Here is a 230,686-nt window from a genome sequence, read left to right as displayed (position 1 = left end):
TCTCCCGAAAAAGATAACCTGAGCAGTCGATGCGGTGCTGCAATGGAATGGACTCAACCGTCATTTGCGGATGGTCGAGTAGAAGAGCTGACTCATTAGGCTCAACGGCCTGAAAGTGAAGCCGGAATCCTAGATGTGAATTTGACACCCGGAAAATCGTTGTCAGAACTTCATCCAGGCCACGCGGTCCAAAGAGGTAAAGGTCTTCGGTTCGGCCACCCAGGTTCAGGCTTGATAACAGGGGAGGCAACCCAAAATAATGATCACCATGGAGATGGCTAATGAAGATGTAGCGTAGGCGGCTCGGCCGAATCCGCTGTTCGATCAGGCGTAGCTGCGTACCCTCCCCACAGTCAATGAGCATATAATCGCTACCAATCGTGAGCAACTGCGCAGTTTGGTGAAGTCGCAGAGTTGGCGTGGCTGACCCTGCCCCTAAAATAGTTAGGGAAAAAGGCAGACTGGCGGGCCGTGCGTGTTCCGTTTCCTGATTGGTTTGTGCGTTAGGCATCGGCGTTACCGACGCTCCCCCCGATGTCGTACTCATCATCCTCTTCGCTCCGAAAATCGTTTTCCAATTCGTTCATAAACACGGCATCAACAGCTTCTTCAACGGTTGGCAGTATGGTCAAATCGCTGATGTTGGCACTGTCCAGAACCGTGATCAGGTCTTCGTTTTTGGTAACCAGAATCAACAGGCCAACTTCATTGATGCATTGTCTGTTAATTCGGCGAATGGTTGTAATGCCTGCCTGATCAACCGTTTGGACAGCGGCAACGTCAACAATGATATTGCTGTAACCTTCCCGAAATAGACTTCGACTCAACATTTCGAACGGAGTCGATACCTCTTCCCCAAACTGACTTTCGGCTAACCGGATCAGGGCGAACTGTTCGTTTTTTTCGATTGTGTAATTCATGTATAATCAATTTTGACGGATAACCTGGCCAGACTAGGCTACGGCTGTCCAGGTCGATCAATCGCTTAGTTAATTGCCTCTATGATATTCGCTTCAATGCGTGCCAGCGGGTCAGAAGCGTCTGCGGGCTGGAACGATTGTCCCGTAACCGTTTCGAACAACTCAATATAGCGGGTTGTGATTTGATTTACCCATTCATCGGACATTGTTGGAATTTGCTGGTCGGTTTTACCCTGAAAACCGTTCGCAATTAGCCATTCTCTAACGAATTCCTTTGACAATTGTTTTTGGGCCTCGCCCGCCTGCTGCTTCTGTGCGTAGGTATCGGCGTAAAAATAACGCGACGAGTCGGGGGTATGTACTTCATCAATCAGATAAACCTTACCATCCAGATTACCGAACTCGTATTTGGTGTCGACCAGAATTAAACCCCGCTCAGCGGCCATGGCTGTACCGCGAGCAAAAAGAGCCAGCGCGTATGTTTCCAATTGACCATATTCGCCTTCCGAAACGATGCCCCGGCTTAGAATTTCGTCACGGCTGATATCTTCATCATGCCCTTCGTGTGCTTTGGTTGAAGGGGTGATGATAGGCGTAGGCAGTCGATCATTTTCACGTAGTCCGTCGGGTAAGGCAACGCCACAGAGCATTCGTTTGCCATCGCGGTATTCTCGCCAGGCGTGTCCGGCCAAATACCCACGTACGACCATCTCAACGGCATACGGTTCGCATTTAAGACCAATACTTACATTAGGATCTGGAACATCCAGGAGCCAGTTCGGAACAATATCGGCCGTTGCGCGCAGAAAATAAGACGCTGTTTGATTAAGCACCTGACCTTTGAACGGAATGGGGCGGGGCAACACCACGTCAAACGCCGAAATTCGGTCTGACGCAATCATGACCAGTTTGTCAGGAAAGGAGTAAACATCACGTACTTTACCGCGATAAAAGGCCGTTTGGCCGGGAAATTGAAAATTGGTCTCCTGAATAGCGTTCATCTAATTACATTAAGTTTGGACAGATAGCGCAAGGCCGGTCCACGTTGGCTCTTTACAATTTTTCAATCACGATTGCCGACGCCCCGCCACCGCCATTGCAAATACCAACGGCCCCATAGCGACCGCCGTTTTGGTGCAGCACGTTGGTGAGGGTTGTTACGATACGAGCGCCCGATGCACCCAGCGGATGTCCTATGGAAACGGCTCCACCCGATACATTCAGCTTTGTTTGCGGAATCTCCAGTACTTTACTAAACGTAAGGGGAACAACGGAGAATGCCTCGTTTATTTCAAAAAAGTCAATGTCATTAGCCGTCAATCCGGCCCGTTGCAGCGCCAGGGGGACGGCTTTGGTTGGTGCCGTCGTAAACCACTGAGGTTCCTGTTCGGCATCCGCATAGGCTAAAATCCGGGCCTGTGGGGTCAAGCCTAGTTCATCCGCCTTTCGCCGACTCATGACAACCAGCGCTGACGCTCCGTCGCTAATCGGTGAGGAGCTAGCGGGGGTAACGGTGCCATTAGGCGTGAAAGCGGCCTTTAGCGTTGGAATTTTGTCGTAGATGACGTTCTTATATTCTTCATCTTCGCTCACCGTCACGTTGCCCTTTCGTCCGGCTATTTCGATAGGCACGATTTCGGCGCTAAACCGACCGCTTTCCGTGCTGGCTTCTGACCGGCGGTAGGATTGCACAGTATACGCATCCTGCTCTTCCCGACTGATGCCGTAGGCCTCGGCCGTTTTGTCGGCAAAAACGCCCATCGCACACTGATCGTATACGTCCACCAGCCCATCGCGGGCCAATCCATCCACTAATTCAGCATTACCATATTTATAGCCAAAACGAGCTTTGGGAACATAATAAGGCGTATTGGACATGCTCTCCATGCCGCCTGCCACAATCACATCCGCTTGTCCTAACTGAATAGCCTGAGCGGCCAGCATGATCGCTTTCGTACCCGATGCACAAACTTTGTTGATGGTTGTACACGGAATCGTGGCAGGCAATCCTGCTTTCAAAGCGGCCTGTTTGGCGGGCGCCTGCCCAACATTGGCCGATACCACATTACCCATGTAAACCTCCTGAATCTGATCAGGCTGAACGCCTGCGCGGCTAAGCGCCCCCCGAATGGCCGCAGCCCCCAGATCAGTCGCCGATAAGGTTGACAGAACGCCCCCGAAACTCCCAATGGGTGTTCGAACAGCAGAAACAATTACGACTTCGTTCATAGTATAGTAGTAACACGAATACCTACCACCGGTTCCCGGTGTTGGCTGGTTTTGTTGATCGTCGGGCGGAGCGCGTTAATGCATACGGCAGATCGTCGCCCTGCATCGCATCGAGGAGCTGAAGGGCTTGTTCTTCATTCAGATTCAGGCGCTGAAACCGGCGCAATAGTTCATCCTGCCGCGCTGACCGCTCTACCTGCTGCCCACCTGCCGGACGCGGTTTATCAACCTGCTTCGGTTTTTTGTCAGCCGCTTTTGGTTTCGCGGTTGGGGCTGGCTTTTTGCCAGAGTAGTATTTCTTTACAAGTTCAAAGTTGTAGCGGGCTGATTCGTTGTCCGCGTTTTCGAGCAGGGCTTGCCGAAACAACGACAAGGCCGTTGCGCTGTCATGCTCCAAACAGGCAATAACGCCTAACTGGGTAGCCGCTGCCGTGCGTAAATCGGGCCGGTCTGACTGAAGTAACGTTTCGTACTGAGGCTTCGCTTTTGTGAATTGATTTAGCTTAAAAAAGGTGTGACCCAGATTCAATCGTACGGCCGGATCAATGGTGGTTGTCGTGCGGCTTAGCGTAGCGTATAACGATAGCGCATGGACATACTGGCCTGCCTCATAAGCGGCCTGGGCTTCCTGGCGCATTTGATTGTTTCGGGAAATCGGACTCACCGGCACTAATTCGCTCCAGAGCAGCCAGGCGGTCATGAACAGGTAAATCATCAGGTGTTAACAGATGGCTGGCAAAAATAAGGCGAAATAGGGATACCAACTCACAATCTAAACGTTCGGATGGTCACAATTAGATCAAGTGCCATGAATACCAGTGCGGCTATCAGAAAATAATAATACTTATTTGTTGATACGGCCACACGATGCTGGTCGATGACCCGCCCTTTTAGCGAACGTAAAACGCCTGCCAGTTCGTTTACGTAGAGTCCATTCGGATCGGCTTCAATGTATTGCCCCCGGCCATCGCGGGCAAGTTCCTGTAAAAATGATCGGTTAAGCCGGCTTCGAACAATCTGATGATTATCGTCGCGCACGAAATCCCGCCCCGCTTTAATCGATGCGCCCGTTTCGGTGCCCACCCCAACGGTAATCAGCGGCAGACCAAATGACCGCAGGCGGGCCAGTTCGCTGCGTTCGCAGGGGCCGAAATTCTCACCATCACTAAAGAGAACAATGGCGCGGACGCTTTGATAGGTCGACGAATCGGTGAGGAGTTTTTGTCGAGCTAGCTCAATGGCGTTACATAAGTCGGTGCCACCAGTAAGCGAAGCACTCGTGTGCACCTCGCGCATGAGTTGTTTAAGCGCATCATGATCGGCCGTTAGGGGCGACAGCACGAATGATTCCTGAGTGGCCATAATCAGCCCGAACCGGTCGGCAGGCAGGGTATCGCACAACTGCTGAATATCGTATTTGACCCGTTCAAGCCGCGTGGGAACGACATCCCCCGCATCCATGGAACGGGAAATATCGACGAGTAAAAACGTATCGTGGCCACTGGTTAGCAGATTATCTTCGGCTTCGCCAAAGGAAGGGCCCAACAGGACAATAATTAATAGCGTCAAATAAATGCCGCGCAGAAAAAACTTGGGTACTACACCCCAGGCTGCTGTATTTAGTTGACGAGCCAGCCGAAATGTGCGCCAGATGTATAGTGTATAGAGGCCAATAAAGAGGCCAATAAAAATAAATTCGGTGCTGGAAAATGAATAAAGCCAGTTCATTTGGGAGAGTATCGGCCTGATGATGAGCTAAATCGCTCAACCGGAATTATCGTCAGGAAGGGCGAAATTAGCGATTTAAAAAAGATTTTTTGGGTTGCCTCTTGCTGAGAACGAAATCTTGCCTTACCTTTGTGTCCCAATCAATCAGGAAGAAATTGATTGGCTTCGGAGAGATGCCTGAGTGGCCGAAAGGAACAGTTTGCTAAACTGTCGTACTGGTAACGGTACCGAGGGTTCGAATCCCTCTCTCTCCGCTGAGTGAATGAGTACCTCTTCGGGGTGTAGCGTAGCCCGGTATCGCGCCTGCTTTGGGAGCAGGAGGTCGTAGGTTCGAATCCTGCCACCCCGACATTTAAAATCAAGCACTTATCAGCAATGGTAAGTGCTTTTTTGTTGTTTCATCATTTCCGGTTGAAACAAGATCAATTGTAAAGTTGTGGCGGCTGTTGTACTTCTATAGGTTTATGTGATGAATCAAACCGAGTCGTCATGGAAAGTTTCTCCACACTTAATGAGGGGCTGTGGGCTTCCCTAAGTCAATGTGCACGAAGCTGACTAAGTTTTGTGCCCGGATAGTTAGGGCTATATCTGTCAACTCTACTCTGTCGCCTACGAAGACCGAGTTGAAACATAGTCGCTCGAGCAAAAAGGACGGTAGCTGTAACCTTCCTTTTTTGCTTGGACTTCCTCGTAGCCTTAGTTCCGGTAATTGTTCTCATAAAAGATTTGTACCAGGGCCAGAATCGCATTCTCCTCTCTGGATAGGGAGGAGAATGGCTGGTCTATGAACGAAAGCTTATCCTTTAAATGAGCCAACTCATTGGCGTTTATTGTTTTGTAGCCCATTGACCAATCCGAAAACGATCGCTGTTCAATGGGGTAGCTATACAACTTGATCACGTGTGAATGCTGAGGATCCCGGCTAATAACTTCATATAACCCTTTTACGCGCTCTTCTGATCCTTCCAGCACTTGAATGATGCTACCATTGAAGTAAAGCAAAATGCCCGTAATGTCTAAAGCACGATTATTCTGTTGACTTTGCTTGAGGATGCGAGCTAAGTCTTGGTCAGACAGTAAACCTTTTGAGGAACTCAGGTAGACAATACAGTATTCCATAACATTGTAATAATTGTATAATGAAGAATAAAAAGAAAGTCGATTGGCCTGTTTCTTGTCTATAACGCAAGCGACAAAATCGCACTAAATTAATAGTGTTACCGATATAAAAAAAAGGTAACACATTTTATTGTGATTTCCCTGCATCTAGCTTGAATAGCTTACTTTCTTCCTACTTGAAGTACCGATTCGACCGAATAAGCCAAACTTGAACTGTTCCAAGCTACGTATAGTACACTCTTTCGCGGGACAAGCCGTGTCGACTGACAAGTTTTTATGAGTAGCTTGTTGGTATAGAGGCTATCGGATGGTAATAAGAATACTCCTTGCGGTTATTAAAGAGCAAGAAAGACGGTCTTAATTATTTGAAACAATTAGTAGTTTATATGATATATCAGTTATATATTGCGCCAACTAAGTATATATACTTACTTACCTCTAAGTACATGTACGCGGATCAATCGTATCAAATAGACTCCTTCGATGACTCTACCTTCTACTTGGGCCTCACCTGGTTTATATGAATTTACGTATCCTACTTTCGTGGATACCCCGCAGCAGATCTGTGTGCACTTCCTGACGCCTGATGGCCAACAGGCATTTGTAAGCTATCCCCGTCACTCGAATCGTAAAGCCGCCCAGATGATTCCCGTAAGCTGGTTTGAGACGGTGGTTATGACCCCACTTGGCGAGCAACCTTGCTTGATGAATTTTCTGGAAACGCTGTTTACTGGCTGGTTTACAGATAGTTGTGTTGATTATGGATTAGGCACTGGCGGGCTGAACGAGCTGAATACCTATTCATTTAGCGATCGGCAAGCCGCTTAATGGGTTGATCCGTGTTTAAAGACAGCGTACCCTACTCATCAAAAAGTAGCTGCTACGCATGGGGAACATCACGGCCGCCAGTCAGGTGAGGGCGCTACTGGGCTTGCTACAGTTGGCTGGAGATTTTTTAAGGCAGAGTTGGATGACAAACGTTAAGCTGACTATGATATGGCTTTTGGGTACCACCTTTAGCACGCCAAAGCAGCGCCTGACAAGATCAGCTGAACTCATGTTCAGTCTGGTACTTACTTCCCTTTGCTGAATCGTCCTGCTTTTATTTCCTTTTGTAATCCTCTGAAAGTTAGTTTTTACTCTGTCTTTTAATAGCTCATGTTAATGGGTTCAGGATAATCCTTTGATCAGAGTTCAACAGGCGCTCCACCCGTCTATACTTGAATTTTACCTAGCAGGTATTGGTCCGTCTTTGTAAGGGGCGGAAAGTTTTATCAGCCCCTGACAAAGACGGGCTACCGAAGCCGGAAAGCCCATCGTCACGTCCCCTGTTGCACGTATTTCTGCCAGTTATGTTGTTCCCTAAAGCCCAGTATTTCACGGATTTTTCGATTGGAAAACAAGGCTTCATGTTCCCCCAATTCGCGCGTAATGGGCACACCGGGAAAGAACGTTGCCGCTAGTTCTTTACTGGGAATAATAGCCCCGTTTTGGTCGTTTCCCGCATTGAAAATCTGATAACCCAGGCCTTCTTTTTTCAAACATAAATCCACAATCTGTCCTAAATCACGCGCATCTATGTAACAGAAGGCATTCCGGCGACGTACTTCAGGATGAGCCAAATAAGAGGGAAACAAGTCAGCGTATTCGTGCGGTTCAATCACATTGCCGATACGAAGGGCATAAATATCAAATCCGGACCGTCGCTGGAAGCTACGGGCCGTTTGTTCATTGACCACCTTCGATAAGCCGTAGCTGTCCATAGGATCAACGTCATAATCCTCTTCCAGTGGCAAGGTATTAGGGTTGGTTTGGCCATCTGAAAAACAGATCCCATAAGTGGTCTCTGAAGATGCAATAATAATCTTTCGAATGCCTAATTTAACGGCTGCTTCAATCACATTGTAGGTACCCGTGGTGTTAATCCGAAACGTTTCATTATCCGGTTTAATCAAGATCCTGGGTACGGCAGCAAAATGGACGACTGCATCAAATTTGGGTACGCCAGTACCAGGCTCTAATTCATCTAACCCGGTATACGAACTCATGGCATTGAACATTTGTCCGGAATCGGTAATATCCGCGACCAGATTATCAACCCCTGGGTGATCCAAGGGCCTCAGGTCTACATTCATCACTTTATGTCCCTGCTCGAGCAGGTAAGCAATGACGTGCTTACCTGCTTTTCCCGCTCCCCCGGTAAAAAAAATTCGCTTTTTAGTCATATATTTTCCTCGTTAATACTGATTTTCCTGGTTATGAACTGATAGGAGTTGCGTTGGATTTTGCCTGTCCATTTTACAACTGTTATCCATTCTGGTTGTTAGTCAACTGATTGCGTGGGTGGTCCCTGTTACCGTTGCACCGTTGGTCGTGTAAATCGGGTGTTTAAAATTTGTATCGGTGCCTATTGTTGATTTTTATTGATGTTTTCTTTGCACATTTGAGAAATCAACATCAATGTAGTACATCTTATGACTAGTATCAAAAACTCCAGACGCGCCTTTAACATCTTATTTATGGGACTTGCTGGCCTGTTCATTACCGGTATTTCGCTTGGCCAAACGACAGGCAGTGCCATTACCCTGGGCGGCAAAACAATTCACACCGTCGGTAAACTACCCGCTGTAGGAACACCAGTCAAAGATTTCACATTGACCGGTGTTGACCTCAGTGATAAAACGTTAGCCGATTATAAGGGCAAATATGTAATCATGAATATTTTTCCAAGTGTGAACACAGGCGTTTGCTCCAAATCGGTACGGAAATTTAATGAGGATGCGGCTGGACTAAAAAACACAACTGTGCTATGTATTTCCAAAGATCTGCCTTTTGCGCAAAAAGCTTTTTGTGGTGCAGAGGGAATTAAAAATGTAGTGATGCTTTCTGATTTCAGAACTGATTTTGGAAATTCTTACGGTGTACAAATTGCCGATGGTCCCATGAAAGGGCTGTTAAGTCGTGCAGTGATCGTGGTGAATCCCGAAGGAAAAATTGTCTACGAACAACAAGTACCAGAAATAGGGCAGGAACCTGATTACTCTGCCGCTATTGCTGCTATCAAGTAGGCGCCAGACCTGACATAATACGGGCCATAAAAAGGTAACGCCAACGGTTTCTTTGGTGTCCCTGAGCCACCTAAGCCGAGAGGTCAGCGTAACATTCGGCAACGTTGCATTCATGTGTACTTTCCGTCAAACCTACTTATGAAACGGTTCGCCTACCCAGCCTTACTCCTGACCGTTGGCCTGCTCAGCCTGACCGAAAAACCCGCCACCACCGACTGGCCCGAATACAACGGCGGGCCCGATCGCAACCATTTTTCGCCCCTCACGCAGCTAAATTCCGGTAACGTTGCAGGCTTAAAAGTCGCTTGGGAATATGCGTCGGGCGGTGTTGATACACTTAAAAACGACACTCAGATTCAGTGCAACCCGCTCATCATTGACGGCGTACTCTACGGTGTTTCGGCCGGTTCGCAGGCCTTTGCACTCGATGCCGCCACGGGCAAGGAGCTTTGGAAAACGGCCTTCACCGACGATACTTTCGCCATGAATAGCCGGGGAGTTACCTACTGGACCGATGGGCGGGAGGCCCGGATTTTCTTCGCTTACGGCTCGCTGCTTTACGCCCTCGACGCCCGAACAGGAAAACCAGTAGCTAGTTTTGGGAAAGGTGGTAAAATTAATTTAAAAGAGGGTCTCGCCCGCCCCGGAGCCGACGAGTACGTGGTGAGCAACACACCTGGCGTAGTGTATAAGAACTTGCTCATCATGGGCCACCGGGTATCGGAGATTGCGCCGGCCCTGCCTGGCGACGTGCGCGCCTACGACCTTCATACGGGGCGGCTCGTCTGGACGTTCCACACCATTCCACACCCCGGCGAGTATGGAGCCGACACCTGGCCAAAAGACGGGTACCGCAACTTTGGTGGAGCCAACAACTGGATGGGCATGGCCATCGACCGGCAGCGGGGCATCGTTTATGTGCCCACAGGAACAGCCGCCTTCGATCTATACGGCAGCACCCGACCCGGCCAGAATCTGTTCGGCAACAGCCTTATAGCCCTTGATGCGGCCACAGGCAAGCGGCTTTGGCATTTTCAAACGATTCACCACGACATCTGGGACCGCGATATTCCGGCTCCTCCCAATTTGTTCACCGTCGTTCATGATGGGAAAAAGGTGGATGCCGTTTCGGTTTTATCTAAACAGGGATTTCTGTTTGTCTTCGACCGGGTCACGGGTAAACCGCTGTTTCCGATTGAGGAACGCCCCATGCCTGCCTCTACCGTTCCGGGGGAACAAGCCTGGCCTACCCAGCCGATTCCGCTGAAACCCGCGCCTTTTACCCGGCAATCGTTTTCGGAAAGCGATATCAACGACTTTGTAACTGATCGAGATACGATTGTGGCCCAGCTCCGGCGCTGGCAAAAGGGGAAGGAATTCTATCCCCTTCCACTGAGCCCCAACCGGACGGTGTTTTTTCCCGGCACCGACGGGGGCGCGCAATGGGGTGGGGCCGCGGTAGACGAAGCTGGTGTTATGTACGTGCCGTCCAAGCAGATACCGGTCACCATGGCGTTGATTCCGTCCAAAACCAGTTCGTTATCCGCCGGAGCCGTTAACCGCAATGGTAGCCAACTTTACCAAACTCACTGTGCCACCTGCCACGGCCAAAACCGCGAAGGTAGTCATGACGGTAGCTATCCGGCTCTGACCAGTATTTCCCAAAAACGCAACGAGACGTCTGTGGCCCAGGTTCTGGCCAAAGGCCAGGGCATGATGCCGGCATTTACTCACCTGAAGGAAGCTGAGCGCAAGGCCATCGTGGATTTTTTATTTGGTAAAACAACCTCCGTCGCCAGTGCTGGCAACGCGGGCCTGAATACTTCGCCCTACCACCATACCGGTTTTACCCGCTGGTACGACCGGGCGGGATACCCCGTGAGTCGCCCACCCTGGGGCACGCTGACGGCGATCGACATGAATACGGGCGAACACCGCTGGCAAGTCCCGCTGGGCGAGTACCCCGAACTGGTGGCGAAGGGCATTCCCCCGACGGGCACCGACAACTACGGTGCTCCGGCCGTCACGGCAGGCGGGTTGCTCTTCATCGCTTCCTCCCGCGACGAACTCATTCGGGCTTTCGACCGAAAAACGGGCCGTGAACTCTGGCGCGCCAAACTGCCCGCTGCCGGCTATGCTTCGCCGAGCACCTACGCCGTCAATGGCAAGCAATACGTGGTAATTGCTTGCGGGGGTGGCAAGCTCAAAACGAAGTCGGGGGATCGGTACGTGGCGTTTGCCTTGCCGTAAATAACTCCTTCATTGTTCGGTGGTGGTCTAGCGCTTGTAGAGAAACCGGAGTTGGTCAGGTAGGCAGGGAGGCCTGTGCCGTACTACTCTCAAATCATCCTATCAAGTACCCAACCGATCTGACCACAACGCGGTCGGTCACGGGTATTGGTATGGCTATTTTCGAAAAAGTAGCCGCCCACCACGGAGGGACCATCAGAGCGGCAAGCCAGCCCGGCCGAGGAGCCACGTTCCAGGTTTACCTGCCCATACAAAGAAATAGCTGTTATATACCTGATGTGTTCAGATTATGTGAACCGGCTCAGGTTATTGGCAGCCAGAATCTGGTCAAGCTCATCTAGCGTGGTTGCTTTTCCTAACGAATAATGACCCATCGCAATACACCAGGTCGTGGAGGCTGGCGAATCTTTAAAAACCCAGATAAACTTTATTTTTTCGAATGATTCTCGGAATGGGGCGTAGACAGCCTCAATTTCGCCGGAAGAACCGTGCATAATCGTGCTCCTGAAACCACGAGCAGTTAGCAAATCCTGTTTGTCCATCTTCCTGATTTATTCAGGTAAATGTTTACAAAGTACAGAAATTCCGCTGGTTGATGAATAGCTACTGTATGGAAGGTCAGGTAAACTAGAGGGAAATGTTGCCGCGATTGGGAACTAATAATTTAACTATTTTCTCTAACTCTTCAGAAGAGGTCGGCTTGATCAGGTAATCAGTGGCGCCCTGATCCAGATAACGTTGCCGGTCTTCTTCATTTGACTGGCCGACGAGCATAAAAACGGGCGTATTCGCGCAGCAAATATGGCTCAGGAAAGTTTTTAGCCAGGCGGCTTCTTCTCCTTTTGGGACAACACCATCGAGCACAATGGCCGACGGTTTGGTTGGCGAGGCTGTCGCTTCGCTCAGAAAGCGTTCGGCAGAGGAATACCACTTTAATTCGCCTTCGGTAGCCCAGGTTCGAAAGCCATGTTGCCAGAACACAAAGTCGTCCTCATCCTCATCTAGGAGGGCTACCCAATAAGCTGTCGTATTCATTGTGTTGAACAGGTTTTAGTATATACATAGACACGAGATAGTTAGTAATTGTTTACTTGAGTAAATCTATAAATTCTATATGTACAAAGGGGAATTGAGTTCATTGTTGTATCTTGGTTGCAACAAACACCGTAACGATTATCCAGGTCAATGAAAGATTTACCGACTCATAGTGTATTTATTGCGGACGATGATGAGGATGACCGGCTGCTGCTGCGATACGCCTTTGCTCAGTATAGCCCTGAATGCCATTTGCTATTTGCCGAAGACGGGTTAGCCTTACTCGATGCGCTGTCAGAGGCTGATACAGAACCCTGCCTGATTATACTTGATTTGAATATGCCGCGTATCAACGGTCTGGAGGCATTGCAATTGCTGCGCCACAGCCCACTGTATGCGAACAAACCCATTGTGATTCTCACCACCTCCAACGACGCCATTGATCGTCAGCAAGCGTTTGCCTTAGGGGCAAATGAGTTTTTGACCAAGCCACTCACTATGGACCTGCTGGGCCAGATGGTTCTGGATCTTCGCGAAACATGGCGGCTGGATCAATGCATATAACCGTACTGGCGACTGATCAACTTCCCGAAGTGCTCATCGTGCGCTACTGAACATGAAGAGAAGTTGAGGATAGATTCGTACCTGAATCGAAAAAATTAATTAATCAGCCTTTTCTATGCAGTTTGGCAATCATCAGCAAAAAGCGGTAAGCTGCCCAATACTGGCTGAACCAATCGAGTAGTGGCCTCATGTAAATGCTGGATATAGGAGAGATACGAAACAGAGTAGCGTATTCGAACTGGTAGTTAAAGCAAAGCCCGTCAGTGTATGAACGGGCTTTGCTGTTTATGCTATTTCACCCTCAGGTGGATACAGAATGAACTTATCTAGCAACCAACGGTTGCCTGTGGATTGCCTTGTTTGGCCTTGTCAATAATGGAATAGACAAAACCAGCAATGTCGGGAGCTCTTTTAAGCGCGTTAACAACCTCCTGATACGTTTCTGTTACGTTAAACGGCTGTGCAATGCCTACCACATAAATGTAGCAACCCGCAGCCATGTCCATCACACTCGCAATATGACCCGCATCGAATAAGGTATTCCGCTCACTAACTGTCACTTCAATAAATCTAGCCATAGTTAAGGTGTTTTGCCCAACCTACAAGGTAACGATTTCTGATTATAAAACGCATGTATACCTGTATTCGTGGTACATGGAGATAACCAGTATCTGGCAATTTCCCTGATGAATGTGCCTTGATATTAAGCGTGGGTGCCAACGATAGTCGGAAATTCTGAGACGACGCTGGCCTGTGGAGCAATCACCGAAACCGAGACGACAAGAGTCGCGAGGGCTTCTTTTGTGCGTTCATCGATCATCATCACCCAGTCTGTCTTAACAATTTGGTGAGTTTTGTGCCCAATCGGATCATGCACAGCTTCATTGGCTGTTTCTTTTCTGGACAGGGCAATATTTATTTCATCGCCTTCCTTGAACGTAGGAACGAAGCTAAAATAGGCATCAGCGATCACATGACCCGCCTTATTTTCAGATGCGGGTTCATAAAAAATAACCTTCAGGTTTTCGGAGTTACTACTCATTGGTTTATCAGCGGGATTAAGGATACCGATAAGTAGATAACTTTCCTGCCAGGTAAATGTTATTCACTCACCTTAATCCGGTTCGCTTGGCCGAGCGATTATTCAAGTCATTTGGCCGCGACACTAGCTGACAAGTTATCGACAAATTTAAAAATGGCGCTGGTTGCTTAGTTTTTTTGCATTATAGTATTGATGAACGTAATTTTGACGCTTCTAAACGCTCTGCTAAGGAAAACTTAGTCCGCAATTGTAGGAAAAGGGCTGGTTTGTGTAAGGCAACCAGTTATGTTAGTTGGTCCCGTAGCTCAGCTGGATAGAGCATCTTCCTTCTAAGAAGGCGGTCATTGGTTCGAATCCAATCGGGATCACGTTTATAATAGGCCAGTTAACTAAATAGTTAGCTGGCTTATTTGTTGTTGGTTTAAACAGTAGCTGTTTACTTTTCATAGATAACGTTGGGTTTGTTTTCAAAGAAAAATTGCTAGCGGCTTTGTTCACAGTGAGTCTTTAACGTATTAAAGCTGTGTTAACGAATCTGGTGAAGAGTTTACGCAGAAAATAAGTTAGGGGGCGATGATCGCTGCAAACGTACAGCTAGTCATGATTGCTCTTGCGAGGATCTGCTTCGACCCCGACGACTCGCGCAATGTGTTCGAGTACGCAATACCCGCAACATCACTCACAAATTTAGCTTCACTCAATTAACCGACAACTCTACGGGTCACAAGGCTGGCTAGCTGAACTTCCAGCGCTGCTGAATAAAGCGAGCGGGAGTATGTCCAGGGTTACAACGTCCATTTGATCACTGCCGCTGATGGGCGAATCGTAGAGTTTGGCTGGTCCGCCGGAAGCGGTTCACACCAGGCAGTAACCACGATCATGTAGTGTACCAACTGCTTGCGCCAGCAGGCGCGACGGCACGTGGAAACGGACATTAGTTCGTTAGTGGTTCTTTGGCCTGGAGAAGGTAACTAACCTTCGTGGGCTTTCGGGTACCCACCAATACGGGTTTTTCAGTGAAGCACAAGCTGCCCTAACTGCCCACGGGCAGGATAAGGGATAGAATTACGTCCGACAATGCTTCTATAATCAATTGACAAACCTAGGGTCGAATTTATTTTTAGATTGCCTTAAGCCTTTTGTGGGTTTGTGGTGTATAGTTGAAGGAGTTCATCCCCAAAATCTTCCGGTCGGTGCCAAGGTGCCAATGCTAGAAACGGGGATAAAAAAGGGATTGGCCATGGATCACAGCAGCCAGGCCATGTACGCGCTGAGGTCCTGTGGTAGCATAGCGATTTGTTTTGCAGCAGTTTGCCCGATGCAGGCGCGTATTTCTGAGCAAGATTCCCTTAGAAGTGGAGTAGACCTTTTTTTTCTTTGGTGGATGGCTCGTTTTTATCTGAATATGCGCTCATTGGCGGTTAAGGTGGTGATTTGTTTGAGCATGGGCTTCAGTCTGTTTACCTGTGTGGATCCGGTTGACTTACCAGTCAATAGTTCACTGGACGTTTTGATTGTTGATTGCACCCTTACTGATAAGGCAGAGACCCAAGTAGTTCGGCTTAATCGCTCCAAAGCGGATGGGCTTACCGGTCGATTCGGTTATGTGCCCATTACTGGGGCCAACGTCCAGATTCTCGTTGATTCTTTGGATGTCGTGACCGCCCAGGAAACAACCGATGGTCGCTATCAACTGCCCGCTGACTTCAAGGGGCAGACCGGCCATGTTTACCAACTTAAGTTCACCTTATCGGATGGCACCCGGTACGAATCAACACCGGAGCAACTACAGCCCGTGGCGCCCATCAGCCAGGTTCGCGCTCAATTTAATCCCACGAGTTTAAGCGGAAATGAACGATTAAATAATGTCTATTCGGCCGCTCATGATTTATACGTGGACTTTACAGACCCCGCGAATCAAACCAATTATTATCGCTGGGAATGGATTGATTGGGAGCGTCAGGAATGGTGTCGCAGTTGCAACAAGGGACTCTACCAGATCAGGAATGATCAAGGCAATCTGCTGGAAGATTGTGTAAACAATACGTTAAATGCCTCTTTCCCTAATTACGACTATAATTGTCGAACGGCCTGTTGGGAAATTATCTACAGTACTAATCTGGTTTTATTTAGTGACCAGTTTAGCAACGGAAATGCGGTCAAGGGGCTGCTCATTGGCCGTCTACCGCTGTACTCAAAAGAGCACAGCCTGGTTGAAATTAGACAAAGCTCCTTAACCAAAAATGCGTATGACTACCTTAAACGCCTGAATGACCAGACTCAGGCGACGGGTGGTGTGGCCGGTGGTCAGCCGGCTCTATTGGTGGGCAACGTACAGAATATAGCCCAACGAAATGAATCCGTGGTCGGTTATTTCACCGTATCCAGCGTTGCTTCCTTTCCGTACTGGTTAACCCGAGATGATGCGACAGGTTCGGCTCCAGGACTGTTTCAAGCCCTAAACGGTCATGACCCCATCAACGAACCACCATTTGGTAACCGTCCTCCCACAGCCGTATGCGTGGCTAGCGATAGCCGCACGCCCTATAAGCCTGCTGGCTGGCGTGACTGAGCCAAAGGTAAATAAAGGGGCAAGCCAACAACAGCGCCGGAACCAAACCGCATCCAGGGTGAATAACGATAAGTACTTACCATCCGTCTCCCCAAGGGATGACAATCGTTGGCCGGCCCACTGGCCAGGGTCGTTTTTTTACACGAAGGTACCCATATGAACTCATTGGGTTACGCTCGTTCTGCGGGGCACACAACAAGTCTGGTGGGTAAACGGCCTGCTGTTTCCAACTGGTTGGAAGGGGTCGCCGTGACTAGCAAAGGATACAATTGAACCGGAAGAATATAGACGGATAAACCCAGTTAAAACTTGTGAAGAAATATATTGTATTCGTGCTAGGGTTAAATCTGCTTGCCAGCCACGTCGTCCGGGCACAATTCATGATTCAACTGCCTGGTGGTAAAGCACCTGACTCCGTTAGTCGTATCGGAACCGAAGGTGTACGAATGGATAGCCTGGTGGAAAATAATGCGTTGTCTTTGGCCGCTACACCCAGAATAGCGTTTTTTTTGCCAGACTCAGCGCTGGCAACGGGTACTGCCGTTCTTATTTTTCCGAAGATTGGTTTGACCACTCGGTCCGTGGACCAGGAAAGTAGGTCTCTGGCCGCTCGACTAAACGCAAGAGGCATAACGGTTTTTGTGTTGCCATACCGACGGGCTCAAGATTCCTTGTTGACCGCCAGGGGGCAGGAGCCAGCGTGGAGCCCACAAGATTCACTGAATGCACTCACTATGGCCCTCGCTGATGGCAAACAAGCTCTGGGCTACCTACGTCAACACGCAGCCGAACTTGGCATCAGACCCGATCAGGTTGGCGTACTGGGCGTATCGACGGGCGGGACGCTGGCATTACAGCTGGTTTATAACACGACTAAAACAAACCGCCCTAACTTTGTGAGCCTTCTTCAGGCTGAGGTGGGTACCATGGCCGCCGAGTCGGTTCCGGCTGATGCGCCAGACCTGTTTATTGCCGCCATGTCGGGGGCAACAAGTGAAAATGCCCGCCGGGTGGCTATCCAGACTGCTGCGTTGTACCAGCAATGGCTACAGGCTGGCCGGTCGGCGGAGTTTCATGGTTATGCCCTGAACAGCCAATCCAGTGGTATTTCTCTGTCCTATACAGAAACTGATGCCTGGCTGGACCAATGGACAGACTGGCTAAACAGACAAGGTTATTGGCAAAAGCGGATGGTGGCTCAATCCCATCAGCCTATCCCCACTGGGCCAGCCGCCGTTTCACGTACGGCTCCTTCCCCAAAAACGACGGTGACCGTAAGCGCCCCGGCCGCAAGTCAACATCCAGCCCCACCAATCCGGCCTACCGAAGGGACAACGGATAATAAACCTTCTGGAGCGTCGACCGGCCGCAACGGGCTACTATCGGTTAGCGGCACCGTCCGCGATTCGGTAACGGGTCGAGGGTTGCCTGGTGCCACCGTTCTGATCGATTATGAAAAAATTGGCAAAGGTACCCATACCAATGAAGAGGGGCAGTTTTTTATCAGCCTACCTTCGGGGAAGCATATCGTCGTCATTCGAAGCGTGGGCTACCTGCCTTACCGAACCACCCTTTACCTGCGCGAAAATACGACATTGAACGTCCGTATCCCGTCCATAGCGAGTCAACTGGAAGAGGTGGTCGTGACCAGTAAGGGGTACGATCGAAACGTTCGTCAGCCCCTGTTGGGGGTTAGTCAGATTAATATTTCGACACTTAAAAAAATGCCCGCAGCCCTGGGTGAGGTTGACATACTGCGCGGTTTGCAGATGCTGCCCGGGGTGAGCAGCGTGGGCGAAGCGGCTAATGGCCTCAACATTCGGGGGGGGACAACGGATCAAAACCTGATTCTAATGGATGACACCCCCATTTTTAACCCTACCCACATGTTCGGGCTATTTTCGGTCTTTCCGGCTGATGCCGTTAGCGGGCTGGATCTGTATAAGGGCAATGTTCCTGCCCGCTATGGCGGCCGGGCCGCGTCGGTTCTCGATATCAGCCTGCGTAACCCCAGTCTTACCCAACTGCGTATGAGCGGAGGGATTAGTTTAGTCGCTAATCGATTAACCGTAGAGACACCCATCATTGCCGGAAAGGTAGCCCTGCTGGTCTCGGGCCGGGGGGCGTTCAATGACTTTCTGTTACGGGCGGTTTCCCCTCGCTTTGACAACATTCGGGCCAAGTTCGGTGATGGAACGGCCAAGTTGTTCTGGCGCGTGAATGATCGCAATACCGTGACTGCCATGGGTTATTATAGCCAGGATCTGTTTCAGACTGATTTGGTGGGTAGTCTGGCCAACGTCAATGCGGTGAATACGCAATACGCCCAGCAAACGGCCAATGGCATGGTGCGCTGGTTTCACGCCATTAGCAACCGGGTGAATGTACAGACAACGGCCCTGGTCGCTCAGTATATTCCCCGCATCCTGTCTACTGAAGACACGACCAACAATCAAGTGGTCTTGAAACAATCGCTGCTCCAGCGTCAGCTCAAGTCGAACCTCAATTACCAGTTAGAAAACCAGAAGCTTGAGGTTGGCGTTAGCGCCACGCATTACCGACTGAACCCCGGCGAGTTGATTCCGGGCAACAGTAAGGCGGTCAACTACCAGCAGACACCGATAGAAAACGCGCTGGAGCTGGGTATTCATGCCGAAGATGAGATCAGTTTGTCTGATCAACTGGCCGTATCCGCTGGACTGCGTTACTCGCATTTTTTGACGCTGGGTCCTTCGGTGGTTCGCCAGTATGCTACCCGCGAAGTGGCCGGTGTTACTCAGGTGATAGACTCTACCGTGTATGGAGCGGGACAGGTAAGTAAATCCTACGGTGGTTTCGAACCTCGATTGGGTCTACGCTACGCACTGACGCCTACTTCGTCAATCAAACTTGGGTATAACCTGATGCGACAGTATTTGCAGGTAATCACCAATACGACTACACCTCTGCCCACGGCCCGCTGGAAAACAGCGGACGCACACATTCAGCCTCAGGTAAGTCAGTTATGGTCGGCGGGATATTTTAGAAATTCGAAGAATACCATTTTCGAACTCTCGACGGAGGTCTACTGGCGAAGTACGCAGCATATCCTGGACTATAAGCCGGGGGCTGATTTTCTGTTGCAGCCCTACCCCGAAACCCAGTTGTTGACTGGACGTAGCAAAGCGTACGGGGTGGAAGTGATGATCGCCAAGAAAAAAGGTGAATTGACGGGCTGGATCAATTACACCTATTCCCGTACCCTGAATCAGGTCAATGCGGGCGTCGACTTTCAGCAGCAGATCAACGGGGGCAACTGGTACCGGGCCAATTATGATCGGCCCCACAGCCTAAATATGAGTCTAACCTTTAACCAGACTAAACACCATAGTTTCTCTTTTAATTTTGCCTATAGTTCGGGCCGTCCCTACACCAGCCCGGAAGGCTTCATTCGCTATCAACGCCGAACGTATCCTTATTACGACGAGCGGAATCAAAACCGGTTACCCGATTATCACCGGCTGGATTTTGCCTGGAATATCTACAATCCGAGCAGGAAGAATCGACGTTGGCAGGGACACTGGACCTTCACGGTTTACAATCTGTATGGACGGAAGAATGTGTATTCAATTTTTTATCGAACGGATGGCCAGGCCACTAAGCCCTACCAACTAAGCATTTTCGGGGCGCCTATCCCGAGTCTGACCTACAACTTCGAGTTTAAGTAAAAAGCATTACGTCAACGCGCTTCCGTATGCTACTAACCGGAGTTGACTTGGATTATGACCGATTTAAAGCTTGCTGGCTAAGTCGTTCTTGGGATATATCTCCAGGCCCATGACTGGCTGATTAACCTGACCGGATGTATACTCATCCACTGGCTTGATAATCAGCTGCTTTTTTAAGCGAGATCGCCTGGCTATATGGTAAACAAGCCCTAATCCGACTAAGCCTGCCAGCCCATAAATCACCATCGTTTGGGAAGGCTGAAGGCGTTCATAGAGCTGGCTGAGTCCCTGGGCTAAGTGATTGCCTAATAGAGACACCGTTGTCGCCCAGACCACCGCCCCCAATGCGTTGTAAACCATAAAGCGGGCTGAAGAGAAGCTGGCCAGTCCTAAGGCGGCTGGTATCGCGCCCCGTAAGCCATAAAGCGCCCGAAAGCCTATCACGAGTCCCGTGCCAAAGCGATTCATCAATCGCTCAATTCGCTGGTAGCGAATCTGCCAACGAGGCCGTGTACTGATAAACGTGCTGCCGTAGCGATGGCCCAGCCAAAAACAGAGCTGCGTGATACAAAACGACGAAAACGCGGCTAGTCCAATGACGACTGGCAGGGAAAAGTAGCCTCGGTGGGCCAAATACACCCCGACTAATAAAAAGGCTTCACTTTCCAACAGCACGCCGAGAAACAGCATGGGATAGCCGTAAGTGAGCATGAGTTCTTGAAAATCCATGGCACAATCGATGACGTTGAGTCCTAATAGAACTAGCTAAAAGCCAAATGGTTATTGAAACCCTATCTTCGCTTATTATAAATTTTCTATGAAGAAAAGCTAGGCATCTGTCGGCTAAAGAGGTCCTTGTCTAAGGAAGTGTAGGTGATCCGGTGAACCGGCAAGATTGCTACCAGACCAGTGGCTACGCTTGTTTATCGCTGAAGCCTTCCCGCGTCCATATATGACACATCAGCAAGTCATCAAGGTTCTCATCATGGATAAGAATCGCACTAATGAAGGCCACCATAAATTCGAGAATACGCGAATCGCGTATAAAAGGGTAATTCGCCCCGCTTTAATCGGGTCTTTTTCCCAGATTAGTCTGAAAGACGGTTGGCTACTTTTGTTGCCTATGGCTACCGACTCCAATCATTTCTCTATTACAGACAGGGCCAATCGACAGATTGAGTCCAGGCTTACCGCTTACATTAAAAGTGTGCAACTACAGCATACAAAGAGCCCGTCTACGCAGTATGTAACGGCAAGGCTGCTGAAGCGGCTCAATTCGCTTCGTTAACGATGCGTAAGAGCTAGTCATTAAGAATGTCACCTGCCGCCCTTAATTCGATGGTTTAGCTGCTTTTTGAAACGCCAATTACTAAATAAGACCATCCTGCCTTTAGTGCCGGTCTGACCCGACGCCAACCATATAGGAACACCGTACCTTGGCCAGTATCCCGTTGATTCATTGTTGAAGCTTGTCTTAACCAGGCAGGCCGAGTTAGAGATGTTGGTTTATGAAATGGATCAGCTCGATGAGTTGAGGCAAACGGATCCCAATCGACGTATTTTATCGATCATACATGTCGGTTAAACCAATTGACTACTAGAGCTCGTATACGACTTGATTTGGCCTCGTCTAGCTGACTAAACGTATGGCAACGCCTGCCGCCTTTTTATCAATTGCTGGAACACTATTTACTTGGAGCAGCCCGTAAATTCATTATTTTTCTGCTTCAGAGCCTCCTCATGGACCAGGCTCTATCCCTATAAACCATTGGACTCGTTCTAAATTAGGGGGCATCGGGCAGGTTAAGAAACTTTGAACGCTATTCGGCGTTAATGGGTTGAAAGGCACTTGCTATGAAGTCAATAGTTGCATTAGTACTGGCTGGTCTGATCCTGGGAAGCAGTTTGCTGCCCGGCTTCAGTATTGACCAATCGGCCAAGTGGGTCGAGTTGATGCAACATTATGAGCAGCACCGTGCTTCAGATGCGCAATTGAGTTTTATGGATTTTCTGGCCATGCACTACGGCGCTAATTCAGAACACCAGAAACATCCCAAACACAGCCATCAAAATTTGCCTACGGGTGGCCATACCATTCCCGTCTTTTCGCCCAATTCTGTTCGACTCCATTTCTCTTCAGCCGTGGGGGCCATCCTGGCCAACAAAACGGCCTTTTTTCGCAAAGCCGACCTGTATTCGTTCCTGTCAGTTTTCTCGCTCATCAACCCACCCCGAACGGTCATCGGTTGATCTGGTAAGCCTCATTGTGCCTATATAGGGGCATAAACCGCCCTGTTTGGGCTAATTTCCTATTTTTTATAGCCTTTAGCTGACGTCATCGGGCGTTAGTCGCTCTTGTCCCGTGTACCCATCCGGGCCAGGTTGGCATGGGCTGTTCATTCCTTATTCTGCCGTTTTATCATGCTAAATGCAATTATTCGGTTTTCCATCCGCAATAAGCTGATTATAGGCCTGTTTTCCCTTGCTTTGGTGGGTTGGGGCGGCTGGTCGGTTACCCAATTGCCGATTGACGCCGTTCCGGATATTACCAACAACCAGGTGCAGGTAATTACGAGTAGCCCTTCACTGGCGGCCGAAGACATCGAACGCCTGGTAACTTTTCCCATCGAGGTCAGTTTGTCCAACATTCCCGACATTACTGAACTGCGCTCGTTTTCACGCTTTGGCTTGTCCATCGTGACGGTGGTTTTTACCGATGCGACCGATGTATACTGGGCCCGACAACAGATTGCTGAGCGGCTTCAGAACGTAGCGGGCCAGATACCCCCTGGCGTAGGTACACCCGTGATGGCGCCTGTGACAACGGGGTTAGGTGAAATTTTTCAATACACCGTTACACCCAAAAAGGGATACGAATCCAAATATTCCCTGACCGACCTGCGCACCATTCAGGACTGGACGATTCGGCGGGGGCTGTTGGGAACACCCGGTGTGGCCGATGTGAGTGGGTTTGGGGGCCTGTTGAAGCAGTACGAAATTGCCGTAGACCCCGACCGGCTCCGGAGTATGGGCATCACCATTACCGATATTTTTACCGCCTTGCAGCAGAACAACCAAAACACGGGCGGTGCCTACATCGATAAAAAACCGAACGCTTACTTCATCCGATCCGAGGGTCTGATCACCTCGCCAGGTGATATTGGTGACATCGTTATCCGGCTTAGTGCCCAGGCCTTACCGGTGCGCGTTCGGGATGTGGCTACGGTGCAGCTTGGCTCGGCGGTTCGGTACGGCGCCGTTACACGCAACGGCGTCGGCGAAACGGTGGGGGCGGTGGTGATGATGATCAAGGGCGAAAATTCATCGGCGGTTATCAAACGGGTGAAAACAAAGATTGCTGAAATCCAGAAAACACTACCCGAAGGCATTCAGATTGTGCCCTTTCTGGATCGGACAAAAATGGTGAACAGCGCCATTGGCACTGTTGAGCGCAACCTGCTGGAAGGGGCTACCATCGTGATTTTTGTACTGGTGCTTCTGCTGGGTAATTTCCGGGCCGGTTTTGTTGTAGCCTCCGTCATTCCGCTGGCGTTGCTGTTCGCCATTGCCATGATGAATTTGTTTGGGGTGTCGGGCAACCTGATGAGCCTGGGCGCCATTGACTTTGGGCTGATTGTCGATGGGGCCGTTATCATTGTGGAAGCCACGCTTCACCACATTACGCTCCGCAATAAAGACAAAACCCTGACGCAGGACGAAATGGACGAAGAGGTGTTCCTGTCGGCGGCCCGGATTCGTTCGTCGGCGGCCTTCGGCGAAATTATCATTCTGATTGTCTACCTGCCCATTCTGGCGCTGTCGGGCATCGAGGGCAAAATGTTCCGGCCTATGGCCCTCACGGTTGCCTTCGCTATTCTGGGGGCGTTTATTTTATCGCTGACGTACGTGCCGATGATTTCGGCGCTGCTGCTGAATAAACAGATCGTTCATAAAGAGACGTTCTCGGATAAGATCATGAACCGGATTTATCGGTTCTATGAACCTGTGCTCCTTCACGCCTTGAAACATCGGCTGCTTATACTACTTTCTGCAGTATCCTTGTTGGCGGTCACTATTTTCTTATTTAGCCGAATGGGCGGTGAATTTATCCCGCAACTGGACGAGGGTGATTTTGCCGTCGACACGCGTACGCTCACGGGCAGCTCACTTTCCGAGACCGTGGATGCGACCCTGAAAGCCGAGCGGGTTTTGCTTAAACAATTCCCGGAGGTTGAGCAGGTGGTCGCCAAAATTGGTTCCGGCGAGATTCCTACAGATCCGATGCCTATTGAAGCGTCCGACCAAATGGTTATCCTGAAGCCGAAAAGTGAATGGACATCGGCGAAAACCCGCGATGAACTGGCGGCCAAAATGGCCGAAGCTCTCTCGGTTATTCCGGGCGTTACGTTTGGCTTTCAGCAGCCGGTTCAGATGCGATTCAATGAGCTAATGACGGGTGCCCGGCAGGATGTAGCCCTCAAAATTTATGGTGAAGACCTCCAGGAACTAACCCGGCTGGCCAATAGTGTGGGCCGGATCATCCGCACGATCGACGGAGCGCAGGATTTGTATATTGAACAAGTAGGTGGGTTGTCCCAGATTCTGATTAAACTCGACCGGGCACAAATTGCCAAGTTTGGCCTTAACGTGTCGGATGTGAACCGGGTAATCAATACCGCTTTTGCCGGTCAGTCGGCCGGTCTTGTCTTCGAAGGAGAAAAGCGGTTCGATCTGGTTGTGCGGTTGGCGGCAGACAAGCGGCAGAGCCTGGACGATATTCGTAATACCTACATCGCCACATCAGGCGGTCAGATTCCGCTCAGCCAGGTGGCTACGGTCACCATGGAGCAGGCCCCCAACCAGATTCAGCGCGACAACACCCACCGACGAATTACCCTGGGTTTCAATGTGCGGGGGCGCGATGTGGAAAGCATCGTGACTGAACTTCAGCAAAAAGTTGGTCGGCAGATCAAATACCCGCCGGGCTACTACATCACTTACGGGGGGCAGTTTCAAAACCTTGTCGATGCTAAAAAGCGGTTGACCATTGCCGTTCCCATTGCGCTGGGGCTCATTTTCGCCTTGCTGTTTTTTACGTTCGGCTCCGTTCGCCAAAGCCTGCTCATCTTTATGGCCATTCCCATGGCCGCCATTGGTGGCGTATTCGCCCTGCTGTTACGGGATATGCCATTCAGTATTTCGGCGGGGGTTGGCTTTATCGCCTTGTTCGGCGTGTCGGTGCTAAATGGGATTGTGCTGATTGCCGAGTTTAACCGACTCCGACATGAAGAAGGCCTGACCGATATGACCGAAATTATCCGGCAAGGGGCCGAGGTTCGTTTACGCCCGGTCATCATGACGGCGTTGGTGGCTTCATTTGGCTTCATTCCGATGGCCATTTCCAATTCGGCAGGGGCGGAGGTACAAAAACCGCTGGCCACCGTTGTGATTGGCGGATTGCTTACGGCTACCTTGCTCACACTCATTGTGTTGCCTATACTGTATTCGCTGGTGGAAAAGAATGTGCTGGAAAAAGAAGCGAAAGCGGCTACGAAAAAGTCGGCTACCGTGGCAACCATTGTCCTACTGATGCTCTTGTCGACGGGTGCCTGGGCGCAAACGGTACAAATGCAAACGATCACGCTGGAGCAGGCATTGCAGCAGGCGGGTAGCCGGAATACGCAGCTACAGATCGCGGGTCTGGGCGTGAATCAGCAGCAGGCCCTGCGCCGAACGGCCTACGATGCCGGCCGGTTGTCGGCGACGCTTATGCTGGGTCAGTACAATAGCCGCCGATTCGACAATAACCTGACGGTTACGCAAACGATTCCCAATCCAACGCTGATGCATCGGTTGGCCGACTTGAACGATCAGACCGTTGCCAGTCGGCAAGCGGGCGTGCTTGTTACCCGCAACGATGTTCAGTACCAGGTCAAATCGGCCTATTATGAGTTGACTTACTTGTATCAGAAAAGTCGCTTGTTCCGGCAACAGGACACTTTGCTCAATGAATTTGTGCAGGCAGCCAACCTCCGGTTCCGTACGGGCGAAACGGGGAGTCTGGAGAAAGCCACCGCTGAAAGCCAACGGGCCGATCAGCAGGTTCGGCTGGCACAGAATGAAGCCAATCGGGTAGAGGCTCGTACGCGGTTGCAGACGTTGCTGTATAGCACCTCCGCTGTTGACATCGTGGACCAACCATTGGCCAAACTAACACTTCAACTGTCGGCAGACACCGCTAACCTGAAGCAAAACCCATTGCTCCGGCAGTTGACTCAGCAAATCAGGGTGGCTCAGCAAAGCCGGTTGGTGGAACAGGCCCGGCTAAAGCCTGACTTTCTGGTGGGGCTATTTACGCAAACACTCGTTGGGAGCCAATTGATTGATGGACAGGAGCTCTACTTTGGTCCGGGCTATCGGTTTCAGGGTGGGCAGGTCGGTATTTCACTACCCTTGCTTGGCCAGGCTCAGAAAGCACGCATCAACGCAGCCCGAATTGGCGAGCAAATCGCCCAGACCGAGTTGCAGCAACAGCAGTTTGCCCTGAGCCAGCAAATGACGCAGGCAGTGCAGCAATACCAACAGTACCGCGATGCACTAACCTATTATGAACAGAACGGACTCAATCAGGCCGGATTGATTCAGAACAATGCCCGCCGGGCGTTTAGCAGTGGCGATATTGGCTATGTCGAGTTTTCGCTGGCGCTCCAGCAGGCGCTCACGATCCGATCAAACTACCTCGATCTGCTGAATCAGTACAACCAATCGGTTCTTTACATCAATTATTTACTGGGTAACCCGTAAGCCCACCGCTATTCTCTTACACTCGTATGAATTTTCTACTAAACTCCACTCATCTACTCCCTCGGCTCGTCCTGTTCATCAGCGTTTTCGTGGGGACTATGGCCTGCCAATCTGGCGGAGCATCGGACGAGGAGAAGACCAAAACCGATGAAAAGTCGCCAACGGCTAAAGCCGATTCGGGCGATGCCAATGCGCCATCGGGCCCGGTTGTGGTTGCGCTGACGCAGGCCCAATATGACATGGCTGCTATTGCGTTGGGCCAGCCCACGCTTCGACCACTGAGCACAACGTTGAAAGTAAATGGCGCTATAGACGTGCCTGCTCAGAATATGGTGTCGGTATCAGTGCCGGTTGGTGGGTATATCCGCCAAATTCAGCTTGAGCCGGGAATGCGCATCCAGAAAGGTCAAACGCTGGTCGTACTTGAAAACCCCGAGTATATTCAGCTGCAACAGGATTACCTGGATACCAAAGCCAAACTGGAGTTTGCCGACCTGGAGTTTACCCGGCAGCAGGAACTGAGCCGCGATAACGTCAATGCCTTAAAGATTTTCCAGCAGGTTCGGTCCAATCGGCAAAGCTTACAGGCGCAACTGGCGGGTATGGGGCAGCGGCTGGCTATTCTGCGGATCAATCCAGCCACATTAAGCCCTGAGCGCATGACCCGGACAATTACCGTGCCAGCGCCCGTGTCGGGCTACGTAACCGATGTGCCCGTAAATAATGGCCGTTTTGTAAATCCCGCCGATGTACTGGTGCAGATCACGAATGTTGATCACCCACACGTTCGGTTGAACATCTTCGAGAAAGATATTAGCCGTATTCATACCGGCCAGACCGTTCGTTTCGGCATGGGGAGTGATGCCGCCCCGAACCGCCGGGGAACGATCTTTCTGATCGGGAAAGCCATCGCGACGGATCGGACTATTTCGGTACTCGCTCACCCCGAGGGCACAGCCAGCGACTATATTCCGGGCGCTTATGTATCGGCGCAGGTGGATGTAAAAACGCAGCCTCTACCCGCCTTGCCTGAAGCCGCAATCATTGGGTATGGCGGCAAGTCGTACGTTTATGTACTTGACCGTAAAGATGCTAAAACGGCCGTCTATCATTTCCGGCAAATTGAAGTGAAAACGGGTGTGCGCGAAAACGGATACATCGCCGTTACACTGCCCAGCGACATCGACCCTCAAAAAACGCCTATTGTGGTTAACGGGGGTTATGGGCTATTGGCCAAACTCAACAACAGTGAAGAGGAGTAGGCAGACCCCACCCTCGACCCCTCCCCTGAAAAAAGGGCAGGGGAGACGTTTTGAGTGAAGTCAGTTTCTTAAAACTGACTTCGTACCACTCCGTGGTCCGTGCGGTCGGCGTTCCGATCCTCACGGACCACCTACTCGGTAGTCAAATTCGGCTGACATACGAGTGGTCCGAATCGTCCTTTTATCAGCCCATCGCTTTAGCCGGTGGGTTTAGCCAACATTGGTTCCATCTTCTTAACCGTTTCAACGGCTTCTCTAGTCCATGTTCTCACGGACTAGAGAAGCCGTTTTTTTAACCTAGTGCTTAGGTTGGTTCACGCGGTTTTAAAAATTGAAACGGCAATCCGTCCGTTCGTGTCAGTTTTAAGAATTGCAATGGCGACCCAGCTGACAGCACATAAAAAATAGCCTCCCGTCTTGGGAGGCTATTTTTTCCTTTTCAAATTATTGATTTTCAGTAGCTTAACTTTAGTCGTTTTCGTACTACTAAAATAAACGACAAAATTTTTGCTAGCCATGCAACCTGACCACGCCTGTCTAACATCTTCCTGTCAAATACCAAAACGAATACAACCTGAATAAAAAAGCAACATCAATTTTCCTAAACCCTACTTTTGACTACAGCCATGAAAACGATCAAACACCTCCTCACCTCAGCTTTACTGGCTACTTCAGTTGCTTCATTTGCTCAAACGACTACAGTGATTATTACTGCTGATTCAACGGTCTCGACAACTCATCATCGGAGAACCGTGGAGCGGATTACCTCCGATTTTAGTGTCTACCTGGGGTTCAATAATTTCGGTGGATCACTGCCAGCGGGTTACGATTTCCGGCCGATTGGCTCTCGCTTTGTGGCTCTGTCCTGGCAAAAACGGATTCCGCTTTCGGTAAAAGGCGATACCAAACTTCGGTTGATAACTGGCCCCGAAGTTGCCTGGAATAACTTCATGTTCGAGAATAGAAACACGCTGGTCGACCGGAACGGTCAACTAAGTATCGAACAGTCCGACGTCGAGTTGCGTAAATCGAAACTTGTAACGGCGCAACTGAACCTGCCGGTTATGATTAACGTCGCGTTCCGGTCGGGGCTAACGTTGGGCGTAGGCGCGTATGCTGGTATTCGGCTGGATAGTTATACTAAAGTGAAGCCAGAGGGTGCCTCGGCTGTTCGGACACACGGTTCCTACAACCTGAATCCCGTGCGTTGGGGACTTACCACCGAACTGGGTTTTCGGGGGAGTTCGAAATTGTTCTTCCGTTACGAGCCTACGAGCCCATTCCGCACCGGGCAGGGTCCAGATGCCAGCGTATGGGCCGTGGGTGTCAAAATCTGAACCAAGGTTTTATGAATTTATTGGCCAACTATGATTTTCGTAACAAGGCTTTCGCTGAAAGCAAAAATCTTAGTTGGCCAATAAATTCATAAAAATCCTGATTCAGGCATGCAACGCTTTGCTTTTGCCTTGTGTCTTTCGTGTGAATTCCCTCCCCACAAGTTAATCCCGCATTAAAATCCGCTTATCCTGCCGTTCAGACCGCTTGTGTAAGAACAGGTACTTTGTGATGCCTACTACCTACCTTTGCCATGTACTTCTGAAGAGGAGAACACAACCTCCTGAAAAGTCTACCATTATGAAAACTATTTTATCGGTCACGCTCTTAGGCTTATTTACTCTATCAACAGGGTTTGCTCAAATCCTGACGCGGGGTACCGTAAATGGGCAAGTCGGTTCCGCAGCAGGGAAGCCACTTGAATTTACAACGATGATGCTGCTGAAAGCCAAAGATTCGACACTGGTAAAAGGCGCAATCAGTGACGTTGATGGAAAATATGCTTTTGAAAATGTTGGCGCTGGTAACTACTTGGTTGCAGCTCAACAGATAGGTTACCGAAAAACGTATAGTGTACCGTTCGCTATCGACGAAGCCCATCCAACGATCAGCGTACCGGCCCTGGCTATGAGTGACGAAACCAAAAGCCTGACCGAGGTAAAGGTTGTCGCGCAGAAGCCGTTCATCGAGCAACAGGTCGACCGCACCGTGATGAACGTGGAAAACAGCATTGTGGCCAGCGGAAACACCGCGCTGGAAGTATTGGAGAAGGCGCCCGGCGTCACCATCGATCGGCAGAATGACCAAATTCAACTGAAGGGAAAGGCTGGCGTCATTGTCTACATCGACGGCAAGCAAACCTATCTCTCGCAGCAGGAAGTGTCGAACTTACTCAAAAACACACCTAGTGATAACATTGCGAGTATTGAGATCATCACCAACCCCGGCTCTAAATATGATGCGGCCGGTAACTCGGGGATCATCAATATCAAGATGAAGAAAAACAAGAATTTCGGTACTAATGGCACGTTTATCCTCGGTACTGGCTACGGTTGGGTAAATAACCTGGTTGGTGCCCGCGACGATCTGCCAAAATTCAACACCTCATTGAACCTGAACCACCGCGAAGGCAAGATCAATGTGTTTGGTAACTACAGCTATGTAAACCGCCAGAGTGCCCAAACGAACGAGATCAACCGGGCTATTCCGTACAATGGTAAGACGACTTACTTCGATCAGTATTCGTTCCGGCCAAATCAGTTTGCCGGTCACTCGTACAAAGCAGGGCTGGATTATTTTATCAGCAAGAAAAGTACAGTTGGGGTATTGTTCAATGGTTTCTCGAACGACTGGCGTTCCAATGGCCTGAACAACACGTACATCAGCGATCAGAATCGGCAGCTGACCAGCCGACCCACAACCAAAACCGATGCCCGTGAATTCATGTCGAACGTAACGGGGAATATAAACTACAAGTACGATTTTGACGGAAAAGGGCGTGAATGGACGGTTGATGCCGATTACGTTCACTATGGCGGACAGAACTCGAACAACCTGAGCACGATTTATTACAATCCTGACAATACGTTGAATCGCCCCAATCAGGATGTGCGGAATAACATGCCATCGGTCATTAACATTCTGGCTTTCAAGACGGATTATGTGCATCCAATGAAAAATGGTAGCAAGGTTGAAGCCGGTTTGAAAAGCAGCTTTGTCGATGCAGACAACAACACAATCTACGATACATTGCAACAGGAAACCCGCCAGTGGTTGCCCGATGCCAGCCGCTCAAACCAGTTCAAATACAACGAAAATATCAACGCGGCTTACATCAATTATGCGGGTAAAGTAGGTAAGCTGAAAATCCAGACGGGGCTACGGGCTGAACACACCCACTCGACGGGTACGTCAGTTACGCTGAACCAAACGGTTGACCGCAATTACCTGAATCTATTCCCGACGGTGTTTCTGTCCCGGCAATTAGACACGAATAACGTGCTGAACCTGTCGTACAGCCGCCGGATCGACCGTCCTGATTACCAGAATCTGAATCCATTCGTGTTTTACCTGGACCCCTACACCTATCAGAAAGGGAACCCTTTCTTACGGCCCCAGTACACGAATTCGGTTGAGTTGACACACGTTTTCAAGGGTGCTTTTTCAACGACGCTTGGTTTCAGCCGGACAACGGATTTTATCAACCAGGAAACACCCCGTCAGATTGCCGCTCAGAACATTACCTACGTAACCCCCGAAAACCTGGGTCATCTGGATAATTTGAGCTTGAATATGAGCTTCCCGGTGCCTGTTACGAAATGGTGGCGTATGCAGAACAACATCAGTACCTATTACCAGAATTATCAGACGGTTTACTCCGATACGCCTTATCAGGTGAAGCTGGTGGCTTTCAACCTGTACACATCCAACAATTTTACCATGAGCAAAACGGTGTCGGCAGAGGTATCAGCCTGGTATAATTCGGCTTCTCAATATGGCTTCTACCGGGCACAGCCAATGGGTGCGTTCAGCATCGGGGTTCAGAAGAAACTGATGGATGGAAAAGCCAATCTGAAACTGAATGTGAACGACCCGTTCTGGCTCAATCAATTCAGAGGCCGGGCTGCGGTGCAGGACATTGATTTCCGAGTGGGCTCACGTTGGGAAAGCCGCCGGGTTATGTTAACGTTCACCTACCGCTTTGGCAATCAGAACGTAAAAGGCGCCCGCCAACGGAATTCCGCCACATCGGCCGAACAGAACCGGGTGAAATCAGGAAACTAGAAAGAGGGATATAGGATGTAGGATGTATGGTATAAGGCAACGAGGGACGCTGGCACATACATCCTATATCCTACATCATACATGATAACGGACTTAGTTTAGGTTAAGAAAATGCGAAAGCCATTCCCGCCTTGAGGAATGGCTTTTTTGTTTTTGAATAGGGGCAGCATGGGCTTTAGTCATTAAACAAGCTTACGTACTGAGCTGATGACGAACTCGCCATTGAGTAACCGCTCAATCACGATCTTGTACTGGCCGTAACCTTCTGTAAACTGAATCGACTGCATCTCGAACCGGTTTAGTCCCAGCGAGCCCTCCCGGCTTGTCGTTAAATCCCGAAGCATCCGAAAATTATCGAACAGGAAGTCGGCAAATCCTTCTTTTTGCATTAATGTGTGACTCACCGCCACGTACCCTGTAAACGGTTTAGCAGGGGTATACGTGTCGAGTGCTGTTGTGGTGGGTAAACTTCCGTTAATCATAGTATATAGTTTTGAAAATCAATATACGTCATATATAAAAGCCGCGCAACTCATTGCCTGTTCGATTGTTTACTAATCAGGTAAATTTTTTAGGAAAAGGTCCTGCTATTAGCAAGGACTTTAATGCGGCTTCTGTTGGCGGTATTTCCGCCAGACGTTCGTAAACGGCTCAATTCATCATTTGGGGCGTCTCAAATTTTGTTTGGGTCGAAGCAGTGGGTACTGATCTGCCACCTTTGGATCGTCAATCACAAACGTCCAGCCCCATGATACGATTCTTTACTTCAACCCTATTGCTGCTGACTACAATTTGGTCAATGGCCCAATCCATAACGGGTTCTGTGCAGGATACCAAAAACCAGCCTGCGTCGTTTGCTGTCGTCAAGCTTCTTCGAGCCAATGACGCTACGCTTGCCAAAGGAACACTCGCTGACGAAGCCGGCCACTATACATTTACGGAAGTAAGTGCTGGTACGTATCAAGTTCAGGTATCGCTGGTAGGCATGGCAAACACCACTAGTCAGCCTGTTTCGGTGCAGGACGGGCAGTCGTTCGAACTGAAGCCATTGGTGCTCAACATTGCCGGGCAAACGTTGACGGATGTGACCGTTCGGGCGCAGAAATCATTGGTCGAACAGCAGGTCGATAAGACCGTACTCAATGTGGCGACCGATGCCACAGCTCAGGGGAAAACGGCCTATGAACTGTTGCAACAGGCACCCGGCGTGGTTATTGACCCGAACGATAACATCCGGATGGCTGGGAAACAGGGCGTGAATGTGTTTATCGACGGAAAACCAGCGAACCTGTCGGCGGCTGATCTGGCCAACTTGCTCCGGGCCACGCCCGCATCGACTATTGACAAGATCGAATTGATTACGAACCCGTCGGCCCGCTTCGATGCACAGGGTGGGGCGGGGATCATCAACATCAAATTCCGGCGGGATAAGCGCTTGGGCCTGAACGGAAATGCATCCGGAGGCTACGGCCAGAGTGATCACCATCGGGCCAACGCGGCTCTTGATCTGAACTACCGCGCCAACCGTATAAATCTGTTCGGGAATGCCGCCGTTAGTGATAATTTTCAGATTACCAACGTCTTATTGGACAGAGTGGCGGGTGGATCGCAGTTCCGTCAACGCGGCTACGACTCCGACGGAACGCGGGCAATTATCTACAAAGCCGGGGTCGATTATACGCTGGACCATCGGAAGGCATCACCCCGGCAAACGATTGGCCTCGTGGTATCGGGCAACTCGTCGGGCAATCGCTTCGGAACATATACCACGACTAAACTTATTAACAGCCAGAATACACTGGATTCGAGCCTCATCAATCAATCGACAACCGGAACGGCGGAACGTCCCGCGCGAAACAATCGGGTCAATGCCGCCCTGAACTACCGCTATGCCGATACGCTGGGCTTGGAGCTAAACCTCGATGCGGATGTGACGCGCTTTACCAACACCGCACCCAGCGCCATCACCAGCAACTATGTCGATCCAAATGGCCAGCCGCTGTTTCGGCGGCAACGCCGGTTCGATGCGGCAACCGACATTACCATCGTTACGCTGAAAGGCGATTTTGTGAAGGAGTGGAAAAGCCGCCATCTGAAACTCGAAACCGGCCTCAAACGAACCGATGTTTCCACTGATAATGACTTGTTGGCGTTTACCGGGCCGGATCATACAGAAACGACCGAACAACCCGACGTCAACCGGACAAATCGGTTCACCTATCGGGAGAAGGTCAGCGCGGTGTATGCCTCGCTAAACCGGTCCGTAGGGAAATGGTCGGTGCAGGGCGGGGTACGGGTCGAACACGCGAATGTGACGGGACGCTCCGTCGATTTGCGCCAACAGACCATCAATTCGCCGGATACCAGCTACCTGAACCTGTTTCCAACGGCCTTTGTACAGTATCGGGCTACCGACAACAGTCAGTTTTCGATCAATTACGGACGACGGATCGGGCGACCCAACTACCAGGACATGAATCCGTTTGTATACCAGATCGATCCCTACACCAGCCAGCGGGGCAACCCCTATCTGCGCCCCACCTACACCCACAATCTTGAATTCAGCTATACGTACAAATGGGCGTCGACAATTAAACTGGCTTATAGTCATACCGATGATTTTGCCACCGATGTCATCCGGCAGGAAGGTCTTATGGCCTACCAAACGGTTGCTAATGTGGGTCGGGTCGATGCGCTGAATCTATCGGTTAGTACACCGTACCAGTTTACGAAAGGATGGAGCGTGTATGCGTATGCCGGAGCCACCTGGAATGGGTTTCGGGGAAGGCTGTCGGCTAACGAGCCATTCGATCAGCGGGCGTTTGCCTTCGAGGGGTACATGCAGCATTCGTTTACCCTCTCGAAAGTCTGGTCGGCGCAGGTGTCGGGCTTCTGGAGTGCCCCCACCCGGCAGACGGTTTATCGTATTGGCGGGCTGGGTGCGCTGAACCTGAGCCTTCAGAAGAAAATCATGCAGGACCGTGGCAAAATCACCTTAGGAATCGACGATTTGCTGAATACCATGCGCTGGAAACAGTCGGCTGATTTCCTGACTCAGCAGTTCAACATTGACCGAAAATGGGAAAGTCGCCGGGCAACGATCCGGTTTAGTTATCGCTTTGGCAGCAAAGACGTCAAAGCAGCCCGCGAACGACCGACTGGAACAGAGGCAGAACGAATCAAGACGAAAAGCAATCTATAAACGGAATAAATGAAAAGGAAAACCATTTATCTCACCCTGATCCTGTTTATCCAAACCCTTTCTTCTATCGGTTTTGGGCAAAAAACGGAGTCAGCCGATGCGGTTGCCCGCGTGGCGTTTACCCTCCGAAACAACCTTGGATATCATCGGATGTTTCGCGCCGAAGGGCCGGGTATGGCGTATGGGTTTACCATGAACCGCAACGAATCGACGCCTAAGAACTGGCCGGTCGGCAGCAAACTCTACTTTAGTAAGGACGGCGAAACCGCCGAAGAGTTTATCCTCACCGTAACGGCTGCTGACGCGGGCAAGACATTACTAACGGACCCCGAAACGACCACCCGTTCGTCAATTCCCCTGGTGACCGTTCGTTTCCGAAACAATAGTCTGTTGCCGCATAAAATTATGCTGATTACTTATCGACCCGACGAAACGGGAAATGGCACGCAGGGAATCATGCTGATGCCGCAGGGCAGCACGACGCAAAAATTACCCGTTGGTACGAAAGTTTATTTTGCTGATGCTAAGCAGGTCAATGTTGTTATGAGTGGTCAGCGGATCGACGGGAGCAAGCCTTTTCTGGTCGTCAAAAAAGAAGACGGTGGCAAAACCATCGATATCTTTCGGTAATAAAACAGAGTGTATCTTGCTCGTAAATAGATGCATCCATGACGTTTGAGTTCAACGCTTATTCAGCGCCCCTGCTATTTGGCTTTATTCAGGGCTGGATTTATGCCCTGTTGCTATGGGTACGGGCCCGGCGCGAAGAACGCCTGTCTGACTGGCTGCTGGGCTGGGTATTGGTGGGCCTTAGCTTCAACATCTGGGAGTACATGCTGGGCTTTGGCGGTATAGAAATTCTTTGGCGCGAACTGGAGTTTTTCCCCCGGACAATCGGCTTTTTGTTTCCGGCTTTATGCTATTTCTATCTGAAAAGCCAGATTAATGCCGACTTTCGATTCTCCCGGCATGATCTCTGGCACGCGGTTCCGTTTTTGGTTTATGTCGTTTACCACCTTATCGTTTTTTCGATGGGGCCTGCCTTCGTCGAGCGTTGGAAAGCGACTGTACATTACCCGTACCACATCAACGACATAGAGTCTGTGGCGGGTATTGCCCTGAGTGTCTATTACTTAATCCTGTCATTACGGCTTTACCGGCAGTATAGAGCCTGGATAAAAACGCAGTTCTCGGATACCGAGACAATCAGTTTCCGCTGGTTCCGGAATTTCCTGATTGCGCTGACGGCTACGTTCCTGTTTAGCCTGTTCATGATGATTCTCGATGTTGTGTTTACGCTTACTTTTTGGCAGGACTGGTGGGATGAACTGGCGGGCGTTTTTATGATCTATTACGTTGGTATTCACGGCTATGCACAGGTGCAACCTGGTCGGCGGTTGACGTTTGGGCAAACGACAGTCACTGATTCATCACCAGATGGAGTAGGAGTGGAGCCGGAAAGAGTACCTGAATCGGTGCTGCAAACCAGTGAATTAGCCCGGCTGGTGAGTAGAACACCCACTGCTTTAGCCACGGATTTAATCCCCTGGCGCGACACGTTGCTGGCTTATATGGAGAACGAACGTCCTTATCTGGACCCGGACTTGTCGTTGAACGACCTCGCCCGGCGACTCAAAACGAACACTTCCGTACTGTCGCCGGTCATCAACGCCGGAACGGGGAAGAATTTCAATGATTTTGTCAACCAATACCGGGTCGATGCGTTCAAACGGCAGGCGCTTGACCCGGCCAATGGCCATTTGAGCTTATTGGGCATCGCCCTGGATTGTGGCTTCAACTCGAAAGCAACGTTCAACCGTGCCTTTAAAAAACTTACCGGGCAGTCGCCCAGAGAGTTTGTGGAATCGGTTGAGTAGGCACCATTTTAAATTTTCGGGCGATGGGACTTTTTGTCATTGCGACGCAGGAGCAATCTTCGGGTGAGTAAATTTTATCGCACCCGAAGATTGCTCCTGCGTCGCAATGACAAATCAATCACCACAGGTTCAATTAATTTTACAATTCAGGCCGGAATCAGGGAGTTGATAAACGTAGGCCGTACCCGCTTTTTCGATGCCTGCTCATAGGCATAGCCCATGGTCAATAAGGCGCCTTCCTGATAAGCTCCGGCAATGAGCGAGAAGCCGACGGGTAAGCCCTGAACACTGCCCATCGGAATGGTGATGTGCGGATAACCCGCCATAGCCGCTGGTGGACAGAAATAAAAACCCGTATCGTAGTCGCCGTTGATCAGGTCGATACAGCCCGCAAATCCAATGCTGGTCCCGCAGATGGCATCCAGCTTATGTTCGGCCATGAGTTTATCGATGAGCTGGCGCGAACTCCGGGTTTTGGCCAGTGCATCGGTATATTCCTTGCTGTCCAGTCCGGCTTTAGCCTCGCTACTCTCCAGTGTCTCCTGCTTGAAAAAAGGCATGGCTTTAACCGCGTTCTGCTGGTTAAACGCAATCACCTCGGCCAGTGTCTTGACGCGGGCATTGGCGGTTGCCAGATACCGGTTCACGCCGTCTTTAAACTCGTATTGCAGGACCGTAAATTCAGCCCCGCCAATGTCACTAAGCGATTTGAGCAGCTCAACCTCAACAATACTTGCGCCCTGTTTTTTCAGCACCTCAATGGCCTGTTTATATAGGCCAACCACGCCCTCGTGCCCTTTCAGGAATGATTTCTCGACGCCAATGCGCTTGCCCGATAACCCGTTTGCCTGGAGAAAAGTGGTGTAATCTTTCGTGCTTTTGCCGTTGCTTTCGCTGGTGACGGCATCGGCCGGATCGATGCCTACCATAGCGCCCAGTAAAATGGCGGCATCGGTTACGGTTCTGGCCATTGGCCCGGCGGTATCTTGCGTCTTCGAAATGGGAATAATGCCGCTGCGGCTGATCAGTCCGACGGTTGGCTTTATCCCGACTACGCCACAAAACGAGGAAGGGGCAATTATGGAACCATCCGTTTCGGTCCCAACGGCCACCGCACACAGATTGGCGGCCACGGCTGATCCTGACCCGGAGCTGGAGCCGCATGGACTGCGGTCCAGCACAAAGGGGTTCCGGGTTTGCCCGCCCCGGCTGCTCCACCCACTGCTCGAGCGGGTTGACCGGAAGTTGGCCCACTCGCTGAGGTTTGTTTTGCCCAGAATGACCGCCCCGGCCTCCCGTAATTTAGTGACGACGAAGGCATCTTTTGCCGCTTTATGGCCTTCCAGCGCCAGCGAACCAGCGGTTGTCATCATTTGGTCGCCCGTGTCGATGTTGTCTTTGATCAGCACCGGGATGCCATGTAGCGGCCCCCGGTTTTTGCCCGCCTTGCGTTCTTCATCCATCGCTTTAGCCATGGTCAGCGCGTCGGGGTTAACTTCAATAACGGCATTCAAGCCAGGGCCATTTTTATCAATGGCCTCAATGCGGTCTAGGTACAACTGGGTAATGGTGGCCGAGCTAGCCTGGCCCGATTGCATTTTCTTCTGGAGATCACCGATGGTTAGTTCATTCAGTTCAAACTCATCCGTGAAGGGTTGGGTGTCATTTTCTGAGCTTGTCTTTTTGGGTGTGTTGCAGGCTGCTACGGTCAGCGACGCAGCCGATACGCTAGCCACCGAACTGCTCTTGATAAAATTCCGTCTGTTCATGACGTGTTTGCGAAGATGATAGGGGTAAGAAGAACGGGGTATCAGGCAACTCGGTAATCCTTGCGTTATTGAGGGCGCTTGAACAGGCCGACATAGGCCGCTTTGCCCAATACGTGGGCCTGAATGGCGTTTAATACGGCTGTTCGTGTGGCCGATCCTTCTGTTCCCGGCTTCACATCGAGTTTGGTATCCAGGGCATACAGTTCAAAAACATAATGGTGTAAAGGCCCCGAAGCAGCCGCACCCGGCCCCCGATAGGAAGGGGTAAACACATTTACCTGATAACTGCCATCTGGCAGTTGTGCTCCGGCAGGAATTGCTTCGGGCAGCCCGGTCGAGGTAGCCGGAATGTTCCAGACCAGCCAGTGGAGATTATCGTCAATCGTTTTATTTCGGCTCACATCGACATCGTGCATATGCAGCACAAAACTCTGCGTACCGGCGGGCACATCGGTCCAGGTCAGCGCCGGAGAAGCACCTCCTCCCGGCGCAGCGCCCGGAGCCGCCTGCGTGAACTTGATCGGAATGAGGCCCCCATCCGGGAAGGCCGTGGTGGTTAACCGCATTGGCGGGGCTGCGGTTGGTGCGGCCGGGGCTGGTTGCTGGGCAAGCGAAACTGAAACCGAACGGATCAGTAGGGCAGCGGCAAAGAGTACTCGTTTCATGTCTATCTAGGTTTAGTTTGTTTCTGGTATTCGGTTTTCCAACAAGGAAACCATGTCAAAATCTTCTTTTATAAAGCTGAGGTTTCGCTGCCATTTCGGCTATCTTCGGAATGGCAGCGAAACAATCCAGTTAGTACTTTTTCAGAATTTTGACGAGTTGGCGGCTGATCAGTTCGTATCCTTTGTCGGATGGATGCAGGCCGTCGTAGGTCATGTCAATAGCCTCCACCGGATACGGGTACTCATCTGTTTCGGGGCGAAATGGAATGTCGATAAAGTCTGGATACGGGTAGTTGGTATACTGGCCGCTTTTCGGGTCTTTCAGGCGTTTAAACTTAACGAGCTTCTTTAGTTTTAATCCGTTGGCGTGGTAAAGGTCCAGCACGGGCAGGTGTTCGAATTTACCAATGGAGTCGATTGCGTTGGCAAACGCTTCGAGATATTGTCCGTTTTTGGCTTTATACGAGCCATAGGCGTTGTTCTTAAAATTCGTCAGGTACACAAAATCAGCCCGTTGCATGGGCGTGATCAAAACGATGGGCGCCTGTGGATTCAATTGGCGGAGTTTATTGACAATAATCCGGAAGGAACCATATACTGTCGTGTTACCGGCATTGGCCTGATAATCGGCCAAACGGCCTAGAGGCCGGCTCGACCACCAGTCGTTGGTGCCCAGAAAGACGGAATATATATCCGCTTTAACCAGTCCCAGGTTGTCGATTTCTTTGGCAATACCACCCGAGGTCCAGCCATTATGCCCCTGGTTTGTGAAGTGAATGTACGGGAGCCGTTCGACAACCCGGGTCATGTACCCCTTGGTAACTCGATTTCCGGTTTCGTCCAGATGGTCATTCAAATACGTGATGGAATCTCCAATCGCCACCCAGCTAACCTCTTCATGTTTAATGGAGCCCGTTAAACAGATTAGAGCCAGGAGAATGCAAAACTGTTTCATGGTATTGACTATAGTACAGTCTGGAAAAGGAAATCGACGAAGCTGTTTACTGTTTGTCGAGTGAGAGCACCCGGAACTGAGGTGTTGCATAGTAAACCGCCGAAATATAACCCTCTTTTTTATACTCACCGGGTTAAAGCCCGGCGAGTATAAAAAGCCGAATTTCACTCGTTCACGAATTTGTTCAATGGGCACGCCTTCAATTCTTTAAGTCCGTCGATCACCGACGATGCGTTGACTTTTGCTCCGGCAGCGTTCGTGTGCGTGTTATCTTTCACGAAGTACGTGGCTTGCAGGAGCGTAGAGTCGCCCACGACGTCGTACTTGCGGGCAACCAGTTCGTTGAGGTTAATGAAGTAAGCTCCACTTTTGCCACCCTGCTCTCCGTTGGCCACCTCGGCAGCCCATTTGCCGTAGTCGGTATCGCCACGAATCACTTTCCCCTCTTTCCAGCTATTGCGTGGTACCAATGACAGGACAATGGGTATGGCTCCTTTGGCTTTGGTGTCGGTCACATATTTGCGGATATACCAGCCGTAGCTGTGTACGATCTCGTGTTTTTTCGTAATCAGATTATCGATTTCCTGCGTTTCGTTACCCGTGCCTTTAAGTGTTCCCCTGGCACGGAGGGTATCGTTAACGGCACTGGCATCGTTGTGCCCAAACTGGATCATGACAAAATCGCCAGGTTTTAACCGGGTCATGATTTTATCCCAGCGGCCTTCAGTCAGGAAGGTACGGCTGCTTCGCCCTCCAATGGCATGGTTCTCAATATGAATGCGCGTTGTGTCGAAATAAGCGTCGATGAAGTGCCCCCAACCCCACATGCCCCCATCGCCCTTGTCGTTGGAATTCTTAACGGTCGAGTCACCGATGAGGTAAAGGGTGGGGCGTTGCACCTGGGTGGCGGCCATCCAGAGAAAAGCAGTCAGGGAAAACAACAGGATGGATAGTCTCTTTTTCATAAACGTCTGTACTGGAAATCTAAGGGAATTTTGGCTTGTTAGCCGCTTAACCCGATCGTTTCGGTTAAGTTTGCGAATGTACGGCTTCGCTTGGTGCCAGACCAGGGTAGTCGTTGACATTAACGGGAACATATCCATTTTTTGACTAAACATTGTTTTCATTTTCTATGCAGATTAACCCTATGTCGCCTGAGAAAGCCTTTGCTGATACCGGTCTTTCATTACCGCCTGCGCCCCAGCCGTTGGGTGTTTACAAACCATTTCTGATTGACGGTAAATACCTATATGTGTCGGGGCATGGCCCGGTGCAGGATGATAAAAGCCTGATAATTGGCCGGGTTGGGGCCGATCTGGACATAGAACAGGCCAAGTTGGCTGCCCGGCAAGTGGGCCTCACTATTTTGTCGACCATCCGAACAAACCTAGGTAGCCTTGATCGGGTAAAGCGCGTTATTAAGGTGCTCGGCATGGTGAACTGCACGGCCGATTTTGGTCGGCATCCGTACGTCATCAACGGATGCAGCGAACTTTTTGCTACCGTTTGGGGACCCGACAACGGCATTGGCGTTCGGTCGGCGGTGGGTATGGGTTCATTGCCCGACAATATTCCGGTCGAAATCGAAGCTTTATTTGAACTGGTTTAAGCATGGAACAAGCGCCCTGGTACTCGATTGCCGACGTAACCCAACTCGATACACCTGCTCTGGTAGTTTATCCGGACCGGGTCAAACAAAATATTGCGTTCCTAATAAAAGCGGTGGACAACGTGAGTCGGTTGCGGCCCCATGTCAAAACAAATAAATCGCGGGAAGCCTGCCAGTTGATGCTCGACGCGGGTATTCGGAAGTTTAAATGTGCCACCATCGCCGAGGCCGAAATGCTGGCGATGATCGGTGCGCCTGATGTGCTGCTGGCTTATCAGCCAAACGAGGCCAAGATGCATCGGTTGCTACGCCTGATGAGCACTTATCCCGACACCGCGTTTTCCTGTCTGGTCGATAATAGCACAACTGCACAGCAACTGTCTGACAGGGCTGTGGCGGCTAACCAGGTCGTACCGGTCTACATCGATTTGAACGTGGGCATGAACCGAACCGGGATGGCACCGGGTGGCGCTGTTCTGGCGCTGTATGCAGAACTGGATCAATTGCCGGGTGTTCGACCCGTGGGCTTGCACGCCTATGACGGGCACCTGCGCGACCCGGATATCGCCGTTCGTACAAACCAATGTGATGCGGCTTTCTGGCCCGTTCAACTCCTGAGTGATACGCTTGTTTCGCAGGGGTTTGCCCGGCCGGTGCTAGTGGTGGGCGGGAGCCCGACGTTTCCGATTCATGCCAAACGGCCGGATGTGGAATGCAGTCCCGGTACGTTTATTTACTGGGATAAAGGTTACCAGAGCGCGCTGACCGAGCAACCGTTTTTACCGGCTGCGCTGGTCGTCTCGCGGGTAATCTCCCTGCCCGATGCAACGAAAGTATGCCTGGATGTGGGCCATAAGTCCGTCGCTGCCGAGGGCGAACTTGCCCAGCGGATCACGTTCCTGAACGCACCGGATGTAACCGCCATTGGGCAAAGTGAGGAGCATTTAGTGGTAGAAGTCGAACTGGGTCACTCATATCAGATCGGCGATGTTTTCTACGGATTACCGAATCATATTTGCCCGACGGTAGCCCTTTACGAACGGGCCTATACCATCGAAAACGGTGACGTAACCGCCGAGTGGCGGACCATCTCCCGCGACCGCCTGATTTCTGTGTAGTGGATAATCTGTCTGGGCTAAGCCAGAGCTTGGCCCAGACAGATTATCCATCAAACATTAGCGACCCAGCCAGTCTTTGAATTCTGACTGGCGGCTTGTGCTGACGAATACTTCCTGACGGGAAACGGGCAACAAATCGAGTTTGAGCTTTCCCGCTGAATAGGCGTGAACAACCTGGATAGCGGTTCGGGCAATGATAATCTGGCGGTTCACCCGAAAGAAATGACCAGGATTAAGCAGGCCCGATACCTGATCCAGGCTGTATTCGAGCGGCAACAACTGCCCGCCTTTCGTGACAAGGAACGTGGCTTTTTCCTCCGAATAGAAATACGCAATATCGGTCACCTCTATACTGTGAATTTTGGTGCCAATGCTGACCATAAAGCGCTCTTTGAAGCTGCTCGATGCGGGCTTCTGCATTAATTGAACCAGCGCCTTCAGGTCGGGCAGTACCGGTTGGCTGCGGGTGGATTTGAATTTCTCGATGGCCGCTACCAACTCGTCGTACTCAACTGGTTTCAGCAAATAATCGACGCTATTGACCTTGAAAGCTTTGAGCACATACTCGTCGTAGGCGGTCGTAAAAATGATCGGTACTGTCAGGTTTATCTGGTCAAAAATACGAAAAGCCAGTCCGTCCTCCAGATGAATATCCATGAAAGCCAGGTCGAGCTGCGGTGGTTGGCCGCTGCCATGCTCACTGAACCAGGCAACGGCTTCCTTTACAGAAGGCAATTCGGCCAGAATATGAACCGAGCCATCATACTTTTTCAGCATTCGCTCCAGTTGACGGGCCGTGCGGGCTTCATCTTCAATAATGACGACGTTCATACGAATAAAGGGATTTTGACAACAAACAGGGTATCCTGATGCCCATACCACACCGGTCGACGGGTGAGCAGCGCATAGCGGTTCACAATATTCTGTAACCCCAGGCCCGTTGAAGATTCGGGCTGGTCGCGGGGGAGCCAGTTGTTTTCGGTAATCAGCACATCATCCTGGCAATAAATATGCACGCGTAATGGCTCGTCAAGGGCCATCCGATTGTGTTTGACGGCGTTTTCCACCAACAACTGAAGCGATAACGGCGCGATTCGATACCGATTCTGCTCGGCCAGACTGAGGTCAATAACGACCTCAAATTTATTTTCGAAACGGATCTGGAGCAGAAACGTGTAGGCACGGATGAAATCTACCTCCGTTTTGAGCAGAACCAGCTCCTGATCGCGCTGTTCGAGGATATACCGATATACCTTGGCTAACTGCTTGATGTATTGTTCCGAGAGGTCGGCATCCTCATGAACCATGGCCGTAAGAATGCTGAGGCTGTTGAATAGAAAATGCGGACTGAGCTGGTTTTTCAGGGCTTCTACCTGGCTGATCGCGGCTTCTTTCTCCGACTTTTCGGCCCGGAGCTGTACGTGTTTCAGTTGCTGATAAGAGCGGGAAATAAGGGTCAGGTAGAACGCAGACAGCATAATGACCAGATTAAACACACTATTTACCCGTTGTAGGTACGCGAAGACGTCGCGGCTAAACGGTGGCGTCTGAGACGAAGGCCGTTTTAGCAAATCGTTGTGAAAAAGCAGAGAGAAAAGTGTCGATAAGATCAGTTGAAAAACCTGGGCATACAGGGACGCTAACCCAAGCGAAATGAGCATGGTAAATGCCAGCGCCCGCCAACTGAAATCGAGCAGAAAATCCTCCCCAAACCAGCGGAATAATTGCATCTGAATCCAGTCGGTGGCCGTAATCCAGATGAAGTATAAGCCCAGCGCAATCAAAATGAAGACCGCTATCAATGGCGATATTTCCACCAGTTTGGCCGGATTCCGGACAGAGTCAGGCAGATTAACGTACAGTAGCAGCGGTGAATACAGCAGTAGCAACCGAATGGCTACTTGCCATTTTTGTTGGTAGGTCAGCTTATCGACCATTGTTCATTTTTAGTGAAAAGGTAAAGATGCCCCTCGGCTACTAGCTTACAAAAAGCCGGGTATCCTTTTTGGATCGTAACCCGCATGGCAAAGGCCTGACCAGAAATGCCCATCGAACAGCGTCTGGTCAGGCCTGCAAATTGGTGTCATCGCCAAAAGGGGGATTTGCTGGGCGTTTGTTGGCGGTCATTTAGTCTGCAAGCTCACCATATGGTAACCGGGAACCTGCATCACGGTAAAGGATTGAACAGTACGCTCGTTGCCAACCGCAACAGATAACTGGTAAACACCATTTGCCAGATTCGAAATGTCAAACTTTTGCTGAAAGCCATCGCGTAGGTTAACCTTACTTGAGTAGAGCACGTGACCCTGTTCGTCATTTAGAGCAAGTGTAGCATTGGCTGGCTGGGGAGCTACTACGAGTTTCACTTTATCATTCCCAAGTATGGATGCCGTGGCAACGGGCTTATTGCGCTCATTTGTGGTTGCGAACGAGGCTGAACTGGCTACCAGTCCCACCATTAGGAGAAGAATCTTTTTCATGATTTGTATTTGTTTACTTGTGTTTGATTGACTGGCCAAAAGTAGACTCAGCGTCAGGGCGTTGAAAATCAAAGCTGCCGAAGCGCGGGATCTAGGTGATGAGCGAAGCGTTTGGCGCGACGAGTGAAGTTCGTAAACGCTGCTAGTCCTGCCTACCAGTTTTACAAAGCTGCCTGACAGTAGGATGATAAATGAAGTCAGGAAATGCTTTTAACCGTGTCGGAATCCTTAATTAATCGGGGCTGATTATTTGTTTAAGTGATTGATTATCAATGGTAAGTTGGTCGTTCGTCCGCTGAAAACAGGTGCTCGTCGCCTTAATTCAAGCACTCATCGCCTTTCATTTTCTGGCCTGACCATCTCATGTCAACTTTGTCCTATCGCAACGGCGAACCGTCGCAACGGCGAACCGTCGCAACGGCGAACTATAAAAACGATTTAAACAAAAACAGCCATGAAAAAAGTATTTATTCTGATGCTCGGTCTGGTAGCCAGTACTGCATCATTTGCAACAACCAATGAGCCCAGTAAACCTGCAGCCGCTCAGACCCGACTGGTAATGACCCCCGAGCATAAAATCAAATTGTATGTTCAACCCATTCCAACGAAAGGCCAACTGGCGATCCGGGATGCCAACGGTCAATCCGTCTATACTGAAACCGTAAACCTTCAAAAAGGGCTGAGCCAGCAGTTTGATGTTTCAAGTCTAGGCACGGGTACCTATCAGTTGACGCTGGTGGCAGGGTCCCAGGCCCTCACTAAAACATTCGTTGTACAGGTTAATCCAAACGAGAGCTTTGTCGTTCAGGAATAAGAATCGTATGGCTATGTTACAACGTTAATGACTCATCTATGGCGTTGTAACCTAGCCAGATATACGTTGCCTGTAGCCGCTAACCGTACTGGTTCAGATGTAGAAAACCCGTCACCTTCTTCAGATAGGGCTTCGTTACCTAACATTCCCTGTTTAAAAGTAATTAGCACAACGAACGAATGGGCCGCCGTAGCGGTTTAAAATTTTACCGACCCCAAGAAGTTCACTTGTTATGCTGGAGCGGTGCCTTTCGATCAAATCGAAAACAAACCGATAGGCATCAGGCCTCAATGGAGTTAATTGCCAACAAGAAAGCGACCGTTGGACAATGAAACATGGAGGCTTTGGGAGCCAGTCTGTACTCAGCGGAATGTCGATTAGAAAGTCGCTAAGCGCAGAAACAATAGGCTTAACAGGGTCGTGTTATAAATTTTCGGTTGTGTCTGACGAAGACAGACGTATGAGTCTAGTTGCTTTTCCAGTGTCGCTAAATCGTGGAAATGCAGGCAGAAAGTGGTCGTCACATTCATATGTTGCCTTGGTTAGCTACTAGCTGCTACCATTTCGATCACCTACACTATGCTCGATATCTGTATCATAGGCCATATATCGCTGGATAAAATAGTTACGCCACAATCGGTGGCGTTCAAGCCGGGCGGTACATCTATTTACATGGCCAAGTCCCTGCTTCATTCGGGTTTAAAGTATAAACTGGTAACGGCCTTATCCTTCGAGGAGCGTCAATTTGTTGACGATTTACGAGCGGAAGGCGTTGAGGTCGATGCCTTACCAAGTCCGCATACGGTTTATTTTGAAAACATCTATAGTGAGGATCAGGACCATCGAGACCAGCGAGTCGAGCAGAAAGCGTTACCGTTCCGGGTCGCTAACATACCCCCAATCGACGCGAAAGTAGTTCACCTAGGTCCGTTGTTGTACGACGATATACCGACAAAGCTGATTGAGAAATTAGCGAAAAAGAGCCTTATTTCGTTGGATGTGCAAGGATATCTGAGGCATGTCAGGCAGAAGAAAGTTGTTTACCAGGACTGGGCTGATAAAAAGAAAGTGCTCCCTTTCGTGCATACGCTGAAAGCAAATGAGTTTGAGATGAACGTGCTTACGGGTCAAACGGACGCCCACGAAGGTGCCCGGTATTTAGCTGATCTGGGCGTACGGGAAGTAATCATAACGCTTGGCAGCAAGGGGTCGCTTATTTATCGGGATGGTACGTTTTATCCGATTCTGGCGGCACAGCCATCGGCGGTTGTCGACGCAACGGGTTGTGGCGATACCTACATGGCTGGCTACCTTTGGCGACGTCTGCAAGGCAGTTCGATCGAAGAGGCCGGTGACTTTGGTTCCGTCCTGGCGGCAGCGAAAATCAGTTCATCGGGTCCTTTTTCTGGCTCTCCGGCTTTCATTTCATCTCTTTTAAACCAGGAAGTATAGTCTGACGAATATATACGGTAGTTGTTGAGAAGCGGTTAAGCCGCAAAAGTAGTTACTCGTACCAATCCTGGTAATAGCCTCCCAGCTCGAGTAACGTATAGAGTGTTGCCCGTAAAAGTTCCGTCTCGGTTCCTTCATTGATCAGCAAGAGGCAGCACTCTCCCTCTGCATATAAACTAAACACGTCGTTTGAGTCAAGCGGATTTGCTAACAGCCACTTGCTGGCTAAGTAGTTAGCTTTGATGCCGGTGCGCTGACGAACTCGTTCGATGATGTCTGGAATGGAAGGCGGGGGCCCTTCGAAGCACACTTGCCGACTGTATACCATCCGGTCTGCCTAATTAGCCTATGAGTCGGCTAACTTAAACGTCTCAGGCTAGCCAGCCAAATGAACTAAGCGGAATCGCCTTTTGTGTTGGCGGAATGCCCTGATTAGGTAGTTAAAGGCTACTCTTCGTCGTAAAAATGCGTAAGTAAGCTAAACGTTGACGAGTAATTTGCTCGGCCGGTCGGCCTGCCAGGTTGGGTTACCGGTAAGGTCTATACTTTCTGGTTAGTAAGTAAAACGTAGCTTACCATTAGGTAGTTATTCTACCTTTGCCTGGGATTGTTTCTCGATCATCCGGAACCACTGCATAGCCCGATCCAGAACTGTATCATCAAACACCGTCACATAGTCACTGGTTGATTCGGGTCGATCAAGCTTCAGCATACGGCTTTGGTCGTGGTTGTGGATCACCAGGGTTGGGTGGCTTCCTATCGGAAAGAATTGAATTCCCATCCCATTTTTCTGAAACGAGACCGTTGGGCAGCCTAAACAGCATAAGTGCATCGGTAGTGAATCGAGCGTAAAAGCGGCCAATGCCTGTTCACTTAAACTGATCAGGTCCTCAAGCGTCAACTGCCCAACGACCGAATAGAGCCGCTCTGTAGCGGTTGGGTTTTCCTGTCTGACACGTTCGTACAGCGCTGTGGTGAATTCACGCTGGCCGCTAAACACCAATCCATACGGACTTTCCTGTAAAAGCCGGGTGGCGAGCTGACACCAGTAATCAACCGATAACATGCGAACGGGGCTGCCCGATTCTGGGCAAATCAAAATGGTTTTGCTTTCCGGAACCCGTTGCCCTAGCTTACTCCAGAGTTGATGAGGTGATTGGACTGGATGAAAAAAATAGGGTTTAACGGTTCGAAGCTCGCCTTCAACACCCATGGGCTTGAGCAGCATGAGTAGCAAATCAAAATTATTCGTTTCCTGATCGGGCAGGAAAAACTCGTCATCCAACAGTCCACCCATTCCGCGCGAGCCGAAGCCGATTCTGCGTTTGACCTTCAGAAACGGCAGGATAAAATGCATAGGCGAATCGGAGTAGCGAATATCAACCGAATAGTCATACACCGTATCTGCCAGAGACTTGATGGCTGAACGGGTTGACCCAAAAAATGCCTGCCATTTTTCCATCCTGGAGAGCGAACTCCGGTTGGTAGAAGCGTGATTGAGGTGAATGACGCGCCGGACATAGGGATTATGACGCCAAACTGGGTCACACCAACTACCTGCCAGTATATCAATCTGAGCATTTGGATAACGCTGCCGAATGAGTGGAAACGTATACGACAAAACGAGAGCATCACCTAAATGACCCGCCGTCATTAATAAGATAGAGGGACTGTCTGGCCGGGTTGTGTCGTAAGTTTCAAGACCAGAAGGTGTCCGTCCCCGTGCATACAGGTCCACAAATAGATCTAGGAATTGTAAGGGATAAGCAATACGGCGGGGTGCACAATATTTTCGGACTTTACCAGGCATGTACTTACAGGGTTTTCAGCAGTGAGCGGAGTCAATATCTGTCTGATCAGGAGTTACATCTAACAGAGATACAGTAACCTAACTGCAATGGCCGTAGCTTTGTTATTCTAAATACAACCCCCTATTGCCTTTAAAAGCCTGCAAACTGGTATACCTACTTGATCTATTGGTAACTATGAAAAAATGATTAAACCAATGGGAGTTGGACTGCTCAGTGACCTGATTATAATAACCACCGGAATACGACCACATAATGACAGTTTGATCACAACTCCTCGTGGCCTGGTTGCTAAGGATTTAGTAAAAGGATTAAAGAGCCAGCGATGGTTGATACTACAGCAACGGAGTTTACGTACATCTCCGCGATGTCGGTTCACGGGTTCTTAGTCCATCGGTTCGGGTTGAACCTTGTAGCTTATAACACCATGTAGGGCAGGATGAAGCTTTTTAGCTAAGTCGCTCAGGTAAAGAAAGCCCAGCCGGGGGAGCGTTGATTTGCTTCTTTCTTTTTGGTACGATGCCGGAATAACTTTTGAGGAAGCCAGCCCGGTATTATTCCTGCCGGATGGGGCCTCCTGTACGATACCGGTTAATTTGACCAGGCCAGCATGAACCGACAACTGGCCGATCAGTATAGGCTCTGCTGAAGTGGAGTACTGAACTGATTTGAGAGGGACACGTATGCGTAAACAAGTGCTGGCAACCTCGATGGGCATGTTTTGTTCCGTCAATACCTGACTGATCGTTAGGTAAGCTTCCTTATCGGCTAAATCGGTGGTAATAACAATGGTATTGGCGCCCTCAAAAGCAACGGGCTGTGCCTTCACCGCAGGCCAAAGAAGCAGCAAAAGGAGGGTTAGCCGGTAGTGGATTGACAAACAGGAGACGTGTCTCATTCGCTGAAGCAGGTAAGGTAATGGATGGGTGAATTGGTCAAGTGGCCTAGCTAACAGGCGTGTAGATATATTCAAAAGCTACTTAATCATCGAAATGATCGGCCTTATTAATTGGGCTACGCTGATGCAAAAGTCGCCATTTAAGAAATTTTAGACCCAGCCAGGAATAAACGAGCAGACCAACTGTTTCCAGCCCCGTTTTTGTAGGCTGGCTAGCGAACATGCCCGTTTGGTAGTCGTGGACGCAATCAAGGAAGGTGACATAGAAGAGAGCTAAGCCAAGTAGGGCTGCCGTAAACAGACTGAATAGTAGCAGTGACTGTCGCATAAAAAGGTAGGGCTAGTGAATGGTAACGAGTAATTAGACTAATCAATAAAAGCAATTTATTTGCCAGCCACACCATGCAAACAAACGAATTAATACATTAATGTCCTATAAGGTACTAATTAGTAGTTTAAATATAAGATTAAGTTTATCTAATGCAATTGAGTTTTGTCGATTGAACGGGTATAGGAAGCCAGTTAAATAATAGATGACTGCGCATGGTGATTTGCAATACGGGATTGGCCAGGCTTGTTGAGGCACCTATTCTCAAAAGTGTCAGCGATTGACTCATTTGTGACAGCCCCTGGCCGCTAAGCTGCCGACCTTTGACCTATCCAAAACGGAAAATAAATCATAAAAACACATACATCATGAAAGCCCTCATCAATCCCCTCGTCATTGCTTTTACCTTAACCCTGGCTACTTTTTCGGTTTCATTGGCCAACACCAATCCCGGCGGACGCCCAGCCACGGTGGCCAGCTACAAAACGGGTATGTACACCACCGCAGAAGGTAAACTTCAGATTGCCGTGGATAAAGAAGCGACGGGTGCGGTCGACATCCAACTGGTGAATGCAGACGGCAAAGTACTGTTCGCTCAACGGGTGGCCAAGAAAGAAACGATAGCCCGCCTTCGGCTGACATTGAGTGATCTGCCCGACGGAGCTTATCAGGTTCGGGTTAGTAATGGAGTTGATACGACGACCCACTCGGTGACGTTATCGACCAACCAGCCCAGTGCGCCCAGCCGCCTGGTGGCTATCAACTAAAGCCAGGAATTAACCTAAGTCAGCAAAGGGCAGCCATTCGAGAGAGTGGCCGCCCTTTTTGTTGAAACAAGAGTCGGATATACGCTAATCGATACTTAGGCCAGATAGGAAAGGCTACTAAAAACACATAAACGGGGCAGAGGCTATAGAAAATCGAATAAATAATGTTTCGGCTGAAGGATGGTTATTTCATATATTTGTTTTCTCTGTTTTTCTTCATTTTTATATATCTGATAATCAGTAATTTAATTGTGATATACGCATTTTATCTTTGGTCAACTTTAGGATACTGACCACACAGGAAGTTAGTTTGTCAACTAACCATTTACTAACGAAACATTTTTTGTGATTCTTGCTCGTGTACAAGCTGGCCTGATCGACCGATTTTATTACACCTTACTAGTTTATAGCTGAGGCTGGCATCCAGCCAAAAACACACTGGTTTATCGCTTATTTTCTTTCATCTATGGCCCAATGGGCCGTTTATGCTAAACCCCAATCAATGTATATTACACGTGAAGCCTATGACCTGAAACCCTTGCTGATTAAACAAGGAGCTTTGTTTTTATGGGGAGTACACCTAACTAAATGGACCGATAACCATTGCGTTCACCATCTTTACCGATTTAATGATTTTTACGTCGAAATGTGTTGCGACAAACAGACTAACCGGTTACTTCACATCGCAACGTTCGCCAGTCCTCACAGGCTAATCTCTAATCTGGGTAAAATGAATCTCTTCCAAATTGACCAGTCAATTTAGCCGGATGCTTGAGGCAGCATCTGTATTCGTTTAGCACAGTCTGCGTAGGTTAGGCTACAAATTTTATTGACAGTGAAGGAATTATAGAAACAGCTGGTTATGAAACGATGATAAAAGTAGAATAGAGTTGCTAAGTGGTTTTACGATTTGTTCATAACATGTACAAATTCCACATATGCGTTCGATTGCTTTATTGATTGGCATTGGCCTATTGGCTCTGGCCTGTGTTGACCCGGAAGAATTGACGCTAACCGGCACAAAAGACCTCTTGGTTGTAGAAGGTACGATCACCAACCTACCTGAGGCTCAAATCATTAAGCTCAGCCAGGCACAGGCCGATCGGTTAACGGGCCAGTTTAGTACGAGCCCCCTAACCAAAGCAAGTGTGGAAGTGGTTGTGGATTCTGTTCAGGTAGTCACCTGTCATGAAACGACAGATGGTAACTATCAGCTACCGGCTGATTTTAGAGGGCAAGTTGGCCATGCTTATCAACTTCGCTTTACACTACCCAACGGAACCGCTTATGTATCTACCCAGCAAGTGCTACCCGCCGTCTCACCGATTAATAAAGTGAGTGCTCAATTTAACCCTACCAGCTTATCTCCGCAGCAACTCAAAGGCTACACAGCCGCTCATGACATCTTTATTGAGAGTCAGGACCCAGCAGATCAGCATAATTATTACCGCTGGGAATGGAAACTCTGGCAACGCCAGTATTGGTGTCATAGCTGTCGACAAGGCGTATACACTCAATACAAAGTTCTCCCAAATGTGTATAGAGCAAGAGACTACTTTGTAACGGGTACGGAACTATATGAAGATTGTTTTAGTCCCCCAGCGGGTAAGGCTGGTGAAGAAGCGCCTGATGTTCCTAAAGAGGACTGGATTTATGATTATGGCTGTCGAACGCCGTGCTGGCAGATTTTGTATGGGTACGATCTTGTTGTATTTGACGATAAATTCACCAATGGAAGCCTGATTAGCCAGCAACGCGTGGCCCAGATTCCGTTTTATGATCCAGGTCCAGGCTTAGTGGATGTACGCCAGCTTTCCCTTACTCCGGATGCTTACCGCTATTACAAACTCTTTCAGGAGCAGACTCAGCAGGCGGGTGGGTTGGCAGACAGTCCGCCTACGGCTTTAGGCGGTAACGTGCATCAGGTCGATAAGCCTCAAGTCAGCGTGGTGGGTTATTTTTCGGCTTCCGGGGTTTCACAGGTTCATTACTGGCTTGATCGAAAAGATGCCAAAGGCCTGTCCTATGGATCGACAAGTCCTATTGATACGCTGGTGAAAGGAAGCTACGGGCCAAGTCGGGATGGGCTATTTTATGCATTAAACGAACGTCAGCCTAATCTGGAACCGTCTCCTCCCTACCTAAATGAGCGTGTCAAAGCTAAGGTTCGCTTATGGCCCAACGCCGACCGGCCACCCCTGGCTCCCTGCCTGCAAAGCGACCGGCAAACGCCTTTCAAACCAGAAGGCTGGAGAGAATAGTTGCCTCATAACACACAGGCAAGGCGGTAACCCTACCTTACACAGGGTGCTGCGCTTCAACGGCTAATAAATAGACCGTCATCGATTCGCCGGTGGTTGCAATCCAGTAGTCATACTCAGTGATGGCTAGCTGGCGCTGGCTTTCTGTAATATACCCGGACTCCACCAATTGAGGACCCCGTAACTCGGCTACTTCCGACCATAGACGGCTAACTACACTAAAATCAGATTCGCTCTTTTGCGTCCGTTCAAACTGTTCGCTCACCTGCACGGTTGGGAAACCGACATCGTACATCAGTTCCTTAAGATTGTCCGCAATGGCATTATCGAAACCCGCATCCTGCCGCCAGCGTAAAAACGCGTCGTAAAAGAGTCTCATCGCCTGGGGCGGCTCGGGTGTCCAGGTAATCTTTTCGTGATTGAAGTCAAGTATAGCCAGATAGCCACCTGGTTTGACAAGCCGCTTCATAGTGAGGAGGGCTGCTTTGGGCTGGGCCAGCCATTGGAGCGTCCGGGCGCAGGTAACCAGATCAAAGCGCTCTGTCGTGTCGAACGAATACACGTCGGCTTGCTGAAAAGACAGGCCGGGCAGTGTATGCGCCTGCTGCGTTGCCTGCTCAATCAGGGTAGGACTAGGGTCGATACCCAGCACATAGCCTGTGGGGCCGGTCTTTTCAGCGATGCTCCGCGTAATAGCGCCTGACCCGCAACCTACATCGAGCACGCTTAGACCGGGCCGCAAATAGGTGAGCAAATTGCGGTTCGCGTTCTCGACGGTTCTGCGTTCCAGAACGGGGTTGTAGGCAACCGGCATCTTCGCCCGGTCTGTGATGGATTGATCAGCCATAAGGGAGGGACATAAAAATAGGTCGCGCTAGCGCGACCTGAACTTACAAATAGCAAAACTTTATTCACCACATCGGACCGCCAATGTGGTGAATAAAGTTTTGTTTTTATTTTTTTGTCGAGAATTGATAAATAGTCGTGGTCTTGTACGTTTGGCCCGGCTTCAATTCGGTCGTTGGGAAGGCCGGATGATTAGGCGAATCGGGGTAGTGTTCGGTTTCCAGACAGAGCGCGTAGCGTTTCTTGTAGGCGAATCCTTCCCGACCCACTACAGTCCCGGTCAGGAAATTGCCCGTATAGAACTGCACAGCCGGTTCGGTGGTGCGAACTTCCATAACGCGCCCGCTGGTGGGTTCGTAAACCGTTGCCGCCAGTTTCAAAGAGTCGGCCGGGCCGTTCAGAACCCAACCGTGGTCATAGCCACCGCCGTATTTAATCTGGGTGTCGGTTGAATCATTGATGCGGGTACCCACCACCGTTGGCTTCAGGAAGTCGAATGGAGTACCAGCCACCGGTTTCAGTTCGCCCGTTGGAATCAGGGTTTTGTCGACGGCAATAAACTTGTCGGCGTTGAGGGTGACAACATGCTCGAGCACATCGCGTTTGGCACCACCCGTCAGGTTAAAATACGTGTGATTGGTCAGGTTAACGACTGTTGGCTTGTCGGTGGTCGCTTTATAGTCAATCTTGAGCGCGTTATCTTTCTGCAAGGTATACGTGACTTCAACCGCCAGATTGCCGGGGTAACCTTCTTCACCATCTTTAGCGGTGTAGGCCAATTTGAGCGCAGGTTCGTCGCCTTCAACCGGCGTGGCTGTCCAGAGTACTTTATCAAAACCTACTTTACCACCGTGCAGATGGTTGCCCATGTTGTTGATGAACAGGGTATACGTCTTTCCTTCGAGCGTAAATTTTCCTTTGGCAATCCGGTTGCCATATCGACCGACCAGCGCGCCAAAAAACGGGTTGTTTTTTACGTAAGAGGATAACGAGTCGAGCCCCAGCGTAACGTCTTCAAATTTGCCGTTTTTGTCAGGTGTTTTCAGACCGACAATAATCCCACCGTAATTGGTTATCTGGGCCGTCATGCCCGACGCATTGGTCAGGGTATATAGATCAGCCTCCCGACCATCGGGTAGTTTACCGTAGATCGCTTTCTCGATACCCGGCTTTTTCTCGTCGGCTTGATTTTCTTTTTTGGAGGAGCAGGAGGTCATAGTTAAACAACTTGTTAACAGGGCCAGCGATAAGAGTTGAGGCAGAAACTTCATGAACTAGTAAGGGTTTAAGGATTGTGCCAGCGTGATACGTTGGAGTAAAAGAGATACGCAGTGATTTTTTAGTCTCTGTTTTAACCAGCGAATCCCTGGACAGTTCTAACTGTAGGACATTTCTCTACGTAAAGAATCGTTGCGGGTATTCATACTATACAGGTTAGCAACCCTGTCCATAGTAGGCGTTTTTTCCGTGTTTCCGTTCGTAGTGTTTAAGCCGGAGCGTGTCCTTGATCCGGGGTGTATTCGGGTTGATCTGGAGCGTGAGGTAGGCCATTCGAGCCAGCTCTTCCAGAACCGCCGAGTTGTACACCGCTTTTTCGGCGGATTTACCCCAGGTAAAGGGCCCGTGATTTTGCAGGAGAACCATTTCCATTTCAGTATTCACCAGTCCTTTCTCCGCGAAGCAGTTAAAAATCTGGTGGCCCGTTTCGTGTTCATAATCGCCCTGAATCATCTCGTCGGTGAGGGCCGGGGCGCACGGAATATCCTGGTGCGTGTGATCGGCGTGGGTCGTTCCAAAAATGGGAATATCCATTCCGGCCTGTGCCCAGGCAACGGCATGTGTGCTGTGCGTATGCGCAATGCCGCCGATGGTGTTCCAGGTTTTATAGAGCAGCGCATGGGTTTTCGTATCGGAAGATGGCCGTAACTGCCCTTCGACCACTTTGCCCTCGTAATCACAGATCACAATGTCGTCGACTGTAAGCTTCTCATACGGCACTCCGCTGGGCTTAATAGCAAACACTGCCCGATCCCGGTCAACCGCGCTAACGTTGCCAAACGTAAACAGCACCAGCCCCAGTTTGGGGAGTTGCATGTTGGCTTCGTAACATTCTTCTTTTAGGGATGTGTACATACAGTAAAGAGTGTAAGAATGAAAGAGCGAATGAGTGAAAGAGTGGAATCGAATCACCGATGTGGGGCGGGTGCGTGGCTCCGATTTTTCACTCATTCGTTCTTTTCTTAACCTATTGAAGTTCAAGGACAACTACGGATACCGGGGGCAGTGTTACTGTCAGTTGGCTGCCATTAAGTTTGGCTCCCGTAAAGGCTGTCGGCTTTATTTTCGTTAAATTATCAAACGTGTTGTGATCGTGCACATTAGCTGAAGTCAGGATGCGTCCCACAACGCCGGCCGCTTTCTGGTCATTCAGGTCTACCGAGATTTCCTGTGGTTTTGTCGGGTCAATGTTAACGAGCGACACGTGAACTTTACCGGCCTTGTCGCGGGATGCCGAAACGGAAACGGCAGGAAGCTTATCTTTCCCAAACGTAAAATCGTCGGACTTGACCGTCACCGGCAATAAGGTTGCATCCTGATGCACGTTGTACATTTCCAGAACGTGATAGGTGGGAGTCAGCAATATCTTGTCGCCTTTGGTCAGGATAACCGCCTGCAACACGTTGATGGCCTGCGCCAGATTCGCCATACGAACCCGTTCGGCATGTTTGTGGAAAATATTGAGCGTTGCTCCGGCCAGTACGGCATCCCGCATGGTGTTTTGCTGGTACAAAAAGCCCGGATTAGTGCCCGGCTCAACGTTGTACCAACCGCCCCATTCATCGACAATAAGCGCAATCTTTTTCTCCGGATCGTACTTGTCCATAACGGCCGAGTGCTTCTCGATCAGTTCGTCCATCAGCAGTGCCTGCTGCATCGTTTTGAAATATTCTTCGTCCGAAAACTGGGTGGCAGACCCCTTCTTGCCCTCACCCCACGAGAGCACCGAATAATGGTGCATCGCCAGCCCTTCCATCAGCGACGAAGGAATATTCTTCATTAGCGTTTCTGTCCAGTTGTAATCGCTGTCGCTGGCACCCGATGCAATCCGGAAGATTTTGCCATTGCCCACCTTGTTATTCATAAAGGTGCTGTACTGGCGATACAGGTTAGCATAAAAATCTGGTTTCATGTTGCCCCCGCAGCCCCAGGCTTCGTTGGCGACTCCCCAATATTTGACATTCCAGGGTATTTGTCGGCCGTTTTGCTGACGCAGATTCGACATGGGGCTGTTCTTCTCGAAGTTGACATACTGGACCCATTCCGATAATTCCTGTACGGTTCCACTCCCCACGTTTCCTGCCAGATAGGGTTCAGTCCCCAGCAACTCGCACATATTCAGGAAGTCGTGGGTACCAAAGCTGTTATCTTCCGTAACGCCACCCCACCAGGTATTAACGATCTTGGGCCGTTTCGCTTTCGGCCCGATGCCATCTTTCCAATGGTATGTATCGGCAAAACAGCCCCCTGGCCAGCGGAGATTTGGAATTTTGAGTTTCTTCAGGGCGTTGACAACATCAAGTCGAACCCCGTTTTTGTTCGGGATCTTCGTGTTGCTTTCACCTACATAAAAGCCATCATAAATACTTCGCCCCAGATGTTCAGCGAAGTGGCCATAGATGTGTTTGCTGATGACCGTTTTACCGTCACCGGCATTAATTGACACTTTGTTTTGCGCCGATGCGCCGAGTGTGAAACAGGCAAGGGCCAGGGTAAGGAGTGGTTTTTTCATAGGAAATCTTCTGGTAAATGATAGCGCGAACGCCTTCGTTCGTGCTAATTATTCTCCGGCCTCTGGCCGGAACTAAGTAATGGACAATCGGCCAGAGGCCGAAGAGTAATCAGCACGAACGAGCCGGGTCGCCGATGCGGACGTTCGCACTATCACTGTCTCCATGGTCCGAGTCCTCACGAACCACCCATCCGGCAGGTAAATGTGGCTGGCCGCAACGAGTGGTCCGTGAGGATACAGACCATGGACCGAATGATTTTCGCTCTTTAACGATAGTAACTTTCGCTCCAGCGTAACTCGTTTTTTAGCTGGCGGAGGTTGGTATTCCGATCAATGACGACCAGCTCGACACCAAAGATATCGGCGAAGTCTTCGATATGATCCGTCGTGAGGTTTTGGCTATATACCGTGTGGTGAGCACCCCCGGCCAGAATCCAGGCTGCACAGCCGGTCTGCATGTCGGGCATGGGTTTCCAGATGGCCCGGGCGACGGGTAATTTGGGGAGCGCTTCCGGTACATCAATCGCTTCGACTTCATTGACAAGCAACCGAAAACGGTTGCCCATATCGATCAACGACACGTTGATGGCTGGACCTGCTGGTGCGTTGAACACTAGCCGAACGGGGTCAGCTTTGCCGCCAATACCCAGCGGGTGAATTTCACAGGTGGGTTTGTCGGCGGCAATGGACGGACATATTTCAAGCATGTGCGACCCTAACACCAGCGGATTAGCCGGATCAAAATGATACGTGTAGTCTTCCATGAACGAATTACCACCGCTGAGACCGGCCGCCATCACTTTTAGCGTGCGAACCATGGCCGAGGTTTTCCAGTCGCCTTCACCCGCAAAGCCATACCCATCGGCCATCAGCCGCTGAGCCGCAATGCCGGGTAGTTGAGCCATGCCGTGGAGGTCTTCGAACGTGTCCGTGAATGCGGAGAAATTGCCGTCTTTCATAAAGGCTCGTAAGCCCAGTTCAATTTTTGCCGCATCCCGAAGTGAACCATGCTGTGCCCCGCCTTTCAGCAGGCTGTTCATCAGCGTGTACGTATCGGCATATTCAGTTACCAACTGGTCAATCTCGCTGTCCGTTATTTGATTGATCACCGCCACCAGATCGCCAATGCCGTGCGTGTTGACGGATAGGCCGAAGGTTATTTCAGCCGCAACTTTGTCGCCTTCCGTAACGGCCACCTGCCGCATGTTATCGCCAAAGCGGACCACTTTCATGGTTTTAAGCTCGTAGGCCGCTACCGACACGCGACACCAATCGGCTATTTTGGCCAGTACATCTTCCTGCTCCCAATAGCCAACAACAATTTTACGGTTCAGGCGCATTCTGGACATAATAAACCCAAACTCCCGGTCGCCGTGGGCCGACTGGTTGAGGTTCATGAAGTCCATGTCAATCGAACTCCAGGGAATGTCGCGGTTAAATTGGGTATGTAGGTGGAGGAGTGGCTTTTTTAATACGGATAGTCCCCGAATCCACATTTTAGCGGGCGAGAAGGTATGCATCCAGGTGATGATTCCCACACAATTAGGCGCTACATTAGCCTCCTGGCAGATAGCATAAATCTCATCCGGCGTTTTAACTACTGGCTTATAAACAACACGTACCGGAATAGTCGGCGACTTGTCGAACGATTGCGCAATGATTTGCGAATGGTCCGCTACCTGCCGCAACGTCTCTTCGCCGTATAAATGCTGGCTCCCCGTAACGAACCAAATTTCGAACTCTTTCAGATTAAGCATTATAAATAATGTTGTGTTTTATGTGGTGTCGACCGGTCTAATTGATTGGCGATAAATAAGTGCCGTTTTTTTCATTCTCGCCAGGTTAAACCCGGCCAGAATGAAAAAAGGCCACTATTTCTGCGGTTACTCTGGTCAAATAAATAGAAAGGACGTGTACGATTTTTAAAACCTCGCTTGTCAATTTTGAGAAACGAACATCACTCAACGTACTATCAATAATCAGCGCCCTTCTACGAACGCACCCAGCGCCAGGTATTTTTGATAAAGTGTTTCGTAGGTGGCAACGTGTTCAGGCCGGGGATGGTATTCGGCGTCGAAGCCGGAACCCATGGCCTGTTGGGCCGCTTCCATCGTTGGGTGGACACCTGCCGCTACGGATGCACACATGGCTGCGCCCAGCGCACAGGCCTGGTCGGCACTAGCGACCTGAATGGGCTTATTCAGTACATCGGCGAGGGTTTGCATAACGAAAGCCGATTTTTTGGCAACTCCGCCAATCGCAATGACTTTTTTGATTGGGACACCTTCCTCGATAAACCGGTCAACGATGCTGCGCGAACCGAAGGCAGTCGCTTCCACGAGAGCCTTGAAGACCTTTGCCGCATCGGTACCCAGATTCAATCCCGAAATGGCTGCTTTAAGCGTGTGGTTCGCGTCGGGTGTCCGACGACCATTGATCCAGTCCAGCGCAATAACATCCGTCGGCGTAACCGGTAATTTAGCCGCCTGCGCCGATAGATGAGGAATAAGCTGACGACTCAGGGTATCGGCTGCTTCGGTACCCAACAACTCGCGGACGGGCCCCGTAATCAGGCCGGCAAACCAGGCGTACAAATCGCCGAAGGCCGATTGACCTGCTTCCAGGCCCAGCATGCCCGGTGCTACCGAGCCATCGACCTGTCCACAAATACCCCGAATCAGTCGGTGCCCGATTTCTTCATTAGGCGCCATCAGAATGTCACAGGTTGACGTGCCGATGATCCGCACAAATGCATAAGGTTCAATCTCGGCACCAATGGCGCCCATGTGCGCATCGAAGGCGCCCACGCCCACCACGACATCCGTTGAAAGCCCCAGTTTTTCCGCCCATTCAGCCGAGAGGTTGCCTATTGGCAGATCCGACGTGTATGTATCCGTAAATAAATGCTCCCGCAGCCCACTGAGTAGCGGGTCGAGTCTGGTTAGAAATTCGTCGGATGGTAAGCCATCGAACTCGCTATGCCAGAGTGCCTTATGGCCAGCTGCGCAGCGTGACCTGCGTATGGTAAGCGGGTTAGTATTCCCTGTGAGTACGGCCGATATCCAGTCGCAGTGTTCAACCCACGAGAAAGCGTGTTGCCGAACGGCTTCATCGACCCGCAGCGTACGCAGAATTTTGGCCCAAAACCACTCCGACGAATAAATGCCGCCTACGTATTTGGTATAGTCGACATCCCAGTGATGCGCCAGATTATTGAGTTCTTCCGCTTCGGCGTTGGCAGTATGGTCTTTCCACAGAATGAACATACCATTTGGATTCTCGGAAAAATCGGGGCGAAGGGCTAACGGCAAACCGGTTTCATCCACCGGGCCAGGTGTTGAGCCGGTTGTGTCGATCGATATGCCGACCACCTGTTTTCGAATCTCGTCGGTAACGCCCGCTAAAGCCCCATTAATCGTTTCGGTCAGTCCTTCCAGGTAATCGAGGGGGTGCTGCCGAAACTGAGAACGGGCCGGATCACAATACAAACCCTGTTTCCAGCGGGAGTATTCATGTACGTGCGTACCAATTGTTTCGCCGGTTTGGGCGTTGACAACCAATGCCCTAACGGAATCGCTGCCAAAATCCACCCCAATAACATATGAGTCGTTCATTGCTAGATTCGATTCATGACGCTGATAAACAGTCGGGTCAGCTCATGTCGTTAAATCGGAAAAGAGTTCTTTTAGAATGGTGTTTAACTGACACAATACTAGTACATTCTTTGGCTATTTCCATGAGAAAACGTGATTATTTTCCTAAGCCCTTAGGAAAGTGTCAGTTCTGGGAAAAAGCTGACGTAATCGGTCAGGTATTCCTGATACTTCGTCGTGTTCAGCCGATACAGCTGCCCTTTCTTGGTGACCGAGGTCGTGTCCTTCTCGCCCGTACCAATCAACAGATCCGTAGATAGTATTTTTCGGCTGAAATTCCGGCGATCAAGTTGTCGGGTATAGATGGCCTCATACAATTTTTGAAGCTGTGGGATGGTAAACTTTTCGGGCAGGAGTTCAAAGCCGATGGCATGTAGAGCAGCTTTGTACCGTAGTCGGCGAAGTGCCTGCTCAACCATCGTGTCATGGTCGAAAATCAGATTTGGTTTCTCCTCAAGATTGACCCAGGAGGCATTGTGCGCCCGGATTGCGTTGATGTCTTGATCCTGAATGTTGACCAGGGAGTAGTAAACAACCGAAATAGTTCGTTCAACCGGATCGCGGGCCACGGCACCAAACGTTTGCAACTGTTCGAGATAAGTATTGGTCAGGCCTGTGAGGTCGTATAAAATGCGTTGGGCAGCGGCTTCAAGGTCTTCTTTTTCGTGTAAAAAACCACCCATCAGTGACCAGCGGCCCTGCTCGGGTTCCATGTTGCGCTTAATGAGCAATAATTTCAGTTGTTCGCCATCGTACCCGAAAATGATGCAGTCCAGGGCAATCAGGATTCGATTGGGATGTGTGTAGTGGATCATTAGCGGTTGCTGAAGAAGAGCTAGCGACTGGCCCATTATGTCGAATAAACGCAATGGATAGGTCAGGGTTATGAACCTGCTAAATAGCTATAAATAGTTTATTCTGAAAACCTACTGACGTAATCCATCGGAAATTAATCAGATCGTTGCCCGGTATGTCATTTTTCCAGTGCGGTTATACAGCTTGATTCTGTCTTTTCCGGGGGCTGTGTCCGCACAGCCCCCGGACGAGCTCAAGGTGGTGCCAGCTTCTTAAAACTAACCCCATAGTGAAACCGAACAATTTCAACCGCTATACCGCTATAGAGTAAAGAAGTAGTACGAAATCAGACTGGCAAGTTGGTTTTTGTATAAATCATCAGCAGTCAAAAAAGTATGTGCGTTTTTAGCCGTTGAACGCCAGCCCAGTCAATTACGCTACGGGCTCCGATTCGGGTTGTCCCAGCGTTACGGGCTGCATTTTTGGGGCCAGCAGGTGCATAACCAGCCAGGCTAACAAATAAGCTGATCCGCACATCAGAAAAATGATGCCGTACCCACTTTGAACATCACCCGCCTGTTTGTAACTATCCAGAATCCGCCCGACTATTTCGGGGAAGATAATGCCGCCAACTGATCCCGCCATACTTCCAATACCCACTACGGAACTAACGGCCCGTTTGGGAAACATGTCGGAAGCCGTCGTAAAGATGTTGGCGCTCCAGGCCTGGTGGGCGGCACCCGCCAGGCCAATCAGGGCTACCGTCGTCCAGATATCGGGGCCAAAGCGCACGGCGATAACCGGAATGACCAGCAATGCAAAAATGAGCATAGACGTTTTGCGGGCTTTCCACACGCTCCATCCCCGGCTGATCAGGGCCGACGAGAGGTAGCCACCGCCAATGCTCCCGATGCTGACCAGCGTGTAGAGTACCGCCAGATACAAGTTCGGTTTCTTGGTATCGAGGTGGAAGGTGGTCGAGAAATAATCCTGTAGCCAGAACAGAAAAAACCACCAGATGGGGTCGGTGAGCATTTTGCCAAAAACAAAGGCCCACGTCTGGCGAACACTCAGCAATTGGCCCCAGGAAACAGGCTTCCCGTGATCGGCAATCTCGTCGGGCGTGGTTTCGTTGTCGCTGTGTATGTAGTCGAACTCAGCTTTGGACAGTTTGGCCTGTTTAGCGGGTATCTCGTAGGTGATGTACCAAATCACCAGCCAGATAAACCCGACGGCTCCCGTCACAATGAAAGCCATCTGCCAGCCGTAGATCCCTAAAATCCAGGGGACGAGAATAGGGGCCACGACCGCGCCTATATTAGCGCCCGAGTTGAAAATACCCGTTGCCAGCGCCCGTTCTTTTTTCGGGAACCACTCGGCTACCGTTTTGATGGCCGCCGGAAAGTTGCCCGCTTCGCCTAAGCCCAGCCCAATTCGGGCAAAAATAAAGCCAAGGGTACTGGTTGCCAGGGCGTGGCCCATTGCCGCCAGACTCCAGAAAATAATGGCGATGGAGTAGCCCATTTTGGTGCCAATACGGTCGATGAAGCGACCAAAGACGAGCAGTCCAACGGCATAAGCAGCCGAAAAAACCTGCACAATGCGGCTATAATCCAGCTCCGACCAGGCAAACTCTTTCTCTAAGGTAGGTTTTAGCAACCCGACCACTTGCCGGTCGAGGTAGTTGATGGTTGTTGCAAAAAAGAGAAGCGCGACGATGGTCCAGCGGTAATTCCCAGGGGGCTTGCTCATGCTGACTTAGGAACAAAGGTGGCCACAAGCTGAACCAAAGAGGCAACCCGATCACGCAGAGCATCGGGCGATAACCCCTGACCGGAAAATAGTTGAGAGCCAATCCCAACGGCCGTAACACCCGACCGAAACCAGGCTGACAGGCTGTCGATGGTGGGCTCTACGCCACCCGTTACCATTAGTTTCAGACCAGGCATTGGCCCTTTGATTGCTTTAATGAAATCAGGTCCGACAACATTGCCCGGAAACACTTTGACGAGATCGGCACCCAATTGTGTTGCCTGATAAATCTCGTTTAGGGTCGAACCGGCTGGCATCCAGGAGACACCCCGAGCCCGACAAACGTCGCCGACGGCAGCGGTGGTAACCGGTTGCACCACAAAGTCAGCGCCTACATCCAGAAACCGTTCAGCGTCTTCGGGCGTCAGGATTGTCCCGATACCCATGGCCATGTCGGGGCAGTGCTGGCGGACATACGGGATTAAATCCGTAAAAACAGACAGGGCTTTTTCGCCCCGGTTCGTAAACTCAAACACTCGTAAACCACCATCGTAGCAGGCCTGAACAATAGCCTGGGCATGAGCCCCGTCGGGATGGTAAAATACCGGTACAATTGGGTGATTAATGACCAGATCAAGGATCTTATCGGGAGTGAATGCTGACATAAAGCGTTAGGATAAGGGAGTTAATGCGTAAATTCGGTTGGTGATGTCGGTAATGGTTTGCCTTGTAGCGTCCCCTAATTCCTGCAATTTACCAAAGGCAGCTTCTGCCGCAAATGTGACGACTTGCTGAGGTGGATGCTGATGATACAGGCCATAAATCAGGCCGGCCATGAAGCAATCGCCACTGCCTACCCGGTCAATGACCGAATCGGTCAGTAATTCGGAGGATACAAATTGTTGTCCTTCGGTGAACAGGGTTGTATAATAACGCAGGCCTGCCGGGGGCGTATCGAATCGGAAGGTGTTGGCCACCACTTTGCAGCGAGGGAACTGCTTCTGGATGGCCTCGGAAGTGACCTGAGCGTGGGCAACATAGTCGGACTGTTGCCCCTTGGCATGAATCTGTTCATCGACCGGAATACCCAGCAGGGCGTTGGCGGCCCATATATTTCCCATGACAACATCACAGTGCTCCAGCAAACCGGGCATGATGTCGGTCGGGGCCATGCCGTATTGCCAGAGCCGTGCCCGGTGGTTCAGATCAATCGAAACGGTAATTCCTTTTGCCGAGGCTGTCGCCATCAGCTCCCGGCAGGCCGCAGCCACATCAGCGCCCAGAGCCGGACTAATGGCGCTCACGTGTAGCCATGAGGTATCGGTGAGCACCTCGTCCCAGTCAACGTTGCCAGGTGAAAGTTCGCAGAACGACGAATGGGCGCGGTCATAAATAACGCCCGCGTGTTTGAGGTCGGTCCCCTGCGGGAGATAATAACTGCCTACCCGTTGTCCGAATCGAAGGATACCCGACGTGTCGATGCCTTTGCTTTTTACATACCCGATGATGTCATCGGCTAATGCATTTTCCGGCAAAGCGGTACTGTATTTAACCGGAAGGCCCCAGTTGGCCAGGGCTGTGGCCACGTTCAATTCGGCTCCACCCACAAAGACGGGCATCGCTCCCTGTCGAATCCATTCACCATTGGCACTGGGTGAAAATCGTATTAATAATTCGCCGAAGCAGGAAATTTTGGTCATATACAGTGATGAGGCAATGAGCGAGCCAGTTATAAGCTACTGAGCCGATTCTCTAATTTCATACAGCAAAGAGTAGTTGTTGCCTGTTTCATACCCATTTTACCCCTAAAAACTACCAGACTGGATCAGTATAGTACGCAACTGGAAGGAGCAGAGCAGCTAATTGTCTTTTTCATGGAAACGGCAATTTACCCGACACGTATCCAGCTCGGGCTACCTCTTATAAGTGTAAGCAGGCTATTTGTTAAAGTGAAGCAATACACTTTATTTTTTCACGCAAACGTTATCGGGAACGTTGCCGACTGGCGTATTTCCACTAAATACTTATCGTATGCATCTGTTATCTACTGGCTAATTCTGCTGAACTGGCCTATTTTTGCAACTTGCTTTTTGTATTTTACCAATAAAGATTTTTTGTCCTGTGTGTAGATCCGGGGACGAGACCACCATTTTTATCGTAACGACGACCCATTAGTCAGACCAGCCCATTGCATCTAGTAGCCTCTTTCATCGTTTATCTGCTTTTGTTCGGTCCTGCCTTCCCGAGCGATGCAGGCGTTCTTCCGGTCAACACACCCGTCGCTTGGTTCAACTCGAAAGCAGGCCCTGTTAAACGAAGCAGCACGAAACCCCTGCATCAAAAGACAACGGTTCGTAAATCCCGTTCCAAAAAGTCGGCTAGAAGGCACATAGTTCCCGCAAAAACGCGACGCGTAGTGCATGCTGCAAACAGAAGCCACTCTGCAGCACGATCTACACGTACCAGGTTAGTAACAAAAACTGCGGTGCGGACAGTGAGCAAAACGCTGGCCATTATGGGCCGTCGATACGCGACAATACCCATATTGGATGATCAGCTTAAGGGAGCCGTTTACTACCTGGCTTCCGGTCATGGTGGGCCCGATCCGGGGGCTATTGGAAAGTATGGGTCCCAGCGCCTGCCCGAGGATGAGTATGCGTATGATGTCACGATCCGACTGGCCAGAGTACTCATTCAGCATGGCGCAACGGTCTACATGATTGTGCAGGACCGGAATGATGGAATTCGGGATGGGGCCGTGCTGCCCATCGACTACGATGAACGGGCTTACCCGAATCAGGCTATTCCCCTCGATCAAACGACTCGGCTGCGGCAAACAACGACGGCGGTGAATCGGCAATTTGCCAATCACAAAGAACGTTACCAGCGATTTGTAACCATTCATGTCGACAGCCGAAGCAAAGGCGAAAAGATTGACGTTTTTTTCTATCATCATCCCCAGAGTAAAGTTGGGTTGAGGTTGGCCCGGCACATTCATCGGATGTTTCAGGCAAACTACAAGCGCTATCGACCAGCGCGGCCTTACATGGGCCGGGTTAGTAGCCGTGGGAGCTTGTACGTGATCAGAAATAGCCAGCCTCCAACCGTTTTTATTGAACTGGGCAACATTCAGAATCAACTGGACCAACGGCGGTTTCTACTGGCCGAGAATCGCCAGGCGCTGGCTAACTGGCTGTGTCAGGGCATGCTGGTTGATTACAAGAAATAATCACGTGTCTTTTCCGTCGTATCGTATAGCATTAAATGGTGATAAATAGTCCTGAAAAATTTACAGTTTTTTAGGTGAGCCGTCTGTATGTATCAGAACCTTGTGTACTTTTGACACAAAGAAAGAAGGATGGCTATAAATCGGGTAAACTGCCTGCTTACGGCGTTATTGCTAGCGGGTAATCACTGGGTGCAGGCCCAGCAGGCGCACGTCAATCTGGATTGGAATCCTCAGAAAAACACACAGAACCTACTGCCGTTTGGCGCGAATGTTATCTCGCCCGATGTGCACGACGATCACACAATCACCTTTCGGCTCAAGGCTCCTGAGGCAAAGCAGGTGATGCTGACGGGAGGACCGCTATTACTGGCCCTGAACGCCAAAGATCCAATACCCTTTCAAAAAAATGCCGATGGCCTTTGGTCATTGACCGTAGGGCCCATCAAACCGGATATTTATGTGTATAAATTCGTGATCGATGGCGTACAGGTCGTTGACCCGAACAATACCCTCACGGGTTTTAACGACCAGCCGGGCTACAGTAACGTGGTTGTTCAGGGCGACGGTCCGGCTTATTATGATGCCAAAGCGGTGCCCCATGGAGCCGTAACGTGCCACATTTATCATTCGGATGTGCTGAATGGCGAACGGGAAATGTACGTCTATACGCCCCCCGGCTATTCATCCAAAAAGAAATACCCCGTCCTTTACCTAATGGGCGGCAGCGGTGAACTGGCTTCTGGCTGGAGCCTCGACGGGCGGGCCAATTTCATTGCAGATAACCTCCTGGCCGAGGGTAAAATGGTGCCTATGCTGATTGCGATGCCCAACAATCAGGTCGTTCATCGCAGTGATCCGGCGCATACCGAAAAGACGTTCAGGCTGCTGGAAGATGAGCTGAAAAAACAGATCGTACCTTTTATGGACAAAACCTACAGTACCCGGGCCGACCGCACCGGCCGTGCATTGGCGGGCTTGTCGATGGGTGGACGGCACACCCAGTTGGTCGGCCTCACGAATCTGGACATGTTTAGCTCGTTTGCCATTTTGAGTGCCGGCGACCTGGAAACCGAAACCGTAAGCGCTACCTTTCTGAATGATCCCAAAGCGAATCAGAAAGTCGATTATTTATTGGTCGGGCAGGGGACGGGCGAAGTAGAAACGATTGGCAAACGGGCCGTTGCTCTGCACGAAGCTCTTCAGAAGCATAACATCAGGCATGATTATTACGTCGGGGGCGAGGGTGCTCATGACTGGGGTACCTGGCGTCATCTACTGTATTACAGGCTCCTGCCAAATCTATGGCGTAACAAGTAGTTCGTCGATGGCGCAAGGCTGGAGCCTTGCGCCATCGCTACAGTTCAATTCCTTAATCCTTATTTTTTTTCATGAAAACACTCAACCCAATTCTCAAATCCGGCATTCGTGGCTTCGGGCTCGCTCTAGGCGCATCCATGGCTCTGTCGGGCGCTATGGCCCAAATGCCGCAGCGGACACCCACGCCTAATGACACGCTGAAGTCGCCTAAAGTAATGGCCGATAATCGGGTGGCTATTCAGATCTATGCCCCTAAAGCTACGGAGGTAACCGTCGGGGGCGATTTCTCGTCGACTTACAAACCCATTAGTCTCGTCAAAAATGAGCAGGGTGTCTGGTCGACGGTACTCGGCCCACTTCGTCCGGATTATTACACCTACACCTTGATGGTTGATGGCGTACGGACGATGGATCCGAAGAATCCGGTCATCAAGCAGGGTATCAGCAGTTTGGAAAATGTGATGGCCGTGCCCGGTGCCGAAACTGCTTTCGAGGACAACCGGGCTGTGCCCCATGGCCAGGTCAGAGAGGTCTGGTACTCGTCGGGTTCGCTGAATATGATGCGCCGAATGCACGTCTATACACCACCTGGCTACGAGCAGGGAAATGGAAAATACCCAGTCTTCTATTTGCTGCACGGGGCAGGCGACGATGATTCGGGCTGGAACACCGTTGGCCGGGCTGGCTTTATCCTGGATAATTTACTGGCCGCCGGACAGGCTAAACCCATGATCGTGGTGATGCCCAATGGCAGCATGCCGATGCCACCCGCAACGGGACAGGCCAACCCCATGCAGGGATTGAGTACCATGCGCGATATGTTTGCCAATGAATTCCTAAAAGACGTCATGCCCTATGTCGAGAAGACGTATCGCACGTTGCCAAATCGGGAAAACCGGGCGCTGGCCGGGTTGTCGATGGGTGGATTTCAGACACTGGACGTGAGCCTGACCCGTCCCGACTTATTCAATTACGTTGGCGTGTTCAGCTCAGGCTTTTTTGGCCCGTCGATCGACGAAGCGGAGACTAAATATAGCAAAGCTCTGAACGACGCTTCGTTCAACAAAAACAAGAAACTGTTTTGGGTAGAGATTGGGAAAGATGATTTTGTGATGGATGCCAACAAGAAAACGCTGGCGCTCCTCGACAAGCACAAGATCAAGTACCAGTATAAAGAAACCACTGGCGGCCATACCTGGATCAACTGGCGGCAGTACCTCAATGAGTATGTTCCCCAGTTATTTAAGTAAGACAACCTTATCACAGCTTTGAAGAAGCGATTCATCTTTATGAAAGGAACGGTATTGGTATTCCTGCTAAGCCTGATCGGTGCTCCCATTCTGTCGATCGGCGCTAAAGTCGACTCGCTGGATATTCCCTCGGCGGCTATGCAGAAGAACCTGCGGGCGGCCGTTGTTTTGCCTAATTCCTATGCGAAGGGCAAGGCGACCTATCCCGTATTGTATCTGTTGCACGGGGGAGGAGGGCGGTTCAGCGACTGGCTATCGAAAACGCCTGACAAACAGTTGTTGCAGAAGCTGTCCGATCAATATAACCTCATTATTGTAACACCGGAAGGCGAAACGTTGAGCGGTTATCTGGACAGCCCCATTCGGAAAGACAACCAGTTCGAGACATACATTACAAAGGAAGTTATTGAGAAAATTGATAATACGTACCGCACCATTAAAGATCGGAAAGGACGGGTAATCAGCGGCTTAAGTATGGGAGGGCACGGGGCTCTATACCTTTCGGCGCGCCATCCGGACTTATATTGCGCGGCTGGGAGCATGAGTGGCGCCGTCGATCTGGACCGGAAGAACTGGAAACTTACGCCCGAATTTGCCAAACAGATTACCCCGCAGTTTGAACGGATTCTTGGCCCGGCTGGTGCAACTCCCGATTTGTACGCGGCTAATTCGGTGGTGAATATGGTCGATAAGATCAAAGCCAACGGCCTGAAAATCATTATTGATTGTGGTGTGGATGATTTCCTGATTGAACCCAATCGGGAGTTGCACCGGCGGCTCGTTTACAACCAGACGCCCCACGACTATACCGAACATCCGGGCGGGCATACCTGGGATTACTGGGAGAATTCACTGCCGTCTCACCTACTGTTTTTCCATAAAATCCTGAAGGAGAATGGGGCTGTTATGCCTTAATCGGTAGGCCATAATTCTGATGCCCGGTAAACTCGTTAGTCTATGAAACAAGTCATTTTTCTTCTCCTCATAATCCTCTCGTTATCTGCTGTCGGCCAATCGCTGGTTGTCAAAACCGCCAACGGACGGATCGAGGGAACGACCAATAAATCGGGCGATGTACGGATTTATAAAGGTATTCCGTTCGCAGCTCCTCCGGTGGCGAATTTGCGGTGGAAAGCTCCGCAGCCTGTTACGAACTGGAATGATGTTCGGAAATGTCAGGCATTCGGGCCTAGCCCCATGCAGGCGAAACCGGCGCCATTTATGTACTGGTCGTCGGAATTCCTGATTCCCGAACAGCCTATCAGTGAAGATTGCCTGTACCTGAATGTGTGGACGGGGGCAAAATCGGCTACTGAAAAACGTCCGGTGATCGTCTTCATTCCCGGCGGTGGTTTCCGAAGCGGGGGAGGTGCCTGCCCAATTTATGACGGGGAGTCTATGGCCAAAAAAGGCGTCGTGTTTGTCAATATTAACTACCGGCTTGGCGTGTTTGGCTTCCTGGCCCACCCCGAACTGTCGGATGAGTCAGGATACCATGCATCGGGCAACTATGCCCTGCTCGACATGATTGCCGCACTGCAATGGGTTCGGAAAAATATAGCTACCCTGGGTGGCGATCCCAACAACGTCACCATCGCCGGGCAATCGGCGGGTGCGTTTGCGGTCAATTTCCTGACGGCATCACCCCTCGCCAAAGGACTTTTTCAGAAGGCAATTGCCGAGAGTGGCGGTAGTTTTGTGACCAGTCCTATCCGGCCCAACCTGACGTTGCAAGGCGCCGAGCAACAGGGCGTGTCGTTTGCCAAAGCGTTGAATGCGAGTTCACTGGCCGAACTTCGGGCGTTATCCGCCGATGCCATTCAGCAGGCGAAAGGTGGACCAAGTTCTCCCATTGTCGATGGATACGTTACACCTGAGCCCATTATGGATAGCTACGCAAAGGCTCATCAGCGTGATGTACCACTCATCGTTGGCTGGAACAAGGACGATAAATTAATGGGACCTCCGGCCAAAGCCGATGCCTTTCAGGAACAGGTAAAGAAACGCTTCGGGGATAAACGTGATGCCTTTCTGGCGGCTTACCCCGCTCAGAACGACGCCGAAGCGGCCCAGGCGCAGGGAAATAGTAATCGGGACGAATCTTTTGGTATTCAGGACTATACCTGGGCGAACATGCAGGCCAAAACGGGTAAAGCGCCCGTGTACATGTATAATTTTAACCGCCAGGTGCCTGCCGCCACACCCGCGTCGGAGTTTGGTGCGTTTCACTCCGGCGAGATCGTATATGCCTACAACAACCTGCATACGCTCAACCGGCCGTGGGAACCCATCGATCAGCACATTGCCGATGTGATGTCATCTTATTGGGTCAATTTTGCCAAGACTGGCAATCCAAATGGAGGGAATTTGCCCAACTGGCCAACGTATACGCCAGCCACTGAACAGGTCATCATTATCGACAAAACTATCAATAGTGCTCCCTTGCCAACAAAACCCCAACTCGCCTTCTGGGAAATGTATTATGGGGTTAAGAAGTAAGTGAATGAGAAGAGCCGGTCCACCAGCCGTAAACATAAAGAGATTTTAACCTAAGAAAATGAAAAGACAACGTATTTGTATCGGTTTGCTGAGCTTGTTCTCGGCGTCCGTTGCGTTTGGTCAGAACTGGACCGAAGCCCAACTGGGGAGCTGGACGAAGGTGACCAATAAAGGAGGCAAAACATTGGGTTACTCGACCAGCTCGGGTGTAAAACTGATCACGGAAAAAGGCTTTGCGTTCAAAGATCTGAACAAAAACGGCAAACTGGATAAATACGAAGACTGGCGTTTGTCCGTTGACGTACGGGCTAAAGACCTGGCCTCTAAATTAACGGTTGAGCAGATTGCCGGACTAATGCTTTACAGCAAACACCAGCCCATTCCGGCCGCAGCCGGTGGCCCGTTTGCAGGTACCTATAATGGAAAAATATTTGCCCAAAGTGGCGCTAAAGTGGCGGATCTCTCCGATCAGCAAAAGGAATTTTTAACGAAGGATAACCTCCGACACGTCCTGATTACGTCGGTGCAAAGCCCTGAAGCAGCCGCCGAATGGAACAACAATGCCCAGGCGCTGGTCGAAGGCCTTGGTCTGGGTATTCCTATCAACAGTAGTTCCGATCCCCGGCATGGTACCCGTGCCGATGCCGAGTTCAACGCCGGGGCGGGCGGTGCCATTTCCATGTGGCCGGGCTCGCTGGGGCTGGCCGCCACCTTCAACCCTGAACTGGTGCATCGATTCGGGCAAATTGCCGCTACGGAATACCGGGCGCTGGGTATTGCTACGGCGCTTTCTCCGCAAGTCGATCTGGCAACAGACCCCCGCTGGAACCGGGTTAGTGGTACATTTGGGGAAGATCCTAAACTGGCTACCGATATGGCACGGGCCTACATCGACGGTTTTCAAACCTCAACGGGTGCCAACGAGATTACAGGTGGCTGGGGATACCACAGTGTGAATGCGATGGTCAAACACTGGCCGGGCGGTGGCTCGGGGGAGGGTGGCCGCGATGCGCACTACGGCTACGGTAAGTATGCGGTTTATCCGGGTAAGAATTTTGAAACGCATTTTCAGCCTTTCCTCAACGGCGCTTTCAAGCTGAAAGGGAAAACGGGTATGGCATCGGCCGTCATGCCGTACTACACGATCTCCTTCGATCAGGATAAAAAGTACGGTGAGAATGTGGGTAATAGCTACAACAAATACATCATCCACGATTTGCTGCGGACAAAATACAAGTATGATGGAGTCGTGTGCACGGATTGGCTGATTACCGCCGATGAGACCGCCGTCGACGTATTCCTGACGGGTAAATCCTGGGGCGTGGAGAAGCTATCCGTGGCTGAACGACACTATAAAATCCTTATGAACGGGGTCGATCAGTTCGGGGGCAACAACGAATCCAAACCCGTCATTGACGCGTATCAAATGGGTGTTAAAGAGCACGGGGTTGCGTTCATGCGGAATCGATTTGAGCAATCGGCCGTTCGGTTGTTGAAAAATATCTTCCGGGTGGGGCTTTTTGAAAACCCGTATTTAGAGCCGCAGGTATCGCAGAACTCAGTAGGTACGGCCGAGTTTATGAAAGCCGGTTACCAGGCGCAGCTGGAGTCGGTGGTGATGCTGAAAAACAATGAAAAAACACTGCCATTGACCAAAGGCAAGACCGTTTATATCCCCAAACGATTTACGCCGGCGGGCCGCAACTTCCTGGGGATGCAAATCCCCGAAAAGCTGGATTACCCGGTCAACCTGGCTGTTGTCAAAAAGTACTTTACCGTGACCGACAATCCTGCCGAGGCAGATTACGCGCTGGTGTTCATTCAGAGTCCAAATTCGGGCGGGGGCTACGACTCCGACGATGCCAAAGCGGGTGGTACGGGCTACGTGCCAGTCAGTCTGCAATATGCGGATTACAAAGCCCAGGGGAGCCGTGATCCGAGTATTGCCGGTGGCGATCCGCTGGAGAAATTCACCAACCGGACCTATAACGGTAAAACCGCTAAAACCATCAATAGCTCTGATTTAGCCATGGTGACTGAGTCCTTTGCTCGGATGAAGGGCAAGCCGGTGATCGTGTCCTTGTTGGTATCCAACCCCACGGTTGTTCGCGAATTTGAGGGCCAGTCAAACGCTATTCTGGCTCATTTCGGGGTGCAGGATCAGGCGTTGATGGATATTTTGACAGGCGCACATGAGCCTTCGGCGCTGCTGCCCATGCAGTTTCCGGCCGATATGAAAACCGTTGAAGCACAAGCTGAAGACATTCCCCGGGATATGACTCCTTACAAAGATGCACTTGGGAATGTGTATGATTTTGGCTTTGGCCTGAATTGGAAAGGCGTCATCAAGGATGCCCGCACGACTACTTATAAAAAGTCAGGTCAGTAGAGTTTTCTATATCCACGGTCCGTGAGGATCGGAGCACCGACCGCACGAACCGTGGATACAGTTGGGTTATTTATAAAGTGCTGATTTACTTCAGAATGGGCTCCAGGGCGGCCCGGTTTTCGTTGAGCCAGTCGTGAATGTCGGTCACGATTTCGCGGATGCCCAGCTCAGGTTTCCAGCCCGTCAGGTTCGTCACGTTGGTGTTGTCCGTAATGTAGAGCCGAATATCCGCAGCCCGATTCTCGGCGACCTGGGTGATCGGGATGGTTTTGCCCGTTACTTCCTGGCAAATTTTGGTCAGCTCCTGCAACGAAGCGCTGCTCTGCTGACCACCACCGGCGTTCAGGATCTGGCCATTGACGGCATCCAGATGATGCAGTTCCCAGTCGATGAGCCGGTATAGGTCCGCAATGTGAAGCATATCGCGGGTTTGTTTGCCTGTGCCACCGTACCCGATGTAGGCTAATTTTTGCTCGAAATAGTGCTTGGCGATCCAGAGCACCATAACGCCCTGATCGACCTTGCCCATTTGCCAGGGACCCGTAATGACGCCACAGCGGTTGATGACCGTCTTGAGACCGTAGAATTCGTTGTACTCCTGAATCAGCAATTCGGACGCCAGCTTGGTGGTACCATACAGCGACCGGGCACCGTCGAGCGGGAAATTCTCCGCAATCCCTTTGGATGATACGCCCGGTACGGGTTGGTCGTCGGTCAGCATAAAACGGGTATCGGCTTCCTCGAAATTTAGGGTTTCGATGGTCTTGATGGGATACACCCGGCTCGTCGACAGAAAGATAAAGTTGGCTTTGTGCTTCAGGGCGTAATTGAGGCAATTGACAGTGCCGAAGAGATTGGTATTGATCAGATAGTCGGGAGTACCATCCAGACCAGCCAATACCGACGGTTCGGCCGAAGCTTCAATCACGGTATCTACGGCAGGCAAGGCATCAAAATCTTCTTTATTTCGGATATCGCCATGCAGAAACTCGATGCCAGCGGCTTTCAACCGGGCCAGGCTTAATTCTGACCCCCGCCGTTTCAGGTTATCGAGGGCAAAGATTTGATACTGTGGATAATTCTGCTTCAGCGAGATCGCCAGCGATGAGCCCACAAACCCGGCTCCACCTGTGATTAATAGCTTCATAATGAAAGAGTGAAAGAGCGAAAGAATGAAAGAGCGAATGAAGCGGTACTATTGTTTAACGCTCTTTCACTCTTTCATTCTTTCGCTCTTTTATTAACTTGTAATACGTTTGAGTTGGACGTTTTCGACAGGGCGGATAACCAGCGGTACTTTTTCGACTTTTACCGAACTACTGTCGAGACCGAACCACCGATCTTCGGGTGTAGTAAATCCTTTTATGGTGAAGTATAGGTTCATGATAAACCGTTCACGAGCGGGTAATTCGTTTTCGAACGAGAGGAATTTCTCCAGAACAACGAAACGGAAATCACCAATCACATTCTGCCGGCTAAGGGATTCGTAGCGGCTGGTAATGTCCACTTCTTTGTTTTTAACCATGTCCTCGATTACCTTCCGGAAGAACAGATTGATGCGTTGTTCAACCCGAAAGCCTAATTTAAAGGTCACTTTATAGGCGTCGTCCGGGGCAATGGTGTTTACTTTGTACTCCATCGTATACGGATCATCCGTCGTATCGACGTGAACAAACCAGTAGATATCGGCGCGTTTGGGCCGTTTCTGGAAAATGGAGTAAATAATTTTCGATTCAATTTCCGATTGCCGGGCAGCATTGCTCATGAACACAATGTGCGTGGCGTATTTAGGAATACTGATGTCGCGGCTTAACTCTTTGATCGCCTGGGTGTACTGGTCGATGCGGACGTATTCGGTCAGGCGAAGTTTAATCTGGAAGGCTTGTAGCCAGATGTACATCACCCCGGCTATGGCCGCACCAATCATCACCGATACCCAGCCACCATGCGGGAACTTAATGAGGTTGGCGACGAGAAAAGACCCTTCGATACCCAGATAAACGGTCAGGAACAACACCACCCACCACGCCTGGTACTTGTGTGTATAGAGGTAATAGGACATGAGCAAGGTGGTCATCAGCATGGTCAGCGTAATAGCAAGGCCGTAGGCTGCTTCCATATTCGACGACTCGCGGAAATAAAGAACCACCCCGACGCAACCCGCCCAAAGGAGCATGTTCACACTGGGCACGTAAAGCTGGCCTTTCTGAACACTCGGGTACCGCAGCTGAACTTTGGGCCAGAAATTAAGGCGGATGGCCTCACTGATGAGCGTAAACGAGCCGCTGATAAGTGCCTGACTGGCAATGACGGTAGCCGCCGTTGCAATGACAATACCGATGGTCAGGAACCAGGGGGGCATTACCTCGTAAAAAGGAATTCGATCTTTCAGAACTTGTCCCTGGATGCCCAGGAGCCACGCTCCCTGGCCGAAGTAATTGAGGATCAGGCAGGACTTTACAAATACCCAGCTCACCCGGATGTTTGACCGGCCGCAGTGACCCATGTCCGAATAGAGTGCTTCGGCCCCCGTTGTACAGAGGAAAACAGACCCTAACAGCCAGAAACCACCGGGGTATTCAACGAGTAACCACCAGGCGTAGTAAGGATTAATAGCCGCCAGAATGCCCGGTGCCTGAGCGATCTGAATGGCGCCGAGGGTACCGAGCATTACAAACCACACGAGCATGATCGGCCCAAAGGCCGTTCCGACTACATTCGTCCCAAACGCCTGAATCAGAAACAGGATGGTTAAAATCGCGATAACAATCTCAATAATTTCGGTGGGCGTGATGGCCGGATAAAGCAGGCGCAATCCTTCTACCGCCGACGATACCGAAATAGGGGGGGTGATGATACCATCGGCCAGCAGTGCTGACCCCCCAATAATGGCCGGGAGCGTAAGCCAGCGGGCATGTCGCCTGACCAGTGCATACAGCGCAAAAATACCCCCTTCACCCCGGTTGTCGGCCCTCAAAATCAGAATGACATATTTGACGGTTGTTTGCAGGGTCAGTGTCCAGAGAACGCAGGAGAGGGCGCCACGGACCACATCAGGTCGAATAACATTTCCGGCTCCAATTATTGCCCGGAGCGTGTACAGGGGCGATGTACCAATATCACCGTAAATGATGCCCATGGCCACTAACAGACCGGCAGCCGTAACGGTGTCTATATGTTTCTTATCTTCCATAAAATAGGCTAGCGCCTTCTTGTCTTACGAGCGGGTAGCGAGTCAAAACGGCGCAAAGATAACCGATGTTTGCACCGTTTTGACGTGTATTGGGTTGAAAGTTACGCTCAATTGAGCCGTATAAAGACAGGCAACTAGCTGTTTAGACGGATTCAACGCGAAAAATGATGCATTAACCACAATACCCCCTTAAAAATCAGTTGGAATCAGATGCCCACAGGTGACTTATGTTAAGTTGAGAAAATAAGGGCAAATGGGTTTTTCTGAACGAAACGTGCTTTTAGGGGTAACGGAACCCGGAAAGATAAGTGTGGAGAAAGTAATCAGTAACTTTATACCGATAAAACTAAAGTCTGCTTTAAAACGTAAGTATGTATATAGTTTTAGTGCGGATTTTTTGGTTCTGTTTAATTAGGTGTGTTTTGCAGATGGCCCGTTAGCTTAACGGGCCATCTCTTTTTTGATGGGTAAATAAATAGTATACAGAAGTCGACATTATATAAAGGAAATAAATTATCTTCGCTTCATATAGTAGAGTCGCTGTCAGCTAGCAGATTCTATAGCTTCCACACCCATGAACGATAGTCAGTTTTACCAACTGATTGATACTTTAAGCCAATTGACTGCTTATACAATTGGACGAAGTGTCGACAATCAACTGGTTCTCCCCCAGAGTAAAGTGAGTGGGCATCATGCCCGGCTGATTCAATGCACGTCAACGAGCTTCATCGTTGAGGACCTTTCCAGTAAAAATGGCTCGTTTGTGAATGACGTGCGTGTTACGCGCAAAGTAGTTGACAAACAGGATACGCTTCGCTTTGCCGACACCGTTCTTACAGTTGATGAAATTCTGGCTCTAATAAAAAACGAGCCCGTCAAATCCACCGTACAGTCAGCGCCAGTTGCCACAAAAAAATCTCCCAACGCAGACGCAAATCCGCTTGACTTTACCCATGCCTTTGCCGACCTGCAACAGGTTTATCAACAATACCCGATACTTCGAAAAGAATGCCGAAATCGCGAAAAAATGATTCGGACGGGTAGCGTAATTCTCTCATCGATTGTCGGGATTAGCTCGGTTCTGTCGACAGGAGGGGCGGCTTTACCCCTGCTTCACATTATGTCAGGAGCAGGATTAAGTATGTTGGTCCCCACCTTATGCTCGACGCTGTTGTCAACCGAAGAGAAGCTGGAAGTCATTGAGAAAGAATACCGTGAGAAATACCGGTGCCCTAATCCAGCCTGTCGTGATCCATTCGGGACGCGCGAGTGGGAACTGCTCGTCCAGCAAAAGAGCTGCCGACGTTGTCAGGCTATTTGGGTCAACTAAAAAAGTCTTCCCTTTACACTTACCTTTTTGGGATAAGCTTTATTCATCCACATCAATCAAGATTTATTCTCCTATCAGCCATGTCGCAACTTGCCAACCAGTCCGATTTGCCAACCGATACCTATTCCATGATACCATCAACGCCTTCCTTATCTAAATCAGGCATCAACGCCAGTCAAAAGAAAGTGCTGGGCATTTCTGCCGCCACAATGCTATTAGGCGGAGCCGCCTGGGCGGTTGCCCAAAGAACAAAGGAGTATGGAAAAGTAACAGATACTCCGACTGCTGAACCAGGTACGCCAGACTCACCGACTGTAGAATTACCCGACGATGTTGACGTTGCCGGAAAAGTAACGGACAATATGTCGTTTGAGCAGGCCTTTACAACTGCTCGCCAGGAGGTTGGTATGGGGGGGGTGTTTAGCTGGCACGGGCACTGGTACAATACCTTCGAAAAAGAGGAGTGGAATAGCCTTTCGCTGGAGCAACGGCAGGAGTATACGGAAAACATCCTGGGCGAAAAATTGCCCGTGAAACCCTATGGCTCGCCGGTGCCAAATGCTCAGAACGTTGCTTCGGCCCCGACAGCGGACGTGGAGCCAACGATTATTGAAGGCCACCTCAATGGCCAACGGGTAATGGGCCTGGATTTTGATCGGGATGGTGTGATTGATACGATCGTATTGGATGGCGCAGATGGCTATACCTACCGCGTCGTCGATGCCCGTGGCGACGATGGTCTGGATACGCTCTATCGCTATGACTCGCTCAACGGTGAATTGGTAGAAGTTGAGCGAATTGACGAACCATTCGTTCTGTCCAATGACGATTTTAACCAGGGACTCGAAGCGAGTATGTCGAAAGAAGTAGTGGATTCGATTCTTGAGCCGGATGTCGATGTACTCGTTGAGACACCCAACGCTGACGCCGTGGAAACGCCCGATGTGCAGGGTTCGCATGAGCACGGTCTGGATGATGATGAAGCCGACGAACAGCAATACCTCGCTGATTCACACGAGCCCGACGATACCTATGTCAATAATGGGGATGTGCGTGACATGGACGAATAGAAAACATGGCTGGATTTAAAACAACGCTTATTGTCTGTCAGCAATGTGGTCGGCGAATTATGGTGCGTGCGGCCGACGCTGAGCGCGGCTCTATTGTCTGTTCTCATGTTGGCTGTGGGGCTGTTAACGTAGTACAAACAGCGTTTCAGTACGACGAAGCTATCGTGCAGGGCCTGCCTTCATTTGGCCAACTGGCTTATCTAGGTGATTCTGGCGCGACCTACCCGCTTGAGTTTGGCCGCAATGTGATTGGCACATCCGACACGAGTACCATTCAGGTAAATCGGTTCGTTCACAATGGTCGCTGCTTTATCAGCCGTCGGCATTGCACATTGACGATCACATTCGACAAGTGGACAGGTCAGCTTCGGTATCATCTTCAGGATGGAGCTGTCGACCCCGGCTCTCAATCCAGTCAACCCAGCCTGAACGGGACAATGGTTGACGGCATGCTCTTGCTGAAAACAGAAATTATTGATGTGAATGATCAGTCGATCGTTACACTGGGAGGTCTGGATCGGTTTCGTCTGACGCACTACTCCATACCAGCCACGATGCTCGAAACCTATAAGGTTTCACTAGATTATAACCCCGACCGCACCGAGTAACCTATGTATATCCAATCCGCTTTGCCCTTCGCCTTTACGCACATTGGGCAGCGCAGTATCAATCAGGATGCCCTGTATCCGGCTGTCGGTATGGCAACGGACAAGACCCAGCTGTTTATTCTTTGCGATGGTATGGGTGGCGCCGACAAGGGCGAGATTGCCAGCCAGTTATTATGCACAGCTATAAGCGATTATGCCTTGGCGATGAATGATCCTGTTTTTGATCAGGTGCATCTGAACGCTGCTCTAGACCAAGCGTACGACGCGTATGAGGCTTATTTTGAGCAGCATCCGTTTGTAAATCGCATGGGCTCTACGCTTGCTTTGCTACAAATTCATCAAAACGGTGTTACGGTGGCTCATGTAGGCGATAGCCGCGTTTACCAGATTCGGGCGGGTAAAATCGTCTTTCAAACCCAAGATCATCGACAGGTGAATGACATGGTCGAATCGGGCATCATCACGGCTACCCAGGCTTTGTCGCATCCCTGGCGCAATCGCTTGAGCCGGGCGGTGGTCGCTAGCTCTACCGATAAAAAAGGCCATACGTCCCGCTCTGTCCCTGATATGGTCACCTTAACCGACATTCAGGCCGGAGATTATTTTTTTATGTGTACAGATGGTGTGCTGGAGCAAATGGATGACTATGTACTGGAAACTGTGCTCGCCAGCAACTTGCCCGATCTGACCAAAATACAGTCGCTGCAGGCCATGTGTGGTGAGCAAACGAAGGATAATTATTCTGGCTATCTGATTGGCATTAGCTACGTAAAACAAGCAGAATCCGTTCATCTGCCCGATTCTTCCCAAAAGTATGCTGACTAATTTACTGATCTGGGTAAGCTCGTTTTTGGGTTACCTGCCCACTGCCACCCCCGGAACTACCTATGCGGTGGTGGTCGGTATTTCCGATTATAAAGCTCTCTCATATGCAGCGGGCGATTTGCGATTTGCCGATCGGGATGCCCGACAGGTCGTTACCTTTTTGCAGAGTAAGTCTGGCGGCAATGTGCCGATGGCAAATATTCGGCTCCTGACCAACCGGCAGGCTACGTTGTCAGCGGTTCAGCAAGCCTTACAGCTTTTCCGAAAGGCAGGCACCAATGACCGGGTTATCCTCTATTTTTCGGGGCATGGCTTGCCTGGCAGCTTTGTCCCCTACGACGCCCGACCGGGCAATCAAGGGAAGATGTTATCGTATCAAGCCATCAAAGCCGCTTTTCATGAGTCTTCAGCCATAACAAAGCTGTGTATCGCCGATGCCTGCCTGTCTGGTGGAATGACCCAGCAGAAAATCAGTCGAACTGCTATAGAAAGTAAGGTAAATGACGGCCGCAATGTGGCCATGATATTGGCCAGTCGATCTACGCAGTATGCCGTTGAAGATGGCCAGTTAGCGGGTGGGGCGTTTACGCATTTCCTGATCAAGGGCCTGACGGGACAGGGTGATCTGGATGGCAACGGAATTGTAACGATACGAGAGTTACACCAGTATGTAGGGCCGGCGGTCAGGAAGCGAACCCGAGGCCGTCAAACGCCCATGTTTTATGGGCGTTTTTCCGACAGCTTGCCTTTGTCGTATCGATAGGCCTATTAGTTATTGACTTGTTAGTCAGGTATATGAATCAAACGTTTACATCGTTTAAAGACTTCAAACAACGGTACCCCATTCGCCCCAACGACGAAGGGGCTTTGCTGGGCAGTGGTTCATACGGTCGGGTTATTAAGGTTGAAGACCAGCTTGAAACAGAATGGGTTGCCGTTAAAATAAGTGAGTTTAAAGGAAACGATACGAAATCCCTCAAGGCAGAGGTTGAACTGGCGCAGCGGGTGCCCCGGCAAACTAATATTGCCCGATATGATGCCTGCTATCGGCTCGAAACAGATACCAGTGTTAGTGACTTCGCGATTATGAAGTACTATCCGGATGGCAATCTGGCTGACCTGATCCGACGGGTGGCGCTAACTCCCTCGCAGATTTATGACATTACGCAGGGCATTTTGCTGGGTCTTCAGCATCTGCATCGCCACCGGATCGTTCACCGTGATTTCAAACCGGCCAACATTCTGATCTCACGCGATAATGCGGGCCGATTTATTCCCAAAATTGCGGATTTTGGCCTGAGCAAGCTGGTGAGCGATGAGGAACTGGACAGCTCTGATTTTGACCTAAGCGATGGTCGCGGAACACCATCCTATAAAGCACCGGAGCAGATCGAAGGGAGTCGGGTTAGTTTTAACCTCGACTTATGGGCGTTTGGGGTTATTCTGTATGAGATGATGACCGGAGAGAAGCCCTTCCGGTCCGACGCGCGCAACAGCAGTGAACAATCCGTTCGACGCGAAATTGAAAAGAAGATCGTAACGGTCGACCTCCCCGCTCGCCTTGACCAGGTTGCCGAGCCATACCGGGCGATCATTCGTCGGTGTCTGGTTCGGGACATCCATGAGCGCGTTCGCAAGGAACAGGAATTGCTGGATTTGCTGGACGCGATTCCGCAACTGATTGCTGAAGCGCATGAATTACTAAACAAGCAAGAATATAAATTAGCGAGTACCTTATATGAGCAGGTACTCGCTAAGCGCGAACACCATAGTGAGGCTCAAAAAGGGCTGGAACAGTGTGTAGCCCGCTTGCAACAGCAGCACCAGGTAAGTTTGCTGCAGGAAGCACAAAATCTGATGAGTCAACAGCGTTTCGCTCAAGCAAAGGTACTGTATGAGCAAGTATTGCGACTGAATGCGGTTGAGGAAACCGCCATTCGTGGCTTGGCGCTGTGCATCGAGGCTCTTCGGCCAAAATCACTGGTGCCTGAGCCAGAGTTGACCGATGTGTATCAGGAGGAGCGTACCGATGTTTATGTACCGACGCCAGCCCCTATTGTAAAGCCTGACAAGCCGTTGGCTGTCAGGGGTGTAAAGCGCGAGTCGGCAAAGGCGACAAAGCCTGCTTTTGCGGCACCAGCTAAATCGTCGACCAAACCCGCTAGCCAGCCGCCTGTTCTACCACCGATTAGTCAACCCGTTCTCGTCAACCCAACGGGGCGAGTGTTTCCCTGGCGGGTTGTGGCGCCCATCGCCCTCGTTGTCGGGGGCATTGTGCTGTATGTTAATCTAGGAAGTACTACACCTGACCCGTCAAAGCCTACAGGAAAAACGGAGCGTCATTCAAAGGCGGCCGTGAGTCCAACGATCGGGTCAAAGCCTGTACCAGAGAAAACTCCGGAAGTGATAAAGCCATTGCTGGGTGAATCAAAAGAAGCGCTGAAAGCTCGAATAGACATAGCCTTGGGTAAAGCGAAACGGTCGTACCTGCAGAAAGATTACATGGCTGTTGTTACGATGACCAACAGCGCGTTGCGTCTTGATTCTGAACGACGGGATGTGGCTGCCTTACGGACGGAGGCTATAACGGCTATGAAAGAATTGCCGGGTAAAATGCCAGAAGAGAAGAAGACAGAGGAACCAGTTGCTGGTTCACCAGAATCACCCAAAAAAGAAACACCAGAATCAGACAAATCAAAAGCGACGGAAACAACTCCAATTCCAGAATCACCGAAGAACGAAAAGCTGGAAGCACAGGAAAAATATGATCAGCTCATCGAGAGCGGCCAGAAAGCAATAGCGAAGGGAAATAACAAGACTAAAGCGATAGCTGATTTTACAGAAGCCCGTTCGCTGGCAAAAGAACAGGAACTCAACACGGCTAAAGCCGATGCCGCCTATACAACCTACATGGCGACTGCCAATAGAATCTTTGATCGGGATGAGTTTGAGGGAGCCAAAGACTGGTATCAGGTCGCGAAGTCGCTGAAAGACACCGAAGAAGTTCGGCGGAAAATTAAACAATGTACAAACCAGTAACCCAATTTTATGCATAAACTATTACACCTCTTCATCCTTATCCTGTTCCTGTCATTCGCTATGGTACCCTCCGCCAAGGTGCTGGGCCGGACCTCTAGTGCCGTCATGGTTGATGAGGAGTACGACCGGTACAAAAAACGCGGTGATGACCTGTTCAAAGAAGGTAAATACCTGGAAGCCCGTCGGCAATATCAGAACTGCCTCGAAGTTCCCGGCTTCGAGAATGACCCTTATGCCAAAGAGCAGATTCAGGAATGTACCACCGGAATTGCTTTACGCCAGCAGGCCGACGACGCCATGCGGCAGGGCAAAGGTCTGGACGCGGTCAAGCTCCTGGATCAACTGCTGAATTTAAACCCGGATGACCTGATCACAAAAGGGCAGTTCGCCGATTATTACGAACGAGAAGGTAATAAATTTTTTAATCAGAAACGGTATTTGGAATCTTTAAACAATTATGAGCAGGCTCTCAAGTACGCTACCCTAGCAAAACGTGAATCCCTGCAAATTCAAATCCGAATTGTTAAAGAACGCCTAAAACCTGCTAAACTTATTGGTATAAAGGTCGTTACGGGTTTGGTTGCGGTAGGAGCGGGCGCATATGCCGCTCTGTTGCGTAGCGATTACCGATCGAAAATGAGCACACTAAACCAGGTAAGCCAAACGGTCGATCCTACCGGAAGTGGCGTTATTGCCAACCCTGATAGCTATCGGCAATATGATGCGGCTTACAATGCCGCTCAGGCTGCTCAAGAGAAAAACGGGTTGTTCAAAGCCTGCGTGGGCGTGGCTGCCGTGGCAACCGTAGCCGAGCTTTATTTGCTGTTGCACAAGCCAAAATCCCGTGTCAGCGGGCTGCAATGGAAACCATCATCCCAGTCCTGGGGACTGGCAATTGGCTACACGTTTTGATTTACTTCACACCATCTTTTCCGTAAAAAATGCAGACATCACGTACGTATCTTCTTATCCTTTTTTCAGTCTGTGGCCTCGGTAGTCTGCTTTTAAGTTGTGGCAACTGGGAAGTCCCTACTAAAAAAACACAGCGCGAGTGTGTTAAACCATCGGGAACGCTCAATGCCCCGACACAGCAGCGGAAAGTCGACTTTTCAATTAGTAACAGCGGTGGCACCATCGATAAAGTGAACTGGGATTTCGGTAATGGAAGTACTTCGGCTACTACAGGAATGACCGTGAGCTACACGTACCCCGCCAATGGTACGTATACGGTAAAGGCTACCCTGACGAACACCTGCGGCCTTGAAACCACAATACAGCAGACCGTTACTGTGAGTGATGCCGTTAAGCCGACGGTGACATTGCAGGCAATCACGACCGTTTCCACTACCTCAGCATTGGCCGGAATGACCATCACTTCTAATGGAAACGCGACGATTACCCAGTACGGTATTTGCTATTCGGCAACAAATCAAACGCCAGATAAAGAGAACGATACCGTAGTTCAGGGCGCACTACCAGCACCTACTGGCACAGCTGTCCCTATGTCGCTAACCGGCCTCCAGTCAAATGTGATCTACTACGCTCGTAGCTTTGCCACCAATGCCGCTGGAACCGTTTATAGTGCTGTACAAACATTCCAGACGGGCCAAAATCCGGTGGTTGTTACAAACGGCACCGCGAGTGTAGGTGTCACAACGGCTTCGATTAATTTGGTCGTACAGCATCTGGGCAATCCAGCCGCCATCGAGTATGGAATTTACTACTCATCAACGACCAATATACCGGATGTAAACAGCCCTTCGGTTAAAATCGTCAGCCCTACCGCAGGGGCCAATGTCGTTGTTAACCTAAACGACCTGACTTCAAACAAAACCTACTATTATCGTTCGTTTGCCAGGCTGGCATCGGGAGAGATCATATATGGACCGATCATGTCCTTTACGACCCAAATTGACCCTGTCGCTCAGGACCTCATTGCCTCTGTTTCGTTCACAGACCAATCGCTTTTGGATGTCAGCGGGTATAATAACCATGTTCAATTAGTCGATAACCCTACTTTTACGACTGACCATAAGGGTAGACCTAATTCAGCTATTTTCTTAGACGGTGTGAATGATTATTTCTATATGCCTGAGAATAGCAACAACAGCCTGAATCCTGAAGCACTGTCCGTAAGTATCTGGTTTAAAATGTCTTCCTTCACGCACCGGATGCAGGTATACAATAAGTCTCGCTTTAGTGATAGTAATTTTGAAACCTATAGTGCCTTATTGAAGCTGGAAAACGATCTTGGTCCTAATACTACAGTTATGACCAATATTAAACAGAATAGCGGATGTCAGCCCGGAAAAGGATGGCTGGAATTTCCCTTTACCAGCCGAATTGAAGTAAACACCTGGTACCATTTGGTATTTACCTACAGTGGAAGAACCGTTCGAATGTATTTGAACAACGTTCCCTTATATACAAACACTGATCTCCCTCTCGATAAAATGGATAAATGTCCGGGTGCGGAGTTGAAATTTGGCGCGGCCATTCAAGGGCTTAACTGGTACTTCCATGGCGCAATGGACGACATTCGTATTTACAAACGGGCGTTGACAGCCAGCGAAGTGGATGCGTTGTACAAGCAATAAAAACCAGCTTACTCGATCTTTTTGAGCACTCGCTTTGCCAGTGATTGGAAAGGATGGGCCTTATCTGTACTGATTCGTTTCAGGATGGGTAGGGCCTTTTCTTTTTGCTCGTTCTTGACGTAGGCCAGCGCCAGAAACCATTCTGCTTTCTGCCGAAGTGTACCAGACGATGCCGTTTGGGCTTTCGTAAGCAATGGAATGGCCTCGACGGGCTGCTTGTTGGCCAGATAACTTAAGCCCAGAAAATAATTCCGGTACTGCATCGTCTGTTTATCAGCGGGCAGGGTTTTTAACTGGTCGATCACCTCATCATACTTTCCCGACTTGTACTTCGTCGTCGCGTCCAGAAACTGACCTCGGATGGAAGGCGCTACTTTGCCGGTTGGGAAGTCCTTCATCAAGTCAGCCGTCGGGTCAGACGAAAACGTCTCGGCATAGGCAAGATCCGCCTGCCGGCTTGTCGTTTGCTGATACGTAAAATACCCAACGCCCAGCACAACAACCACCGAAGCGGCCGCAGCCCAGTACCGCCAGGAAACCAACGGCCGAACAATGAGCTGGCTAGCAGACGCGGTTTCTATTGGCGCCGAGGTTGCTTTGTACTGCGCTTTTGCCTGTTGCAGTGCCCGTTCGATCCCCAATGCCCGCAGACCCAGCCGGATGTCGCGTTGCCGGTCGACCTCTGTCCGGAGTTCCGCATCCGCTTTCATATCATTCTCAAAGGCAACCCGGTCGGCTGCCGAAAGCTCATTGGTTAAATAAGCGTCAATAAGCTCATATTGCTGTTCCGATAAATTCATAACCCTTGCTGAGTCGCTGTTTTCAGGTAAAACGCTTTGAGCTTTTCTGCGCAATCATAGCGCTTCGATTTAACCGAAGATTCTTTCATGCCAAGTCGTTCGGCAATGTCCCTTAAGGAGAGATCATCCATATAAAACCACTCCATCAATTTCCGGCATTCACCTTTAAGCTGGTCCAGCGATTTCCGAACGGCCTCCACCACATCCATTCGTTCAAGATCCTTAACTACATCGGCTGTATCGGCGGTGTCGATTGCATCAGGCAAGGTAGCTTTTGTCCGGAACCGAGCCGACTTCAACTCCGTCTGCCATACGCGTTTACAATATTCAAAGACGACCGTGGTGATGCGGGCTTCTGCCTGAAGCTGATATTTTCCGGTCTCTACGTTCAGCAGAAAATTAAGTAAGCCTTTCTGAAACGAATCTTCGGCGTCCATCTCGGAGCCACTGTTGGACAGTACCCAATACCGAAAGGAAGGGAACACATCCGCGTATAAAAACTGATAAGCCCGCTCATCGCGACGGGTCAAGGCCGTATAAAATTCGAGTTCAGTTGAGTAAATAGGAAGCGGTCGGGTTGACATAAGGCTGTAGAATGGACGAATATAAACTCCAATGGCCTACAATCGTATCTGCCAGCGAACTTACTATGGGTTAATGGGAGATACACGAAAAAGGTAAGTGAGAATATTTCTAAAAATTTCTCCTCACGACCACTCACCTTTTGACACCTCCAGCTATACATACTCGAAAATCAGCTATCAAGAAACTAGTTTCCGCTTTCTGCTTCCTATCTACATCTACAAAACAAGTCAAGGACCAACATTTCTTTTCACAAAATCCACAACCAGACAAGCGCATGAACACAGCCAACCCCTCCGGCGATTCGCCAACCGTTAACGCCGACGATCACTATTTTTATCACACGATTGACTTACCCGGCCTGGGTGAAATGAAGGGCGAATGGGACTTGCGGGAGTTTGCCGGCGATTACCTGGGCCATGTTGATTTACGCAACAAGCGGGTACTCGAAATGGGAGCGGCCAACGGGTTTCTTACGTTCTACATGGAAAAGAAAGGGGCCTCGGTCGTTAGCTACGATCTATCGCCCGACCAGGATTGGGATATGGTTCCTTTTGCCCATAAAGACGGGGCTGCCTGGGCGCCCAAACGCAAAAACCACATCCGCAAGCTCAACAACGCCTACCACCTGAGTCATGCGCTGTTTGAGTCCAAGGCGCAGCTCGTGCACGGTACCGTTTATGCGATTCCCGAAACCGTTGGTTTAGTGGATATCAGCACGTTTGGCAGCATTTTACTCCATGTGCGCGACCCTTTTCTGGCGCTGGAACAGGTTGCGAAGATCACCCGGGAAACCATCATTGTCACGGAGATTCTGGATACCGGTCGACAGAAAATTGTAAACCAGCTATTTGGGTGGATGGGTGAATCGGCGGTGCGGAAAATCCGGAAGAAACTACTAGGCCCATCCCTGATCTTTCGACCCAATGCGGCCGTGGGGCACCCCGAAGAAACCTGGTGGCACTTTACACCCGAATTTTTGGAACAGGCTTTAGGTGTATTGGGCTTCGGGGATATTCAGATCAAATACCACAAGCAATACTTTGCCCAGCATAATAAAACGCAACTCATGTACACCATCGTTGCCAAGCGGGCGGTGGATATGAAGTAGGCTTAGCTGACTGCCCGCCATATTACAGCAACGATCACACTGCTTACTGCTACCGTTCCGCAAGCCTATCAGGCTTGCGGAACGGGCAGTTTCTTGCCCACGGTACCAAACATGAGGTTCGGCTGGCCAGTGCCACACAACGCTTATCCAATACGCTTTACCTGTCCATAACGAGCTTTCACCAGAAGGGAGGACAACATCAGCATCGGGTATACAAGCTGGAAAGTAACGCAGACAAAGTGATTAGTTGAGGCCCGATTTTGGCCTGTTAATTCTCATAATCAATTGAAGAATACGGTTAGGCACAGAATTTGTCCTGCTATTTATGGAGAAACATTCATAGGCCGTTGATGAACAACCCGAATTAGTCCAATCCTTCTTTTTACATTATCTACATCCACAATGAAACTATCGATTCTGATTCCAGCCTTCAATGAGGAACGAACAATATATTCGATTCTGGAGCAGGTTACGACTGTTCAGCTCCCCAAAGACGTTGAGCGAGAGATAATTATTGTGGATGATTGCTCTCAGGATATGACCCATTTTTGGGTGCAGAACTTCACGAATCAATTTGATAGGGCCAATATCCGGTACATTCGGCATGCTGTAAATCAGGGAAAAGGAGCGGCTCTGATAACCGGGATAATTGCCGCCACCGGCGACTTTCTGGTGGTGCAGGATGCTGATCTGGAGTATGACCCGGCCGAATATTCTATGTTGCTTCAGCCTATACTGGATAATAAAGCCGATGTGGTCTTTGGCTCCCGGTTTCTGGGCGGGCGGCCGCATCGGGTCTTGTATTTCTGGCATTCAGTAGGGAACAGATTTCTGACGTTGCTATCGAATATGTTTACCGATTTAAATCTGACGGACATGGAAACCTGTTACAAAATGTTCCGTCTGGACACGCTCAGGCAGATCAACTTACGCGAAAAACGGTTTGGCTTCGAGCCCGAAATTGTTGCCAAAATTGCTCGCATACCCGGCATTCGTATTTATGAAGTAGGAATTTCCTACGCTGGCAGAACCTATGCCGAGGGGAAGAAAATTGGTTGGCGCGATGGCTTCCGGGCTATCTACTGCATTTTGTATTACAACCTGTTTCATCCCTCGAAGGCTCTGAAAACTGTTGCACCCGCGACTACGATGTATGAACATCTGGATACTGTTTTGGGCAGTCACTAGCCTTTGGTACGGCCAGGCTGTGTACCGGGCCCGTTTTGTGAATCCGGCACCCATTCGCTACGGACTAATCGATTCGCTACTCGTCAATACGGGAGCTGTCGTTTTTCTGACGGAAACATTAAGCTTTGTTCATCAACTTAATTACGCCAAAGTAGGCCTGACCTGGAGTGGCGTAGCGATCAGCTTTACCGCTTGGGCTATCGTTCAGCACCGGCGAGGTGGGAAGTTCGCCGGACTTTCATGGAATCGGTTGTCCACATTTGAGCGCCAGTGCCTGATCGTAACAAGCGCCATTCTTGGGCTGACGCTTCTAACCGCCCTTCTTTATCCTCCCAACAATTTCGACTCCCTTACGTATCATATGGGGCGAATTGGGCACTGGTTGCAGCAGCAACGTATCCAGCCTTTTGCTACGCACATCGAACGTCAGATTTACCAGCCTCCTCTGGCCGAGTGGACGATTATGCATACGATGTTGCTCAGCCACTCTGACCTGTGGGCCAACCCTGTGCAATGGCTGGCGGGTGTTGGTTGCCTGGTAGGCTTGTCTCTGCTAACGCAGCAAATGGGCGGCTCACGTTCCTTACAGATGGCTACCGTTTTTATGGCAGTCACGATTCCGATGTTTATCCTCCAGGCATCGTCTACCCAAAACGATTTGGTCGCATCATTTTATTTAATTCTGGTGGCGCTCTATTTGCTGCGTTACTATCAGCATCGACAGATTGTAAACATCGTTTGGGCCAGTCTTGCCCTGGGCTTTGCATTGCTCACTAAAGGTACGGCCTACTTATTTAGCGCTCCCCTGCTGCTAACGTGGGGTATTATGGAACTTAGGCGCCTATTCATAGAAAACAGGCGCGGTGCGGTTGCTAACCGTTTTTTTTATAAACTGGTTGTACCAACATGGCTTCTCGTTGGAATAAGCCTGGGATTGAATACGGGTCATTATTTACGCAACTTTCTCGTTTATGCGCATCCGTTAACAAATACGCAACTGGAGGGCAACTATACCAACAAAGTCCATTCGGTACCGATGATGGTGTCGAACATAAGCCGTAATCTGGCGATTCATTTTGGGTTTCCGGGCGTAAATCAGATTGCTCAGCAGGGTGTCGAAAGCCTTCACAGGGTGCTGGAGTTCAACATAACCGATAAAAACACCACCTATGCGGGTAGTTCGTTTAAGCTGCCCAGGCTGAGTAATAATGAGGATAATGCCTCTTCGTTTATCCATCTTTTGTGGCTAACCGGCAGCCTGATTTGGCTAATCCGCCAGAAGAAGCAACAAAATCGAACGCCTTACTTCATTCTGGCTGGGGTAATTATCTTCACCTTTCTTCTGTTTTGTGCCTACCTGAAGTGGCAGCCCTGGCACGCGCGTTTGCACCTTTTCCTGTTTCTGCTGGCATCTCCGATAGGAGCCCTTGGGTTGCTAACGGCAGTTAATAAGGGGGTGCAATGGCCCTTCTGGCTATTCGTTCTGTCGGCCGGCGGCTTTGTGTTAACAAACCCATTCAGGCCGCTGATCACGTTGCCACCACTCACTCAGCCAGTATCGTTTTGGAATGGTCGGGAGCGGAATTATTTCGTTAATGGGCGTGAATACCAAAGCGCATTCGACCAGATTTCGACGCGGTTGAATCAACAAAGGCCAGATTCGTTGGCTATTGGCTTGGTTCTGGGGGAAGATGATTTCGATTATATGTGGTACTATCAGCTAAAACAGCCTGTTCAGCTCTACCACATTCGCGTCAAAACGCCCAGCAAATTATTGGATACACAGCCGACCGTTGACTACATCATTTCAATGCGCACAGGAAATGATACGCTGCAGTATGGCGGCAAGGTCTACCGGCGCCTAGACCCTAAAACGGGGATGGTGACTTTGTTTGGCCTTCGTTAACGAAGTAGGCATATCTTGTCATAGCAATCACAAACTCGAAACCGTATCCCACAATAAATACCCGTTCAGGCCAATGATAAGCACGGCCACTGCCCATGACAATGCCTTTATCCAGAGCGGATTCGCGAAACGGCCCATCTTCGCTTTGCTGTTCGTAAATAAAACCAGAGGCACTACCGCAAAACTAAGCTGAAGGGACAGTACCACCTGACTAAGGACAAGCAACTCGCTGGTGCCACGCTCGCCATATAGGACAGCAACAATCAGGGCCGGAATGATGGCTACCAGGCGGGTAATGAGCCGGCGTATCCAGGGCTTAACGCGCAGGTTGATGAAGCCCTCCATGACGATTTGCCCAGCCATCGTGCCTGTAAGAGTAGAGTTTTGACCGGAAGCCAGCAGGGCCACCGCAAACAGAATACCGGCCATTTTAACCCCAAGTACCGGGTCGAGCAAGCGGTGGGCATCCGTAATGTCGGCTACTTGCTGGTTTCCCGAAAAGTGGAAAGCTGCCCCAGCTAAAATGAGGATGGCGGCATTGATGAAAAAGGCCAGAAATAAGGAAACGGTCGAGTCGATGGTGGCGTATTTAATAGCCGATTTACGGCCCTCGTCGTTGCGCCCGAAATTACGGGTTTGCACTATGCTGGAATGCAGATATAGATTATGGGGCATCACCGTGGCACCTAATATGCCGATGGCAATGTAAAGCATACCCGGATTGCTGATTATCTCGGTCCGAGGAATCAATCCGGAAACGACACTGGCGACATCGGGTTTTGATACCAGCAACTCGTAGCCAAAGCAACCCACAATCAGGAAAATCAGGCTGGCAACTATCCGTTCAATGAGTTGAAATCCTTTATTCTGCAAAAATAACAGCAGCAATACATCCAGGGCCGTAATTAGAATACCAACGGTGAGGGGCAGGCCGAAGAGCAGGTTAAGCGCAATGGCTGAGCCGATTACCTCCGCCAGATCTGTGGCGGCAATGGCGATTTCGGCCAGTAGCCATAAACCAATAGAGACTGGCTTGCTGTAATGATCGCGGCAGGCCTGCGCCAGATCGCGGCCCGTAGCGATGCCTAATTTGAGGGCCAAGTGTTGAAGGAGTATAGCAAAGAGGTTGGAAATCAGTACGACCGATAACAACCGATACCCGTAACGCGCCCCGCCCGCAATGTCCGTTGCCCAGTTGCCTGGATCCATATAACCCACCGCAACCATCAATCCCGGACCCGCATAGGCTCGTAAGGTTTTAAAAAAGCCTCCACCCACAGGTACCTGAACAGAACTATGTACGTCGGCCAGTGAGTTTGCATTATTCTCCTGCCGCCAGCCGTTCATCGATGTATTTGTTGCTTCCATTTAGTACAATTGAACGTTAACTACTTACAAGAGTTTTGTTCAATGAATTGGTTTGAATTTGATTCGTCAAGCGTTTTCTTCTGTGTCTTTCTATCTTTATCAAGACATCTATTTATGCTAACTTACTCCTTAACGAACTAAAGGTAAGGATTGTTGAAATAAAAATTTAGACTAATCTAAATTTTTAGAAAGTTTAACATAAAAACTACCTTTGCCAGCAAACTGTTTCTGTTTATTCAGCCGTTATGAATAAGCAGCCGCTCATTCCATGCATTCATTCACTGAAGAGAACTATCTGAAGACCATTTATTACCTCGCCAATCGGCAGCAGGGTGAAGTGAGTACAAATGCTCTTGCAGAAATGACTGCCACCAAGGCTGCATCGGTGACAGATATGTTGCGCAAACTGGCTGAAAAACAGCTTATTCACTATAAAAAATACCAGGGCGTGCGGCTAACCGAAGAAGGGGAGAGGCTTGCCCTTCAGGTGATCCGGCGGCATCGGCTGTGGGAAGTTTTTCTGGTGCAGAAACTCGGTTTTGGCTGGGATGAAGTACATGAGATTGCTGAAGAAATGGAACACATTCGGTCGGAAGAGCTGGTGACGCGGTTAGATACGTATTTAGGCTGTCCACAGTTTGATCCGCATGGCGATCCAATTCCTACCCACGCCGGACAGATGCCTGAAATGGGCTATCGAAAACTATCGGAGGTGGCTATGGGAGAGGACGTTTGTCTGATGGCTGTGCTTGAACACTCGACCGAGTTTTTGAAACACCTTGATCATTCGCACCTTACCCTGGGTAGTACCGTTACCATTCATGAAATCAACACGTTCGATAAATCGGTATTGGTGCAGGTAGAAACCGGGCGTACGGTATTCGTCACCCACGAAGTCGCCAAAAATTTATTAGTAAGTTAGGGTAAGGTATTCGGTTTGTGGTTTACGGTAAACGAAAACGCACATTTGTCTAGGGTAAGCCAAGAACTAAATATCCCCCGCAAACGGAATTATGAAGCTTTTAGACGCCTATATACTTAAGCGCTTTTTACAAACCTACATCTTTGTGGTGATGGTGATTGTGCTGGTGGTCGTTATGATCGATTACACCGAAAAGGTGGACAACTTTCATAAAACCCATGCCCCCGGCAATGAAATCCTGTTCAGTTATTACCTCAATTTCATTCCGTACTGGGCCAACTACATTAGCCCGCTGATGGTCTTCATCGCCACCGTGTTTTTAACCTCGCGGTTAGCTGCCCGCACGGAGATTATTGCCATTTTGAGTAGTGGCGTTAGCTTTATTCGCCTGCTTTTTCCCTATGTGCTGGGGGCGTCGGTGTTGGCAGTAGCTACGTATTTTATGGTCAACTATGTGATTCCCAAGGCCAACAAAACCCGGATCGCATTCGAAATAAAGTACATCAACGATGCCTACAACTACTCCGGCCGGAACGTGCATCTGAAGATCGCTCCAAACACGTATGCTTATCTGGAAAGTTACAACAACCAGAGCAATACCGGCTATAAGTTTACGATGGAGCGCGTAGAGGGCAACCAGCTCAAACAAAAACTCTCCGCTGACCATATCGAGTGGGATGCCAAGAAGAAGAAATGGACCGTATACGACTATAAGATACGGACAATCAATGGGTTACAGGAAACGCTCACGCCAGGCCCCCGCATCGATACAACCCTGAATCTGAAACCCGATGACTTTAGTTCGGATTTTAACCTGTATGAAACCCTCACGCGCCCGGAGCTGAACCGCCACATTGACCTCTTGCAAAGCCGTGGCGCCGATGGCGTTGAGACTTATCTGCTCGAAAAATACAGCCGGGATACCCGTCCGTTCGCCATTATCATCCTGACGGTGATCGGCGTCATTATGTCGGCCCGGAAGAGCCGCCGGGGCGTGGGCTGGCAAGTGGCGTTGGGATTTATTCTGGCCTTTACGTATCTCCTGTTCTTTATGCTGGCCAAAGGCATTGCCGAGTCGGGCAACCTTAATCCCATAGTGGCGGTCTGGTTGCCAAACGCTATTTTTGCAGCTATTGGCGTACTTTTGTACAATACCATTCCAAGGTAAGTTGTAAAAAATGATGAATCAGGAGTGATGAATGATGAGTAATTGCCGTCATTCATCACTCCTGATTCATCATTTATCGTTATGCAAAAAAAGGCTTCACTCACTGACTATTTTCAACTTCATTTCATTGTTCTGATCTGGGGTTTTACCGCTATTCTGGGCAAATTACTGCAACCGCTCGACCCGTCGGCGGTCGTTTTGTTTCGGACCTTGCTGGCTGTTATCGGGGTTGGCGTTGTGCTGACCATTCGTCGACAGAACCTGCGCGTATCGACCGCTGATGCCTGGGGATTGCTGGGAACGGGTGGGCTCATTGGTTTGCACTGGGTCTTGTTTTTTCTGGCGGCCCGGTTGTCCAATGTGTCGGTATGCCTGGCTGGTATGGCAACCAGTTCGCTTTGGGCAAGTGTGCTGGAACCGTTGCTGTTGCGTCGGCGGGTACGCCCTGTTGAGGTAGGGCTTGGCGCGGCTGTTATGGCGGGGCTTTACCTGATCTTTCGCTTCGAGTTCGACAAGGTGGTGGGGCTGGCAGTTGCCGTTGGGTCAGCCATGTTATCATCGCTGTTTACCATCATCAATAGCCGATTCACGCACCGGTACGATGCGCTGGTCATTTCGTTTTATGAGATGGCCGGTGCCTTGCTGGGCGCTATTGTACTCTGGTTGCTGGTGCGGCAGCTTAATGCTCACGAAACCGGCGTTGTGGTCCAGTATGTACCCCAAACAGGCATGCAATGGCTCTGGCTGTTCGTGCTTTCGATGGTTTGCACCGTGTATGCCTACACCATTGGGGTTAGCCTCTTACGAAAGTTTTCACCATATCTGGCCATATTAACTGTAAATTTGGAGCCGGTATATGGTATACTACTGGCCCTATTGATTTTTGGCGATACCGAACACATGACATCGGGCTTCTACATCGGTACACTTGTTATTCTGATTGCCGTCCTGGCTTACCCATTCTTGGGCGGACAGAAACCGACAAATACCACACCTACCGGAGGTGACCTGGAAATAGATGTTCAACCATAAAGCGAATAAAGGGCATCGCTTTTGCTCTGTCATACGCCTGTACGAATTTTTGCATGAAACACCCGCTTATTGATCGGTTGGCGACCATAACCGTCATTCTCCTGTTTTTACTGGCCTATCTGCCCTTACTACTGCTCTCGTTTCACAACCATCCATCGGCTGCCGACGACTACTGTTTTGCCGATACGGCTGTGCGGTACGGGTTCTGGCAGGGCCAGAAATTTTATTACAATGGCTGGACCGGGCGTTATTTCTCCAATATGCTGGTTCATGGAAGCCCTCTGGTGTGGGGCTGGTATGATGGCTACCGGTTTATTCCGGCGTTACTGACAACTGCTCTGGTTGGTGCTATCTACGCGCTGGTCAATGAGTTATTACGGGGCGAGTCGCTAAAAAACCGCCTTCAGGTTACGGCCTTGCTGTTTTTTATGATCGTGCTGGCGCTGCAAAGTACCGTCGAAGCGTTTTTCTGGACAGCTGCCATGGCGACCTACACTGTCCCAACCATACTCACCATTTATCTGCTGGCGGTTATCATCCGATGGTATCGTTTACCGGAAGGCGTCCTGAAAGGATTGACCGCCGTCTGGGCAGGGTTTCTGGTATTTGCTAGCATTGGCTCCGGCGAAACAAACCTTGTGTTATTGATTTTATTATTGCTGGCCATTCTGGGCTATCGGCTGGTGTTTCTCCGGCGGTTCGATCCCTTGCTGGTCTGGCTGGTGCTGGTTGCCTTTGTATCAGCCTGGCTATTGTTCCGGGCTCCGGGCAACGCTATCCGGATGGGCAGCAATCAGACGAAGGCGGGCGAGCTGGTCAAGTCAATGGTACTTTCGTTTGGCTGGCTGGCTCGGTCGATGGGGTTGTGGTTGCTGAAAACGCCGGTTATTCCTTTTTCGTTGCTTTTCATCCCTATCGCCCGTCGGCTGGTTCGGCATGGCAGCCCGGTTCGGGAGTTGTTTTTATTACCGGCAGGTTTAGTCGCGGTTGTGTATCTTGGCTTGCTGGCTGCCACTATTTTTCCGTCCTACTATGGATTAGGCATTCCGCCTTTTGCCCGAACGATGAACGTCCTGTTTGTTTTCTTTGCGCTCGGCTGGTTTTATGTCTTAACGGTCTGGGTAGGCTGGCTGGAACGGCTTGGTCGCAGCCTGACGCTCGTTCAAAAATGGCCTGCACCCGTGTGGATGCTGACTGCTATCTGGTTGATCGGCAGTATTGTTGTCAGTAAATCCGTTAAGCAGATGGGTATTGACCTGATTAGTGGCAATGCCGCCACCTACGACCGTGAGATGACCGAGCGGCATCGCCAATTGATGGCATCAGCGGATACGGTTCGCTTGCGACCCATTAGTGTATACCCACCCAGTATCTTTGTCGAAGATATTAAACCGGACCGGATGCACTGGTGGAACCGTTGCCAATCAGGTTATTATGGACATAAAGTAATTGTTCTCGACTCTACATTCACCGCCACCGCCCAGCCATAAATGTCGTCTGCCTGCATCATTATTCCCTGTTACAACGAGGCTACCCGCCTTCGGACCGAGGTATTTCTAGCGTTTATGCAACAGGGTACAAACGTGAATTTCTGTTTTGTAGACGACGGTAGCACCGATGGGACCAAAGCGGTACTGGAAGGGATGCAGGCGCAGTACCCGAATCGCATCAGTGCTTTAATTTTACCCCGGAATCAGGGTAAATCGGGTGCCGTGCGGGCGGGCATGCTGCATTGTGCCGATAAATCCTTCGATTACCTCGGTTTTCTGGATGCCGACCTGGCCACCCCGCTCACGGCCATTGCTGATTTGACCGCCGTCCTGGATGCCAACACGGCGCTTGATCTGGTCATGGGCTCGCGCATTAAGTTCCTGGGCGTCGATATTCGGCGGGATGCGTTTCGGCATTATGTGGGTCGAATCATTGCTACCGTCATCAGTACGATTCTGAAATTGCCCGTTTACGATTCGCAGTGTGGTGCCAAACTATTCCGGTCGGGTATCGTCGTGAAGCTGTTTCAGGAACCGTTCATTAGTCCCTGGCTATTTGATGTCGAATTACTGGCCCGGCTTACCCAGCACTATGGTCGGCCGGCTGTACTCAGTCACCTTGCGGAGCAACCCCTGCGGCAGTGGATCGAGCAAAGTGATTCACGCATCAGCTCGGGGTATGTGTTTAGAATGTGGTATGAGCTATACCGGATTCAGCAAAAATACAGAAATGTATAATCGGCTGGTAATCAACCTCTGGTAGCGCCAAGCGTGGTGCTTCTAAGAATGAATCTGAAAAATTAAGTTCTGCATTATGTCTACTGTTATTGCCGTACCAGCCCAGGGCCGCCTTGTTTCTCGGCTACAAAGCCTTGCCCCTGTATTGATAGCCTTGCCAGTTGGTTGCTTTATCCTGTTCGTATTTACGTATGCGGTGAATGTCCCCTGGTTCGACGATATCGATGCGTTTCTGGGGTTTACGCTGGCGTATACGGATGCCACGACGCTCTCCGAAAAAATTTATAACGTTCTGGTCCCCAACAACGAACACCGGATCGTGATCGCCAAATTGATTACGCTGGCTATGTATTACCTGACGGGTGAGGTCAATTTTCGGTGGCTCATCCTGATTGCGTTGTTGTTTATACTCGGTACGCTTGTATTACTTGCCCGGCTATTCCGGTCTATGCAGTTGCCCTGGCTGGCTTTTTTGCCGGTGCCCTTCCTGCTGCTGCAGCCCGAGTACTACCTGACGAGCCTGTGGTCCATCCCGGGTTTGCAGCACTCCGTTGTCATTTGCCTGACGCTGTCTTCACAGTATATGCTTACCCAGTCGGGACGCAGCAACTTTGCGCTCGCGATTACTTTGCAGATATTGGCTGCGCTCTCTATGAGTAATGGCCTGATGGGCCTGATTGCCGGAGGGATTATTCTGGCCCTGAGCCGAAATTGGTATCGGCTGGGCGGGTGGGTTGCTGGGAGCGTGATCGCTATCTGGCTCTATTTCTACAATTTTCAGAGTGCTGGCCGGACCAGCGACAGTTTAGGCTACAGCCTTTCGCACCCCGTGCAGGCCATCGGTGCCTTTTTCACGTTTACGGGCGCTATGTTCGATCTGATTCCGACCGTTCAGGGGAGCTGGCGCTATGCACCACCCACGCTGGCGGGCATAGTGCTGGCGGCACTGGTTTTAAGCCTGGTGTATCGAATGGTACGTGGGTTTTTGCCCGCTTCCAGCGAGAAACCTGACGATGAGCGCCAAAAACGGCGGCTATTCTTTATCGGTGGGTATGTCTTCCTGTTCGGGAATGTCGCGATTATTGCTCTGCTTCGTCTTCGCTACGGGTATGAGGTGATGGTGGTTAGTAATTACATGATCTATCCGGCGGTGATGGCTACATTGATCTACCTTAACGTGCTGAGTGAATGCCTGAATTGGCGGGCGCAGCAACGGTGTCTGAAGGTGGGTGCATTGGTGAGCATCCTGATTTGGGTATTCGCCTATGGCATCTATTGGCCTAAGGCAGCCTACCGGAAACAGATGCTGCTGACCAGCGCCATGAATCAGAAGCACAACGACATCGGGCTCGGTGCCACCTGGGGAACACCGTTTGCCAATATGGCCCGCTCGGTCATGCGCGAATCGGCCAAACGGGGAATCTATCACTACCCAACCAGTTATGTTACGCCGGTTGAGTCACTTCTGACAGCAACAACGAGTACACCGAACGATTCCTGCCTGACCATGCAGGTGCAGGGGGGCGGATACAGTTACGTGGCCCAAACGGAGCCTCTAGCCTATAAAAACGCCCTGGGGCAGGCGGCTATCCTGGTTCAGTCTGACAAGCGCACGCTCCTGTACGCGTCGGAGATACCCTTCACGTTGCGGAACTTCTGGCTAAATAGGCCTGTCACGTCGGTAAAGGCCGAAATCATTAATATTATGCTGGAACCGGGTCGCTATAAAGTGGGTGTATTAACGCCGTCGGAGTCGAATCGCCCGGTGCAGTTTAGTTGTCAGACGGTGGCCGTTCCTTAAGAAAAGAACGGCATTCACGATCTGCAACGTCAAAAAGTTTACTTTTGTCAAGTCTGTACTGACTCAATCTTCATTGTTTTGCCGAATCCACAGATTTCTATTGTCGCTCCATTATACAACGAAACGGAATCGTTACCGCGTCTTGTCGCTCGGCTGAATGCCGTAATGGATGCGTCGCCCCTGCACATTGAAGTTGTATTGGTTGATGATGGGAGCCGCGATACGACGGCCGTGCTGATGCAGCAGCTGGCCCTCACCGACAGTCGCTATCAATGCGTATTCTTGTCCCGTAATTACGGGCATCAGATTGCGCTCACGGCGGGTATAGCCTCGGCTAGCGGCACAGAAGCGCTATTTATCATCGATGGCGATTTGCAGGACCCGCCCGAATTGCTGACGGAGTTTTATCAGAAATACCAGGAAGGGTACGATGTCGTATATGCCATTCGGAAGAAGCGAAAAGAAAACTGGTTCAAACGAACAGCTTACTCCCTGTTTTATCGGCTGATGCGGTCAATTTCGTATGTCGACTTGCCGTTGGATAGTGGTGATTTCTCGCTCATTAGCCGCCGGGTTGCCGATGTACTCAAACAAATGCCCGAAGAGAGCCGGTTTATCCGGGGGATGCGGAGCTGGATTGGGTTTCGCCAGATCGGCGTTGAATATGAGCGTGACGCCCGGCTGGAGGGCGAGTCGAAATACTCATTCAGTATGCTGCAACGCCTGGCGTACAACGGCATCTTTAACTTTAGCGAATACCCTGTGAAGCTGATCACCCGAATGGGCATGTTCACGATTGGGGTTGCAGTGATTTACCTGATTCAGACGCTGATAAAACGGTTTATTTACCATGACGTGCCCCAGGGCTTTACGGCGTTGCTGTTCGTTATTGTTTTATTTAGTGGGGTACAGCTAATCGCGCTGGGTTTGATTGGTGAATATGTATTGCGCATTTTTTTTCAGGCCAAAGGGCGTCCGTTGTATGTCGTTCGGGAGATTATCCGACACCAGCAGCGTCAGCCTTTGCCAACTATACGAAATCCAGACCTTACAACGACTGCTTAAATGAATACACGCTCAACAAACTTTTTCTTCTTATAAAGAACTACGATGGCCTTAGATAATACCTTAACCGCCTATCCTGACCGTATCAATATCGTCATTCCTTTATTTAATGACTGGCAGGCGCTGGGGCTATTACTGGAACGTATTCGGGACGTAAATGGAGCATCGCTAACAGACCGACTGACTTTTTTGATCGTCGATGACTGCTCGTCAATCAACTTCGATACGTTACCTACCGGCATCGGACAGTCGTTATCGGTGCTGCGCCTTTTCCGGAATGTCGGTCACCAGAAAGCCATAGCCCTAGGTTTATCCTACCTGGCCTCTTTACCCGATCAGTATCCGACTATTGTGATGGATGCCGATGGCGAAGACAGACCCGAAGATATTCCGCTGTTGTTACAAACCGGTGCTGCCAATCCGTCCCGCGTTGTGTTTGCGCATCGTGCCAAACGGCATGAAAGTTTTATATTCCGTCTATTCTATGAGGTGTATAAAAGTGTCTTTCGCCTATTGACGGGTAAGGTGATCACCTTTGGGAATTTTAGTCTTGTACCCGCCAAGCAGTTACGTAAACTGGCGTATGTGTCAGAAATATGGAATAATTACCCTGGTGGCGTGATCCGGTCTCGATTGCCCTACACAGCAGTGCCTCTGGAGCGTGGCCGCCGACTGGCCGGAGAGTCCAAAATGAACTTTGTGTCGCTGGTGTTACATGGGCTGAGTGCCGTATCGGTACTGATGGATACGACCGCCGTGCGGCTCACTTTATTTTGCGTAATGATGGTGGCCGCGTCGGTGTTCGGCATTGGTGTGGTCGTATCCCTGCGTTTGTTTACCGATACGGCTGTGCCGGGATGGGCCACCTACCTGGTTTTTTCATTCCTGATCGTTATCCTGCAGGCTTTCCTGATTTCGCTACTACTCGTTTTTATGGTGCTGTCCTATCGAACGCAGCCCCAATTTATTCCGGCGCGGCAATTTGGCGATTTTGTCGAAAAGGTCGAGAAGGTATATTAACAAGTTCAGGGTTTATGGTTGACGATGGACTGCTGCCAGCCGTCAACCATACACCCTGAATGACTGAACGATGCTATTTAATTCACTACAATTTTTACTATTCTTTATTGTCGTTACGCTTAGCTATTTCAGTCTGAAATGGCAGGGGCGGTGGATACTGTTATTGATAGCCAGCTGCTATTTCTACATGGTTTTCCAGCCAGCGTACATTCTTATCCTGCTCTTAACCATTGTCATCGATTACATTGCTGGAATCTGGATCGAAAAAACAAGTGGCAAATCCCGACGATGGTTGCTCATCCTATCGCTTATTTCGAACCTGGGTATCCTGGCCTTTTTTAAATACCTTGGCTTCTTTGCCGAAAACCTGTCCTTGTTGTTTGAAAAGCTGAGTATGCCCGGTGTGGCCGAATCCGTTACGGAACTGGTAAATCGAGTTTTTGTCAAGGTGCTGCACGTGTTCGGGCAAAGTGGTATCTCGTCGTATAAAGACAACATGAGTATTCTGCCTATTGGCCTTTCGTTCCATACGTTTCAAGCCATGAGCTATACGATTGAGGTCTATCGGGGTAACCAGAAGGCGGAGCGGCATTTCGGTATTTATGCGCTCTACGTCATGTTTTACCCGCAGCTGGTGGCCGGCCCAATTGAACGACCGCAAAATGTGCTCTGGCAGTTTCACGACTATTTTAAGTACGATAAAGAGAACGTCAAAGCGGGCCTGATGCAGATGGCATTTGGCTTGTTCAAGAAACTAGTCATTGCCGACCGGCTGGCGATGCTCGTTGATCATGCCTATGCCGACCCTGCTCAGCAAAACGGCCTGACGTTACTGGCCGCTACGTTTTTCTACACCTTCCAGATCTACTGCGACTTTTCGGGCTATTCCGATGTCGCCATTGGCGCTGCCCGGGTCATGGGCTTTACGCTCATGGAAAACTTTCGAACACCCTACATTGCCCAGTCTATCTCGGAATTCTGGCGACGCTGGCACATTTCGCTCTCGACCTGGTTCCGCGATTATTTATACATTCCACTGGGTGGTAACCGAAAAGGGGAGTTTCGGCAGTACCTCAATATGCTAATCGTTTTTCTGGCCAGCGGCCTTTGGCACGGCCCAAACTGGACCTATGTTATCTGGGGAGGATTGAATGGCCTGTACCAGATTATGGCTGTCATTCGCGATAAAGCATTGGCTCGACTAGGTTTCATTACCACACCGGCTAAACAGATCCACTCGCCTGCCAGTGAGCCCAAATCACATTCGCCAATTCGGGTGGTCGTCAACACGCTGCTCACGTTCGTGCTCATCATGCTGACCTGGGTGTTTTTCCGCGCCCGTAGCCTGAGTGACGCCTTCCTGATCCTGAAACGAATTCCAACGTTATCGTTCAGCGATCACCTCGACAGCCCAATGAATACAACCGAGATGTGGTTCAGTGTTTTTCTGATTGTATTTCTGTTGCTGAAAGAGCAGTTTTATCTCACCATTCCAACCCGCAGCACCGTTCGCTTTGCGGCTTTGTTTGTATTGATCACATTCGTTACGTATCTCTTCGGCGTTTTCTCCTCGAATCAGTTCATTTATTTTCAGTTCTAATTTTAGCCAGAAACCAGACCTTCGTATACCCAGAACTGAGGAACGATACTGGGTTAAGAAATTCAGAACTGAAAGTGCGAGTGGATATCTGGAATGAAAGCGCAGCCCCTGGTCAAGCTTTTGGTTCCTCGATCACTGGATGGGTGCACTCGACTGCCAGACGTTGCCCGAACACGTTGTGTGCACCAGGAGACTATAACCGAGTGCGACAGGGCCAAGGCGACGATCCGCAATTTTTCCCCAACCTCCCTAAAATCTACATTGGGTTGAGCATCAGGCTCGACAGATACGTCATGGCCGCCTAGTAGGGCTAGACTTGCGGAAGACCGGCTAGTTCAATCAGCAAAATTTGTTTTCATCGGCCTGCTCAGCCTGTTCATTTTGCTGCCAACAGGGGTTGAATACGACGGTGCAAGTGATGTATGACCGTCTAATACATCTTAAATTAATTAAAAGACAATTTAGATAATTATTTGTTTATAGAATATTGATATTTTATACTTATGTGCTTGTGCCAACTCAACCCAAATGTTATGAAACAAATTCTTTTCGCCTTCGCGTTATGTTTTCCGTTTACGCTTTACGCTCAGGCTAAGCTGTCCAAAAAAGCGTCGGAAAACGCTTTTTTTTCGTCGCGCGATCTGCCCGCCTATCGACCAGGCTTTGCCATTATGGCGTCAGCAGGATCAACTGGTGGAGGATTGGCCGTGGGCTATTCCATTAACCGACGGTTTGCCGCCCGACTGGGTGCGAATGTATTCCGTTATTCAGGTACATTGACCAGTGGCCTGGATTCCGATGAGCTTCAAATTGGGTTTAACTATAAAATTAAGCTACAGACAGTTAACGCTTTAATCGATTATTACCCTTTTGATCAAACGGGCATTCGGCTAACTGGGGGCGCTTTTTACAATCTGAACCAGATTGATTTTTTCGGCAAACCCACTAAAGATGTTAAGCTGAACGACGTGACATTCACCATTGACGAAGTGGGTACACTGAGTGGGCAAGCTACGTTTACTAAAGTGGCACCCTACATAGGGCTAGGCTTTGGAAATCCCTACACCCGTCGTCGACTGAAGTTCATGTTCGACCTGGGTTTCTTCTATCAACAGTCTCCTCAAATTACGTTTAAAACAACTGGGCTTCTGGAGCCCTCCTCCGATCAGGGGCCCATCATTCAGGATAACCTGAAGCCGCTTAAATTTTACCCGATTCTCAACTTCGGTCTTTCCTATAAGCTGTAACTATATCATCTAGCGTTATGAATCATTTTGCATCTGCATCCTCATGGTCATTCCTGAAAGCGCTATTTATCCTGACTACAGTTGGGTTAGCTGTTGGCTGCCAGGAAATATCCGATATCAAGAACATCGATCCGTTAAAGGGGGTCGTTTTTAAACTGAATTACCAACCCGCTAAAGCTCAGGTTCAAGGACTGGTGGTTGATGCCAAAACGGGTATGCCCCTGGACATTCCGATTCAGGTATCTATTCAGGGTAAAGATGCCGGTCGTACAGTTACGTTTGATGGTAAGGCCCTGACAACCTATACGGCTCCGAAAGGCGATTTATTTATTGGTTTAAAAGGGGAGGTACCCACCGCCACAGCGCCTGCCGAACTGAGAGTCGTAGTCAATGCCGCTGGGTATGTTGCGTCCGGTGTCAATCTGACCCTAAAGCGAGCGCTAAACGACGCATTTATCATTCGTTTGGTAAAGATCATGGCAACACCAGCTGGGGTGGCGGCTAAAGTTGATGAGGTAACGGCTTCGGCTGCCGGCGTCTTAACGGTCGATAAACTGATTCAGGTAACTACGCCGGCCAGTGCTTCGGTCGCTTCGATGGCTATGTCCGTCTTTTTTTCCGCCGGTACAGTTGTTAAGGACAGTAAAGGGCAACCTGTAACGGGTAAGATACCCACCTCGCTTGTCGCTTATTCAGGCCAGAGTCAGGAAGCTTTGCAGGCTTTTCCGGGTGGTTTGAATGCGCCAGTAGCGAAGGATGTTCAGGGCAGAACCGACATAAAGGGTATTTTTGATCCGATTGGTTTTGTGGCCATTGACATGAAAAAGTCAACGAATCAAGCGGTGTCGGCATTCAGTAAACCAGTTACCCTTCAAATGAGTATCCCGGCCAATCGCTTTAATAGCTCAACGGGGCAGCCAGTAAAAGAAGGCGACAGGCTGGAAGTGTACAGCTATAGCGAAACTACGGGTGTCTGGACCTTCGAACGAGAGGTTTTGGCCGAGCGCAAAGGAAACGATCTGATGGCCAATGTGCCCATTAATCACTTATCGTATTACGCTCTGACCATTCCCCGTACGTCTACGACCTGTCGCGTTACCTATACCGTTCGTGGGCTTCCCGAAGGGTATTCCGTCAACTACACGCTTCGGAAATTTGATCAGGGGCTAAGTGGCTCCAGCGTGGTCGTCAGTTCCGGAAACAGCTCGGATAATACAGCTGATCGTGTTTTTGAGTTTGATGTCCCTGCTGGGAATTACGAATTTTCTATACTTGACCCTGTGTCGAACAACGACGTGATGAGTAGCACAAAAGCAACCAACCCGTGTGGCGCTATTTCGCTGAATGTCACTCCTCCAGCACGGGTAGATGCCAGCTTTACAGTTCGGGCTAAATGCGAAAATGGAAATAATATCGAAGTGTACCCAACCGTCACTATATTTTATGGCGAAGTTGGCAAAGCCTACTCAGGAGGGTCTGCTTCATTCGTGAACGGAAAAGGCGTACTGAAAGGATTGAAACCGAATGCAAAATACCAGGCTTGTATTCATTACGAAGGGGAGTACTGCGTGGAGTTTACAATGACAGACGCAAGCTCTGAGCGCACGCTGGATTACATACTCAAAGCAAATTCCCCGACGTGTAATAATTAAGAAAGCTGAATCGCTGGACAATGTTTTTGGTCTTACTAAGTCTGGATCGCAACTAAATTACGCTAAGATTGGCGAAGGCCTCCTTAATGACTTTAGCAGGGTAGTTATGTTTAAAGCCATAGAGGAGGCTTCCGTTTGTCAATTGGTACGCTCCTCAAACACCATCGCTACGCCGTTCATGCAATAGCGCAGGCCGGTAGGTTCGGGGCCATCGGCAAAGACGTGTCCGAGGTGGGCGTCGCAAACAGAACAGCGAACTTCTGTCCGGCCACCGTCGGGTTCATTGTAGACCGCATTGGCGACAATGGGAGCGTAGAAACTGGGCCAACCGGTGTGGGAATCAAACTTGGTCGCTGATGTAAAAAGCGGATTATGGCAGCATACGCAGGCGTACACGCCTTGTCGATGCTCGTGGGTCAGTTGGCTGCTATTGGGCCACTCGGTACCCCGGTCGCGGGCAACGTTATACTGCGAGCGGGTCAATTGGTTTTTCCAGTCGGCATCTGTCTTCTCAACCCGGCGGTTACCGGGCGATGTCGTGCCTGCAGGGCGTTGGTGCGGTGGTCTGGGCTTGGCAATAAAGGTGCCGTATATCCATAAACCGGCAATGAGCAGCACCGCTATCAAGATGAAAATCCTGTTTTGTGGCATAGGTCGAGGCCCGAAGGCTTTCGGCTAAAACACAAAATAGGGTGTTCACCGTTCACCGATGCTTACCGGCCAATGGCTACTTTCCGCAAGATGGAATCAATTACCTGTAAGGTTGTGACACCGTCGGCTTCGGCTTCGTAATTGAGCATGATGCGGTGGTTGAACACATCCGGGGCAACTTCTTTAATATCTTCTGGCAGGACATAATCCCGGCGGTCGAAGTAGGCAAGGGCTTTGGCGGCCAGATTCAGGTTGATACTGGCCCGTGGCGACACGCCAAACTGAATATAACGGGCCTCGTCGCGGAGGTTAAATTCCATAGGCCGACGCGTCGCAAAGACCAGCTCGATAATGTAACGCTCCAAGGTTTCGGAAATGGTAATGCCATTGATCTCATCGCGAATAGCAGCCAGTTCTTCCTTGCCCAATACCGGCTGCACTTCATAATCGAAATTCATGTTCGACATCCGACGCATGACGGCCAACTCGTCTTCTTTATTGAGATAATCCACGAATACCTTCATCATAAAGCGGTCTACCTGCGCTTCGGGAAGCGGATAGGTACCTTCCTGTTCAACTGGATTTTGGGTAGCCAGTACCAGAAAAGGACGGTCCAGGACAAAGGTTTCTTCGCCAATCGTGACCTGCTTTTCCTGCATCGCTTCGAGCAGGGCAGCCTGTACTTTAGCCGGCGAGCGATTCACCTCATCGGCCAGAATCAGGTTGGCAAAGATGGGTCCCTGCTTTACTTCGAATTCGGCCGTTTTCTGATTAAAGATCATGGTGCCGATCAGGTCGGCGGGTAGTAGATCGGGGGTAAACTGAATGCGCTGGAAATCCAGTTCCAGAACCTTTGCCAGTGTGTTGATAGTCAGGGTCTTGGCCAGGCCCGGTACACCTTCAAGCAAAATATGCCCGCCCGTAAACAGGCCAATGAGCAACCGGTTGAGCAATCGATCCTGCCCGACCACAACCTGGCTCATTTCATTGAATACCTCGCGGATTTTAGTATGGTACGTGAAAGAGGTTGTTGATTGCATAATAATCCATTTACGGTTTACGGTTTGTGGTTTATAGTGTGTGGTTTGTAGTTTACAGGTTGTGGGCAATCACCGTCATGGCTGGCCACTAAAAACCACAAACCATAAATCACAAACTACAAACTGTAAACCAACTCCCTTAAAACGTTATACGAATACTGCGGTCTTTGCCGTGAATATCTTTGTAGACGTTAATTTTGGTGAATCCCCGATCGGCAAAAACCTGCCGGGTCGCTTCACCAAAGCGCTCGTTGATTTCAACATAGCAAGCTCCGTCTTTTGTCAAGTGTCGAACGCAGAAATCAGCTACGGCTTTATAGAAAACCAATGGATCATTATCTTCTACGAAAAGAGCCAAGTCAGGTTCATAATCCAGCACGTTGCGGTCCATATCCGCAGCCTCAGAGCGCGTCACATAAGGCGGGTTGCTGACAACGCAATCAAACTGACGACTGAAATCGGCAGGTATGTTCAGAATATCCTGAATGGCAAACTCCACATCGGCATGGAGATTCTCGGCATTTTGGCGAGCCAGTGTCAGGGCTTCGGACGAGACATCCCAGCCCGTTACAACCGACTGAGGCAGGAACCTTGCCAGCGTGATGGCAATGCAACCACTGCCGGTACCAATATCCAGAATGGGAACATCATCGACGCGGTCGGCAAAGTCATGCATGATCAGCCGGACCAGATCTTCGGTTTCGGGGCGGGGAATCAGCACATCGGGCGATACCTCAAACTCTAAACCACAAAAAATTGTCGTACCTATAACGTGCTGAATGGGCTCCTGTCTGTTCAGCCGTTCGAGAATCTTAAACCAATCGGGCTCCGTACGGTTCGGTGGGAGCGGTTTATCGGTGAGTACATCGGTTTTGCGTAGACCGAAATAATGATCAAGCAGCATGAAGGCCATTTCCCGAGCTTCTTCAGGAGCATAAGCCGTAATGTTCTTGCTAAGGCGTTCGTATAAGGGTTTGGCAGTAGCCATTTGATTCGGGACGAGTAATTTTGCCAAAAATAGGAAAGTTTAGGCGGTTCCGTACGGGGATTTGTGGCATTGGATGATCAGGTAGCCCCTTTCTTACGTAAATAGCACAATTAGTAATGAACAGCGTGCCTTCTTATTGTTCGTTAAACCACAAGGAAAGTATGTCAACTGGGATAGATGAACGATTTATGCTCCGCGCGCTCGAACTGGCAACCCTCGGTCGGGGGCAGGTTAGCCCGAACCCGATGGTCGGCTGTGTAATCACGCATGAGTCGGGGGCCACAGAGCCGCGTATTATTGGAGAGGGCTGGCACCAGCGTTATGGTGATTGGCATGCTGAAGTGAATGCGGTTCGCTCGGTAAGGCCCGAAGATAGGCATCTGTTGCCCGAAGCGACCGTTTATGTGACGCTGGAGCCCTGTTCGCACTGGGGTAAAACGCCCCCCTGTGCGGATTTGCTCATTGAAAACCGGGTGAAACGGGTTATTTGTTGCAATGATGATCCGAATCCACTGGTATCGGGGCAGGGGTTTGCCAAACTGCGGGCGGCCGGTATTTCCGTAGAAACGGGTCTTCTTGCCGAGCAGGGCCGCCAGGTAAATGCCCGGTTCTTTACGTTTTTTGAGCGTAAGCGTCCCTACATTGTGTTGAAATGGGCTGAAACCTCCGACGGATTTATTGCCGGTGAGCAGGGCCGACAAGTTAGCATAAGCGGTGAGCTGGCGCATCGGCTGGTGCATCGCTGGCGCAGTGAAGAACCGGCTATTATGGTGGGAGCCAACACCGCCCGACTGGATAACCCGCGTCTGAATGTTCGCCTTTGGCCCGGCCTGGATGGGCCCAGCCTGGATGGGCCCAGCAAATCCAGCCAAAATCCGACACGTATTGTGTTGGATAGCCAGCTATCGCTAGATCATTCATTACACTTATTCGATGGTTCCCAGCTCACGATGGTGTACCATCGTGTCGAGGATAAAAACGAATCAGGGCTTCCCAATGTCACGTATTCATTCGTGCCTGAAAATGCCGGATCGTCGCTCAGTCATGTACTGGATGATCTCTACCAGCGAAAAATTCAGTCAGTACTGGTAGAAGGCGGAACACGCTTACTCACATCGTTTATCGAGGCTGGCCTCTGGGACGAAATGCGCGTGTTTCGGAGTCAGGCCATGCTGGGTACGGGCATAGCCGCTCCCCAGGTTCGGGGTAAATTAAGTAGTCGGGAAACAATAGGTAAGGATGAATTGACTATCTACGTGAACGCATGAAGACACGTTATTCACTACATCGGTAACTGTTAGGACATCGTATTTTTGTGGCATCTGATTGTCTTGTCTGCAGGACTCTGTTAAAAAGAAAACGCTCCGATTGTAGCCGGAGCGTTTAGGGTGTGGAAGAGGAAGATTTTTATCATTTCAGGCAGTAAGCCTGAGCGCCTTGTTTACTGCGATTGGGCAACGGGTGTCGCATTACTGCCAATATTACCGCTCGCCACCAGACTGGAGCCTGCCATAATTTTGACGTTGGCGTTGTAGGCATTCAACTTATCATAGAAGCCCGCTTCGCTTATGGTATAATATTTGTTGGTCGAGAACTCGCCGGTAGCTCCACTAATTGTATCGAGGGGTTTGAGCGCTTTGGCAGCGCTATCGGTAGCTTTACCTTCGTAAATAGACGCGGTATAGGGTGTTCCGGTTGCCGTATTGTAAAGGCCTACTTCGATGAGAGTAACCGTCGAATTGTACTTATAAAAAACCACCCGTCCATACACGGTCGTTCCTGGGGCCGACGTAAGGGTATATGACTTAAAGGTCGTTATTGTACCACCACCCGGCGCGACACTTGTGTTGGGTTCGAACTTTTCCTGTTCACAGGAGCTAAGGAAAGCAACGAGTGAGAAAAAGATGCCCAGTACGGCGATACTGTTTCGTCTGTTGAAAAATCGGTTCATAGCTGGCGTTACCATTAGAAGTTGAACATTAAGCGGCCATAGTAGTAAGCACCATTAGACCCTTGCTGATTGTTGGAGTACAAATAGAAGCCCTGGTTCTCAGGCCGGAGTATCTGAGGATATTTATCGAAGATGTTGCTGCCACCAATAGATACTTTCACATTCCGATTCAGATCGTACCCAAAACTCAGGTCAAAAACTGCCTGACCTGAAAATGTTTGGTCGTAAAAATTGCCGTCGTTGTCTGAAGATACCGACCGCTCAGTAACCGTTCCAAAATAGGTGCCTCTCAGCATCGTATTAAATTTGTTTACACGGTAGCTAACAGAACCGATCAGCTTTGTTCGGGGTGTGCCCGTTTCAAACTGTCCAATAACGTCGCGGCTGAGGTATTTACCGACAATCTGTTCAGAGGTAAGATTGGCTACGTTCAGGTCAAGTGTCTTTCTGTTGAGTACCGTATTCTTGCTGAAAATGGCGGCCAGACTGAACGTGATGCTACTGCCTTTTTGCAGATTAAGCGTATAATTTCCAACGGCTTCGAGGCCTTTCGAACGCACATCGGCTCCGTTGACGAAAAATTGAGCTTCTCCATCGCCGATTACTTCCTGGTAGTTATTGCCGACTTCGGCAGCGTTGAAATAACTGGTTCTGAAAATACGGTTGTCAACATCGATCTGGTAAGCGTCCAGCGTTACTTCAAAGCCTGGCGCTGGTTGATACGTAAGGCCGAAACCGTATGTACGAGACTGTTCCTGCTTCAAGCCTTTGATACCCAACACCCGGGCCGCCGTGCTATTGGTTGGGTAGGTCGTCACGTCCAGCGGTTGTGGAATACCGTTTGCATCAGGTACGAAAGCGGTCGCCGTATGGGTATAGTTCAGCTCCTGCAGCGAGGGTGCCCGGAAGCCGGTAGCAATAGAGCCACGGATAGAAAGGGTTTTGGTCAATGAATAGCGGGCCGCCAGTTTACCGATGGTTACCCCGCCAAAATCAGAGTAGTTTTCCAGACGGAAAGCGCCCGCCAGCAAAAATTTCCGCGTAAGTTCCAGTTCAGCATCCAAATAGGCGGCCATTGTGGTTCGGAATTCGTTTCGCTCATTCTTAGGACCAAAGCCCGCAAAGCACTGACAGTTGGATGATAGTGATTTGACGGTTACCTGCTGTCCGGCAAATACAGATAACGGGTTGCCGCTGGCATCAACGATTGGTATACTGTTGGCATCTTCCAGCGGTTTTCCGTCCGGACCAACAAGAAGCCCATCTTTAACGGCGGTAAGTACGCCTGCATTTCCGTAGGCATAGCTTTCTTCCTGTCCTTTGATAATTTTATAATTTTCAATCCGCATTTCGGCGCCAAAGGCGATATTCAGGCCATTCATCACGCCTTTGAAATAGCGGGATAAGTCGAGGTTCGTTGAGTTCTGCGAAAACTGGTGTGTACCCAGATTCATGTTCACTGGCGAATTGGAACCAAGGGAGGCATTGAAGGTATTGACCATACCCAGGCGCATTGTGTTCCTGCCAAATGTGTTGCTGAAGTCAACGCTGAAATCACCGATTTTACTTTTTAGGCCAATGGTATTTGACATATCCGAGGTGTTCGACGTCATTTGAGGTCTGAATCCGTTTGGATAAAGCAAGTAGTTGAACCGGTCTGTCTGAGCTGGCCGGCGGAAATAACACGAGAAACCTTCCAGGTATTTGTACGACGCACCGCCAAAGCTGTAAATGGTTGTCGTTGGGTTTATTTCGTAACCAGCATTGTAAAAGGTGCTTCCCAGTGTAATGGCAGGCATACCCGCGTATACGGCAAAATCAGCTTTGGTCAATCCACGGGCACTCATCAGGCCCGTTTCCGTTTTCAGGGCGGCAATCTGCGAGGTGTTGCCGGCCACCTGTGCATTGATCAGTTCTGGATTCGTGATCACCGGGTTGCCGTTTTTATCGGTTCGCAGGTTGTTCAGGTAGGTATTGTCAAAGAAGCCCCAGTCATTCACAAAAGGACGCAGCGTAGGCCGACGTTGGGTAATCTGGCCTGAAACGTTGAAATAGCCTTTGTCGCTGATTTTGAAACCGTAGTTTGCATCGAACTGATAATTGAAACCGTCTGGCTTTCCCGACTTGGTCAGCGCTCCGGCCTGTCCGCCCGTATTCGCGTAACCGCCACCGGTAAGGCTACCTGTTAATTTGTTCGTGCCTTTCTTCAGAATAATATTAACCACACCGGCAACGGCGTCGGACCCATACTGCGCGGCTGCCCCATCACGAAGTATTTCGACCCGGTCAATGGCCGAAACGGGAATGGTCATCAAATCGACGGTGGTCGATGGGCTACCAACGGCGGTTTCCGTGATGAGCAAAGCAGACGTGTGCCGTCTTTTTCCATTCACAAGCACCAGGATCTGGTTGGGCGCCATATTTCGTAGTTGAACGGGATCAACGTGAGAATTGAGGTCTCCTCCTTGAGAACGGACTGCATTGAAACTCGGTGCTACAAAGGCGAGCATCTGGGCCAGATCCATTTGTGGAAGCTCGCCCATAATATCCTTGATCGAGATCACATCGACGGGAACGGGCGTTTCCAGAATAGTACGGCCCGTATTGCGCGACCCCGTTACGATCAGTTCCGTAAGTTGCGTGGCGTCTTCATCCAACGATATATTGAAGGTGGTCTCATTGCCTACTTTTATTTCTTTTGATTTGAAACCAATAAAGCTAATCACCAGGACATCGGTTGGAGACGCTTCCAGCGCAAACATGCCCTGACCATCGGTGACGGCTCCTTTTCTCGTGTTGCCTTTCACTAATACGTTGACTCCCTGCAAGACTTCGGTGCTCCCGCTGGTAGAAACTTTGCCGGTTATTTTCCGGCTTTGGGCCAGCGTCTCTACCGGGAACAAGGCGACCATGATGAACAGGGCGACCAGGGCGGGCAACAGGTGGTGCTTACGTAGTTTTCTTTTCATGGTTTGTATTTAATAGAGTTGAACAAATGATTCACTAAGTAATTCATGCATTTCAGGATTCTGTATAAGTTGATTTTTACGCAAACGCATGTATAAAATTTGGGCAATAGGAAATCGGAAACCGCTTTTTTTCGGCTGTCAAACAAAAATGAAAGGTGGCTTAAACGCTTGCTGTAATCAGTTCAGCTATAGCTAGTTCTATGCGCTATAATCCTCCTGACCAAATAACTCTCTGGAATTTGCCCGTGCGCACGGTTAGAGTGTGGTAAACTGTTGTTATTAATCAAATATTAATATTATAATATTGCTTTCCAATAATAAATTAAAATATAATTCTGAAATATAGAATAAATACAATAGATAATTATTTACGGTCTATTTTCTGAAATCAGATTAGCTTGGTCAGTGAGTAGTTAGTACTTATTGCTCTTCGTTTGGTTATGGAAAAATTCAGCACTTTGGATGAGCACGGACCCTTTCCCTCACAATCACCGTTCCGGCAAATTTGAACTGTTATCTTGCTGTTCTAACTGGTTCTCTATTTTATGGTATAGACCTCTGTCCAACAAATGATTACATATATATGAACTACCTCTTCTCAATTATTCTCCTGTTCGCTTGTTCACTTTCTGCCCTGGCGCAAAACGCACGCGACGCCGTGGAGGCTCAACATTTTATTAAACTGGGTAATACCTTACGGATGGTTGATCGGCCGGAGCAGGCGATTGATCTACTACTGAGGTCGTTGCCCGCCGTGAAGGCGAAAGATCCCTACCTGGAAGCGGTTGCGTATGAAAATTTAGGCTTTGCCTACCGCGACCAGGAGAATAGCCAAACGGCGTTGGGCTATTTTCATAAAGCCCAAACTCTCTACAAAAAATTGAACTTTGGAGCCAGTGAAGCGGCCATGCGGCAATTGATCAGTGAAACGGCATCCAAAGACTTGTATGCCGGTATCGATGTGGGAGCGTCGGGGGTGAAGCTGGCTATCTTCCGAACAATTTACGAAAATGGGTTTTACAACAAGGATGTTAAGGTGAAGCCCATTGCACCCAACGTAACCCTTGTTTCAGGTACTGCTCAGTCGTTTAAGGACGGTCAGGAGGTGATGAAAGCCTATCTGGATTCGATCCGGCGCTACAACATTCCGGCCGATCATATTTATGTCGCCTTTAGTAGTGGGGTCAATGAAACGCTCGGCAAAACGCCCGAAAAGAAAAAGAAACTCTACGAATTATTTTCGGCGCTGGTGACAAACAGCCTGCCCGGAAGCGACAGCCTGTTTATTGACTCGACGCTGACGGCGGCCCGTGAAGCCGAACTGTTCATGATCGGCTCGATTCCCCGAAAGCTGTGGCTTACAGCTTCTTGTGTCGATATCGGTAGTGGGAATACCAAAGGTGGCTACTATGACAGCGGCCATCGCTTTCATTCCGTTAGCTTGCCAGTTGGCACCAAAACAATGGCTAATCTGATTGATAATAATCGTTCATTGCCCATTGAAGACTACAAAAAAGAAGCGCAGCGAGTTATTAAAATGATGGCCGATACAGCTATCAATGTGGAGTTTAACACGACAAGCCCCGGTCTGCACCAACGCAGAACGGTGGCGCTGGGCGGTGGCATAGTGTGGGCTATGGCCGCTTACCTGCATCCTGAAAAAGCAGGTACGACGGCCGTGCCCCTCACGCTGGCCGATGCCGAACACTTTGCCCGGTTAGCCATGACAGACTACCAAAGCCTGATTCATCCCGACCTATCTGACCTGACCGATCCGGTCGTTCGCAGGAAAGCCGAGGCCGACCTGGTTAATGTGCAGAATCAATTCAACGAAAAACAGCTTATTGCTGGCTCACTGCTGTTGGAAGCGGTTATTCGGGCGTATGCCGACACGTCGATACCAAAACGGTTTGTGTTTATCAGGGACTCCGATATCAGTTGGGTAACGGGTAAATTCCTGGAAACGCTGAACCAAAATTACGAGAAAGCCATCGCCAGAGACGCACGATAAACCGGGTTTATGCTATCGGCTTGCCTAATGCCCAGACACCGTTCACGTTCATGGACTGATCCAGTCGCACCAGATTGGCTATGTAATCAGGCTGAATTTTGCCCAGTTGGTCACCCATGCCAATGATTTCAGCGGGAATAACCGAGGCCATCCGGAGGGCATTTGTCAGCGGAATACCGGCTTGCTCAACGGCAATCTTGACGCAGTCGATCAACGTGATGGCCGAACCTGCCAGGTTACCTTCGTTATTCACATAGCGGCCCGGCCTGGATGGGCCCGGCCTGGATGGGCCCGGCCTGGATGGGCCCGGCCTGGATGGGCCCGGCCTGGATGGGCCCGGCCTGGATGGGTCCGGCTCAAAATGCACGATAAACTGACCCAACTCAAAGTTCGGTCGGGGCGGATTGGCAAAGAGCGCGTCTGAAATCAGAAAAAGACGTTCGGGTTTACCCTCCTGACACAGAAGCCGGTAGGCAATGCGAATCGTGGTTGGGTCGCAGTGATACCCATCGGCAATGATACTGGCCCGAACAGTAGGATGATCGAAAACGGCACCCACCACCCCTGGCTCCCGGCTTTCGAAGCCGCGCATGGCGTTGTAGAGGTGCGTCGCCAGCGGAATGCCCTCGTTGAACGCTGCGGTAGCCTGCTGGTAGGTTGCATTACTATGGCCGAGCGACAGGAGCGTATTCGTGTGCTTTAGCCTTTTGATGGTATCAAGCTGATCGGGAGTCAGGATTTCGGGGGCCAGCGTTAGTATCCGAATAACGTCGGCGTTGGTGCTGAACAGCGTTTCCAGCTCGCCATCGGCCGGTGTCCGAACGTAGGCTGTGCTGTGCGCTCCCCGTTTGATTGGGTTGAAATACGGGCCTTCAACGTGGATACCCGGTACGCCAAACGGGTTTTCTGTTCGTACAACCTGCACGGCCGCCATCGACTCCTGCATGATTGCAAGCGACGTCGAATGGATGGTAGGCAGTAGGGTAGTAGTGCCGTTTCGGGAGTGGGAGTCGTAAATGTGGCGAACCGTTTCGGGGGTTGGCTGATCGTTCAGGAATAAATCGGAGCCGCCATATAGTTGCAGATCGACAAGACCCGGAATCAGGTAATCCCCCTTGAGGTCAATGACGGTGGTCGTTTCATCGTCACTTGGGACGGGCGTTGCGGGGTTAATTTCCTGGATACGATCGTCTGCTATGCGGACGGATGCATTTGGTAACCACTCGGTTCCGGTAAATAAATGGGCGTTTGTGAAAAGAATTGGCATGCCTGTTCAGCCTGTATGTGAGTTGAGTTAATTTGTTTTCGCTACAGTAAAGTCGATTTCCTAACGTTGATTAGTCTTTCTTTAACCAGTGAGAAAATAACTTGTCTGATACCCTAACGCAGATAATGGCCGGAATGTAGTCGATTTTTCGTTTTTTTGCGAACTATTTCGTGTCAGTACCAACCTGTTTATCTCTTGAACGCTGTTCGTTTAACTCCCCCCGCCACGCTCACGCAACCGGGCCTTGTCCAGGCCACGATTCCTCTGGCTTCGTCGAAAAGTGAAAGTAACCGCGCGTTGATTATCGACGCACTCACCGGATTTCGCTGCGACTTACAAAATCTGTCGACCGCCCGGGATACGCAAACGATGATTCGGTTGCTGAAATCAACCGACCCGACGGCCGATGTGCTGGATGCCGGGACAACCATGCGTTTTCTAACCGCTTATTTTGCGGCCACGGGTCAGGAAAAAATAATGACGGGCACACCCCGGATGTGCGAACGCCCCATCGGGATTCTTGTGGATGCCTTGCGGGCGCTGGGTGCCAATATTACGTATCTGAAACAGGAAGGTTATCCGCCCCTGCAAATCAAGGGGTTTTCTTCGTCAACGGAATCCAGCAATCGACTAAGCATTCGTGGGGATGTGAGCAGTCAATACATATCGGCACTCGTGATGATTGCCCCGCTGCTTCCTAATGGGTTGACCCTGGAACTGACGGGCGCCATTGGTTCCCGACCGTATATCGAGATGACGCTCGAACAAATGCGGTATTTCGGGGCCGATGTTCAGGACGATTGGGAAGCAAAAACGATCACCGTAGCCCCAAAACCCTACACCCCGAAACCATATTCCATTGAATCCGATTGGTCGGGAGCAAGTTATTGGTATAGTGTTGCGGCTTTGGCCAACGATGAGACCGCCGAAATCAACTTGTTGGGTCTGAAAGCGAAATCGCTGCAGGGCGACAGCGCAATTGCCGACATCATGCGCTCGCTGGGTGTCGAAAGTACATTTACCGATTCGGGTGTTCGGTTAACTAAAGGCCCAGCCGCTACATCGTTGGCTTGGGACTTTACGGATTGCCCCGATCTGGCCCAGACAGTAGCCGTTTGCGCAGCTATGAAAGGGGTCGTGCTCCGACTTACGGGTATCGAAAGTCTGAAAATAAAAGAAACCGATCGTGTCGCGGCATTGCAGGCTGAGTTGCAGAAAATCGGCGCTGAACTAGTCGAGATCGAGCCAAATCATTTATACGAAGTTCATCAATTGGCGGTAAGGCCTTCGGGCCCGCCCACCATCGCGACCTACGATGATCACCGGATGGCCATGGCGTTTGCGCCGGTAGCCATGCAACACGAAATCATTATCGACGAACCCGGTGTTGTGGCTAAGTCATACCCGTCATTCTGGGACGATATGGCGCGGGTAGCAACGGTTAAGTTTACCGAAGCAAGTACCGACGTTACGCACTGAACCGTTAATTTTGTAGTTAGGAAAGGGTTCCGTCTGGGTTTTTCAGCAGTAGCGCCTACTTGTGATGTCGGTTACTTAAAACCGGCAGGTGAGGTTACTTAAAACCTTGGACTGTTCGGTTTTGAGAAACCTCACCTGTCAGATTTAAGAATCTGACAGGTGAGGTTTCTCAAAACCGAACAGTCCAAGGTTTTAAGTAACCTCACCTGCCAGATTTAAGAATCTGACATCACTCAAAATAGTTGTAGGTAAAGCCACCAGGACTTTACCTGAGTTAAATCGAGAACCATAAATCTTCACCCAATTATGTCACATCGGGAGCAATTCGAACAGCAGGGCTATCTCATTGTCCGTAACGTGTTTACGCCCGACGAGGTTGCGAAATTACGGCAGTCGGCATATGAACACCGGGATCGGCAGCAAAAACTTGGGCAGGTTGCGCAGGTGAAACAGGCGGCTTCGGTGAAAGGGGATCTGTTGAGTAAAGATGGCCTTGGCTGGGTGATTTACGACCCGAGAATTGTGGCCATTGCTACCGAGATTCTGGGAGATACCCCCGTTTACTTCTCCGACAGTACCTATCAGATTGGAACGGGTACACGTGGTTTCCACCGCGATAACATCGACCGCTATCAGTTTGGCCAGGGAGCCGACTGGGAGGGGCCATACCCGCTCATTCGCTTCGGTATTTATTTACAGAACCACGACAGCTATAGCGGAGGCATCCGGTTTAAGGCCGGGAGCCATGAAGCTGCCGACGGGGCTGATGTCTTTGCCGACACGCGGGCGGGTGATATTGTGGTCTGGAACATGCGAACACTCCACAGCGGTAATGCCCGCCGGATGAAAGTGCTGACCAATTTACCCCTGCATGTGGGTCTGGAGAACCGCCTGCCCAATTTTCTGTTCCGTGAGCAGCAGGGCGAACGCGTATCGCTGTTTTTTAGCTACGGCCTCGAAGGAAAACACCTCGACCGCTACCTCGAACAGCATATTCAGAAACGGGCCGATATGCAGGAAAACGTGCGTCTGTCCACATACTCGCCCGAAACGCTTAAAAAAGCTGAACAGAATAAAGTGAAAGTGCTGGATGTGAAGAAATTGGTTTAGTCAGTCGGTTTAGCCGCAGCTACTTTCGCCAAGTTTATGTTACTGCCAGAGTTCTGGGGTAGCGTATACGTTGTAGGAAGTGTGATGCGGAATGTAGTTCCTTTCCCGACAACTGAATCGACCTGGATATGGCCCTGATGTAGTTCAATAATGCGTCGCGTCAGGGCCAGGCCAATGCCATGACCAATGATGGTCATCGTTGATTCTGACCGGAAGAAAGGCTCAAAAATATGCGGGAGGTCGCTTTCTGGAATACCATAGCCCTGATCGCTGAAGGTAAGTTTTAGCCGCCCCGGTTCAAAAAATATTCGCACCGACACGCACCCGTCCGGCGAGTATTTGCAGCCGTTTTCCATCAGGTTCTGGAAGGCCGTCTGCAGGAGTGACTCTTCCCCAACAATGACCAGCTCTTCTTCATGGACAGGAAGGTTATCGAAGTCAATATCAATCTGATAATCGGGCTTCTTGCTGATAATCTGGCTCTGCGCCTGCCAGAGCAGTTCGTCAATGCGAACAGGCTGGTAGTTGAGCGTTACTACATCCGAACTGGCGCGGGCTAGTTCGAGCAGGCCGTTTACGAGCCGAATCATACTCTTCACTTCATCCAACAACGCATCGAAAGCGACTTCGTATTCCTCCGTCGTGCGGGCGTGCAGCCGGGTTACCTCAATTTGGCCCATCATGACCGTGAGCGGAGTACGCAACTCATGCGATGCGTGCGAAACAAAGCTTTTCTGCAAGACAAAGGCTTCTTCGAGTCGGGTAAGCAGATCGTTGAACGTTCGGGCCAGATCGGCCAGCTCATCGCGCTGACGGCCCACCCGCAAGCGTTCGTGGATATTGGTGGCCGAGATGGCGTTTACCTGCGTAATGAGTTCGGCCACAGGCCTCAACGCATCAGTTGCAAACAGATAGCCCGCTATACCAACAATAACCAGACTCAATAACCAGCCCGAAAACAGGATTTCCCGCAGTCGGTCCAGCTTACTTAATCCATACCGGTCGTTTCCGGAAGCAACAATAATTAAAGGTTCTTTGCGGGCGTTCAAATGCAGAACGGCAATGGCTTCTGTATCGCCAATTCGACTGTACTGGGGTTTCTGGTAGGCAACTTTGCTCAGAAATGCCGGTGTTACCGGGAAGCGGGGACGCTTGGTTTCCTGGTTGTATAAAACCGTGCCCTGACGATTGTAAATTGTGACCTGCTCATCGGTCATAACGGGCAGATCGGCCCGCGGCACTTCGCCTACGTCCTCCCGCAGGCGGACAGTCGTGAACGCTTTCTCAACGAGCCGCTGCTGAAATTCCTGCTCCCTGAACTGGTCATAGAGGTAATAAACGGAGACCGTGAATAACAAGACTATCGAAGCGACCAGCAATACGAATAACAGGGTCAGGCGAGTGCGGATGTTCATAAAAAAGTCGTACGTTGGTCAGTGACCAGTTATGACTGGCGACTGACCAACGTACGACCTGTCACTTTTTGATGTATTCGATTTATTCCTCTTTTAACATATATCCCATACCAATAACTGTATGAATCAGTTTGGTTGGGAAATCCTTATCAATTTTTTTGCGAAGAAAATTGACATAGACATCAATCACATTCGTGCCTGTATCGAAGTGAATATCCCAAACTTTTTCGGCAATATCGACCCGCGAAACAACGCGGCCCCGGTTTCGCATCAAATAGTCGAGGAGGCCAAATTCTTTGGCCGTAAGCTCAATACGTTTGTCGCCCCGGCGAGCGATTTTTTCGTTCAGGTCCAGTTCAAGATCGGCTACTTTCAGCACATTGGCCTGCATACCAGCATCACTGCTTCGTTTGGTCAGGGCCCGTAAGCGAGCCATCAACTCACGAAACTCAAAGGGTTTCACCAGGTAATCGTCGGCACCGGCTTCAAAGCCCGTTAGTTTATCATCAACTGAACCCATTGCGGTCAGCATGAGAACGGGTGTCCGGTTTTTTTCCTGTCTAATGGATTGAACTACATCAAAGCCATTCATTTTAGGCAGGTTGATATCGAGTACAATCACGTCATAGAGGTTATTGAGGGCCATATTACGACCTACTTGCCCATCATAGGCCACATCTACTTCGCACGACTGCTCCTCCAGTCCCTTCTTCACGAAGGAGGCCAATTTGGGTTCGTCTTCTACTACCAGGATCTTCATGTCGGCAACATACATAGCTATCGGCTGATTTAAAAACGGCAGATTAATTTATTTGTTAAAAATTACACAGACCAGCGAAAAGTGCCATATCGGTGTCGGCAGATGTTTACCTGGTTGAGTGGTTAAAACTCGCTGTGTAACCTTAAAAGGAGTTGAAAAGGAAATTAAAAGGCTGTTAAATAAAGTTAGGTCTGGCGCATGGAGTTGTGTTCAGGCCCTACAAAAGCAAAGAATCTTTAACAGAAAATCTGCACCAGTAACTGGCTCCAACCAGCAACAAAAAAGCCGCTCCGAAGATCGGGGCGGCTTTCCGCTTCTATCCACACCATTTCAAGACTGGCGACCGGGTGGTCACCTAATCTTGATGTTCAACCTTCCCTTTGTAAAGGATTGTTATGCTAAAAGTAAGCAATTTTTTTATATATAAAGAAAAGCAAGTACTTTTCTCTAATAACACCCTGCAATGTTGCAATTTCTTTTTTAAAAAAACGTAAAATTCAGCCTAAAATTATTTAACGTACCGAAAATAGGTGCGATTAAATATCACTGAACTTCTGCCGATAAAAAGAATAGAATATCAGCGGAAAGACAAATAACGTCAGCAGGGTGGCTGTAATCAGGCCACCAATAACTACAATGGCCAAAGGCTTGGCCGTTTCGGAGCCAATGCCGTGCGAAACAGCCGCCGGAATTAAACCAATACCAGCCATCATCGCGGTCATAACTACAGGCCGTATCCGAGAGATAACGCCCTCCCGTATCGCGTCAGTCAAGGGTATACTGTTGCGTAGGTTCTTCTTGAAAACCGATATAAGAATTACACCGTTTTGGATACAAATTCCGAATAGAGCGATGAACCCAATACCCGCCGAAATACTGAAATTGACGTGCGTAATCAGCAGCGCGGCTATGCCACCAATGATCGCAAAAGGTACATTGAAGAGCACCAGACCAGCGTCTTTTACATTCCCGAAGAGTACGAACAGGATAAAAAAGATAGCCAATAAGCTAATGGGAACAACCTGCGCCAAGCGGGCTGTGGCCCGTTGCTGATTCTCAAAATCGCCCGCCCACTTCGCCGTATAACCCGCTGGAAGCTTCACATTGGCCTGCACTTTTTGCTGAGCCTCGGCAACGGCACTGCCCATGTCGCGGCCCCGCACCGAAAACTTGACCGCTCCGTAGCGTTGGCTGGCTTCCCGAAAAATGAGCACCGGTCCGGTTTGGGTATATACATTGGCGATTTCTTTGATGGGAATCATGCTGCCATTTTCGGTCGGCACCATCAATTGGCTGATCTGTGACTCGCTGGAGCGGAACGGACGGTCGTATCGGATACGGAGATCAAACTTTCGTTCGCCTTCATAAATCTGGGTAGCCGCCTTGCCACCGATAGCCATTTCGATCACCGCTTCGGCATCTGCCTTATTAACGCCGTATACGGCAAGCTTGTGTTCATCCAGTTCGATGCGCATTTCGGGCTGCCCCGTCGTGCGGATAACGCCCAGATCTTCGATGCCCTGCACCGTCGCCAACTGGTTCCGGATCTCATTCGCTTTTGTTTCCAGAATCCCCTGATCTGGACCGTAGATTTTGACCGCAATGGAGCCTTTCACCCCCGATACAGCCTCTTCGACGTTATCCATGATGGGTTGCGAGAATCCAAAGTTTACCCCCGGAAAAACGCTGAGTTTTTCCTGCATCTGTTCAATTAATTCCTCTTTGCTCAGGCCACTTTTCCAGTCGTCCTGCGGATAAATATCTACCAGGAATTCGATGTTGTAGAAGCCGGTTGGGTCGGTGCCGTCATTGGGCCGTCCCGTTTGCGAAATAACGCCTTTGACTTCCGGAAACTGCTCGAAAATATGGCGCATTTGCACCGTTTGTTTTACCGACTCAGGCAGCGAAATACTCATGGGCATCGTTGCCCGGACGTAAATAGAGCCTTCGTTCAGTTCGGGTAGAAACTCAGTGCCCAACAACGTGAAGCCCGACAGCCCAACAGCGACCAGAATGCCCGTCAGAATCATGCTGATTTTTTTATGGGCAAACGTGAAGTTGAATAGCCTCGTCGAAAAGCTGGTTACAACATTCACGAAGGGGTTGTGTTTCTCCCGAACGTCTTTCTTGAGCAGAATACTCGCCAGGACCGGCACAAGCGTCAGGGTGAAAATCAACGCACCGAGGAGCGCAAAGCCAAGCGTCCAGGCCAGGGGAGAAAACATTTTACCCTCCACTTTCTGAAACGAGAAAATCGGAATTAAACAGGTGATAATGATCGCCTTGGAGAAGAAAATAGCCTTCCCCATCTCGGTGCCTGTTTTTCGGATGATTCCCATTTTGGCCAACCGGTTAAACCTGGTCATTCCTTTCTCATGGGCCAGTTCATCGAGTGTCACGAAAATGCCCTCCACCATCACGACAGCACCGTCTACGATAATCCCGAAGTCGATGGCGCCCATGGACAGCAAATTGGCCGACATACCTTTCAGCCGCAGGCAGATAAAGGCAAACAGTAGCGCCAGCGGAATCACAATGGATACCGTAACGGTGGTGCGCCAGTCGGCCATGAAGATAAACACAATGACCGTTACAAAGACGATCCCTTCGATGAGGTTATGGGTAACCGTATGGGTGGCAAAATTGATAAGCGTTTCCCGGTTGTAGAAGGTGTTGATTTCTACGTCGCTGGGTAAAATGCTGGTGTTCAGTTCATTGATTTTGGCTTTCACCCGATCAATTACTTCACTCGGGTTTTCGCCCTTGCGCATCACCACAATACACTCAACCGCATCGTCCTGCTTATCGCGGCCCGCCTGCCCGAGCCGGGGCAAGGCCGACTCCGACACCTGGGCTACGTTGTGAACCGTGATGGGCGTTCCTTTAATGTTCTTGATGATGATATTCTGAATATCCTGCTGGTTTTTCAGCAAACCAATACCCCGAACCACGTAGGCTTCCGAGTTTTTCTCGATCACATCACCGCCCACATTGACGTTGGCGTTGGCAACGGCCTGGTACAATTGCAGGGGCGTAATGTTATAGTCGATCAGTCGACGGGGATCGACGGAAATCTCGTACGTTTTTACCTCACCCCCGAAACTAACCACGTCGGCAACGCCGGGTACGCTTTTCAACTGTCGTTCGATCACCCAGTCCTGCATGGTCTTCAGTTCACGAGCCGTGCGGGTGGGCGATTGAAGCGTATAACGGAAAATCTCGCCGGTTGGGCCATAAGGTGGCTGCACATCGGGCTTGATGCCTTCGGGTAGCTCGACCCCATTGAGCAAGTTATTTACCTGCTGGCGGGCAAAGGCATCATCGACGCCATCATCGAACAGAATTTTAACCACCGACAGACCGAACAGCGACGTCGAGCGGATATCTGTCCGCTTCTGTACGGAGTTCAGGCCAATTTCAATCGGAATGGTTACAAACTTCTCAACTTCCTCCGCCGACCGGCCCGGCCATTGCGTGATAAGCGTAATCTGGGTATTGGTGACGTCGGGGAAGGCTTCGATGGGCGTATTCTGGTAACTGATTACGCCCGCAACGACGGCTAAGGCTGTCAGAAAAAATATAAAAAACTTGTTCTTCAGCGAGAATGATAAGATACTTTTTATGAATTTATTCATACCGATTACGGCGTGTACGTCATTTAGGTCTACAAAAGTGCTGGTCTGAACTTAAATCGGCCTTAACCCGCGGTTAAAAGAGTGTTAAATAAGTACGTTGATTTTGTGGCCGTAAACGCTGGTGCGGATTAGCGGTTAATAAATGAATTCTAATTTTTTGAGCCTTTATTCCGTTTGATGGGTTTACTAGGTACTCAACCAATGTATAGCCGTTAATTGTCTTACAGATTATGTCCGAAATCCAATCAAATTTTGGTCTTACTGATAGTAAAGAAGAGGGCGCTGCCGTCGATGAACCCATTAATCCACTCCCGAGAGCGGTCCTTCGCTCCAACTCACACTGGCTGCTGGATGGGGAGTGGAAGTTTTCGATTGACGCCAATGATACCGGTTTACAGGATCGCTGGTTTCTGGGCCATTCGTACGAAGGAGTGGCCGAGTGGCCTGGTTCAATCGAAGAGCATATGGCGCACACAAAAGGCCAGGCTGGGCCCGTCATCTGGCAGGATAAGGTCATTGCATGGTATGAACGCGAGTTCGCCCTGCCTGATCGGACCGAGCCACTTGCCAATTCAATCATCCAGCTAACGTTTGGTGCCTGCGGCTACGAAACCCGCGTATGGCTAAACGGGCATCCGCTGAGCACCGTTGAAGGAGAGGCTATTCACTATGGGGAATATACGTCTTTTTCCTACGAATTGGCCGATGAATTGCTGCGGCCCAACAACCGATTGACGGTACGTATTGCCGACACGATGGATGCCGAGACCCCACGCGGCAAGCAGGAATCACACGTTTATAAGCGGGGTGGTATCTGGTACCAGACTTATACGGGGGCTGTGCGCTCTGTCTGGCTCGAAACCGTTGAGCGAAACCGGCTACGCTCGCGGGTGGGTGTGGTGAGTACCGTTGAAGACGAACTGGTTCGATTTACCCTGACCACCCGGATTCACGACCCCGGCAACTACACATTGCGCCTACAGATATTTGAGCGAAAAGCGCCGTTGTCATCGACGCCGATGGCCACCTCTGATTTTCCCTTGATGCTGGAAGCCGGGCAAAAACAGCAACGAGTAGTCATCGAAGTACCAGGGGCGCAGCTCTGGTCGCCCGAGAACCCGGTTCGGTATCGGCTCATTGCCCAGCTTATTGATGAAAATGGTTATGTCGCACAAATCGAATCGCAGTTTGGCTTGCGTAAAATTGAAGCACGTGGGCGGTTCGTTTACCTGAACAACAAGCCTATATATCTGGACGGCATTCTGTATCAACCCGGCACGGCAACGTATGAGGAAATGAAACGACACATGCTGGCCATGAAAGAACTGGGCTGTAACTTAGTCCGGGTTCATATTGCCGGTATCGATCCGCGCATTTATAACCTGGCCGATAAATTAGGGCTGTTGCTCTGGGTCGAAGTGCCGAGCCCACACAGTTCGACGTCTCGTAGTCGGCATAACCATCAGGCTGAATTGATGCGCATGCTGGCTCTCATTGGTACACACCCATCGGTGGTGATCTGGAGCCTGTATAATGAGGACTGGGGCGCACAGGACATTGCCACAAATCCGGAAACCCGCGAGTACATTACCAATATGTACTATTTTATGCAGCTCGCCTATCCGCAGTTTCTGGTGGTTGATAACGATGGCTGGCAACATATTTCCTACGAAGGACGCCTTAAATCAGATCTGCTGACAGCCCATTTATACACGCCTGATCTGGGTCAGTGGCAGTCGCTTCTCGACCGGCTGGTGGCGGGGGATCTGGATACGGTTGCGGCCTTCCCATTGGTCGTGGGCGATCCATTTTTCTATCGGCGACAGGTTCCCCTGGTAGTCAGCGAGTGGGGCGGCTTCGGCTTTTCCAACTACGGCGGACCCCAGGATGCAGAAGAACGCACGGAGCGCATTCGTCAGTTCAAGCAGGAAATGCGCAAACGCTCCATTGCGGGCGATGTCTATACCCAGGCAACCAATATCGAAGATGAGCGCAATGGCCTGATCGAACCACATACCGGCGAACTGACCGTACCAGCCAGATTATTGGCGTCGGGTGGCTACAGCGAAGTGGCTGCCATGCCTGCATAAGTAAGGCTTTAGCCGGAATCTTTATCGAATCACCATTCCAGCAGATATTCGCAGAGGCCTGAAGGCATTTTCTGCGGGTATCTGCTGTTATTCTGGTAGGGGGGATATCTGCAAGGGGTAATACCGTGCCCGATGCGCAATTTTACACGAGTCATCATTAATTCTGTAAGCATTAAGGGAAAAGCAGATCCTACATTTGTCAATGAAAACTACAGCGCTAAACGCTAAAATTATGGAAACCGTAAAATTCAAAACCAATATAAAATGCGGTAACTGCATTGCTACCGTAACTCCGTTTCTGAATGAAGCCGTGGGGGAGGGCAACTGGCAGGTGGATACAACAGATCCCAAAAAAGTGCTGACCGCCAAAAACGCAACGGCCGAGGAAGTCAGACAGGCTATTGAAAAAGCTGGTTACAAGGCTGAGCCGCTTAACTAACAAAACGATGACTACGACCATTGCCGATTCAGGAACGGGAGCTGTTAAGCATGGGGCTGCGTCCGAAATCCGGCAAACGTATCCTGTGCTGGAAATGAGCTGTGCAGCCTGTGCCGTCAGCGTCGAATCGATCCTGAAACATACGCCGGGTGTCAGCGATGCAGGGGTGAATTACGCCAACCAGTCGGCCTGGGTCCAGTTCAATCCGGGCATCGTTAGCCCAGCAGAGCTGCAACAGGCGGTACGGGAAATGGGGTATGATATTGTCATTGAAACGGAAGAGTCGGGGCCCGACGCCCGGCAAGTGCAGGAAGACGCGAATCAAAAGCGGTTTCAGCGCCTTAAGCAACGGACTATCTGGGCGGTGATTCTATCGTTGCCCATTGTTGTCATTGGCATGTTTTTCATGTCTTTTCCCAACGGCAACTACATCATGATGGCCCTGGCGGCACCGGTTGTGTTTGGCTTAGGCCGGCCGTTTTTTGCCAACGCCTGGAAACAGGCCCGTCATGGTAAAGCCAATATGGATACGCTGGTGGCGTTGAGCACAGGCATTGCGTTTCTGTTTAGCGCTTTCAATACGCTTTATCCCGAATTCTGGTATCGCCGAAGTGGCGTTCACCCACATGTTTATTTTGAAGCAGCTGCCGTCGTTGTTACCTTCATTCTGCTGGGTAAGCTTCTGGAAGAGCGAGCCAAACAGAATACGTCGTCGGCCATCAAAAAACTGATTGGATTACAACCTAAAACCGTTTGGGTGGTTGAGGGGGATACCGAACGCGAGATTCCAATTTCTGCCGTTCAGGTTGGCCAGTTGCTACTCGTGCGGCCGGGAGAGCGGGTTCCGGTAGACGGACGTGTTGCGTCGGGAGAATCGTACGTCGATGAGAGCATGATTAGCGGAGAGCCCGTACCTGTATTAAAACAGTCGGGGGGGGGCGTCTTCGCGGGTACGATCAACCAGAAAGGCAGCTTTCGGTTCTATGCCGAAAAAGTTGGCTCCAATACCCTGCTGGCGCAAATCATTCGTATGGTTCAGGAAGCGCAGGGGAGCAAAGCCCCCGTACAGCAGCTTGTGGATCGAATTGCCGGCGTTTTCGTTCCTGTGGTGCTGGGTATTGCGGTGTTGACGTTCGCGGTCTGGATGGTGTTTGGGTATTATCTAGCCCCGAACAGCGACCCGTTTACAACCGCTCTCCTGACGTCTGTGGCCGTGCTGGTTATTGCCTGTCCGTGCGCACTCGGCCTGGCAACGCCCACAGCTATTATGGTTGGCGTTGGCAAAGGGGCTGAAAATAACATCCTGATAAAAGATGCCGAAAGTCTGGAAATGGCGCATACGGTCAATGCCGTTGTACTCGACAAAACCGGGACAATTACGGAGGGTAAGCCATTCGTCACAGACATGCATTGGGCTGTTCCGGCCAATGAGCAGGCGCCACTAACGTCCATTCTGTACTCGTTGGAAAAACAGTCGGAGCATCCGCTGGCAGAAGCGGTAACCGCTTTTTTGCCAACCCATGAGTCGCTGCCGCTGGATTCATTCGACAGTGTAACGGGCCGGGGCGTCAGGGCGACCTATCAGCATATCGTTTACTTCACTGGTAACAAAAGCCTGCTGCGTGAGAACCAGATCACAATACCTGCGGAACTGGAACAGTATGCTGCGGGCTTGCAGAGTCAGGCTAAAACGCTGATTTATTTTGCCCGGAAAAACGAAGTTAATGGACAGGTGCTCGCCCTGCTTGCCATTGCCGATCCTGTGAAACCGAGTTCGAAGCAAGCGATTGACACCTTGCAGAATCGGGGTATTGAAGTATATATGTTAACCGGCGATAATGGGCAAACGGCGGCTGCGGTGGCCGAGCAAGTAGGTATTCACCACTTCAAAGCTGACGTAATGCCGGGCGATAAAGCTGATTTTGTGAGCGCTCTACAGGCGTCGGGCAAGGTTGTAGCGATGGTGGGCGATGGTATCAACGATTCGCAGGCACTGGCTCAGGCCGACGTGAGTATTGCCATGGGAAAGGGCTCTGATATCGCGATGGATGTAGCCCGAATGACCCTGATCACCTCCGATCTGACCAGCCTTTCCAGGGCGTTTAACCTATCGAGGCAAACGGTTCGCGTTGTTCGCCAGAATCTGTTCTGGGCCTTTATTTACAACCTGATCGGAATTCCTATCGCTGCGGGTGTGCTGTTTCCTGCCTTTGGCTTCCTGCTAAATCCGATGATTGCCGGAGCCGCCATGGCGTTAAGTTCTGTATCGGTAGTAAGCAACAGCCTGCGGTTGCGGGGTATGAAATTATAAGTTGCGCCAGCCTTCGTCGGCAGAAAAACGGCCTGATAAAAACAATAAAGCCCGGTCAGAAATCTGACCGGGCTTTGTTTGTAAATCTATTAGCCTTAAAAAATTGGCAGAAATAACTATCCTTATTTGCCCACCGTACCACGCAGCGCACGTGGAATTTCGATGCTGGCAACTGGGTTCGACGCTTCTTCAAGCAGTTCGATGTTTTGTACAGAAATCTGACCAACACGAACCGATTTACCCAAGTCAAGACCCGATACATCCACATCAATATAGTCAGGGATGTTTTCAACGGTGCCTTTAACGCGCAGTTTCCGAACGCGGGTCACCAATTTACCACCTTTCTGAACGCCCGGTGCTGTGCCCAATAAACGAACGGGAACAGCAATTTTGATGGGTTTATTGTCCGTAATAAGCAGGAAATCGGCGTGTAAAAGAATATCGCTTACTGGGTGGAACTGGGCTTCCTGAAGGATCGCCCGGTACTCAGCACCCTCGATGTTGAGCGCTACTTCAAAAATATTAGGCGAATAAATCAAATCGCGGAACAGAATCGCTGGGGCGTAAAAATGCACCTGCTCTTCGCCACCATATAACACGCATGGAACATTGCCCTCGGCCCGAATCGCCTGTGATTCCGTGCGGCCGAGATTCGCTCGTTGATACCCTACAATCTCGATTTTTTTCATGATAAAATTTAATTTTGACCGGGTCGCCGGTGCGATGATAGAATGATTGAATTATTGAATGATACTGGAAATGTTTTGTTTCCTATTCTATCCTTCAAAACTCATTCATTCAATATTTAATAAACAGTGAACTAATAGATTCATGATCACGAATACGGCCAATGGCTTTGGCAAATAACTCCGCCACCGACAGTACTCTAATTTTTTCGTTTGTTTGCTTCATGGGCAATGTATCCGCCACGACTAACTCCTGCAACACGGAATTGGCAATATTTTCGTGCGCCTTGCCCGACATGATCGGGTGTGTACACACGGCCCGTACAGACAACGCACCTTTGTCCATAATAATCTGGGCGGCTTTGGCCATCGTGCCTCCCGTATCGATCAAATCGTCGACAAGCACAACGTTGGCCCCTTCTACATCCCCAATCACCTGCATGGACGCAATTTCGTTGGCCCGTTTGCGGTGCTTGTCGCACAGCACGATGTCAGCATTGAAGTGTTTGGCGAATGTACGGGCACGGTTGGCACCACCTACGTCCGGCGAGGCAACCACCAGATTTTCCAGATTCAGACTTCGGATATACGGCACGAACACCGATGTTCCTTCCAGATGGTCAACCGGGAAGTCGAAAAAACCCTGAATTTGTCCTGCATGCAAGTCAATCGTCATCAACCGGTCAACACCTGATGCCGCCAGCGTGTTGGCAACCAGTTTGGCGGCAATCGATACCCGCGGTTTGTCTTTGCGATCCTGCCGGGCGTATCCGAAGTAAGGAATCACAACGGTTACGTAGTGTGCCGAAGCACGGCGGGCCGCATCAACCATCAGCATCAGCTCCAGCAGATTATCAGCGGGCGGGGGCGTCGACTGAATGAGGAAAACATCGCAGCCACGAACCGACTCTTCAAAACTGGGCGACATCTCACCGTCGCTGAAGCGTCGGCAGGTGTAGCCACCTAAGTCTTTCCCGTAATAATGTGCAATTTTTTCGGCCAAATAGGTGGACTGACTGCCCGAAAAAATCTTAACCGGATTAAACGAAGCCATGTGTGCCGGACAAATTTCCCGCAAAGGTACGGAAAAAACAGCCCACTTGCTGGCAGGATGTAAACTTTCTTCCGACAAATCGGCTATTGGGCGTCAGTGCTGAAAACGAAAAGTCCCATTATTTGCTATTTCGTATGATAAAAAGGCCAAACAATTTAGCGAACATTAGCTTTGACACATATGGAAACGCTTAACCCTTTTCAGCCTGTTGGCCTTGCCCCAAAGCCACTTTTGGGGCTGGATTCTGAACCGATAGCTGCCTTATGTAAACAAATTGCCGATGCAGCTGCCCAAACAGATGATGACAAGACATTTCCTGAAGAAGCCTTCAGCCGCCTGGCCGAAGCCGGTTTATTAGCCGTTACCTTACCGGGGCGGCAACTGGATAGCCGATCGCCCAAAACCAGTCAACTGCTCCAGCTATTGAAACGAATTGGGGCCGCTAATTTATCCGTTGGCCGGGTTTACGAAGGGCATATCAACGCCCTGAATCTGATTCATCTATATGCTACTCAGGAACAGAAAACCCGGTGGTATGCCGATGTAAGTCAGTACAAGCGGCTATTCAGCGTCTGGAATACACAAGCGGCCGATGGGATAAAAATTCATGCCCTTGCTAATGGACGGTATCGGCTCGAAGGCGCCAAGACCTTCTGTTCAGGTTCGGGCTGGATCCAGCGGCCACTCATAACCGGTCAACTTCTGGGTGATCCGTCCGGACAAGGATGGCAGATGTGCATCATTCCAACGGAACGCGTGGATGCCATTGCGCAGGATACTAGTTTCTGGCAACCGCTGGGGATGCGGGCATCGGTAAGCTATAAACTCGACTTCACGGGTCTCGAAATTAGCCGGGAAGACCTGCTGGGGCAGCCCGATGATTACTATCGGCAACCGTATTTCAGCGGAGGAGCCAGCCGATTTGCGGCCGTGCAGTTGGGTGGGGCGGAAGCGTTGTTCAACGCAACGCGGGCATTGCTAGCATCAATGAATCGAACCGACGATCCAATTCAACGCACCCGGCTGGCCGAAATGGCCTGGCTGATTGAGTCGGGGAATCAGTGGCTCAAAGCCGCCGGGGAAAATACGGATGCCTGGCTGGCCGATGAGAACGAAACCGAAAAAATTGTGGCTTACACCAACATGACCCGAACGGCCATTGAAGAAATCTGTCTTCGGGTAATGCCCCTGGCCGAACGGTCGGTGGGTGCACGCGGACTCATGCGGCCACTTCCGTTTGAGCGTATTCATCGGGACTTAACGTTCTATTTGCGGCAACCCGCGCCCGACGCCACCGTCCTCGATATTGGCCGCTATGTTTTAGATAATCCACAAAACGCGCATGAACTCTGGCGTTGATAAAGCTCATTTTCTGGAGGCCATGTCGCATCCAATGGACATAGACTTGATTGGAAACGCGCTGGTCATTGCTCCGCACCCCGATGATGAATCGTTGGGTTGCGGTGGTACCATAGCGCTGTTGCGGCAACAGGGATTCCAGGTATACGTGCTGTTTGTGAGTGATGGAACCATGTCGCATCCTAACTCACCCAGTTATCCGGCCGAGCGGCTACGACAGGTACGCGAATTGGAGGCATTGAACGCACTCTGTCAACTGAATGTGCCTGCTGATAATGCCTTTTTTATGCGGCAGAAAGATACGCAGGTAACTACTCCTGACAATGCTGGTTTTGACCGTGCGGTTGGGTTTGTCCACACGCTCCTGACAGATCTCAAACCAACAACAGTGCTGCTCCCCTGGCGACGGGACCCACACCGGGACCACCGGGCATCGTGGCAGGTCGTGAATGCGGCTTTATCACTGCTTTCGATACGACCTCGGGTCCTCGAATACCTGATCTGGTTGTGGGAGTTGGGCAATGAGCATGATATGCCTGGCCATGACGAAATGATGGTCTGGCATGTTCCGATTGAGTCGGTTATGATGCAGCGAAACCAGGCCATTGCGGCTCATCGGTCGCAAGTGAGTCGGTTGATTGACGACGACCCAACGGCCTTTTACTTGTCGCCAGAGTTGCTGATGCACTTCAATAAGCCGCGGGAATTATTTCTGGAAGAGCCTATTAACGAACCTGATTATGCCTAAATCAAGCCTGCCCAGTACCTACTTCGATGATGTGTACCGGGCCAACGACGACCCCTGGGCCTTTGAAACCAGCCCGTATGAACTGGATAAATATGCCACTACACTGGCTGCCCTGCCTCAGGAGCAATATGCTAACGCGTTTGAAATTGGTTGTTCCATTGGGGTGCTGAGCGAATTACTGGCGCAACGGTGCAACCGCCTGCTGGCGGTCGATGCCAGCGAGTTGCCTTTGGACGCAGCCCGAAACCGACTGGCTCCCTATGAGCATGTGACGGTCAGACAGCTGAGTATTCCGGCTGAATTTCCGGACGGGCAATTTGACCTGATTTTGCTGTCGGAAGTAGGCTATTACCTGGGGTTGGATGACCTGAAACGGGCGCGTCAACAAATGCTCGATCACTTAACCGAAAACGGGCATCTGTTGCTTGTTCACTGGACACCGTTTGTTCCCGACTATCCGCTGACGGGCGACCGGGTTCACGAAGAATTTTTGGCAATAGCGGGGGAAGGCAAACCGCTTAGGCATTTGTCGGGTCAGCGCCTGGAGAAATATCGGCTGGATCTGTTCCAGAAGCAGTAATGCTCGCTAAAAGTTGTGTCGCGCCCTCCGAGGGCCGTCTTATGTATTCCAAGGGCCGTGTCCTCACGGCCCTTCATAGTGTTGTATTGCAGACGCCCATGAGGACACGGCCCTTGGAGTACAGGATACGCTACCGGGTTACCTAACCAGGTAGTTTCGCATGTCCCGAATGGCAACGGTAATCGGTACCGGCTTCCATTGAGTAATCCATTGCCCCGACGTCATTCGTTCATCGATCATTTCCCAGATCTCGCCAAAAAAACGGCTTTTTTTGAATTGCTCAATGAGCCAGTCTGAATCGATAAACAGCTCAAGAGCAATGCGTTTCAGTAAGTCGGTATGCACGCCCTGGTTACGCTTTTGCCAGCAAAGCCGTAATTGCTGCCGATTACTAAGCCGGGTAATGACAGCTCCGGCGGGCTCCGCCAATTGACATTGATTGCCCTGATTCATGATCGACCAATACCGTAATTGCTCCGAAAAGCCAACGGCCACCCGTCCCTGCAATCGGGTCGATGTATAGACCTTTACGTGTGGGCTCTTTCTAACTTTGGCATCAATGCGCAGCAAAGCCCGGTAAAAGGCCTCGTCTTCCAGGTAAGGCGTTTCGGGGAGGCCGCCTACCTGCTCATACATGTGGCAGGTCACCGCAATGCTCGCGCCGAAATGCTGAAAGTGGCGGGGCCAGGGGTCGTGTAAACAGGGGTCGAACAGGGCTTCTGCTTTGGCCACCAGCGTTCGGTACATCACATCGCGCAGGTGAAACAACCGCACGCTGCTCTGGTCAGGCCGGGTTAGAATGCGTCCCCCAACGGCGTCGTTGCCCTTCGCCATTTCGAGCATGATGTTGTACACCCAATGACTATCAACCACCGTGTCACCATCGGTTGAGGCTATAATGCCGTCGGATCGTCCCAGACTCGTCAATCGGCGGTAGGCTTCGTCCATGAGCATGCGCCGAACAGTACCAATATTTGCCTTCTCGGGCGGCAAGTGAACCTGAGCAATATGCAGGTGAAAGGCAGGGTATTTCTGCTGGTATCGACGGGCAATGTCAAAGGAAGAATCTGTACAATTGTTGGCCAGTAGCAGAACTTCGTATAAGAGCGGGTTCAATGGTAAGCTGTTGCCATCCAGTTGCTTACGGAGTGCTTCCAGCGTTTCGGTCAATTGGTCGGCTTCGTTTCGTACCGGAACGATAACCGTGAGCCGGGTTTGTAAAGAAGGCGGGGTATCGTTAAATAGAAGAGGTTGAGCAAACGCACCATTTATCTCCTGTATCTCCGTTGGCATAAGGCTATTCGTGGTCCATGTGAAATAATTTGGTCACATAGAGACTTCTTAATGACAACGGAATGTATGTAGGATTGTTAGCGTGTTTTATGAAGTTATTTGTACTCAAGTATGCCTTAACTTATTCAGGATAAATTAAACGAATCTACCCCTTCCGGAACGGGCCTGAATCGTTCGCAGAATAAGAACACAAATGGCTGCCGATAATACGCCAACACCAGTGCCCGCCAGCACATCGAGTGGGTAATGTGCCGCCACGTAAATCCGGCTATACGATACAATAGCGGCCCACAAAAAGCCTAACCGTAGCCAGGGATGCTGTTTGCCCAGCATGAACCAAAGACTGGCTGCCAGGGCAAATGTGGTTGACGCATGAGAAGAGACAAAGCCGTATTGCCCTCCGCACTCCATAACCGGATGAATGAAGGTTTGGAGCGCCAGTTCATGGCAGGGCCTCAGCCGATGAACCAGCGGCTTGAAAATTGAAGAAGCTATCTGGTCGGCGAGCGCTACCGAAAAAATAATGGTCAGAATGTACCCGATGGCTTGCTTCCGGTACTGATAAATTAGCCAGCCAATGAGTAGCGCGTACAGAGGAAACCAGCTATTCCGTTCCGTAATCCAGATCATGATCGGGTCCAGCCAGGGCGTGTAACGGCCATTCAGCCACAAAAAAACGTGGATGTCGAGTTGGTTCAGTTTCTCAATCATAGACTACAAAACCAGAAACTGGCTCAAGTAATTTCGAGCGGTCAGAATAGCCGTTTTCACATCGTCGGGGTGGCTTTCATAGGCTTTGTCTTCCACCTCGATACAAACCGGGCCCCTATACCGAACGTCCGTTAAAGCGGCAAAGAAATCACGCCAGCGCACATCACCCAGGCCAGGAAGTTTGGGTGAATGGTACTCCAATGGATTAGCCATGATACCCACCCGGTTCAGCTTGTCGCGATAGAGTTTTACGTCCTTCAGATGAATGTGATGCAGCCGGTCGCGATACTCGTAAATGGGTTTGACCTCGTCCATCATTTGCCAGATCAGGTGGCTGGGGTCATAATTCAGCCCCAATATTCGCGACGGAATAATCTCAAACATCCGATCCCAAATGGCGGGGGTAGTGGCGAGGTTTTTGCCGCCTGGCCACTCGTCGTCCGTAAACCACATCGGACAATTTTCGATCCCGATTTTTACATTACAGGCTTCGGCTTCGCTGATGATAGCGGGCCAGTGCTCGGCATACAGTTTCAGGTTATCGGTGATGCTTAGGGATGGATTCCGGCCAATAAACGTGTTGACAACCGGAATGCCCAGTTTGGCCGCTGCCCGGATGATTTTCTTTATGTGTTCGCGGTAGAACTCAGCCTGCTCCGGGTTTGGGTCAAGAGGATTCGGGTAATAGCCGAGGCCCGAAATCGCCACGTTATGGAGTCGGGTGAGGGAGTGAACGTGATCGACGTTGAGGTTGTCGACATCAATGTGCGTTACACCCGCATACCGTCGGGCATCCGCATTACCCGTCGGCCAGCACATAACTTCAACGCACTTAAACTGATGTTCTGAGGCAAATTGAAGAACACCATTTAAATCATAGTCGGCCAGGATAGCCGAAACAAAGCCGAGGTTGAGCATACAGGGGTTTAGTATAAGCCGGATGGCCACATCCGGGCGGTTCATAAAAATAAGAAAACTCAGGTTCGGACGTAGCCGTCCGGGTTATGTCTAGTAACCAGTCGATTCAATAGTTGTGTTCGTTATTGCCGTTGGTGGCGTCATGCCGGATCGTCGATAAGCCTCGTTCAGAATAACGGCCGTTGACGAAGTGCCCACCCGGGCAACGCCCATTTCCTTTACCACCAGGAGTTCGTTCAGCGTGCGGATACCGCCCGAGGCTTTCACCCGAACGCCCGGTCCTACATGGTCGAGCATCAGACGCAAATCGTGTTCGGTGGCTCCTTTATAGTCGTACATGCCATCAGGCCCTTTCACAAACCCAAAGCCCGTTGATGTCTTCACAAAAGCGACCCCAATGTCCGTACAGACCTGACAGAGTTTTATTTTCAGCCTGTCATTCGGCAGAAAGTCCGTTTCGAAAATAACTTTCAGTAGGGCTCCTTCTGACTCACAGGCGTCGTAGATAAGCTGAATTTCGTTGGCCACGTAGTCCCAGTCCTCGCTCAATACCTTGCCAATATTGACGACCATATCGATCTCGACGGCGCCATCGCGGCAGGCCTGCAGCGTTTCGGCAACTTTAAGGGATGTTGCCTGGCCACCGTGCGGAAACCCGATGACAGTGCCCACGCGTACATCTGAATGGGCCAGTAATTCACTTGCCAGCACCACGGCATAGGGCTTTATACAAACCGATGCCACTTGGTAGAGTAACGCCTGTTGGCAACCGTCGCGCAGTTCCGCATCCGTCAGGGTTGGGTGTAGTAACGCGTGATCAATTAGTTTACCGAGTTCAAGAATGGGGAGCGAGGGCATACGTTGCTAAATGAGGACCAAAGGTAAAGGCTTTCGCGGTATAGATGAGTTGGCGTTCATGGAAAAGATTAAACGAATGCCCAGGAGTCTATGAGTGCTTTTGACGAAGAAAGGGTATTTTTCCAGTTTGATGATGTTGATTAGATCGCCATATTTCAGGCGTTTTATATCTAGTCGAGTGGTAGATTACACCGCAAAATGGGCTTACTTCGCAGAGCCGTCTAAACACCTGGTAAAAAGTAAATCCCGATTAGCGATCGTATGAGAAAGATTCGGTTCGTCATCTATTCACTGGCAGTAGCTTCATGCCTGATAGAGGGGTGCGTTAGTAACAAATCGATAAAAGAATTTACCGGCACATCCATCGAGGCCACCCGACGATTGCCGGTACTCGCTGATGACCTGGCCGAGTCCTGCGTTCGACAAAAGCAGTATGCCTCCATCCGGGAGGGCACGTTTGACCCAGTTAAACTACGGCATGATGCCGAGAAAGAGTGTGTTTCCCTGAAAGCGTCTGAAAAGAATTTTATCGTTGCTAACAAAGTGCTCGTCCAGTACCTGCATACACTGGATAAATTAGCAGGCGACGATATCGTTACCTACGACAAAAGCATTGATAAACTGGTCGCTAACCTGGGCGATTCGAAACTTATTCCGAAAGCACAGGTAACTACACTTTCGAAGCTTGTGAATTTAATAGGCGATGCCTCGTCCAATGGGTGGCGACGGAAGAAGTTGGGCAAAGCCATTACTCTGGCTAATCCCGACATTCAAACGTTGCTATCGACGTTGTCAGCAATTATCAAAAACGACTACGTTCAACTGTTGCAAAACGAGCAACTGGCGGCCAAAAACCTGTATTTGGCCACGATAAAAGAAAACGTAAAAAAAGAGCCCATAACCATTATCCTTTTGCAACAACAGTGGGACAGAGAATTTAAACTGTTGGAAGAGAGAAAGATAGCAGCAGGTACCTACGCCGACATACTGACGACCATTGCCCAGGGCCACCAACTTTTGTTTGATAAGCAGGCCAGACTAAGCGGGAAAGAAGTAAGAAAGGAAATTTTAGACTATACGTCGAAACTGGTCCCACTGATCGGGGAAATTCATGACAAATTTTAAGCGATACCCTTATGGAACTAACGGCTGATCAGGCTCGTATACTAGCGCGGTCTTATTTCGATCTGGCGCAGAAACTGGGAGAATATCGCTTTGACAAGTTTGATGCGCTGACACCGGCGAAACGCAAAAAGATAGAAGAATTTGAGCGGGCATTGCTCGATTCATCAACGGCGTTCACGGCGATGGCTATGTCTATTTCGTTGGCTGACCTGGAGCCTGTTCTGACCCGGATTGGTGAGGTGACAACGACTATGAAAGACAACATCAACGAACTGCAAAAAGTAGATCGGGTACTAAAAATTGCAGGCAGCGCTGTTCAGTTAGCCGGTGCCATACTAACTGGAAATCCGGAGGCAATTTTCAAGGCTGCTGGTGAGTCTGCATCCCTATTTGCCTGAGTAGGTTTTGGTTTTTGATTCACCGGGTTTTAACCCGATGAATCAAAAAACGTTTGATTACAAAGACACAACCCCCGCTCGTACGGCCCACATAGCCAGTCCAACCCGGCTTTTGACCTGTAGGCGTTCAAACAAGGCCTCCCGATAGCCGTCGACAGTGCGGGGACTGACACACATTTTGTCAGCGATTTGGACGTAGGTTAGCTCTGAGCAAGCGAGTTGTACAAAATGGCGTTCACGATGATTTAACGGAACAGGGTCCGGATTAGGGTTAGAGGAAAAGTTGTACATTGTATGGTGCGTGTTAGGATTCAGGCTAAAGTTAGCTAACTACCTGAAAAATAAACGCATACATACTTTTTTCTGGAACGAACTGAGTTAACGGTAATATTTCTTTGTCGAATTAATTAAAGCCCAGCTTCTCCCGAACACGCGCAATTGTTTTGCTCGCAACGGCACGCGCTTTCTCTTCACCGGCCTTAAGTTCAGCTTCCAGCGCATCATTGTTGTTCATGTAATAGGTGAAGCGTTCGCGCTCGGTGGCAAATCGTTCCAGAATAAGTTCATAAAACGCTTTTTTAGCCGTTCCGTAGCCATAATTGCCCCCTTCATATAAACCGCGCATCTCGGCAATCTGCCCATCCGAAGCCAATAGTGAATACAACTGAAACGTGATATCTGTAGCCGGGTTCTTGGGCTCCTCAAGCGGGGTCGAATCCGACTTGATCTTTTTGACTACTTTCCATAACTCGTTTTCGGGCAGAAAAATGTCAATGTAGTTGTTGTAGGACTTGCTCATTTTCGCCCCATCGATGCCCGGAATCGTCATCAGGCGATCGTCGATTTGGGCGTCGGGTAGTACAAACACTTCACTCTCATATTGCCGGTTGAAAATGCTGGCAATATCGCGAGTCATTTCAATGTGCTGACGCTGGTCTTTTCCAACCGGAATAATCTCGGCGTCGTACAGAAGAATATCGGCCGCCTGCAAAACAGGATACACAAACAAACCTGTGTTGACCGGACCGCTGGACCGATCTGATTTCTCCTTGAACGACGTCGCATTGTTCAGCATCGGCATGGGCGTGAAGCAACTCAAGTGCCAGGCCAATTCTGTATGTTCGGGTACTCTTGACTGCCGCCAGAACGTATTTTTTTCTGTGTCTAACCCAAACGCCAGCCAGGTTGCCGCTACGGCCCGCGTAAACTCCCGCCGGGTGGGGCCATCTTTGATCGTGGTCAGTGAATGAAGATCTGCTATGAACAGAAATGACTCATTATCAGGGTGTTTTGATAAGTCGATAGCTGGTTTAATTGCGCCCAGAATGTTGCCTAAATGCGGCCGGCCGCTGCTTTGAATACCGGTTAAGATTCGTGCCATAGTTTATATGTAGTATTCAGTTTACGGTTTATGGTTGGCTGACGCGCCAGTGGACTGGCCAAGCTATGTATGTGTCAGCTAACCGTAAACCACAAACTGTAAACTGTATTTATTTTCCTTGCGCTTCGACGACGGCGATGGCGACCATATTGACAATTTCGCGTTCCGACGACCCCAACTGCAACACATATACCGGCTTCCGAATGCCGAGTAGAATGGGGCCTATGGCGTCGAAACCAGCCGCTTCGCTCATTAAATTATAGGCGATGTTTGCCGCCGATAAATTAGGGAAAATGAGCGTATTAGCGCCTTCACCGACCAGCTTGCTGAACGGGTGATTCTGCTGAAGTAATTCGGTATTAAAGGCCAAGTGCGCCTGAATTTCACCGTCGACAATCAGATCGGGGTGTTTTTGTTGCAGAATCTCGACCGCTTTGTTCATCTTCTCCGCATCTTCCCCCTTGGCGCTACCAAAGTTGGAGTAGGTAACCAGGGCTATCCGTGGCTTGATGTTGAACCGCTCAACCGTGCGGGCGGTCAATTCGGTGATCTCGACGATTTCTTCGGCCGTTGGGTTAAAATTTACCGTTGTGTCGGAGAAGAACAGGGGCCCGCGTTTGGTGAGCAGAATGTACATACCGGCCACTTTTTTCACGCCCGGCTCTTTCCCGATAATCTGCAACGCGGGCCGAATGGTATCGGGGTAGCTTCGGGTCAGGCCCGAAATCAGTGCATCGGCTTCGCCCGTTTCGACCATCATCGCTCCAAAATAGTTGCGGTAATACATCATTTTACGGGCTTCGGTCGCGTTGACGCCCTTGCGTTTGCGCTTATCAAAATACACGTCGGTAAACCGATCGATCAGGCCGGATTGCTCGGGTGCTCTCGGGTCAAAAATAGGAATCTGGCCTAGATCAAGGCTGTTTTCCTTGATAAGCTGCTCGATTGTTGCGCGTTCGCCCAGCAGGATTGGGGTCGCAATACCTTCATCCCGAACCTGTTGAGCGGCTTTTAATACTTTCAGGTTCTCTGCATCGGCAAAGACTACCCGTTTGGGATTCGCTTTGGCTTTGGTTAGGATAACCCTGGAAATCTGGTTGTCCTGCCCCAGCCGCCGGGCAAGCTGTTGTTCGTAGGCATCCCAATCGGTGATGGGCAACCGGGCTACGCCCGAGTCAATGGCCGCTTTGGCCACGGCCGGGGCCACCGTTGACAGCAGACGTGGGTCTACGGGTTTGGGCAGAATATAGGTGCGCCCAAAAATCATGTTGGATTCGCCATACGCCAGATTAACCAGATCGGGTACGGGCTTTTTGGCCAGATCTGCCAGCGCATACGTAGCCGCCAGCTTCATGGCTTCGTTGATTTCAGTAGCCCGCACATCCAGCGCACCCCGGAAAATATAGGGGAACCCCAGCACATTATTCACCTGGTTGGGGTAATCGGACCGGCCGGTTGCCATAATGATGTCCGGGCGGGCGGCCATAGCTTCGTCATATCCAATTTCGGGGGTTGGGTTAGCCATGGCAAACACAATGGCATTGGGTGCCATCGAGCGAATCAATTCCTGGTTCACTATGCCGCCTTTCGATAAACCGATAAACACATCGGCTCCGGCAAAGGCATCGGCCAGCGACTGGATGTCACGAGTGGTCGCAAACGGGCGCATCAAGGCGCTCAGGTCGGTGCGATCCGTGCGGAGTGGTCCGTTTACATCGAACATCACGATGTTCTCATGTTTGGCCCCGAGAGCGATATACTGGCGAGCGCATGAAATAGCCGCAGCGCCAGCGCCCAGAATCACAAATTTGGCCGTATTGATGGGTTTATGGACTAGTTCGAGAGCGTTGAGTAAGGCCGCTCCACTCACAATGGCTGTACCGTGCTGGTCGTCGTGCATGACCGGAATGTTCATGTCGCGCTTGAGCCGTTCCTCTATTTCGAAGCATTCCGGGGCTTTGATATCTTCCAGATTGACACCACCAAAGGTGGGTTCCATGATCTTGACCGTGCGGACAAACTCATCGATATTCTTGGTATTCAGCTCGATATCGAAGACGTCGATATCGGCATAAATTTTAAACAGTAGGCCTTTGCCTTCCATAACGGGTTTGCTGGCTGCTGGTCCTATATCGCCCAGGCCCAGCACAGCCGTACCATTGCTGATCACCGCAACAAGATTTCCTTTAGCGGTATATTTAAAGGCATCGTCGGGGTTGGCTTCAATGGCCAGGCAGGGCTCGGCCACGCCCGGTGAGTAGGCTAAGGAAAGGTCGCGTTGGGTGTTGTATTCTTTTGTCGGAATGACTTCAAGTTTACCCGGACGCCCTTTAGAATGGTAATCAAGGGCATCTTCGCGCCGGATTTTCTGATTCATACGAATGTTGATGAGTTTTTTGCTCAACGGTTGGGAGCGCGAAGGTACGGAAAAAGTCAGCCGGGTGGCGAATCAATCTGCTCCGATAACTGGCTGACGATCTACGGTAATCCAACCGACCCAGCATAAAAGCAGTAAAAAGCCGAGTAAGCATGTACGCTGGATTGGGTTGGTGTGCGTTGGCTCCTGAACATCGGTCAGATTAGGGGCCAGGATACGTACGAAATCACCCTGTTCAACCCCAAAAATGGAAATTTCACTGTAATGATCGTACTTATCGCCAAACGTAAGGGGCTCGGTTTTAACCAGTTTTTTTTGCAAATCACTTTGCCGAAGGAGCAATGTAATGGGTTGGTTAGGCCGAATAGCATAACGAAGCGTATCCAGCCGATTGTCGAAAGTATGACGGGCAACGTAAAACGAATAGCCGGGAAAGCCGCGTAAGGTGAGTGTTACGCCCGTTAGCCTGCTTTTGTTTCTGTTTTCCTTTACCCGAACCACTACGTCCGTAAGGGAAGCAAGCGGAGCGGGGGTTTTTTCAACGGCGTTATGTGCCAGATAACCGAAAGCGATGTTCACCAAAATGAGCATACTTTGAGCGATGATTAACCAGCGGAGCCGAATCTTCTCCGCTTTTGTCAATACTGTTTTGAAGGCAATGGCCTGTCCATACTGAGTGAAGGTCTCCTTCAGGTATGCGTAGTCGCGAAATTCATTGGAGCGAATCACAAACCAGTTATCGGTCAGGTAAATCGTCAACTCCATAAACGTTCCAGTCCTGGATGCACTGGGCCGCTCATTATACGCCAGAATGGACGTGTACGCATGTTGTGTAGGCGTCTGTTCCGCTTTTTTGACGCTGAAGGTTCCGTCATTGAGCATGTGTATGGCGGTCGTTTGCCACATGGAATGCACAAACCACATCAATACCACAAAACCCCCAAGCAGAAAGAAGATCAAAAGCGTACTCCAGTTAGGGTAATACGGCGTTTCTAGCATTAAAAGGGTAGGGCCGATCACCGTTGTCACCAACAGGAGCAGGAAAAGGAACCAACGGAAAAAGGTATTTATAGGTTTTACCCTGAAAATCGTACAGTGCTGATCGCTCATTCGATAAATGCCATCTTGACGGAAACTCAGGAATATATGCTCTTACTAACTCACCACAACGGCAACCGTGAGCCGACTCACGCACACCAGTTTGCCTTGCTCGTCGGTTATGCGGATGTCCCACACGTGGGTCGTGCGCCCGGTATGAATAGGCGTACAGCGGCCATATACCCAGCCGTCGCGTACGGATCGAATGTGGTTGGCATTGATTTCCAGACCCACGGCCCGCTGTTTGGCGGGGTCGTCCAGGAGCATCCAGGAGGCCACGCTACCCAGCGTTTCGGCCAGCACCACCGAAGCTCCTCCGTGCAGAATGCCAAAGGGTTGATGCGTGCGTTTGTCGACGGGCATCCGGGCAATTAGATACCCTTCGCCCGCTTCAACGAATTCGATGCCGAGATGCTTTGCAATCGAATCCATGTCCATAAAGCTAAGGGTAGTCAGGTCGAAGCCAGCTTTCATAAGATGAATGTTAAGTGAATTTTGGGGCAATGTTTACTGCGAAACCTAGTATCTGAAACAGATAAATGCAGTGTTTTATGTAATTTTGTACTCAAATTTGGAAAAATTTGCCAATAGGCAAGGCAATAGGATTGATACAGAAAACAATTTATCTGATTCGCCACGGCGAAACCGACTATAACCGGCGGGGAGTCGTACAGGGCAGTGGCGTCGATTCAGACCTCAACGAAATGGGAAGAGCACAGGCTCAGGCTTTTTTTCAGGCCTACCAGCATGTGCCGTTCAGCAAGATTTACATTTCAGGCCTCAAGCGAACGTACCAGACCGCCGAACCTTTCATTGAACTTGGGCTGCCTTTCGAAAAACTAACCGGACTGAATGAGATCAGCTGGGGCGTTATGGAAGGCAAAGCACCGGGCAATCTGGAAAATGAGTACTACCGTGATCTGATCGAATCGTGGGCCGCAGGAAACTCGGCCAAAACGACCGACGGCGGGGAAAGCCCGGATCAGGTGGTCGCCCGTCAAAAAGAGGCTGTTGCCACCATTCTTGCGCATCCCGACGAAGAAACCGTGTTAGTGGCTATGCACGGCCGGGCCATGCGTATTCTGCTGTGCTGGATCACCAATCAGCCGCTTTCTTTGATGGATCAGTTCGAGCATAGCAACCTCTGCCTGTACAAACTACAGTACAACTACGACACGGCTGCCTTTACCATTGAGCTGGCAAACGATACGGCCCATCTGTTATCGCTGGCCATGGCGTCGTAGATCGGAGAAAACCAAAAAAAGGGAGGAAGGGAATCTATAAGGCTTCCCCGCAGGGTGTAAACATCGCTTCATTTTTTCTTCCGCTTACTGACCCGGCCTTCCCGCATTTTTTCCACTGGTGTAGTATAACTTACTTGCCGGAGTTAACCGATTTATATTCGTGGATTGACGAGTAGCGGGCCTAACAGAAAGGTATGTCGAAGCAAAGAATATATTGGTTTTGTCAGCTGTTCGGCTGGTCACTCCTCATTTTGGTGGAGTATCTGGCGTATTTGCTTGAAGATGGTTTTCAGGCCGATGAACTGTACCTGGCCATTGCCAATATTTTTCTGGGAATCACCCTTACGCACCTCTATCGGCTCATGATTCGGCGTTGGAACTGGGTGCGACTGCCGTTCTTCCAACTGGCTCCCAGGGTGTTGCTATCCGTTTTTGTACTAGCCCTGATCATGACAATGGTCAATTTGCCCATGGATCGGCTCATCGTTCCGCAGCACTTAATGGATGAGCCCTGGCCCTTATTTGGCTATATCATGACCTGGGGCAAAACCATGCTCGCCTGGGTGTTGAGTTATACGGCCTATCATTATGTGGAGGAAAACCGGAATGCCGAAATTGAAAAGATACTGCTGAAAACAAGCATTCGGGAAACAGAAGCTAAAGTGTTGCGGTCGCAATTAAATCCGCACTTTGTTTTTAACGCCCTGAATAGCATCCGGGCGCTGGTTTACGAAAACCCGGCAAAAGCTCAGCAGAGTATTACCCAGCTCTCTAATCTGTTACGCAACTCGCTGCTGGCCGATCGGCGTAAAACGGTTGAACTTCGCGAAGAAATAAAAACCGTAGAGGATTACCTGGCCCTCGAAAAAGTACGCTATGAGGAGCGCCTGGAGTCGTCTATTGAACTCGATGGGCGTACACTTTACTGGCAGGTTCCGCCAATGATGCTGCAAACGCTGGTCGAAAATGCCATCAAACATGGCGTATCAACGGCGATAGGGGGCGGGTTTATTGAGGTAAAATCCAGTCTGGTTGCCGACAAACTTCACATTATTATTCGGAATACGGGTGTTCTGGGCGATAAAAAAGCCTCTGGCGGCTTTGGCCTGGCTAACACCTCGCAGCGACTCGAACTGCTTTACGGCCCCGATGCCCAATTCCATATTTTCCAGGAAGACGATACCCTCAACGGGAACCCTGTTGTTTGTGCCGAAATAACCATTCCTGCTCAATCAGAAGGGATGTTTAGGCGTGAAAAAGTAAAGAGCCATGAAGGACGAGCCATAAATTAGTGGTGCTCATTCATGCGGAACCGATTATTCATCATTCAACCCCTATAATGAAAACCCTGATTATTGACGACGAACGTCTGGCTCGTAACGAGCTGCGTCGGTTGCTGGAAAACTTCCCGAAGATTCAAATTATTGGCGAAGCGGCTAACGCCGACGAAGCTCTTCCGATGATTGAAGAATTGGAGCCGGACCTGCTGTTTCTGGATATTCAAATGCCGGGCAAAAATGGTTTCGAACTGCTACAGTCTATTGAAGGAAAGACACCGGAAGTGATTTTTACAACGGCTTTTGATGAATACGCCATCAAAGCTTTTGAATTCAATGCGCTCGATTACCTGCTTAAACCCGTCGAACTGGCTCGCCTGTCGGAGGCTATTCATCGGGTTGAAGAAGAGCAGCACAATCAGGAGTCGGCTCACACAACGTCAGTTGGTACGTCCACGAAAATATTGGGCGAAAATGATCAGGTCTTCGTGAAAGACGGCGAAAAATGCTGGTTCGTTAAACTAGGCAAGGTGCGGCTCTTCGAATCGATGGGAAACTACGTCCGGCTCTATTTCGATGACCAGAAGCCCTTGGTGCTTAAGTCATTGAATGCCCTGGAAGATCGGCTCAATCCCGCCACCTTTTTCCGGGCCAACCGCAAACATATTATCAATTTGCAGTGGATTGAAAAGATCGAACCCTGGTTTAGTGGCGGTTTGCTGGTTACCCTGAGAGGAGGAGACAAAATTGAAATTAGCCGTCGACAAGCCATACGGTTTAAAGATTTGTTAAGTTTGTAGTATAGGGCGCTTGGTATGTCGGAGATTCTATCCTGACAACCAAGTGCTGCTATTACGACAACGTCCTCATGAAGCACACTTTAGCCCTATTATTTTGCGGCTTATTTTATATTGTTACGGCTTGCCATTCGACAAATTCAACGCCACCAGTTCTTGAGAAAAAACAGTACATATTTACGGGTTCGAACCGTTGCGATACGGCTAAAAACGCTGGCGTAGATGTTTCTGTCGCGTTTGTGTTGCTCAAAGATGATACAGAAGGCTCCCGCAAAATAAACGATAGCCTGCGCCGATTGGCCGCAAACAGTATCGTGGGCTGGCTCGATAGTGCCACCGTAGCCGAACATCCCGATGCAAAAACAGACCTGGCCAAAGCCGCATCGCTGTTTGCCACTGATTACGAAGTTGTCCGTAAAGATATGGGTAGTTTGGGTGGTTGCTGGGAGGTGAAAACAACCGCCGATACCGTTCACGTTGGTCCTAAAGCTGTAACGGTCAAATACGAAACTATGGCCTATACGGGTGGTGCACATCCGAACTCCAACCTGTCTTTTTATAACTTCGACCGAAAAACAGGCCAAATGCTTACACTCACCGATATGGTGTCGGACACGACGGCCCTACTGGATTTAGTAGAAAAAGCGTTTCGGGAGCAACAGCAGGTAATGCCTCAAAATAATCTTGAAGAGCGGGGGTACTTTCTGCGCGACGGTCGTTTTTTTCTCCCGGCCAATGTAGGGATGAGCCCCAGAGGCATGGTCTTCTACTACAACCCCTATGAAATTGCTGCCTATGCCGTTGGTCCGATTCAGGTTACGGTTCCCTATACTCAACTCGACGGGATTCTGCAAAAAGACTGGCACTAGGGGTTTCTTACGATCGCTGGATGGGCAAATCACTAAATTGATCGGTTGGGAAGACGTTTGCCAAACGTAATTCCGTAAGTTTGCTTCACGATAGGGGCCTGTCACGCACTGCCTGGTGATGGGTTACTGGTTTATGTATGAGAACAAAGTGGATTGCTCCGGCTGCTGTCAGTAGCCTGATTTTACTTCTATTTTTCGGGTTCAAGATCATTCGGTTTCAGGGGTTGTACTACACCTTCAACGACATGTACATCTTTTTGCAGGCATCATGCAGCTGGATGAATGGTCGACCATTACTGTACGAAAACATATGGGGGTACGACGACCGTATTCATAACAACTACGCCATGTTGCTTTGGGGGCCGCTCATTTATGTAGCTGGTCCATATGCGGTGTTTATGATTCAGGCAGGACTCTCACTGTTGAGCTATGGCTTACTGATACGCCAGCTTAGTGGCCGAATGGCGAATTGGGTCCTATGGTTTATGTTATTCGTTTTGCTGGTAGGACCCGTTTGGTTTTGGTTCAACGATCATCCGGGCATTGGCTGGCATCCCGAGTTGACGTATTTCCCGCTTTCCATTCTCTTCATTCTGGCTTTGCAGGCAAACCGGCCCGCCTGGTTCCTACTCACGGCTTTACTGATTGTCCTTGTTAAAGAAGACGGAGCTTTGCTGGCCGGAGCCATTCATCTGGCGTTTCTGAGCATTCAATACCTCGCTACCGATCGCCAGCGAAACATCTTTGGCATACTGACGCAGCCAAGGTTCTGGTTTGCGCTGGTGAGTTGGGCTGTTCTATTTATAGCAGGGATGGCTTTTCTATCCTACAAAAATCACGCAGCCGAACCCGAACCCCGCTTGCAACAGGCTCTTATGGCGATTCAGAAAGGGTTGCATGAACCGGTCTTTCTTCGCAAAAATGGGTTATTGTTTATGCAAACAGTGGCCTTGTTGTTACCCTCCTTTGGCGCGTTGCTGTTTGGGTTATATCAGGTCAACTGGCGACAGACGGGGAGTATTCTCTTGGTGTATGCCGTAGCGCAGGCCGCCTTGCTGGCGTCAAACTGGGTGCAGGGGGCAACGTATTATGGCACAAACCCTTATTTTGACCTGGTTTCGCTAACCTGGCCTCCTCGGTTTGTACTTGTCTATACCTTCTCCGTAACCTATTGCGTGCTCGTTTGGGTTCTGTTCGGCGCTGGCAAATCAGCAGTTACCTGGAAACCAATGCTGGCCGGCTTGCTGCTTCTGATCACCCAATTTCCCATTGTTCAATATGGGCGGCCGGATTATCAATGGGTTACGATGCTTCGAAATTTAGTGAAACATCGATACGACCCGGTCAAGGAGCCGATGCTACCCGAGTCTGATGTGGCTATTATTCGTAAACTAGGCCAAACCCTGCCGGCGCACTCCAATGTGTTCATCTTCGATTTCCTGATTCCGTTTTTTTACCAGCATTACAACATCTGGCCAACCGAAAATCAGTGGGAGGACGCTGACTTGGCGATCATCCCTAAAAAAGATTTTCAGCATCTTGGCGAACATCTGCCCCGAGTAATGAAACACCCGTACCGGGCTATACAGTTAAAGGAGTATACTATTTTCGTTACACCAGCTTATGAACCGTATGTAATGGCTTCCTTATCAAAACAAACCGCTTTAAAATGACGCTGGATCAATTTACTGAATCTCTTAGCCAAAGCGAGCCCCCTACCGACCTGCATCCCGTGTTGAAAGGACTTTGGTACGATGCCAATGAAAAGTGGGAACAAGCGCATAACATTGCGCAAAGCCGGGAGGGAGAGCCGCGCTATGATCGGCTGCACGCGTATCTGCATCGAAAAGAAGGTGATCGGTTTAACGCCAATTACTGGTATCGGCGGGCCGGTGCTCCCTTTTTTGAGGGTTCCCTGGAAGACGAGTGGCGTGTGCTGGTGACACAGTTTTTATGAAGCAGTTAAGGAATGTAGGGGCCTCCTGTTTCGCCCCAGCCCCAGCTTGGCATTGTCGCGTCTACCTGTTCGCTGACCACACCTGCTTTGGAGTTGATAACCGCTAATCGGGAGCCCCATTCCAGATAACCAACCAGGGCCGACCGAAACTCCGGATCGTCGGGTAGCCCTATTACATCGGCTGTGTCGAGGATTAAGCCAATCCAGCGCTGCCGCTGGCCTTCTGTGAGGTGCTTTCCCAAATGGTGATGAATCATTTCGTAATGACTTCCTTCCTCCGTACTATACTTAGCCGGACCGTGGAAGACCTCGGCAATAAAATGAGCCACATGGCGGGCATGGTCGGCAGACATACCCGCAAAGACGGGGGCTAGTACCGCGTCTTCCTTAACCCGCTGATAAAACAAGTCGGTCCAGGCTTCAAACTTTTCCATACCTCCGGCCCACTCGTATAAAGTCGGTACAACTGCTTTTGGTGTTGTATTCATCTGAGAAGTCTTAAGTTGCTGGTTAAATTACAAAAAAAGGCCGCACTCTTGCGAGTACGACCTGCGTCTGTCGATGAATAAGTAATATTTTAAGCCATTTCTTCGGTCGTCAGCAGCGTGCTCACGTCGGTCAGGGGCAGATTAAATGCTTCGGCAACTCCGTTGTATACCACTTTGCCATCCACAACATTCAGTCCCATTTTAAGATCTTGGTTGTCGAGACAAGCCTGTTGCCAGCCTTTATTGGCTAATTGCAATGCATAGGGCAAGGTAGCATTGGTCAGCGCAAGCGTACTCGTATAGGGAACAGCACCCGGCATATTGGCGACGCAGTAATGAACAACCCCGTCAATAATAAATGTTGGATTTTCGTGCGTGGTAGGGCTGCATGTTTCGATGCAACCGCCCTGATCAACCGCTACGTCTACCAATACGGTACCCGGCCGCATCTGTTTCAACATCTCCCGCGTAATGAGGTGGGGAGCTTTGGCACCAGGAATCAGCACGGCACCAATGATGAGATCACAGACTTTGATCATCTCCCGAATGTTGTATTCGTTCGACATCATTGTTTGCACGTTTGGCGGCATTATGTCCGACAGATAACGCAACCGGGCCAGGCTAACATCCATGATCGTCACGTGGGCACCCAGACCGGCGGCCATTTTAGCCGCCTGAGTTCCCACAATACCGCCACCAAGAATAAGTACATTGGCTGGTTTTACGCCCGGCACGCCCCCGAGTAGAATACCCCGGCCTTTCAGTGGTTTCTCTAAATATTTCGCGCCTTCCTGAACAGCCATCCGGCCCGCTACTTCCGACATGGGAACTAGCAGCGGCAAACTGCGGTCAGGTCGCTCCACGGTTTCGTAGGCTAAGCAGACCGCCTTTTTTGCCAGCATAGCCTGAGTTAGCTCTTCCGACGAGGCAAAATGGAAATAGGTAAATAACAACTGGTCTTGTTTGATCAGATCATATTCCGCGGCAATCGGCTCTTTAACCTTCATGATCATCTCGGCGATGCCATAAACGTCTTCGATGGTCGGGAGCATAATCGCTCCAGCCGTAATGTATTCCTCATCCTCAAACCCACTGCCTTCACCGGCATTTACCTGTACATAAACCGTATGGCCATGCTTCCGTAATTCGGTTACACCAGCGGGCGTCAGCGCCACGCGGTTCTCATTGTTTTTTATTTCTTTTGGAACACCAATAACCATGACGAATAAGTACGATTGGGGGGTTGTTTAATTCCTTATCACAAAGGTAAAGGCGCTATATTTGTTTTCTAATAGAAACTTCTTTTTTAGGATAAAGTACTAGCTAGTGCTCATCTTAAAGAAAAAAAATCTATATATAGCCAAATAAAATAGCTAAAGCCGTAAAAATGCCGCTATGGAAGGTTTAGATAAAACGGATCGCCGGATCCTGACCTTGTTGCAACAGAATGCCCGACTGACGATACAGGAGATTGGGCAGCAGATCAATCTCTCGAAAACGCCGGTTCATGAGCGCATCAAACGACTCGAACGGGAAGGGGTCATTGATCGCTATGTGACAATTTTAGATAAGAAAAAACTGGGGAATTTATTGATCGTTTTCTGCCAGGTAACCCTCGATCGACAAACCCGCGACGCCTTCGCCGATTTTGAAACGGCTGTTCGGGTGCTGCCCGATGTTCTGGAGTGTAACCGCGTGTCGGGGACGTTCGATTACCTGATCAAAATCGTTAGCCGCGATATGGAAACCTACAATTATTTTTATCAGGAGCAGCTGTCCGTTATTCCGGGCACCCTGCATATCAGTAGTTTTTTTGTCATGGCCGATGTGAAAAATTCCACCGTCATTCCTATTGAATAAGCTGGTTTTAAGTAATTTACCCACGGCCTTCAGCCCGAACATAGGGTAGGCTGATGACCGTGGGTATACTATTGACAGACAACCAGGCTTCTAGTAGGGCTGGGCTGAATGAGCAATTTCTTCTGCTTCTTTGACCGCTTCATTCGTGTGTGCTGCGCCAATAGGCCTGCCCTGACCAAGCGCTTCCTGCCCGTTCGGGTTGGCGTTTTGCAAGCCTTCCCGCACGCGCCGACCATAGTCTTCGTCGCACTGGGTGAACAGCTCAATCATCTTGTCCTGAATGTGCTTTTCGACTGGCTGGAGCGTATTGACCAAATTATTGATCAGATCATCACGTTCCCAATCCTCAAACAGGCGATACCGTTCGCCAGCCTGCTTGAAGTTGTTGGTCCGGTCAATGGGCTGTCGGATGAGCCTGCCCGATACCTGCGGCATATGATCGGGGGCCGTTGCAGCGGGTTGTTTCAGGCCATTAAGCGACGACGGTTCGTAGTTAACGTGCTTGTTTTGCCCCGGTGCGGTATCCACGTGGTAGGCCATCTGGCCATCACGCTGGTTGGTGGCCACGTGCTTTCTGGGTGCATTGATGGGCAGTTGCAGGTAGTTGGTACCCACGCGGTAACGCTGTGTGTCGGAGTAGGAGAACGTCCGGCCCTGCAACATTTTATCGTCGGAGAATTCCAGGCCATCTACCAGAACCCCCGTTCCGAACGCTACCTGTTCTACTTCGTGGAAATAGTTCTCCGGGTTTTTGTTCAGGGTCATCATGCCCACTGGCAGGAAGGGAAACTGGTCGGTTGGCCAGATTTTGGTATCGTCGAGTGGATCAAAATCCAGCTCGGGGTGCTCACCATCGCTCATGATCTGTACGCACAATTCCCATTTCGGAAAGTTGCCACTTTCGATGGCATCGAATAAATCCTGGGTGGCATGGTTGAAGTTCTTCGCCTGAATCTGCTCGGCTTCTTCCTGCGTCAGGTTTTTGATGCCCTGAACAGGTTCCCAATGGTATTTGACAAGGACGCCTTCACCCGCCTGATTCACCCATTTGTAGGTATTCACACCCGAACCCTGCATCAGGCGGTAGTTAGCCGGAATGCCCCAGGGCGAGAACAAGAACGTAATCATGTGCATGGCATCGGGCGTATTACTGATAAAATCAAAGATACGCTGGCCGTCCTGCCGATTCGTAATAGGATCTGGTTTAAAGGCGTGTACCAGATCCGGAAATTTCATGGCATCGCGGATAAAAAACACTTTCAGGTTGTTGCCCACCAGATCCCAGTTGCCATCTTCTGTGTAGAACTTCACGGCAAAGCCACGGGGATCGCGCAGGGTTTCGGGCGAGTGTCCACCGTGAATAACGGAGGAGAAACGCACAAAAACGGGTGTTTGCTTCCCCTTTTGCTGGAACAATTTGGCGCGGGTGTATTTGGTAATGGGTTCATCGCCCACGGTTCCGTAGGCTTCAAAAACGCCATGCGCCCCGGCACCACGGGCGTGCACAACACGCTCTGGAATGCGCTCCCGATCAAAATGGCTGATCTTTTCGAGAAAGGCGTAGTTTTCCAGCGTGGCCGGTCCCCGGTTGCCTACCGTGCGAATGTTCTGATTGTTGGTTAAGGGATGACCCTGCCGGGTGGTTAAGGTTTGGTCAATGGGCTGGTCTTGTGGCTGTAGTCCGGTGGCCCCGAATTCTGCCGCTTTGGAGTCAGGTCCGGGCGTGTGTTCGTTTTGATTCGTTTCCATAACAAGATTGATAGATTAACTATAGAATCAACCCAACAGGCAGTATAATAAATGGTTTGGGAAAACGGCGATTAATTAGAGTAGTATCCAGTTAAATTATGATTTATTAATTTGTCCTATTTCTTCTCCCTATTCCTGTTTATGAAAGTACGTTACTTGCCTCTTCTTTGCCTGCTTGGCAGTTGCCTGACTGGGCAGGCTCAAACCTGGCAACCCGTCGTTACCCAGAATACCTGCTCCACTCGGCATGAGAATGCAGCTACCTTAATTGGCGATAGCCTATATGCGGTCGGTGGGCGTGGCATGAAACCATTAGAAGCGCTGAATCTGAAAACGCTGGTGTGGCAAACCCTCCCGACGCCACCGGTTGAAATGAATCATTTTCAGGCTATTACGTATAATGGAGAGCTGTATGTTATCTGCGCTTTTCAGGGAAAATACCCGCACGAAACGCCCTTGCCGAACATCTACATCTACAGTCCTAAACAAGGCAAATGGCGTACGGGTCCTGAAATTCCGAAGGAACGACTTCGGGGTTCGGCCGGGGTAGTGGTCTACAAAAACAAAATCTACTTGGCTTGTGGTATCACCGATGGGCATTATGATGGCCATGTGGCCTGGTTCGATGAGTATGACCCCAAAGCAAACTCGTGGAAGCGGCTACCCGACGCCCCCCGTACCCGTGATCACATTACAGCCGCTATGGTTGGCGATAAGTTGTATCTGGCCGGTGGTCGCAATTCGACGGCGCGGATTAATAAAGTACTCGAAACAACCATTGCTGAGGTCGATGTATACGATTTCAAAACCGGACGTTGGGAAACGCTGCCTGCCAGTTCAAACATTCCAACGCAGCGAGCCGGGGCCACGGCGGTAACCCAGGGCGGCAAAGTCTGGATCATTGGTGGCGAAACGGTGCAGTTGCTGGCCCATAACGAGGCCGAAGCACTCGACCCGAAAACGAACAAATGGACCGCCGGGCCGACCTTAAAACAAGGTCGGCATGGCACGCAGGCCGTTGTACATGACGGGAAGATCTATATTGTTGCGGGCTCGGCCAATCATGGTGGCGGACCCGAACTGAATACCGTTGAAGTGATGAAGTAGCACGCAGTAACAGTATAGAGCCTTCGCAATGGCAGTTTTGTCATGCTGACGAAGCCGACTGCCCGGCTTCGTCAGCATGACAGGAAATAACCTAAGACATTTTTGATTCACGCTCATGAAATCATTCCTACACATACTTTTTGTTTTTCTATTGATAACCAGCGTATCGTTTGCCCAAAAAGCAGCCAGTCAGGAAGAGTGGGTGTCTATTTTTAATGGCAAAGACCTAACCGGCTGGGACATCAAAATCGCCGGACGACCGCTTAACGACAATTATCAAAAAACGTTTCGGGTCGAAAATGGGATCATGCGGGTTGTCTATGACCAGTACAAAACCTTCGACGGGAAATACGGGCATATCTATTACAAAAAGCCCTTTTCGTATTATCGGGTGCGGTTCCAGTATCGATTTTTAGGAAATCAAACGCCGGGTGGCGATTCCTGGAATGTTCGGAATAGTGGCATTATGCTCCATTCGCAATCGGCCGAAAGTTTGTCGCTTGATCAAACGTTCCCTGTTTCTTTAGAAATGCAGTTACTGGGTGGGCTGGGTAAGGGTGAGCGGCATACGGGCAACTTGTGTACACCCGGTACGCAAGTGTACATGAATGGTGAACTGCACACCGAACATTGCACGGACTCCGACTCGAAAACGTATGATGGCGACCGGTGGATAACGGCCGAAGCGATTGTGATGGGCGATTCGATTATCCATCACCTCATTGAGGGCGATACTGTATTGACCTATCAGCGCCCACAGGTTGGTGGTGGGTTTGTCAGTGGCGACCACGACTGGAAGGCCGGCCATTTCAGCACAAATGCCGAGACCTATTGGATCAATCAGGCTAATACACCCCTTCGAGAAGGATATATTGCCTTGCAGGCCGAGAGTCACCCAATTGATTTTCGGAAGGTAGAGGTACTGAATCTCAAAGGTTGTATGAATCCGAAAGCCCTGAATTATAAGTCATACTACGTAAAAGCGGACAATACACAGTGCCGATACAAGAAATAATCAGCGACTGATTCTAGGCCTACTATTCTCTACATGAAGCGCGTCACCGCCATTGATATAACCCGGGGGCTGGTCATGGTCATTATGGCCCTGGATCACGTTCGGGATCTCCTGCATACGTCCGCTCTTACCCAAAATCCTACCGATTTAGCGACCACAACACCGGCTATCTTCATGACCCGCTGGATCACACATTTGTGTGCCCCTACGTTCGTTTTTTTGTCGGGTACGTCGGCTTATTTATCGTTGAGAAAACAGCAGGTGGCCAACGGCGACGACCAATCGGCCCGCCGATTCCTGCTGAAGAGAGGCCTCGTTCTGATCCTGCTCGAACTAACGGTTGTGAACTTCGCCTTCTGGTTCGATATTCATTTTCAATCGCTGATGTTGCAGGTGATTTATGCCATTGGTGGCGGTCTGGTTATCTTATCGCTCCTGGCAAAATTACCCGTTACGTGGGTGGGCATTATTGGCCTCGTCATTATGGTTGGTCATAACATCCTGCAATTGGTGCCCTCGTTCACGAACCCGACAGCTAAACTGGTGTGGGCATTGTTATTCAGAACGGATTTCTTTCCGTTCAGTCCGCACTTCGCCATGCTAGCGGGCTATCCGCTCATTCCCTGGCTGGGGATCATGCTCGTTGGGTTTGCAAGTGGTCAATTGATGGAACGTCCGGCTGATCAGCGAAAGCCGTTGCTGCTGCGCATTGGTTTGGGTGCTTTACTTTTATTTATCCTGTTGCGTTTTCTGAATGGGTACGGCGACCCGGCGCCCTGGTCTATCCAGAATACCGGTCTGCTCACGGCTCTGTCGTTTATCAATGTCACCAAATATCCGCCCTCGCTTTTGTATGCGCTGCTGATGCTTGGCCTGATGCTGTTGTTTTTATCGGTTGTAGATGGGAAGGATAATGCGTTCACTCGCTGGCTCACCGTGTATGGTAAAGTACCTATGTTCTATTACATCTTGCATTGGTATTTGGTCCACTTGTCTATGATCGGGATGAGTCTGCTTCAGGGGTATTCACTGGCCGATTTGCCATCGGGTCCACTAAACTTCGGCCGACCGGCCAATGCGGGCGTCTCACTGAGCGGAGTTTATTTGGTATGGCTTGGTCTGGTTCTTTTGTTGTATCCCCTTTGTAAATGGTATGGGAAGTACAAAACAGCTCACCCCGAGCTTGGCTGGCTGCGGTATATATAAGCACCAACATTCGTTTTAATGGCAATTTAGTATTCAGTAGATTTGGTATTAGCGATAACGCACCTGACTATGCAACTTCCCCTGCACATACCTCAACTCGACGGATTTACTGATGATGAATTAGTTAAGTTCTGTTTGGCTAATCCTGAACTAACTATTGAACGCGACGAGCATGGTATTTTATACATCAATATGTTTCCTACTCAGCTACTGACAAGTACAAATAGTAGTGAGTTAAACGGCGAGTTCGTTATTTGGAATCGTAAGGCTAAAACTGGTAAGGTGATTGATTCTAACGGCGGCTTCTTTCTAAAGGACAAATCAATGAAAGCGCCCGATGTCGCCTGGATACGACGCGAACAGTGGGAAGCACTGAGCAAAAAAGAGAAACATTCCTTTCCTCATTTGGCACCAGATTTTGTACTTGAATTAGCCAGCGACTCGGATAATCTGGACGTAGTTAAAGAGAAAATGGAGAAGTGGCTTGCCAATGGTGTCCGATTGGCCTGGCTAATTTCACCGGAAGAAAAATTGACGTATATCTATCGGCCTGAACAATCCGTCGAAACAAAAGCCTTTACGGAAACGCTCTCCGGTGAGGATGTGATGATCGGCTTTGAGACGGTGCTGGCGGATATTCTGGAGGAGTAAGTCTACCTGCTCACAAAAAAAACGCCGAACGGGCATCCGTTCGGCGCTCTCAAATCATTAAGTCAGCGACCTTTTTTACAACGCACCCGCCTTGATATCCTCGACAACCGTCGGATCGAGTAGGGTAGAGGTGTCGCCAAGACTACCTGTTTCGCCCTCCGCAATTTTGCGCAGAATCCGGCGCATGATCTTCCCCGAACGGGTTTTGGGCAAACCTGTTACAAACTGAATCTTATCCGGTTTCGCAATGGGGCCAATGACCCGGCTGACCGTTGCCAGAATATCGCGTTTGGTCAGGTCGGCATCGTGTCCTTCGGGCATTTGATCGGCGATGACGTACGCATAAATGCCTTGCCCCTTGATATCGTGCGGGTATCCGACCACGGCGCTTTCTACCACACCGGTGTGCATATTAATCGCATTTTCGACTTCGGCGGTGCCAATGCGGTGACCCGATACGTTCAACACATCATCAACCCGACCGGTAATCCGATAGTATCCATCTTCGTCGCGCAGACAGCCGTCGCCCGTAAAGTAAAGCCCCGGATAGGTGGCAAAGTACGTCTGGCGGCAGCGTTCGTGATCACCATAAGTCGTGCGAAGCAGCCCTGGCCAGGGAAACTTTATGCACAGGTTCCCACTGACGCCATTTCCTTCGACTTCTGTCCCATTCTCGTCAACAAGAATCGGCTGAATCCCCGGTAATGGAAGCGTCGCGTAGGTTGGTTTGGTCTTGGTGATGCCCGCCAGGGGCGAAATGAGGATACCACCTGTTTCGGTCTGCCACCAGGTATCGACAATAGGGCAGCGGTTTTTACCAATATGGTCGTCGTACCAATGCCAGGCTTCTTCATTGATGGGTTCACCTACCGAACCAAGGACCTGCAAACTGCTTAAGTCGTGGTTCTCAACCTTGTCCAGCCCGAAACCCATCAACGACCGGATCGCTGTCGGGGCGGTATACAGGATGTTGACCTTGTGTTTGTCCGTAATATCCCAGAACCGACCACAATCGGGGTAGGTAGGTACGCCTTCAAAAAGCAGCGATGTCGCGCCACTGGCCAGGGGACCATACACGATATACGAGTGGCCCGTAATCCAGCCAATATCAGCTGTGCAGAAGAAAACCTGGTTCGGTTCGTACTGGAAGACATTCTGGAAGGTGTAGGTGGCATAGACCATGTAGCCTCCACAGGTATGCACAACGCCTTTGGGTTTGCCCGTCGAGCCAGACGTGTACAGAATGAACAGCATATCTTCGGCGTCCATTTCCTCGGCCGGGCAATCGGCGGTGACTTGCTTGAGCTCCTGTTCCCACCACACATCGCGCCCTTTGAGCATCGAAACGGGCGTGCGGGTACGGGTCAGGACAATGACCCGCTGAACCGTTGGGCAACCGATCAACGCATCATCGACGGTGCTTTTCATCGGGATTTCTTTGCTGCCCCGATACGCGCCATCCGACGTTATGATCAGTTTGCACTGAGCATCATTGATGCGGTCGGCGATGCTCTGGGCCGAAAATCCACCAAACACGACGGAGTGGATCGCCCCCACGCGGGCACAGGCCAACACCGCAATGGCCAGTTCAGGAACCATCGGCATGTATATACAGACCCGGTCGCCTTTCACTACGCCATTCCGTTTCAGCACGTTGGCAAACCGACAAACCTGATCGTGAAGCATGCGGTAGGTCAGCGTAACACCGGCTTCATTCGGGTCGTTTGGTTCCCAGATAATAGCGGGTTGATCGCCCCGCGTGGCCAGATGGCGATCAAGGCAGTTCTCCGTAATATTCAATTTGCCACCTATGAACCACTTAATGCTGGGTTCGGTGAAATTCCATTGCAGGGTTTTAGTCCAGGGTTTGCGCCACTGAAACTCCTGGGCTATCTCGGCCCAGAACGATTCGGGATCGTCAACACTCTTTTGATAAGCTGTCTGGTATTCGTCAAAGGTTCGGATACGCATGGGTTGTGACGTTGTTGGGGAATTGTTGTATTCAGCCGTTAAAGGTAAAACGGTCTGCGGAATTTTGGCGCACGTTTACGGACCAAACTTCCTGATTGGGCATTTAGAGCAGGATTGTCACCTGGGAAAAGGTCGTTTTGTTGGTCAGTCGTCGTATTCGCCCTGGAGTGCATAGAGGCCAAATCGGATCAGACCGCCCACGATCAGGGGCATCAGGACGAAGACGATGATGATACCGAAAACCAGATCGTCTGTTTTGCCGGAAGTAAGTTTGGGCAAGCCCAACGTCGTGATGCCAAAGTAACCAGCCAGCGCGGCCAGTGCCAGCCAGACGATGCCCAGGTATCGTTTTACGGTGTTCATAGGGTTAAAAAGTTAGAAGAGTTGGTTTTACGTATTTCTTGTTCTCGCCGGATTTTAACCCGGCGAACCCCAAAATCCAACGACTAAAAATGTGCAGTTAGTCAACAACCTGAGCGCGATTCCTGATGTAGAAAAGGCCAATCAGTAAGCTGACCCCTGCCACAATGATTGGATACCAGAGTCCTTCCAGATATGGAGCGGCATAGGGCAAGGCCTTTCCGGCTTTGTCCGCAGCCATGTTGGCTTCGTTGGCACCGGTAGCCAGATACGTTGCCACGGCGGGCAGCAACCCGCCAAAGACACCATTGCCAATATGATACGGCAGCGACATGGACGTATACCGAATCTTGACGGGAAACATCTCGACCAGAAAGGCCGCAATTGGACCGTAGACCAGTGTGACAAAGATTACCTGAATAAACACCAGCCAAATCAGCGACCAGCGATCCCCATCATTTAGTTTCACCGTTTTTTTGATGTCGGGTCTGGCTGGTGCAGTAGTCGGGTCGGCTGACCGCTTGAGTTTGGTCACCTCGGTTAGCAGGGTGCCATCGGTATAGGTACGCTTGATGGTTCTTGTCAGGATCGTGCCCCCCGCTACTTTGGGGTCAGGCGTTACGGTCGAATCGGCCGAGAAACCCTTGGTAATCTCCTGCTTATTCTTAACATTGGTCGTCTGATACATCGACTCATAAATAGTTCGGTAGGAGAGGATGGCCACCAGCATACCGGATAGCATAATACCCTTACGACCGATTTTATCTGATAACCAGCCAAAGACCACAAAGAAAGGAGTACCCATGAGCAGGGCCACCGTCATCAACTCATCGGACTGAATGGGGTCGACATTACAGACCGTTTTAACAAAATTCATGGCGTAGAACTGGCCGGTATACCACACAACGCCCTGTCCCATGGTCGCTCCAAACAGGGCCAGCAACACGAATTTGAAATTGTATTTGTTGCCAAAGCTTTCCTTGAGCGGATTGGTCGAGGTTTTTCCCTCCGCTTTCGCTTTGGCAAACAGGGGCGATTCGTGCATGTTTTTCCGGATGATGTAGGAGATAAACACCATTAGAATCGATACCAGGAAGGGAACGCGCCAACCCCACTCGTCAAAATCGTCTTTCGACATGGACTTTCGGGTAAGCAGGATAACCAGCAACGACACAAACAGGCCAATGGTCGCTGTGGTCTGTATCCAGGAGGTCCAGTAGCCGCGTTGGCCTACGGGTGAGTACTCGGCCACGTAGGTAGCCGCACCTCCATATTCACCACCCAGCGCGAGCCCCTGAAGCAGGCGAAGTACCAGAACCAGCGTAGGCGCCAGGTAGCCAATCGTCTCGTAACTCGGAATCAGACCAATGAAGAAGGTGGCGCCACCCATCAGCATGAGGGTGACCATAAACGTATATTTACGCCCGATCAGATCGCCCAGCCGGCCAAAGAAAAGGGCACCAAAGGGACGCACAATAAACCCGGCCGCAAACGTCGCCAGCGTCGAGAGGAACGCTGCCGTTGGGTTGCCTTCCGGGAAAAACTTCGTGGCCAGCACAGTGGCCAGCGATCCGAAAATGTAAAAGTCGTACCACTCAATGAGCGTACCGACCGACGAGGCCCCGATAACGCTGATCAAACTGCGTGTGCTGGACGTAGTTTTAGGTGCTTCTGTAAGCATAAAAAGTAAGGAAGTAGGCTTTATTTATGTAAGCCAACATAGCCCTACTTCCTACTGTAACAGACTGTTCAGAAACGTAACACCTATCTAGTTGACGCTGAATCTAGGGCGCCAGCCGCTCCACTTGCCAGGGTTGAGTAAGCGCCGTCCGGTGGTACTGAATGCGGTCGTGTAACCGGCTGGGCCGACCCTGCCAGAACTCCAGCGTATGGGGCACCACCCTAAATCCGCCCCAATAGGGTGGGCGTGGCACGGCTTTACCGGCAAACTCAGTTTCCAGGTCGCGCTGCCGCTGTTCCAGCACGGCGCGGCTGTCGATAACGGAACTTTGGTGCGATACCCAGGCCCCAATCTGGCTGCCGCGCGGGCGACTGCTGAAATAGGCATCGGATTCTTCGTCACTTACTTTCTCGACAGTGCCCTCAATGCGGATCTGGCGTTCGAGCTGAGGATAAAAGAAAGTCAGAGCCGCAAACGGTTGTTGAGTCAGTTCGCGCCCCTTGCGGCTTTCGTAGTTTGTGTAGAAGGTAAACCCCGTCTCCGACACATCTTTAAGCAGTACAATTCGCCCGTCAGGATGTCCTTCAGCGGTCACCGTACTCAAATGCATGGCGTTGGGTTCGGGAACGCCCGCCTGTAGGGCGGCATCGAACCAAAGCCGAAATTGAGCAAACGGGTCTGGTAAAACATCCGTGGTGTCTAACCCGTTTAAGGTATATTCATTTCGTAAGTCGCTGATTGCTGAAGGCATTGGCTAAGTTGTGTTAATGGCTTTTCGATGATTCTACTACAAGAAAATCCGCATATTGTCGTACTTTTGCAAAAGTAATCGGTACGTTCCCAACATGGCAAACCAAGAACAGGAAATTAACCAGCAGCCGGAAGCCCAAAACCTGGCGACTGACTCGCTGGCAGTAAATACTCCCGAAGATATCTCCACACCCGTTTCGGAGCCAACAACTCCAGAACCTGCTGTAGAGGATAGTGAAACAACTATGTCCGATCCAGTAGATACGGCTGCCGACGCACAGCCAGCCTCCGTCGATGTCGTTAAGTCAGCGGAAACACCCAATCAAACACCGGTAGACGAATCAACACCGGAAGTTTCATCTGTAGCAGATACCCCCGTTCCGGCAGACGATAGTCCCGCATCTACTGAGGCCATTGCATCGGAAAATACAGATCAACCAGCCGCTGAATCAACCCAGGAAACAAGTGAGCTGGTTGCCGAAACGACTCCCGATGCTTCGTCCTCCACAGCCGATGCCAACTCAGCGGAGTCTACGTCTGAAGCAACTGCTGATGAAGAGATGACGGCGCAATATGCTGAGGTTCACGAGCCTGAGGATGAAACGTCTGTGCCGTCGACGGTCGATTACAGCCATTTTTCGAAACAGGATTTTGTTAATCTGCTCGAAACTCAATTGGCGGCTATCAGCCTTGCCAGTGTTACGCCCGGTGATTTCAAGAAAGCCGATCAGGTACTGAAAGAAGTAAAGCCACTGTTCGACCAGATGAAGCGGGCCGAGCGGGAAGCGGCTTCTCAGGCATACATTGCCGAAACCGGTTCTGAAGAAGGATTCGAGTATAAGTACGACGACGCCATTCAGCGGTTCGATGAGCTATATAAGCTGATCAAGAGTCAGAAAAATACCTATTTCCAGAATCTGGATAAGGCGAAAGATACCAACTTTGCCTCGAAAACGGAGTTGCTGACCCGCTTGCGCGAACTGGTTGAAACCGACGAAAATAACGCCGGTGATCCGAAAGTAAGCTGGAACGAATTCAAGAAGATCCAGGACGAGTGGAAGGCTGCCGGGAATATGAATTCTCCGCACAACGCTACGCTCTGGGCTACCTATCATGCGCTGGTTGACCGTTATTACAGCAACCGGAACATTTATTTTGAATTAAAAGAACTCGATCGGAAGCGCAATACCAACCTGAAAACGGAAGTAATTGAGAAGGTCGAAGCGATGGCTAAAGCAGCGGAAGAAACCCCCGTTACGCGCCAGACAATCGACGAAGCCAACGCACTGTTCGAAGAGTACAAACACATTGGTCCGGCCCCTAAAGCCGAACAGGAAGTACTGTGGGGCCGTATGAAAGCTGCTTTGGACGTATTGTACGACAAACGCCGGGGCCAAACCAATGAGCAACGGAAAGAATCGGCGCAGTTATACGAAGAAAAGTCGGCCATTTACGAAGAATTAGTGCCCATTACCTCATTTACGTCGAACAGCATTAACGACTGGAACGACAAGACGAAGGCGGTAATGGCTTTGCAGGATCGCTGGAATGCCATCAAAGGGCCAATGCCGCGCGAAGAAGGCAAAGAGCTGAGCAAGAAATTCTGGGCTGCCCTGAAAACGTTCTTTCACAACAAGGGCGAATTCTTCCGGCAACTCGAAAGCAAGCGGGAAGAGAACCTGCGGGCTAAAACCGAACTTTGCGAACAAGTAGAAGCCATCCTGGCAGCAGGCGAGGAGTCGCCCGAAATCACGCAAACGGTTATCGAACTGCAACGCCAGTGGAAGAACATTGGCCAGGTGCCTGAGAAACAGAAGAACTCTATTTTCGACCGGTTCAAAGCCGCCTGTGATGCGTTCTTCAATAAAAAACGGTCGAAGAATCAGGAAACTGAGCGTGAATTTGAGGGGAATCTGGCCAGCAAACTGGCCCTGATCGAACGAATTGAAGCGGCTGCAACCGCTAACGCTGATCTCTCTCAACTCAACGAGTTCAAGAAGGAGTGGAACAGCATCGGTTTTGTTCCGAAGAAAGACATGCAGGCGACCCAGAAGCGGTATATCAATGCGATAAACGCACTGGTAGGGGCAACGGGTAAAATTCCGGCCAAAGACAAAGAGCGGATCATGCTCCAAAGCGAAGCTGAGGCAACGCGTACGGGCGGGCGGGGTGATCGTGACCGGGGCGACTATAGCCGGGGTAATCGCGATGGAGGCAATCCAGATAACAAACGTGAAAGCGACATCCGCCGGCGCATTACCTCCATTGAAAACGATATTGCTACCTATAGGAACAACATCGAGTTTTTTGCCCGTTCAAAAAACGCCGATAAACTCCGTGCTGATATCGATAGGAAAATTGCAGACGCTGAAAAGCAACTGGACGACCTTCGGCATCAGTTGCGGGTAGCGCAGGCGTAAACTCCTGAGAGACAAAAGGCAAAGTGGCCAGATTCTCAATCAGGCCACTTTTTTTTACTTTTTTTAGGTATGGCCTTGCGCCAACGGGGTAAAATCCCTACTTTTGCATCACAATTCGGAAACGAGTTGAAGATTGTTGCCAGTGTCGGATAGCGGTCGATTCCGCCTGATTTGTAATCAGGATGCGCAAGCGCGTCGGGGGTTCGAATCCCTCCACTGGCTCATTGAGAATCAGACAGTTACAAACAAAGAACCGCCTTCAGTGATGTTGGCGGTTTTTTGTTTGCATACGTATTTGCACAGAATGTTTCTTGTCTGCAATTCACCTTAACTACCCTGATGGCGCTAAATCTTCTGAGTCTAGCCTCAATGCGTATCTGGTAAACCGTTCAGCCTACAATTTACCTACAACTAATCCACTGGTATCACTAACGGGTGCATCTGGTACATCGACACAGCCTGCAAAGGATCAGCTTCACGCTAAGCCGGTAACTTCATTCCGGATCAATCTCCTAAAAACACACGAAACATCAACACCTTTGGCTAATCCTGCTCAGAGAATTAATCTGACATAAGCCAGTTAGATGCTGGACTTTTTTCCTGACTAATAAAGCTGGATTGGGCATAATGACCGTATGTATTGAGCATAATTCGTAGTTTATCCAGCGGTTTACTATAGTATGTGCCTTTTGGTTCATTCCATTAACTCTGATTTAGTTAAGTCAGTCTCATGGCTACTCGTTTTGTATGTTTATTAGCTTTTGGTATATGTTTTTCTCTGGCCTTATCTGCTACACCATTCCTTCACCAATTAGAAAAAGCAACACCCACCCGTCGGGTAATCTTGCTACTGAATCAGTTTGATACCTCAGTGGTCATCACCAAAAACCGCGCCTACGCGTTTCGGCTTTTAAATGAGGTGAATGAACTGGCAAACAAAGCCGACGATGATCAACTGGCACGCTACAGCCGATATTTACGAGATACTTACGCTAAAAATACCTCGCTGAGCAATGCTCAGAAAGCTACTCTCTTTTTGGCTGTCAGTAAGCGGGCCGCCGAGGACGATGATCCACAGATTGCCGCCATTTGCCAGCACTTTGCCGGGCAATATTATTTTCTAAGCGAAGAATATGGCAAAGCATTTGAGCATCTATTGGCGGCCAACAACGGGTTTCGGCAAATCGGCTACCCGAACATCCCCGAGATCAGCCGGTATCTCTACGAACTAGCCTTCGATTATTATTACTTTGGGGAGTATGACAAGACGATCCGTTTACTGAATGAATCGGCCCACTATCCTCCCTTCAATTCAAACCTGGCCATCCAGACCTATAATACACTGGGACTGGCCCATAATCTACTCCATTATAATAAGACGGGAAGCGATGGGTCTCCGTTAGCCGAACGTAATTTTCGTAAAGCCCGTCAGTTGGCTATTTCTTACGGAGATTCGTTGTGGGTGGGTATTGTGTCCGTCAACTTAGCTGGCGAAAATGCATTCCTGAAGAAATGGTCGGCGGCCCTGCCCTTATACCGGCAAAGCTATAGGCTGATCCGCCGATTCGGCCAAAGGCGGGAATTACCCAGTGAGGCAGCCCTGCAAATCGGTTTTGTCTTTTTTCAACTGGGTAACCTGGACAGCTGTCGCTATTATCTGGAACGAACGGCCCAGTTTCGTCAACAGCAGCGAACCCGTCAGTTTGCTACCAATTTGCAAGATGAATATGGTACTGTCCGCTACTATGATCTGTCCCGGCTTTACTATAAAGCGGTGGGCAACTTACCGCTGGCATACCGGTACCTGGATAGCTTGGCGGTTTTAAAAGAACGCATTAATAAACGCTACAATTCTGAACGCCTATCGCTGGTCAATCAACGACTCATGATTCAGCAGCATCAGTCGGAGGTAGCCGCGATTGATGTCGAAAAAAATGCCCAGCAAACGCTGTTTTGGCTGGTGTCTGCCGGGCTGACGTTGCTGGTCGGGCTCATTTTGTGGCTCTACCACCTCAGCCAACTCCGTCGCCGGCAGGAGCGGGTTATTGAGGCTGAAAAGGAAAAATCGATGCGCCTGGAAAAGCAATTAGTGGAGGAGGAACTGAGCCAGGCCAAGGCAGATTTAGCGAGGTTCGTGGATAACCTAAGTCAGAAGGAGGCTCTCATTGATACCATTACTGCCCAACTGGCAGACCGCGCCCCCAATACCTATTCAATTGCCGAGACCCGACAGAATTTGGTTAACTCCAGCCTGTTGACAAATGACGACTGGGACGAGTTTCGCCGACGGTTCGAGCGGGTGTATCCGGGCTTTTTCTGGCAGCTGAAAACCCAGTTTTCTGATCTGAGCCCCGCCGAAGAGCGGCTGCTGGCCCTATCTAAACTCAAGATTGATTCCCGCCAGATGAGCCAGATGCTGGGTATCTCACCCGAATCGATCCGTAAAACTCGCTATCGACTCCGCAAAAAACTGGGACTAGAGGGTGATTCTCCGCTGCTGAATCTGCTGAACGAACCGCAGGATACGCCAAAGACCCCTGACTGACAGTGGCTTATGTCTTTGTCCACGCGTTTGTCCACGCTTTGCTAGTGGGCGTGGACAGTCACACCCTTACTTTCGTGAAGTTAACTAATGCATAAAGACATGAGACTTTTGTTTATCAACGACTTTTCTTCACAGAGCCATTTCCAAATTACATCTTCTACGAACCCAAAGTGGTCCCGGCGAGCTATTTCCATTCGACTGTAGGGTACTGTTAGGGCACCGATTCAAAACAGGCCTGTTATTCATTGGCTCTACTTAATGATCCGGACTGTATTGCCTTACTAATCTATCGTTATCCTTATCCAACAGCCGCTCAAAATGGGTTTAGCGGCTTACTAACTCAAACAAAAAGTAATGATTTCATCTCTACGTTATTTTTATAATCAACCAATCCATCTCTTGCTGCTCTGGCTGGGTCTGTTACTAGGCCTGACCAGGTCGACGACCGCCCAATCCTATAATCCTAACGGCACAACCGTGGCTGGGGGGAATGACCGGGGCAGCGCGCCTAATCAACTGTTTAACCCACTAGGCATCTACGTAGATCCTACAGGCAACCTTTATGTGACCGATACGTATAATCAACGGATTCAAAAGTGGGCACCCGGGGCCACGTCTGGCACGACTGTGGCCGGGGGCAATGGGGTAGGCGACGCGCCCAATCAGTTTAATTATCCCCAGGGCGTGTGGGTGGACCCGGCGGGCAATGTCTATGTGGCTGATTACGGCAACTACCGCATCCAGAAGTTTGCTCCGGGTTCCAGCCAGGGCGTTACCGTAGCGGGGGGCCATGGACAGGGCACTGCGGCCAATCAGTTCTATTTTGCAAACGACGTGGCTGTAGACGCAGCGGGCAATATCTATGTGGCCGATGCCGAAAATTACAGGGTTCAGAAATGGGTACCGGGTGCGAGCAGTGGCACGACTGTAGCTAGCGGTATTGAAGCCCTGGGCCTGTATTTGGATGCAGCGGGCAATATCTATGTGGCCGATGGGGGGAACAGTCGCATTCTGAAGTTTACTCCGGGGTCCAGCCAGGGCTTGATCGTGGCCGGAGGCAATGGCCGGGGCAGCGCGGCTAACCAGTTAGCCAATCCTGAGAATGTGTGGGTGGACCCAGCGGGGAACATTTATGTGGCCGACCAATTGAACCACCGCATTCAAAAGTGGGCACCCGGGGCCACGTCTGGCACGACTGTGGCTGGAGGCAATGGAATAGGCAACGCGGCTAATCAATTCATTCAACCACCGGATGTGGCGCTGGACGCAGCGGGTAACATCTATGTAGTCGACCCGACCAATAATCGGGTTCAGCGGTTTAGCCTGCTGCCCACCCTTACTGGCCTGTCAGCTAGTCCCAATCCCGTGTGTGTGGGTAGTCCCGTTAGTTTCACCGCTAGGGTGGGCAACGTATCGGGAGTCTATAACTATACGCTCACCAATGGGGCAGGCAGTGCTAAACAGGGTACGGCTACCAGCACCGTCTTTAGCCAGAGCCTGGTAGCGGCTGGCTCCGGAAGCCAGAGTTTCACCCTCACGGTGAATAACGGGGGGAGTGTAGCCACCACTACGACCAGCCTGATGGTAACGGCTCAAAGTCCGGACTTCCAGCCTCTGGTTGATCTATACAACAGCACGGGCGGACCCACCTGGGCCAGCAAAACGGGCTGGCTCAGCGGCTGCTCGCCCTGCGGCTGGTACGGGGTCACCTGCGATGGTAATGGCCGGGTAACGGGACTCAACCTGAACAATAACAACCTCACGGGCACCCTGCCCGCCAGCTTATCAACCCTAACGGCTCTTAAAAGCCTTGAGTTGGGCGCAAACACCCTGAGCGGTGGTATTCCTACAGCTATCTCCAGCCTGACGGCCCTGCAAACGCTTAACCTTAGCCGGACTCAACTGGGTGGTACCATTCCACAAAGCCTGGGCCAACTCACCCAATTGCAGAATCTGCTGCTCAATCAGAGTGAGCTCACCGGCTCGTTGCCCGCCAGCCTGGGCAATCTTACTCAGCTTCAGAACCTGCAACTTTATTCCAATCAACTCAGTGGTTGTTTTCCTGGAAACTATACGTCGCTGTGCGGACGTTCACAAATCAGCTTTATAGGCAACACCAACCTGCCCGGTGGTGGCGACTTTGCCGCCTTCTGTAGCAATGGCACCGGCAGTGAGCTGGTCATCAGTCAGGCCCCCAGCTCGGCGACCGCCTGCGTGGGTAGCGCCTTCAGCTTCGCATTCGTGGCCCGAGGAGCAGCCAGCTACCAGTGGTATAAAGACGGACAGCGGCTGGCCGAGTCGGGTCCGGTATTGAGCTTTTCCAGTGTGAGTGCTGCAGATGGCGGCACGTATCAGGTCTACATCAACTACAGCTGTCGGCCCGGGGCTGTTCAATCGGATTACTTTACGTTGACGGCACGCTCGGACGGTACTTGTGCCCCAGGGCCAGACCTGTCTCCCACTCTAAACTTACCCCAAGCCAACTTCACAGCCTCGGGACCCGGGTCGGTCCGAAATCTGACGATGATAATCGAAGAGACTGTCAACAAAGCCACTAGTGGGGTGATTGGCTTAACGCTGACTGCTCCGCTGGGTTACAGCCTTAGCTTTGATCCGGCCTTGAACAGCATCAATGTGTCAGGAGGCACTTCCAATCCGGTCTCTGTCAACAATACCAACTGGGAAGTGCGGTCAAGCAATCTCCGACAACTGATGCTGGTCAGTAAAGCCGGCCAGCAGATCAGCGCCAATGGGATATCGGTAATTGGGGTGAGTCTAAGTCGGGTAGGGGCCAGTGTGGGTTCAGCCAACCTGACGGTCAATGTCAACGACGATGCCACGAATGGATATGACAGTAATCCACTTAATAACATCTACGTGCGTGTCATTAACGCCTTGTAAGTGGGCTGATGTCTGGCATGTCTATGCTCATAAGCACACCTAATATCCACCCGACCATGGGGAGTTAGTGTGGGTGTCTTACTTTGGCCACAATTATTAATGTATTGAAGTACCTGTTGGCTATTGACATTCAATTAGCGTATAACTTATACCAAAACAGCCAGGGGCTTCCTAACCTCTGGCTGTTTTGGTATAGAAACGCCTACTCCAAAGAAGCAGGCGTTTGGGAAACCTCCCTAAGAGGTAAGTAATAAGTTTACTCAATCATTTAAACGTAAACAAAAATTGAGCCAGTCTATTTCCCACAAGCCTAGTTGCATCGTGATTTAGAAACTTAGCGGTTAGACCTTTTCTGCCATGAAGACTTTTTATAAACTTTTTAATTTGTGGTTCCGCTATCTGTTGAATAGCTCCCATCAATCTCTCTGTTTTTGACAGCCAGAGCATTTGAATTGACGAAGAATCCTATTTCAAATTCTCTTTAGCCGTATAGACTAGTATAATAAGCCTTTAATTCGACAAGACGCTTTTGGCATTCGCTGATCTTATCTGCATGACGAACGGCCATTTCTCTTGACTGACTAAGGGTTATTCCACTCGACAGTTGGCGGGTTATGTCAGTTAGGCATTCTATTCGATTATGTAATAGTTGTCTATGTGTTTTCACGTTGAGATATATAGTTCTTTCACTTTCATCAAACAGGTAGAACAAGTGTTCGGATTTTCATGAGCTACTATATCTTATCTTGAGGACCACGGCTGCCCTGGCTCAACAGGTTCTTCTTTTCTGCTGTTTCCTGTAATTTCTGAGCGTAGCCCCAACGTGAGCTATGGCTGTTTTGGTAGGTTCTTTAGTCCTGCCTGTGGAAACAGGGCAAACGGCTATTTACACGGTTGGGGTTTCCGTCAAATTATCCCTACCGACTGTTTGAAACTGCTTGGTTTTTCATCCCAATGGGGATAATTATGCATGAATCCTCCAACTATAACCTGTGGTGTAGCGCGTCATACACGCAAAATCAACTCAATCTTTTATGAATTTATCTTTACGTATATTTATAGGTTCATTAATTGTGTCAATACTGTGTTGTCAGGCAGCACTGGCGCAACAAGTTACGATTACCTCTGTTACGCCTACTCCCGTCTGTGCCGGGGCAGCCATCACGGCCACCTACTCCTATACGCTGCCTGACCCAGGTACCGTCGTTTTGTATCTAAACGGCCCCAATACGACCAATGTCCCAATCGGGACCGCAACAACCAGTGGCAACAATGGGTCGGTTATCGGAGTCATCCCCGCTGACCGGGCCACGGGTTCCTACACCGTTTACATCCGCAGGACCTCCAACATCTTACCGACCCCCATAAACAGTCCCAACAGTAATGCCTTCACCGTCAATGCGCTGCCTGCTGCACCCACCGTCTCGAATCTGGCTTACTGCCTGGGGTCAACGGGCGTTCCGCCCTTAACGGCGACGGGCCAGAATCTGAAATGGTATAGCGTCAGTACGGGAGGAACCGCCAGCAGCACGGCGCCAACGCCCCCTACCTCCACGGCGGGAACGACCAATTATTATGTGAGCCAGACCAGCGCGGCTGGCTGCGAAGGGCCCAGAGCCACACTAGCGGTGACCATTAACCCCTTACCGGCCAAGCCCACGGTTGTTTCCTCGCTGTCCTACTGCCAGAACAGCTCCGCTCCTTCGTTAGCCGGGGCGGTCACGTCCGGTAGTAATCTGAAATGGTATACCTCTCTGACCGGCGGTAGCGGCACGACTATCGCGCCCACGCCCCAAACCACGGTTGTCAATACGACGACTTACTACGTGAGTCAGACCGATGGCAATGGTTGTGAAAGCGCCCGGGCTGACATCACCGTCACCATCAAAGCCAACCCGACGGCTCCCACCGTCACCACGCCGGTGACCTATTGCCAGGGGCAGCCGGCAACTCCGCTGTCAGCGACGCCCGTCAACGGAGCTACTTTGAACTGGTTTGGTCCCTCGGGCAACGCCCTGGGCAGCACGGCCCCTACGCCCCCAACGACCTCTCCCGGTACGACTTTTTATTCGGTGAGCCAGACGTTTGGTGGCTGTAGCAGTCCGGCCGCTCCCATTACAGTAGTGGTCAATGCCAAACCGGCGGCTCCTACCACAAAGCCGGTGGGTGTCTGTCAAAACACGACGCCGGTGTCACTGGCCACAGGTGTCACCTCAGGGACGAACCTGCGCTGGTACACCACGGCCAGTGGGGGAACGGCCTCAACGGTAGCGCCAGCCCCTCCAACGACTACTATCGGCTCCACGACCTACTACGTAAGTCAGATCAATAGCAACGGCTGTGAGAGTGACCGGTCGGTGATCACCTATACGGTGAATGCCTATCCGGCGGCTCCAACGGTGAGTGCCAGTCCACTGACGTATTGCCAGAGTTCGACAGCGGTGCCCTTGACGGCCACCCCCGTGGCCAGCGCCACGCTGACTTATTATACCGTTGCCAGTGGCGGAACGGCATATGCGTCGCTGACTCCCTCGACCAGTTCCAGTAATAACTATTACGTTAGCCAGACACTCAACGGTTGTGAAGGACCAAGAGCAACTATTAATGTCGTCATTAATGCGCTGCCTGCCCGGCCCGCCGTTACTACGCCCGTTGCTTATTGTCAGTTTACCGTTGCCGCTCCCTTGAGCGCCACCGCATCGACGAATAATACACTCAGTTGGTACGGCACCAATGCCACGGGCGGAACAGCCTCGACCGTCGTGCCAACCCCCTCAACGACGACGGACGGAGCCTTTACCTACTATGTGAGCCAGAAAGATCCCTTTGGTTGTGAGAGTGAGCGGGCGCCCATCAGCGTGACGGTTTATCCTAAGCCCACAGCACCTGTCACAACGCCCGCCAGCGCCTGTCTCAACAGCGTGCCAGCTCCCCTGACGCAATCGGTGACGGCTAGCGGTACCCTGAAATGGTATACAACCTCGACCGGCGGCACCGGCTCGACGGTTGCGCCGACACTCTCGACGACGGCTGTGGGTGCCACCACCTACTACGTCAGCCAGACGAACCCAAGCGGCTGCGAAAGCGACCGCTCGGCGATTACCTTCACAGTGAACCCCCTTCCGGCGGCTCCTGTCCCTACGCCCACGTCTTTACTCTATTGCCAGAATGCACCAGCCCAACCCTTAACGGCGACGGGCCAGAATCTGAAATGGTACTCGGCGGCCAGTGGAGGTACGCTGCTGGGCAGTTCCGTCACGCCGTCCACATCACTAGCGAGTTCGATCACCTACTACGTGAGCCAGACCGATGCCAACGGCTGTGAAAGCCCTCGGGCCAGCGTTACGGTGACGACTACGTCAAGGCCCGTTGCGCCAACGGTGAGTGCGGTACCTGTCACGTATTGCCAGTTTGCGACGGCTGCTCCGTTATCGGCGACGCCCATTACGGGCAACACGCTCAACTGGTATGGCCCCGCTGCTACGGGTGGTACGGCGTCGGCCACGGCGACGGTGCCAGCGACGGACCCCGCGGGCACTAATCCCTATTACGTCAGCCAGACGGATGGGAATGGGTGCGAAAGCAGCAGCCGGGCATCGATTACCGTCATTGTGAACCCCAAACCGACCGCGCCAACGGTGAACTCGGTTACCCTGTGTCAGAATGCACCCACGGTTGCTCTAGCGACGGCGGTGACCTCGGGTACTAATTTGAAGTGGTACACTGTTCAAAACGGCGGCACCGGCTCGGCCGTAGCGCCAACACTCTCGACTTCTGCCGTAGGGTCAACCACGTATTATGTGAGCCAGACGAGTGCGGAGGGCTGCGAGAGCGACCGGATTGCGATTCCTGTAACGGTTAAGCCGTTGCCTGCTGCACCAACCATCACGCAAAATACCCAGAATCTCTGCCAGAGTTCGGTACCCACTCCATTGACGGCCATCGCGACGGGAACGTTGACATGGTATAGCCCCAACGGTCAAATTACTTCGTCGGTAACACCGTCGACCAATGCGGTTGGACCAACCTCGTATTCAGTTACCCAAACTGTTGATGGGTGCGAAGGGCCAAAGGCTACGTTGAACGTAGTAGTCATCCCGAAACCAGTAGCACCAACGGTTACCTCATCACTTACTATCTGTCAGGCAGCACCAACCATCACTTTGAGTGCTACGGCAACCTCGGGAAATACCTTGTTATGGTATACGAACCCGACAGGTGGGGCTTCGTCTGCAACGGCGCCAACGCCACCAACATCGGATTCAGGAACAACATCGTATTATGTTACTCAGACCGATGCCAATGGCTGCGAAAGTGACCGGGCATCCATTTCGTTTACTGTCAAACGAAAACCAGCTGCACCAGGAACGGCACCTGTTAGCTTCTGTTCCAATCAGGTAACGCCCCTGACGGCTACATTTGAAGCGGGGACTATACCGAACTGGTATGGTACGAATTCAGCGGGAACCCCAAAGACAACCCCTTCTACGCCATCGACGGCCGTCATTGGCCAGGCTGTTCCTTATTACGTGAGCCAGACGTTGAATGGTTGTGAGAGTGCCCAGGCGTTTATTGATGTGACGATCAAGGCACTTCCCGTGGCGCCTGCGGTTAGCTCAACGCCTGTAACGTATTGTCAGGATGCCACCGCAGCTCCTTTGTCGGCTACGGCCGCCAGTGGTGGCAGTTTGATCTGGTATTACACACAAACCGGTGGTGTCGCGTCGCCAACCGCGATAACTCCACAGACGAATAGTAGCCTGCCACCCACCACCTACTACTATGTGAGTCAGACGGTCAATGGCTGTGAAGGCCCCCGGGCTACGCTGGCCGTTACCATTAATCCAAAACCCGCTAAACCTACGGTCACTTCGTCGTTTACATATTGCCAGAATACAGCGGCACCGGCGTTAACCGCAACGGGAACTGGGACGTTAAAATGGTATAGCGATGCGACTACTACCACCACAATACCAACCCCAACACCCTCAACCGCCACGGCAGGTCCTCCTGTTACGTATTATGTAAGCCAGACCGATGGTAATGGATGTGAAAGTGATCGGGCCAGTATCACGGTAACTATCATCGCTACTCCTGCGGCTCCGGGTGTAGCTTCGTTAAGCTTGTGTCAAAAGCAATCGACAGTCCCGCTAACGGCTACACCAGATAATGGAGGCACGTTAAGCTGGTACACCAGTTTCACCGGTGGAACGGGCAGTTCTTTGGCTCCCACACCGGTCACTTCGGCTACGGGTACGGTTACCTATTATGTGAGTCAGCGTGTGAGTGGCTGCGAAGGGCCACGGGCAAGTCTGGATGTGACCGTTAAGCCTTTACCAACAGCTCCTACAGTAGACCCAACACCGATCAGGTACTGCCAGAGCGCGGTGGCTACTCCGCTGTCGGCTACGGCTAGTACGGGGGGCACGCTAAACTGGTATGTCCTCCAGGGGGGCGTAGAAAGTTCGCTGGGACAGGCCACGCCAACTCCCTCAACGACGATAGCAGGACCGATTACGTACTACGTGAGCCAGAGCGTGAATGGCTGCGAAGGACCACGGGCCACCCTGACGGTGACCGTTAGCCAACGCTTGCCTAAACCAACAGTCGTTTCGTCGCTAACCTATTGCCAGAGTACAACGACAACCGCGCAGCCGCTCACCGCAACGGGAACAGGAACGTTGAAATGGTATAGTGATCAGAACACTACCACCACGATACCAACCCCGACGCCCTCAATCGCCACGGCAGGTACTCCCGTTACGTATTATGTAAGCCAGACCGATGCCAATGGATGTGAAAGCGAGCGGGCCAGTATCACGGTTAACATCATTGCTACGCCATCGCTTCCGGGTGTATCTTCGCTGAGTGTGTGCCAGAATGCGACCGCGCCGACCTTGACAGCCAGTTTCAGTCCGGGAGGTAGCTTAAATTGGTACGGTACAAATGTCACGGGTGGAACGGCAAGTCCGTTCCCTCCAGTGCCACCTACCAACACAGTGGGAACGACTTCGTATTACGTAAGCCAAAGCGTGAGTGGCTGCGAAGGGCCAAGGACCAACCTGGACGTAACCATTAAACCTTTGCCCGCAGCACCAACGGTGACGAACAGTACGCCAGCTTTCTGTCAGAATTCGGTGGCGACGGCGCTGTCGGCTACCCCATCTAACGGAGGAACATTAAACTGGTATACTGTCCCGATCGGTGGTGTAGCTAGCCCTTCGGCTCCCATACCGCCTACCAACGCAGTAGGGCCGATTCCATACTACGTGAGCCAAAGCGTGATTGGCTGCGAAGGACCACAAGCTACCATTACGGTGACCATTAAAGCGTTACCAGCGGCTCCGACTGTTTCGGCCAGCAGCGTAACGTTCTGTCAGGGTACGGCTGCCACAGCCTTAACCGCAGGTGTCGTCCCTGGAGGAACATTAAAATGGTATACGGTACCAACCGACGGAACTTCGTCGCCATTCGCACCAGTTCCGCCAACGGCTACACCAGATATTATCACCTATTATGTCAGTCAAAGTGTAAATGATTGCGAAAGCCCACGCGTGCCGATCGTTGTCATCATAAAGGCAACACCATCTGCACCAATAGTTGGTGCGACTGCTCCGATATACTGTCAGGGCGGTACGGCGACTGCTTTATCGGCCGTAGCGCCTGATGGCGGTGCCTTAACCTGGTACACGACACCTACGGGAGGTACACCGTCTCCAATACCCCCCGTTCCCCCTGTTAATAACGTCGGCCCGGTTACGTATTACGTCAGTCAGAATCTTAATGGTTGTGAAGGCCCACGGGTTCCCCTGACGGCAACCATCCAGGCGGCTCCGGCCGCACCATTTGCCACCCCTTCCGTTGCGTATTGTCAGGGTGCTACCGCTGTTGCACTGACGGCTACCCCAACGGGTAGTAATCTCCTGAACTGGTACACCACACCCACGGGTGGAAGTGCTTCCTCAGCAGCGCCCGTGCCGCCAACCAGCAGTGCCGGATCGACGCAGTTTTACGTTAGTCAGACCGACGCTATCGGATGTGAAAGTGTCCGGTCGGCCGTTACGGTCAAAATAAATGCGCTGCCTGTGGTTCCGTCGACAGTACCCGTTACGTATTGTCAGGGTGGCCCTACTACGGCGTTGACCGCTACCCTGACTGGTGGTGTAAGCCTAAACTGGTATACAGCCGCAGCGGGTGGCGTTGCTTCGCCAGTGGCCCCTACACCGGTAAGCACGAATCCTGGCTCAACGCCATACTATGTGAGCCAAACCGACGCGAATGGTTGCGAAAGTAATCGGAATGTGGTGCTGGTTACCGTTACGCCCGCTCCAGTCGCACCGGTCGTTGCTGCTATTGCCCCTGTATGTCAGAATAGTCCGGCTTTCGCCGTGCAGGCCGCTGGTCAAAACCTGAAATGGTATACCGATCCAACGTCTACAGTTAGCCTGGGTAGCTCCGTTCTCCAGTCTACGGCACTGCCCGGAACGTACGTCTATTATGTTAGCCAAACGGTGAATACGTGTGAAGGCGCACGGGCACAGGCTCAAGTCGTGGTCAATCCCCTGCCTGTCGCACCAATTGTAGCGAATGTAACGGGTTGCCAGGATGCTGTGGTGCAGCCGCTTACGGCTTCCGGTACGGCATTGCAGTGGTATGATAGCAACGATAACCAGATAGCTGCCCCAACGCCGTTGACGAAAGTTGACCTGCCACAGACCTATACATACAAAGTAACGCAGACGCTCAATGGCTGCGAAAGCCCCAAAGCGACGTTTACCTATACGGTCAATATTACGCCGTTGCCAACCGTTACGCCAGTTGTTGCCTTCTGTCAGAATTCACTGGCAACGCCCTTGCAGGCTACGGGGACCAACTTGAAATGGACTGACCCGACAGGGGTCGTCAGCGCGAATGCGCCTACGCCCACTACGCTAGCCGTGACAGCCGGGAGCAGCTATTCTGTTACCCAGACAAGCGCGCTCGGTTGTGAAAGCCGTCCCGCCGAAATAAAGGTAGCTGTGAATGCGCAGGCGGTGGCTAAATTAGAGGGGAATGCGTCTGTGTATCTGGGGAGCCCGGCGCTGCTGACGCTTACCTTAACCGGGGCAGGACCTTATAGTTATACGCTATCTGACGGCACGTCCGGGATTGCCGAATCGTCGGCAACCTCGCCGGTCACGACCAAGCAGGTTTCCGTGACACCGGCTGCCACAACAACCTATACCATAGCGGCTGTTTCGAATGCCTGTGGTGTGGGCCCTTCAAGTGGAGCGGGCACGGTAACGGTTAAAGTGCCGACAGTAACGACCAGTGCGTTATCAGCGTCGTCGGTCTGTGCGGGTACATCCTTCACGGTGCCTTTTTCAAGCACGGGCGAGTTTGCGACCGGAAACGCCTTTACGGTTGAAATTGCGAATACCGTTGGTGATTCGGCGAGTCGGAAATTCATTCCGATTTCGAACGGGGTTGTTCAGGGACCTTTCATTACGACCACCATTCCGACTACAATTGCTCCGGGACAATATTACGTTCGGGTGGTGGCCTCCAATGCGCCATATTCGATTCGGGGAACACTCAGTCCAACGGTACTAACTGTACGACCGTCGGCAACAGCTGGGTTTACAGCTAGTAAACAGGCTATTTACAAAGGAGAAAGTGTCATACTCGTCTTTAATTTAGGTGGGGATGGCCCCTGGACAGGAACGTATGCGGCTGGTCCGGAAATCAGAGCCTTTGGAACAACGACGAGTGTGTACTCGGCAACGCTTACACCAACCGTAACGACGACCTATAAGTTGCTCTCGGTTGCCAATGGATGTGGCGCAGGTAAAATAGAAGGGGCTGACACAACTACGGTGCGCGTCGATATTCTGTTGGCGGAAGAAGATCTGTTGAGTAGTTCGGTGAAAGTATATCCGGTGCCAACGGATGGAGCTGTAACCATCGATATTGATCTTCCTTTGCAAAGTAAACCAGCTCAGATTCGGCTGGTTAGCCCGAGCGGACTGATTACGGAGCAGATAACAACCAAAAAACGACAGACCGTATTGGATATTAACAAGGAGCCAGCAGGTACCTATCTGTTGTATATTACAGTCGGTGACCGATCAACGGTGCGTAAAATCCTTAAGTGGTAGCTGAATAGTGGCAGTAAGTATCAGCAGGTATCGGTTTGGGCGTGTAGCTACCTCCAGACCGATACCTGCTCGTTTTAACGGGACTGTAAGACCTGCATGCCCAGGCAGCGCAGGATAAAAATGATCAATCATTAATGAGGATGCCCGTGTAATCGTCTGCACCTAACAACTGCTGGGTCCGGAGTTCCTGCGTATACGCCAGAAACTGAGTGGGGGAAGCCAGCGCTGTTTGGAGGGGAATCCAGACTAATTCTTCGAAGGATGCTCGTCTTTCAGTCCAGTGGTTCAGGTGAGTCTGTGCCCGATTGCCCAGTGCTGTTGGCTGTTGCGCCACGGTTCGTAAGGTTGCTAAATCGCCCTGTAAGGCTGCATAGGCCATCAGTACACACTGGCCCAAAGCATCCGATAATAATGCATACTGTTGGCCAGGCTGATGCGGCCAGACACCGGCCATAAAACCGTCGGAACGGGGTGGACTCAGCCAGTTAAGGAGATAGGGGGCGGATTCAAACTGGCGTACATCCGGATTAGCGGCCCATAGCTCACCCGTTGCTGGCTGAAAACAAATCGCCACCGCGTCGCCGTAAACCATCCAGTGGACCTTATCCGCCTGATAATGCAGGGTGGCCAGGGTTGCGCTGGAGCCTTCGCCCATAAATTTGCGGTCGATCAGGTAATTGGACTGCGCCTGTGGCTGGTAGGTATCGAAAAAGGAAACCCATACGGTATCCAGCCAGTGAGCCAGGCCCCCAAGCCCCTGAAAAGGCACCTCGGGTACATGCTGAACCAGATGTTGTGCCCATTCGCCCGCATAGATACCCGTTCCTCCGGCGCCATCGGCAACGGCCCACACGCCCGCTTCATTATCCGTTCGCCACGCGTCTTCGTTGTCGGTATATACTGGCGCTTCTTTTCCAACGGATTGCTGACGGCTTTTCATGAATCAGGCCGGAGGTTAGCTGCAAAATGCTGGTTGTGCTGGGTAGGCGTTCCGATGTTCATGAACTTGACCAGAGCGTCCATGTCTGCATTACTGCACATGCCGACGTACGATGTTCGCTGATCGAGCCCGAACAGGCTGGCAATGTCGGCATGGTAGGAGACAGGCATGTCGCTCGACATGTCGTAGAGCAGTCGGGCGTAAGGATCAGCCCCCAGTTCAGCCGCTTTCGAGGGAAAGAGAATCGTTTTTCCCTGCTCGTCCGACACGTGAATGTTCATCAGTAGCACATGGCCATCCGTTGTATGCAGGCTCTTCAGCCGGTTGCAACAGGCCAGCAATTCGTCCGTCGTGGCATCGGTGGCTACCCCATCGGTAATATTGATCACGGTCGGCGGGTAAACGTCTTTCCCGGTCTGTGCCACCAGCCACTGTTCCACCAATGATTCGGCCAGACAAATGGCGCTCTTCATGGGCGTCCGGTACCGATGAAGCGCCTGTAGCCAGATGGGGCGCTTCTCCGTAACGGACATAACCCGGCCCCGGATGGTGCGTTGGGTGGTTACTTCCTCGACCTGAATTGCCGCTTCGGCTAGTTCGGCGGGACTCAGAAAGGTCTTGCCTGCCATAGCCCCCGACCAGAGCAGATTGGCCTCTTCATTACTGAAACCGCCGTAGCCAATGAGGGCAATGTCGTAGTAATGCCGGATTTCGTCGCCTTTCTGGCAGCGAAGTACCAATTCCAGCAGGGTCTGGTTGATGATCTGCGCCACGGCTGCCGCCTTCGAAAGCGACTGGCCCCGATAAGTCGTTCGTTCGTCCATCGACCCGGATTGGTCAATCAGAAAGATAAACGCCGTGGGCGTCTGCCGCATGATCTGGGCCGAATAGGGGCGGTCTTTAATGGGCCGTTGCAGCGCGGTTTTCAGCGCTTTCTGCAAATCGGTAGCCGATAAAGCATAAGACGGTAGGGGCTGTAGATCGGTCATGGTGTTGGGTATTACGAGGATTGAACCTGTTGCTGAAGGTGATGTATCTGTTGCTTCATTTGTTCCCCCAAGCCCGTAAAGTGGGCCATCAGGTCTGCCTGGCTGGTTAGCTGTTGGTACGCATCATTTGCTTTCAATTGGTTAATGTCGGCCTGGAGCGTCGTCTGCCGATCCAGGAGCCGCTGATACACTCCTTGAAGCGCTTCCAGCGTTTGGGTTGTTTCGGATGAAGGCATGAACAGGAGCCCGTTGTTGAGGTCCTGTACCAACTGACGAACCAGCGTCAGATCACGACGCTGGTAGGCATCATTGAGCCGAGTCATATACGCGGTGGCCTGGGCCATCCGGTCAGGGTCATTGACATGGCGGTCGGGGTGGGCCAGTGAAACGGCTTTCCGGTAAAGTCGCCGGAGATCCTGTTCGGCGGTTTCGTCGAGTTCGGTCGGTTTGTGGGCGATGGCTTCCTGCACCGCCCGATTCGTTTCCTCAAACCGGTCCTGCCAGGTTTGGGCTTCTTCGGCGTCGCTCCGCCGACCCGTCTGCCTCGCCCGCTGAAGCGCCAGTTTTAGCTGAAGGTCGACCGTTTGGGTAAGTAAGTCACCGAGGTGAAGCCGGAACAGCCGGTAATACTGATCGATCTGGTATTGGCAGGCCGCTTTTTCTTCTTCCAGCCGCGCAATGCTGGATTCCAGCCTCTGAATTTTGGCCAGTAGATCCGCTTTCGCGGGATGAACGACAACCGAAGAGGGGATTGGCTCGGCGCTCATCGATTCCAACAATAAATAGATTGTACCATTCCCGGCGTTTCAGTAGTTGTTAATAACATACAGTTTATTCAGAAAGTGAGGGGTACGGATTGCTTTACTGTAACTTTCTGATCAACTTAAGCCAATTCCTCCATTTAGCCATTGTGCCTGCCTATTAATGGCCTGTTACTGTCGCATGTTCCCGTCTATTAGCGAATATATACAATCTATTGAACTCTCTGCCGAAACCTTGCATCGGCTGAATTACCTGATTCCAGTCCGGAAGTCGAACGGGCAGTTGTATTTCAGCAGCGGAAACTTTGCCGTGGTCTTCCGCATGCAGGACACCCGAACGGGCCAGCCGGTAGCGTTACGTTGTTTTTTGAGAGAAATGGCCGGACGCCGGGACCGGCTTCGGTTCATTGCCAACTACTTGAGTGAAAACCCATCGGATTACCTGCTTCCGTTTACGATTTACCCGAATGAACTCTGGGTCGATACGCGCTTTGGTCAGGAACATGAATTCGATGTAATGGTGATGCCCTGGGTGGAGGGGCAAACGCTGAACCAGTATGTGGCCGATTGCTGCCGTAACCAGCAGCCCCAAAAGCTTGGTCAACTGGCGCATCGATTCGACGAACTGGTTCGCTGGCTCCTCGACCAGCCTATGGCTCATGGAGACTTGAAAGCGGATAATATCCTGATCCGGCCCGACGGTCAACTGGTTCTCATTGATTACGACGGTTGTTTCGTACCGGCGCTGGCGGGCCTGGAAGCCACGGAAATCGGTACGCTGCCTTACCGGCACCCCGCCCGCACCCCCGCGCATTTCGATCGCCATCTGGATGATTTTAGCTTATTGGCCCTCTCTCTGGAGCTCCATGCCTTAAGTATCTCCCCCGCCTTATACACCGACAACGATACCTTACTCCTTACGCTTAATCTTTTGAATGATCCCTTTAACGCGGATCAATGGAATCAGTTTCGGCAATTGTCATCCGCTACCGTATCAGCCAGAGCAAGCCTGTTCGAACACGCGATTCATTGCCCACCTAAACCAATTTTAGGGCTTATCGAGCTGTTGCCTGTACCCAAACCGGCTACCCACACGGCTCCAGCCGCGGTGTTGCTGGGTGCGCCAATCCCATATTTTCAGCAAAGACGTTGGAGATTTATCAATCCGGCGGGCGAACGCATTGGTCCTGACGATTGGGAACAGGTTGGCCTCTTTTCGGAAGGGCTGGCCGCTGTTCGCAAACAGAGTAAATGGGGATTCTGCGATCTACGGGGCCAATTGGTTATCGATTATCAATTCGATGAAGTCCGCGAGTTCAGCGCAGGCCTGGCGTTGGTCCGGCAACGGGGCAAGTACGGGTTCATTGATGCCAAAGGGCAACCCGTCATTCCCTGCGTTTATGAGGAAGCTGGACCCTTCGCCGGGGGGCGCGCCCCGGTCCGGCAGAACAATACTTATGGCTTTATCAATGAACAGGGCCATGTTGTTATTCCCCTGCAGTTTGAGTCGGCCGGCCCCTTTGTCGAGGGATTGGCCAGGGTTAAACTGGGCGGTAAGTACGGATTTATTGATGCAGATGGCCGACTGCAACTAGCCTGCGAACTGCCCTATGCGGATAACTTTTCGGAAGGGCTGGCCGCTGTGAAAAAGGACGGGCAGGTGGGCTTTATCAATCAGACCGGAGCCATTACGATTCCGCACCAGTTCGACCTGGCGGGTAGTTTTGCCGAAGGACTGGCGCCGGTGAAAAAAGGACGGAAGGTGGGCTTTATTGACCGGAACGGTTCCCTGGCTATTCCCTATGAGTTTGACGAGATCACTTATAATGTGGTTCTGTCCTTTAGAGAAGAGCTGGTGTTGGTTAGAAAAGGAAGCCTGTTTGGCTACATCAACAAGCAGGGCCAGACCGTCATTCCGTTCGAGTTTACGGATGCAGATAATTTTTCGGAAGGGCTGGCTGCTGTTCAAAAAGGAGACAAGTGGGGCTATATCAACCAAAAAGGCGACGACGTGATCGCCTTTGACTTGGACCATGCCTATCGTTTCCGTAAAGGATTGGCGCTGGTTCGAAAGAAGAACCAACTGGTCTACATCGACCAAACGGGCTTCGTTTACTGGGATCAGTCGTAGGAGAAGGAGACTGGTAATTCAGTTTATTGTCATCCTGACGTCAGGATGACAAAAGGTACTTTTAGTCATCCCAGCTTCTTAAACAAGGCAACCCACTGCTGAACGGTTTCAGGCTGAAGACGGGTAGCCATCGTATCGAATACTTTCGCTGTGCGTTGAGCAAGGGTTAGCCGCCAGTCCTGGTCCAACAGGTAATCGTTGGCTTCTGCAAACGACGCTATTTGACCCATGATCGGTTGGTCAGGTTGCAGTATGTAGTCAAAATCATCCGTTTTCAGGCCGCGATACATCCGGGAAAACTGCCGGGCCAGTTCATTGGCGGGGAATAAATCTTCCATTACCTGAGAGTCACCCAACGTAATGACCCGTCCGGGCGATTCTTTATACCCGGTTTGCTGTAGGCTTTTAGCCACGGTACACTCCTTTGCCGTTCCATCGAGCAACACATAGGGCATCGCCCCGGCTTGCTGGAACAGCACACGGGTCGAGGGTTCTATATCGGCCAGCGAAGCCGTAGGGACAAATAAAAGGTCTTTTATGGGCGGATGCTGACCCGTTCGCAGGAGGTAGGACTGTACAAGCTGCAGGTAAATCTGGCTCGACACTGCATTGACCAGCACCAGAGACCGTCCTGTTAGCAACTGGTCTGACACACGCAGATTCAGGGCCGCCCGGATTGGGTAAAAGGATGCGTTTGCATCCGATGGCGATGCCTGGTAAACAGCCGAAACAACCGAGTTGCCGTCCGGCCCAACCTGTATCATGTTCAGGTTGCCCAATGCCTGGCTGCCAATCATGAAAGGCGAATGTGTTGTGTAAATGAGTTGATTGGTTCGGGAAAGCGAATGAAGGAAGTTCAACAGGTCCTGTTGAGCAATGGGATGCAGGGAAAGACCAGGTTCGTCGAGCAGTAAAATGCAATTCGCGTGGCTGTTTGCCTGCTCGGCCCGAAACGTTAAAAAGAAACTGAAAAACCATTGCAGGCCTTTGCTGCGGCCATCCAGTTCAATTTCTTCGGGTCGTTTGTCGTCGCTCACCCAAATTCGAAAGTGATTCCCATCGGCCTGGAACCGAAACCGGTAATTACCCTGACGCCACCAGTCCTGAAAAGCCTTTGTAAGCTGAGCCGAAGCGGTTTGAAGGATGATCTCTCGTTTCTTTTTGTTTTCCCGTTCCTGATCGACGCTATTTTCCGGCGCAGTTTCGATTTCTGTGCTCTCGATTCGGCCATACGAATCGCGGGTAAGGATCTTCGTGTGACGTACCTCCGATCCTAATTCCAGCATTTCTTCCGGCTTCAGTCGAACGAAATCAAATAACACGTTTAGCGTACGCACTTTGGCCTGTTCCCGAAAACCCAGGTCCTGACGGTTACTATTCTGGATCACATGGGGCAGATAAATTTCAGCATCCAGGTTGCTGTACTCGGAATAGTAGATAAAGCGGGGGAGTTGCTCAAGAAACAGCCGTTGCTGTTCTGCGGAGAGCACAATGCGCTTATTGGCCAATAGCCGGGCAATGTTTTCGAGGGGTGTTTTTAACTGCTCATCGACAAAAACCCGAAACGGCTGCCGCCGGGAATACTTGACCGTAATAAATTCATCGATCTGAGCCACAAGGTTATACACATCATATTCGCCCAGGCTTCCCGATTCCGGCAAAAGCGCGATCAGTCGATCGATAAACTCCCGTAAGTCCTGTGTATTTTCTTCTTTGTCCCTGGCGATCAGATCACTGGCTAAGTACGTTTCCCAAAAGGCGCCTAGCAGGGTATGGATGTATTTATTTGGATACTGCTCCAGACACGAAGCCGGAAAATTTACATCCCGTAAACCTGTGTAATAGCGGGCTACTTCAACCGTTGCCAACAGCTCCGTTGGGTAGCCTGCGCCCACGAGTGACGACAGCTGCGCTCTGGTCGATGCGTCCAGCGCAAACGTTGCCCGAATGAACGGCTCTTTAGCCGCGTCGGTCTCGTAGGTTGCGTAGTGCTTACGCGGGTAATCGGCTAACGGATCAATTGGCGCCCCATCGGCTGGGTTCAGTTTTTGTAGCGCAACCAGCAAATTTGTCTTGCCGGACTCATTCGTTCCGACCAGGCACATGTACTCATTTATCGACAACTCACCCGAATCAACAATTGACCTGAAATTCGTGACCCGGAATGACGTCAAAACAAAAGGCATTACTTAACTAGTTTAAATGTTTGGCATGTAGCCGTCGTTCGGGGCTGTTTCAACCAATAAATACGTCAGCGCGCCTGGCCTACAAATATAGCGTAACGATTCAGCTTAATGGCGATGACAGCCGGTCTCTATCTGCCAAAGTTAAGCGCGTTTCTGGGGGCCAGAAGTGGGAAGTGACGAATCGACCGAAACGGGTTGGCAAAGGCGTAGTCGATAGGACCTGTTAGATTCGACGCTTTACCAGCGCACCGAGCCTTAATCACCGTGAATATTTCCTGGATGGGTCCTGAAATCCGTAAAGTCTACTCACAATTGTGTGATCCGGCTTTACAGAGACATTATTTATGACGCCTTTTGAAATAGTGGGTAAGCTTTTGTTGTTTTAACGGACGAGCTTTTATGGTTACCAGGGGTAGGGGTGTCACCTGACTCATCAAGGGTCTGGGTTTGCCAATTGCTGGCTGCATAGTTTTATTCTGAACAGCCGTATTCCACTCGCTCATCGTTAGCTGCCTGTCTGTTTTTTGAGCTACATAAGCGGTTGACGATGTTGGTCCTGAATCCGTAATCTTCTCACCACCTACTTCTTTCATATACATATGCAGTCCGTCTGCCCACCCCTCTCCTTTTGTAATCCACTGATGTATCTCTGGATCAACCAGATGATGATAACCACGACGCATTAATCGATCGGCAGTAGCCCATTTACGGCGTTCACGGGCGTTGTGCGTGTTGATGGCCGCTCTTCTAAAACCATCGGTTTTAGTAACTGAACCATTCAAAGCCCTGTTGTACATTCTCCCATGCACAGGGTGATAGGCATTTAGCGCAGTGGAGGTTGGCGAAACCGTATCAAGTTGAGCAAAAGGTTCGCTGAATAGTTGATTGGTCATGATGCTAGCCATGATAATCGTATCGGCCAGCTTCTCTTGTTCGGTACCGGCTCCTGACTTGTATTGATTGAGCACCCAATTGGCACGTATATTATCTTTATCCCCGTGGCCACCTGTCAGGCCTCTACGCATATCGGTCTGGCTTTTGCTCAGCGATCCTGGATGGCCACTAAGTGGTCGTTCAGTGTCTTTGGTTGTCCAGAGCAGATAACGTACTTCTTCGCGCTCTCTTGACAACAACTCTGTTACATTCATAATGTGTTTGCGAGTGCTTCCATTCTTATTCATCAACTCAACAATGGAAGCAACAGTATCTGTGCTTACCATCTCATCTAGTCCGGTACCGCCAAAATTGGCCTGGTGCTGAATCTGAGGCATCCGGTAGGGTTTTGTTTTCAGCCGGTTGTTGGTGTTAATCTGATTACGTCCCCAATGACCATATACGGCAGGCAGTCCTACGACAGGCCGATCTTTTACTCTGGGGGCATGCAGTATGAGCCGTTGCTGATATGCTTGCTCCAGCACGGTGTTGCGCTTTGTAGCGGGAATTCGGGCGGTTGCGTTGCTGCCAGCCGAGGCCGTATTTTTCTTCTTTCGGGTAACCCGACGGTCGAGGTTCCGATTTGTATGTGGCATCTGTTCTATCGGATTTTATAGTTAGATAAAGAAAATCAGCCAGTGGTTACGGACGTGCCTTATGCTGCCTGCTCATACCAAATATAGATCATTTTTTAGTTGAAGAATCGGTTTGAAAACGATAAAAAAATAGCCTACCAGTTGTTCGAAAATGGCGCTGATACTGTTGTTTGTATTCTCAATTTTGCTAATTATAGCTGCTGAAAAACAGTATCTTATATGCTAGCGAAGGAAAGTCCAATGAAAAGTTCCCCCAGGAAGAAGGAAAGAAGGGGAAGTGCAACGTTACCTGCCAGAACGGGCCATCTGCCTACTCGTGAAGAGGAAGAGGAAATTTCGTTGAAGGCCCGATTGGAACCCTTGAACTCTAGCGAGGTAATGACCGTATTAGCGAAGCCACAGGTATTCAAGGGGCCTGAGGTCAGGCTTCAGGACGAGATCGTTAGGGGCCTGGAAGAGCAAATCAATAGGCTTGGTGAGGACGAGCAGAGACTTTATGCGGCTAATACTTGTGTGGGTGGGATCGAACTTACGGTATCTCCAGATAGTGACCTGAGGACGCTGATTTCGGGCGCTAGACTAATCGATCTCCAGGGAAACTGCATCGGAAAGAGTTCTTTTGACTTGGCCAAAGCAGCTGGCGTTGAAAATCAAATTATTACCAATACACTGGCTACCATGGAAACCGCTGGCCAGCTCGACTATTTACGGAAGAGTGATATAATTGGGGAAGACTGGAAAGTAATTGTTGAGATACATTACTACCGCGACAGGGATAAGGGACAGACAAAGTTCCACAAAGATACCAATGGGCAAACCCTATTTGTCAATCTCAATTTTGTGAATGATGAGCCGGTTCCAGGTCCCGAATTCATCGTCAATCCGGGTAGTAATGATAAATATGATACGCATATTTCGGAGCACATGCCATCCGTCTTCGTTCGAGACGTACAACGCGCAAAGGTGGCTCATGGTACTCCGACAGAGATTGGCATGACGGTCATTCCGGAAAAAGGTGTTGTGGCATTTGTTGATGAGGCCATACATCATAAGACACCCACGCTGGGGCATCGTCTGGCTTCGAGTGGGGCACTTGCCTTTGCACTAGCAAAGAAATTTCCTGAGGAATACAAGAACGTAAAGGCGGGCTATGATAAATATAAAAAAAGATGGTCCGACTTGTGGGCATTTACCAGCTATATTGATAAAAAATATCACAAGAATGCAGATGCTTGGTACGCGCTCCTGACCAGGCTCGACGATAACTCAGCTAAATTCAATCGCACAGAACTTGCCGTTATTCTCCCCAAAATTGATGGTTTCAATACCGATGAATTTATTGAAGAGTTGGTTGAGCAAGGTGGGGCCGGTGATTTTGGTGAAGCTAGTTTTCTTTTTGCGAAGACGATGAATGTGCCGGTGAAGCGGCCAGGTCAGGCGCCTTTGCAGAGGCAAATGAGCCAGAAGCTGTTGGCGGGCACCGCGCCCAAGGCTGTGCCGGGTAAGCGCACATTTTTCCGTACATGGGTTCGCGCCGTGCCCATTCCTAAATAATTCTGACAGCGTTTCGAACGCTTAGAAAAAGTAAAATTGCTATGATAACAGACGATCACCTCCGCATCGTCTGTTGCTCCACCTTTTCCTATGACTTTTCTTCTTTGTGAAACTCCCGGTTCAGGCTTATTAAGATGTCATCCTGGGTAATGGGGCGTTGCCGGTTCACCGAGATCATGACGCAGGAACGCAACACGTTCCTGATAACAGTGCCTGTGATGGCGAACCGCTCGGCCAGTTTATCGAAAAATCGTCTTACTTAGTATTAAACTTGTTCAAAGCATTTTACGATATCGCTAACGCACTCGTCTCTGTAATGCTTGACTATCCGGTTAATTTTATCTAATTCATCTTGCACATAGAAATTTTTGTCCACTTCTGACATTTGCTTTTTTATATTTCTATCGGTCACATTTTCACTAAGATGAGATTGGTGAGCTTCTTTAATAATTTTTTCTATTTCAGTTGAACGACTTCCTTGATTTGGTTTCGCCAAAATATCAGCAAAAGCGCTAATTAAATTGTCCAGGTGTTGTTTAATAGGTTTTGTCGTCTTAATTTGGTTTTCATGGCGACTTACCTTGCCCATTTTTGCGAATACGGTTCCTTCATTTTGCTGACTCACTTCATCTACTAGCTGATTATTATTCAAGTTTTCAGGTGTTACCGCACGGCGATGATGTAGATTCATATACGTATTAGGTTCCGGCATGTACACACTTTTAGAATGCTCCGCCATTAGGGCTTCACGAACCTCATGTTCTTTCGTATTAATTATAGCAATGGCTTCAGCAATTTTATCGGCGTAGATAACATTTTTCTTTTTTTCAGATAATCTCGCTGTAATATGCTCAGAATTAGTATCCCAATCGTATCCACCGGTAAAAAGTGCCTTTGGGTTAAGCAGCAGATGAGGGATCAACTCGTTTTCGAAGAAATTATCTTCACTGGTGGTAAGTAAAGGATCATTGCTAACATCCTGATCCATTGTACGAACAATTACTTGCCCGGTTTTAGATTCGAGCTCTGAGTGAAATTTTTGGGCCAACGCATCCGTAGTCAACAGACTACGTGCTTCTTTAAATGGAAACACATAGCCTTTCATTTCCGGGTCAGTACTTATAGGTGCCCATGAAAAAGCAATACAAAAGCCTGGAAGGCCGTTTTTTTTCATTAACTCTACAAGTTCTTTACAATCGGCTGTTAGTGTTTTATCAGCATCTTTACCTTTACCATTGAGCCCAATGGCTAATGCTCGTTTGACAGTCGAAATTTTGTTGGCATCAACTAAGGATTGAATTAGACTTTTTGCTTTTGCTTTCTCCGTAATCAAAACTTCAATCAAAATTGGAGAACTACCTTTTTCCCAATCTTCAGGTACGGAGGATAAACCAGCATTGGGCAACACTTTGACGTGAGGCACAAATCCTTTTTTCTTAGGGGGATCTATTTTTTTACCATTTGTGCCACTTTTAGCATTCTGAGGTTCTGCTTGCTTTTGAACGCTTTTTTGTTTCCAAGTCATTGCTTTTGCTATTTTTGAGTCTATAACTTTTTCACTTCTATGCGTCTACTATTTATTAATGAATCCTTATCAGCTATTTAGTTTTTTACCTTCGCATGGTCTGTTTTTCTACATCCTCCAATGATTTTCCTTCTTTGTGAAACTCCCTGTTCAGACTTATTAAGATGTCATCCTGGGTAATGGGACGTTGCCGGTTCACCGAGATCATGACGCAGGAACGCAACACGTTCATGATAATAGCGCCTGTAATGGCGAATCGCTCGGCCAGTTTGTCGAAATCAACTTTGGGATCAACCTCAACCGAGCCTTTAAAGGCCTGCCGCCATAAATTCGCCCGTTTCGATACGTTGGGCGCCGGGAAATAGATCATGGACTGGAACCGACGGGCGAAGGCTTCGTCGATGTTGTCTTTTAGGTTGGTGGCCAACACAATCACACCCGGAAAATTTTCCATACGCTGGAGCAAAAATGCCACTTCCTGGTTTGCATGGCGGTCGTTCGACGACGTTGTTTCCGTCCGTTTCCCGAAGAGCGCATCGGCTTCATCGAAAAACAGAATCCAGCGTCGGCGCTCGGCTAAATCAAATACCCGGCCCAGGTTTTTTTCGGTTTCGCCGATGTACTTGGACACAATCATGGACAAGTCGATCCGGTACACATCCAGCCCCGTCGATTTTCCCAGCAACCCCGCTGTCAGTGTTTTGCCCGTACCGGGAGGACCATAAAACAGGGCGCGATAACCCGGTTTGAGGTATTTTTTTAGCTGTGGATTTTTTAAAATTGCCTCTGAGTTATCAATCCAGGTTTTAATCTCTTTCACCTCTTCCATAATCTGAAAGTCGAGCACCAGATCATCCCAGTCCAGGTTGGTTGTTACCCGGCTGGCCGGAAAATCGGTACTGAAGTCCGGACGGTTACTTTCGCCCGTGGTGAGCAACGCCCGGTATTCGTCGGATATGGTCAGGGCGCCACAGGTCGAGGGTTCATTTGGCCCCGACGGACCCACCAGGATAATGTTCAACTGCGTAAGCACCGATTCATGAAACAGGTGCGACTGCAGACGAATACGACGGGTTAGATCAGAGCCCGCTACCAGAAACAAAATGGTTTCAACGGTTGGCACAAAGCCACCCCGCGTGTTGTCCCGAACGCCACCAAACTCAGTGAATACCCGGTCGTACGTACTGTTGCTTGTATAAAAAAAATCGAGTACCTGAGGCCGGATGTGGGGAGCAAGGGCCGTGATTAGCATGAGCCGCTCGTAATTGTCCAGCCCATGTTCGTGAACGAGCTGCGCATAAGCCGACTCGTTATCGGTTAAATCAGGCTCATCAATTTCTTCGACAGATCCATACAAACTCTCCTGCTCGAAGTAAAGCTGAAAGCGGGCCGAAATCACGGCCTCCAGCCAGATTAACTCCTGCTCCAGGGCAGTAGCATTGACCGTAATGGCAAACAGGTCAGTACTCGTTACATCACTCATGGGGTCATCTTGTTAGCTTACTTAATGCGGCTTGTTGCTTTCGGATAGCCTGCTGCTGCCTCTCTATCGGCTTGCGGTATTGTGCCCAGGCAATGCCCCAGCCCAGGCCGAAGGCCATGCCCAGCAGAATCAGCATTTCGGCAAGAGCTACCCAGGGATTTAGTGGATTCATGGTAGGAATAGGGGGTTACTGTCTCTGGATTCGCCCCGGCGCATTTGTTCCTGCCAGGCACGCAGCTCATCCCAACGACCATCGGCCGCCAGCAAAGCCTGACCTGGCCAGGTTGCCGGATCGTAGGTATGGAGGAGCGGGCCGTGGTCGGCCAGCACCCGCCGAACGGTGGTTACGGGGGTTTGGGCCAGTTGCATGAATCGGAAGATGCCGATACCATTCAGAATGGCTTCTGCTTTTGGGTTGATACCCGCAATTTCCTTCAGGTCATCTTTACCCGGTATCGTCGAAAATACTTCTTCAACCTCCGGTTCTAGTATTTGCTCCTGCTCAAGAGCTTCGGCCAGAGCCAGATTTTTGGCCGTCAACTGGTTCAGTTGGCGCCGGAAGCGTTCCCGAAAAATAAAATAAGCCAGTACCGCTGTTCCCTGAAGCATCAGGAAGTGCAGCAGACTGGCGTCTTCTAAATGAAACGGATTCAGGTCAAACATACTCAACGTCGTTCTACGAGCAACGTTACCCGCCGGTTGGCTTCGCGGCCTTCTGGTAGGGCGTTGGGCGCAATGGGGGCTTTGTCTCCCTGAGCAACAATCCGGAGCCATCGCCTGTTGGCACCCTGCTTCACCAGCGAGTCCTGAACGGCCTTCGCCCGCAGAAAAGACAGGCGTAGGTTGCCGGCGGCTGTTCCAACACTATCGGTATGCCCCGTGATCACCAGCCGTTCCTGCCGGTGGTTGCGCAGATAGGCAATGGCCTCACTGGCAAACTGTTCATTGTCGGGCGTATGGATGTAGGTTGTACCGCCCGTTGGAAAATACAGATGCAGTGGATGATACAGGTCAATATACTTCTGGTGCCGGGCCAGCCAGTCCGCATCGATGCGTATGGACTGAAACGCAAACGACAGGGCATTGGTCGAATCGTGGACGAACATCAGCGCTTCCGATGGGACTCCCCAGGTTTTCACCTGATCATCGGGCACGCCCGCATTCAGTAGGTATTCCTGAACAGCGTGCGCCCGCACACTGCCCAGGTTTGCCGTTAATGTTCGTTTGCTTTCGGCGGAGGTATGGTAGCCAATCACCGTGAGCAACCGCCGGGGGTGAGCAATCAGGTAATCGGCCAGCGTGTCGAGTCCGGAACGGCTGTTTGCTGACCGATTGCCCAATGCTTTAAGTTCGCCCCCGGCCTGTTGGAACAGGCTGCCGGGAAGTTTCAGGCGCAATTGATTGCCATCAATAATGGGTATGGGAGGAAGAACGGGTTCTTCGGATAATCGAATTCGTTTGATGTAAAAGACATGCACACAAACGGAAACGATTACCCATGCACCCAGCCCCATCCACCAGACCCACAGCTTACTCATGCCGAATCAACTAGCTATTGATTGGCCACTGGGCGTCGTAGGCGGCCGTGCCAATGGTTATTTTCTCCGCCGTAATGGATATATCCGCGCTGAAGTTACTACCCCCCGCCGGTTGAAAGCCTTCCTTGTAGCTCGTGATGTAGCCACTTTTGAAATCGACCGTCCGGAAGACACCGTCTTTACCAGACTGCCAGAACTCGACCTTTCCTTCGATCATTTTATTCTGGGCATTGATCATGGTATCGATCAGGTTCTCGTTCTGCGTCACTTCGATCGTCAACGACATATCACCTGCCCGAACGGCTGAAGAAGGCCGGCCTTTTTGATCATAATCGCGCGAGAAGGACGCGCCAAAACTGAGAACATCAAACTTTTTAGCACCAATTGTTAATGTCGATGTAAACCCTACATCCGCTGCATCTGCCATATTTGTATCTGATTAAAAAGTTAGGAATTATTTCTTCACGGGCCACCGCTGATCAAGAATGGCTTCCTGAATTTGAATTTTTTCGGCCGACAGCGTCAGTGAACACGTATAAGCAGCACCAGCCGCTGAAAATGACTCACTGTAATTAACAATGTAGGCGTTGGTGAACGAAATCTTGCGCGTTATTCCATCATCACCGGCATCCGTAAATTCTAAGGCACCTGTGGCAAAAGGTTTATTTTGTGTATTGACCATGTGCTCGACCAAGTTTGATTTATCAGTGACTTCCACCGTAAATGAGAACTGGCCACCCATGACGTGGCTGGATGGTCTTCCTTTCAGATCAACACTTCTGGTAAACCCTATATCTCCGCCAAGAATATCGAATGAGTCGGCGCCCAGCGTGATTTTACTTGAATATGGCATAATGCTAGCTTTAAAAAGTTGAAAGATAAATCGTTAGGGATAGTCAGTTGACCGATCGGTTAGATCTGACCGTAGTCGGATGTCCATTCCGGACTTTCCACATCATCGCCCCGGCGACCGTCTAATCGGATCACAAAGCTTTTGGCTGGGAAGTAAGGCGTCAGGCGAATGTCGAGGTAGATACGATCTTTTACCTTATCGTCGCGTTCCAGACGCATGATGCGGAATTGATCGATCAGCTTGTCGGGTCCTTTGATACTATCCAGGAAGCCGGCAATCTGACGGCGTAAATCCGCTTCGATCAGCGAGTTCCAGTTCTCGAATGCCCGACGGTTTAGGAAGTCGAACAGCACTTTGGTGATGTAATCGAATACCCGAACAACGGAGTAAGTTTGCAGCCCCATGTTGTCGCCATTGAAGAGGGTTTTGCTACCGAAGGCCATAACCCGACCATACTCGTCGATCATAGGGACCAGATTCAGCCGCTCAACCGCCGACAATTCGCTCTTACGAAGGGGGAAACGAACACCCGGTACTTCGTTCATACCGCCGTGTTTCTTACCCGCCGTTACCTGCGACATCAGCGTGTAGTAAATTTTACCGGCCAGCGCCATGGAGGGTGGAACATACAGGTTTTCCGATTCGCCCACTTCAGCTACTTTGCTCCGGCCCACAACCCAGTTACAGGTCATGATCACGCTGGAGCGGAACAGTTCGGCACCCGTCATGTTGGCCGTGCTGAACAGGTCGATAACGTCTTCGGAACTTTCCAGATCGGCGAAATCGGTGAACAGCGTTACCTTGTTGTTGTGGGCAATTTTGGCCCATTTTTCCAGTACGGCATTCGATCCCATAAAGCCAGGAACGACCATCAGCGAATAGTTCTGACGGAGGTCGAGCCGGTCATAGTTTTGTTTCAGTTCATCGGCAATGTAATCGATGAAACGGGAGTTGTCCAGGTCGGTCAGTTGCTCGAAACTGGCGTTTACAACCGTAATGTTCGGTAGTTTGTCGGCTTCAGCGTTTTTGTAGAACAAAGAAAGCGCGCGGTAGCTGGTTTCCAGCTCGCGGGTCGTTTCCAGCGCCGTCAGCAGGTTTTTTTGCAGATTTTGCTCAACTTCCGTTGCTTTCTGCTTAGACAAATCGAGCATCTCGTTCTGATTATCAGACGAGCTCAGGACTTCGATCCAGAGTTTGAGTTTCTCTTTCAGGACGGCCCGGTCGGCTTCTTTACTTGAGTCGCCCAAGTATATTTTCTTCCGCGCTTTGCGGTCGGGGTTCAGGTTTTGTGAACCGTCGATAAAACTTTCAATAAAGGCGTAGCCGCCATAAGCAGACAATTCAGGAATGCCGGGAAGTGGCGCACTGCGGCTAACGGCGGTTGAGGGTCTGGCATCAAGTTGTGCCGGTACTGTTGGTTCGCTTTCCATAAAGACGATAAAAGGACTAACTGGTAGAACTTATTGGTAGAAAAGAAGATGGTTTTCCGAAGGTTAAGCCTCCGTTTTTTCGTTTGCCTCCAGTTCAGCGACCAGGGCTTGCAGCGTCTGAATCAGCGACGCTTTGGTATCCGGATTACTGAGCGCAGTCTGCAAAATGCGGTGCCCCTGCAGGCGACGGCTGATCTGCGTATATTCCTGATACTGAGCATCCAGCGAACGGAGAAATGGGCTCTGTGCCACCATTTCCTTCACCCGGAAATCGGCTACGCTCCGAAACTTCATGGTTTCTTTCGTCGGCATGCCATCCAGTGATTCCATTTCGATTTCCACTTCAGGTTTGAAGTGATCGAAAACAGCCTCAACGGTTTTCAGGCCATAGACCGTTTCTGGGTTGACGGGAGCCTCCTGCGTCAGTTTTTGTGCCAGCAGCGTGCGATTGTGGGGGATATTAGCGATACCCTCTGCTGATTCGGGTTTAATCTCATTACCACCAATTTCGAAATCAAACATGTCTTATTTGGGCTGATGTTTAAGTTTATCAAAGCTATCAATAAGACGATAGGCAACAAGGCAACTTCCTGATGCAGAAAGGCAATTTCAAACAAACGGTACTTTTTTTTGTTTCGGTCAACCAGCGCTCCATTATGGGCTGCTGGCTGACCGAAACATTTACCTGACCTGAGTAGACGTTAGCTTACCTGCCAGATTAATTCGGACGCTTCGTCATTCCAGTCGACGTTTACGGCCTGACCACTTTGTAGTTGACCCGAAATAATCAGGCGGGAAATCGGTCGGCGGAGTTGGTTGCGAATGATACCGGCCAGGGGGCGGGCACCGTACTGTGGCGTAAATCCCTGCAAGGCCAGTTGCCGACGGGCTTCGTCCTGAACCGTCAGGTCAATGCCCTGCTGTTTAAGGCTCTTGTGCAGGTGCGCCAGCTGAATGTCGAAAATGCGGACGACGTTTTCTTCCTTCATCGGGGAGAATGGAATAATCTCCGTAATCCGGGCCAGAAACTCCGGCCGGAACTGCCCTGTCATCCGGGTCATCAATTGCTGCGACGTAGGCATTCGGTTCGCCTGAAACTCACTGCTGATCCAGTCACTGCCGATGTTGGAGGTGAAAATGAGCAGGGCATTCGTGAAATCGCCTTCCTTGCCTAATTTATCGTGTAGTCGTCCTTCGTCCATGATTTGCAGGAATACATCGAAGACCGAATTATGCGCTTTTTCAATTTCGTCGAACAGGACAACCGAGTAAGGCTGTTTCCTGATTTTATTGACCAGCAAGCCTCCTTCTTCATACCCCACATAGCCTGGAGGGGCTCCATAGAGTAAAGCCGCCGAATGCTCCTCCTTAAACTCCGACATGTCGAAGCGAATCAGCGCCCGCTCGTCGTTGAACAGGAAATCGGCCAGAGATTTTGAAAGTTCGGTTTTTCCCGTTCCGGTTGGGCCAAGCAAGAAGAAAGAACCAATTGGCTGACCGGCCCGCTGTAGCCCACTGCGCGATTCCAGGATGGCATCGGACAAAGCATGGAGAGCATGATCCTGCCCAACGACCCGGCGTTGCAGAAAGCTCTCCATCGTAAGCAGACGTTCTTTTTCCTGCGCCTGTACTTTCCCCATGGGAATGCCCGTTTTGTGGGCAACCACGGCGGCCAGGTCGCTAATGGTAACCGAGGCTTCCTGCTGGCTGGCCAGTGTCTGAAAGCGGGCCAGTTTGGCCATGATGTAATCATGGTAGGCAGCGGAGGTTTCCAGCTCGGCGGGGTTAACCTCATCTTCCCATTGGCCGAGCAAGACCGGACTGACCTGATGGTGCAGCAGCGTATCCAGCCAGCGGTACTCTTCCAGGGCTTCGTCGGGTGCCATGTCGCCCGCAGCCAGGTCTTTAAGCGTTTTCTCGATCTGCGTCAATTCATTGCCGGAGGTTTCGATGGCCATCCGAATAGCCGCCATCGTTCGGTCGAGCAAATCGAGCGCGGAGTCAGGCAAGCGCCGTTCTTTACTATAGCGTCGGGCCAGCCGGATGCAGGTGGCAATGACGTCGGGCCGAATTGACAGCTGGTGGTGTTGCTCATAAGCCGGAGCCAGGCCACGCATCATCCGTTCGGCCGCTTTCTCAGTGGGTTCCGTGACGGTGAGGAGCTCAAACCGACGGCTTAAAGCCTGATCGGGTTCGATCAGTTTGCGGTATTCTTCGGGTGTCGTCGCGCCGATCACGGTCAGTTCACCCCGGGCCAATTCCGGCTTCAACAGGTTGGCGACCCCATTTCCCGCTGACCCCTTCGGGTCGAGCAGCATATGAATCTCATCGATAAAGAGGATGCATTTCTCATACTGCTTTATGTCTTTGATAACTGTCTTGAGCCGATCTTCTACTTCGCCTTTGTACGACGCACCAGCCAGCAGCGCCCCTGGGTCCAGTTCCAGCAGAATGGCGTTTTTCATGCGGGCAGGTACCAGCCCGGCGATGATCTGTTGCGCAAGCCCATCGATCAGGGCCGTTTTGCCGACGCCCGGATCACCCACCACCATGACGTTCGGCTTGCTGCGACGCCCCAGGATTTCGAGCATCGTGCGTACTTCCTGGTTGCGCCCAACGACGGGGTCTAGTTTACCGGCGCGGGCCTGAGCGGTTTTGTCAATGCAAAATTTGGGTTCTCCTTTCGGCGAATGGACAGCAGGATTCTGTCCGTTTGTTCCCTTTGCCTGAGCGGTATCGGGTGCAGGAGCCGATAAGTCGCGCACAAAACGGTCGAGCAGATCGCGTTCTGTCAGGGGTAGTGAGCGGAGTTGATCCGCGGTAAAGCCAATGCCGGGTTTGGTAATAGCCGCTAGCACGCAAATAATCTCGATGTAGTCCAGCCCCAGCTTTACGCGTAGGAAATCAGCTTCGGTCAGGATCCGCTCCACCGATGTGTCGTGTTCGGGGTCCGTGACAACCAGCGCCGTGCGGGGCATTTCTTCCATCCAGACATCGGCCCAGTCGAAAATGTAGGCCACGTCATGCTGCAACGCGTTCAGAAGCGCACTACCGCCCACATCATCATGGAGCAACGCCCGCAGCAGGTGAGCCGCCGAAAACTGTTCATTGTGGTATTCACGAGCCAGCGCGCGGGCAATGTGCAGAGCTTTTTCGACCGATTGGTGTAAGGGTAACTGACGCATAAGGAAGAAGGGTTAAGGCAGAGGTTATTTGAATAGGTCTTCACTAATCCAGTAATAGGTCCGTTCATTGGAGGTGAATCGGCTATTGCGAAAGGTTGGTATTCGCCGGTAATAGTCGCGTCGTTCGCGTAACAGGTAGAGTACCTGATTGAGTAAGGCATCGGACACCTGCTTCCGGCTGATGAGCTGGCGAATGGGCAGGCGTTTGAACAAGGGATTGGTGACAGGTAAATCCAGAAAGCTAGTTAGTAACTGGTCGAGGGTAATCGCGGCTCTTTTCGATAAACCCGCTTCGCTCAGCACCTGCCGGTATCGGTTATGGAGCTTGAACCGGTCGAGGTTAAGGGCTGGATCAATGTCGTCACCACTTAGTTGATCGAGCCATCGACTAATGCCGTCGTATTCATCAACCGGAAGCAGGGCAATGTACTTCCAGCGCGTCCCGTCTTTACCCATGGCGGGTGTGTAGGCACGCGACAGATACGGATACTCATCCAGACGCATCAGCGAAGAAGCGCTCACCGGTAATTTCATGCCCGCCGACGCATAAACCGGCGACAGCTTCGGATTGACCCGGTCGCCCTGGGGTTCCAGGCGCTGGAACGTTTTCTCCAGGGCGGCCGTGACCGTTTGGGATTCATTGGCGACCTGCAAAAACAGGCTGTCAGTAGCGGCATACAATTCCTTGAACGGGAGCGCCTGATTTTTGCGGGGGAAGAGTACCCAGCCTGGCACCATGCTGTGGTCGGGGTACGCTAGCTGATACACATTCCGGTCGCCCATCCGAAGGTTAAATTCATTGGTAGGCGTTACCATATCGGGCCGGACAAGCCGGGCTTTTTTGAGGTCGCTCCCCCGGTCGGCAATTTCCTGAACCAGTTCCCGACTGTGGAGAATGAAATTGTTAGGAATATCGCCCAGCGCGCCAAAAACCTGGAAGGATAGCAGTCGACATTCGACTCGTTTCAGGGCTGCCGGTATCAGAACGCCATTGACCACCGATTGTACGTCGCCGTTAATACCGACCAGTACAATAATGTTGTTCTCATTGGGGTGGGCCGCAAACTGTTTCAGCGCTTCACCGATACCCGACCGAATGCATTTCACTTCCGGTTCAGGTCGATTGCGTGGGGGAGGAGCGGTTCGGCTGATCAGACTTAACAGACTGGTATAGTTTGTTGTCAGGGGCATCAGCGTAACCTTGCCTTTTAGCGTGAGGCTTTTGTTGTCCGGCGTTTTTTCGTACTCGTTGTAAATCGTAGCGCCCACCTGCAGCGTAATTGCCCGCGTTGTATCCTGGGTCAACTGCGTAACCGTATATTGGATGGTGTTGAGTAGTTCGCCCCAGTACGGCTGCATGGCCGAACTGCCTTCAATGACATACATCAGGTTGTAGCTGTTCGTGTGCGCCCGAACAGTGGTCAATACCTGACTGGATATCGACCTACCCGTAACGTTCAGAACCGGAACCTGTCGTTTCTCGACCAACGGGGTTAGCGCATTGGTCAGAATCACCGATTGGCTATCGGCCGTATTGTATTGCTTGAGCACCGGATATTTAGGCCCCAGTCGGTTCCACGAAACGGCCGGAAATGGCCCATTGACAAGGGTCGAATCCCGGCCTCCCCGGCGAAGGGCCGAAACCGATCGGTAAAAGGGTATAGGCCTGACGTCCTGATTGATCGTGTCGGCCTCAACGAATACGCGCTGCCCAATGGGTTGCAGGACCTCAATGGGCGTCCAGCCCAGCATAATCTGTTTGACGCTATCGGTCGGAAACCAGGACGCCCGTCCGACCAGGGCCTGCTGGCGCGTTTCGGAGAGTTTATACACATAGGCCAGGTCGTATAGCCGCATCCTGGTTTCGGTAGCGGTTTGCTGCGACGGGTCTGTAAAAAGCCGTACCGAATCGTGGGAAAAATATTGATCCGGATTGGTTAGCAGGGCGGGTTGGGCCAGTACAGCACTGACAATCTGTGCCCGGCGCTGATCCGATGAACGGCTGCTCTGGTTGGCCAGCAGAAATCGGCTTTTGAGCGCCCAGCCGTAATAAACGGCGGCCTTTCGATCGGCAATGACGCGCCGGGAAAACTTGTTGCCAATGGGGAGCGCCGGATCGTATTTGATGATCTTTAAGTAGCCATTTCGCTCCTTCAACACGTAAAACGCTTCCATGAAATTCATCTTCCGGAAAGGCACCGTCCCATTCGAACTGCGGAACGTCGTGTTATTGGTTCGATCCGAATACACAATCCAGGGGGTGCCACCGGGCGGTTGCAGGCTGGCTTTAAACCCTTCCGTCGAAATGCCCACGCCGGACTTGATCTGGCTGGGGTTTCCCGAAACCGGGACTAGGTTGGCTGGTTGACGGGCCACCCGTAAAAAAAAAGGCAATTGAGCCGTAGCCAACTGAGGAGCGCATAGCCCAAGCAGCAGAAAAGCAAGCCAATACGGAGGCCTAACCAATCCAGAGGCTGGATTAGACGTGAAAAATAGCCCGTTAATCGGCAGAAATCTCATGGTTTGTGTTGAGTCACGTTTAAGCGTGTAATGCAGGAAGTCGTTGAATCAGATACGACAGATACCCCGTCAATATGAACTCCCTTGTCGAACTGAAGCCCCATGCAATAGGAATAAAAATCGTTGGCTTTTGTATTGTTAATCTGCACTAACGAACCGTTCCGGTTGCACAAGTATTTTCTTAGCAAATAATTGTAATGAGTATTGAAAGATTGACCATCTGCAATTTGCTGCAACTGCTGGCGGATGTCGCTTCCGACGAAATCCAGCGAGTCGACAGGCGGGTCGAACCGGTTGAAACCCCGAACGATGGTAATCTGCTTCCGAATCGGATACTTGGTCACATCGGTCATCAGTTCGACGGTATACGTACGGGGCCTTGAGCGATCTTCATCGGTAGGGTAGCTGTAAATGGCGGTCTGATCGCGGGAATCAATCTGGCCAGTGGCGCCAAAGCGCCATGTAAACTGACTAGCCCCCCCGCCTACAGCCGTAAAAACCAGCTTTTCCCGCTCATACCCTGTACTCGGTCCCTGGATGCGAACCAGAGAATCCCGCCGGTCGGTGAGGGGTTTAGGCCTGATCACAACCGTAAAAGTTCGGGTTGCTTCCTTGTTGACGCGCAGGCGAATCAGATACGTACCGGGCTGATAGTAATAGACCACCCCCCGCGACCGCCAGGATTCCTGTCCGTTGCCGAATTCCCAGCGCCACTGGTCGGCCTGGCTGGTACTATCCATATACCGAATGGGCTGGCCAACGACTTGCTGAACCGGATACACCCTGGCCTGAATTTCGATTTCAGACGTATACCAGTACAGCACGAGGAGTATGCCTGCCGTTATCAAAAATGTCTGGGCCGATAAGGTCATTTTACTGTTCATACCACTTATCGGGAGCTGATGGAAGGCGGAGCGGCAGCCGTACCTGGCGCAGAACCAGGGAACATACCGACGCTACAGTCGTCTAACTGTTTACGAAACAGGCTGATATTCGATTGCTTGCTCCAGACCAGCTTTTTGTCTACGTACATCATTCGATAAAAGTCCGCAATCTGCGCAAAGGTCCGGAACCGAGTGCCTTCCTGTTGGGGACCCGATAGCCTGCGGATTTCATTCAGGTGGTCTTCAATATCAACTTCAATAAACACGGCGTTGATCTGTGGCTGATAGGCAACGATGGAATGATAAGCGGAATCGAGCAACGGCAGATTATCGAGCTGACTGGTCAAAATCCGCTCTTTTAGTTTGATCTGATCCGACAGGTATTTCGATTCTGCACTGGAATACGTTTTATTACGAAAAGCAATCCAGCTTACCAGAACGGACAACAGGCTGATGGCTGCCAGCAGGTATAGAAACTGAAGCCGCCGTTCACGCATTGTGAGCCGAAAAAAAGTATTCATAACTGCCAGATTAAAACGCTTTGGTGCTTCGGCCCCGTTTGGCCTGCCGATTCTTCTCTACGGCCTGCTGAAGACATCCCCGTAACTCATCCCGAAGGTCACCTTCTTCCATCATTGATTTGTTGAGTGAGTCTTTTAACAGGAGCATCTCATTTACATGGCTAAATAAGCGGTTATACACCACGAAATACCGTTGACTCTTTTGTTGCTGATTAACCAGTTTGGTGAATTCTTCTTTTTTTCGGGTAACCAGACGCTGCAATTGCTGGTCGTCCTGGCTCTGATTGGTGTTCATCAGGCTCATGTAAGTATACAAAGAGTCAACTTTGTCGGCTAGCATCGCATCGGTGTAAATGACCCGATCGAACGCTTCTTTCTGCTGGATCAACTGAGTAGCCTGACGGGAACTCGTTTGAACACAGGAGTATACACAGGCGATCGTAACCAATAATAAACTGGTGAACCAGGTTAAAAAATGGTTGAACGCCTGCCTAATTTCTTTATGATTTAATGATTTCATCAGTTTACAAAGATTCTTTCGCCAGAAACGGGTAACTTGTTTTTAAATAGTTCAATTCGTTCGTTGCTCATGTCCGTTCTCAACCAATCCTCCGTTTCATCTCCTTATTTTCTTGACCTGCTCGATGTCGATTTTAAGGCCGAAATCCTGGCCGCTTCCCTGGCTAGTCAGCAAGTGGCTCCCGAACGGATCATTATCAATCCAACCGGGCTCTACAGCCGGGCGTATTCCAAAGATATCGAGGACGTCAGAGACTGGTTGCTGGAGGGTTCTACCTTTATCTACAACCGCATCGACACGCCCCGCGAGGGATTGTTCGATATGTTGCCCCAATATCTGTTTTTCAGCCCGGTTGAATCGACGAATGCCGGAAACGTTGACCAACTGCTCGACGATATTCGCCGGGATCGCGACGAAGAGCAACAGGCCCGCCTGTTTTTTCTGCCTTTCGACGCCGAACTGAATTATTTACGAACCTTATCCGTCCATTACGATAACTCCGTTAACCACCTGGACCATGCTGCGGTCATCATTGACCAATTTGCCGAGCAATGGCCTATTTTGAAGGACATGAGCCGGATGCAGGCCGGCATCTTCATTCAAATTCTACCCTGGCTCCATGTGCTTCGCAGCAATTTACCCTGGTTTGGCCGTTTCCTGCATCTTTTCTTCAATGTTCCGGTTCAGATTGAAATAGGTCGCCGACGCCCCGAATCAACGCGGGCTGACAGTGCCCTGACACTGGCTAACTTCCGGCTGGGTATCGACTCTGTCGTCAGTGACCATTTCAGTTCCGATGAGCACACCATACAGATTAACGTTGGTCCTGTTCCGGATGCGCAGATAGCTGACTTTTTGCCGCACACCCAGACGATTACGTTGTTGTATAAGCTCACAGATTATTTTTTGCCGGTCTCCAGTGAGGTGTCCATTTCCATTATCACGGAGCCGGAAGCTCTCCAGCCGGACACCACCTTTCTGGGTTATAATTCCTTTCTTTAAGTAGATACATCGCGTTGTCTAGTTAGGTGATTTCTTTAGTATTGGCTGCCTGGGTGGGCTGTTGTATTGCAATCGCTTATTTTTGGCGGCTTCGTAGATGATCGTTGAGCAACCGTCGGGCTCAACAAGCAGGTAATGATTTTTCACAATCTGGCGATTACTAACACGGCTTATTATATACTGATAAACAGTTGGTTGAGTTGGTAATGGGGCCAGGCTTGGCCAGGTAAAGTCAGGCTCCTGAATGGGTCCGTCATAAACAAGTCTGAATACAACCTTGGTCGCGGCTGGAACGGGGGTGGTCTGTATGGTTCTGGCCCGAACAGAATCAGCCCGTATGGAGTCCAGACGGACGGAATCGGTACGAACCGAATCCGACCGGACGGAACGGGATCGGGTAGAATCGGTTCGAATCGAGTCAGAACGGACCGAATCGACCTGTACGGGACGTAATCGAATGGAGTCGGCCCGTACCGAATCCGGACGTATGACAGGCGTCTGTATCGAATCAACCGGCTCCGCTAGTTGACCAACCGGTTTTGTCTGAACGGGTTTTCTGCCTTTGGTGAGCTTCGACTGTTTAGGGGTGCCCTTTGCCTGCGGGGTAGCTCCCTTGGCTAAGGGTACTAACCGCAGTTCGTACAATTTTAGGGTAAAGGCAGGTTCACGGGGAGCTGTTGGCTGCGTCTTCTCGGCCGATGGCCGCTTATAAAAGCCCAGCGTGCCAACAACGGGCTCACTTCGGCATGTCTGCTCAAAGTTATCAACCCGGGTTGTCGAAATCGAATAAAAGAAATAGCTCGATGTGTCGGGTATGGCCAGTTGCGCTGGCCAGGTCAATTGCGGCTCCTGAACCGTCTTTTCGTAGACTAGTTTATTACCTGGCAACGTGTAGAGCCGGAAGGAATACCGTTCTCCTTCGGTATAAATTGGCGCGCTACTCCGCCATCGGATAACGGGCTGGCTGGTCGTTCCAACATAATATTCGTTAATCTGAGCCGGGTCCAGAATGGGCGGATAACAAACGGGCCTCGGACTGGTTGCCGGAGTAACAGGCGTGACGCGCGTCCGCTGCGATGCCAAAAACCGATACGACACCCCAACCTGAACGCCATACGTTGTCATTTCGACCTGTTTCTGGTTGAAGTTATTTGTGCTACCCACCAGCGTATACCCAAACGAACTGAAGGAGGTCGTAGCCGACAGGCCGGCACTCATTTGTTGCGTAAGCTGGTATTTGATACCCGCACTGGCATTGAAGCCAGCCCTGAACCGTCGATCGCTGGGGATAACTGTGGTAAGGAATACCCCATTTGCTGGATCGTCCTGAAAGGAGCTCGACAGGTAAGCCCCCAACACAGGAGCCTCATTATAAAACAGCCCGCCCCGTAGATCAATATCCAGCAGAACTCGCTGACTAAGCGGGAGCGAAAAGGCGGGTCCGATGGTCAGCATGAAGCTGTTCAGAGATCTGACCGGTACGAAGCGGGGAGTAGGGAATTTCGGGATTCCCGGATCTTTCTTGTATAAGTCGCTGACAGCCAGATTCTGGTACCCCATAGAAATTCCCAGCCCCCAGTACCGGCCGACGAAATAATCCGTCGATAGGCTGGCCTGAAAGCCGTGTGTCAGGTAAAGGTTATCATTGGCATATCCTTTGGGGAGAAGCCTGTGGTAGCCAGCGGAGCCGCTCATCCGCCACTTTACAGGAGTAAAGGCATCAATAATTGTTGATTGGGTGAGTGTTAACGGGTTATAGTTTAGTGAATCCTGTGCCGCCACACGATTAACCAGGACGAAAACAGCACTACTAATTACAATCCAGAAAAATATACGCATATGCGAAATACATGGCTAAAAGCTAAACTTGTGGCGTTTCCTGCGCCAGGAACAGCCGGTATGAGGTAACCTGACCCGAGCGATGAATCAGCTTCTGAAGAAGCCCCTCCATCATCACTCGCCACTCATCCTGGGTGAGGGTACAATCCTCCGCTGGATGCAGGCTAATATCGACGGTGCGGATCAGGCCTTCTTTTTGGGTATTACCCGTCGCAACGCCTTTCCGAATCGTTACGGATTCCAGCAAAGGCCCTAGTTCATGGTGAAAAAAGGCCCTGATGTCCTCCAGGGTAACGATGCGCTGATGGGTCATCAGGGCGTATCGGTACGTCTGCACCCGGTGAAGCGCTGACGGCCGGCTGCGGCCGCCAAGGGTAGTCGTCAATAACTTGATGCTTTCGCCCTGAAGACTACTCGAACTGTAGGCCTGCAAGCTGGTGCCGGCGGGGATGTGGTTGGCCAGTTCGCAATTGGTTGTCCAGAAATCGACCTGCATGGTATCCCCTTCCTCAAACGGCTTGAACAAGACATATTGATTAAGGGCTGTCGATGAGGTCATGGTGGTATGAACTTTGCGCTCAAGTTGTTCGATTTTTTCCTGAAGCTGGGTCAGCAGCAGGCGCACCGTATCCTGACCATATACGGCAAACGCAACCGACTCATCCCGAAGCAGTTCGAGCAGGAAAGTCAATTGTTCACGGGCATTGCGAACGTCGAACCGCTCAACCCCGCCCCGGCGAACGGCATACCCACCCTCGTCGATGTGATCGGCTTTATGAAAAGGAAACGGCGTAAATACCCGCTCCTTACTGTCCACCACCATTCTAACCAGCAGCAGGGTTTCGAAAGGCGCTGTTTGCAGGGGAAGGAGGTTATAATTGGCGTTGGTCCGATATAGATTTCGGTTGGCTTTCCGGTTCAGGGCCGGGAAGGCATTTAGTTCAACGGCTATTTTTTCCAGTATGGTCTCATCGAAGCGGGCCGGAAAAGTAACCTCCAACCAAAGCAACGGTTCACTCCCTACCGATTGCAGCCCCTGCGCGCTGAAAACCTCACCAAAGGCAGCCGGGTAAGGCACCTTTAGTTTCTCCAGCTCCCCGCTGGCAGACTGCTTTATATGAACAAAGCGAGTCTGGTAGGTTTGCCGAATGTCGTTCTCGAGTTGATAACTGATTTCATATTCGGACAGTAGTTTAGCCGGTCCATCGCTGCTGCGCTCACTAGCCTCAGCATAGGCCGGGCCGGTAGCCGTCTGTAGGGGGGAGCCATTTATATACCAGCTACTTAAGGCAAGCAGCGGAAGTAACGGTTGTGCGTCTACGTCGCTAGGCCAGTTGAAAAAGAAATTGACCCGATCAAGGGAGTCGATGGCGGGGTTGAGTGCCAAACCGATCCACAGCGTTTTCGGCGCCAGTTTTCGGTGCGGCATGGATTGCACCACCAGCCGCTTGCCCAATTGTGGATGAATTGCGTGGAGTTGAGAACCAGCCGCCAGGTAAGCCACCCGCCCGTCGACAAGCCTAAGCGAATCGACGGCCGAGAAGAACAGATCCTGCAGGCTATCCAGCTCGCCCATTAGCTGCGACGCATATTTCTGCTGAAAAAGAAAACTTTGGTTCGGCCCTAATTCAACCACTGGCTCGGCTGGATACGCCTGCATGATGGCGTGGGCCGGCTGGGGAATGGTCAGTAAATCGGGTGTGAGCAGGTCGGCCAGGTGCTCCAGAACACGCCCCTCCGATTCCATAAACTCATGACTGATTTTATGCACCTCATTGGCCAGCGTATCAATCAGCATTCTGACAAACGAGTCGAGGTTGTTCAGGTCCCGAACGCCCCACATCTGCATTATGTGCAGCAGCAAACGTTGCCGAATAGCTTCTTTGGAAAAATGAGATCGTTGGTCACTCAGCGGCATGGGTGGTCAGGTAATAAAGTGAAATGGCCAGAAGATAAGGCTCGTTAGGTTGACATCTGTCCGATATGCAGTTGGGTGGCAAACCGGAAGGGTTCCTCGGTTTCGCACAGCGTTGCATTGACCGTCACGGTTGCCAACCGTTTATATTCTTCCGGAGTAGCATCAAGCCGGTGCTCAACGGGCTGGAATTGGACCGTTACGTTCGGGTTTTTCAATCGGCGTTCATGTTGCCGGATCGCAGCCTCGAGGGAGTCGCACAGATAGTCAATCCAGCGGCTGTTTCGAATGGTATGATCGAACTCAATATCCCATATTTTGCAGCCGAACGAGCGGTCACTTCGGAGCTCTCCATACTTGGTATGAAGCAATAAATACAGCACCTGAGCAATCGAAACGCCTACCCCACAGGTGGGTAGTTCTTTGCCGGCCATCAAAGGTCCAAATCGAATTGGTAGACGGTAAAAGGGCTGATTCATAATCATTTATGGGGCGTACGACAGGGGGCTCTAACAAATCCTAACCAATAAACAAAATTGGTTGGTAATCGACAAGCATTTTCTTACATTCGGCGTGGTTAATTCCGGGACCTAAATTTAACCCTGTTTGCCTGCTCACCTGGAAACCTCGCCAGGCTCTCGTACTCTCTCGCTTCCCCTTACCATGTCAGTATATTCTATTATTGCCGAAACTACATTGCTCATTGAAGGAAAACGGATCTCGTCTTTTCGTTCGCTAACCCTACAGCAGTCCATTCATTCCACGCATGAATTTCGGGTGTTTTTTGAACACGACGCTATTGAAGAATTAGTGACGTTGTTTTCAGATCAGTTTGATCAGCTACAACGGAAGTCGATCGATATCACTATTAAGGGTGACCCATCCACCAGTCCGCTGGAGTTTAAGGGAGTCATTACCCAAACCGAATTGCGGCAACAGGACGATGGGTACTGGGGCCTCATGACGCTGATTGGCCATGGCCATTGTGAAGCCCTGCGGACCGTGCCCGGCACCCAGACATTTATCGATAAGTCGATTCAGGATGTTGTATCGGCCTCTCTGAGTTCGTATACACAGCCCAAACAGGTAACGGCTCCGCTGGGACCCGCCAGACTGCCGTTCTGTGTTCGTTACCAGGAGTCGAGCTGGGACTTTCTGAAACGACTGGCCTACGACTTTGGGGCCTGGTTTTATTACGACGGAGCAAAGCTAAAGTTTACGACCAGCCCTGGCACGCCGTCGGCATTGACCCTGACGTTTGGCGCCAATCTGATCCAATTCCGTACGGGCGTACGGGCCGCTCCGACCTATTTCAAACAGTACGATTATTTACCGGAAGAGGACCGACGGCTGGAAACCGAAACCGGAAAGGACCTGGCTCCCTACGGTAAACCCGAGAACAACGGGGTGATCAACCCGCACCCGGCTCAGGCTACCGCTGATATGACGCCCTATCGCGACAATCGCAAGGCAGCCCTGGCTGCCGAAGAGAAGTACATGGAAGGGCAGGCAAGTGTGCCTGGGTTGTATCCGGGCTGTAAAATTATTGTAAAAGATGCCCCATCGGGCAGAGGTGGCCAATCCGCTCCCTATCTCGTCACTGATATTGTGCATTATGTGGATGGCGTTGGGCAGTATCATAATCGGTTCCGGGCTATTCCGGCCACGGTGGTGGCTATGCCCGTGCGTAAACTGGTTCGCCCCATGGCCCAGACGCAGATTGGTGAAGTCACCGACAATAAAGATCCGAAAGGCATGGGCCGGGTTAAGGTAAGAATGCTGTGGATGACAGCGCCCGATACAACCCCGTTTATCCGAATGACCCTGCCACACTTTGGGCTTCACGCCGACAATAAAAAAACGCGTGGCTTCCAGTTCGTGCCCACCGTGGGCGATCAGGTGATGGTTGGGTTCGAGTACAATGACCCGGAGCGTCCCTTTGTGATTGGGGCCATGCCGCACGGGAAGAACAGCGGCATCGACACCAGCAAGCCCGAAGAGGAAAAACACATCAGCGTGGGCAGCGGCAGCACGCTGACGTTTATCGAAAAACCGTCGGTGAAGGAGATTCACGTGCAGGTCGATGACAAAAACTTCGTCAAGATCACCGTGCCGAGCGGTAACGGCACCATTACGGTGCAGTCGTCTAAAGATATTTTGATAAAGGCTACGGCCAAAGTTACCGTTGAAGCGCCGGAAATTGTCCTGTCGGGTACCACGGTGACGATAGAAGGCAAGCAGGCCGTGAATATAAAAGGAGCGCAGGTAAAGATCGAAGCGACGGCGCAGATGGCCGTGAAAGGCAGCATGACCGATATCGAAGGCACCGGTACGATGAATGTCAAAAGCTCTGGCATGACCACCGTGAAGGGTTCAATGGTCATGATCAATTAATGCGATCCGGATAATCTATGCCCTTTGTTGCCACAAATCCGCTGAGCCAGCGGCTGGCTGTTCTGGAACGACTCTGGCTGGAATTCCGGCGGCTGCCCAATGCTCGTTTATGCCGGTGGCTGTTTGCACCGGGGGAAGGCTGGTTTCTGGATGTTTTCCTGCAGGAGCAGGCTGGACCCGATGCCATTTCCAACGATATATTCATAACCCTTCGAACGCCGGTTCAGCACTGGCAGACGTATTTTGACCACGCATTGGACGAACTATCCAGCCTGATCGACCACGACACCGCTATTCTTTCGGAACGGAATCTGGCGATTGTCTGGACGGCTGAGCCGAAAAAAAACGAAGCGGATTTCCTGATTCGTTTTGTGGACTACTTGAACCGGTTTGTGAAAGGGCTAGGGGCGCATACCGATGGCGCGTTGGTGTTGTGCATACTGCCGCAGTCAACAGCGAGCCCGGCGGTGCTGGATCAGGTGCTGACGGCGTTGCTGCTGGGCAAATTATCTCCCGATATTCGCATTGTCGTAGCCGACACCATTGGCGAGGAGCAACTGGCAACCTTACCGGGCCGGTTTGGGCCGGCGGTTTATTCGCACACCATTGACCTTCAGCTTCAGAAAGTGACCCGGCAGGTGGCGTCCCTAGGATCACCAACGGCCCCCGATGTGAAGTTCCGGCAGTGGCATGCGGAGTTGTCCAACGCGATGACCCAGCGGAACCTTCGGGACGTGGAGTACTTTGCCAACAACTGCCTGCTGATTTGCCAGCAGGAACAGTGGCCTAGTCTGGAGGGAAGTGTCCATTTGTCGGTGGCGCATGCCTATGTCACGCATCGCCGGTACGAAGAAGCCCTGGCCCGATACAGCCGGGTGATCGACCAGATGGAAGCTTTATTTAGTCAGGGCGACGAAGCGGCCGGTCGAATGAGCATCATGGCCTGGCTGGGGGCGGGTCGTGTGTATGAGGAATTACGCCAGCGTCAGCGCGCCATAGACTCCTATAATTTGGCCAGTGAGCGCGCCGAAACACTGAAGGAATGGCTGCTGGCTATCGAAAGTCATCGCCGATTGGGGCTAGTCCAGGCGCAGGAAAGCCGGATGCGATTGTCCGAAACGCACTATCGTCAGGTATTTGCACTGGCTGAACACCTCCCTCCGGAACAGCATCAACTCGCTCGCCTATCTGATATTGGTCAGATTTATTGGCAGCAGCAACAGACACCCGAAAAAAGACAGAACGTAATGGAATTACTAACCCAGCTTCTGGGCCCCGGATGGCGGAAAAGTTGATGCGTTCTTATAAATTATACACCAGTTGTTGTGATGTCAGATTCTTAAATCTGACACGTAAGGTTTCTTAAAACCTATTGACAAGAGGTTTTGAGAAACATTACATGTCAGTTGTAAGTAACCGACATCACGGCGACACTACTGCAGACCAGTCAAAATGCCAGAATCACCTTTATTTCGGTCAGGATTACGTCGATTGCTTTACCCGGCTATTGTTCACAGCTTAATCCGGGACGAGGAAAGCAATGGGCAACTGGACGAAAGCAGACAACGGCTGTCGCTTCGGCCAGAAGATTGCCAGGCGCTGCCAACCGCGCAACGGACGCTGGCCGGACGATTTGTGGATGTCGCATCCGGCGAAGTCCTGGTTGAACAGGTTGACGTCGAAATTCCGGGTGTGGTACCGTTTCGGTGGGCTCGTTTCTGGCGTTCCAATCAGGTAATGGCCGGATCGGTAGGGAATGGCTGGCGTCATTCGTATGACTTTGTGTTGCTGGAAGACCGACCCAGTCGTGAGGTAATTATCCGCCTGCCCGACAACCGGGGCGTCCAATTTCCGGCTCTGGCAGAGGGCGAAACCTTTCTGAACCGATCCGAAAAACTGCGGCTCAATCGTGATCAATATGGGTACCAGCTACAGGGAACGGACGGTCTGCTGTATCGTTTTGCTCTGAATCCGGGCGGTAGCCTTTGTCGGTTAGCGTCGGTCGGAACCGTCGGTACCGATTATCAACTTCGATTCAGTTATACCAACACGGGCCAACTTCGGCGGATAACGGATGATTTTCAGCGCGTTGTTAATGTCGTGACGAATGCCCAGCAGCACATTAGCCGGCTGGAGATTGTCCAGCCCAACCAACCTCAAAAGCGGTTAACGCTGGTAGATTACCAGTATGATGAGCTTCACGATCTGAAAGACGTAATGGGCGGGGGCCAGCCGACGGCCCAGTATCATTATCGTCAGCATCGACTGATTCGGTTGACGGATTCTTTTCGTCAGAGTGTGTATTTCTCCTACGAAAAACTGGGAAATCAGCACCTGTGCAGCGAACTGACGATTGAAAAAGAACAACCTTCGCTGCAGTTTCGGTACCTGTTTGCTGAAGGGCGTACACAGGTCATCGATGGGGCGGGCGGGGTCAGGCAGTACGTACACGAAGGCGGTATCGTTCAGCGCGTCATCAGCGCGGGTGGTCGGCAACGGGTCTGGTTTTTTAGTGAGTATGGGGAACTGCTCAGCGAGCAGGATGCGCTGGGAAACACCTCGTTCTTTACTTATGACGAGGGGGGAAATATGACCGAGGCTGCCTGGCCCGATGGAGGAACCATGCAAATGCAGTATACCGATAACGGGCAATTAATAAGCCTGACCGATCGCGCGGATGGCGTCTGGCAATGGTCCTACGATGAGGCAGGCCGACTCCTTTCCTGTATCAATCCCGTTGGCGCCGAGACCCATTTCACCTATGCCGAAGACGGTCTGTTGACGGAAAGCACAACGGCAAATGGACAACGGAGCCTATGGGCGTATGATGCTTATGGAAATCGGTCGGTGCACACGGATCAAATTGGCCGGCAGACTTCCTGGGAGTACGACTTTTTAGGCCAGTTAATCCATGTGACCCAGCCAGACGGAACCAGAACGGATGTAATCAGAAAAGCGAACGAACGTTCGATAGTACCCATCAACAAAGGTGCTTTGACAATGGCGCAGGACCACCTGACATACGATGCGGACGGACTGCTCATTCGACTTCGGCGCACGAACCGCCTGAACTGGCAATTTATTCGGGATGCGGCCGGGTGTGTCCGCGAATACACCCGACCGGACGGTACGTCGACTCATTTTCACTACAATGCCGCCGGACGGCTGACGGAGGTGCTTTTCAGCGATGGGAGTTGGTATCACTACACCTACCGTCCGGACGGCTGGCTTGTGGAGGCCACCACACCAACCACGGTCATTCAGTTTGAGCGCGACCCTCTGGGCCGGATCGTCGCCGAAACGGCTGGGCCTGTGCGGGTGGAAACAGTATTCGACAACGCTGGTCGGCCAATGAGTTGGCAGTCATTAAATCAGACTGTCGTGCACAATACCTATGATGACCGGGGCTACTTGAGCCACCAGGAGCATGCAGACTGGCAAATCCAGTTTGCCTATGATCGGCTTGGACGCCTGGTCGAGTGCCAGTTGCCCGGAGGCCTGCAGAGCCGCTGGCAGTATGATGTCGGTTCGTTGCCGGTTAATCACAAACTTTTTTGGGGCAGCGGTTTGCAGGCTTCCCGTTCGCAGACCTATAGCTGGGAGCAGCAGCGGCTTGTGCGGGTAGAAGACAATCGTTATGGAACGGCTACCATACGCTATGATGACTTTAATGATCCAACGGAAGTAGTCTGTTCGGCTGGCTGGACCGATCGATGGGTAGCCGAACGGTCGCATTATCAACAACGTCTCCTAAAGCCAGCCCCTGAAACGGCTGAGCTGGGCTGGCAGGTGCTGACGGTTGGTACGGCTCGTTTTTATTACGATGCGGACGGATACCTGCGGGAGAAACGGGTATCTGGTCAGGTCTGGACGTTTCAATGGCATGAGTCCGGTGTTTTGCAGCAGGTTGTCCGACCCGATAACCGGGTTATCGCGTTCACATACGACGCCCTCGGTCGACGCCTAGAGAAAAAGGTGGACGACCATTCTGTACGCTGGGCGTGGAACGGCCGTCGACTCCTCCACGAATGGCACCATCTGCCGGGGAGCGAGCCCGTTCAGTTGACCTGGCATACGGCGGTTGGTGATGAGCCAACGATGCTTCAGGTTGGTACTCAGTGGTATAGTGTTGTTTGTACGGCCGCTGGTCAGCCTCTGTCGTTTCATAATCTGCAGGGTGAACCAGTTTGGGAGTGGCGCTGGTGCCTGTTTGGTAAAAAACACAACCTGACCGGCCCATCCCACTGGCATACCTACCTGGGCGGTGGGCAGTTCGAAGACCAGGAAACCGGTCTGATTTATGCCAATTTCAGGTACTTTGATGCCGGAACCGGCCTGCCCATTAGTCCAGAATATTCCAGCCCCGCCGGGTGGGCGCGAGCTGAACGGGAGCTTCCTCTCGCACCAGAATCGTATCTTTCCGCTGCCCGATATATTCGAGCGTACTAAGTTTGTTCCACAGGCGGGTAAAAACCGCCAGAAACTGTTCTACCGCCAGCATCGAATTCCCAATTTGCTGGTGGTTGTAATCATGTTCGAGCAACCGTAAAAGCAACTCTTCAAACTGACCGGGTGTTACATCGGTCCATTCGTAAAAATAATGCAGCAACTCTTCTTTCTGACGAGTTGGCAGGCAGTATAATTCCGTGTAGATGATGCTGGTCAGGTTGGCAAAATAACCGACCAGGAAGACCGGCGGATGCTGATGGTCTAGGTTGCGGTACTCAAAAAAGACAGTGCCCAGATAATCCAGAATTCGGTTGCAAAACGAATGAACCCGGCGAGCCAGATCCGACGGCTGAGACTGGTCGAGTACCTTACGGATAATTTTGAATGAACTAACCTGTATCTCATTCAATCCCCAGCCGAAATTCTTGTAATATTGAATCAGTCGGGGGTGGCTGGCAACCGACGCACAGGGTGGAATATATTGACTATCAACAATGTAATGCCCTTCGTGATACGTAGCCTTGCCAATAACCAGGTGATGGTGCCCCAGATCGTTGGCATTGATCTGCTCCGACGACACAACCATCAACTGGTAGGAATACTCCGTATACGGATGCCGCAACGGTGATTCTTCCGGATCGGGATTTCCAACGGGCACCTTCTTGAATGGATTGACAACCAGCACAATGTCATAATCCGGTCGGAGCTGGTCGTCCAGGCTCTGATTAACTTCAAACGAAGCTGTCAGTACGGTGAACTTTAGGACATCCGGATTGATGGCAATGCGACACCCGCCCTGCGTAATCGCGTTACACCGGTATAAGCGAACCTCAACATGATCACTGTTTTTTTCGAGCAGATCAAATTCATGGGCCACCGACGTGCCTTTGACTGGTGGCAACAGGCCGTAATTATAACTGGTCAGAAACAGTGATACCGAATCACGTACTAAATCCTGAACGTGATGGTCGGTTTCTACGAAATGCTGTTGCGACAGCTTCATGCCGTCGATCCAGTTGACAGGAAGGTGGCTTTTAGGAAATAACATAGGCTATTAGCTGATTTCTTCCACCCGTTTAGCAACGATCAGGTAGTTTTCACGAAGGTTATTTTGAGCGATTGTCTGCTCGAAATCAATATACGACCGTAATCGGAACAAAGAAGGCTTTAAGCTATAAAATAACCAGCCATATTCATGGGCCGTATCATCGAAGGTCTGAATGGGATCGTTTGGGAACTTGTGGTTGTAGTCGTCAACAAACTTTTGAAACCAGGTGCCAAACGTAACATCACCGGTTGTTCGCGCTTTTACTTTAATGGGAGGCTCTTTTCGGTTTGGATCTTTGTATATCTGAACTTCCAGCAGCATAAGTCGGTAATAATCCACTCCTTCCATAACGACTTCTTCGGCATGACGCGGATAGTACCATAGTTTATAAATTTCGTTCGGTACGTTCACCAGCGAATGAAAGGTATAAGCGAACAGCACCGGCAGCAAAAAAGGCAACAAACTGCTTGACGCCCATAAATCATACTGAAGCAGCCCGTATCTGAGGCTGCTTAGGTAGTTGAAAAGAGGGGTGAACAAGACCAGGCCAAGGCCAACGACACTGACCGTCATTAGTAGCACGAAGGTGGGTTTTGTCGCAAACGCAGGCCCCATGTCGATGATCATCCGACTCAGAAAGAGAATGCCGCACAATAAACTGAATACCTGTACAACGACGTAGTAGATGGGAATAAACTGCAGGCCATTCAGACCAAACAACCCGGCAATAGCCAGAATGAAGCCGCTGATCAGGATAATTAAAATCAATCGCTTGTTACTCATTAATTCGAGTTTACGATTCAGCCAGATTGTTGCGATAAATAGACCTGCCGTAATCAGGAATACGAGTATATAACTTACCAAAAAAGGGGAGATGGCATCCATAAAGAGTTAGCTTAAGTCCTGACCATTCGTCCTGCGCTTACCCGCCAATCATCACTGTCGGAAGACCCAGTACAATGGAGCCTCCATGAGCTGTCAGATCGCCCATACGAGCGGCTGGTGCTCCGCCAATCATGACGGTTGCTGAGCCTTTCACGATGGTGTCCGGCGGGCCTACACAAACAAGCGAATCGCCAACGCGGGCAGCCGGCAGGTTACCGATCATCACTGTTGGGCAACCGGGGCCAACCACTGGCCCACCCACATGCGGAATACCGGGTGGGGTTACTTGAGGACACGTGTGCATGTCCGTTAAACGGGCGGCAGGAGGCATAGCAGCAGAATAATCGAAGAATGAGTAAAGGTAGGGCATAATCAGCACGCCCTACAAACTGATCTGATTTGCAGATCAACGATTATCCCCAATAAAGGTGTTGTAGTTCCTTTTTTACCATTGACCAGCGACGCCGGGAAATTATTATTTCGGTACCGGTGGCTAAGCGTAGCATAGGCCCTCGGTGTGTCAACTGTGTTTTCTGAACAAAATTCCGGTTGATAACACAGTTCTGATGAACGCGAATGAAATCATCAATCGGCAACTGGTTTTCATAATGCTTGATGGTGTAAGCCATCATCTGTTTGCTGCCATCGTTCCAATATAACCAGCTATAGCCGCGTACGCCCTTGATCATGATTAAGTCGTGGATTGACCGGCTCTGCCAGCCAATCCGAAGGTCATTGACGCGTACGGATAAAATAATGTCTGAAACAGCTGTTCCTTCAGTAGTTGAAATAACAAAACTTTTGCTCATTGGTAATTTCAGGTATAGAGTTACAGATTAGGAGTAGTTGTGACAACGCTACTTGCTCACGTTTGGATGTAACTAGAGGATCGAATTAGTGATACGGACTATACGATTACCTATTTTATATAAAAAAAAGAAAGATTGGTATTATACTTACTTGTTTCTTTTTTTTAATGGATAGCTAATCATTAACTGTTTGATAGAATAGCCTTTTTTAAGTCGACAAACCAATGCAATAGGTACTTTAAAAAGTTTAAGTTAGCATGTCGAGTAAACGAATCAACCCATAACAGATACGGTTTTCATTTTTATTAAGGTGGTTCTATTATTCATTTTATTACTTGAAAAAAAAAGTTACATAAACTAATCGTCATCCAAAACTAGAGGATTACTAGGCCAAAGAGTTATCAAATATGTTACAGAGGCCTATCAAATATGTTACATACGCTTAAGAACGGCTTAAAGTAGTAACCTTTATGGGCTTGTGTGACTACTTTTCTCCTGTGTCTGAAAGTCACTGGGCGTTACTTTGTACATGTCCCGAAAGCATTTGGCAAAATAGGCTGGACTATCAAAGCCTACTGCAAAGGCGGTTTCGGTTATTGTGTGATTTAGCCTGAGTAAGTCTTTAGCTTTGGTCAGCCGGTAGTTGCGTAATAATTCACTGGCCGTCAGACCGCTGGAGGCCTTTATTTTTCGATATAAATGCACTCGGCTCAGCCCCATAGCCTGAGCCATCTCTTCCACGCCGAATTGAGGATTACTGAAGTTAACACGTAGTAGCGTCTGTAAGTCCTCCAGAAAAGGGCTGGTAGGTGCGGGGGCCTCGGGTTGCTGGCTAGTCTCAGGCAACCGCAGATTGACTTGCCTTGCGGCATCAATTGGTCCAGTGGTAGCTGCATGAATGAACGGAGTATGTGGTAAGGCTTGATGATTAGGTTGATGATCGAATCGGTTCCGTTGTTGTTCCGCATGCCGCTGTTGGGCGACACGTTCCTGCTGTGCCAATGCCTGTTGAACACGCAATCTGACATAGAAGCGTAGAAGCAGGATGGCCAGCAATGCATACAATACATAAGCCCACCAGTTATGCCACCAGTTAGGAACTACGATGCTTACCACCGTTCCTGCCCAGACAAACTGGATGGTAAAAAGGAAAAGACTGATCAAAACGAACCTTCCCCGACACCACATAGTCATTATAGTCCCCAAAGGCTGTTAAGCAATTATCACTTTACGTGTTATCTGCGCGAGAGACGAGTAAATAAGCCTGTTACTAAAGAGAACAAAACCCATCAAAGCAATGATATTTGTTTATTGACTCGTTGAACGCAGGATATTTTGGTGGCCACTCAGCTCTTTTTAGAGAGCCGAAGTTAACGGAAGATCCGCCTGTGAATGTTCCTATGTATACCAATGACAACAAACAGGGTGTGAACGACAACTTGTAGTATGTGAGTGGCGCTTTTTTACGGGTTAACTGTCCGTGCCCAACAGCAAAGGGCATTTATAGCCAATTCAATAGCTATTGGGCCGATCTAATTCCCTGTCAAAAAACAAAGCAATAGGTCCTGTAAGGCCTGAAATGGACTGTAGATAACGTGTAGACTGCTCAGGAAAAGCGGTCGGTATGAACACTATAAAGTTAAAATATTCCCTTCTGTGACTAATTAGTAGTATTGAACTAGGATGTGTTTTTTTGCTAAGTATTGTTCTGTCAAGCGCGCCGTACCAACGCCACGCTTTATTCTCACTCTTGATGTTTTAATACGTCGACGTGTCTTATACGACTAACTAAAGTAATTAATGGACTGATTCAGGCGCGTAGCCATTGAATGTTTGCCGAAAACGGGAAGGTGAGCCTATGGCACTTAGGCAGAAGAAAGCCGTTAATTAGTGACGTCGATGGTGCTTCCCGCTACATAATAAAGTCTAGCAATCGTTTTTTGATAGGTTGCTTTCAGGGACTCGCCCTTTAATCGCAGGTCGATTAACTTGGTTTCCCGGGAGTTGACCAAAAAGAGGGAGCTTTCTCCCAAAAGAAATTTATCTGTTTCTCCCTTGACCAGAATCTGCTGGTTCTCGATCGTCCGCTGTTGAGTGGTTATCTGGTTGATCAACGCCTGAAGTTGATTATAGGCTACCTGAACGCCGTTTACGATAGCCCGTCCCTGATGCTGGCGATCCAAGAGGGTTTGCTGATGTTTGATCTGAATCTCCCGAAGCTTGCCCCGTTCTTTACGCAGAAACAAGGGAAACACAAGATCAAGCCCAATTTTATAGTTCTGAGGGCGAAATGAATAATAGCTACTCCAGTCATAGCCGACATCAAGAATAGGTGTCTGGCTGAGTAAGCTGGCACTCAAAGCGATTTGCGGCTGAATCATGGCTTGCCGAAAACGCTCCTCCAGTGTTAACTGCTGCAATTTGTTGTCAAGTTTGAGCAGATCAGGGTGGCGCTGTGAGGCCTGATCCACCAACGACCGCTGAATAATATCGACCGGAAGAGTTGGTGGTGGCATTTGCGGAACCGAATAAGGCGGCAGATCGACGGGTTGCCCGTCGGGAGTCCATAAGAAAACATTAACCCGTAGTCGGGCATTCTGCTCATCGGCTACGGCTTGTTGCCGCTGAACCAGCCGGTCCTGTACCGTAATCAATGCTTCGGTTGTGTCGATATAGGCCACATCGCCCAGTTGGGCCTGCTGGCGCAAGGCCATAAATCGGCGTTCGGCCAGCACATAGCCTTCCGTCAGCAACTGTCGCTGCTGATAAGCCAGAAACCAGTCCCAGTAGGCATTGGCTGCTTCGTACAGCGTTTTGTTGATCAAGCTGATTCGATCGGCTTCCGCCAGGTTTTGGGCCACCTGAGCCTGTCGCACGGCGTTGCGCCTGGCATCAACGAACAGGGTTCGCCCGATGGGCACACTCAGCCCTACACCCGCAAGACCCGTTGGCGGGGTTCGCTCTTCGGGATTAATGTACTTTCCCGCCGGGTCGTTTCGATCATACGAAATGTTGAGGTCAATGCCAGCGGGCCAAATAGGTATGGCCAGTTTGTTTTGCCAGTGATCGTAGTACAGATCGGTGCCAAACTCTTTGCGGTCATAGTGGGATACCAGCTTGGGGTCGAAGGCACCCCGGGCCTGCCGCACAATCTGCCTGGCTTCTTCGCCAAACAAGCCTGCCTGCCGGATGAGGGGGTGATGTTGCCGGACCAGCTCATAAAAGACGCGGGCCTGAAAAACAGTTGTATCCAGTCGGGCTGTATCACCCTGGCCGCGAAGCGTAAACGACAGTACGCACAGCCCGAGAACCAGCCAGCCCGTCAGAAAATTACGGAACGAAGTCAGTCGGATCATGAGGGTGTTGCTTTAGCAGGTTCCGCTTTTAAGCTGGGAGGAAACCCATTCAGTAATCGCCACAGTTCGTACCAGATCGGCACATCATCGAGCATGACCCAGCCACGCACGCCCGACCCAACCCGCAACTGAGGTGGCCAGGGCTGGTCGCCCGGCTGTTGTATCGGTTGAACCAACAGTCGGTACCGGCCGTCGGGGCTGCTGACGGCGTCGATTACTGCCACCTTACCGCCAAAGGTGCCGACCGCTACACTGGGCCAGCCCGAAAACTGAATAGCTGGCCAGCCATCGAACTGCAGTCGGACGGTTCGACCCCGCTGAATCAGGGGAACATCCATCGCCTGGACATAAAGCTCGACGGCCAGCTGGGGCTTGTCTGGCTGGAGGGTGGCAATGGGTTCACCCGCCGAGATGGTTTCCCCGATGCCTGTTTTGGCTGGCTGTACGATAAACCCATTCTGTGGTGCCCGAACAATATACATTCCCTGCCGAATCTGGACGTTGCTGATCTGGTTGCGCAGCTTAGCGACTTCACCCGCCGTTTGGGTGCGGCTCGACACGGCCGAGCTTCGGTCTGAACGGGCTTTGGCCATGTTCTCCTCAAACTGCGCCTGGATCGTAGTTAAATTAAGCTGGGCGTTAACCAGTTCCTGGCGTGTTATACTTAGCTTATTCTCCTGAGCAATCACTTTGGCATTATCTTCCTGCACGCGGAGCCGCCGGGTTTCCAGATCGGTCAGAGAAATAAGCCCGCTCTGGTACGCCTTTTCGTACCGGGCAATCCGGTCGAGTGTAATCTGGTAATTTCGTCGAATGGCCAGCAGGTCAGCCTCATCAGCCGTCAGCCGATACTGGGACTGTTTGACCCGGTTCCGGGCTGCATCCAGATTGATGCGTACGCCGGTTTCAAGGGCCAGCATTTGACCATTCAGCGCGTTGATCTTAGCCAGATAAGCCTGTTCAGAGCCGATTTTGGCCGTCAGCTGCTCATTCAGCCGCTGGATAATGGCTGGATCGAAAAACTCGTCTTTAATGTCTGAAATAACCAGGAGCGTGTCCCCCTGTCTGACATAATCACCGTCCTTGACCAACCAGCGTTCGATTCGGCCGGGTATGACGTTCTGAATGGTTTGGGGCCGATCTTTGGGCGTAAGTGCCGTTAGCGTGCCCATTCCGTCGATATTCTGACGCCAGGGCAGGAACATAACGACCAGCCCGACAAGCAAGAAAAACAACCACCACCGCCCCAACCGGCGACCGCTGTCGGGGTTGGGTAAGGTGCGTAGGGTGTTGATGGGATATCGATCAAGATCGTTGACATCGATCCGTTCGTTCGAGATATTAAGCATAGACAATAACGCAGCAGGCAGTCTTCAGGACGTTCTGCACTTAAGATAATTCAGGTTCAACGTTGGGAATGGTGAGCGGCAAATCCGTGACCGTCGCAATTTTTTCGACAGCCGTCAGCATATCAAATACCGTATCGACGCCGGACAAAAGCTTGTCCACAGCGCCGGTTATCAGCACAATCATCACTTCAGACGCAACAAACTGACCCAGCGACATTTGCCGACTCACAACCAGTGAGGTGCCCAGGATCAGCAAACCGCCAACAACAATGGCCTTGAAGGCAACACCACTATACAGGAATCGCTTAATTACCCGAAAGTGAGCCTGCCGGTTGCTGAGGTATTTGGCCACCAGTTCGTCCATCCTGGCCATAGCCTCGGTTTGGTCGATTGGTGGGCGTTCCGATGGCTGGTCAGGTAACCCACTGGCCATTTCTTCCAACCAGGCTTCAACCTTGTACTTGTACTTGGATTCGGCTAGACTGGTCTTTATCGCACTCGGGCTTAGGATGCGGATAACCAGCCCCACCGACAGGGCGACAAACAAGCTGAAGCCGATAAAAATAGGGTGGTAAGCCGAAAGAAGTAGCAACCCAAAAACGATTTGAACAACGGCCGTCGTGATATCAACCAGGAGTTTAGGCATGCCCTTTTGAATCGTCAGGACATCGAAGAATCGATTCATCAGCTCAGGCGGATAATACGCCGACAGGGCTTCAGAATCGATTCGGGGTAACCGATAGGCAAACTCAAACGCGGCTTTAGTAAACACACGCTGCTGAAGAATTTCAACCAGTGTCGTTTGCGCTACCATCAGTAGTCCAGCTACAACGATGCCTATGATGACCAGACCAATCATCACATAAACTGAACTAAAAACAATGCCACTAGAAACCAGCGTAAAAACTGCCTGAGTACCCAAGGGTAACGACAGACTTATGGCGCCTGTAATCAGGGCGTATAGGAAGATATAACCAATGTCTTTTTTTTCGGTCGTAAAGAGCCGAATCAGTCGTTGGGTCGGTGTAGGTAAAGACTCAACACTATGTTTACCTGCCATTTGGGAAGATTATAGAGACGTTTAATGAACCAGATACCGAAATTTTTTGCGCACATAGAAATTCATCACTTGTCTTTCAGGACTAACTGATTACTGTTCTACAAAAAAGTCAGTCATTATCAGCAGACAACGGGTATAAATACTTAAAGCATTTTAAGAACTTTAACATGTTCTTTAAGTAAGCTATCGTTAGGATTCTGGCGCAATTTACGCTTAAAATTAAAAAGGGATTAAATTTTTAACAAAAATTATGTTTTAAGCCCGCTACGGCCCGGTAAGGGGTTAACCCGTATGAAAATAATCCGCAGAATTAACTCTTGATATAGATCCGTCTTAGGTCACTGTTCGACTACCCCTATCTCCGTAATCTTACTCATTTGTCGAGTGGTATTTTTGGCGGCCGAATTGAGTATAGCAGGCTTCACTGATCAAATCAATGATTCCCCTGTTACAAACAGCTTCTATATATAGGCAAGCGAGTTAGTGGGGTGGTATCGACAACAACTTGACCGTTATCGGGGTTAATACGAATTAGCTTCAACGTTTTTCTGCCCTCGGGTTGGTAGGCTTGATAAGAACAGGCGCTGAAACAGTGCTCCTTTTTATTCTTATCGGGTTAAAAACCGGTGAGAAGGAAAGCCCCAAGCCTTTGTTGGCTCGTGACGGACCAGCTACTCATAAAACTCTCTTTTAGTTAGTACCCCATGCGTACTTTGCTACATCCACACGAAGAAAATAACCGGTTAGAGGCTCTAAAAAGGTATGATATACTGGATTCGATGCCCGAACAAGACTACGATGACATTGTGAAACTGGCTTCCCAGATCTGCCAGACACCTATTGCGTTAATTAGTCTTCTCGGAGAGAAACGGCAGTGGTTTAAAGCCAGCTATGGCCTTGCCATTCAGGAAACACCACGTGAGTTTGCGTTTTGTATCCACTATATCCTGGATGATCCGGCAGAAGCGCTGGTCGTGACGGATTCCCGAGAAGACGACCGCTTCGCCAATAATCCCTTTGTAACGGGTGATCCGCATGTGGTGTTTTATGCGAGTGTGCCCCTGATTGATTCCAGCGGGTTTATGCTGGGCTCCCTTTGTATTATTGACCATCGGCCCAGGCAATTGGCGCTGCCGCAACTGGACGCGTTAAAAGTCCTGGCCAAACAAGTGGTCAACCTGATGGAGCTTCGAAGTTCCAATAAAGCGCTGAGGCAGAGTGAAGAACGGTATGCCGCGCTGTCAGCAGAGCTGGAGCAGCAAGTGGCGCAGCGAACGCAGGAACTGGCAACGGCCAATGAAGCCCTGAACGATTCCATTAACCTGATTTCCCGGTCGAATGAAAACCTGCAGCAATTTGCCTACATCGCCAGCCACGACCTACAGGAGCCCCTGCGTAAAGTGCAGTCATTCGGCGATTTGCTAAAAAATCAATACGCCGACCAACTGGGTGAAGGCGTCCTTTATCTGGAGCGTATGCAGGGCGCTGCTACCCGCATGTCGACGCTGATTCGGGACTTGCTCAGCTACTCGCGGATTCACACCCGGCGCGAGAATACAGTCGAGGTGTCTCTCAACGACGTCGTGAAGGCTGTGTTGATCGATTTAGAACTGACCATTGCTAAAAACGGTGCGAATGTAGAAGCCGGTTCCTTACCAACTGTTTTGGGAGATGCATCCCAGCTTGGCCAGCTTTTTCAGAATTTGCTGACCAATGCCCTTAAGTTTCGGCGGAAAGATACCTTACCCATTATTCGGGTAACGGCCAGATGGATTTCCGCCGAGAGCCTTCCAACGGGTAAGAAGCAGCCTACGGGTGCGATTGCCTACTACTGTATCGACGTGGCGGATAACGGGATTGGCTTCGACGAAAAATACCTGGATCGTATGTTTCAGATTTTTCAGCGGTTGCATGGGCGTGGTGAGTATGCCGGTACGGGCATTGGACTGGCCGTGTGTGAAAAGGTAGTAACCAATCATGGTGGATTTATCAGCGCCAGTAGCCAGGCAGGGCAGGGGGCTACCTTCAGTGTGTATCTACCCATTTAATT

Annotated in this window: 181 protein-coding genes, 4 tRNA genes and 1 pseudogene (1 of these 186 only partly in view); 89 read left to right on the top strand and 97 right to left on the bottom strand. The window is 50.6% G+C overall.

Annotation, left to right across the window (positions count from 1 at the left end; translation table 11 throughout):
• The 6 genes from SD10_RS16195 to SD10_RS16170 form a co-directional block, all read right to left on the bottom strand.
• Positions 1 to 511 carry the 5' portion of a ribonuclease Z gene (locus tag SD10_RS16195; RefSeq protein WP_046575063.1) on the bottom strand. The gene continues 452 nt to the left of window position 1, outside the view, so only the first 511 of its 963 coding nucleotides appear in the window; its start codon is at positions 509 to 511; its stop codon lies off the left edge, out of view.
• Positions 504 to 920: an STAS domain-containing protein gene (locus tag SD10_RS16190; protein ID WP_046575062.1), complete on the bottom strand. Its 417-nt coding sequence runs from the start codon at positions 918 to 920 to the stop codon at positions 504 to 506. Before SD10_RS16190 ends, SD10_RS16195 begins: the two co-directional genes overlap by 8 nt.
• 65 nt (positions 921 to 985) lie before the next feature.
• Positions 986 to 1,921: a phosphoribosylaminoimidazolesuccinocarboxamide synthase gene (locus SD10_RS16185; protein WP_046575060.1), complete on the bottom strand. Its 936-nt coding sequence runs from the start codon at positions 1,919 to 1,921 to the stop codon at positions 986 to 988.
• Positions 1,922 to 1,973: 52 nt separating this feature from the next.
• Positions 1,974 to 3,149: an acetyl-CoA C-acyltransferase gene (locus tag SD10_RS16180; protein ID WP_046575058.1), complete on the bottom strand. Its 1,176-nt coding sequence runs from the start codon at positions 3,147 to 3,149 to the stop codon at positions 1,974 to 1,976.
• Positions 3,150 to 3,171: 22 nt separating this feature from the next.
• Positions 3,172 to 3,864 carry a tetratricopeptide repeat protein gene (locus SD10_RS16175; protein WP_046575056.1) on the bottom strand — a complete coding sequence of 231 codons (693 nt, stop codon included), beginning with the start codon at positions 3,862 to 3,864 and terminating at the stop codon, positions 3,172 to 3,174.
• 50 nt (positions 3,865 to 3,914) lie between these two features.
• Positions 3,915 to 4,877, bottom strand: a complete 963-nt coding sequence (locus tag SD10_RS16170; RefSeq protein ID WP_046575054.1) for a vWA domain-containing protein — start codon at positions 4,875 to 4,877, stop codon at positions 3,915 to 3,917.
• A 167-nt stretch (positions 4,878 to 5,044) separates the two neighbouring features.
• On the opposite strand from SD10_RS16170, the gene SD10_RS16165 reads away from it, so the two are divergent.
• Positions 5,045 to 5,131, top strand: a tRNA-Ser gene (locus SD10_RS16165).
• A 21-nt stretch (positions 5,132 to 5,152) separates the two neighbouring features.
• Positions 5,153 to 5,226, top strand: a tRNA-Pro gene (locus SD10_RS16160).
• 347 nt (positions 5,227 to 5,573) lie between these two features.
• Here SD10_RS16160 and SD10_RS16155 read toward each other — a convergent pair.
• Positions 5,574 to 5,996 (bottom strand): BLUF domain-containing protein, encoded by a 423-nt coding sequence (locus tag SD10_RS16155; RefSeq protein WP_052731207.1) that lies wholly within the window; start codon positions 5,994 to 5,996, stop codon positions 5,574 to 5,576.
• A 483-nt stretch (positions 5,997 to 6,479) separates the two neighbouring features.
• On the opposite strand from SD10_RS16155, the gene SD10_RS16150 reads away from it, so the two are divergent.
• On the top strand, positions 6,480 to 6,824 hold the full coding sequence (locus SD10_RS16150) for a hypothetical protein (RefSeq protein ID WP_046575053.1): 345 nt from the start codon (positions 6,480 to 6,482) through the stop codon (positions 6,822 to 6,824).
• A gap of 491 nt (positions 6,825 to 7,315) precedes the next feature.
• On the opposite strand, the gene SD10_RS16140 is transcribed toward SD10_RS16150, so the two are convergent.
• The gene (locus tag SD10_RS16140; protein WP_046575048.1) at positions 7,316 to 8,221 is read right to left on the bottom strand and encodes an NAD-dependent epimerase/dehydratase family protein; all 906 of its coding nucleotides are present in this window, start codon (positions 8,219 to 8,221) and stop codon (positions 7,316 to 7,318) included.
• 249 nt (positions 8,222 to 8,470) lie between these two features.
• On the opposite strand from SD10_RS16140, the gene tpx reads away from it, so the two are divergent.
• From tpx to SD10_RS30495, 3 genes are all read left to right on the top strand, one after another.
• Positions 8,471 to 9,064, top strand: coding sequence for a thiol peroxidase (gene tpx, locus SD10_RS16135; protein ID WP_227698987.1), 594 nt, complete (start codon positions 8,471 to 8,473; stop codon positions 9,062 to 9,064).
• A gap of 138 nt (positions 9,065 to 9,202) precedes the next feature.
• Positions 9,203 to 11,314 carry an outer membrane protein assembly factor BamB family protein gene (locus SD10_RS16130; protein ID WP_046575046.1) on the top strand — a complete coding sequence of 704 codons (2,112 nt, stop codon included), beginning with the start codon at positions 9,203 to 9,205 and terminating at the stop codon, positions 11,312 to 11,314.
• A 152-nt stretch (positions 11,315 to 11,466) separates the two neighbouring features.
• Positions 11,467 to 11,655 carry a hypothetical protein gene (locus SD10_RS30495; RefSeq protein WP_148562463.1) on the top strand — a complete coding sequence of 63 codons (189 nt, stop codon included), beginning with the start codon at positions 11,467 to 11,469 and terminating at the stop codon, positions 11,653 to 11,655.
• Here SD10_RS30495 and SD10_RS29690 read toward each other — a convergent pair.
• Together SD10_RS29690 and SD10_RS28810 are read right to left on the bottom strand one after the other, a co-directional pair.
• A complete protein-coding gene (locus SD10_RS29690) occupies positions 11,602 to 11,856 on the bottom strand; it encodes a hypothetical protein (protein WP_046575044.1) in 255 nt (84 codons plus the stop codon). The two genes, SD10_RS30495 and SD10_RS29690, sit on opposite strands and share 54 nt — an antisense overlap.
• Before the next feature lie 85 nt (positions 11,857 to 11,941).
• Positions 11,942 to 12,349: a response regulator gene (locus SD10_RS28810; RefSeq protein ID WP_052731206.1), complete on the bottom strand. Its 408-nt coding sequence runs from the start codon at positions 12,347 to 12,349 to the stop codon at positions 11,942 to 11,944.
• A gap of 150 nt (positions 12,350 to 12,499) precedes the next feature.
• Between SD10_RS28810 and SD10_RS16115 the strand changes: the two genes are divergently transcribed.
• Complete coding sequence (locus SD10_RS16115) at positions 12,500 to 12,913, top strand: response regulator (RefSeq protein ID WP_046575042.1); 414 nt, start codon at positions 12,500 to 12,502, stop codon at positions 12,911 to 12,913.
• 326 nt (positions 12,914 to 13,239) lie between these two features.
• Here SD10_RS16115 and SD10_RS16110 read toward each other — a convergent pair whose 3' ends face one another.
• Positions 13,240 to 13,491 (bottom strand): hypothetical protein, encoded by a 252-nt coding sequence (locus tag SD10_RS16110; RefSeq protein ID WP_046575041.1) that lies wholly within the window; start codon positions 13,489 to 13,491, stop codon positions 13,240 to 13,242.
• A 125-nt stretch (positions 13,492 to 13,616) separates the two neighbouring features.
• Positions 13,617 to 13,955, bottom strand: coding sequence for a hypothetical protein (locus tag SD10_RS16105; RefSeq protein ID WP_046575038.1), 339 nt, complete (start codon positions 13,953 to 13,955; stop codon positions 13,617 to 13,619).
• A gap of 294 nt (positions 13,956 to 14,249) precedes the next feature.
• On the opposite strand from SD10_RS16105, the gene SD10_RS16100 reads away from it, so the two are divergent.
• From SD10_RS16100 to SD10_RS16090, 4 genes and pseudogenes are all read left to right on the top strand, one after another.
• Positions 14,250 to 14,323 (top strand) — tRNA-Arg (locus tag SD10_RS16100).
• 394 nt (positions 14,324 to 14,717) lie between these two features.
• Positions 14,718 to 14,915 (top strand): annotated as a pseudogene (locus tag SD10_RS30590) (hypothetical protein); the annotation flags it as partial.
• A gap of 424 nt (positions 14,916 to 15,339) precedes the next feature.
• On the top strand, positions 15,340 to 16,527 hold the full coding sequence (locus SD10_RS16095; RefSeq protein ID WP_052731205.1) for a DUF4249 domain-containing protein: 1,188 nt from the start codon (positions 15,340 to 15,342) through the stop codon (positions 16,525 to 16,527).
• A gap of 311 nt (positions 16,528 to 16,838) precedes the next feature.
• Positions 16,839 to 20,234 carry a TonB-dependent receptor domain-containing protein gene (locus SD10_RS16090; protein WP_082111618.1) on the top strand — a complete coding sequence of 1,132 codons (3,396 nt, stop codon included), beginning with the start codon at positions 16,839 to 16,841 and terminating at the stop codon, positions 20,232 to 20,234.
• Between the two features lie 63 nt (positions 20,235 to 20,297).
• Here the strand turns inward: SD10_RS16090 and SD10_RS16085 are convergent, their stop codons facing one another.
• Complete coding sequence (locus SD10_RS16085; protein ID WP_082111617.1) at positions 20,298 to 20,963, bottom strand: DedA family protein; 666 nt, start codon at positions 20,961 to 20,963, stop codon at positions 20,298 to 20,300.
• Between the two features lie 223 nt (positions 20,964 to 21,186).
• Here SD10_RS16085 and SD10_RS16080 point away from each other — a divergent pair, with 223 nt between their 5' ends.
• The 6 genes from SD10_RS16080 (at position 21,187) to SD10_RS16055 (ending at position 32,419) form a co-directional block, all read left to right on the top strand.
• Positions 21,187 to 21,522, top strand: a complete 336-nt coding sequence (locus SD10_RS16080) for a hypothetical protein (RefSeq protein WP_148562462.1) — start codon at positions 21,187 to 21,189, stop codon at positions 21,520 to 21,522.
• A 566-nt stretch (positions 21,523 to 22,088) separates the two neighbouring features.
• On the top strand, positions 22,089 to 22,484 hold the full coding sequence (locus SD10_RS16075) for a hypothetical protein (RefSeq protein ID WP_046575035.1): 396 nt from the start codon (positions 22,089 to 22,091) through the stop codon (positions 22,482 to 22,484).
• Between the two features lie 171 nt (positions 22,485 to 22,655).
• Entirely contained in the window at positions 22,656 to 27,038 is a 4,383-nt protein-coding gene (locus SD10_RS16070; RefSeq protein WP_046575033.1) for a CusA/CzcA family heavy metal efflux RND transporter, read from the top strand.
• A gap of 26 nt (positions 27,039 to 27,064) precedes the next feature.
• A complete protein-coding gene (locus tag SD10_RS16065) occupies positions 27,065 to 28,300 on the top strand; it encodes an efflux RND transporter periplasmic adaptor subunit (protein WP_046575032.1) in 1,236 nt (411 codons plus the stop codon).
• 626 nt (positions 28,301 to 28,926) lie between these two features.
• Positions 28,927 to 29,637: an outer membrane beta-barrel protein gene (locus tag SD10_RS16060; RefSeq protein WP_046575031.1), complete on the top strand. Its 711-nt coding sequence runs from the start codon at positions 28,927 to 28,929 to the stop codon at positions 29,635 to 29,637.
• A 298-nt stretch (positions 29,638 to 29,935) separates the two neighbouring features.
• The gene (locus tag SD10_RS16055) at positions 29,936 to 32,419 is read left to right on the top strand and encodes an outer membrane beta-barrel protein (protein WP_046575028.1); all 2,484 of its coding nucleotides are present in this window, start codon (positions 29,936 to 29,938) and stop codon (positions 32,417 to 32,419) included.
• 182 nt (positions 32,420 to 32,601) lie between these two features.
• Here SD10_RS16055 and SD10_RS16050 read toward each other — a convergent pair whose 3' ends face one another.
• Positions 32,602 to 32,901, bottom strand: coding sequence for a hypothetical protein (locus tag SD10_RS16050; RefSeq protein WP_046575026.1), 300 nt, complete (start codon positions 32,899 to 32,901; stop codon positions 32,602 to 32,604).
• A gap of 317 nt (positions 32,902 to 33,218) precedes the next feature.
• On the opposite strand from SD10_RS16050, the gene SD10_RS16045 reads away from it, so the two are divergent.
• The 3 genes from SD10_RS16045 to SD10_RS16035 are packed head-to-tail and all read left to right on the top strand — an operon-like array spanning position 33,219 to position 37,498.
• The gene (locus tag SD10_RS16045) at positions 33,219 to 35,621 is read left to right on the top strand and encodes a TonB-dependent receptor (RefSeq protein ID WP_227698986.1); all 2,403 of its coding nucleotides are present in this window, start codon (positions 33,219 to 33,221) and stop codon (positions 35,619 to 35,621) included.
• A gap of 9 nt (positions 35,622 to 35,630) precedes the next feature.
• Positions 35,631 to 36,251 carry a hypothetical protein gene (locus SD10_RS16040; RefSeq protein ID WP_046575022.1) on the top strand — a complete coding sequence of 207 codons (621 nt, stop codon included), beginning with the start codon at positions 35,631 to 35,633 and terminating at the stop codon, positions 36,249 to 36,251.
• 38 nt (positions 36,252 to 36,289) lie between these two features.
• The gene (locus SD10_RS16035) at positions 36,290 to 37,498 is read left to right on the top strand and encodes a helix-turn-helix domain-containing protein (RefSeq protein WP_046575021.1); all 1,209 of its coding nucleotides are present in this window, start codon (positions 36,290 to 36,292) and stop codon (positions 37,496 to 37,498) included.
• Between the two features lie 146 nt (positions 37,499 to 37,644).
• Here SD10_RS16035 and SD10_RS16030 read toward each other — a convergent pair whose 3' ends face one another.
• The 4 genes from SD10_RS16030 to SD10_RS16015 all read right to left on the bottom strand — a co-directional run bounded on the left by SD10_RS16030 (position 37,645) and on the right by SD10_RS16015 (position 41,852).
• Entirely contained in the window at positions 37,645 to 39,267 is a 1,623-nt protein-coding gene (locus SD10_RS16030) for an amidase (protein ID WP_046575020.1), read from the bottom strand.
• Between the two features lie 65 nt (positions 39,268 to 39,332).
• Positions 39,333 to 39,932 carry a YbhB/YbcL family Raf kinase inhibitor-like protein gene (locus tag SD10_RS16025; protein WP_046575018.1) on the bottom strand — a complete coding sequence of 200 codons (600 nt, stop codon included), beginning with the start codon at positions 39,930 to 39,932 and terminating at the stop codon, positions 39,333 to 39,335.
• A gap of 130 nt (positions 39,933 to 40,062) precedes the next feature.
• Complete coding sequence (locus SD10_RS16020) at positions 40,063 to 40,887, bottom strand: SGNH/GDSL hydrolase family protein (RefSeq protein WP_046575016.1); 825 nt, start codon at positions 40,885 to 40,887, stop codon at positions 40,063 to 40,065.
• 164 nt (positions 40,888 to 41,051) lie between these two features.
• A complete protein-coding gene (locus tag SD10_RS16015) occupies positions 41,052 to 41,852 on the bottom strand; it encodes a rhamnogalacturonan acetylesterase (protein ID WP_046579629.1) in 801 nt (266 codons plus the stop codon).
• Between the two features lie 167 nt (positions 41,853 to 42,019).
• On the opposite strand from SD10_RS16015, the gene SD10_RS16010 reads away from it, so the two are divergent.
• Both SD10_RS16010 and SD10_RS16005 read left to right on the top strand, forming a co-directional pair.
• A complete protein-coding gene (locus SD10_RS16010) occupies positions 42,020 to 42,496 on the top strand; it encodes a RidA family protein (RefSeq protein ID WP_046575014.1) in 477 nt (158 codons plus the stop codon).
• 2 nt (positions 42,497 to 42,498) lie between these two features.
• Positions 42,499 to 43,614 carry a D-TA family PLP-dependent enzyme gene (locus SD10_RS16005; RefSeq protein ID WP_046575013.1) on the top strand — a complete coding sequence of 372 codons (1,116 nt, stop codon included), beginning with the start codon at positions 42,499 to 42,501 and terminating at the stop codon, positions 43,612 to 43,614.
• Between the two features lie 57 nt (positions 43,615 to 43,671).
• Here the strand turns inward: SD10_RS16005 and SD10_RS16000 are convergent, their stop codons facing one another.
• The 3 genes from SD10_RS16000 to SD10_RS15990 form a co-directional block, all read right to left on the bottom strand.
• Positions 43,672 to 44,445, bottom strand: a complete 774-nt coding sequence (locus SD10_RS16000) for a LytR/AlgR family response regulator transcription factor (RefSeq protein WP_046575011.1) — start codon at positions 44,443 to 44,445, stop codon at positions 43,672 to 43,674.
• Complete coding sequence (locus SD10_RS15995; RefSeq protein WP_046575009.1) at positions 44,442 to 45,551, bottom strand: sensor histidine kinase; 1,110 nt, start codon at positions 45,549 to 45,551, stop codon at positions 44,442 to 44,444. The genes SD10_RS16000 and SD10_RS15995 overlap by 4 nt, the downstream gene beginning before the upstream one ends.
• Before the next feature lie 186 nt (positions 45,552 to 45,737).
• Positions 45,738 to 46,094, bottom strand: coding sequence for a hypothetical protein (locus tag SD10_RS15990; protein ID WP_046575006.1), 357 nt, complete (start codon positions 46,092 to 46,094; stop codon positions 45,738 to 45,740).
• 454 nt (positions 46,095 to 46,548) lie between these two features.
• Here SD10_RS15990 and SD10_RS15985 point away from each other — a divergent pair, with 454 nt between their 5' ends.
• Together SD10_RS15985 and SD10_RS15980 are read left to right on the top strand one after the other, a co-directional pair.
• Positions 46,549 to 46,908 carry a T9SS type A sorting domain-containing protein gene (locus SD10_RS15985; RefSeq protein ID WP_046575005.1) on the top strand — a complete coding sequence of 120 codons (360 nt, stop codon included), beginning with the start codon at positions 46,549 to 46,551 and terminating at the stop codon, positions 46,906 to 46,908.
• Between the two features lie 579 nt (positions 46,909 to 47,487).
• Entirely contained in the window at positions 47,488 to 48,360 is an 873-nt protein-coding gene (locus SD10_RS15980) for a PfkB family carbohydrate kinase (protein ID WP_046575003.1), read from the top strand.
• 52 nt (positions 48,361 to 48,412) lie between these two features.
• Here the strand turns inward: SD10_RS15980 and SD10_RS15975 are convergent, their stop codons facing one another.
• The 4 genes from SD10_RS15975 to SD10_RS15960 form a co-directional block, all read right to left on the bottom strand.
• Positions 48,413 to 48,688 carry a hypothetical protein gene (locus SD10_RS15975; protein ID WP_046575001.1) on the bottom strand — a complete coding sequence of 92 codons (276 nt, stop codon included), beginning with the start codon at positions 48,686 to 48,688 and terminating at the stop codon, positions 48,413 to 48,415.
• Between the two features lie 258 nt (positions 48,689 to 48,946).
• A complete protein-coding gene (locus SD10_RS15970) occupies positions 48,947 to 50,170 on the bottom strand; it encodes a glycosyltransferase family 9 protein (RefSeq protein WP_046574999.1) in 1,224 nt (407 codons plus the stop codon).
• A gap of 383 nt (positions 50,171 to 50,553) precedes the next feature.
• On the bottom strand, positions 50,554 to 51,066 hold the full coding sequence (locus SD10_RS15965; protein WP_148562461.1) for a hypothetical protein: 513 nt from the start codon (positions 51,064 to 51,066) through the stop codon (positions 50,554 to 50,556).
• Between the two features lie 82 nt (positions 51,067 to 51,148).
• Complete coding sequence (locus tag SD10_RS15960) at positions 51,149 to 51,394, bottom strand: hypothetical protein (protein ID WP_046574995.1); 246 nt, start codon at positions 51,392 to 51,394, stop codon at positions 51,149 to 51,151.
• 368 nt (positions 51,395 to 51,762) lie between these two features.
• Between SD10_RS15960 and SD10_RS15955 the strand changes: the two genes are divergently transcribed.
• Complete coding sequence (locus SD10_RS15955) at positions 51,763 to 52,161, top strand: T9SS type A sorting domain-containing protein (RefSeq protein WP_046574994.1); 399 nt, start codon at positions 51,763 to 51,765, stop codon at positions 52,159 to 52,161.
• 938 nt (positions 52,162 to 53,099) lie between these two features.
• Positions 53,100 to 54,422, top strand: coding sequence for a DUF4249 domain-containing protein (locus SD10_RS15945; protein WP_046574993.1), 1,323 nt, complete (start codon positions 53,100 to 53,102; stop codon positions 54,420 to 54,422).
• Between the two features lie 37 nt (positions 54,423 to 54,459).
• Here the strand turns inward: SD10_RS15945 and SD10_RS15940 are convergent, their stop codons facing one another.
• The 10 genes from SD10_RS15940 to SD10_RS15895 all read right to left on the bottom strand — a co-directional run bounded on the left by SD10_RS15940 (position 54,460) and on the right by SD10_RS15895 (position 66,958).
• On the bottom strand, positions 54,460 to 55,269 hold the full coding sequence (locus SD10_RS15940; protein WP_046574992.1) for a class I SAM-dependent methyltransferase: 810 nt from the start codon (positions 55,267 to 55,269) through the stop codon (positions 54,460 to 54,462).
• 106 nt (positions 55,270 to 55,375) lie between these two features.
• Complete coding sequence (locus tag SD10_RS15935; protein WP_046574990.1) at positions 55,376 to 56,539, bottom strand: aldose epimerase family protein; 1,164 nt, start codon at positions 56,537 to 56,539, stop codon at positions 55,376 to 55,378.
• Between the two features lie 163 nt (positions 56,540 to 56,702).
• Entirely contained in the window at positions 56,703 to 57,401 is a 699-nt protein-coding gene (locus SD10_RS15930; protein ID WP_046574988.1) for an L-ribulose-5-phosphate 4-epimerase, read from the bottom strand.
• Positions 57,402 to 57,513: 112 nt separating this feature from the next.
• A complete protein-coding gene (locus SD10_RS15925) occupies positions 57,514 to 59,058 on the bottom strand; it encodes an alpha-N-arabinofuranosidase (protein WP_046574986.1) in 1,545 nt (514 codons plus the stop codon).
• Between the two features lie 266 nt (positions 59,059 to 59,324).
• Positions 59,325 to 60,815 carry an L-arabinose isomerase gene (gene araA / locus SD10_RS15920; RefSeq protein ID WP_046574985.1) on the bottom strand — a complete coding sequence of 497 codons (1,491 nt, stop codon included), beginning with the start codon at positions 60,813 to 60,815 and terminating at the stop codon, positions 59,325 to 59,327.
• A gap of 222 nt (positions 60,816 to 61,037) precedes the next feature.
• A complete protein-coding gene (locus SD10_RS15915; protein ID WP_046574984.1) occupies positions 61,038 to 62,672 on the bottom strand; it encodes a ribulokinase in 1,635 nt (544 codons plus the stop codon).
• A 152-nt stretch (positions 62,673 to 62,824) separates the two neighbouring features.
• Positions 62,825 to 63,526, bottom strand: coding sequence for an NUDIX hydrolase (locus tag SD10_RS15910; protein ID WP_046574983.1), 702 nt, complete (start codon positions 63,524 to 63,526; stop codon positions 62,825 to 62,827).
• 412 nt (positions 63,527 to 63,938) lie between these two features.
• Complete coding sequence (locus SD10_RS15905) at positions 63,939 to 65,258, bottom strand: MFS transporter (RefSeq protein WP_046574982.1); 1,320 nt, start codon at positions 65,256 to 65,258, stop codon at positions 63,939 to 63,941.
• Positions 65,255 to 65,923, bottom strand: a complete 669-nt coding sequence (locus SD10_RS15900) for a beta/alpha barrel domain-containing protein (RefSeq protein ID WP_046574981.1) — start codon at positions 65,921 to 65,923, stop codon at positions 65,255 to 65,257. Before SD10_RS15900 ends, SD10_RS15905 begins: the two co-directional genes overlap by 4 nt.
• A gap of 6 nt (positions 65,924 to 65,929) precedes the next feature.
• Complete coding sequence (locus tag SD10_RS15895) at positions 65,930 to 66,958, bottom strand: sugar kinase (protein ID WP_046574979.1); 1,029 nt, start codon at positions 66,956 to 66,958, stop codon at positions 65,930 to 65,932.
• A gap of 794 nt (positions 66,959 to 67,752) precedes the next feature.
• On the opposite strand from SD10_RS15895, the gene SD10_RS15890 reads away from it, so the two are divergent.
• The 6 genes from SD10_RS15890 (at position 67,753) to SD10_RS15865 (ending at position 75,942) form a co-directional block, all read left to right on the top strand.
• A complete protein-coding gene (locus SD10_RS15890) occupies positions 67,753 to 68,487 on the top strand; it encodes an N-acetylmuramoyl-L-alanine amidase family protein (protein ID WP_316933115.1) in 735 nt (244 codons plus the stop codon).
• A gap of 129 nt (positions 68,488 to 68,616) precedes the next feature.
• A complete protein-coding gene (locus tag SD10_RS15885) occupies positions 68,617 to 69,804 on the top strand; it encodes an esterase (protein ID WP_046574977.1) in 1,188 nt (395 codons plus the stop codon).
• 137 nt (positions 69,805 to 69,941) lie between these two features.
• Positions 69,942 to 71,054, top strand: a complete 1,113-nt coding sequence (locus tag SD10_RS15880; protein ID WP_046579626.1) for an esterase — start codon at positions 69,942 to 69,944, stop codon at positions 71,052 to 71,054.
• Positions 71,055 to 71,093: 39 nt separating this feature from the next.
• Positions 71,094 to 71,969: an alpha/beta hydrolase gene (locus SD10_RS15875; protein ID WP_046574975.1), complete on the top strand. Its 876-nt coding sequence runs from the start codon at positions 71,094 to 71,096 to the stop codon at positions 71,967 to 71,969.
• Positions 71,970 to 72,011: 42 nt separating this feature from the next.
• Positions 72,012 to 73,553, top strand: a complete 1,542-nt coding sequence (locus tag SD10_RS15870; protein WP_046574973.1) for a carboxylesterase/lipase family protein — start codon at positions 72,012 to 72,014, stop codon at positions 73,551 to 73,553.
• Positions 73,554 to 73,611: 58 nt separating this feature from the next.
• Positions 73,612 to 75,942, top strand: coding sequence for a glycoside hydrolase family 3 protein (locus tag SD10_RS15865; RefSeq protein WP_046574971.1), 2,331 nt, complete (start codon positions 73,612 to 73,614; stop codon positions 75,940 to 75,942).
• Positions 75,943 to 76,027: 85 nt separating this feature from the next.
• Here the strand turns inward: SD10_RS15865 and SD10_RS15860 are convergent, their stop codons facing one another.
• Complete coding sequence (locus SD10_RS15860; protein WP_046574969.1) at positions 76,028 to 77,089, bottom strand: NAD-dependent epimerase/dehydratase family protein; 1,062 nt, start codon at positions 77,087 to 77,089, stop codon at positions 76,028 to 76,030.
• A gap of 93 nt (positions 77,090 to 77,182) precedes the next feature.
• Positions 77,183 to 79,135: a KUP/HAK/KT family potassium transporter gene (locus SD10_RS15855; protein WP_046574967.1), complete on the bottom strand. Its 1,953-nt coding sequence runs from the start codon at positions 79,133 to 79,135 to the stop codon at positions 77,183 to 77,185.
• A 574-nt stretch (positions 79,136 to 79,709) separates the two neighbouring features.
• Here SD10_RS15855 and SD10_RS15850 point away from each other — a divergent pair.
• The 8 genes from SD10_RS15850 (at position 79,710) to SD10_RS15815 (ending at position 88,604) form a co-directional block, all read left to right on the top strand.
• Complete coding sequence (locus SD10_RS15850) at positions 79,710 to 80,465, top strand: FHA domain-containing protein (RefSeq protein WP_046574966.1); 756 nt, start codon at positions 79,710 to 79,712, stop codon at positions 80,463 to 80,465.
• Between the two features lie 80 nt (positions 80,466 to 80,545).
• Positions 80,546 to 81,535 carry a hypothetical protein gene (locus SD10_RS15845; protein WP_046574965.1) on the top strand — a complete coding sequence of 330 codons (990 nt, stop codon included), beginning with the start codon at positions 80,546 to 80,548 and terminating at the stop codon, positions 81,533 to 81,535.
• Positions 81,536 to 81,540: 5 nt separating this feature from the next.
• Entirely contained in the window at positions 81,541 to 82,143 is a 603-nt protein-coding gene (locus SD10_RS15840; RefSeq protein ID WP_082111615.1) for an FHA domain-containing protein, read from the top strand.
• Between the two features lie 3 nt (positions 82,144 to 82,146).
• Positions 82,147 to 82,968 (top strand): PP2C family protein-serine/threonine phosphatase, encoded by an 822-nt coding sequence (locus SD10_RS15835; RefSeq protein WP_046574964.1) that lies wholly within the window; start codon positions 82,147 to 82,149, stop codon positions 82,966 to 82,968.
• Positions 82,958 to 83,731, top strand: coding sequence for a caspase family protein (locus SD10_RS15830; protein WP_046574963.1), 774 nt, complete (start codon positions 82,958 to 82,960; stop codon positions 83,729 to 83,731). The genes SD10_RS15835 and SD10_RS15830 overlap by 11 nt, the downstream gene beginning before the upstream one ends.
• A 32-nt stretch (positions 83,732 to 83,763) precedes the next feature.
• Positions 83,764 to 86,007, top strand: coding sequence for a serine/threonine-protein kinase (locus SD10_RS15825; RefSeq protein ID WP_046574962.1), 2,244 nt, complete (start codon positions 83,764 to 83,766; stop codon positions 86,005 to 86,007).
• 9 nt (positions 86,008 to 86,016) lie between these two features.
• Positions 86,017 to 86,919 (top strand): tetratricopeptide repeat protein, encoded by a 903-nt coding sequence (locus tag SD10_RS15820; protein WP_046574961.1) that lies wholly within the window; start codon positions 86,017 to 86,019, stop codon positions 86,917 to 86,919.
• Between the two features lie 29 nt (positions 86,920 to 86,948).
• Positions 86,949 to 88,604 (top strand): LamG-like jellyroll fold domain-containing protein, encoded by a 1,656-nt coding sequence (locus SD10_RS15815; protein WP_046574959.1) that lies wholly within the window; start codon positions 86,949 to 86,951, stop codon positions 88,602 to 88,604.
• Positions 88,605 to 88,612: 8 nt separating this feature from the next.
• Here the strand turns inward: SD10_RS15815 and SD10_RS15810 are convergent, their stop codons facing one another.
• Positions 88,613 to 89,404, bottom strand: coding sequence for a hypothetical protein (locus SD10_RS15810; protein ID WP_046574953.1), 792 nt, complete (start codon positions 89,402 to 89,404; stop codon positions 88,613 to 88,615).
• The gene (locus tag SD10_RS15805; protein WP_046574952.1) at positions 89,401 to 89,988 is read right to left on the bottom strand and encodes an RNA polymerase sigma factor; all 588 of its coding nucleotides are present in this window, start codon (positions 89,986 to 89,988) and stop codon (positions 89,401 to 89,403) included. The genes SD10_RS15810 and SD10_RS15805 overlap by 4 nt, the downstream gene beginning before the upstream one ends.
• Positions 89,989 to 90,263: 275 nt before the next feature.
• On the opposite strand from SD10_RS15805, the gene SD10_RS15800 reads away from it, so the two are divergent.
• The 3 genes from SD10_RS15800 to SD10_RS15790 all read left to right on the top strand — a co-directional run bounded on the left by SD10_RS15800 (position 90,264) and on the right by SD10_RS15790 (position 94,191).
• Positions 90,264 to 91,097 carry a class I SAM-dependent methyltransferase gene (locus SD10_RS15800; RefSeq protein WP_052731203.1) on the top strand — a complete coding sequence of 278 codons (834 nt, stop codon included), beginning with the start codon at positions 90,264 to 90,266 and terminating at the stop codon, positions 91,095 to 91,097.
• A 402-nt stretch (positions 91,098 to 91,499) separates the two neighbouring features.
• Positions 91,500 to 92,285, top strand: a complete 786-nt coding sequence (locus SD10_RS15795) for a glycosyltransferase family 2 protein (RefSeq protein ID WP_046574951.1) — start codon at positions 91,500 to 91,502, stop codon at positions 92,283 to 92,285.
• Positions 92,251 to 94,191, top strand: a complete 1,941-nt coding sequence (locus tag SD10_RS15790; RefSeq protein WP_046574950.1) for an ArnT family glycosyltransferase — start codon at positions 92,251 to 92,253, stop codon at positions 94,189 to 94,191. The genes SD10_RS15795 and SD10_RS15790 overlap by 35 nt, the downstream gene beginning before the upstream one ends.
• A 27-nt stretch (positions 94,192 to 94,218) precedes the next feature.
• Here SD10_RS15790 and SD10_RS15785 read toward each other — a convergent pair whose 3' ends face one another.
• Positions 94,219 to 95,559, bottom strand: coding sequence for an Nramp family divalent metal transporter (locus SD10_RS15785; protein ID WP_046574948.1), 1,341 nt, complete (start codon positions 95,557 to 95,559; stop codon positions 94,219 to 94,221).
• A 268-nt stretch (positions 95,560 to 95,827) separates the two neighbouring features.
• On the opposite strand from SD10_RS15785, the gene SD10_RS15780 reads away from it, so the two are divergent.
• The 11 genes from SD10_RS15780 (at position 95,828) to SD10_RS15730 (ending at position 109,294) form a co-directional block, all read left to right on the top strand.
• Positions 95,828 to 96,481 (top strand): metal-dependent transcriptional regulator, encoded by a 654-nt coding sequence (locus tag SD10_RS15780; RefSeq protein WP_046574946.1) that lies wholly within the window; start codon positions 95,828 to 95,830, stop codon positions 96,479 to 96,481.
• 91 nt (positions 96,482 to 96,572) lie between these two features.
• A complete protein-coding gene (locus SD10_RS15775; protein ID WP_046574945.1) occupies positions 96,573 to 97,649 on the top strand; it encodes an LptF/LptG family permease in 1,077 nt (358 codons plus the stop codon).
• A gap of 81 nt (positions 97,650 to 97,730) precedes the next feature.
• A complete protein-coding gene (locus tag SD10_RS15770; RefSeq protein ID WP_046574943.1) occupies positions 97,731 to 98,681 on the top strand; it encodes a DMT family transporter in 951 nt (316 codons plus the stop codon).
• A gap of 53 nt (positions 98,682 to 98,734) precedes the next feature.
• Complete coding sequence (locus tag SD10_RS15765) at positions 98,735 to 100,171, top strand: DUF6056 family protein (RefSeq protein ID WP_046574941.1); 1,437 nt, start codon at positions 98,735 to 98,737, stop codon at positions 100,169 to 100,171.
• Positions 100,172 to 100,909, top strand: a complete 738-nt coding sequence (locus SD10_RS15760) for a glycosyltransferase (RefSeq protein WP_046574939.1) — start codon at positions 100,172 to 100,174, stop codon at positions 100,907 to 100,909.
• Positions 100,910 to 100,985: 76 nt separating this feature from the next.
• Positions 100,986 to 102,710: a hypothetical protein gene (locus SD10_RS15755; protein ID WP_046574938.1), complete on the top strand. Its 1,725-nt coding sequence runs from the start codon at positions 100,986 to 100,988 to the stop codon at positions 102,708 to 102,710.
• A gap of 78 nt (positions 102,711 to 102,788) precedes the next feature.
• Entirely contained in the window at positions 102,789 to 103,775 is a 987-nt protein-coding gene (locus SD10_RS15750) for a glycosyltransferase family 2 protein (RefSeq protein WP_148562460.1), read from the top strand.
• Between the two features lie 45 nt (positions 103,776 to 103,820).
• A complete protein-coding gene (locus tag SD10_RS15745) occupies positions 103,821 to 104,795 on the top strand; it encodes a glycosyltransferase (RefSeq protein ID WP_046574935.1) in 975 nt (324 codons plus the stop codon).
• Between the two features lie 70 nt (positions 104,796 to 104,865).
• Positions 104,866 to 106,395, top strand: a complete 1,530-nt coding sequence (locus SD10_RS15740) for an MBOAT family O-acyltransferase (RefSeq protein WP_046574933.1) — start codon at positions 104,866 to 104,868, stop codon at positions 106,393 to 106,395.
• Positions 106,396 to 106,928: 533 nt separating this feature from the next.
• A complete protein-coding gene (locus SD10_RS15735; protein WP_046574932.1) occupies positions 106,929 to 107,642 on the top strand; it encodes a hypothetical protein in 714 nt (237 codons plus the stop codon).
• Between the two features lie 17 nt (positions 107,643 to 107,659).
• Positions 107,660 to 109,294 (top strand): hypothetical protein, encoded by a 1,635-nt coding sequence (locus SD10_RS15730; protein ID WP_046574931.1) that lies wholly within the window; start codon positions 107,660 to 107,662, stop codon positions 109,292 to 109,294.
• Positions 109,295 to 109,432: 138 nt separating this feature from the next.
• Here the strand turns inward: SD10_RS15730 and msrB are convergent, their stop codons facing one another.
• The 3 genes from msrB to prmC form a co-directional block, all read right to left on the bottom strand.
• Positions 109,433 to 109,945, bottom strand: coding sequence for a peptide-methionine (R)-S-oxide reductase MsrB (gene msrB / locus SD10_RS15725; protein WP_046574930.1), 513 nt, complete (start codon positions 109,943 to 109,945; stop codon positions 109,433 to 109,435).
• 62 nt (positions 109,946 to 110,007) lie between these two features.
• A complete protein-coding gene (locus SD10_RS15720) occupies positions 110,008 to 110,985 on the bottom strand; it encodes an AAA family ATPase (protein ID WP_046574929.1) in 978 nt (325 codons plus the stop codon).
• 139 nt (positions 110,986 to 111,124) lie between these two features.
• A complete protein-coding gene (prmC, locus tag SD10_RS15715; protein WP_046574927.1) occupies positions 111,125 to 111,973 on the bottom strand; it encodes a peptide chain release factor N(5)-glutamine methyltransferase in 849 nt (282 codons plus the stop codon).
• A 161-nt stretch (positions 111,974 to 112,134) separates the two neighbouring features.
• On the opposite strand from prmC, the gene ribD reads away from it, so the two are divergent.
• A complete protein-coding gene (gene ribD, locus SD10_RS15710) occupies positions 112,135 to 113,241 on the top strand; it encodes a bifunctional diaminohydroxyphosphoribosylaminopyrimidine deaminase/5-amino-6-(5-phosphoribosylamino)uracil reductase RibD (protein ID WP_046574925.1) in 1,107 nt (368 codons plus the stop codon).
• A gap of 173 nt (positions 113,242 to 113,414) precedes the next feature.
• Here ribD and SD10_RS15705 read toward each other — a convergent pair whose 3' ends face one another.
• Complete coding sequence (locus SD10_RS15705) at positions 113,415 to 113,924, bottom strand: hypothetical protein (protein WP_046579622.1); 510 nt, start codon at positions 113,922 to 113,924, stop codon at positions 113,415 to 113,417.
• Positions 113,925 to 113,938: 14 nt separating this feature from the next.
• Positions 113,939 to 116,893, bottom strand: a complete 2,955-nt coding sequence (locus tag SD10_RS15700; RefSeq protein WP_046574923.1) for a TonB-dependent receptor — start codon at positions 116,891 to 116,893, stop codon at positions 113,939 to 113,941.
• Between the two features lie 583 nt (positions 116,894 to 117,476).
• Between SD10_RS15700 and SD10_RS15695 the strand changes: the two genes are divergently transcribed.
• Complete coding sequence (locus SD10_RS15695; protein ID WP_046574921.1) at positions 117,477 to 118,904, top strand: tetratricopeptide repeat protein; 1,428 nt, start codon at positions 117,477 to 117,479, stop codon at positions 118,902 to 118,904.
• A 7-nt stretch (positions 118,905 to 118,911) separates the two neighbouring features.
• Here SD10_RS15695 and SD10_RS15690 read toward each other — a convergent pair whose 3' ends face one another.
• On the bottom strand, positions 118,912 to 120,171 hold the full coding sequence (locus tag SD10_RS15690) for an N-acetylglucosamine-6-phosphate deacetylase (protein WP_046574920.1): 1,260 nt from the start codon (positions 120,169 to 120,171) through the stop codon (positions 118,912 to 118,914).
• Between the two features lie 195 nt (positions 120,172 to 120,366).
• Here SD10_RS15690 and SD10_RS15685 point away from each other — a divergent pair, with 195 nt between their 5' ends.
• Both SD10_RS15685 and SD10_RS15680 read left to right on the top strand, forming a co-directional pair.
• A complete protein-coding gene (locus tag SD10_RS15685) occupies positions 120,367 to 121,650 on the top strand; it encodes a 3-phosphoshikimate 1-carboxyvinyltransferase (RefSeq protein ID WP_046574919.1) in 1,284 nt (427 codons plus the stop codon).
• A 306-nt stretch (positions 121,651 to 121,956) separates the two neighbouring features.
• Positions 121,957 to 122,760, top strand: a complete 804-nt coding sequence (locus SD10_RS15680; protein WP_046574917.1) for a phytanoyl-CoA dioxygenase family protein — start codon at positions 121,957 to 121,959, stop codon at positions 122,758 to 122,760.
• Here SD10_RS15680 and SD10_RS15675 read toward each other — a convergent pair.
• The 3 genes from SD10_RS15675 to SD10_RS15665 form a co-directional block, all read right to left on the bottom strand.
• The gene (locus SD10_RS15675) at positions 122,757 to 124,175 is read right to left on the bottom strand and encodes a sensor histidine kinase (protein WP_046574915.1); all 1,419 of its coding nucleotides are present in this window, start codon (positions 124,173 to 124,175) and stop codon (positions 122,757 to 122,759) included. The two genes, SD10_RS15680 and SD10_RS15675, sit on opposite strands and share 4 nt — an antisense overlap.
• An 82-nt stretch (positions 124,176 to 124,257) precedes the next feature.
• Positions 124,258 to 124,935 (bottom strand): response regulator, encoded by a 678-nt coding sequence (locus SD10_RS15670; RefSeq protein ID WP_179945465.1) that lies wholly within the window; start codon positions 124,933 to 124,935, stop codon positions 124,258 to 124,260.
• 536 nt (positions 124,936 to 125,471) lie between these two features.
• On the bottom strand, positions 125,472 to 128,570 hold the full coding sequence (locus SD10_RS15665) for an efflux RND transporter permease subunit (RefSeq protein WP_046574911.1): 3,099 nt from the start codon (positions 128,568 to 128,570) through the stop codon (positions 125,472 to 125,474).
• Between the two features lie 230 nt (positions 128,571 to 128,800).
• On the opposite strand from SD10_RS15665, the gene SD10_RS15660 reads away from it, so the two are divergent.
• The 3 genes from SD10_RS15660 to SD10_RS15650 all read left to right on the top strand — a co-directional run bounded on the left by SD10_RS15660 (position 128,801) and on the right by SD10_RS15650 (position 133,410).
• Positions 128,801 to 130,660, top strand: coding sequence for a glycoside hydrolase family 2 protein (locus SD10_RS15660; protein WP_046574909.1), 1,860 nt, complete (start codon positions 128,801 to 128,803; stop codon positions 130,658 to 130,660).
• Positions 130,661 to 130,892: 232 nt separating this feature from the next.
• Entirely contained in the window at positions 130,893 to 131,099 is a 207-nt protein-coding gene (locus SD10_RS15655; protein WP_046574908.1) for a heavy-metal-associated domain-containing protein, read from the top strand.
• A gap of 7 nt (positions 131,100 to 131,106) precedes the next feature.
• Positions 131,107 to 133,410, top strand: a complete 2,304-nt coding sequence (locus SD10_RS15650; protein WP_046574906.1) for a heavy metal translocating P-type ATPase — start codon at positions 131,107 to 131,109, stop codon at positions 133,408 to 133,410.
• A gap of 122 nt (positions 133,411 to 133,532) precedes the next feature.
• On the opposite strand, the gene SD10_RS15645 is transcribed toward SD10_RS15650, so the two are convergent.
• Positions 133,533 to 134,099, bottom strand: a complete 567-nt coding sequence (locus tag SD10_RS15645; RefSeq protein WP_046574905.1) for a 50S ribosomal protein L25/general stress protein Ctc — start codon at positions 134,097 to 134,099, stop codon at positions 133,533 to 133,535.
• A 109-nt stretch (positions 134,100 to 134,208) separates the two neighbouring features.
• On the bottom strand, positions 134,209 to 135,150 hold the full coding sequence (locus tag SD10_RS15640) for a ribose-phosphate pyrophosphokinase (protein ID WP_046574903.1): 942 nt from the start codon (positions 135,148 to 135,150) through the stop codon (positions 134,209 to 134,211).
• A gap of 180 nt (positions 135,151 to 135,330) precedes the next feature.
• Here SD10_RS15640 and SD10_RS15635 point away from each other — a divergent pair, with 180 nt between their 5' ends.
• From SD10_RS15635 to SD10_RS15625, 3 genes are read left to right on the top strand one after another with little or no spacing between them, the layout of a single operon-like run.
• Positions 135,331 to 136,509 carry an acyl-CoA dehydrogenase family protein gene (locus tag SD10_RS15635; protein ID WP_046574901.1) on the top strand — a complete coding sequence of 393 codons (1,179 nt, stop codon included), beginning with the start codon at positions 135,331 to 135,333 and terminating at the stop codon, positions 136,507 to 136,509.
• A complete protein-coding gene (locus tag SD10_RS15630) occupies positions 136,493 to 137,257 on the top strand; it encodes a PIG-L deacetylase family protein (protein WP_046574899.1) in 765 nt (254 codons plus the stop codon). Before SD10_RS15635 ends, SD10_RS15630 begins: the two co-directional genes overlap by 17 nt.
• The gene (locus tag SD10_RS15625; protein WP_046574897.1) at positions 137,250 to 137,837 is read left to right on the top strand and encodes a class I SAM-dependent DNA methyltransferase; all 588 of its coding nucleotides are present in this window, start codon (positions 137,250 to 137,252) and stop codon (positions 137,835 to 137,837) included. Before SD10_RS15630 ends, SD10_RS15625 begins: the two co-directional genes overlap by 8 nt.
• Before the next feature lie 138 nt (positions 137,838 to 137,975).
• Here the strand turns inward: SD10_RS15625 and SD10_RS15620 are convergent, their stop codons facing one another.
• The 4 genes from SD10_RS15620 to deoC form a co-directional block, all read right to left on the bottom strand.
• Positions 137,976 to 139,130, bottom strand: a complete 1,155-nt coding sequence (locus tag SD10_RS15620; protein ID WP_046574895.1) for a glycosyltransferase — start codon at positions 139,128 to 139,130, stop codon at positions 137,976 to 137,978.
• Positions 139,131 to 139,265: 135 nt separating this feature from the next.
• Entirely contained in the window at positions 139,266 to 139,841 is a 576-nt protein-coding gene (locus SD10_RS15615; protein WP_046574893.1) for a phosphatase PAP2 family protein, read from the bottom strand.
• 3 nt (positions 139,842 to 139,844) lie between these two features.
• Positions 139,845 to 140,759 (bottom strand): sugar phosphate isomerase/epimerase family protein, encoded by a 915-nt coding sequence (locus tag SD10_RS15610; RefSeq protein ID WP_046579621.1) that lies wholly within the window; start codon positions 140,757 to 140,759, stop codon positions 139,845 to 139,847.
• A gap of 90 nt (positions 140,760 to 140,849) precedes the next feature.
• A complete protein-coding gene (gene deoC, locus SD10_RS15605; protein ID WP_046574892.1) occupies positions 140,850 to 141,617 on the bottom strand; it encodes a deoxyribose-phosphate aldolase in 768 nt (255 codons plus the stop codon).
• A 261-nt stretch (positions 141,618 to 141,878) separates the two neighbouring features.
• Here deoC and SD10_RS15600 point away from each other — a divergent pair, with 261 nt between their 5' ends.
• Both SD10_RS15600 and SD10_RS15595 read left to right on the top strand, forming a co-directional pair.
• Positions 141,879 to 142,742 carry a hypothetical protein gene (locus tag SD10_RS15600; RefSeq protein WP_046574891.1) on the top strand — a complete coding sequence of 288 codons (864 nt, stop codon included), beginning with the start codon at positions 141,879 to 141,881 and terminating at the stop codon, positions 142,740 to 142,742.
• 11 nt (positions 142,743 to 142,753) lie between these two features.
• On the top strand, positions 142,754 to 143,140 hold the full coding sequence (locus SD10_RS15595; RefSeq protein WP_046574889.1) for a hypothetical protein: 387 nt from the start codon (positions 142,754 to 142,756) through the stop codon (positions 143,138 to 143,140).
• Positions 143,141 to 143,197: 57 nt separating this feature from the next.
• Here the strand turns inward: SD10_RS15595 and SD10_RS29145 are convergent, their stop codons facing one another.
• From SD10_RS29145 to SD10_RS15575, 5 genes are all read right to left on the bottom strand, one after another.
• Positions 143,198 to 143,431, bottom strand: coding sequence for a response regulator transcription factor (locus tag SD10_RS29145; protein WP_082111613.1), 234 nt, complete (start codon positions 143,429 to 143,431; stop codon positions 143,198 to 143,200).
• A gap of 112 nt (positions 143,432 to 143,543) precedes the next feature.
• Positions 143,544 to 144,521, bottom strand: a complete 978-nt coding sequence (gene trpS, locus SD10_RS15590; RefSeq protein WP_046574888.1) for a tryptophan--tRNA ligase — start codon at positions 144,519 to 144,521, stop codon at positions 143,544 to 143,546.
• A gap of 109 nt (positions 144,522 to 144,630) precedes the next feature.
• Positions 144,631 to 146,898 carry an NADP-dependent malic enzyme gene (locus tag SD10_RS15585; protein WP_046579619.1) on the bottom strand — a complete coding sequence of 756 codons (2,268 nt, stop codon included), beginning with the start codon at positions 146,896 to 146,898 and terminating at the stop codon, positions 144,631 to 144,633.
• Between the two features lie 72 nt (positions 146,899 to 146,970).
• Positions 146,971 to 147,897, bottom strand: coding sequence for a hypothetical protein (locus SD10_RS15580; protein ID WP_148562458.1), 927 nt, complete (start codon positions 147,895 to 147,897; stop codon positions 146,971 to 146,973).
• Between the two features lie 156 nt (positions 147,898 to 148,053).
• The gene (locus SD10_RS15575) at positions 148,054 to 148,470 is read right to left on the bottom strand and encodes a hotdog fold thioesterase (protein ID WP_046574884.1); all 417 of its coding nucleotides are present in this window, start codon (positions 148,468 to 148,470) and stop codon (positions 148,054 to 148,056) included.
• 131 nt (positions 148,471 to 148,601) lie between these two features.
• Between SD10_RS15575 and SD10_RS15570 the strand changes: the two genes are divergently transcribed.
• The 6 genes from SD10_RS15570 to SD10_RS15545 all read left to right on the top strand — a co-directional run bounded on the left by SD10_RS15570 (position 148,602) and on the right by SD10_RS15545 (position 154,140).
• Positions 148,602 to 149,240: a histidine phosphatase family protein gene (locus tag SD10_RS15570; RefSeq protein ID WP_046574882.1), complete on the top strand. Its 639-nt coding sequence runs from the start codon at positions 148,602 to 148,604 to the stop codon at positions 149,238 to 149,240.
• 194 nt (positions 149,241 to 149,434) lie between these two features.
• Positions 149,435 to 150,532: a sensor histidine kinase gene (locus SD10_RS15565; RefSeq protein WP_046574880.1), complete on the top strand. Its 1,098-nt coding sequence runs from the start codon at positions 149,435 to 149,437 to the stop codon at positions 150,530 to 150,532.
• Between the two features lie 47 nt (positions 150,533 to 150,579).
• The gene (locus SD10_RS15560) at positions 150,580 to 151,317 is read left to right on the top strand and encodes a LytR/AlgR family response regulator transcription factor (RefSeq protein WP_046574878.1); all 738 of its coding nucleotides are present in this window, start codon (positions 150,580 to 150,582) and stop codon (positions 151,315 to 151,317) included.
• 68 nt (positions 151,318 to 151,385) lie between these two features.
• Positions 151,386 to 152,183 carry an RsiV family protein gene (locus SD10_RS15555; protein WP_046574876.1) on the top strand — a complete coding sequence of 266 codons (798 nt, stop codon included), beginning with the start codon at positions 151,386 to 151,388 and terminating at the stop codon, positions 152,181 to 152,183.
• 137 nt (positions 152,184 to 152,320) lie between these two features.
• Positions 152,321 to 153,856 carry a glycosyltransferase family protein gene (locus SD10_RS15550; protein ID WP_046574875.1) on the top strand — a complete coding sequence of 512 codons (1,536 nt, stop codon included), beginning with the start codon at positions 152,321 to 152,323 and terminating at the stop codon, positions 153,854 to 153,856.
• Positions 153,853 to 154,140: a hypothetical protein gene (locus tag SD10_RS15545; protein WP_046574874.1), complete on the top strand. Its 288-nt coding sequence runs from the start codon at positions 153,853 to 153,855 to the stop codon at positions 154,138 to 154,140. The genes SD10_RS15550 and SD10_RS15545 overlap by 4 nt, the downstream gene beginning before the upstream one ends.
• Before the next feature lie 5 nt (positions 154,141 to 154,145).
• Here SD10_RS15545 and SD10_RS15540 read toward each other — a convergent pair whose 3' ends face one another.
• The gene (locus tag SD10_RS15540) at positions 154,146 to 154,628 is read right to left on the bottom strand and encodes a group II truncated hemoglobin (protein ID WP_046574873.1); all 483 of its coding nucleotides are present in this window, start codon (positions 154,626 to 154,628) and stop codon (positions 154,146 to 154,148) included.
• Between the two features lie 89 nt (positions 154,629 to 154,717).
• Complete coding sequence (ald, locus tag SD10_RS15535; protein ID WP_046574872.1) at positions 154,718 to 155,848, bottom strand: alanine dehydrogenase; 1,131 nt, start codon at positions 155,846 to 155,848, stop codon at positions 154,718 to 154,720.
• Between the two features lie 175 nt (positions 155,849 to 156,023).
• Between ald and SD10_RS15530 the strand changes: the two genes are divergently transcribed.
• Positions 156,024 to 156,488, top strand: coding sequence for an Lrp/AsnC family transcriptional regulator (locus SD10_RS15530; RefSeq protein WP_046574871.1), 465 nt, complete (start codon positions 156,024 to 156,026; stop codon positions 156,486 to 156,488).
• 90 nt (positions 156,489 to 156,578) lie between these two features.
• On the opposite strand, the gene SD10_RS15525 is transcribed toward SD10_RS15530, so the two are convergent.
• Positions 156,579 to 158,237 (bottom strand): catalase, encoded by a 1,659-nt coding sequence (locus SD10_RS15525; protein WP_082111612.1) that lies wholly within the window; start codon positions 158,235 to 158,237, stop codon positions 156,579 to 156,581.
• A gap of 141 nt (positions 158,238 to 158,378) precedes the next feature.
• On the opposite strand from SD10_RS15525, the gene SD10_RS15520 reads away from it, so the two are divergent.
• From SD10_RS15520 to SD10_RS15505, 4 genes are all read left to right on the top strand, one after another.
• Positions 158,379 to 159,344, top strand: a complete 966-nt coding sequence (locus SD10_RS15520; RefSeq protein ID WP_046574869.1) for a Kelch repeat-containing protein — start codon at positions 158,379 to 158,381, stop codon at positions 159,342 to 159,344.
• Between the two features lie 115 nt (positions 159,345 to 159,459).
• The gene (locus SD10_RS15515; RefSeq protein WP_046574867.1) at positions 159,460 to 160,359 is read left to right on the top strand and encodes a 3-keto-disaccharide hydrolase; all 900 of its coding nucleotides are present in this window, start codon (positions 159,460 to 159,462) and stop codon (positions 160,357 to 160,359) included.
• A gap of 33 nt (positions 160,360 to 160,392) precedes the next feature.
• Positions 160,393 to 161,565: a DUF1624 domain-containing protein gene (locus SD10_RS15510; protein WP_046574865.1), complete on the top strand. Its 1,173-nt coding sequence runs from the start codon at positions 160,393 to 160,395 to the stop codon at positions 161,563 to 161,565.
• Between the two features lie 69 nt (positions 161,566 to 161,634).
• Complete coding sequence (locus SD10_RS15505; protein ID WP_046574864.1) at positions 161,635 to 162,216, top strand: Uma2 family endonuclease; 582 nt, start codon at positions 161,635 to 161,637, stop codon at positions 162,214 to 162,216.
• A 75-nt stretch (positions 162,217 to 162,291) separates the two neighbouring features.
• Here the strand turns inward: SD10_RS15505 and acs are convergent, their stop codons facing one another.
• The 4 genes from acs to pdxH all read right to left on the bottom strand — a co-directional run bounded on the left by acs (position 162,292) and on the right by pdxH (position 166,979).
• Entirely contained in the window at positions 162,292 to 164,187 is a 1,896-nt protein-coding gene (gene acs, locus SD10_RS15500) for an acetate--CoA ligase (protein WP_046574862.1), read from the bottom strand.
• Positions 164,188 to 164,331: 144 nt separating this feature from the next.
• The gene (locus tag SD10_RS15495) at positions 164,332 to 164,550 is read right to left on the bottom strand and encodes a DUF6814 family protein (RefSeq protein WP_046574860.1); all 219 of its coding nucleotides are present in this window, start codon (positions 164,548 to 164,550) and stop codon (positions 164,332 to 164,334) included.
• Positions 164,551 to 164,647: 97 nt separating this feature from the next.
• Positions 164,648 to 166,228 (bottom strand): MFS transporter, encoded by a 1,581-nt coding sequence (locus SD10_RS15490; RefSeq protein WP_046574859.1) that lies wholly within the window; start codon positions 166,226 to 166,228, stop codon positions 164,648 to 164,650.
• A 103-nt stretch (positions 166,229 to 166,331) separates the two neighbouring features.
• Entirely contained in the window at positions 166,332 to 166,979 is a 648-nt protein-coding gene (gene pdxH, locus SD10_RS15485; protein ID WP_046574857.1) for a pyridoxamine 5'-phosphate oxidase, read from the bottom strand.
• A gap of 94 nt (positions 166,980 to 167,073) precedes the next feature.
• On the opposite strand from pdxH, the gene SD10_RS15480 reads away from it, so the two are divergent.
• The 5 genes from SD10_RS15480 (at position 167,074) to SD10_RS15460 (ending at position 183,981) form a co-directional block, all read left to right on the top strand.
• Complete coding sequence (locus SD10_RS15480; RefSeq protein ID WP_046574856.1) at positions 167,074 to 169,398, top strand: DUF349 domain-containing protein; 2,325 nt, start codon at positions 167,074 to 167,076, stop codon at positions 169,396 to 169,398.
• A 138-nt stretch (positions 169,399 to 169,536) separates the two neighbouring features.
• Positions 169,537 to 169,620: transfer RNA gene (locus SD10_RS15475), tRNA-Thr, on the top strand.
• 508 nt (positions 169,621 to 170,128) lie between these two features.
• Positions 170,129 to 171,943: a helix-turn-helix transcriptional regulator gene (locus tag SD10_RS15470; RefSeq protein WP_148562457.1), complete on the top strand. Its 1,815-nt coding sequence runs from the start codon at positions 170,129 to 170,131 to the stop codon at positions 171,941 to 171,943.
• 354 nt (positions 171,944 to 172,297) lie between these two features.
• A complete protein-coding gene (locus SD10_RS28805) occupies positions 172,298 to 174,844 on the top strand; it encodes a leucine-rich repeat domain-containing protein (RefSeq protein ID WP_082111611.1) in 2,547 nt (848 codons plus the stop codon).
• Between the two features lie 1,034 nt (positions 174,845 to 175,878).
• Positions 175,879 to 183,981 carry an Ig-like domain-containing protein gene (locus SD10_RS15460; RefSeq protein WP_046574852.1) on the top strand — a complete coding sequence of 2,701 codons (8,103 nt, stop codon included), beginning with the start codon at positions 175,879 to 175,881 and terminating at the stop codon, positions 183,979 to 183,981.
• Between the two features lie 124 nt (positions 183,982 to 184,105).
• On the opposite strand, the gene SD10_RS15455 is transcribed toward SD10_RS15460, so the two are convergent.
• Genes SD10_RS15455 through SD10_RS15445 form a run of 3 tightly spaced genes read right to left on the bottom strand, consistent with a single transcriptional unit; the run spans position 184,106 to position 186,677 of the window.
• Positions 184,106 to 184,921 (bottom strand): hypothetical protein, encoded by an 816-nt coding sequence (locus SD10_RS15455; protein WP_046574851.1) that lies wholly within the window; start codon positions 184,919 to 184,921, stop codon positions 184,106 to 184,108.
• Entirely contained in the window at positions 184,918 to 185,910 is a 993-nt protein-coding gene (locus SD10_RS15450) for a vWA domain-containing protein (RefSeq protein WP_052731201.1), read from the bottom strand. The genes SD10_RS15455 and SD10_RS15450 overlap by 4 nt, the downstream gene beginning before the upstream one ends.
• An 11-nt stretch (positions 185,911 to 185,921) precedes the next feature.
• Entirely contained in the window at positions 185,922 to 186,677 is a 756-nt protein-coding gene (locus SD10_RS15445; protein ID WP_046574850.1) for a J domain-containing protein, read from the bottom strand.
• A 175-nt stretch (positions 186,678 to 186,852) separates the two neighbouring features.
• Between SD10_RS15445 and SD10_RS28800 the strand changes: the two genes are divergently transcribed.
• Positions 186,853 to 188,802 carry a WG repeat-containing protein gene (locus SD10_RS28800; RefSeq protein ID WP_052731200.1) on the top strand — a complete coding sequence of 650 codons (1,950 nt, stop codon included), beginning with the start codon at positions 186,853 to 186,855 and terminating at the stop codon, positions 188,800 to 188,802.
• A gap of 65 nt (positions 188,803 to 188,867) precedes the next feature.
• Here SD10_RS28800 and SD10_RS15435 read toward each other — a convergent pair whose 3' ends face one another.
• Positions 188,868 to 190,988 carry an AAA family ATPase gene (locus tag SD10_RS15435; protein WP_046574848.1) on the bottom strand — a complete coding sequence of 707 codons (2,121 nt, stop codon included), beginning with the start codon at positions 190,986 to 190,988 and terminating at the stop codon, positions 188,868 to 188,870.
• A gap of 338 nt (positions 190,989 to 191,326) precedes the next feature.
• A complete protein-coding gene (locus SD10_RS15430; RefSeq protein ID WP_046574846.1) occupies positions 191,327 to 192,517 on the bottom strand; it encodes a hypothetical protein in 1,191 nt (396 codons plus the stop codon).
• Between the two features lie 240 nt (positions 192,518 to 192,757).
• Here SD10_RS15430 and SD10_RS15425 point away from each other — a divergent pair, with 240 nt between their 5' ends.
• Positions 192,758 to 194,071: a hypothetical protein gene (locus SD10_RS15425; protein WP_148562456.1), complete on the top strand. Its 1,314-nt coding sequence runs from the start codon at positions 192,758 to 192,760 to the stop codon at positions 194,069 to 194,071.
• A 265-nt stretch (positions 194,072 to 194,336) separates the two neighbouring features.
• On the opposite strand, the gene SD10_RS15420 is transcribed toward SD10_RS15425, so the two are convergent.
• The 14 genes from SD10_RS15420 to tssO (SD10_RS15360) all read right to left on the bottom strand — a co-directional run bounded on the left by SD10_RS15420 (position 194,337) and on the right by tssO (SD10_RS15360) (position 208,530).
• Complete coding sequence (locus tag SD10_RS15420) at positions 194,337 to 195,596, bottom strand: hypothetical protein (RefSeq protein WP_046574844.1); 1,260 nt, start codon at positions 195,594 to 195,596, stop codon at positions 194,337 to 194,339.
• Positions 195,597 to 195,681: 85 nt separating this feature from the next.
• The gene (locus SD10_RS15415; RefSeq protein ID WP_046574843.1) at positions 195,682 to 197,079 is read right to left on the bottom strand and encodes an ATP-binding protein; all 1,398 of its coding nucleotides are present in this window, start codon (positions 197,077 to 197,079) and stop codon (positions 195,682 to 195,684) included.
• A 4-nt stretch (positions 197,080 to 197,083) separates the two neighbouring features.
• On the bottom strand, positions 197,084 to 197,251 hold the full coding sequence (locus SD10_RS29685) for a hypothetical protein (RefSeq protein ID WP_158500573.1): 168 nt from the start codon (positions 197,249 to 197,251) through the stop codon (positions 197,084 to 197,086).
• On the bottom strand, positions 197,248 to 197,742 hold the full coding sequence (locus SD10_RS28795; RefSeq protein WP_052731199.1) for a hypothetical protein: 495 nt from the start codon (positions 197,740 to 197,742) through the stop codon (positions 197,248 to 197,250). The genes SD10_RS29685 and SD10_RS28795 overlap by 4 nt, the downstream gene beginning before the upstream one ends.
• A 2-nt stretch (positions 197,743 to 197,744) precedes the next feature.
• Positions 197,745 to 198,617, bottom strand: coding sequence for an OmpA family protein (locus tag SD10_RS15405; RefSeq protein WP_046574842.1), 873 nt, complete (start codon positions 198,615 to 198,617; stop codon positions 197,745 to 197,747).
• A gap of 10 nt (positions 198,618 to 198,627) precedes the next feature.
• Complete coding sequence (gene tssD / locus SD10_RS15400; protein ID WP_046574840.1) at positions 198,628 to 199,044, bottom strand: type VI secretion system tube protein TssD; 417 nt, start codon at positions 199,042 to 199,044, stop codon at positions 198,628 to 198,630.
• Positions 199,045 to 199,071: 27 nt separating this feature from the next.
• Entirely contained in the window at positions 199,072 to 199,470 is a 399-nt protein-coding gene (tssD, locus tag SD10_RS15395) for a type VI secretion system tube protein TssD (RefSeq protein ID WP_046574839.1), read from the bottom strand.
• Between the two features lie 59 nt (positions 199,471 to 199,529).
• Positions 199,530 to 200,900 (bottom strand): DUF5458 family protein, encoded by a 1,371-nt coding sequence (locus SD10_RS15390; protein ID WP_046574838.1) that lies wholly within the window; start codon positions 200,898 to 200,900, stop codon positions 199,530 to 199,532.
• 63 nt (positions 200,901 to 200,963) lie between these two features.
• Positions 200,964 to 201,422 (bottom strand): hypothetical protein, encoded by a 459-nt coding sequence (locus SD10_RS15385; protein ID WP_046574836.1) that lies wholly within the window; start codon positions 201,420 to 201,422, stop codon positions 200,964 to 200,966.
• A gap of 179 nt (positions 201,423 to 201,601) precedes the next feature.
• A complete protein-coding gene (locus SD10_RS15380; protein WP_046574833.1) occupies positions 201,602 to 204,085 on the bottom strand; it encodes an ATP-dependent Clp protease ATP-binding subunit in 2,484 nt (827 codons plus the stop codon).
• A 24-nt stretch (positions 204,086 to 204,109) separates the two neighbouring features.
• Complete coding sequence (tssR, locus tag SD10_RS15375) at positions 204,110 to 206,605, bottom strand: type VI secretion system protein TssR domain-containing protein (RefSeq protein WP_046574832.1); 2,496 nt, start codon at positions 206,603 to 206,605, stop codon at positions 204,110 to 204,112.
• On the bottom strand, positions 206,602 to 207,489 hold the full coding sequence (locus tag SD10_RS15370; RefSeq protein ID WP_148562455.1) for a hypothetical protein: 888 nt from the start codon (positions 207,487 to 207,489) through the stop codon (positions 206,602 to 206,604). Before SD10_RS15370 ends, tssR begins: the two co-directional genes overlap by 4 nt.
• A 5-nt stretch (positions 207,490 to 207,494) precedes the next feature.
• Positions 207,495 to 208,010, bottom strand: a complete 516-nt coding sequence (gene tssO, locus SD10_RS15365; protein ID WP_046574829.1) for a type VI secretion system TssO — start codon at positions 208,008 to 208,010, stop codon at positions 207,495 to 207,497.
• 10 nt (positions 208,011 to 208,020) lie between these two features.
• Entirely contained in the window at positions 208,021 to 208,530 is a 510-nt protein-coding gene (gene tssO / locus SD10_RS15360; protein ID WP_046574826.1) for a type VI secretion system TssO, read from the bottom strand.
• 69 nt (positions 208,531 to 208,599) lie between these two features.
• Here tssO (SD10_RS15360) and SD10_RS15355 point away from each other — a divergent pair, with 69 nt between their 5' ends.
• Positions 208,600 to 209,532: a type VI secretion system baseplate subunit TssG gene (locus tag SD10_RS15355; RefSeq protein WP_046574825.1), complete on the top strand. Its 933-nt coding sequence runs from the start codon at positions 208,600 to 208,602 to the stop codon at positions 209,530 to 209,532.
• Positions 209,533 to 209,550: 18 nt separating this feature from the next.
• Here SD10_RS15355 and SD10_RS15350 read toward each other — a convergent pair whose 3' ends face one another.
• The 3 genes from SD10_RS15350 to SD10_RS15340 are packed head-to-tail and all read right to left on the bottom strand — an operon-like array spanning position 209,551 to position 213,720.
• Positions 209,551 to 211,371 (bottom strand): outer membrane beta-barrel protein, encoded by a 1,821-nt coding sequence (locus tag SD10_RS15350; protein ID WP_046574822.1) that lies wholly within the window; start codon positions 211,369 to 211,371, stop codon positions 209,551 to 209,553.
• 22 nt (positions 211,372 to 211,393) lie between these two features.
• Positions 211,394 to 213,289 carry a type VI secretion system baseplate subunit TssF gene (locus SD10_RS15345; protein ID WP_046574821.1) on the bottom strand — a complete coding sequence of 632 codons (1,896 nt, stop codon included), beginning with the start codon at positions 213,287 to 213,289 and terminating at the stop codon, positions 211,394 to 211,396.
• A 44-nt stretch (positions 213,290 to 213,333) separates the two neighbouring features.
• On the bottom strand, positions 213,334 to 213,720 hold the full coding sequence (locus SD10_RS15340) for a GPW/gp25 family protein (protein WP_227699236.1): 387 nt from the start codon (positions 213,718 to 213,720) through the stop codon (positions 213,334 to 213,336).
• A 229-nt stretch (positions 213,721 to 213,949) separates the two neighbouring features.
• Between SD10_RS15340 and SD10_RS15335 the strand changes: the two genes are divergently transcribed.
• The 3 genes from SD10_RS15335 to SD10_RS15325 all read left to right on the top strand — a co-directional run bounded on the left by SD10_RS15335 (position 213,950) and on the right by SD10_RS15325 (position 220,129).
• Complete coding sequence (locus SD10_RS15335; RefSeq protein ID WP_046574817.1) at positions 213,950 to 215,680, top strand: type VI secretion system Vgr family protein; 1,731 nt, start codon at positions 213,950 to 213,952, stop codon at positions 215,678 to 215,680.
• A gap of 17 nt (positions 215,681 to 215,697) precedes the next feature.
• Positions 215,698 to 216,975 (top strand): tetratricopeptide repeat protein, encoded by a 1,278-nt coding sequence (locus tag SD10_RS15330; protein WP_046574815.1) that lies wholly within the window; start codon positions 215,698 to 215,700, stop codon positions 216,973 to 216,975.
• Positions 216,976 to 217,132: 157 nt separating this feature from the next.
• Positions 217,133 to 220,129, top strand: a complete 2,997-nt coding sequence (locus SD10_RS15325) for a DUF6531 domain-containing protein (RefSeq protein WP_046574814.1) — start codon at positions 217,133 to 217,135, stop codon at positions 220,127 to 220,129.
• Here SD10_RS15325 and SD10_RS15320 read toward each other — a convergent pair.
• The 8 genes from SD10_RS15320 to SD10_RS15285 all read right to left on the bottom strand — a co-directional run bounded on the left by SD10_RS15320 (position 220,023) and on the right by SD10_RS15285 (position 228,636).
• Positions 220,023 to 221,177, bottom strand: a complete 1,155-nt coding sequence (locus SD10_RS15320; RefSeq protein ID WP_046574812.1) for a hypothetical protein — start codon at positions 221,175 to 221,177, stop codon at positions 220,023 to 220,025. The genes SD10_RS15325 and SD10_RS15320 overlap by 107 nt on opposite strands.
• Before the next feature lie 6 nt (positions 221,178 to 221,183).
• A complete protein-coding gene (locus SD10_RS15315) occupies positions 221,184 to 222,062 on the bottom strand; it encodes a TssN family type VI secretion system protein (RefSeq protein WP_046574811.1) in 879 nt (292 codons plus the stop codon).
• Between the two features lie 37 nt (positions 222,063 to 222,099).
• Positions 222,100 to 222,393, bottom strand: coding sequence for a PAAR domain-containing protein (locus SD10_RS15310; protein ID WP_046579609.1), 294 nt, complete (start codon positions 222,391 to 222,393; stop codon positions 222,100 to 222,102).
• An 82-nt stretch (positions 222,394 to 222,475) separates the two neighbouring features.
• A complete protein-coding gene (locus tag SD10_RS15305; RefSeq protein WP_046574809.1) occupies positions 222,476 to 222,871 on the bottom strand; it encodes a LytR/AlgR family response regulator transcription factor in 396 nt (131 codons plus the stop codon).
• A gap of 468 nt (positions 222,872 to 223,339) precedes the next feature.
• Complete coding sequence (locus tag SD10_RS15300; protein WP_158500571.1) at positions 223,340 to 224,035, bottom strand: helix-turn-helix transcriptional regulator; 696 nt, start codon at positions 224,033 to 224,035, stop codon at positions 223,340 to 223,342.
• 719 nt (positions 224,036 to 224,754) lie between these two features.
• Positions 224,755 to 226,227 (bottom strand): TolC family protein, encoded by a 1,473-nt coding sequence (locus SD10_RS15295; protein WP_046574806.1) that lies wholly within the window; start codon positions 226,225 to 226,227, stop codon positions 224,755 to 224,757.
• Complete coding sequence (locus tag SD10_RS15290) at positions 226,224 to 227,576, bottom strand: HlyD family secretion protein (protein WP_046574804.1); 1,353 nt, start codon at positions 227,574 to 227,576, stop codon at positions 226,224 to 226,226. Before SD10_RS15290 ends, SD10_RS15295 begins: the two co-directional genes overlap by 4 nt.
• 40 nt (positions 227,577 to 227,616) lie before the next feature.
• Complete coding sequence (locus SD10_RS15285) at positions 227,617 to 228,636, bottom strand: ABC transporter transmembrane domain-containing protein (protein WP_046574802.1); 1,020 nt, start codon at positions 228,634 to 228,636, stop codon at positions 227,617 to 227,619.
• Positions 228,637 to 229,340: 704 nt separating this feature from the next.
• Here SD10_RS15285 and SD10_RS15280 point away from each other — a divergent pair.
• Positions 229,341 to 230,684, top strand: coding sequence for a GAF domain-containing sensor histidine kinase (locus SD10_RS15280; protein WP_046574801.1), 1,344 nt, complete (start codon positions 229,341 to 229,343; stop codon positions 230,682 to 230,684).
• The last annotated feature ends 2 nt before the right edge of the window (positions 230,685 to 230,686 follow it).

It is taken from the genome of Spirosoma radiotolerans (genome assembly GCF_000974425.1).
Classification (GTDB): Bacteria; Bacteroidota; Bacteroidia; order Cytophagales; family Spirosomataceae; genus Spirosoma; species Spirosoma radiotolerans.
The sequence above is the reverse complement of the archived record's forward strand: the minus strand, read 5'-3'. Positions and strand labels throughout refer to the sequence as shown.

What these genes read in the sequence shown, in the direction of transcription:
- SD10_RS15800 (WP_052731203.1), top strand. Translation starts at nt 90,264, where the DNA reads ATGAACACAGCCAACCCCTCCGGCGATTCGCCAACCGTTAACGCCGAC.
- SD10_RS15290 (WP_046574804.1), bottom strand. Translation starts at nt 227,576, where the DNA reads ATGCTTAATATCTCGAACGAACGGATCGATGTCAACGATCTTGATCGA.
- SD10_RS15490 (WP_046574859.1), bottom strand. Translation starts at nt 166,228, where the DNA reads ATGCTTACAGAAGCACCTAAAACTACGTCCAGCACACGCAGTTTGATC.
- SD10_RS15510 (WP_046574865.1), top strand. Translation starts at nt 160,393, where the DNA reads ATGAAGCGCGTCACCGCCATTGATATAACCCGGGGGCTGGTCATGGTC.
- tssD (WP_046574840.1), bottom strand. Translation starts at nt 199,044, where the DNA reads ATGGCAGATGCAGCGGATGTAGGGTTTACATCGACATTAACAATTGGT.
- SD10_RS15430 (WP_046574846.1), bottom strand. Translation starts at nt 192,517, where the DNA reads ATGCCACATACAAATCGGAACCTCGACCGTCGGGTTACCCGAAAGAAG.
- SD10_RS15370 (WP_148562455.1), bottom strand. Translation starts at nt 207,489, where the DNA reads ATGAACAGTAAAATGACCTTATCGGCCCAGACATTTTTGATAACGGCA.
- msrB (WP_046574930.1), bottom strand. Translation starts at nt 109,945, where the DNA reads ATGCCACAAAACAGGATTTTCATCTTGATAGCGGTGCTGCTCATTGCC.
- SD10_RS15340 (WP_227699236.1), bottom strand. Translation starts at nt 213,720, where the DNA reads ATGGCCGGCAAAGAACTACCCACCTGTGGGGTAGGCGTTTCGATTGCT.
- SD10_RS15635 (WP_046574901.1), top strand. Translation starts at nt 135,331, where the DNA reads ATGGAAACGCTTAACCCTTTTCAGCCTGTTGGCCTTGCCCCAAAGCCA.
- SD10_RS15580 (WP_148562458.1), bottom strand. Translation starts at nt 147,897, where the DNA reads ATGCTAGAAACGCCGTATTACCCTAACTGGAGTACGCTTTTGATCTTC.
- SD10_RS15900 (WP_046574981.1), bottom strand. Translation starts at nt 65,923, where the DNA reads ATGTCAGCATTCACTCCCGATAAGATCCTTGATCTGGTCATTAATCAC.
- SD10_RS15445 (WP_046574850.1), bottom strand. Translation starts at nt 186,677, where the DNA reads ATGAGCGCCGAGCCAATCCCCTCTTCGGTTGTCGTTCATCCCGCGAAA.
- SD10_RS15935 (WP_046574990.1), bottom strand. Translation starts at nt 56,539, where the DNA reads ATGAAGTTTCTGCCTCAACTCTTATCGCTGGCCCTGTTAACAAGTTGT.
- SD10_RS16105 (WP_046575038.1), bottom strand. Translation starts at nt 13,955, where the DNA reads ATGAGTAGTAACTCCGAAAACCTGAAGGTTATTTTTTATGAACCCGCA.
- SD10_RS16075 (WP_046575035.1), top strand. Translation starts at nt 22,089, where the DNA reads ATGAAGTCAATAGTTGCATTAGTACTGGCTGGTCTGATCCTGGGAAGC.
- SD10_RS15850 (WP_046574966.1), top strand. Translation starts at nt 79,710, where the DNA reads ATGAACGATAGTCAGTTTTACCAACTGATTGATACTTTAAGCCAATTG.
- SD10_RS16170 (WP_046575054.1), bottom strand. Translation starts at nt 4,877, where the DNA reads ATGAACTGGCTTTATTCATTTTCCAGCACCGAATTTATTTTTATTGGC.
- SD10_RS15830 (WP_046574963.1), top strand. Translation starts at nt 82,958, where the DNA reads ATGCTGACTAATTTACTGATCTGGGTAAGCTCGTTTTTGGGTTACCTG.
- SD10_RS15405 (WP_046574842.1), bottom strand. Translation starts at nt 198,617, where the DNA reads ATGAGTAAGCTGTGGGTCTGGTGGATGGGGCTGGGTGCATGGGTAATC.
- SD10_RS15785 (WP_046574948.1), bottom strand. Translation starts at nt 95,559, where the DNA reads ATGGAAGCAACAAATACATCGATGAACGGCTGGCGGCAGGAGAATAAT.
- SD10_RS15525 (WP_082111612.1), bottom strand. Translation starts at nt 158,237, where the DNA reads ATGGAAACGAATCAAAACGAACACACGCCCGGACCTGACTCCAAAGCG.
- ribD (WP_046574925.1), top strand. Translation starts at nt 112,135, where the DNA reads ATGTCAACTGGGATAGATGAACGATTTATGCTCCGCGCGCTCGAACTG.
- araA (WP_046574985.1), bottom strand. Translation starts at nt 60,815, where the DNA reads ATGCTTAATCTGAAAGAGTTCGAAATTTGGTTCGTTACGGGGAGCCAG.
- SD10_RS15720 (WP_046574929.1), bottom strand. Translation starts at nt 110,985, where the DNA reads ATGCAATCAACAACCTCTTTCACGTACCATACTAAAATCCGCGAGGTA.
- SD10_RS15905 (WP_046574982.1), bottom strand. Translation starts at nt 65,258, where the DNA reads ATGAGCAAGCCCCCTGGGAATTACCGCTGGACCATCGTCGCGCTTCTC.
- SD10_RS15875 (WP_046574975.1), top strand. Translation starts at nt 71,094, where the DNA reads ATGAAAGGAACGGTATTGGTATTCCTGCTAAGCCTGATCGGTGCTCCC.
- SD10_RS15385 (WP_046574836.1), bottom strand. Translation starts at nt 201,422, where the DNA reads ATGTTTGATTTCGAAATTGGTGGTAATGAGATTAAACCCGAATCAGCA.
- SD10_RS15700 (WP_046574923.1), bottom strand. Translation starts at nt 116,893, where the DNA reads ATGAAAAGAAAACTACGTAAGCACCACCTGTTGCCCGCCCTGGTCGCC.
- SD10_RS15820 (WP_046574961.1), top strand. Translation starts at nt 86,017, where the DNA reads ATGCATAAACTATTACACCTCTTCATCCTTATCCTGTTCCTGTCATTC.
- SD10_RS15780 (WP_046574946.1), top strand. Translation starts at nt 95,828, where the DNA reads ATGCATTCATTCACTGAAGAGAACTATCTGAAGACCATTTATTACCTC.
- SD10_RS15480 (WP_046574856.1), top strand. Translation starts at nt 167,074, where the DNA reads ATGGCAAACCAAGAACAGGAAATTAACCAGCAGCCGGAAGCCCAAAAC.
- SD10_RS15675 (WP_046574915.1), bottom strand. Translation starts at nt 124,175, where the DNA reads ATGAACATCCGCACTCGCCTGACCCTGTTATTCGTATTGCTGGTCGCT.
- SD10_RS15695 (WP_046574921.1), top strand. Translation starts at nt 117,477, where the DNA reads ATGAACTACCTCTTCTCAATTATTCTCCTGTTCGCTTGTTCACTTTCT.
- SD10_RS15975 (WP_046575001.1), bottom strand. Translation starts at nt 48,688, where the DNA reads ATGGTATACAGTCGGCAAGTGTGCTTCGAAGGGCCCCCGCCTTCCATT.
- SD10_RS15450 (WP_052731201.1), bottom strand. Translation starts at nt 185,910, where the DNA reads ATGACCGATCTACAGCCCCTACCGTCTTATGCTTTATCGGCTACCGAT.
- SD10_RS15630 (WP_046574899.1), top strand. Translation starts at nt 136,493, where the DNA reads ATGAACTCTGGCGTTGATAAAGCTCATTTTCTGGAGGCCATGTCGCAT.
- SD10_RS16010 (WP_046575014.1), top strand. Translation starts at nt 42,020, where the DNA reads ATGCAGATTAACCCTATGTCGCCTGAGAAAGCCTTTGCTGATACCGGT.
- SD10_RS15815 (WP_046574959.1), top strand. Translation starts at nt 86,949, where the DNA reads ATGCAGACATCACGTACGTATCTTCTTATCCTTTTTTCAGTCTGTGGC.
- SD10_RS15680 (WP_046574917.1), top strand. Translation starts at nt 121,957, where the DNA reads ATGTCACATCGGGAGCAATTCGAACAGCAGGGCTATCTCATTGTCCGT.
- SD10_RS15345 (WP_046574821.1), bottom strand. Translation starts at nt 213,289, where the DNA reads ATGCCGCTGAGTGACCAACGATCTCATTTTTCCAAAGAAGCTATTCGG.
- SD10_RS15610 (WP_046579621.1), bottom strand. Translation starts at nt 140,759, where the DNA reads ATGCTCAACCTCGGCTTTGTTTCGGCTATCCTGGCCGACTATGATTTA.
- SD10_RS15460 (WP_046574852.1), top strand. Translation starts at nt 175,879, where the DNA reads ATGAATTTATCTTTACGTATATTTATAGGTTCATTAATTGTGTCAATA.
- pdxH (WP_046574857.1), bottom strand. Translation starts at nt 166,979, where the DNA reads ATGCCTTCAGCAATCAGCGACTTACGAAATGAATATACCTTAAACGGG.
- SD10_RS15285 (WP_046574802.1), bottom strand. Translation starts at nt 228,636, where the DNA reads ATGGCAGGTAAACATAGTGTTGAGTCTTTACCTACACCGACCCAACGA.
- SD10_RS15835 (WP_046574964.1), top strand. Translation starts at nt 82,147, where the DNA reads ATGTATATCCAATCCGCTTTGCCCTTCGCCTTTACGCACATTGGGCAG.
- SD10_RS15945 (WP_046574993.1), top strand. Translation starts at nt 53,100, where the DNA reads ATGCGTTCGATTGCTTTATTGATTGGCATTGGCCTATTGGCTCTGGCC.
- SD10_RS15380 (WP_046574833.1), bottom strand. Translation starts at nt 204,085, where the DNA reads ATGCGTCAGTTACCCTTACACCAATCGGTCGAAAAAGCTCTGCACATT.
- SD10_RS15990 (WP_046575006.1), bottom strand. Translation starts at nt 46,094, where the DNA reads ATGAAAAAGATTCTTCTCCTAATGGTGGGACTGGTAGCCAGTTCAGCC.
- ald (WP_046574872.1), bottom strand. Translation starts at nt 155,848, where the DNA reads ATGGTTATTGGTGTTCCAAAAGAAATAAAAAACAATGAGAACCGCGTG.
- SD10_RS16140 (WP_046575048.1), bottom strand. Translation starts at nt 8,221, where the DNA reads ATGACTAAAAAGCGAATTTTTTTTACCGGGGGAGCGGGAAAAGCAGGT.
- SD10_RS15455 (WP_046574851.1), bottom strand. Translation starts at nt 184,921, where the DNA reads ATGAAAAGCCGTCAGCAATCCGTTGGAAAAGAAGCGCCAGTATATACC.
- SD10_RS15765 (WP_046574941.1), top strand. Translation starts at nt 98,735, where the DNA reads ATGAAACACCCGCTTATTGATCGGTTGGCGACCATAACCGTCATTCTC.
- SD10_RS15600 (WP_046574891.1), top strand. Translation starts at nt 141,879, where the DNA reads ATGAGAAAGATTCGGTTCGTCATCTATTCACTGGCAGTAGCTTCATGC.
- SD10_RS15860 (WP_046574969.1), bottom strand. Translation starts at nt 77,089, where the DNA reads ATGAAGCTATTAATCACAGGTGGAGCCGGGTTTGTGGGCTCATCGCTG.
- SD10_RS15315 (WP_046574811.1), bottom strand. Translation starts at nt 222,062, where the DNA reads ATGGATGCCATCTCCCCTTTTTTGGTAAGTTATATACTCGTATTCCTG.
- SD10_RS16110 (WP_046575041.1), bottom strand. Translation starts at nt 13,491, where the DNA reads ATGGCTAGATTTATTGAAGTGACAGTTAGTGAGCGGAATACCTTATTC.
- SD10_RS16055 (WP_046575028.1), top strand. Translation starts at nt 29,936, where the DNA reads ATGAAAACTATTTTATCGGTCACGCTCTTAGGCTTATTTACTCTATCA.
- tssD (WP_046574839.1), bottom strand. Translation starts at nt 199,470, where the DNA reads ATGCCATATTCAAGTAAAATCACGCTGGGCGCCGACTCATTCGATATT.
- SD10_RS15955 (WP_046574994.1), top strand. Translation starts at nt 51,763, where the DNA reads ATGAAAGCCCTCATCAATCCCCTCGTCATTGCTTTTACCTTAACCCTG.
- SD10_RS28800 (WP_052731200.1), top strand. Translation starts at nt 186,853, where the DNA reads ATGTTCCCGTCTATTAGCGAATATATACAATCTATTGAACTCTCTGCC.
- SD10_RS16095 (WP_052731205.1), top strand. Translation starts at nt 15,340, where the DNA reads ATGGCTCGTTTTTATCTGAATATGCGCTCATTGGCGGTTAAGGTGGTG.
- SD10_RS16065 (WP_046575032.1), top strand. Translation starts at nt 27,065, where the DNA reads ATGAATTTTCTACTAAACTCCACTCATCTACTCCCTCGGCTCGTCCTG.
- SD10_RS15910 (WP_046574983.1), bottom strand. Translation starts at nt 63,526, where the DNA reads ATGATCCACTACACACATCCCAATCGAATCCTGATTGCCCTGGACTGC.
- SD10_RS16175 (WP_046575056.1), bottom strand. Translation starts at nt 3,864, where the DNA reads ATGATTTACCTGTTCATGACCGCCTGGCTGCTCTGGAGCGAATTAGTG.
- SD10_RS15930 (WP_046574988.1), bottom strand. Translation starts at nt 57,401, where the DNA reads ATGTACACATCCCTAAAAGAAGAATGTTACGAAGCCAACATGCAACTC.
- tpx (WP_227698987.1), top strand. Translation starts at nt 8,471, where the DNA reads ATGACTAGTATCAAAAACTCCAGACGCGCCTTTAACATCTTATTTATG.
- SD10_RS16155 (WP_052731207.1), bottom strand. Translation starts at nt 5,996, where the DNA reads ATGGAATACTGTATTGTCTACCTGAGTTCCTCAAAAGGTTTACTGTCT.
- SD10_RS15585 (WP_046579619.1), bottom strand. Translation starts at nt 146,898, where the DNA reads ATGAATCAGAAAATCCGGCGCGAAGATGCCCTTGATTACCATTCTAAA.
- SD10_RS15295 (WP_046574806.1), bottom strand. Translation starts at nt 226,227, where the DNA reads ATGATCCGACTGACTTCGTTCCGTAATTTTCTGACGGGCTGGCTGGTT.
- prmC (WP_046574927.1), bottom strand. Translation starts at nt 111,973, where the DNA reads ATGGCTACTGCCAAACCCTTATACGAACGCCTTAGCAAGAACATTACG.
- SD10_RS15855 (WP_046574967.1), bottom strand. Translation starts at nt 79,135, where the DNA reads ATGGAAGATAAGAAACATATAGACACCGTTACGGCTGCCGGTCTGTTA.
- SD10_RS15545 (WP_046574874.1), top strand. Translation starts at nt 153,853, where the DNA reads ATGACGCTGGATCAATTTACTGAATCTCTTAGCCAAAGCGAGCCCCCT.
- SD10_RS15810 (WP_046574953.1), bottom strand. Translation starts at nt 89,404, where the DNA reads ATGAATTTATCGGAACAGCAATATGAGCTTATTGACGCTTATTTAACC.
- SD10_RS15995 (WP_046575009.1), bottom strand. Translation starts at nt 45,551, where the DNA reads ATGGTCGATAAGCTGACCTACCAACAAAAATGGCAAGTAGCCATTCGG.
- SD10_RS15435 (WP_046574848.1), bottom strand. Translation starts at nt 190,988, where the DNA reads ATGCCTTTTGTTTTGACGTCATTCCGGGTCACGAATTTCAGGTCAATT.
- SD10_RS15845 (WP_046574965.1), top strand. Translation starts at nt 80,546, where the DNA reads ATGTCGCAACTTGCCAACCAGTCCGATTTGCCAACCGATACCTATTCC.
- SD10_RS16015 (WP_046579629.1), bottom strand. Translation starts at nt 41,852, where the DNA reads ATGAAAAAGAGACTATCCATCCTGTTGTTTTCCCTGACTGCTTTTCTC.
- SD10_RS30495 (WP_148562463.1), top strand. Translation starts at nt 11,467, where the DNA reads ATGGCTATTTTCGAAAAAGTAGCCGCCCACCACGGAGGGACCATCAGA.
- tssO (WP_046574829.1), bottom strand. Translation starts at nt 208,010, where the DNA reads ATGAATACTTTTTTTCGGCTCACAATGCGTGAACGGCGGCTTCAGTTT.
- acs (WP_046574862.1), bottom strand. Translation starts at nt 164,187, where the DNA reads ATGCGTATCCGAACCTTTGACGAATACCAGACAGCTTATCAAAAGAGT.
- SD10_RS16050 (WP_046575026.1), bottom strand. Translation starts at nt 32,901, where the DNA reads ATGATTAACGGAAGTTTACCCACCACAACAGCACTCGACACGTATACC.
- SD10_RS15985 (WP_046575005.1), top strand. Translation starts at nt 46,549, where the DNA reads ATGAAAAAAGTATTTATTCTGATGCTCGGTCTGGTAGCCAGTACTGCA.
- SD10_RS15735 (WP_046574932.1), top strand. Translation starts at nt 106,929, where the DNA reads ATGAAACAAATTCTTTTCGCCTTCGCGTTATGTTTTCCGTTTACGCTT.
- SD10_RS15415 (WP_046574843.1), bottom strand. Translation starts at nt 197,079, where the DNA reads ATGAGTGATGTAACGAGTACTGACCTGTTTGCCATTACGGTCAATGCT.
- SD10_RS16190 (WP_046575062.1), bottom strand. Translation starts at nt 920, where the DNA reads ATGAATTACACAATCGAAAAAAACGAACAGTTCGCCCTGATCCGGTTA.
- SD10_RS15940 (WP_046574992.1), bottom strand. Translation starts at nt 55,269, where the DNA reads ATGGCTGATCAATCCATCACAGACCGGGCGAAGATGCCGGTTGCCTAC.
- SD10_RS15660 (WP_046574909.1), top strand. Translation starts at nt 128,801, where the DNA reads ATGTCCGAAATCCAATCAAATTTTGGTCTTACTGATAGTAAAGAAGAG.
- SD10_RS15330 (WP_046574815.1), top strand. Translation starts at nt 215,698, where the DNA reads ATGCCCTTTGTTGCCACAAATCCGCTGAGCCAGCGGCTGGCTGTTCTG.
- SD10_RS15305 (WP_046574809.1), bottom strand. Translation starts at nt 222,871, where the DNA reads ATGAGCAAAAGTTTTGTTATTTCAACTACTGAAGGAACAGCTGTTTCA.
- SD10_RS15925 (WP_046574986.1), bottom strand. Translation starts at nt 59,058, where the DNA reads ATGAAAAAACCACTCCTTACCCTGGCCCTTGCCTGTTTCACACTCGGC.
- SD10_RS16020 (WP_046575016.1), bottom strand. Translation starts at nt 40,887, where the DNA reads ATGAAACAGTTTTGCATTCTCCTGGCTCTAATCTGTTTAACGGGCTCC.
- SD10_RS15520 (WP_046574869.1), top strand. Translation starts at nt 158,379, where the DNA reads ATGAAAGTACGTTACTTGCCTCTTCTTTGCCTGCTTGGCAGTTGCCTG.
- SD10_RS15705 (WP_046579622.1), bottom strand. Translation starts at nt 113,924, where the DNA reads ATGAACCGATTTTTCAACAGACGAAACAGTATCGCCGTACTGGGCATC.
- SD10_RS15825 (WP_046574962.1), top strand. Translation starts at nt 83,764, where the DNA reads ATGAATCAAACGTTTACATCGTTTAAAGACTTCAAACAACGGTACCCC.
- SD10_RS15755 (WP_046574938.1), top strand. Translation starts at nt 100,986, where the DNA reads ATGTCTACTGTTATTGCCGTACCAGCCCAGGGCCGCCTTGTTTCTCGG.
- SD10_RS15320 (WP_046574812.1), bottom strand. Translation starts at nt 221,177, where the DNA reads ATGTTATTTCCTAAAAGCCACCTTCCTGTCAACTGGATCGACGGCATG.
- SD10_RS15965 (WP_148562461.1), bottom strand. Translation starts at nt 51,066, where the DNA reads ATGAGACACGTCTCCTGTTTGTCAATCCACTACCGGCTAACCCTCCTT.
- SD10_RS15325 (WP_046574814.1), top strand. Translation starts at nt 217,133, where the DNA reads ATGCCAGAATCACCTTTATTTCGGTCAGGATTACGTCGATTGCTTTAC.
- SD10_RS15350 (WP_046574822.1), bottom strand. Translation starts at nt 211,371, where the DNA reads ATGCGTATATTTTTCTGGATTGTAATTAGTAGTGCTGTTTTCGTCCTG.
- SD10_RS16005 (WP_046575013.1), top strand. Translation starts at nt 42,499, where the DNA reads ATGGAACAAGCGCCCTGGTACTCGATTGCCGACGTAACCCAACTCGAT.
- tssR (WP_046574832.1), bottom strand. Translation starts at nt 206,605, where the DNA reads ATGAGATTTCTGCCGATTAACGGGCTATTTTTCACGTCTAATCCAGCC.
- tssO (WP_046574826.1), bottom strand. Translation starts at nt 208,530, where the DNA reads ATGAAATCATTAAATCATAAAGAAATTAGGCAGGCGTTCAACCATTTT.
- SD10_RS15540 (WP_046574873.1), bottom strand. Translation starts at nt 154,628, where the DNA reads ATGAATACAACACCAAAAGCAGTTGTACCGACTTTATACGAGTGGGCC.
- SD10_RS15470 (WP_148562457.1), top strand. Translation starts at nt 170,129, where the DNA reads ATGGCTACTCGTTTTGTATGTTTATTAGCTTTTGGTATATGTTTTTCT.
- SD10_RS15515 (WP_046574867.1), top strand. Translation starts at nt 159,460, where the DNA reads ATGAAATCATTCCTACACATACTTTTTGTTTTTCTATTGATAACCAGC.
- SD10_RS15640 (WP_046574903.1), bottom strand. Translation starts at nt 135,150, where the DNA reads ATGGCTTCGTTTAATCCGGTTAAGATTTTTTCGGGCAGTCAGTCCACC.
- deoC (WP_046574892.1), bottom strand. Translation starts at nt 141,617, where the DNA reads ATGCCCTCGCTCCCCATTCTTGAACTCGGTAAACTAATTGATCACGCG.
- SD10_RS15645 (WP_046574905.1), bottom strand. Translation starts at nt 134,099, where the DNA reads ATGAAAAAAATCGAGATTGTAGGGTATCAACGAGCGAATCTCGGCCGC.
- SD10_RS15915 (WP_046574984.1), bottom strand. Translation starts at nt 62,672, where the DNA reads ATGAACGACTCATATGTTATTGGGGTGGATTTTGGCAGCGATTCCGTT.
- SD10_RS15760 (WP_046574939.1), top strand. Translation starts at nt 100,172, where the DNA reads ATGTCGTCTGCCTGCATCATTATTCCCTGTTACAACGAGGCTACCCGC.
- SD10_RS15310 (WP_046579609.1), bottom strand. Translation starts at nt 222,393, where the DNA reads ATGCCTCCTGCCGCCCGTTTAACGGACATGCACACGTGTCCTCAAGTA.
- SD10_RS28795 (WP_052731199.1), bottom strand. Translation starts at nt 197,742, where the DNA reads ATGTTTGACCTGAATCCGTTTCATTTAGAAGACGCCAGTCTGCTGCAC.
- SD10_RS15355 (WP_046574825.1), top strand. Translation starts at nt 208,600, where the DNA reads ATGTCCGTTCTCAACCAATCCTCCGTTTCATCTCCTTATTTTCTTGAC.
- SD10_RS15770 (WP_046574943.1), top strand. Translation starts at nt 97,731, where the DNA reads ATGCAAAAAAAGGCTTCACTCACTGACTATTTTCAACTTCATTTCATT.
- SD10_RS16035 (WP_046575021.1), top strand. Translation starts at nt 36,290, where the DNA reads ATGACGTTTGAGTTCAACGCTTATTCAGCGCCCCTGCTATTTGGCTTT.
- SD10_RS15880 (WP_046579626.1), top strand. Translation starts at nt 69,942, where the DNA reads ATGGCTCTGTCGGGCGCTATGGCCCAAATGCCGCAGCGGACACCCACG.
- SD10_RS15650 (WP_046574906.1), top strand. Translation starts at nt 131,107, where the DNA reads ATGACTACGACCATTGCCGATTCAGGAACGGGAGCTGTTAAGCATGGG.
- SD10_RS28805 (WP_082111611.1), top strand. Translation starts at nt 172,298, where the DNA reads ATGATTTCATCTCTACGTTATTTTTATAATCAACCAATCCATCTCTTG.
- SD10_RS15670 (WP_179945465.1), bottom strand. Translation starts at nt 124,935, where the DNA reads ATGAAGATCCTGGTAGTAGAAGACGAACCCAAATTGGCCTCCTTCGTG.
- SD10_RS16115 (WP_046575042.1), top strand. Translation starts at nt 12,500, where the DNA reads ATGAAAGATTTACCGACTCATAGTGTATTTATTGCGGACGATGATGAG.
- SD10_RS15790 (WP_046574950.1), top strand. Translation starts at nt 92,251, where the DNA reads ATGAACATCTGGATACTGTTTTGGGCAGTCACTAGCCTTTGGTACGGC.
- SD10_RS16085 (WP_082111617.1), bottom strand. Translation starts at nt 20,963, where the DNA reads ATGGATTTTCAAGAACTCATGCTCACTTACGGCTATCCCATGCTGTTT.
- SD10_RS15595 (WP_046574889.1), top strand. Translation starts at nt 142,754, where the DNA reads ATGGAACTAACGGCTGATCAGGCTCGTATACTAGCGCGGTCTTATTTC.
- SD10_RS15550 (WP_046574875.1), top strand. Translation starts at nt 152,321, where the DNA reads ATGAGAACAAAGTGGATTGCTCCGGCTGCTGTCAGTAGCCTGATTTTA.
- SD10_RS16060 (WP_046575031.1), top strand. Translation starts at nt 28,927, where the DNA reads ATGAAAACGATCAAACACCTCCTCACCTCAGCTTTACTGGCTACTTCA.
- SD10_RS15625 (WP_046574897.1), top strand. Translation starts at nt 137,250, where the DNA reads ATGCCTAAATCAAGCCTGCCCAGTACCTACTTCGATGATGTGTACCGG.
- SD10_RS15795 (WP_046574951.1), top strand. Translation starts at nt 91,500, where the DNA reads ATGAAACTATCGATTCTGATTCCAGCCTTCAATGAGGAACGAACAATA.
- SD10_RS15740 (WP_046574933.1), top strand. Translation starts at nt 104,866, where the DNA reads ATGCTATTTAATTCACTACAATTTTTACTATTCTTTATTGTCGTTACG.
- trpS (WP_046574888.1), bottom strand. Translation starts at nt 144,521, where the DNA reads ATGGCACGAATCTTAACCGGTATTCAAAGCAGCGGCCGGCCGCATTTA.
- SD10_RS16040 (WP_046575022.1), top strand. Translation starts at nt 35,631, where the DNA reads ATGAAAAGGAAAACCATTTATCTCACCCTGATCCTGTTTATCCAAACC.
- SD10_RS16025 (WP_046575018.1), bottom strand. Translation starts at nt 39,932, where the DNA reads ATGAAACGAGTACTCTTTGCCGCTGCCCTACTGATCCGTTCGGTTTCA.
- SD10_RS15980 (WP_046575003.1), top strand. Translation starts at nt 47,488, where the DNA reads ATGCTCGATATCTGTATCATAGGCCATATATCGCTGGATAAAATAGTT.
- SD10_RS15895 (WP_046574979.1), bottom strand. Translation starts at nt 66,958, where the DNA reads ATGACCAAAATTTCCTGCTTCGGCGAATTATTAATACGATTTTCACCC.
- SD10_RS29690 (WP_046575044.1), bottom strand. Translation starts at nt 11,856, where the DNA reads ATGGACAAACAGGATTTGCTAACTGCTCGTGGTTTCAGGAGCACGATT.
- SD10_RS15775 (WP_046574945.1), top strand. Translation starts at nt 96,573, where the DNA reads ATGAAGCTTTTAGACGCCTATATACTTAAGCGCTTTTTACAAACCTAC.
- SD10_RS15575 (WP_046574884.1), bottom strand. Translation starts at nt 148,470, where the DNA reads ATGAAAGCTGGCTTCGACCTGACTACCCTTAGCTTTATGGACATGGAT.
- SD10_RS16150 (WP_046575053.1), top strand. Translation starts at nt 6,480, where the DNA reads ATGACTCTACCTTCTACTTGGGCCTCACCTGGTTTATATGAATTTACG.
- SD10_RS15885 (WP_046574977.1), top strand. Translation starts at nt 68,617, where the DNA reads ATGGCTATAAATCGGGTAAACTGCCTGCTTACGGCGTTATTGCTAGCG.
- SD10_RS15530 (WP_046574871.1), top strand. Translation starts at nt 156,024, where the DNA reads ATGGAAGGTTTAGATAAAACGGATCGCCGGATCCTGACCTTGTTGCAA.
- SD10_RS15615 (WP_046574893.1), bottom strand. Translation starts at nt 139,841, where the DNA reads ATGATTGAGAAACTGAACCAACTCGACATCCACGTTTTTTTGTGGCTG.
- SD10_RS16070 (WP_046575033.1), top strand. Translation starts at nt 22,656, where the DNA reads ATGCTAAATGCAATTATTCGGTTTTCCATCCGCAATAAGCTGATTATA.
- SD10_RS15865 (WP_046574971.1), top strand. Translation starts at nt 73,612, where the DNA reads ATGAAAAGACAACGTATTTGTATCGGTTTGCTGAGCTTGTTCTCGGCG.
- SD10_RS29685 (WP_158500573.1), bottom strand. Translation starts at nt 197,251, where the DNA reads ATGAATCCACTAAATCCCTGGGTAGCTCTTGCCGAAATGCTGATTCTG.
- SD10_RS15505 (WP_046574864.1), top strand. Translation starts at nt 161,635, where the DNA reads ATGCAACTTCCCCTGCACATACCTCAACTCGACGGATTTACTGATGAT.
- SD10_RS16180 (WP_046575058.1), bottom strand. Translation starts at nt 3,149, where the DNA reads ATGAACGAAGTCGTAATTGTTTCTGCTGTTCGAACACCCATTGGGAGT.
- SD10_RS15665 (WP_046574911.1), bottom strand. Translation starts at nt 128,570, where the DNA reads ATGAATAAATTCATAAAAAGTATCTTATCATTCTCGCTGAAGAACAAG.
- SD10_RS15690 (WP_046574920.1), bottom strand. Translation starts at nt 120,171, where the DNA reads ATGCCAATTCTTTTCACAAACGCCCATTTATTTACCGGAACCGAGTGG.
- SD10_RS15730 (WP_046574931.1), top strand. Translation starts at nt 107,660, where the DNA reads ATGAATCATTTTGCATCTGCATCCTCATGGTCATTCCTGAAAGCGCTA.
- SD10_RS15745 (WP_046574935.1), top strand. Translation starts at nt 103,821, where the DNA reads ATGGCCTTAGATAATACCTTAACCGCCTATCCTGACCGTATCAATATC.
- SD10_RS15420 (WP_046574844.1), bottom strand. Translation starts at nt 195,596, where the DNA reads ATGACTTGGAAACAAAAAAGCGTTCAAAAGCAAGCAGAACCTCAGAAT.
- SD10_RS15390 (WP_046574838.1), bottom strand. Translation starts at nt 200,900, where the DNA reads ATGGAAAGCGAACCAACAGTACCGGCACAACTTGATGCCAGACCCTCA.
- SD10_RS15960 (WP_046574995.1), bottom strand. Translation starts at nt 51,394, where the DNA reads ATGCGACAGTCACTGCTACTATTCAGTCTGTTTACGGCAGCCCTACTT.
- SD10_RS15555 (WP_046574876.1), top strand. Translation starts at nt 151,386, where the DNA reads ATGAAGCACACTTTAGCCCTATTATTTTGCGGCTTATTTTATATTGTT.
- SD10_RS16045 (WP_227698986.1), top strand. Translation starts at nt 33,219, where the DNA reads ATGGCCCAATCCATAACGGGTTCTGTGCAGGATACCAAAAACCAGCCT.
- SD10_RS15655 (WP_046574908.1), top strand. Translation starts at nt 130,893, where the DNA reads ATGGAAACCGTAAAATTCAAAACCAATATAAAATGCGGTAACTGCATT.
- SD10_RS15425 (WP_148562456.1), top strand. Translation starts at nt 192,758, where the DNA reads ATGAAAAGTTCCCCCAGGAAGAAGGAAAGAAGGGGAAGTGCAACGTTA.
- SD10_RS15970 (WP_046574999.1), bottom strand. Translation starts at nt 50,170, where the DNA reads ATGCCTGGTAAAGTCCGAAAATATTGTGCACCCCGCCGTATTGCTTAT.
- SD10_RS15870 (WP_046574973.1), top strand. Translation starts at nt 72,012, where the DNA reads ATGAAACAAGTCATTTTTCTTCTCCTCATAATCCTCTCGTTATCTGCT.
- SD10_RS15620 (WP_046574895.1), bottom strand. Translation starts at nt 139,130, where the DNA reads ATGCCAACGGAGATACAGGAGATAAATGGTGCGTTTGCTCAACCTCTT.
- SD10_RS15495 (WP_046574860.1), bottom strand. Translation starts at nt 164,550, where the DNA reads ATGAACACCGTAAAACGATACCTGGGCATCGTCTGGCTGGCACTGGCC.
- SD10_RS15805 (WP_046574952.1), bottom strand. Translation starts at nt 89,988, where the DNA reads ATGTCAACCCGACCGCTTCCTATTTACTCAACTGAACTCGAATTTTAT.
- SD10_RS16185 (WP_046575060.1), bottom strand. Translation starts at nt 1,921, where the DNA reads ATGAACGCTATTCAGGAGACCAATTTTCAATTTCCCGGCCAAACGGCC.
- SD10_RS16130 (WP_046575046.1), top strand. Translation starts at nt 9,203, where the DNA reads ATGAAACGGTTCGCCTACCCAGCCTTACTCCTGACCGTTGGCCTGCTC.
- SD10_RS16030 (WP_046575020.1), bottom strand. Translation starts at nt 39,267, where the DNA reads ATGAACAGACGGAATTTTATCAAGAGCAGTTCGGTGGCTAGCGTATCG.
- SD10_RS29145 (WP_082111613.1), bottom strand. Translation starts at nt 143,431, where the DNA reads ATGTACAACTTTTCCTCTAACCCTAATCCGGACCCTGTTCCGTTAAAT.
- SD10_RS16000 (WP_046575011.1), bottom strand. Translation starts at nt 44,445, where the DNA reads ATGAACGTCGTCATTATTGAAGATGAAGCCCGCACGGCCCGTCAACTG.
- SD10_RS15280 (WP_046574801.1), top strand. Translation starts at nt 229,341, where the DNA reads ATGCGTACTTTGCTACATCCACACGAAGAAAATAACCGGTTAGAGGCT.
- SD10_RS28810 (WP_052731206.1), bottom strand. Translation starts at nt 12,349, where the DNA reads ATGAATACGACAGCTTATTGGGTAGCCCTCCTAGATGAGGATGAGGAC.
- SD10_RS15560 (WP_046574878.1), top strand. Translation starts at nt 150,580, where the DNA reads ATGAAAACCCTGATTATTGACGACGAACGTCTGGCTCGTAACGAGCTG.
- SD10_RS15840 (WP_082111615.1), top strand. Translation starts at nt 81,541, where the DNA reads ATGGCTGGATTTAAAACAACGCTTATTGTCTGTCAGCAATGTGGTCGG.
- SD10_RS15335 (WP_046574817.1), top strand. Translation starts at nt 213,950, where the DNA reads ATGTCAGTATATTCTATTATTGCCGAAACTACATTGCTCATTGAAGGA.
- SD10_RS15565 (WP_046574880.1), top strand. Translation starts at nt 149,435, where the DNA reads ATGTCGAAGCAAAGAATATATTGGTTTTGTCAGCTGTTCGGCTGGTCA.
- SD10_RS16080 (WP_148562462.1), top strand. Translation starts at nt 21,187, where the DNA reads ATGACACATCAGCAAGTCATCAAGGTTCTCATCATGGATAAGAATCGC.